We start from the raw sequence: 195,441 nt of genomic DNA on the forward strand, positions 1-195,441 counted from the left end.
CATTGCCGGACGGCCGCCCGTAAAAGTAATCACAAGTAAAGTAACAGCTGAAGCAAACACTGCAGAAAGCGGGTGAACACCAGCAATAATCGCAAACCCGATTACTTCTGGTAAAATGGCGACAGAAGAAACGAGACCGGCAAAGAGATCATTTCGTTCATTGCCTAACCATTCGCTTTTTTTAATACTAAATAACATCGAAAAACTCCTTTAAGTTAATAAAACCTTATTCATAATAGCATGAATAAGCTGAAATGAGCGTGGGACAAAAATCACTTTGGATTTTTGCTCCACGCTCAAAAACTGATAAACGGCGGGAACAAAAGCAACTCCTTCGGAAATAAGCCGGAATTCTCCAAAAATTACAGAACAATTTTCGGAAATTCCTTCTTATTTCTCGGAGTTAAACGCTTCTGTCCCGACCTCATTAGAACTGTAGCAGTGCCAACAACAAAATGGCTAGGACGACTTGAACAGTTCCTACTGATAAACCATAGATTAAGAAACGTTTGCCTTCTTGGAAAAACTTTTTAAAATCGAGTCGTAACCCGATTGCTGCCAAGGCAGTAATTTCAAACCAAGAACTAAAGAAATGAGCAGTCTCACTGATCACGACGGGGAAATGAATCAAACTATTAAAGACACAGGCAATGAAAAAGCCAACTACATACCAAGGTAGGGCGCTGCTTTTTTTGGTGACTTCTACCAACTCAGCCTCTGATTCTGCCGTCTTACTTTGCTTGAAACGTCCAAATAAATAGACAACTGCTACGAGTAGGACAATCTGCATAATTTTAAAGAGCATCGCAAGTTGAACTGCGTTCTCATTGACCATATTGGCACTGGCGACAACCTGACCAACTGATTGTAAAGTCCCTCCGATTAGTGCGCTACGAGCCAACAAATTGGTACCATAGAGAATCCCACTTAAAATGGGTAAGGTCAACATTAAAACGGTTCCTAATAAGTTTACTAAAGTAATGATTTGGCCTTTTTCTTCCTCATCTGCTTGAATTGCTGGAGCAATCGAAGCAATAGCAGAAGACCCACAAACGGCATTACCACCAGCCATCAATAAAGACATATTATCAGAAAAAGCCAGTTTTTTACCGATCAAATAGGCAAAAATAATGGTCAGCGACATTTGAATGAGAATAAATGCGACACCTTGTAAGCCAATTTGGGCAATCGTTTGAAAGGTCACGGTGGTTCCCAATAAAACAACAGAAAATTCTAGTAATTTACTTTCGGCTACTTTGGTTCCGCGATTTAAATTGGCACCGCGAACAAAGGTATTTCCCAAAAAGATTCCTAGTAAAATAGCTATCGTAGCGGCGCCTAAGCTAGGTAACCAGATGGCAAGAAACTTGCTAAGGCAGGCGACAAGGAAAGCTGTTAGCAAGCCGGGAAGAATTTGGAATAAAGATTGGATATAATCATTTTCTGAATTTTTCATTGAAAAAATCTCTCTTTCTTGTTCATTACTTCCAGTATAACGAAATTTTTTACATTTGAGAAATAAATAGTTAAAATAATATTTATAATAGAAAGTTATCGAAAGGATGCCTATGTTTAAATTATTAAAGACTTTTCAAATTGTGTATGAGCAAATGAACTTTTCCAAAGCAGCTACCTGCCTATATATCTCACAACCAGCCGTTTCTAATCAAATCAAACAATTAGAAGAAGAATTAGGCTGTTCATTGTTTTTAAGAAATGGTCGACAAGATGTAGTCCCTACTAGGCAAGCAGAAGTCTTGTATAATCGTTTGCTAAATTTAGCTGATGATTGGCAAGAAACATTAACAGCTCTTCATCAGGCGAGATTACCTAAAGAAACTTGCCGAATTGCTGCGTCTAATACTTTTGCAGTTTATTATTTGCCGCAACTGATGCAGCATTTACAGACACAGTATGCAACAATCAATTTTGTTTTAGAAATGAACAATTCAGAAGAAGTAGTGGAAAAAGTTGAAAAACATCAAGTTGATTTTGGCTTTATCGAAAAACCATTAATTACGAAAGGAGCAACTCGTGAAGAAATTATTCAGGATCAATTGGTTTTAGCTGGGGACCCTGCCAATCAGAATTGGTTGGTACGTGAAAAGGATTCTGGGGTCTTTCATTATACCCAACAGTATTTAGAAGAAAGTAATCAAAGCCCAACACTCATGACGGTTAAAAATAATGAAATGATTGTTAAAATGTTGGAATTGGGCATGGGGCAATCGTTGCTTTCAAGAAAGGCGATTACTGAAAAAATCCCCTTCCAAACGTTAGGTGAAAAGTATTGGCGTTCCTTTTATTTTTTGACACGGGGACATTTAAAATCCTCCTTGCTTCAAGAAGTAAAACAAGCAATTTATCGATTCTATCAGACGGAAATGAATAAATACTAAAACGTTCTCTTTGTTTATTTATCAATCTTTGACTACACTAAAGAAAACGAAGGAGGGAACCACAATGCCTAAATTTTCACCTTGTTTATGGTTTGACACACGAGCGGAAGAAGCTGCTAACTTCTATACAACAATCTTTGAAAAAGGTGCGATTCTAAGTAAAACGAACTACGTTAATGAGGAGCACCAACCTCAAGGAACATCATTAATGACCATTGAATTTACCTTGGCGAACCAAACAATCATTGGTTTAAATGGCGGACCAGAATTTTCCTTTACGCCAGCTAGTTCATTTTTTGTTGAATGTAAAACATTATCACAAACAGAAACGTTGTGGAAAAATTTAACAACAGATGGACAGATATTGATGCCTTTTGGGGAATATCCTTTTAGTCCTTTATATGGTTGGGTAGTGGACAAATTTGGTGTCTCTTGGCAAGTGTCTTTTTCAGGAAAAGAACAAACAATTGTACCAACCTTTATGTTTGCTAATGAAAAATATGGCGAAGCAGCTAAAGCTCTATCAGAATGGTTGGCGATTTTCGGTCCAGGCGAAATAATTGAAAAAGTTGAATATGAAGATGGGAACATTGCGCAAGCACTTTTCACATTACAGGAGCAACCGTTTCGAGTAATGGATGCACGAGATAAACATGATTTTGATTTTACCATGGCTTTCTCCATTTATATTGATTGTGAAAATCAGGAGGAAATAGATCGGCTATGGCAACAAGTGACTGCTAAAGGGAAAGAATGGCCGTGTGGCTGGATGGAAGATCAATTTGGGGTCAGTTGGCAAACAGGCAATCCTGAACTGAAACGTTATTTATCTGACTCAAATCCAGCTAGAGCAAATGAAGTGACCAAAAAATTGTACCAAATGAAAAAAATAGATTTAAACCAGTTAAAAGAAGTGTATGAAAAATATAATCATTAGAAAAACTGAGGTTGTCTGATCGACTACACTTCGTTACGTTGGTATCAATTCCAATACATGGAACATACTAGAGTTGAAGGGCTTGTCTTTTAAGGATCAAGACCTTCAACTCTTAAAAAAGGCTCGATTCTTGCGAGTTCCAAAGAGGCTGCTTCTATTCTGTTGTTTATCTTAAGGGTTAGGACTCTGCCGATTTTTTTATAAGATTATGCTATAATTAAGAGTAGTAAATTATTGAAGGAAAAATGAAAAGTCCAAAATAGGAAGTGGTAAAATGATTGAGTTAATTGTGTTGTTAACAGTTTTTACTTATGGAACGAACTTTGTTTTATATCTTATTTTGAAAAATAAAAAGTCCATGCCAATTGTCGAAAAAGCTTCTATTGTATTAGGAATTAATATGTCTGTGTTATTATTAGATGGTATTTTTGCTTTTGTTGGTAAATTCATCATGTTATCAGAATGGGAATTATTAGCGCCTATTTTTGAAATAGTGTAAAAATCATCATAAAGTCCTATATCCAAAAAGAATGAAGTTTGTTAGGATAAGAAAGATGAAAATTTAGAAATAAAAGAGGTGGGATTGCATGGCTAAAATCATGATTGTCGAAGATGAAACAACCATTCGAGAATTAATTAGCGAGGAATTACAAAAATGGCAATTTGAAACGATTGGAACAACCGATTTTAATGATGTATTGGATGATTTTCAAGAGGAGAATCCTCAATTAGTCTTGATGGATATTAATTTACCTGTTTACGACGGGTACTATTGGTGTCAAAAAATTCGTGAAGTTTCTAAAGTACCAATTATTTTTATTTCGAGTCGTAGTACCAATATGGATATGATTATGGCGATGAACATGGGCGCGGATGATTTTGTTACAAAACCGTTCCAGATAGATGTTTTAATTGCTAAAATCAATGCTTTGTTGCGCCGCTCTTATAACTATTCCGATACGGATAGTGAAGTGCTTTCACATAATGGCATTACTTTAAATGTGGACAATGGACGAATGGAAATCAGAGGCGAAATGATCGATTTAAGTAAAAATGAATACCGATTACTGTATCTTTTAATGAAAAAGCACGGAAAAATTTTAACACGTGAAAAACTATTGCGCGCTTTATGGGACGATGAACGTTTTGTGGATGACAATACGTTGACGGTAAATATCAATCGTTTACGAAAAAAAATTGAGCAAGCAGGGATTGCTGGCTATATTGAAACCAAAGTGGGCGTCGGTTATATGGTGCCCTAGATAGGAGTAGACAATGACCATTCTAAAGTATTTAAAAGATCGCTGGTTATTACTAATTGGTTGGTTATTTTTTCTGTTCTTAACTTGTTTTATTTTATGGTTGGCTCCTAATGTCCGCTTAGATTGGACAGTGGTTGGCTATATCTTTTTACTGCAAAGTGTTTTTTTATCGCTATTTTTAACAATTGATTATTATTTAAAACGTAAGTGGTGGCTTTCGTTGGCAACGGAAAAAGAGCCGCCTTCTTTACAAGAATATTTGAATACAGCAGAAAAAGAAGAAGAACTACTTGTCCAAACGTATATTAACGGTTTATTGCAAGAGCACCAACAAACCATGCAGCAAGCAATTAACAACCAACAGGACCAAAAAGATTACATTGACTCTTGGGTTCATGAAATCAAAGTCCCCCTAGCGGCTATCACGTTACTGGTACAATCTGTCGAAGATGATATTCCAGAGAAAAAATATTATCTATTGGAAAATGAGTTAGGTAAAATTGATGAATATGTCGAGCAAGTCCTATATTATGCTAGATTGGACAGCTTTTCTCGAGATTATTTACTCCAAGAATATTCTTTAAAAGAAATTGTGCAATCTGTTGTTCGTACGCAAGCAAATTATTTTATCCAAAAAAGATTGCAATTCTCAATTGAAGGGGAAGATGAAGCGGTTTTAACCGACCGAAAATGGGTCATTTTTATTTTCCGCCAATTATTAAGTAATGCAGTCAAGTATACGCCAGAAGGCGGCACGATTACGGTTCTAATTTCCAAAAATAAACAAGGTATTTATTTATCTTTAAAAGATTCTGGGATTGGCATTCCGATGCAAGATCAACGACGCATTTTCGATAAAGGATTTACTGGTGAAAACGGGCGGAAAAGTGAACAGCATTCGACTGGTCTTGGCCTGTATTTGGCCCATAGCTTAGCGAAAAAGTTAGGTCATGATTTAACAGTCGAATCGACAGAAGGGCAAGGTACGACGATGACATTGTTTTTCCCTTCCCTCAGTTATTATAATGAAGTGAAATAAAAAGTAGGTCTATCAGCAAACTAAAGAGGTGATAGGCCTTTTTTTATTTATTAAAACTTTCTTGCTAACTTCTCTTACTCTTCTTAGTTGTTTAGAAAACGTTTTTATTGTTAGAATGAAATGAAATAAATTTGTTAGGAGAATATTATGAGTTTACTTATCGCTTTAGTGCCCATGATTGCGTGGGGCAGTATTGGTTTAGTCAGCGGTAAAATTGGTGGAAGCGCCAATCAACAAACGTTAGGTATGACAATCGGCGCATTACTATTTTCAATTGTTGTCTTTTTTGTCATCCAGCCTACGTTGACGACAGCCACATTAATTGTTGGATTTATATCTGGTTTATTCTGGAGTTTGGGACAGAATCAACAATTTCATAGCATGAAATATATGGGCGTTTCAGTTGGCTTACCAATTTCAACTGGGATGCAGTTAGTTGTTAATACCGTTGCAGGGGCTGTTTTTTTCCATGAATGGACAAAAACAAAAGACTTTGTTGTGGGCTTTATCGCTTTAGCCTTTTTAGTTTTTGGGGTGTATTTAACAGCTCGACAAGATGATGATAGTCAACCGAAAACCTCAAACAGTATGTTAGATTTTAATAAAGGGATTCGGGCCTTGATTTTCTCAACAGTTGGGTATGGTGTCTATACCATCATTATTAATGCCACTGGTTTAGATCCGTGGGGAATTATTTTGCCACAAAGTATTGGTATGTTAGTGGGGGCTAGTTTCTTTGCCTTCAAAAAAGTCAAAGTTGATCGTTTTGTTTGGATGAATATGACGACGGGTCTGCTTTGGGGCTTAGGAAATATTTGTATGTTATTAACCATGCGTGAAATTGGCTTAGCTATTAGCTTCTCTTTATCACAAATGGGGATTATTATTTCGACTCTTGGGGGCATCTTCCTTTTAGGCGAAAGAAAATCAAAAAAAGAAATGTTTTATGTTATTTTTGGTTGCATTTTTGTTATTCTAGGTGGTATTCTTTTAGGGTATATGAAAGCGTAAATAGTTTATTTACGCTTATTTTTTTTACGGGGGTAAACACATGTCTATTTTCAGAAAAAAAGAAATCACTGTGCCTGTCAATGACAGTGGTGGGATGAAAAAAAATCTTAAGACGATGGACTTAATTTTTCTAGGAATTGGGGCTGTAGTAGGAACAGGGATTTTTGTTGTGACAGGTGTCGCAGCGGAACGCTATGCAGGTCCAGGGCTCGTCTTATCATTTCTGGTAGCAGCAGCCGCAATTATTTTATCTGGTTTATGCTATGCAGAATTTGCATCACGTATTCCGGTCATTGGTGGGCCGTATGCCTACATGTATGTGGTCTTTGGAGAAATTGTGGCTTGGATGACTGGTTGGATGATTATTTGTGAGTTTTTCTTGGCGGTTTCATCCGTTGCTTCAGGTTGGTCAGGCTATGTTCATGGCTTTTTGGATAGCTTAGGTTTTTCTTTGCCGCAAGCGTTAAGTGGCGCTTATAATCCAACAAATGGTACATATATTGATTTGATTGCCATGTTGGTCGTTGTAGCCGTAACTTTTTGGGTATCTTTAGAAGCGAAAACAGCGTTACGTTTAAATAACTTAATGGTTTTCGTGAAGTTTGGAATTATTTTATTATTTGTTCTCGTGGGAATCTTTTATGTGAAACCAACGAACTGGCAACCATTTATTCCTTATGGTTTTTCAGGCGTTTTCAGTGGTGCTGCTTTAGTTTTCTTTGCCTTTCTAGGGTTTGATGCGGTTAGCATGGCCGCGGAGGAAGTGAAGAATCCGAAAAAAGATATTCCAAAAGGGATTATTGGTTCCATTATTATTTCAACATTGTTATATATTGTTGTTACGTTAGTTTTAACTGGGATTGTTCCATTTACGGATTTAGGGGTCAAGGATCCGGTGGCTTTTGCGATGCGCTTCATTAATCATGGCGCAATCGCGACAATCATTTCAGTTGGTGCTATTTTAACCTTATTAACAGTGACGATTGCGATGATGTACAGTTTAGCCCGTGTGATTTATGCGATTAGTAAAGATGGATTATTGCCGCAGTTTATGAGCAAAATCGATGAGAAGCGGCACACACCTAAGAATGCAACCTATGTAGCTGGATTTTTAGCAATGGTTTTTGCTGGGATTGTTCCAATGGAGATGTTGGCTGAACTTACAAATATCGTGACACTCTTTTATCTGATGTTTCTCGCTTTAGGAATTATCAAATTACGGACAATGAAAGGAGAACCGCAAGCAGGTGAATTTAAAGTACCACTTGTGCCGGTTCTACCATTAATTTCAATCGTGGTTTGCGCGGCTTTGATGTTCCAATTGTCTTTAGCTACTTGGCAAGTATTTGGCATAGCCGTAGTGATTGGTTTGGCTATTTATTTCTTTTATGGACGACACCATAGTATCGTTCGTTTCGAGACAAAAGAATAAAAATGAACGAAAAAAGAGAGGAATACTTGTCAAATAGACAGGTGTTTCTCTCTTTTCTTTCTGGCATTTTCTTCATTTTCAAGAGAAAACCGACAAGAAATATAGTTTAATAATGTCTAATTATGGTATACTGTTTAGGAGTAAATCCTGAGGGTTTAGGAAAATGACTAAAGGAGGTTTTTTCTGTATGTCACAGAAAGAAACATTTTATATTACCACCCCAATTTATTACCCAAGTGGGAAATTACATATTGGGAATTCATATACAACAATCGCCTGCGATGCAATGGCCCGTTACAAGCGTTTAATGGGTTTCGATGTATTTTATTTAACAGGTGTGGATGAACATGGCCAAAAAATTGAAAAAAAAGCTGCTGAGTTGAATGTGACACCAAAAGAGTACGTTGATAAAATGGCAGCAGATGTTCAAAAATTATGGAAAACATTAGATATCAGCTATGATAAATTTATTCGGACAACGGATGATTATCACATGGCAGCCGTGCAACAAATTTTTGATCGTTTAGTAGAACAAGGAGATATCTACCTTGGAGAATATGAAGGTTGGTATTCAGTTTCTGATGAAGAATTTTTCACTGAAACACAATTAGCTGAAGTATATCGTGACGATGAAGGCAATGTCATTGGTGGGAAAGCACCAAGTGGTCACGAAGTCGAATTAGTTAAAGAAGAATCCTATTTCTTCCGCATGAGTAAATATGCGGATCGCTTGGTACAATATTACGAAGAACATCCAGAATTTATTCAACCAGAATCTCGTAAAAATGAGATGCTAAATAACTTTATCAAACCAGGATTAGAAGATTTAGCCGTTTCAAGAACGACTTTCTCTTGGGGAATTCCATTAAAAAATGATCCAAAACATGTGGTTTACGTATGGATTGATGCGTTATCAAACTATATTACAGCACTAGGTTATGGTTCAGAAGATGATTCATTATTCCAAAAATATTGGCCTGCGAACGTGCAAATGGTTGGGAAAGAAATCGTGCGTTTCCATACGATTTATTGGCCAATTATGTTAATGGCCTTGGATTTACCATTACCGAAAAAAGTCTTTGGACATGGTTGGTTATTGATGAAAGACGGAAAAATGTCTAAATCTAAAGGAAATGTTGTTTACCCTGAAATGTTAGTAGAACGCTACGGTCTAGATGCGTTACGTTATTATTTATTACGAGCAATTCCATTTGGTAGTGACGGCGTCTTTACACCAGAAGATTTCGTTTCTCGCTTAAATTATGATTTAGCTAATGACTTAGGAAACTTGTTGAATCGAACAATTGCGATGATTAATAAATATTGTGATGGCAAAGTACCAGCCTATGCTTCAAAAGTTACCCCATTTGATAGTGAACTATCGACAACTGCGGCTAATGTTATTGGAAAATATCATGAAGCAATGGAAAAAATGGAATTTAATACGGCCATTGCAGAAATCTGGACGCTAGTTTCTCGTGCCAATAAATATATTGATGAAACAGCGCCTTGGGTATTGGCTAAAGAAGAAGAGAAACGCAATGAATTAGAAAGTGTCATGATCCATTTAGCGGAAAGCTTACGAATTGTGGCAATCTTATTGCAACCAGTCATGACAGAAACACCAGGGAAAATTTTCGAACAATTAGGCTTAGATCCAGAAACAATGAACATGGAAAATATTCATTTTGGTGAGTTCCCAACAGACGTAACAGTAACAAGTAAAGGAACACCTATTTTCCCACGTTTAGAAATTGAAACAGAAGTAACGTATATTCAAAAGAAAATGTCCCAAAGCGAAAGTGCTACAGAAGAGGATATTAAATGGAATCCAGAAGAAACAACGTTGGTTTCAACGAAAGAAAAACAAATTAAGTACGATGATTTCGATAAAGTGGAATTAAAAGTTGCCGAAGTTATTGACTGTAAAAAAGTCAAAGGAGCAGATAAATTATTGCAATTCCGTTTAGATGCTGGAGATGAAAACCATCGTCAAATTCTTTCAGGTATTGCTGAATTTTATCCAGATCCAGCTGCGCTAATTGGCAAAAAAGTAGTCATTGTGGCTAACTTAAAACCAAGAAAAATGCGTGGTCAAATTAGCCAAGGAATGATTCTTTCAGCTGAATCACCAGAAGGTAAACTTCAAATTGTTGAAGCACCAAAAGAAATGCCAAATGGTGCAGGAATCGCATAAAAGCATAAGTGGTAAAGATAAAAGGTGAATTGTAACCTTTTATCTTTACTACTTTTTTTGTATACTAGAAGAAAAGTGATTTGATGTGGGGGAAGTTTGATGGCTTATCATAAATTTAAATTTTATGAGCAACGAAAAAATGATCCTAAATGGCGTCCGTATTATTTAGAAGCTATGAGAGTAAGGGAACAAGCACGGCTAACAGTTCAACGTAGAAAAAGAAGGGCAAGAATTAGAACCTTTTTAGTGGTTGCGATACTGGTTATTTTAGTTTTTCTGTTATTGGCTCATTGGACATATTCACAAACAAATGAACTCTCTTTCTCCAGTTTTATCGACGTCCTAAAATCGAAAATCAACGAATTTTTAAATTAAAAGAATCGAAGAAAAGCCTAGAAAAAATCATTTGCGATTTTTCCTAGGCTTTTCTATTTTAGAGTTTCACTTTTTTAGGTATTCGTTTTTTACCAAAACGGCCTTTCGTTAGGCGACTTGGTAAAATGATCAGTAAGAGTGAAAAAGGGACACTGATAATTTGCCACGTGAGTAAACGGCCTAAGCTATTATTTTTATAGAGCCACTCTAATATAAAATGCAGCCCTAAAATACTTAACAAAGCCAAGCCTGTCAGGAAATAAGGCGTTGATACCCAGTTGGTCGTTTTCAAGAGACTAAAACCTAAAGGAACTAGATAAAAGTAAGCACTTGTTAAAGTAATACGCCAACTTTTCATAACGGTGCCTAAATTAATTATAAAAAAAAGTAAAGATAGGACTAAAGCGAAAGGTGGAAACAAAGCCACTAACGCCGAATAGATGGTTCCCCAGACGAGCATTAAGGGACCTTTAACAATAGCGGCAATAAGTGTAAACAAGCCAATTAGGAGTAACTGCTGTGTCAGTGAGCCAAAGGTTAGCAAGCCAAATAAAATAAGCAGTAGCCAGTGCCAAATGGTTTGGTTTTGTTGTTTTCGCTCAATAGTTACATTTTTTTGGATAGAAGTTTTTAAAAAATTTTCTAAATCAGGTGATTGTTTCACCTTCTCACGCTCCTCTCAACTTAAGAGACAACAAACGAGTAGGACTGCTAATTAAAAAGCAGTACCTACTCGTCTATTATAAGTGGTTTTTCTAAAAATAAAATCCGCCTTAAGTCTCAGTTACCGGGCTGCCAAGTAAGGTGTAAACCATTCAGAAAGTGTGCCGGTATAAGGTAAAACGACCCGTTTCATTCCACGAGAAATAGCAGTATACAGGATTCTTTTATCTCGTTTATTGTCGGAATAACGATTAACATTTGGGTTATGAAGAATTACATTATCAAATTCTAGACCTTTTGCCATATCAATTGATAAAACTTGCAGTGACGGATGTTCTTCCAATGAAAGAGAAGCACTAAGTTCTTTTGTTAATTGTTCTTTTTCTGCAAATGTTTTAGTAATAATGGCGGTGCTTTCTTTCGAATCAAAGGTTGTAATGGAAGTGACGATTGCTTTAAGATAGTCAGACGCAGAGTCACAAGGAATAAATGTCGGCTTTTCTCCATCATGCCGGATGGGCACAATGGTTAATTGCTCTGGTTGAGTGCCTAATGTTTGGAAGAGTCGTGTAATTTCTTTACTTGAACGATAGCTGTTTAATAATTGATAGGTTCCAACAGAACGGCTGGTTTCGTTAACCAATAAATCATGGGCTTCAGAAAATTCAATGGCTGTATTAAAAATGGCTTGATTTTCATCACCAGCTAAAGTAAAACTAGCTTTAGGGAAAAGTGTCAGCAGTAATAATAATTGGGCTTCTGTATAATCTTGGACTTCATCGACTAGGATAAAAGCCATTTGCTGGTTGGCGAGGTTTTCAATAAATGCATGTTTCACCAAAATAAGGGCCACAATTTCATCGGCTGTGAAAACAGCTGTCTCTTTTTGATACGATTTTTCAGTGAATAAAGAATAAAACGTTTCAAAAAAGGCCCATTGATCTAGCCAAGCATCATTTTTAATAGCGGCAGTGATAGAGCGATATTTTTTCTTCAAACGTTTTAAAGCAAAATCAGCCAGATGTTTTTCATTATCTTCGGTAATCACTGTGCCAAAATAACGAACTTGTTCAGCTTCTGTTAAATCTTGGAATTGATCCAACATTTTTTTAGAATGGGCTTGTTTTAATAAGTACCGTGTCCAAAGACTGGTTAATTTTTCTTTTGTGGCTGAAATTCGTTGGCGAATACTCAAGTCAGCTGGTGTTTCTTGATAAAGTTTAAAAATTGTTTCTGAAGTAAATAAGGTCTGCTTTTTAAAAGTTAAAGGACGGAAAAAATGTGGCTGCACAACCGCTTTTTCAGGATTGCTTAAAAGAAACGTTGCAAATTCTTTTGAACGAATAACGTGCTCTTGCTCCGTTGCCTCAGAGCGAGTAATGCGTTCGAAATAGTCCGTTTCTTCTTCCATTGGCCATGCTTCTTTGGTAGTGAAGCGTAAAAATTGTAAAAGAGTCAAATTCAAGGGATTTCGTTCGCCTAAATTCGGTAAAACTTGAGAAATATAATCAATAAATGTTGAATTTGGTGAAAGTAATAAAATATTATCCGCTGTAATTTCTGCTCGATGTTGATAAAGTAAATAAGCAATCCGTTGCATAATCGCAGACGTTTTCCCACTACCAGCAATCCCGTTGACTAGTAGGAGTGGCTGCGTTTCGTCACGAATTATTTGATTTTGTTCTTGTTGAATGGTTGTCGTAATGTCCTTCATATAAGGAGAAGCATCTTCTTCTAAAGAATGCAATAACACATCATCTTGAATCGCAATGGTTGTGTCAAAATAGTTGATTAATTGATCTTTTTCAATAATTAACTGTCTTTTCAAATCAAGTTGTACAGGAATGGTTTGTTGATGTGCCGTGTAGGCTGTTTTCCCTAAAACATTGTCATAAAATAACGAAGCAATCGGTGAGCGCCAATCGTGAATGCGCGTTTCTTCTTCTAAAGAAGTAAAATCGTTTACGCCAATATAAAAGTTTTCTGGCTCTTCAGGGCTGTCTTCAAAAGTCACGCCAATTTTGCCAAAATAAGGAACTTGTAATAGGCGTTTCACTTTGTCTAAATTTTTAGCCGTTGCTTCATTTTTTAAGTTCCACTGATCAATTTCACGGTTCTTCATTTCCAACATGGCAAACGTTTCTAGATTATCGGCATAACTATCAAAATTCAGCTTAGAATCGCGACCAAATTCCTCTAGCATATGTTTGCCATCTTTCATTGTGTTCGCCAATTGCTCTTCGTAAACTTTTTTAGCCGCTTGCAGCTCATGATAAACCGTTGTTAAATGCTGTTGTTCATAAATTTTTTCATCGGTCATGGAGATTCCTCCTTTTAATAACATGACTGAATAGTATACGTTACTTTTAGCATAAATGCAAGCGCTGTTTATGAGGAAATGGCGAATCTTGTCGCCTAGTCATTCAGATTTTTCAAGAAATATGATAAAGTAGAGAGGAGATAAAGGAGGCAATCATAATGATTTTTGATACACATACACATTTGAATGCAGAACAATTTAATGATGATATTCCAGAAACGATTGCACATGCCCAAAAATTGGGTGTTACAGAGATGGCCGTGGTCGGTTTTGATGAACCAACGATTGAAAAATCTCTTTTACTTAGTCAGGAATATGCCAATATTTATAGTATCATTGGTTGGCATCCAACAGAAGCGGGTAGCTATACGCCAGAGGTTGAACGACGATTACAAGAACAATTAACGTTGCCAAAAATTGTCGCATTAGGTGAAATCGGTCTTGATTATTACTGGATGGAGGATCCTAAAGAGGTGCAAGAAAAAGTCTTTCGCCGTCAAATTGCGATTGCTCGGGAAATGAATTTACCGTTTAGTGTGCATACGAGAGAGGCATTAGAAGATACCTATCGAATTTTAAAAGATGAAAAAATTTCAGATATTGGTGGAATCATGCATAGTTTCAGTGGTGATGCCGAGTGGATGAAGAAATTTTTAGATTTAGGTTTGCATATTTCTTTTAGTGGAGTCGTAACGTTTAAAAAGGCGTTGGATGTTCAAGAAGCGGCGATGGCGGTACCACTTGAACGAATGTTGGTGGAAACAGATGCACCCTATTTAGCCCCTGTTCCTTATCGTGGTAAACGGAATGAACCAGGCTATACGCGATACGTAGTGGAAAAAATTGCTGAATTACGACAACTAACCTTTGAAGAAGTGGCAGAACAAACGAGAGTCAACGCTCATCGCTTGTTTCGGATAGATAAATGAAAGAAAAAATGAAAGTTGCAGAAATCATTGTCGTTGAAGGAAAAGACGACACACGCCGCATTCAAGAGGTAGTTGCAGCGGATACGATTGAAACGATTGGCTCTGCTATCAATGATGAAATTTTGACACAAATTGAACACGCACAAGAAACGAGAGGCGTGATTATTTTTACAGATCCAGACTATTCGGGCGAAAAAATTCGTAAAACAATAATGGAAGTTGTCCCTGATGCAAAGCATGCTTTTTTATCAAGAAAAGTTGCAGTGCCTAAAAAAAATGGTGGTAGCCTAGGGGTTGAACATGCTAGTGATGAAGCAATTATTGAAGCCTTAAAAAAAGTCGTAACACCTGTTCAAGCTGGTGAAGACTATCAAGAAATTCCTAGACAAACACTAGTTGAATATGGTTTAATAGCGGGAGCAAATGCCAAAAAATACCGTGAATTATTAGGAGATGACCTAAGAATTGGCTATACAAATAGCAAACAGTTAGTCAAACGGTTAAGCATGTTTCGGATTACAGAAGCAGAATTGAAAGAAAGCATGACACGTATTTTAAAAGAACTTGCAAACGAAGAATAACTACATGGAGGAACAAGCGTGACGGACTATAAAGAAATTGCCACACCATCCAGAACCAAAGAAATACTAAAAAAGCATGGATTTTCATTTAAAAAGAGTTTAGGTCAAAATTTTTTGACAGAGCCTAATATTTTAAGAAAAATTGTAGAAACAGCGGGAATTAATCAGCAGACAAATGTTGTCGAAGTCGGGCCTGGAATTGGTGCATTAACAGAGCAATTAGCGATGAACGCGGCACAAGTTGTGGCTTTTGAGATTGATGATCGCTTGATTCCTGTCTTAGCAGATACCTTAAGTCGCTATGATAATGTAACAGTGGTGCATCAAGATGTTTTAAAAGCTGATTTGGTCGAGACAACCAACCAAGTTTTTCAAGAGAAGTATCCGATTAAAGTGGTGGCTAACCTACCTTACTATATTACTACGCCAATTATGATGCATTTTTTAGAATCTTCTTTAGATGTAGCTGAAATGGTTGTGATGATGCAAAAAGAGGTCGCTGATCGAATTGCTGCTAAACCAGGAACGAAAGCTTATGGTTCATTATCAATTGCTGTCCAATATTTTATGGAAGCAAGTGTCGCCTTTATTGTGCCAAAAACAGTTTTTGTGCCGCAGCCCAATGTTGACTCGGCGATTATTAAATTGACACGCCGTGCTACACCAGCAGTGACAGTGACCAATGAAAAAGAATTTTTCAAATTAACCAAAGCCAGTTTCCAATTAAGACGTAAAACATTGTGGAATAACTTAACGCATTTTTATGGGAAAGATGAACAAACGGTGGCTTGGCTAAAAGAGAGCCTAGCTGAAGCAGAAATTGATCCTTCTAGACGTGGTGAAACATTGTCTTTAGAAGAATTCGCTCGTTTAAGTAATGCTTTAGAAAAAAATAAACCAGTATAAAAAAGAACTTTCTGTTATTTATGAGAAATAACAGAAAGTTCTTTTATGTGTCTTGACACATTGCGGCTGTTCAGCTACACTTGAGAAAAACAAAAGGTGTCATGACACCTTTAGGAGGCAGTTTTAATGAAAACAAACTCAGTAAAACGTTTAACAATTTCAGCACTTTTAATTGCAATGGGGATTATCATTCCAATGGTTATGCCAAGAATTACCATTGGTCCAGCCAGTTTTACGTTAGCAAGTCACGTCCCAGTTTTTATTGCCATGTTTATTTCTCCAGTGGTGGCAATTGCGGTTAGTCTAGGAACAGGTTTTGGTTTTTTCTTATCCGCAACACCGATTATTGCTTTGCGGGCCTTATCTCATTTGATTTTTGCAGTCATTGGCGCAGTGATTTTACAAAAGCATCCAGAAATTTTAATCAATAAAGAGGGGAAATTCACTTTATTAAATGGGAAATTACAGTTGTTTAACGTGGGAATTGGAGTGATTCATTCCGCTGCCGAGCTAGTGGTTGTTTCTGTATTTTACACAATGGGCAACTTGCCAGGAACCTATTATACAGCTGGCTTCATGTATTCTATTTTTCTTTTGATGGGCGTTGGTGGATTAATTCATAGTTTGGTGGATTTCAGTATTGCCTACTTTTTAGCAAGTACCTTAAGTAAACATGTAGATATTCCAACTTTTACAGAAGCGAAACAACCCAAAGTGATAAAGAAGAAGGTTAAATTAGCATAAAGAGAAACAATCGAGGCATCCGTCACAATTACGGATGCCTCGAGATTTTTTTATTTAATGACTTCTTCTGTTTGAGGGTCGAAGAAATGTCCTTTGTTAATATCAAAAGCTAAGTCAATCATTTCACCAGGATGGTGGAAGTCACGAGCATCTACTTTTGAGATAAACTCTGTATCACCAATTTTTGTATAAAGCATGGATTCAGCCCCTAATAATTCAGAAACAACGACTTCAGATTTAATCACTGCATCTTTCATTGCCGTTAAAGCCACTTGTTCGCTATGAATATCTTCTGGACGAATACCGAAAATTAATTCTTTGCCTTCATAACCATGTTCAACAAGCTCTTTGTTTCTTCCTTCAGGAATTGCTAGCTTTAAGCCATGTTGGTTAGAAATAACCCCATTGTTTAAGGTAACTTTGAAGAAATTCATGGCAGGTGAGCCGATGAACCCAGCTACGAACATATTTTTTGGTGTATTGTAAACTTCTTTTGGTGAACCAATTTGTTGAATAAAGCCATCTTTCATAATTACGATTCGATCAGCCATGGTCATCGCTTCGGTTTGGTCATGTGTCACATAAATTGTCGTAGTTTCTAAACGTTGGTGTAGTTTAGCGATTTCAGCACGCATGGCTACACGTAATTTTGCATCCAAGTTTGATAAAGGTTCATCCATTAAAAAGACTTTGGCATCACGGACAATTGCCCGGCCAAGTGCAACACGTTGGCGTTGTCCACCAGAAAGCGCCGCAGGTTTACGTTGTAAGTACTCTGTTAAGCCCAGAATATCCGCAGCATTTTCCACCCGTTTTTTAATTTCAGCTTTATCATATTTTCTTAGTTTTAAACCAAAAGCCATGTTATCAAAAACAGTCATATGCGGATAAAGCGCATAGTTTTGGAAAACCATGGCAATATCACGATCTTTCGGTGCAACGTCATTCATGACTTTGTCCCCAATTGATAATTCACCTTCAGTAATATCTTCTAAGCCAGCAATCATGCGCAATGTTGTTGATTTACCGCAACCAGAAGGTCCGACAAAGACGATAAATTCACGGTCTGTAATTTCTAAGTTAAAATCTGTAACAGAATAATGTTCTGCATTGTCATATTTTTTATACACATTTCTAAGCGCCATTTCCACCATTTGATACGTCACTCTTTTCTTTTTGATTTGTTACTCATAGTTTAAATGAAAACGCTATCTTTCGGCAAGGGAGAGTTGCACAAGAAAAAGAAGACTTTTTCGTCAAGGTGACAAAGGGCAAACACTCTCAGCGGATTTATCGATAAACTTTTGTTATAATATAACAAAGACAGGAGTTGGATAACATGAAAATCGCTTTAATCGCTCATGATCGTAAAAAAACATTAATGATCAAACTAGCAACCGCTTATAAACATATTTTAGAAAAACATGAATTGTATGCAACAGGAACGACAGGCATGAAAGTGATGGAAGCAACTGGCTTACCCGTGCATTGCTTTAAATCGGGGCCATTAGGTGGGGATCAACAGATTGGCGCAATGATATCAGAAGACAACATTGATTTAGTTATTTTTTTAAGAGATCCTCTTTCCGCGCAACCGCATGAACCAGACGTGACGGCTTTGATTCGTCTAAGTGATGTCTATGAAATTCCTTTAGCGACCAATATCGGCAGTGCTGAAATTCTTTTGAGAGGTGTCGAGGCGGGGTTTGCGGACTTCCGTGAGGTTATCCATGAAGGGGATCGTCGACCGTTAGCTTTTTAGAGAACCTTAATGGTTATTTTGACTATTTTGTGGTATATTTTATGAGGACTTTTGTCCAAATAAAATAACAGAGTAGGAGACAAAGCGTTAAGTGCTAAAAGGATGGGATGTTGCCTTTTGGACGAAGAACATAAACAGTGTGTTGCTAGAAAGCAAAGGTTCTTACTTTGCTTATCATCAGAACAACACGTTCAGCTTTTTAATGTTCGCGGTTTTGTTTTCGCATTCGCTGCATGGTTCGTCATGTAGCAGCTCTTAGAGGAGATGCTAAAAATGACAAAGAAAAAATTTGGCACAAAATCCATTGCGTTAATGGGCGTACTCATTGCGGTGGTCGTTGTCTTTTCACGCTTTTTTGCGTATGAAACAACGTTTTTAAAAATCAGTTTCACGTTTATTCCAGAATCATTGATTGGGATGATTTTCGGACCTTTTTGGGCTGGAATCGGCACGGCGGTGGCTGATGTGGTAGGAATGCTGCTTTTTCCAAAAGCAGGCTATTTTCCTGGGTTTACTTTAAATGCCTTTTTGGCTGGTGCTATTTATGGTTATTTCTATTATAAGAAAGAAATGACATGGCAACGAGTGATTTTGGCGACATTGTTGGTCACCGTTTTAATTAATATCATTTTAACTCCTTTGTGGTTAAGTTTAATGTATGGCGTCAATCTAGCAAATTTTGCTTGGTGGGTGCCACGCTTAATTAAAACAGTTATTTTCTTTCCTATTCAAGTAATTGCCACTTATTATTTAGGCAATAAAATTCCCTTTAAACGTTTATTTGGAAAACCATTATCTGAATTAGATCAATAAATTTAAAATTAAAAGAGTCACTTTTCATCATCCCAGAAAAGTGACTCTTTTTTATTGTGCTTTTTGATTAAACTGCGCTTCGTAAAGGTCACGATAATAACCCTGTTCTTTTTGCAATAATTCGTCATGGGTGCCAATTTCAACTACTTGACCATTGTCCATAACTAGAATTTTTTCAGCACTTTTGATTGTTGCTAAGCGATGGGCAATAACAAAACTGGTCCGGCCAGTCATCATTTGTAAAAAAGCATCCTGAATTTTTTGCTCGGTCAATGTATCAACTGAACTGGTCGCTTCATCTAAAATAAGCATCGGCGGATTACTAATCATCGTGCGTGCAATAGTCATTAATTGTCGTTGTCCTTCAGAAATTTTAACGCCTTGGGAACCAATCTCGGTATCTAGTCCTTGAGGTAAACGCATGACGAAATCAAAAATATGGGCTTTTTTCATGGCTTCTATAATTTCTTCGTCAGAGGCTTCGGGATTTCCGTACGTTAAATTTTCCCGAATGGAGCTATCGAATAGCCAAGTATCTTGGAGAACCATACCAAAACTTTTTCGTAAGCTATCCCGAGTAATTTGAGTAATGTCGTGAGTATCAACCGTAATTTGACCATGGTCGACCTCGTAAAAGCGCATTAACAAATTCACTAATGTTGATTTACCCGCACCGGTTCGCCCAACAATGGCAATTGTTTCTCCTGGTTCAGCAATTAAATTAAAGTTTTCGATTAAAGGTCGCGTCGGCGTGTAAGAAAAATCAACGTCTTTAAATTCAACACGGCCTCGCGCTTCTTTCAAAACAATTGCGTTCGGGGCATCAGGACGTTCAACTGGTTGATCCATCATATCAAAAGTACGTTCCAATCCAGCTAAGGCTGCTTGGATTTGGTTGGTGATTCCTGAGAGTTCAATAAAAGGTTTAGAAAATTGACTAGAGTAAATGGTGAAACTGGAAATAACACCAACTGTGACTAAAGGATTGCCACTTAAAACTAACAAGCCACCGACTAATCCAATCGATAAATAAGATAAATGGTCGATAAATCGAGAAAGTGGGTTGGTTAAGGAGGAAGAAAACTGAGCCTTCTGTCCTTTTTCATACAACGTTTGATTCAATGCTTCAAATGTTTCTTGCGTAGCTTGTTCTTGTTGAAAGGCTTTAACAATTTTTTGGTTGCCAACCATTTCTGAAACGAAACCGGAAATTTCACCAACAATCGTTTGTTGTGCAGCAAAGTTTTTTTGTGAAGCTTTTGCAACAAGCCAGTTTACAATAAAAATAATCGGCGTACTGATAAGAACCACTAATGTGAGCAGGGGACTTAGCCGAATCATAAAGAGCAAAGCAACAACGACGGTGGCCATGCCGGAAAATAATTGGTTGAAGACAGCCGAGCAAGCCATTGAAATATTGTCAATATCGTTGGTAAAGCGACTGACGATATTTCCGTGTGATGTTTGGTCATAATAACTTAACGGTAATTGATTTAAATGGGCAAAGGCATCTTTTCTCAGCTGTGTGGTCGATAAATAAGACACGCGATTACCGAGACGTTGAATCAGCCATTGACTTAGAACGGTTACGAGTAAAATCCCTGCTAATAAACCTAAAATTTTGATGAGTTGCGCAGCATTGACTTGTCCTTTACCAACCATTGTATCAACGGATTTACCTATATAATAAGTCATGAGGACAGTCGAAAAACCACTGAGAATTCCTAGGATTAAGGCGCCGATAATTTCTTTTGGATAGCGTAGTAAATACGGCTTAAAACGTGAGAAGGCACCAAAATGAATTTTTTTAGTTTGCATGGGTATCCTCCTCCTGTGATGCAACGATTTCTTGATACTCTTTAGAAGAAGTAAGTAATTCTTCGTGGGTGCCAAGGCCAGCGACTTTTCCACTATCTAGGACTAAAATTTGATTCGCCGTAGCAATCGAACTCACGCGTTGTGAAATTAAAATAACGGTTGTCTCTGCTCGTTCTTTTTGTAAAGCACGGCGCAGATTCAAATCTGTTTGATAGTCGAGGGCACTCAAGGAATCATCTAAAATAAGTAAATGTGGTTTCCTAATCAAGGCACGGGCAATGGTCAACCGTTGTCTTTGTCCACCAGAAAAGTTTTTTCCGCCTTCGTTAACAGGCGTGTCTAACCCTTGGTCTAATTGTTCAACAAATTCTTTACATTGGGCGATAGCTAATGCTTCCCAACAGTCTTCATCAGTTGCATTTGGTTTGCCCCATTGTAAGTTTTCTCGAATAGTCCCTGTAAATAAGACGGCAGTTTGTGGGACACTTGCCACTTGTTGGCGTAAAGTAAAGAGCGGCCAATCGCGCACATTTATACCATTAATAAAAAGGTTTCCTGCACTCACATCATAAAATCTGGGAATGAGTTGGGTTAAGGTACTTTTCCCGCTGCCGGTAGGTCCTGTGATGCCGAGAATTGAGCCTTTAGGAATCGTAAAATTGATATTTTCCAAAGCCAAACCGGCCTCTGGTTCATAGCGAAAATCTACATGGTCAAAGGTAATATCACCAAATTGTGGCGATGTTTTTGCTGATTCTGGTGTATCTGTTAACTGACTTTCTACAGTTAAAACCTCATTGACACGGTTTGCGGAAGCGGCGGCTCGCGTAAAAATTACCACGAGATTAGAAGCAACAATTAAAGCGAGCATCATTTGATTCATATAATTGATCAATGCTAAAACTTCCCCTTGTTGCAGAGAACCAAAAGAAACTTTTAAGCCACTAAAATAAAGTAAAAATAAAATTCCAACATTCATAATCAAAGTGGTTAAAGGCGTTAATAAAGCAGAGACATTCGATACACGAATGTAAATATCGCCTAAATCATCTGAAGCTTTATCAACATGTCGTTGCTCTGTTTCCTTTCTAGCAAACGCACGGATCACACGGACACCGCTTAAGTTTTGGCTGATTTGACGGTTTAACCGATCCAAATATTCTTGGACTTTTTGATATAAAGGCACAGTCACTTTAATGATAATAAAGAGAATAAGGCTAAAAATTGGTAAAAGTAATAGGAAAAGAAAGCCCATCTGCACGTCAATGTAAAAAGCCATGACCACAGAACCGATACTTAAAAAAGGTGTCCGAATGACCAACCGAATAAACATCGCTAAAGCCAATTGAAGCTGGTTGATATCGTTTGTGATCCGGGTGATGAGGGTATCTGTACCAAAACTATTCAATTCTTTGTGTGAAAGCTGATTAATTTTCTTCATTAATTGATTTCTTAGCTCCGTCCCAAAACCTTGCGAAGCGACTGAAGCATAATATTGACAAATCATGACAAAAAATAAACCAACTAACGACATAACAAGCATCCAGAGGGCCATTTCTATGACAGTCTGTCGGTCGTTTTGCCGAATACCGACATCGACTAAGTGAGCCATGAATAAGGGCAAGACTAACTCGAAACAAGCTTCTAAAAATTTGAAGACTGGACCGAGGATAATTTGTTTTCGATAATTTTTTGCGTATTTCAATAAACCAAACATAAGATTCCTCCCTTTGCTGCTCTCATTGTAGCCTAATCTTTCAATGAAAGAAAGTTGTTCGCTACATTTTCTCAACTTCTGTTAAAATAGAAGAAAAGAGCAAAGAAGTGGAGTGTGACAGAAACGTGGAAAAAATGAGTCAGATTATTTTGTTATTTTTTATTTATTCCTTTATCGGCTGGTTATGGGAAACGGTGTATTGTTCATTAAAAGCCAAAAAATTTGTTTATCGAGGATTTTTGGTAGGGCCCTATTGTCCTATTTATGGATTTGGGGTCTTAAGCGTTCTCTATTTTGTGGAACCCTTTGAAAACAATCTCTTGGTATTGTATGTCGGATCGGCTGTTTTAGTGACAATTTTAGAATATGTCACTAGTTATGGCTTGGAAAAACTGTTCCATGCCTCTTGGTGGGATTATCATGATGTACCTTTTAATTTAAACGGTCGCGTGGCTTTACCAGTTTCTCTTTTTTGGGGATTGGGTTGTGTCTTGATTGTCAAAGTTATTCAACCAGAAATCGCCAAAGTTGTCAGCTTTTTACAAGCAACCTTTGGCAACTACTTAGCCCTTTGCATAGTGATTGTAATGGGGCTTGACTTAATTTATACGTTGCTGAACATGCAAGGTTTCAAAAAACTTATTACCGAGATGGGCCAAACGTTGGAAACGAACCAACAAGAATTTAAGCAACGGTTGAACACAAAAATGGAAATCGCTACAGCTGATTGGCAGAAGTTAAAAGAACGAACCAAAAAAGAGCATTTCCAAAATCGGTTAAATTTCCAACAACGTCGTTTTATTAACAATTACCCAAAACTAACTTTAAAAAACATTAAAAATTCCAAAGAAGTTCGGCATCTCTTAGAAGATTTGAAGAAAAAGGGCCAATAATTAACAAAAAATATTACAAAATATTTCAATCAATGGTCTAATGGGATGAAAAAAAGAAAAATCGTCAAAAGCTAGTTTTTAAGGCGTCTTAAGAAATTCTTAAAGAATTGAGATAGAAATGGACTAATGAATAAACGCAGGATAAAAAAAGAGTTGCATTTAAATTGTAACAAATTGTAACGCAATTGAAATAAAACAAGCCCTCCTGACTAGTATAATGAGTAGGTGTTTTAGATAAGTTAGGAAAGGTGTTGGATTTAGTGAAGGTTAAAAAGTTGATACCATTTTTAACAACAATGATGCTTATCAATTTTGGACTTCCAGTCGCTGCGGCAGCAGAATCACTTGATTCGTTGCAAGAAAAAGAAGCGCAAGCGAAACAATCTGGGGAGTTAATTAGTAAAGAAATCAATTCAGCCTTAGACGATGTAAATGCTAAATATGCGGAAATCGAACGTTTAAAAACGCAAATTTCAAAAGCGGAAGATACGTTGAAAACTTCGAAAGAGGAAATAGAAAAAACAGAAAAAAATATTTCTCGTCGTAAAGAAGCTGTTGGCGATCGTATGAAGGATATTCAATTAAATGGCGACCAACGTACTTGGCAAGCCTTATTAGATGCAGAAAATTTATCAGATTTCTTTAATCGGGCCTACGCCATGACCGTTTTACAAAACTTTGAACGGGAAAAGATTGAAAGCTTAACTAGCGAAAAAGAAAAGTTAGCTGCATTACAAGAAAAAGTTGAAAATACGCAAACAACTTTAAAACAAAATGAAGAGAAATTACAAGTTGAAGCTTCTTCAATGAATAATAAAGTCTCTGAGTTAAAAGAAAAAATGGCGAATAATGAAGAATTATTGGCTCAAATTTCGACAGACAAACAAAAAGAGCAACAACGCTTAGTCAGCGAAAAAGCAGCAGATGAGGCACAGAAAAAACGTGCGGCAGAAACTGCCAAAGCAGAAGCAGCGAAGAAACAAGCAGCTGCCGACAAACAAGCGCAAGCAGATGCGGCGGCTAAACTAGAAGCCGAAGCTGCTGAAGAGTCAAGCAGTCAAGCATCAAGCTCTTCTACAAGTACGGAAAGCAGTAGCACTGAATCTTCAAGTTCAGCTAGTTCATCCGAATCGTCATCAACGCCAGAATCATCGACAGGCGAATCATCAACACCAGGAACTGGCTCTGGTCGTGTGCTTCAGATGGAATCAACTGCTTATTCTTGGCGCGAAGCTGGTGCAAGTAATCTAAGTGCTACTGGTATTGACTTAAGTAAAGAAAGCAATGTAGTTGCAGTCGATCCAAGTGTAATTCCTCTAGGTTCATTAGTGAAAGTCTCTGGTTATGGCTTTGCTATTGCTGGAGATACAGGTGGCGCTATTCAAGGAAATATTATTGATGTTCATTTTGATTCAGTAGACCAATGCCGTCTTTGGGGACGACGTCAGGTTACAGTAGAAATTCAATAATAAATTTGTTATACTAAAGACAAGATAAAAGGAATTGGCTAAGTCAGTAATGATAGTAGCCAGTTCTTTTTTAGTTAAATGTAAAGGAGAATTACAATGATTCGCTCGGCAACAAAAGAAGACGGTCAAGCGATTGCTCGGCTGGTCTTAGTTATTTTAAAAGATATGGAGTTACCAATTTTAGAAGAAGTCTCAGAAGAACAAATGATTGACCTGTTAGCAGAGGCAACGGCGTATCCAACCTATCGCTATGGCTATCAACGAATTTTAGTTTATGAACATGCAGGTGAAGTTGCAGGGATTGCTGTCGGCTATCCTGCAGAAGATGAAAAGATTATTGATGAACCTTTAAGAGAAGTCTTTAAAAAACATGGCTTAGCAGAAGATGTTCGGCTATTTATTGAAGAAGAAACCTTGCCTAATGAATGGTATTTAGACACGATCTCTGTGGATGAACGTTTCCGTGGAATGGGAATTGGTTCTAAGTTATTAGATGCTTTACCTGAAGTAGCCAAAGCTAGCGGGAAGCAAGCCTTGGGTCTAAATGTTGATTTTGACAATCCAGGGGCGAGAAAGTTATACGCAAGTAAAGGCTTTAAAGATGTCACAACAATGACTATTAGTGGTCACTTGTACAATCATATGCAAAAAGAAGTGTAAAAATAACGAAGCTAAAGTCAATCACTTTAGCTTCGTTATTTTTCATTAATCCGTTAAAGGATCAAAATCTAATCCAAAATCATCGGAAGTTTTTTGTTTTTTCTTATTATATAACCAGTAGTCAAGGACAGCTGCTATGCAGATGCACAACGGTGCGTCCTTATCATTGGCAACAGTTAAAACAAAATAGTCGCCTGTACAAAGCATGGTTTTATCCATTGACATGATTTTTTTATGGACTTGATAAATTGAATATTGGTGCGCTTTGATATCCCCAACAACTGCCCAGTGAAGGCCTTGAACATAATAGAAATCAGCATTCAAATTGAACAGTTTCCGTAGAGTACCCACTTTTTCAAAACGCTGATATAACTCAAATCGTGTGCCAAAAGTCCAAGAAACTTGTTTAATACTGGCTAAAATTTCTCCGTTCATTGCATATAAAGAAAGCGCATCTCCTCGTGTGCCCCAGCGCCCCACCAATAGAAAAAGTGAACGGCCTGCTTGGTCTTTCACGATGGTTCGCGTAACTTTTCCTAACTGTTGTTCTTGAATAAAAAATTCAGACACGACACGATCTCCTTTCTATATATAAATGAGTGCTGTAACTGGTAGTGCTTATTACAAATCTTCTCTTATTGCACGCAGGATGGCTTCGCCAACACCATTTTCTAAATTAGTGGCTGTTTCATATTTAGCGTATTCTTTTAATTCCAGTTCGGCATTGCCCATTGCAAAACTTACCCCAGCCCATTGAATCATGCTGACGTCATTTAAATTATCACCAATAGTCATGACTTGTTCAGCGGGAATCCCACGTTCTTTAGCGACGCGCGCAACTGCAATCCCTTTTTGTGCTAGGCGGTGGTTAATTTCAATATTATTAAGCGCAGAAGAGGTAACAACCAAATCATCTAGTTCTTCTACTTCCATCCCAGCAGGGCCTAATACTTTCGGCCCATCCATACTGAAGCCAATAATTTTAAGGACTTCAATCGAATCATCTTTTAAAATGTCGTCTAAACGATCAACATAGGTAATATGCAATAAAGATAGGTGTGCTGAAGCCATGGCAATCGCCACTTTATAAGTTAAATGGGGCATGGATTCTGCAATATGAGCGGCAAAGTTTTCAATTCTTTTTTCTTGATGTTCAGAAAAAATACCTTTATTTGTAGAGATTTCATAGTAAACATTGTGTTGACTCAAAATAGTTAGTACTTCTGTTACTGTTTCTTTTTCGATCCCAGCCGTGAAAAGTGAGTGTCCATCTTTGTCGAACACTTGGGCGCCGTTTAAAGTAATCATAGCGCAGTCAATTCCAGCTTCTTCTAACGCGGGTTTCGCTTCGGTATATGCGCGGCCAGTAGCAACCATAAATTCGATTCCTAAACGTTCCGCTTCGCGAATTGCTGAAGCGTTATCATTTGTGATGCTCATTTTTGCATCTAAAAGTGTTCCATCCATATCTGAAGCAATTAATTTAATCATCGATTCTCTACACCTCATTATCTATTTAAAGCTTACCTATAGTTTACCACGTTTTTCCAAGAGAAAGTACCCAGAAATTTCTTGTCAGGTTTGGAGAAATTCGTTATGCTTAGAGAGCGAAGGAGTGAGCATTATGAAAGAAATTATTCACAATAGTTGGCAAACCGTTTTATCTGCTGAATTTGAAAAACCATATTATCAAGAATTGCGGGAATTTTTGAAAAAAGAATATCAGACACAAACGATTTATCCAGATATGTATCATTTATTTTCAGCGTTAGAACTAACCCCTTTTGAAGAAGTAAAAGTAGTAATTTTGGGACAAGACCCATATCATGGACCCAATCAAGCACACGGATTAAGTTTCTCTGTCCAGCCAGGTGTGAAAGTGCCGCCATCTCTTGTGAATATTTACAAAGAATTACAAGCTGATTTAGGGTACCAACCCGTCAACCATGGCTTTTTAGAAAGCTGGGCTAAACAAGGCGTGTTGTTATTAAATACTGTGTTGACCGTTCGGGCAGGTCAAGCCTATTCCCATCGAGGTAAAGGGTGGGAGCAACTGACAGATGTCATTATCGAAAAGTTGAATGAGCGTGAAAAACCCGTTGTTTTCATTTTATGGGGACGTCCAGCTCAAGAAAAAATTAAAATGATTGATATGACTCGGCATGTGATTATCAAATCGCCACATCCAAGTCCATTGTCAGCGCATCGTGGTTTTTTTGGCTCACGTCCGTTTTCTCAAGCGAATGCCGCTCTAGAACGTTTAGGGGAAACGCCGATTGATTGGCAACTTCCTGAAACAGTGTAATGTAACAGCACAATCTGTTATAGTGTAGAAGAGTTAGTTTGTGAAAAGTTTATCGGATTATTGGTTTTTTTGACTAATACAGCTAGAAAAAACTGTTATTTTCATTGAGAATAGTGTATGATGGATTTTGTAAATATAAAACTGGAGGGTTTATCGTGGAATTATTCGATAGCTTAAAATTTAAAGTCGTACGCCGTAATATCAAAATTGTTTTCCCTGAAGCAACAGATCCTAGAATCTTAGGTGCTGCTGCCCGCTTAAAATCTGATGAATTAGTAGAACCAATCTTAATTGGTGATCCAACAGATATCGCAAATGCTGCTATGGCTCGTGGAATCAACACATCAAACTTTATTATTATCAATCCAAATGATTATGAAAAATGGGATGAAATGGTCGAAGCATTTGTTGAACGCCGTAATGGAAAAGCTACTAAAGAAGATGCTGAAAAAATCTTAAAAGATGTCAACTATTTCGGTACTATGTTAACTTACATGGGTATTGCTGATGGTATGGTTAGTGGTGCTATCCACTCAACAGGTGATACAGTTCGCCCTGCGTTACAAATCATTAAAACAAAACCAGGCGTGAGCCGTACAAGTGGTGCTTTCTTAATGATTCGTGGTCGTGACCAAGAAAGATATTTATTCTCAGACTGCGCGATTAACGTGAACCCAACTGCACAAGAATTAGCTGAAATTGCTGTTGATAGTGCCAAAACAGCTGAATTATTTGACATTGAACCAAAAGTTTCATTGTTAAGTTTTTCAACAAAAGGTTCTGCAAAAGCACCAGAAGTAACAAAAGTTGCTGAAGCTACAAAAATTGCGCAAGAATTAGCACCTGAATATGCGATTGATGGTGAATTACAATTTGATGCTTCTTATGTATCTTCTGTCGCACAATTAAAAGCGCCTAACTCAAAAGTTGCTGGAGAAGCAACAGTCTTTGTATTCCCAGATTTACAATCAGGAAATATTGGCTACAAAATTGCTCAACGTTTAGGTAACTTTGAAGCAATTGGCCCAATCTTACAAGGATTGAACAAACCAGTTTCTGATTTATCACGTGGTGCAAACGAAGAAGATGTTTATAAATTATCAATCATTACAGCTGCTCAAACATTAATGAACGACTAATTAACTATGTCAAAGCATGATAAATAAGCAAAGTAGAAGTTGAGGTTCCCAAGACACTTGGGCCTCAACTTTATTTTTTTGAAGCTGCCACTAGTCAACTTATTGAATTTTCGGTATACTTTCATACATAGATTCTTGCAGATGGGAGGCAAAAAAATGAATATTGTCCTGAACAATCCATTGGAAACAGAAGCAATTGCTAAAATCATTGGACAAAAGGCACAAGCTGGTGATGTAATTGTCCTGACTGGTGATTTAGGGGCCGGTAAGACGACAATGACGAAAGGGATTGCTTTAGGATTAGGCATTTCCCAAATGATTAAAAGTCCCACCTATACGATTATCCGCGAATATCCACAAGGACGACTTCCGTTATACCATATGGATGTTTACCGTGTTGAAGAGGGTGCGGATGAATTAGGGTTAGATGAGTATTTTGAAGGAGATGGGCTATCCGTTGTAGAATGGGGCAGCTTGATTGAAGAAGAATTGCCAGAAGATTATTTAGAAATTATTTTAAATATAGATTCTCAAGAAGCTGACAAGAGAGTTCTTGAATTCCGCGGAACTGGTCCATTGGCAGAAGAAAGAATAGCAGAGATTCTGAAAACGTGGGAGGCTCGCGAATATGTCTGAACAAACATTTTCTATTCGAGAAGCAGTGCCTACTGATGCGGATCAATTACTATCTGTGATGTCAAAAATTGGGAGTGAAACGCCCTATTTGGTAATGGATGAGCGAGGAATGGCCATGACGACAACAGAATTGGCTGAAAATCTAGCAACACTCTATGAATCGCCAAATAATGTTTTATTGGTGGCATTAGCGGGAGAAGCGATCATTGGGACCGCATCTGTGTCTGCTTCTTCTAAAAAGCGGATGGAGCATATTGGTGAAATCGGCATTAGTATTTTAAAACAGTACTGGGGCTATGGACTGGGCAGTATCCTGATGGAAGAACTTATTCGCTGGGCGCATGAAAGTCATGTTATTCGTCGCTTGGAATTAACGGTACAGGATCGTAATCAACGAGCGATTCATGTCTATAAAAAATTAGGGTTTGAAACAGAGGCAATTATGCCTCGGGGCGCCAAAACAGACCAAGGTGAATTTTTAGATGTTCATTTAATGCGTTTGCTGATTGATTAATTATTGGTTAATAATTTTAATTTCTTAAATAATCGAACGATAATTGCATGAAAAAACAAAATTTTCGCAATTATCGTTTGTTTCATATTTATTTTTCTGATATTTTTGTTATAATTATAGAAGAATTTAACGAAAAAATGAAAATTTATTTTGGGAAGGAATGTAAGAAATGGCGAAGGCAACGAAAATGAATGTTAACTATCGAGAGTCGATCTTGGATCGTGCGTATCGTTTAGAGCTAATAAAAAAAGATGAGTATGCAAAACATCAAGAAAAATTATCATTATTAAATGAAAAATTGTCTGACGGGGAACCAGCTCAATTTGATGCAAAAGAAGAAACGTTTTGGAAAAAAATTTCGCAAAAAGTTATTTTATAAAAGTAATACATACGAATAAGAGCGTACACATAGAAAGAAGCGTAAGCAGTGTTAAACTGCTTACGCTTCTTTTTTAATGAATAGGAATAACTGTTTCACGCTTAATTAATTTGTGAGGAATAACGAGACGGACACCATTCGTCAATTCTTCGTGGATTAATTCATATAATTTTTTCATCGCCATTCGACCTAATTCTGACGTGTCGATGTCAATACTTGTTAGATAAGGATGTGTCAATGTTGAAAAGATTGAGTTGTTAAAACTAATAATGGATAACGTTTCAGGAACTTGATAACCATAGATTTGCGCAAGTTGCATCGTCCGCAAAGCAAAGATATCATCAATCACCACCAACGCCGTGGCATTATTTTGATGAAGAATATCATCGAAAGCCATGTAATCTTCAGGTTTTTCTAACGCAACGCTTGGTAAAACAGTTAATCCTTGCATCATCATTGCTTTTTGATAACCAAAGTAACGTTCAAAGTACAAACTTTCATGCGTTGTATTGGTCACAAATAAAATATTTTTATGGCCGTTTTCAATTAAAAATTCCGTCGCTTGTTTCCCTAATAATTGATTATCATTATCCACGTAAACTATTTCCGTTTCATGTTGGTAAGGTTGACCGATTAAAGTAAAGGGAATGTTGTTTTCGTATAAGTAATCAATGACGGGGTCCTTACTATCTGAATACACAAGAATAAAACCGTCCACTTGTTTTTGAAGATGCATTCTTTTAACGTTTTCCAATAGTACATCAAAACTTTTGGCAGTTGCAATAGCAGTAGTCATATCGTAAAGACGGGCTTCCTCGTTGATGGCTTCCATAATTTCTAAATAAAATGGATTCCCTAACCGTTCTTTCGAATCTAAAGGAGGTAAAATTACGCCAATGGCACTTGAAATTCGTTTACCCAAATTCCGTGCCGTCATATTTGGCACATAGCCTAAGTCATCCATGACTTTTCGCACTTTCTTTTTTGTCGATTCAGAAATACTTGGATGATCGTTAATGACACGCGAAACGGTTGAGGTTGCAACCCCCGCTTTCTTAGCGACATCTTTTACTGTAATTGCCATTTTTGCCACGCCTTTCTTAGTGATTATAGAAGGTTAAATTGATAAACCGTTTGGTAGGTTTGCTTTTTATTAGCTGGTAATAAAATAGAGCCCCACTGAGGATGATGAACAATGTCTGGATACTCTTGTGGTTCAATTGCTAAGCCATAGTTTGAATGCATCGCTTGTCCATTAATAGAAAATGGAGCCTCAAAACCAGTCGTAGAAAATAATACCATACTTTGGTTCGTTGTTGCTATCGTCATTTTTCTTCCAGAAGTAGGTTCTTGTAAGCATAATTGTGGCTGTCTTAAGTCAGAGCCAACTAAGGGGAAAACATCATCTAACCCGGTTGGATAGCGTTGGAGGATTGTTTCGATAGGTGTCAGTTCATTAAAACGTATGGATAGTTCAGAAGCTGGTAAAATCCGTCCAGTAGGCAGCTTATTATCGTCTAATTCTAACATACCTTGACAGTTCAAAGATAGCAAATGTGACAGAATGTCTAACTTTCCATCGCCAGATAAATTAAAGTAGGCGTGGTTTGTAGGATTAAAAAGTGTTTCCTGTTTACTCCGTCCAGTACTGATCATTCGTAAATGATTATCCTCTAGCTGATAAGTGATGGTGGCCTCAATTGGTCCAGGATAGCCAGAAATGGTATCGGTTAAATGAAAAGCAACGCCAATGATATCTTTTTTTTCAAAGGGCTCGACTGTCCAATATTGAAAAGACCACCCCTTTGAGCCACCATGGATATGATGACCGTCGCTATTTTGTTCTAATATTCCATTTTGCCAATGGCCATTACGAATACGTCCAGCAACTGGTCCAACAGTGGCGCCAAAAAAGCTTTGATCCTTTAATACATCTTGATACGAATCATACGATAAAAGGATATTTTCCCAATGATTATTTTTGTTTGGCATAAAAAGTTGATGGAGGCGCGCGCCATAATTGAGAAGAACGACTTCTAAAAAGTCGTTCTTCAAAGTAATTTTCTTTAAGTTTGTGTTTGGAATATCGGTTACGGTGATACGATTATCCTTCATGATCAAGCCACACTTTTTTTAAGTAATCAAACGTTAAAGCGCTCGTCTCTGGCACGATGGGCAACCCTTCGCCTAACTCTTCTTTGCGGCCAACGCCAACAGGTTGCGCTCCACTAGCAAGAATCGCTTGAATCCCAGCTTTGGCATCTTCAATGCCAAGACATTCTGCTGGTGTCAAATCAATTTCTTTCGCAGCTAAAATGAAAATATCTGGAGCGGGTTTGCCTGCCTGAACGTCTGCTGGATTAGCAATGGCATCAAAAAGGGGCGTCAATTGCATTTTTTCTAAAAGGAAAGGCCCATTTTTACTTGCAGAAGCCAAGGCGATTTTAATATTGGCTTCACGTAATTCCGTTAATAAAGAAAGAATTCCTGGATAGACATCTTCAGGCGTAATTGCTTGGATCATTTCCAAGTAATAATCGTTTTTCCGTTGCGCTAACTGGGCAAATTCTTCAGAAGAAAACGTGCCTTCTTTTTTTCCGTATTTTAACAGTAACTGCAGAGAATCTTCACGGCTTACACCTTTCAATTGTTCGTTGAAAACACGGTCAATGGAAATTCCAATTTCGTTCCCTAATTTTTTCCAAGCGTGGTAATGAAATTCTGCTGTATCAGTAATAACGCCATCTAAATCAAACAAAACGCCTTTAAACATGAACTTCTTCCTTTCTAATCGGTAAAACTAATCGATCTTTTAACGTGTATTTTTGATCGTAAACAGTTAATGGAATTGCAGGGCCGTCGAGTAAAGTGAAGGCCACTTGGTCTGCTGCAACTTCAACAAATAGTAAACGATTCCGATAATTAATGTGGAATGAGTAGGCTGTCCATGTCGCTGGTAAAAAGGGTGCAAATTTTAGTTGTTGATGGTCCGTTTTCATTTGGGCAAAACCTTGCACAATCGCTAGCCAACTACCAGTCATTGAGGTAATGTGTAAGCCATCTTCTGTATCATTATTGTAATTATCTAAGTCAAGGCGCGCTGTTCGTTGATACATTTCCACTGCTTTTTCTTCCATGCCTAATTCAGCAGCTAACACAGCATGAATGCTTGGTGAAAGAGAAGATTCATGGACAGTCATTGGTTCGTAAAAGTTAAAGTTCCGGCGTTTTTCTTCTAAAGAAAAGGCGTCATTGAAGAAATAAATTCCTTGAAGAACATCGGCTTGTTTAATGAAACAAGACCGTAAAATTTTATCCCATGACCAATGTTGATTTAAAGGCAGCTCACTAAGTGGTAAATCAGAAACAGGCATTAAATCTTTATCTAAGAAAGTGTCATGTTGTACAAAAATGCCTAATTCATTATCCACTGGGAAGTACATATTTTCTACAATGTCTGCCCATTTAGCTAATTCGTCGTCTGCAATTTTGAGCGTTGTTTCTTCTTGGAATTTTAAATAAGACTCACGGGTGTAACGTAGAACCCACGCAGCGATGGTATTGGTATACCAGTTATTATTGATATTATTTTCATATTCATTTGGCCCCGTTACGCCATGAATCATATATTGTTTATGACGTTGGGAGAAGTGGACCCGATCTGCCCAAAAACGAGCGATTGCTACAAGTACTTCTAGACCAGCATCTTTTAGATAATCTTCATCTCCTGTATAGTTGACATAATTATAAATCGCATAAGCAATCGCACCATTTCTGTGAATCTCTTCAAAAGTGATTTCCCACTCATTATGACATTCGACACCAGTAAAAGTAACCATTGGGTAAAGGGCACCCTTTAACCCTTGTTGTTGGGCATTATGAATGGCTTGAGGCAATTGATTGTGGCGATATTTCAGTAGATTTTTAGTAACTTCGGGCTTAGCCAACGCCAAGTAAAGTGGGACAGCATATGCTTCAGTATCCCAATATGTGGCACCGCCATATTTTTCACCAGTAAAGCCTTTTGGTCCGATATTTAAACGATCGTCTTCGCCATAGTAGGTTGAGAAAAGTTGGAAAAGATTAAAACGAATGCCTTGTTGGGCTTCATCATCTCCTTCAATAACAACATCAGCTAATTGCCAACGTTTTGCCCAAGCGGCAGCTTGCCCAGCTTTTGCTTCAGGGTACAAGGTAGTCATTTCTGCAAATAATTCGTTTATTCGTGTGATTTGTTGCGTTTCTGGCACATCACGACTGGTAACGACAAGCACTTCTTTTGTGATAGCGGTCGTTTCGCCTTCGTTTAAAGACACCGTCAATTCTGCGGTTAAAGCCAAGGGCTGTTGTGTATATGTAGGCACAACAGAGGCTCCATCGATGAAATGGCGCATGCCTGCAGTCACTGTAAAACGCTCTATTTCAAAGTTGTTAGGAATGGTCTTAGTCGTAACAAAGCCAAGTGTTTCTTGTGTTTCAATAGCTCTTTCTTCCCAAAAATGTTCTTCATAATTGCTGTCTTCATTTTGAACATCGCCATCCAATTTTGAGTGAAGAGTGATTGTGCCTGTACCTTCCAGCATTTCAATTGTTAAGTGGATGTAAGCTGCCTCTTTTTTTTCTAAGCTTAAAAAACGTTCAAAAGAGAAGCGCACTTTATTCTTCGGTGTTTGGATGGTGAATTGCCGAGAAAGAACCCCGTTTTGCATGTCTAATTCTAAAGAAAAATCTTCGTAAGGTGTAGTGGCTAAATCAATTGTTTGTCCATCAATTTGTAAGTCCATTGCGATGAAATTAATTGCGTTAATCACTTTACCAAAATATTCAGGATAACCATTTTTCCACCAACCAACACGTGTTTTGTCTGGATACCAAACACCTGCTAAATAGGTTCCTTGATGGTGGTCGCCAGAATAGTGTTCTTCAAAATTTCCCCGCATCCCCATATAGCCGTTGCCAATGCTTGTTAATGATTCTTGTAAACGTAAATTTTCTTTATCTAAGTGTGTAGTACGGATTTTCCAAGGATCAATTTGGAATAAACGTTTGATTTGTTTCATGAGAATCCCCCTCAGTGATTTTATTGATAGGTCTATCATAAACGCAACCGATTGCATTAGTCAATAGTCAATGCTTAAAAAGTGTAATCTTATGAATAAAAGCTGAAACAAAGGTAGGTTAGAAGGAGCTTTATTTGCTTTATTAAAAGACAAAATAAAAAAGGATTAAGTAGTAGGGAGTTGTTTTCCACAATATTTTTGAAATTAAAGCATTTACAAAAAGGAAACAGGAGTATATAATAGCAACATAACGAAACCGATTGCGTAAGGAGTGGCAGGAATGAAAAAAATGTTTAGTTTTGAGTTTTGGCAAAAATTCGGGAAAGCTTTAATGGTCGTTGTGGCAGTAATGCCCGCAGCGGGTTTAATGATTAGTATTGGGAAATCGCTTCCTTTAATCGATCCTAATTTAGGCTTGTTAGTAACAACAGGCGGAGTTCTGGAGAGTATCGGTTGGGCAATTATTGGCAACTTACATTTACTATTTGCGTTAGCAATAGGTGGCAGTTGGGCCAAAGATCGTGCAGGTGGCGCATTTGCAGCGGGGATTTCTTTTGTTTTAATCAACCGTATTACTGGAGCCATTTTTGGTGTAACAAATGAAATGTTGGCTGATGAACAAGCTTTCACGCATACCTTATTTGGCACCAAGATTATGGTGAAGGGATTCTTTACAAGTGTCTTAGAAGCTCCGGCATTAAATATGGGTGTTTTTGTAGGGATTATTGCTGGTTTTGTCGGTGCGATGGCTTACAACAAGTATTACAATTATCGGAAATTACCAGATGCGCTATCATTTTTTAATGGTAAACGGTTTGTCCCATTTGTCGTTATTTTGTGGTCAACAATTGTCTCAATTGCATTAGCACTTATTTGGCCAAATATTCAAGCGGGAATTAATAATTTTGGGTTATGGATTGCGCAATCTCAAGATAGTGCACCTATTTTAGCGCCATTCTTATATGGAACGTTGGAACGTTTGTTATTACCTTTTGGGTTACATCATATGTTGACGATTCCAATCAACTATACACAATTAGGTGGAACGTATGAAATTTTATCTGGCGCACAAGCTGGAACCCAAGTCTTTGGTCAAGATCCTTTATGGTTGGCTTGGGCAACAGACTTAGTGAATCTTAAAGGCGCTGGTGATATGAGCAAGTATCAGTTTGTCTTAGAAAATTGGACACCAGCTCGATTCAAAGTAGGCCAAATGATTGGTTCTTCAGGGATTTTAATGGGGATGGCTTTGGCGATGTATCGTAATGTCGATGCAGATAAAAAAGCTAAATATAAATCAATGTATTTTTCTGCTGCTTTAGCTGTTTTCTTAACTGGTGTGACAGAGCCGCTAGAATTCATGTTTATGTTTGCTGCAGTGCCGCTTTATGTAATTTATGCGGTGATCCAAGGTGCTGCTTTTGCAATGGCTGATATTTTACCATTGCGTGTGCATTCGTTTGGAAATATTGAATTGTTAACAAGAACACCGCTAGCAATAAAAGCTGGTTTAGGTGGCGATTTAATCAATTTTGTTTTAATGGTCATCATTTTTGGTGTTGTCACTTATTTCTTAGCGAATTTCTTAATTAAAAAATTTAATTACGCAACACCTGGAAGAAATGGAAACTACGACAATGATAACGGCGAAGAAATCGCATCTGGCGCGGCTGGTTCAGGCGTCGTCGATCAGCAAATCGCGCAAATTGTCTACTTACTTGGTGGTAAACAAAATATCAAAGAAGTTGATGCGTGTATGACACGCTTACGTGTCAGTGTAAAGGATCGAGAAAAAGTCGGTTCGGAAGAGGCGTGGAAACGGGCAGGCGCAATGGGCTTGATTGTGAAAGATAATGGCGTTCAAGCCGTTTATGGACCAAAAGCTGATGTTTTAAAATCCGATATTGAAGATTTACTAGCTTCCGGCGTTGACATTCCAGAACCAGTTATAGCAGAAAGTACAGCAGGAGTGCCAACAACGAATTTCTTAGGTAAGAAAAAAGATTTCGTGGCTGTAGCGACAGGGGAAGTTATTCCAATGGCGCAAGTCAATGATCCTGTCTTTTCACAAAAAATGATGGGGGATGGATTTGCAGTTAAGCCGCTAGAAGGAGAGGTGGTGGCACCAATTTCGGGGAAAGTCCTAAGTGTTTTCCCAAGCAAACATGCGATTGGGCTACAAACAGAAGAAGGCATCGAAGTACTTGTCCATATGGGGATTGATACAGTCGAAATGGCAACTCCTGCTTTTGAATCTTTTGTTAAAGAAGGACAATCATTGAAAGCTGGGACGAAACTAGCTAAAATGAATTTGGATGTGATTGAACAAGCTGGCAAAGAAACAACGATTATTGTCGCCTTTACAAACAGCGACAAAGTGGAACAAGTAGTTATTAATCAACTAGGAACCACCACTGCGGGAACTGTGATCGGACAGATTGAAATTTAAATGATTAGGTCGGGCACAATCAATAATTGTGCCCGACCTAATAACATGTAAGAGAAGGGGAAAAGATGAATCTTTTAACAATCAATACTCATAGCTGGTTAGAAGAAGAACCATTAAAAAAATTAGAGGAGATTGCCAAGGTGATTTTATCTTCTGAAAGTGAAATAATTGCCTTACAAGAAGTGAATCAGAAAGTCGCTTCCAAGAAAGTGCCGTTAGAACAGTTAACTACTTTTTGTCCCATAGCGACCCAAACGCCAATCCATGAAGATAATTTTGCATATCTAATCGTTCAATATCTAGCTGAAAAAGGCCAACACTATTATTGGAGTTGGGAAATGAGCCACATTGGTTATGCTATTTATGAAGAAGGGAACGCACTACTTTCGAAATGTCCGTTGACTAGTGAAGCTCTCCTTATTTCAGAAAGCCAAGAACCAACGAATTATCGAACAAGAAAAATCTTAGTAGCGGAGACAGAGAGTTCAAAAGGTACGCTTACTGTTGTCTCTGGTCACTTTTCTTGGTGGGAAACACCCTGTACAGGTTTTGCCTATGAATGGCTACAACTAGAGAAATACTTAGCGATGGGGCAACAACCGTTAGTCATTTTAGGCGATTTAAACAACCCAGCTGGTACAACTGGCTATCAATTAGTGGAAAATAGTTACTTGCCGATTCAAGATGCATTTGTTGTAGCGGAAGAGACAAGCGGTGAAGCGACAGTAGAGAAAAAAATAGATGGCTGGGAAGAAAATGAAGCAGCCTTGCGGATTGACTACGCATTTGTTCCAAAACAGTGGCACGTACGAAAATATGAAGTAATTTTTGATGGTAGGAAAACACCGATAGTCAGTGATCATTTTGGCTTACTCATTCAACTAAAATAAGAAAAAGCGCTGAATTTTCAGCGCTTTTTCTTATTTACTCGCTCATGTAACTATTCCTCTTAGTTTTGTTTGGCTAATTCTTGATCCCGAAGGATGGTGGCCTCAATCCCTTTGATGACTGTTGAAATAAACGCATTGTTTTCTAATTCGACAATCCCAGCAACCGTGGTTCCACCAGGAGAACTGACTTGGTCGATTAAAGTCCAAGGATTCTCTGTGCTATTTGCCAAAGTTTGAGCGCTGCCTAGTACAGCTTGTGTGGCAATTTCTAAGGCCAACTCTTTGTTCATACCATTTTTAACGGCTGCTCGGGCAATCGAATCAATAAATAAGAAAGCATACGCAGGAGTGCTACCTGCAATAGCAGTAAAAATCGAAAAATACTGTTCCTCTAATTCCCAGGCTTGGCCAACTGCTCGAAACAACGATAAAACAGTCTGGATGTCTTCAGGGAATGCAAAAGCGTTACCACAGACAGCTGCTGCACCCGCGCCAATCAACGCATTCATATTGGGCATCACACGAACAAGACGAAGCGGTTGGGTAGTCTCAAACAGTTGATACAATTCTGCAATAGTCGTACCTGCTGCAATGGAAACAATTAACGGTTGCTTGTCTAAAATTGCTTCTTTTGCTTCAAGTAAAGCCGCTTGAACGAATTGCGGTTTCACTGCTAAAATAACTAAGTCAGCTACTGTAATAGCTTCTTGAGGCGAAGCAACCGCGTGTGCACCAATTTCTTGTGCAAAAGCGGCGGTTTTTTCGACTTGAATATCATAAAAATAAAGGTTTTCTGCGGCAATAAATTGCTTTTTTAGCGCACCTTTGGCAATAGCGGATGCCATATTTCCAGCACCGATAAAACTAATTTTCATAAAAAATTCCTCCTAAAAACTGTTGAATCTCTTTTTTCGTGTTACCATGTATCTAGTATAGAAGGAAACGCCAAAGAAAAAAATAGAGGGAGTAAAGTAAAAAGTGTTGGATTATGAGGTGATTAATTGGCAAGCAAAGAAGAACAATATGCAGCATTTTATCAGTTTTTAGAGACCTTAGATTGTTATTTAACCACTACCAATGCTCTTGAGAATGAAGTAGCGCAATTTAAGGAAAATCCACATCGAGAAATTGCGGGCTTTATGCTGGCATCTTCGGAAACCATTGACGTTCCGAAAGGATTTATTCGGATGCTCTATTGTTTAGAGCAAGACGGCTATGCTTATTTGGATCAACAAAGGTGTTCGTTTTCGGCTGGCCAAGTCATGATTGTCAATGAGGCCACCTCGGTTAGCTATCAGGGGCAAGGAATGTCTATGATTATATTTTATTTTAAAAAGCACTATTTTCTTGATACGCTCTTAAATCAGCTGGCGGAAGAACCAGTCATGTATCGTTTTTTTACAGAAATTGCTAGCAGTGAATTTGAAAACATTCCTCGATATTTCGTTTTTGCCAGCCAGCCAAATTCGGATGTTCACGTCTATTCGCTATTATTACTGAAACAAATTGTGAAAATGGCCTATTTTAATAATAAAGTGACCAAAGCTGCCTTTGTTTTGCTAGTGGTGGAACTAGGTCAACTGCCTAGAGAAGCTTTAAAGATGCAAGATAATTATTTGTCGAATCATCAACGTGTTGAGGTGATTTTAGCGTATATTGAGCAACAGATTGCACATGTCACTTTAGCAGAAGTCGCCGCTAAATTTCATTTTCATCCGAATTACTTATCGAATTTTTTAAAAGAAAAAACAAACAAAACGTTTACGGAAATTGTCTTAGCCTACCGAATCCAATTGGCGAAAAACTACTTGAAGCAAACAGATTTATCGATTCAAACAATTGTTGAACGAATCGGCTATCAAGACAAAGCCTTTTTTTATAAACGTTTTAAAGAAGAAATGGGCATGACCCCAAAACAATATCGACAGAAAGAGGGAATGGCAGATGTACGAAGAAGTCTTTGAAGAATTTCAGTTAACTGTAGTAGAATTACCAATCGAATTCGTTGATGATTTGCCTGTCTATCGCGGACACTTAAAAGAATTAACGTTTCTTTCAGCGGAAGCCTCTTCACGAAAAAAACTCTACCAACAGCTTTTACAGGCTTATTTGTTGTATAGAGAAGAGAATCAAGCAGTTGTTGAAGAGGAAGAAATAACCTCCTCATTATTGTCTACAGAGCAGTTATTAAAATACTATGATGGCGAAACGTTCGATGGGTTTCAGTTGCCATCAAATGAATAAGAAAGCAGGGGAACAGATGGATACAATGGCAAAAATTAATCAATTTCGAGATGAAAGAAATTGGCGCCCCCACCATAATGAAAAAGATTTGGCGCTCTCAATTTGTTTAGAAGCAGCAGAATTGTTAGAACTTTTTCAATGGAAAACAGCAGAAGAAGGCATCAAACAAGAAGAACGAATCAAAGAAGAATTGGCTGATGTTCTCATTTACTCCTACATGATGGCTGATAATTTAGGGTTTGATTTGGACGAAATTATCGAAGAAAAGTTGAAGAAAAATGCGGTGAAATATCCAGTGCCACACTAAGAAGCTTGTATTTTGATTACACGCCCCAAAGTTTAGAAAAATATCAGTTTGGGGCGTATCAAAATTGATACTTTTTTAGTTTCAACTAGTTGTATTTGATTTAATCTATTGTCTCGAATAAGTAGATGAATCCTATCTGCGAAGTGGGTGTCGTTTATACTCCTAGTCTTAGCCAACGTTTATTATTTACCCTTGCAATAGCCAGCGCGATGACTGTTAGAACTATAATATACAAGATAATCAATAAATTGTGGTCAAAACTAATTGAGTTTTCTGAGCCTTCTAAAAAATTCTGGACGTTTAGATATAATTCGTTTGAAGCATCAAATATTGCAAAAAAACGTAAAAATCCACCAATTGCAACAAAAAGTACTGTTGTAATCCAATAGAGTATGCTAAAACCGATAGATAAAAGAACGTTAGCAGATAAAAAACTGATCAACGCAACAATTAAAATATACTGAATTGAAATCATCGATAATAAAAAAACATTTGCAGAATTACAGAAAAATCCATAAAAATAAAGGAAACGATAAATAACAGAACTAGAATACTGCCTAGGGTCTCTACCGTAAGTGTCAAAACTTTTTTTATATAAAAAGTAAGGCTATTGGTATTCATCATACGATAAAATAAAATTGTTTTTCCTGAGTACTCTTTATTAATAAAGAAAGAGACTAGAAACGAAAACATTAGAAAGCCAAATTGTGTAAATACAGTATATGTACTAAATAAGTATTCTCGGTAACTTAACCTAGTTACTTTATCGATGCCAATAGGTAGAATCCATCCCATTGCAAAGATTGCAACGATAATTGCAATTAAAATAATCATTATTTTGTTGGAAATCGTTTTTTTTAATTCCAAAATTTCACCCCTCAATATACTTCTGAATAACTTCAGTTTGATTAGTAAAACGAATCATTTTGAAATCTTCAATTAAGTAATAGTTGCCTTTTAAATTTTTTAAATCTGATAAATTGTGTGTGATGTTTAGAATAATTTTTTTAGGATGATTTTTTATATATGCAAGTAGAAATAGATAGATTTCATTAATTGTCTGTTTATCTAAGGCGTTGGTAATTTCATCTAATACAATAATTGATTTATCTTCCAGAAAAAAAGAAAGTAATTTTAGTTTTTGTTTTTGTCCATCACTTAATTGTCCAATTAAGGAAGTTTTAGAAATATTTGTAGCGTGCAAAGAATGAGCCAAGTGTGCGACTGAATCTAAACCAAATCTTTTCTCTAGAAGAATAAATAATTCGCAGACTTTTAAATCGTTAGGGACATTAGAAAAGCTTGAAATAATCGTAACATTTTTACTTATTTCAGAAGGGATTAAACCACTTCGGTTTAACAATAAATCCTTAGCAAATTGTGATTTCCCTACACCGTTTTTCCCTAAGATATGATTAATCACCCCTTTTCTAAATGAAACTTTTGTATGTTCTAAAAGTAATTTATTATTTATTTTCAATGTGTAATCATTTAGTTCTAACAACTTAGTCACCTCACACAAACCAACTAATGACTGTTTCAATGACCAATAACAAACTAATTGCTTGTATTAGCTTTACAATCAAGTGATTTTTTCTTTTATTTTCTAATTCATCTACACTGAATAACGTGTTTAAAACTTTATAACCATCAGAGTTTAACACAGGAACTAGATTCCATAACAACGCATATGAAAAAAAATGAATGAACTGTCGAGTATTTTATTTTTTTAAAATAAGAGATTGATGACCTGAATAAAGTTAATGGTTAGATAATTTCATTTTGATTACCTTTTAGTAAATTAAAGATTATAAAATTCTAATTTTAAGAAGGTATACTAATCGTATCAACTGTTTTGGTAAATGTAAAGGAGATTTTTAGAAAATAACAAGAGAAAGATCACGGGAATATTCAAATAAAATAGAAATGTATGAATAGAAACTTTTTCATTGACTTTCACATGGTGTCAAGGTTTATGATAAGAATATCAATTGAATGAAAAGGAGACTCTATGTATCAAATTGGGCAATTTGCCAAGTTAATGGATATTTCCCCACGGATGCTGCGTCATTATGAAAAAGCAGGAATTTTTGTTCCAAATGAAATTGATAAAAAAACAGGATATCGCTATTATAGCGCACATCAAATTCCTTTATTGAAACAAATTTTACTGTTAAGAGATTCAGGGTTTAAAGTTGAAGAGATGGCAGAAACTTTGAGAAAACTTAAGGATGCTTCTTTTTTGGAAACTATTTTGTTAAGAAAACGAGATCAATCGCGACATTTAATTCAAATGGAGGAGCAAAAGATTAAAAAAATTAATCAACAGTTAGTAGCTTTGAAGGAGGAAAAACAAATGATTAAAGGGACAGAAATCGATTTTATTGTTAGTGATAGCCTTAAGGCGCTTGCCTTATATAAAAAGGTGTTTGAAATAGAGGTAGTAGAAGCAACTGAGTACCCTGTCGGAATGAATGAAGCGGTTTTTCAACTTTATGGCACGAGGTTTCACATGTTAGATGCCAATGAAGAATATGGTTTAAAATCACCAACCCAAGAACATCCCAATACTATCTGGTTTAATATAACAGTAGAAAATATTGAAGAGACACATCAACTGGCAATGGAAAACGGTTGTCAAGAAGTACAGCCTATTACTGAAATGATGGAAGGAGCGCTCAAAAATTCATTGTTTATTGATCCGTATGGGTACATGTGGATGCTCCACCAAATCTATCAAGAGTTGAGTTTTGATGAGCGGATTGAGATTTTAGAAAACGAGCTGTAAAAATCAATATTCTTGTGTTTGTTTAACTAGTTATCTGAAAAGAACGTAACGTTTGTCAACTAAGCGTTACGTTCTTTTTTATGCGTGCTAACAGAAATTAGTTAAAAAGATAGAGATTTGAACGTCTATATTCGGTATACTAACTATTAAGAAAATAAATTTTTAATACAAAAAAATTTATTTAGCTCTGTGGAAAATCAGAGCTAGAACATTCGGTAGGAGTGGAAGGGAGAAAAAATCAGTGTATGGGAAAAATAAAGTAGGGATAGAATTACAAATGAGCGTGGGGGAGTATCGAAAAATAAAAGTAAAAAGTATTGTAATGAAGAATTTAGTTTATCTAGCTGTTCTTTTAATAGGGATCTATTTGGGAATGAGTTTCTTAAAACGATTTGAAAGGACTTATTCAGCTCCAACAGACGATGTCGTAGTAAAAATTAATCAAAATCATCTTTTTGTTTCAGATAATGCAAAAATTTTGAACGAAGAAGTCATTAATAATGTACAAAAAATTAATCAAGAACTTAGTAAGACGGAAACGAAACCACAACTAATGGTTATCACAGTTGAGCAAGTTCCTGAAAATGAAACGATTGAAAGTTTTACTAATCAAATAGGTAATAAATTAGGTATCGGAAATAAACTTTATAATAATGGAGTGATTTACTTAGTATCTGTGAAAGACAGGCAAGCAAGACTTGAAGTAGGCTATGGGCTTGAAGAGATAATCCCAGATAGTTTAACCGATGAAATAACAGATAGTACCGTGAAAGATTTTTATAAATTAAAGGATTTTAATGCAGGAATACATATTGTCACCACTCGAATTAAGGAACTACTTACTACTGATACTATGTCTAAAACGACCTCGCTACCTAAGGTTAGTTTTTTGCAGAAAATTTGGTTATATTTATTAGGAATAGGAAGGTCGTTAAAGCCTTGGCTAATTATAGTTTTTATTATTGTTATGTTGTATTTTTTATGGGAATTACGTAATGCGGGGAAAGAACTTAGTGCCCGCTTGGCTCTAGTTGACATGGCAAATCGCTATAAGGAAGATGTAGCTATGTTTTATAATGGCGGTATTTCCTCTAAGGCAATTGTTTTAGGAGAACAATCGGTTGAATTTAAAGCTGCCAAGGCGCGTTTGGAGAAAAATATTTTATATCCTGAAAATTCGAAAAAAGAGATAATAATTCCCGCATACTATGATATGGATTTTGCATTTGGCGAGGTGACACCAAAGAAATTTATTTATAATTATGTTGCACAGTGGAAAGATTTAAGAAGCTCTTCTATGTGTGCTTGTTTTTGGAAGGTGAATCAACCATGGATCTATTTACCGCGTTTTTGGATAGGTGAAGTGTATTGGGAAAAAGTTCCAGAAACGAAATTGCCTGCGTGTCGGATTAGTGGAATTAATGATAACTTAATACCTGCTTATCTAAAAATTATTTTGTTTCCTCTTTCGATTTTATTAAAACATCCTTTTTTGGTATCGGTGACTCTGATTATTTATGTTCAAGTTAGTTTATCAGAGCAGTCGTTTCCTTCGACAGTTTTCACACTAATCACAGAGATTCTGACATTTTTAGAAGACGAAGACTCTTTAGTACCCATGGTTAGTCTGGTCTATTTTTTGATTCCGGTCTTTTTCTTATTTGGTTATATAAAATCAATAGGTGTTGGCTTACAAAATAGATTGCACCTGGATTCTATGATCCGTAAGTTTTTAAAAGATATCCAGCAAGTAAGTTCAGAAAAATCAAAATCATTAAAACAATTAGCAAACGATTTAGACAACCAGCAATATAAAATTGAAAAAAAATTATTGCGGAAAAAAATTAGAGAAAAAAAGATTACCAACAAAAAAGCTTCAAAATCCTTCTATCCGATAAGATTTATTAAGACTACGTATCCTGAATACTATGATATGCGTTTTGCTTATGGAAATGTGTCTATTGCTAAATTTCTAGCAAGTTCACGTTCTGACAGGCAACTAAAAAAGACCAGTATGTATGCGAATCGTCATGATTGGGGGGTTACAAGCAACGAGGGTTCTTCTGATGATGGCTCCGGTGACAGTTTCGGAGGTGGGAGTTTTGGCGGAGGTGGAGGTACTTCAAGTTGGTAGAAAGTTAAACTAGGTTAGGATGAACTTGGGATAACAAAAGCGCCTCTTAGAAACCTTGGTTTCTAAGAGGCGCTTTTGTTATCGTTACGTCACAGGAGGGATTCGAACCCCCGACCGTCCGCTTAGAAGGCGGATGCTCTATCCTGCTGAGCTACTATGACAATAGTTGTAACACAACAAAGCTAATTATAATGGAAGTAGTGTTAGAAAGTCAATCGGAAATTTAAATAACAGAAGAAGTTTTTTTGGAGAGAGAAAGTGAAGAAAATAGAGAGTTTATATTGACGAGGTTTTCTGGTTCTGTTATTATAGTTAGTGTTGTAATTGTGGTCTCCACAGCTACAACCGCACAGAACAAGTTTTTAAGCATGAGTAATCATCACTTGGGATGGCGAGTCTAAGTCTAGAAGAAGGAGGTGCTGTATAGCATGTACGCAATTATCAAAACTGGTGGTAAACAAGTGAAAGTTGAAGTAGGTCAAGCAATCTACGTTGAAAAATTAAACGTTGAGGCTGGCGAGAAAGTTGTTTTTGACGAAGTTATCTTAGTAGGTGGCGAATCTACAAAAGTTGGTGCGCCAACTGTTGCAGGCGCAACTGTTGAAGGAACTGTTGAAAAACACGGCAAACAAAAGAAAGTCGTGACTTTCCAATACAAACCTAAAAAACACTCTCACCGTAAACAAGGTCACCGTCAACCGTATACAAAAGTTATGATCGAAGCAATCAACGCTTAATCTCTCTTGTTGACAGGAAAGAAGGCCTATCAATGATTAAAGGTTCTTTTAAACGAACAGGCTCCGGCCGAATCGTTTCATTCGAATTAACCGGGCATGCTGAAGCAGGTCCTTATGGCAGCGATGTGGTTTGCGCGGCAGTTTCTGCCTTAGCAATTAGCACAGTCAATGGGATTGATGCCTTAGCAGGTTTTGAACCGATTGTCGAAGTTGACGATGTAGAAGGTGGCTACCTTTATGTCGAGATGTTAACAACTGTCAATCAGGAACAAAAAAATATTGCCCAAATTCTATTAGAAAATCTTTTATTAGGTTTACAATCAATAGAGAACGAAAATACTGAATTTATTCAAATAAAAACAATCACTGAGAAATAGGAGGTGCAGACTATGTTATTGACTATGAATTTACAATTATTTGCCCATAAAAAAGGTGGCGGTTCTACATCAAACGGCCGTGACTCTGAATCTAAACGATTAGGCGCTAAAAGTGCTGATGGCCAAACAGTTACAGGTGGTTCAATTTTATACCGTCAACGCGGAACTAAAATTTATCCAGGTGTGAACGTTGGAATCGGTGGCGACGATACGTTATTTGCAAAAGTTGATGGTGTGGTACGTTTCGAACGTAAAGGCCGCGACAAAAAACAAGTATCAGTTTATCCAGTAGCTAACTAGTGTAATAGCTCAAGCCTTTGTTTATCAAAGGTTTGGGCTTTTTTTGTTGGTTTGAAAAATATTTGACCATACTTTTGACCATACTAGTTAAAAGCCGATGTATTTTGATAGTTTTTCGGTAGTTTTTTCTTTTCCATCATTTGTTAGATGTGTATAAGTATCTAAAGTTGTTTTTATGTTTGCATGTCCTAATCGTTCCTGAACTTCTTTATGATCTGCACCAGCATAGTATAATAAAGATGCATGCGTGTGTCTAAATCCGTGAAGCCCAATGTTGGGTAAGTTAGCCTTTTTACGATAAATATTGTATCTATCTGTAATAGCTTGATTTATTGTAAATTCATTTTCTTCATTGGTGAAAATACGTGAAGGTTGTGTATAACCAAGTTTAAGAAGATATTTTTTTTGCTCTAATTTCCATTTTTTTAAGATAGTTATTGTTTTTGCATCTAATATTAGTGTTCTGTTTGATTTTTTTGTTTTTGGAGTATTTGATACATAATAATGGTCAGATTTAGCAATTGTTTTGTTGATTTGTAGTTCACCAGTTTTAATGTTTAAATCGTCCCAAGTAAGAGCTAACAACTCCCCTATCCTACATCCACTAAAAGCTAATAATCTGAATAATGTATAATCTCTTATTGTAATGTAGGTACTTTCGCTTTGTTCAATACTTTTTAAAAATATTTGAAGTTGATCTTTTGTATAGAATTTAATTTTCTTTTCTGATGTAATAATATCTTGATTTTTAGGAACTATTACATTAATCACTGGGTTTTGATTGGTAACCCCTATGTTAATAGCGAATTTGAAGACTTGATTCATATAATTTATAAAAAGGGGATATTGTTTTGAACTACCTTTTGAATGCCATGTATTCACGATTTTCTGACAATAAGCAGTTGAAATTTTTGATATTTCAATTTTTCCAAATGAAGGTAGTATGTGTTTTCTGAAGATTATTTCTGTTCGAGAGTAGCTACTTTCTTTTACGGTATTTTTATAATTTTCCAGCCACATAAATGCTACTTCTTGGAATGTTATATTAGTGGAAGAGGGAATGCCATTTTTTTGAATTTCCATTTCTAACCTTGCTAATGCAATTTTAGCCTCTTTTTGAGTGCGAAATCCTCTCTTAGTTGTATACTTCTTTTTTCCAGTTAGCGGATCGGTACCAAGATATGTTTTGAAGTACCATGCTTTTTCACCATTTTTCTTTTGATATTGTTTTATCATTGCCATTTATAAAACCTCTTTTCGAGAACGTGTGTTCGTTTTTTGTTTTTTAAGAAAAGCCCGGAGGCTAGTCTTTATATTTTTTCCATTGTTCCGTTAGTCATATCCCATTGGGCATGAACAGAATTAAGATTTGCACCAGCAGAACTCATTATTCCAGTGAATTTTACCTTATCACCAGTTTTAAAATCTTTTGTATTATTTAGGTCTTTTACAAATATTACATAAGAAGCTAAAGGACTAGAAGAAATTGAATTAGTCCATGTTTCATTAGAAAATTTATTATTGGCAATAACGGCAACTCTTTTACCCATAGGTTCAATTACGGTACCTGTGAATGTAAAAGATTTTCCTTTAATTAATTCTGAAAATACTTTCGATTGGTCTGTAGTTGGAGTAATTGAATAATACTGATCCACAAAGCTTTCAAAATCTTGTGGATTTGTTTGAAGGTACTCCTGAAATTTTGTAATATTGGTATTATTAATATTCGAGCTACTAGTATGTTTTTCTTTTATAGTTGCTTCTTTTTTTACAGAACTTATTTTAGTAGATGAGCTACTAGAATTTTTTTCCTCTTCTTTGTTTCCAGAACATGCAGTAAGAAGTAATAATGATAAAAATACTAAAGAAACTTTTTTCATTTAATAATTCCTCATTTCTTAAAAATATTTATATAAAAATCATCTACAAAACTGATTTTTATTATTTATAAATATATTTCCATTTCTAATGGTAATCCATAGTAATTTAAAATATCCAACTTAGTAGGATAGCATAATTCGTTTAAATGTGAACCATCTATTAAAAGGTGTGTTGCTCCGCAATTTGCTTGAGCTTCTATTTTAGAAGTAGAAGAAAAACTGTCTGCAGTCATTCGTGCCGTATTATCATTTGGATGGAAAATAGCATGAGACAGTTCATGACCACAAACAAAAAGCATTTTTTGATAAGGTAATTCTGCATTTAAATGGATAAATTTACATCGATGATTTTTGGTGTAAAAACCATATACTTCCTCACCAAAATAGCCATATAGAATAGTAATACCTCTCTTTTCAGCTATTTTGAATGGATCATTAGTCCCATATTGTTTTTTTAGTTTCTCAATTTCATACGGCACTTCTGATAAAAGCATATGACAATTCTTCCTATTTGTTACTGTTGATTACCACGATATTTTTTAGGAGTGAACTTCTTCTTGGCAAGAGCTTTTCCGATACGTAAAGATTCTTCAATAGAAGAAAGAATTGCAGCACGTGCTTCGGGAGAAAGTTCTTCTGTATCTTTAGAGAAAGCAATTGCTTCAGAATTTTTCATATTTTCGATAATCAATTCTAATTCTCTTTGGATGTCTTTTTCATCTTTTTCAGTTAAATCGTAATATCGGCGTTTATCTGTACGACCTAAAAGATAATCTGCGCTGACATCAAAAAAATCAGCTACTTTTTGCAATCTTTCGCTAGAAGGAGATTGTTTTGACCACTTACTTATACTTCCCTGTGCAAAATTTAATTTTCTTTCTAACTCGGCAACGGTCATTTTTTTCTCGTTTGCCAATAACTTAACTCTATCTAATAGCATGATATCAGACCTTTCGGCTTTAAAACAAAGGGATTGACAATTATGCAAATAACTCATTGACAAATTGATAATAGTCAATTATACTATGTTTTGTAAGCAAGTAATTTATGGCATACAAAAAGCGAAACAAAAACTGAATTGTCTCCCCAGACATAAGTAAAGCTCACTTTTTGTGTGCTGTATTTCTTATGCTTACATTATGTACTATTGTCAATTATCTGTCAATATATTTGATAAAAATAATTGAATATTATCAATTGAGTAGTAGGGGGAGGTGGCTACTAATGACTTTAAAACAACAAGTACAAATTGCCCTTATTGAAAAGAAATGGAGCCAACGAGAATTGGCACGTCGAATGAAAATTTCAATGGCTTATCTACAAGATATTTTAAATGAACATCGTAAACCGATTGAAAGATTAAAACAAATTGAAGAGATTTTGGGTATTAATTTAGAAATAGAAAAGTAACAAATCAACTAGCTTAGGAGATGTAACTTATGCAGCTAAACATTCCTGATGAAATGGTTCAAAACGAATTAGCAAATAACATTACTTTCATAGTATTAAAAGAAATTGAAAATCGTTTGAATTTATTGACTAAAACCATTGAATTACCGCCATATCCTAACAAATCACAAGTAAGAAAGATTTTAGAGATGGGCGATGAAAAATTGAATAATTGGATTTCAAAAGGTTTAAAAATTCAACAATGGAGTAATCAGGATATTCGGATTGAACGATCTGAATTACAAAGATTTCTAAAAGAAACTTTTGAAATTTAAAGGAGGAAAAGAAGATGGAAAATCTAGTAATTACGAAAAACCAACAAGCAGTAACAACTAGTTTACAAGTCGCAGAAACGTTTAATAAAAATCATCGTGATGTTTTAGCAGCGATTGATGATTTAAAAGAGGGGGTTGCGGAAAATTACGCAGACCTATTTTACGAAGATAGCTATATTCATCCACAAAACAAACAAAAATATAGACAAATCATTATGAACCGTGACGGATTCACGTTACTAGCAATGGGATTCACTGGTCAAAAAGCTCTTAAGTTCAAACTGAAATACATTGAAGCTTTTAACCGAATGGAGGAACTGCTCAAAACTCAATCAAACTTACCGATTAATAACACAGAATTGTTATTAGAAGCTGCGTTAAAACATGAACGTGGATTGACTCTTGTAAATCAACGTTTAGATAAGCTAGAAACAGAAACAACAATTAATAGAAGCCAACAACGAAAGATACAAGGCCTAGTTTCATCAACTGTTATCAAAGTATTAGGTGGCAAAAAAACATCGGCTTATAAGGATTCAAGTATTAAGCAATCAGCATTTAGTAATTGCTATAAACAATTGAAAGCATTATTCGATGTAGCCTCTTATGTAGATATTCCAAAAGTTCGATATGAAGAAGCATTAACTCTAATTCCTAAATGGAAGCCTGACTTGGAATTACAAGCAAGAATTGATATGGCTAATGGAAACGGAGATATGTTTAAAGAAGTGAGCTAGATCAGTAAATAAAAATAAAAGGATAAGCCTAACTTATCCTCAGTTAAAAGTAGTATCAACAATGATTGCTTTTGAATTCATATCATTCTTAATTGATTCAATGATTTCTAAAACAGAAGATTTGTAGTAGTAAGTTTTGCTTGATGCGATTATTTCATTTTCTTCGGTTTTAATCAAAAAATAGTATTTTTTATCAGAAGCTCGTTTAATCACAAAAAACACATTGACACCTCACTTTAAAAAAATTTTTATCAAGAACAATGAAAGGATAGAAGCTAATGTTTAATTTTTTAATCAATCCAGAATTTTGGAAAGGATTTATAGTTTTAGGGATTTTAGTAATTATAGCTATCTATTTGGCGATTAAGTTTGATAATTAATCACTTTACTTTCAAATAAATTATATCAAAAAAATTATAGGAGGTTAACCATGAAAGCGATACGTGAAGCTCGACTGATAGGAGCATTTTTAGTGATGATTGTACTAGGAGTGTTATTGAGAAGCCAATTTTCATTGGTAGTAGCGACCATATTCATTGTACCAATCTTTATCCGTTGGTTTTTTGATTGGGACGAGGCCAAGTATCAATACTCTAAAAAAGGAGGCGGTAAAAAATGTATGTAGCTGTAGGTGAAGCTAGTAGAGAAACATACGTTACTGGAGAAACACAAGCGGAAGTCTTTAGAAAATTGCTTGAAGAATATCCATATGTTTCATTTGACGAAGGTGTTTATCCAGAGAGATTAAGCGTAGTAAAAAAAGAGCCCCAATCGTTTGCAGACGATTAAGGGCAAATATTGAACAAAAAATTCAAAAAATGACTAACTAAGGAGAGTATACCAAAATGAACGACAAAATTCAAAATTTATTAATGGAACTTGTTAAAGAATGTCGGAAAGGAAAAGTTGCGATTGTTTTGTCAACTGTTGATTCAGAAATGATGGAAGCATCCAGTGTTTTACTTGCAGGTTCTTTGCCTGAACAAGCAATTGCATTTAGTGAATTATTTGAAAAATTTAAAGAGGAAGCACTTGCTCATGATTGTGATTGTCCGCAATGTAAACAAATAAAAGAAGCATTTATTGGTGCAGAATCATCTTCAACTAAACAAAACAATGAGGAAAAACTAGATACATTGTTAAAAGATTTTTTACGAGGTGAGTTGTAATGATTGAAGTAAGAGGTTTAGGTAACGACATTTACGAATTAATGTTAGCAAACGCACAGAATAACATTATTCAATCTGTTCGGACATCTGCATCTTATGGCAATACAAGTTGTGTGGTAAGCAGTAAAGGAGCTACAAAACCATTTTTAGATCAATTACAAATGCAAGGTGTCGATTATATCGAATTGGAAGATGAAAAAATAAAACTATTTTGGGAGGGATTGTAATGCCTGAATTTGATTCGCTAGGGGCAAGACAAGAGCCACCCGAAGAAAAAGAAGTATTAGAGCCAATGTGGGAATACGATGAGGAGGAAGACGAAAGATGATTCAATCTACTTTATCCATGAGCCACCAAGAATGGCTTGAGGATAGGCGTAAAGGAATTGGAGGATCAGACGTTGCAACAATCTTAGGCTTGAATCAATATAAATCAGCTTATCAATTATGGCTAGAGAAAACAGGTCAAGTTGAGCTGAAAGATACAGAAAGCGAGCCAGCCTATTGGGGGAATGTTTTAGAAGAAGTTGTTGCGAAAGAGTTCCAAGAAAGAACAGGAAAAAAAGTTCGTCGTAGAAATCAAGTCTTCGAACATTCGCTCCATCCTTTTTTAAGAGCAAATATTGATAGAGAAGTGGTTAGAGAAAATGCCATTCTAGAATGCAAAACTGCAAATCAATTTTTAGCGAAAGAATGGGCAGGAGACGAAGTGCCATTGAGTTATCTTTGCCAAGTTCAGCATTATATGAATGTTTTGAATAAAGACTATTGTTATATTGCAGTTTTAATTGGTGGTCAGAAATTTATTTGGAAACGAGTAGAACGTGATCAGGAATTAATCGATGTACTGACCGAGCAATTAGTTGACTTTTGGGAAAATAACGTAATCAAAGGAGTTGAACCTATTATTGACGGAAGTAAGGCAACAGCTGACTTTTTAAAGGATAAGTATAGCGACATAGAAGAAACGCAAACTACTTTACCTGCTTCGTTTGACGAATTGATAGATCAAAAAAATGAAATGAAGAAAACCAAAAAAGAGTTGGATGTAGCTATTAGAAAAATTGAAAATGAAATAAAAAGCGAATTGGGAAAAAGAAATGCAAGCATTGGTATTACCAAAAAACATATTGTTGAGTGGAAGGAAATACCTACTAAAAGATTGAACAGTAAAAAGTTTGCTGAAAAATATCCTCAAATTGCAGAAGATGAAGAAATATATATGGTTACTACGCCACGAAGATTAATAGAAAAGGAGATTGAGTAAATGTGTAAAGTATGCCCAAGATGCAAAAGTAAAGTAAGAGATAAAAATTGGAAGTATTGTTCCATTTGTGGTTTGAAATTGAAGGAGGAAAAATAATAATGGCAACAAACGAAACCTTAAAAAATCAATTATCACAACAAAATCAAAAACAAGTTCCTGCGAATCAATTAGGTTTAAAAGGATTAATGAATACTCCTACTATGAAGCGGAAATTTGAGGAAGTTCTTCATGAAAATGCTAATGCTTTTATGTCAAATGTCATGACCTTAGTTTCTAATGATAGCTACTTGGCAGAAAGCGAGCCAATGTCTATCTTAAGCGGGGCTTTAACAGCTGCTACATTAAATTTAGGATTAGATAAAAATCTAGGTTATGCCTATCTCGTACCATTTAATACTAAAAATAAGCAGACTGGCAAATGGGAGAGGAAAGCCCAATTTATTTTAGGATATAAAGGGTATATTCAATTGGCTCAACGGTCAGGTAAATATAAAGCATTAAATGTTATTGAAGTCTACGAAGGAGAGTTACTGAGTTGGAACAGGTTAACGGAAAAATTTGAATTTGATCCAAACGGTAGACAATCAGACGATGTAATCGGATATGTTGGATATTTTGAACTATTAAATGGATTCAAGAAAACTGTTTATTGGACCAAACAAGAAATTGAAGCTCATCGAATCGCAAATAGCAAAGACAAAGAAAAAACAAAATTGAGCGGTGTCTGGGCTACAGATTATAATGCGATGGCTCGTAAAACAGTATTGAGAAATATGTTATCAAAATGGGGAATTTTGTCCATCGAAATGCAAGAAGCGACAACTTCAGATGAAAAAGTTCAACAAATGAAAGAAGATGGAAATATTATTTCTGAAACGGAAGTAGAAGAAAATACTACGATGAAAACAGCAGAAGTAATTAATGAAGCTGATTCAGATTCATTGAATCAAACAGATTTATTTGATACTAAAAATCCACCATTAGAGTAAAGAAGGAGATGTAATGGCAAGACCTACAAAAGAAGGTTTGGATTATTTTCCTCTTGATGTTGGAATTTTTGAAGACGAAAAAATAGAAGCTATTGCTGGGGAATTTGGTATTAAAGGAGAACTTGCGGTAATCAAACTGCTTTGTGCGATATACAAAAAAGGATATTTCATTTTGTGGGATGATTTATCGCAAGCAACTCTTTTAAAACGCCTGCCTGGAGTAAGTAAGGAAATGCTCAATCAAATAGTGAACCGCTTAGTCTTATGGGGATTTTTTGATAAAGAACTGTTTGACTCGGTCAAGGTGCTTACGAGTGAGAATATCCAAGCGACATTTTTCGAAGCGACAAAAAGACGGAAAACACCAAAACCAACTAAATATATAGTTAATGTCAACAGTAACTCTCAAAGTGAAACAGTTAATGCTGACATTAATACACAAAGTAAAGTAAAGGAAAGTAAAGTAAATAAAAGTAAAGTAAACAAAAAAGAAACAGAAAGTAGCATCAATCCGTCGTCACCTGAAACGTCGGTTGAGAAAGCATTCTTTGAAGAGCCGTTAGGTGAAGAAAAACTAACGGAGTTAATCCGCTATTATTCACAGAATGTAAGTCCTGCTACTCCTGTTAATATCACTGATTTACAATATGATCTTGCTGATTTTGACGGAGACCTCGAGTTATTGAAAGAGGCTGTTAATATCTGTGCTAGAAATAATGAACGAAGATATAGCTATTTTGCTGGTATTTTGAAAAATTGGCGAGCAAATGGTGTAAAAACATATGCTGATTATCTAAATAACGAGAGAGAACGAGCAGATAAAAAAACACAAAATAAGCAATATCAAAATAAATCTGTTCGGCAAGAAAAGGTGCCTGAATGGATGAATCAAGCGAACGGTGAAGAAGAAAAGCTATCACCAGAAGAGCAAGCTGAATTTGAAAGACAAATGCAAGAATTGTTGGGAGGAGAGTAAATCATGATTGAAATGAGAGTACTTGATTATCGAATTACTAGCGATGATAGGCAAGTAATCGTAAATAAAGCGAGACGAAATGAACACGGAGAGTTAACCATTTTGACTGATAAAGACGGTACAGAAAAAGAGTCTCTCGCTTTGATTGGTTATTATGGCAATTTAAGTAAGGCTCTCGTCGCAATAGAACGCGATTATGTGCTTTCTAGTGGTAAAACAATACAAACAGTCAAAGAATACAAAAAAGAGCTAGAATCGATTCACAGCAAGCTAAAACGTGAATTAGATTTCGGGGAGGAATTTTAGATGAATGAATTAGTTAAATTAGTGGAAGAATGGGCGAAAGAAAAGCGTTTAGATAAAGCAGAACCTGAAAAGCAAATGCTAAAAGTGATTGAGGAAGTCGGAGAAGTTGGCGCTGCATTGGCAAGAAACAACGAAAACGACCTAAGAGATGGTATTGGGGATGTAGTTGTTACGTTAATTATTCTCGCTATGCAAAATAACATGGACTTACACGAATGCTTAAATCAAGCATATAGCGAAATCAAAAATCGCCAAGGGAAAATGGTAAACGGACTATTCGTCAAAGAAGCCGATTTGTAAGGTTCGAGGTGGAAGAGATGCGAATTATTCTACCGATTGAACCTAAGCCACAAAGTCGTCCAAGATTCGCAAGACGTGGAAATTATGTTCAAACGTACGAAGATCGAGCGATGAAAGAATACAAAAATCAAGTAAAGAATTATCTTCGTAAATCAAGAGCAAAGTTGATTGAAAAAGGGCCAATTTCCGCACGTGTGACGTTTTACATCCATCCGCCTAAATCAGCTCTAAGCAATAAACAGAAACGCTTAGAAGTGGAATTAGAGCGGAAATATTGCGATAAAAAGCCTGATTTGGACAACTATTTTAAAGCAGTCATAGATGCTGCTGAAGGTATTTTATATAAAAATGATGGTCAAATTGCTGTGATGGTTTGCCAAAAGCTGTATAGCATGCGAGCACGAACAGAAATTGAAATTATGAGTTTGGAGGAACAAAAGTAGTGGGTAAAAAAGGAAAACGGATCAAAAAGCGAAATCGAAAACAAAAAAACGCAAAAATTGCAAATGGCACATACAGCAAGCGAGGTAAAAGCGATGGTATGTATAAAATGCAAGGGACAGATGATTGTCTGGGAAAAAGATAATTTGAAACATCAAAAAGGTTTTTATTGTCCGTTATGCAACAAAAATGGGCAAAGTGTTGCGAAAAAGTTAGCTGAGATAAAGAAAAAAGCCCTTCGATAATTGAAGGGCACCTATTTAAATCAAAGATATTGAATTATTTTTTTCTTTGTTTGAAGTTATTTTCTTGGGAAGAAGTGAAGCCAACCCAAAATAATAAGCAAACAGGAATCAATGAGAAAAATAGGATTGAACTAAAGTTGAGTAATAGAAAAACTAGAGAAAAGCAGACAAGAGAAATATAAGATAAAAATAATTTTTCTCATATCATCCCGTCCTTTTAGTATTATTCAAATGTTCGTTATTAGCATAATACTAAAACCGGATAATTACAAATAATTTAGTAAAAAGCAATTACTAGTTTAGATAACAAGCAACAAGCGCAAGTATTACGAGCTTTTGCTGATTGGATTGAACAGGAGGAAAAACAAATGAAATTTTACGAAATTAAGGACCCTTATTATGCATTAATTGCTGCTGAAGATGAAAAACAATGTTTGAAACTTTACAAGGATATTGTTTGCGAAGTAGAAGACGAAAAAGAATTTTTTGATGATATGAAAACAATTGATAAATACGAAGCGTTCAAAATGCTTGCTAAAAGTCATACTGAAGAGGGTGACAAGACTGGCGCAGAAGAAGCTTTCAATCAGTTAGAAAAGCTTGAAGAAAACGGCGGAGTATTATTGATTGACGGTGGCTTGATTTAGGAGGAATCAAAATGAAACTATATCGATATGAAAGTTCCCAAATATACTGGAAAAATATTAGAGGTAGAGAAGATAATTCCGTTAGGCTATATTCTTTTATTTCCAGAAGAAGATAGAGGGGTAATAGGGATTCGAGGGGGTCGGCGTATGGAAAAAAGAATCGTTAATCTGTGGATTTGATGAAGTGGAGGAACAGCGATGAATAAACGCCAAAAAAATAAGCAGTTAAAAAAGTGGCTAATTAAAAACGGATATTCAAACAAAAAAGGAAAACTTCATTGTTTGGAATGTGGGAACATATTAAGTTTTAAGGACGAATATCAAAAAAGATACTTAGTATGTAATGAATTGTGCTATATGCACAGTGTGGGATTTAGCTGGCGTGATTTTATATGAAAGAAGAGAGAAACAGCAATGAATAAACGTTTTTAATTAATTGCAACTTTTTTACAATAACTAGCTGATTTTTGCAACTAACAAAAAAAGCCAACCGACCACTGGTTGACTAAGAAGAATATTTTACCAGAAAAGTGGTAGCTTGTGATATGTGAGGTTACTTTACCCCAAACATTGGTCACAATAAAAATATTTTACCATAAATAGAAAAACTCAACTAGTTTTTTCTAGTCGAGTTTTTCCAGATGACATCACTCAAGATGAATTGAGTTGTCTATATTATATCATGATGAAATAAGAAATTTCAATAAAAGTAAATAAAAAAAGCCGGATTGCTCCGACTGTGAGTAATATTTTCGACATAGTTATTATACCACAAAAGGAGCGATTTCACTTGATTCAATTGCTAAAAGAAGTAGATTTTCGACAAACAAAAGTGAATGCTAGAAATGTGTTGAAGAATTTTAGACGTTTAGAGCGAATAGCTGGTCGCTCTTTGATAGATTTAAAATCACCAATTATTACAGATATGCCTAAAAGCCAAAGTCATGGGAACAAATCAGAAGATGCGCTAGTACAATTAGCAGATGCAGAAGCAGAAAGAGATGCAATTTTATCTGCGCTTATGGCATTAAGCCTAACTAGCAGACAAATTTTACATTATAGTTTTTGTGTGCAGGACCGTTACTCTAATTACAAGATAGCTAGGGAAGTTGGCTATTCTGAAAGAAGTATTCAACGAATGAAATCAGAGGCTTTAATTGAATTTGCCGAAGCGTATCGAAATGGAAAAATAATTGCATATAAATAAAATTTTTGGCGGTTTTTTGGCGGAAAGTTGGCGGTTTTTATCAATATTTAGATGTTATTATGGTAATGTCGAAAGATAAGGAGACGAGGTAAGGCATGCATTACCTATCTTAGCTCCGTTTCGCTTATCTTTGGAGGCTACCTATAAAAATAAAGAATAAGAATGTGGAAAGTCCAGTTCTTTCTGTCTCGTTTAGTCTAGGTAGCAAATATTGCAATAAACTTGGCATGAAGCTTACACGTAGACGTACGCTGAAATCCTTCGTCAAGATAGCGCTATGTAAGTTGCAATGATCACTCACAAATCAGACGTTCTCAAAAATAAAAGAATGGGGTGTAATTCCTCTCTCTTTTTCTACAGGTTTGCGAGTGTTTATTTTTTGACCGAACGTTAGTTCTTGTTTATAATAAGATACATAACCTTGATATTATATTTGCTAATAAGAAGTCTGGAAACGCTTGTTTTTGTGACTTCTTTCTGTTTTAATCAAATTAGTAAACAAAATAGCAAACAGTAATTACAAGGAGTGTGACATGTTGGATGAAACAGAAACCAGCAAGAGTTAATTTTTTTAGACTAAAACCAGGTAAAAAAGGCGGGGTAGAAGAGTTTAAAAAAAACTTAGAAGCAACTTTTAGTGATGTTGAAAAGAATAATTGGAAAAATGTTCCGACGCTTGAATTGGACGACGACAAATACTATATTTCTTCGATGCAACAAAGAATGTTAGATGAAAATTACAACGGAGAAGAGTTATACTATTGGTTAATAACGATATCGCGTGTTGATTTTGATCAAGAAATTATCTTGGCAGATGTAACTAAAACGATAGATGAGAGACGAAGAGAAGTAGAGCACAGTGATGATGAAGGATTAGTAGTGGATACACGAATTATTTTTGATCCGTTCAGAAATATTCTTGCAATATACGCTCAAAGAGGAACTATCAACACTAATGATTTGCGTAAATTTATATGTGCATTGGTTGATAGGAGAGGTATTCAATTTGAAATTATATTAAATTCAGATGGATACCTTCGGATAAACAAATTAGATATTGTTCAACAAATTTCTTATAAAGTTGCGAGTCCAGACAATTTCAAATCTTATGCTAATGAGTCCAGAGCGGAATTTGCAGATTTCAAATTTGCAAAAAATGCGAAAGGAGAAGAGTTGACGGTAATTGTAAAGTCAAATCAACTAGAAAAAAAGAATGTTTTGAAGAAAGCTCAGGACATGCTTTCTACTCCTGATGAAGTAGAAGTTAAATCGTTAACTGTAGATGGTATTTCTGATGGAGTTTTTGATTCAATTGATTTAATTAAAAACAAATTGGTTTATAAAGGCAATATAGAATTTAATCGTGAAATAGATAATAGAGCTGCATATGGTCTTTTAAATAAGGCTTATGACAAATATTATAGTTATTTAAAAAGTCAGTTTAAAATTTTGCAAGTAAAAGAAAGGATAGATGGAGATGAGGAAAGGAAGGCTAAAAAGGAATAAGTTAGCAATAACACTAGGAATAGTTTCATTAATAGGATCAATTGCATGTAGTATTGCACCAGCAAATTTCAACAATTTTACAGACATAATGTCAGCATCGTTGGCATTCTCTTCTATTGCAACGGCGTTATTTTTGGCAAGCTTTTCTTTAATACCTGCATTCACAAATTCTAAATTTATTAATGCTTTAAAAGATCTAGGTACAGATATGAAAATAATGGATAGATTAATAGTTTCAACACTAATATTTTTTTTAAACTCTTTTTTTACGTTTATTGAATTATTGTTCAAGTCTAGTGAAACTAATACGCTCTCAGTCATTATTACGGGACTGTGGACTTCAACTGGTATCATGGCGTTTGTCAGTACTTTTTATATTGTACTGTTATTGTTAAAAGGTTTTGAATGCTATTATGAAAGCAACAAAGAAGATTAAACAATAAACGAGTCATCGCTTATGCGATGGCTTTTTATGATGAATAATTTTTTTAATATCGGCGTGTAGCTTAATTGGTGAGAGTGGTTATTTTTTAATCAATGGTGCAGGTTCGATTCCTGTCACGCCAATAGGTAGCATAGCTACTTAAATAAAAGAATCGTCAATAAATGTTTCTTACTTTAACGATCGGTTCACCTCCTTTCAGAATTAGCCAGCCTGCGGAAACAGGATAAAGTGGCTAGCAACCTAGTATTGTTAAATAAGTGTTAGATTGGCTAGGCAGTCTAATATAAATCTTTAGACTACTCAATAAAAATGAGTGGTCTTTTTTTGTACATAAAAAAGCCACTAGACTATGGGATCTAGTGGCTAGGTAGCATTCGTGAAAATGTTTTTTGGTTGCTAGGATTGTTAATGGTTGCTATTCACAAAAAGGAGTTGCTACCTATCAATAGTATATCAAGAAATAATTTATTGAATCAAGTACATAAAAACAATTAGGAGAAAAAAACATGAAAAGCTATTGGTATGTATCGCTAACACATAAATATCCACAGCCGAACCGCTCAACTGATTCAGTACGTGTTGTAATGTCTGTGCAGATAAAAAAGAATGCATCTATTGTTGAAATGACGAGAGAAGCCACGCCGAAGGAAATTGATGCGTGCAAGCTAGTTTATTGTGGTTATGGTAGTTGGAAAGATAAGCATATACAAGAGAATATAGAAATGTATGTGAAGTGATAAATTATTAGACAGAAAGGCGGTGAATAACATGCGAATGACCGAGAAACAGAAACGATTTTGTGACTTTTACATCGAGACAGGAAATGCCAAAGAGGCTGCTATCAGAGCGGGATATAGCGAAAAGACTGCAAAGCAGATAGGACAGGAAAACTTGACTAAACCTGACCTCAGAGCTTATATAGACGAACGCCTCGCAGAACTGAAAAACGAACGAACAGCCGATGCCCAAGAGGTGCTAGAGTACCTAACAGCTGTTATGCGTGGCGAGTACAAAGAAGCAACGCTAATTGGTGTAGGCGAAGGCGCACAAGCCGTTGTAGACATCGATGTGGGCGCAAAAGACCGTTTAAAAGCAGCCGAGCTTCTTGGTAAACGTCATGCGCTGTTCACTGATAAAGTCGATTTACAAACGGGCGATATTGTGATTAAGGTTGGTGAGTGGGATGCAGACGAAGAAACGTAATATCGTTTTAGAGTTTAACTTCCCGTCAAGAGTTTTTAACAAATCGTTTTATGATCGATTGGTGGATTATTCTAAATTCACCGAGGTTTATTGGGGCGGCGCTTCATCTGGCAAAAGTCACGGTGTCGTTCAAAAGGTTGTTTTTAAAGCATGTCAAAGATGGAAGAAACCAAGAAAGATTTTATTTACAAGAAAAGTAGGGCGTAGCTTAAAAGACTCTATTTTCGAGGATGTGAAAGCGTGTCTTTCTGATTGGGGACTGCTAGACAAGTGTAAAGTAAATAACACTGATTTTAGAATCACGTTACCAAACGGCGCAGAGTTTCTTTTCAAGGGAATGGATGACCCAGAGAAAATAAAATCCATCAAAGGGCTGTCTGACGTCGTGATGGAAGAAGCAACAGAATTTACACTAGAAGATTATACACAGCTTACTTTGCGTTTACGTGAACGTAAGCATGTGAAACGTCAAATCTTTTTAATGTTTAACCCAGTTTCTAAACTGAACTGGGTATATAAATCTTTCTTTGATGAGGAAGCAGAAGTCGATCAACGAAGAACGGGTATTTATCACAGCACCTATAAAGACAATCGGTTTCTTGATAGTGAAAATAAAAAGGTGATTGAGGATTTAGCCAAACGAAACCCAGCGTATTATCGCATATATGCTTTAGGAGAATTTGCTACGCTAGATAAACTTGTATTTCCAAACTATCAGAGAAAACGATTAGACAAGCACGACGAACTGTTAAGACAGATTGATTCAGATTTTGGCTTAGACTTTGGGTATGTAAACGACCCTTCCGCTTTTGTGCATGCAAAGGTAGACGAGAAGAACAAACGTATTTATGTTCTTGAAGAATACGTCAAAAAAGGCTTGCTGAATGATGAAATCTCAACGGTTATTAAAGATTTAGGCTATGCAAAAGAAGTTATCACTGCGGATTCAGCTGAAAAGAAATCTATTGCAGAAATCAAGAAGAACGGAATTACTAGAATACGTGCAGCCAAGAAAGGTCCTGATTCAATACGACAGGGGCTTTCTTTTTTATTGCAATACGAGCTAATCGTAGACGATCGTTGCGTAAAACTGATTGAGGAATTAGAAAACTACACGTGGGCTAAAGACAAGAAAACAGGGGAGTACACCAATGAACCTATCGATAGCTATAATCACGTGATAGATGCCTTACGATACGCAGTAGAACATCGTAGTAAAAAAGCACGTGGGATTAAATTACAAAGTGTGAAGGGGGTTATTTGATGACAGACAGTGTAAGCAGACCGAACACAGAAGGTAAAATACGAGAATTTGTTGACCTTTTAGGAAATCGTGTCTTTTATTGTGATAAAAACGCAAAGATTGACGAGCGTTTGGTGGATAAATACATCAATAAGCATCGGAAATTAATTGGGTTTTACGAAGAATTAGAAAAGCTCTACAACGGTCAGCATGATATTTATTATCAAAAAGGCAAAGGGATTGGAAAGCCCGACCATCGCATCGCGGTTAACTTTGCCCGTTATGTTGTAGATAGTTCTGCAGCTTTCTTTAACGGGAAACCAACAAAGATTACCCATCCAGACGAAGAGCTAAAGGAATTTGTTCAAGATTTCCGTAAAAGAAATGAGGAAGAAGACAACGATGCAGAGCTTTCTAAGCTAACTGCTATTTATGGACATGCTTATAAGCTTTTATATCAAAATGAAGAAGCGGAAACGTGCGTGACTTATTTAAAACCTACACAAGGATTTATCGTTTACGCAGATGATTTATTAAAAGCGCCTATGTTTGCCGTGCTTTACAACAAAATGACAAACGACGAGCTAACAGCAACTGTTTATCCACAAAACAGCACAGAAACGTTTATTTTTACACAAGACAAGACTTCTAAACGGTTAGAGAGTAAACAAGGACCGACCGTTTTTCAGAAAGCCTTGTCTTATTTGCTAGGTGGAAAAGAGGCAATCGCTAATCCGTACGGTGAAGTGCCTATGATTGAGTTTATGGAAAATGACGAACGACAAGGACGTATTGAGTCTGTGTGGTCGCTGATTAATAATTACAACGAAGCTCTATCAGAAAAAGCGAATGATGTGAGTTATTTTGCGGATGCCTACTTAAAAATGATAGGGGTAGATTTAGCTGACGAAAACGTCGCTTCCTATTTACGTGACAACCGAGTGATTAATAGTGCTGAGCCATTAAATGAAGGCGAATCGGTAGATATTAATTTTTTAGATAAACCTAGTTCAGATACAACACAAGAAAATCTATTAGACCGATTAGAGCGGTTAATTTATCAAATGTCTATGACTTATAATGCAAACGATGAAAGTTTTAGCAATAACGCTTCTGGGATTTCGCTAGAATTTAAAATGCAAAATCCTAGGAATTTAGCACAAGCGAAAGCTAGGAAGTTTAAAAAAGCATATGCGCAAATGTACAAAATGATTTTTTCATTGCCTACGAATGTACCTGCCAATAAAGCTAAGGAATGGTTTAATTTAGAATACACTTTTGATTTTAATATTCCGCGCAATATTAAAGACGAAGCGGAAACTGCACAAAAACTTGAAGGGATTGTTTCAAGAGAAACGCAATTAGGCGTATTATCGATTGTTCCTGACGTAACTCAAGAAATGGAACGCATAAAGGACGAAGAAACGGACGAACGTTTAAATCCACAAGTTGATTTCGGTAAATTTACTCGAAATACGGAAGAAGTGACCGAAGAACATGAGTAATTATTGGGCGGAACGAGAAGCAAAACATATCGAAGAAATGCTGAAACGACATGTGAATTACGAACAAGAAATTCATAGACGGTATTTACAGTTATGGAAAACGATAGAAGCAGAAATTCAACAGTTTTACGTCGCTTATGCAGGGAAAGAGAAGATTAGCATTGATGAAGCGAAACGACGTGCAAGTAAACATGACGTACAAATTTTCGCGGAAAAAGCGAAACGTTATGTACAAACAAGAGATTTTTCAAAAGAAGCTAACGAGCAATTAAGGTTATACAATTTAACGATGAAGGTTAATCGTTTAGAGCTTTTAAAATCGAAAATAGGTTTGTATTTAACAGACAACACTAATCAGCTACAGATCTATTTTACAGCAATGTTAACAGAGGAATCTGTAGCGGAGTTTGTACGACAAGCGGGGATATTAGGCGAGTCTGTTCTTTCCGAAGAAACTTATCGATTGTTTGCTAAAGCGATTATTGATGGTTCGTTTCATAACGCGACATTTTCGCAACGTTTGTGGGTGAATCAAGATGTTTTGAAAGCAAGTATCGATCGCTTGTTAACAGTTGGACTATCAGCAGGCAAACATCCAGATGTTCTAGCTAGGGAATTACGTAAATTAGTTGTGATTGATAGCTTGCGAGGAAAGGAAACGGCTGATTATGTCGCACGTCGGCTAATGATTAGTGAATCCGCAAGAATACAAAGCGAAGTACAAAAGCAAAGCTACGAAAAATATGGGTATGAAGAATACAACCTAATTGTAGAACCAAGCGCTTGTCCTATTTGTGTAGGAATAGCAAGTACAAATCCACATAAGGTTTTTGAAATGAGCCCAGGAATCAACGCAAGTCCTATTCACAACTGGTGCCGGTGTAGTACTGCACCCGCTTATAAAGACAAAAAGTTCTAGCAAAAGTTAGGCTTTTTTTTATTTGCCTTCTTACTGCTTACAGGCGTTAAAGAGAAAGCTGTTTCGATTGATAGGCGTAACCTATTAATTTCGATTAGCCACGTAATGGCTGGAGGTTTTAACATGAACGAAGAAAAACACTTACTATTACCGATGGATTTACAATTTTTTGCAGATGAACCAAATTCTGATGAGCCAAACTCTGGAAATTCAAACGAATCGGGGGATTCATCGACAAAGGATTCTCAAAATCCAAAAAATGAAAATCCAGACGGAAAAGAAACTGGAAAGACTTTTACCCGTGATGATGTTGCCAAGATGGTTGCAGCAGAAACTAAAAAGGCTGTGGCGCAAGCAAAATCCGATTGGGAAAAGCAAAAATCTTACGAGCAAATGACTGCGGAAGAACGTGTTAAGGCGAAAGAACAAGAAGCTACAGAAAAAGAAGCTTTAGCAGAAAAACGAGAAAAGGAAGCCCAAGCCCGCCTCGACCGTTTAACGCGTGCCGAATCTGTTCGTAACGATTTATCTGAGAATGGTATTTCCGACTACGTAAGTGCTGCACAAGCCGATTTATTGCTTGTGAAAGATACGGACGAGGATACAAAGAAAGCTGTAGATGAATTAAAACAAATTATTTCAAAAGCTAGAGATGGTATCCAAAAAGAATTGCTGAAAGGTCAAACTGTAAACGTTGCTACAGCAACAAAAGAGACCGATTGGCGCAGCAATTTGACTAAAAATTTAGAAAAGAAATAGGAGATGAAAAATTATGCCAGTTATTTTAGATAGCAAAGATTTAAAAGCAATTGACAAAGAATTTGCCGCAGGCTCGCAAGTTTGGGATTTATTGAAAGGTGGAGCTGCTGCAGTAACAGAAGCAGATTTTGTAGGCGCAAAAGAAGTCCGCATCAACAAAATGAAAGGTTTTACTGCTAGTGATTATAAACGTAACGAAGACAATAAACGTTCTAAAATTGATGTGGCAAAAGAAACGGTCAAACTAGAGAAAGAACGTTGGTTTGGTTATGACTTAGACACATTAGATCAATCAGAAAATGCTTCCTATGAAGTTCAAGCGATTGTGGAAGAACACACTCGTTTAGTTGCGATTCCTGAAAAAGATCGTGTTGCGGTACAACGCCTATTGGAAGCGGCATTTGCAGAAGCAGCGGATGATGATAGCGAAGGAAAATACGTTGGAAAAACGGTAAAAGAAACCATTACTACAGAAAATGCTTTGGCTTCATATGATGCGGCAGAAGCGTATATGACAGATGCAGAAATTGTCGGTCCGTTTATTATGTTTGCATCCACTGACTACTATTCAGCATTAAAAAATGCAAAAGGTGTTTCAAAAACATTTACTACGAACGAGCAACAAATTTCAGGTATTAACCGTAAAGTTGCGCAGTTAGACGGTTCCGATACTATTATTCAAAAAGTAGCTAAATCTCGCTTACAAGTTGATTCTACGAAGAAAATTAATTATATTCTTGTGCCTTTGATGGTTTGTTCGCCAGTTGAAAAATACAACTCTATTGATCTAATTCCAGCTTCACAAGACCGTGACGGCTACAGAGACACTATTAAAGGGTTGAACTACTACGATGCTATTGTAACTGAAAAAGCTCGCCCTGCCATTTACGTTTCTTACGATTCAAAGTAAGCGCCCCGACCGTTAAAAAGGTAACACCAACGGCAGATGGGGCAGTTATTGAAGCAGAGTAGGTGAGAAAATGTTTCGTTCAGAATATCGTGTATTGCTGGATATTTCAGATGATACCTACAAAAAAGATGAGGAAAAAATTATCAAAATCTGGGACATTACTGAAAAGCAACTGCTAGTAAAGCTAAAAACAGATGAGATACCAGAAAAATTGGACTATATTGTTCCATCAATTGTAGTGAAACGTTACAACCGTTTAGGTTTTGAAGGCATGGAACAGCATTCTCAATCAGAAGAAACAATTTCTTATAATTTGGACGACTTCGGGGAATTTCAAGATGAGATTAACGATTATCTTGAAGAACAAGGCTTGATTCGTAAAAGGAAGGTGTCCTTTTTATGAGAACCTGCATTAATTACTACAACAAAAAACACGAGCTGATTTCGGAAAAACTAATAGGCAGTGTAACCGAAGTCGGAACGGAAAAACAAATGACCATTTTCCCTAACATAAAGGAGCAGATAGTCATTTTTCGTTTTAGAGACCGCCTATCCATTCGTTCAGGTTTTCTTGAATACTACGACGAAGAAGAACAAAAAAATCGAAAATTTACCGTTGTTAAAAATTTGCGTGTTAGTAAAGGAACTTCGGTTTATGGAAGTGAATATCGATGACTTACCGAGTAGATATTACAGGATTGGATGATTTAATCGAAGCGATTGAAGAAGCGAAAAAGCTAGACGATGTAAAAGAGGTCGTCAAAAATGATACTGCTTATATGGCAAATCAAATTGCAGAAGAAACACCAGTCAGAAGTGGATACTTAAAACGAAGTGAGACACCTTCTATTAAAGATGATGGAATGACTGGTGAAGTCGAAGCGATGGCAGATTATTCAGCTTATGTAGAGTATGGAACGCGTTATATGTACGGACGTTTCTATATGAAAAAGGGCCATGCGGCAGCTGCTAAAAGATTTCTTGATAATATGGAGGCGTTAGTAAAATGACCTTTAAAGACCCGTATTCAGAGCTTTACGAAGCATTATTTGGCACTTTGGAACAAGCAGGCTATGAAACCTATGCGCATTTGCCAGATGATGAGGCTTCTTATCCGTTTGTTTTCTTAGGTGAACAATGGTCTAAGGATAGACAAACAAAAACAAGAACGTTAGGTTCAACCAATATTATGATTCATGTTTATGATCATGACGACAAACGTCGAGAATTAAATCAAGTATTAGCCGATGTGCGAAAAATCGTTCATGAATTGCATCAGACTAAGAACTTTAATTGGTTAGTAACGGAAAGTAGCACAGAAGTGATTTATGAAAATACAACCAATTTTGGTACGAGCCTTGCACACGGTGTACTTGACATCACGTTAGAATTTGAATAAAGAAAGAAGGAAACTAGAAATGGAGAAAGCAATCCAAGGTAAAAAAATTAAGTTAATGTTTCGATTAACACGTGAACGTGCGACAACAGCGGCGAAGTTATTAGCTTTAGAAATTTCACACGAATATAAGTCAGAAACAAAAACAGATACGCAATCAACAAAAGATGGGAATGTTCCAACTTCTGGAATGCCGTCAGCTTCCATCGAGATGGAATTTTTACGGACAGGCACAGAAACTTACAACATGTTGAAATATGCGTACCGTAACGGGCTAGAAATTGATGTATGGCGCATTAATTTTGATAAAAAAGACCCAAAAACAGGAAAATACGAAGCAGAATTTGGCACAGGTTTATTGGATTCATTCGGAGATTCTGCTGAATCTGACTCTAATTCAAGCATTAAACCAACCCTAGTTTTAAATGGTGACCTAGTGGAAGGATGGGCAACGGTTGACACCGAAAACGAAGAACTTGCACGTGCTTTCTTCTACGACACAGTGGCTGGTGCGGAACCAGAAGAGCCTGTAGAAAAATACACACCAAAAACAATTGAAGTACCTAAAGTTGAAAGTGTAACACCGACATCAGATGGCGCCGTTGTAAAAGTGAAGGAGGAAGAATAATCATGGCAATTACTTATCGTATTTACAAAGGTAGTGAAAAAGTAGTTGAAGGAGCAAGTCCATTAACTATTACAGGACTTGATGCAGGAGCAAAAGTAGCAGCAGGAACGTACCATATTGTAAGTGTGCAAGATGAAAAAGAATCTGAAAAAGTAGCTATTCCAGCTTTTACTGTATTGGCGGGGCGCTCTTTGGAAAATAAACCAACAGAAGCAAATACGATTCCTGAAATCAAAGAATGGTTAACTGCTCACAGTATTGATTTTACAGGAAAAACAACGAAAACAGATTTATTAGCATTAGTACCATAATTAAAAATCAGGAAGTAGGCGGCAATGTGAAGGCATTGTCGCTTTTTTAGGAGGAATTTTACATGTCAACAAACGTAAAACCTGTCGCAACAATTAACGGAAAAAAATATTCTTTGATTTTCGGTTTTAAATTTTTAAACGAAATTAACGCATTAAAACCTGACGTTGAAGAAGTAGACGGCTTCGTTCAATTGGTTGGTGGGTTACAAGATGGCGACGCTTTTGCCTTTCAAAAATTAATGCACGCAGCGTTAATTACTTATGATGACTTAACAACGAAAGAAATTGACGACTACTTAGAAACGTCAGAAGAGGCTTTAACGTTGTTTGAAAATTTTACCTCTTTCTTGGAGCAAGCACCGTTAACGGCTCTTCGGACGAAAAAATCACTAGAAGCAATCAAAAAAATCATGGCTTACATGGAACAGATACAAGCCAATCAACAAGAAACGACAGCCTAGATTATGACGAAATAGTTGTCACTTGTTTTCAATATTTCCCCAATATCACTTTAAAAGAAATTGAGCGTATGACTCCTTATGAATTTAATTTACGGATAAAAGCTGTAAATTTACGTGCAATTAACGAAGAAAGGAAACTATACGTTAACGCGTTAGCTACACGTATTTTTACAACACCAGATGAAAAAGGGCAACGCTATATTTTTAACGAAGTGAAAGATGTCTATGACTTTGAAAAGCTTGAACGCGATGTGCGAGGGGAAATCTCGCAACGAGAAGCGGAAAAGCTAAGTGAGCTAGAAGAAAACACTCGTCGATTAGAACAAGCAAGAAAAATTGTTGAGGAAAGGAGGAAACACCGTGACACAAAGTAAAACGGTAACAGCTATACTTACAGCACGTGATAACAATTTTACCAGTGCGATGAATGGCGCTGTGTCTTCGCTAAAAAAACTTAATTCAAATGCTTCTGATATTCCTAGTAATTTGAATACAGTGAATGGTGCGATGAAAAGTTTCGGTGATAAAACCGCAAGTATCGGCCAAAGCATTGAAAAAGTCGGCGGTTCGATGACTAAAGGTATTACACTCCCAATTGCGGGTGCCGTTGGCGCAGTAACAACCGCAGCGGTAAAATGGGAAAGTGCCTTTACTGGAGTTAAAAAGACCAACGATGAGATGGTCGATTCTAACGGTAAAGTCATTTATTCTTATGATGATTTAGAGAAAGGCCTTAGAGATTTAGCAAAAGAACTACCCACTAGTCATGAAGAAATTGCAAAAGTAGCAGAAGCAGCTGGACAGTTAGGAATAAAAACTGATAAAGTTGTCGGATTTACTAAAACAATGATCGATATGGGCGAATCAACAAATATGTCTGCAGATACAGCGGCTACATCCCTAGCTCGTTTTGCTAACATTACGCAAATGTCACAAGATAAATTTAGCAACCTTGGTTCAGCGATTGTTGACTTAGGGAATAATTTAGCGACTACCGAATCAGAGATTACAGAGATGGGCTTACGTTTAGCTGGTGCAGGAAAACAAATTGGTATGACTGAAGGAGATATTGTAGGTTTTGCAGCGGCGTTATCATCTGTTGGTATAGAGGCCGAAGCGGGTGGTTCAGCGTTCTCTCGGTTAATGGTTCAAATGCAATTAGCAACAGAAACAGGTGTTGAAGCTTTTGCGCCGCTGAAACAAGCAGTAGCGGAGCAAGGCGTGTCTTGGGAATCTTTTGTGCATGCTGTAAACTGGGGTGGAAAAGAACTGACGGCAGTTTCTAAGCAAATGGGAATACCTACCTCAGAATTAAAGAAAATGTATAAAGAAGCTAGCAAAGCATCAGGTAGTCTGGAAGATTTTGCAAATGTAACAGGTCGAACTAGTGAAGAGTTTGCACAATTATTCAAAAGCAATCCATCTCAAGCACTAATTGAATTTATCCAGGGCTTAAAAGACTCGGAAAAACACGGAATATCAGCTATTAAAGTGCTCGACGATATGGGAATTACAGAAGTTAGATTACGTGATAGTTTATTACGTGCAGCCAATGCAAGTGATGTCTTTGAAGGGGCTGTAAAACGAGGTAACGAAGCGTTTAACGAAAATACAGCTCTAGCAGAAGAAGCTGGTAAACGATACGGAACTACAGAATCACAGTTAAAGATTTTACGTGGTCAATTAAATGATGTAGCAATTACGTTTGGCGGTCCATTAGTAGCCGCATTAAATAGCGCGATAAGTGCTGCTAAGCCTATGATTGAAGCTTTAGCAAATATGGCAGAAGCTTTTGCATCAGCTGATCCAAAAACGCAAGAGTTCATTTTGAAAATGGCTGCGTTAGCCGCTTCTGCTGGCCCTGTGTTAAAAGTTTTTGGGAAAATGACAAGATTTTTCGGCAAAACGATTTCGACAATGTTTGAAACCGCAGGGAATATTGATAGCAAGTGGCAGCAATTTATTACTAAACCTATTGTTAATGGCTCTGGTAGTGCATTACAAGCTGTAAAAGGGTTTGTTTCTAAATATAAATCAAATCTAGCAGGGCTTGAAAGCGCAGGAGTTAATGTAAATGTATTAACAAGATTTACCACGTTAGGAGAGACTATTTCAGGTCTTTTTCCTACGCTAGATACATTTAGAGCAAATCTACGAGCAAGCCAAAGACAGCTAAATATGCTAGGAGAAGGGAATAAAGTTACTAACTTTTTTCGTTCTTTTTCTGCTTCTTTACAATTATCTAACAGTAAGTTAGCGAAATTTGCCTCTGTTGTTATTAATCCTGTAGGGTCGCTAAGAAACCTATCCTCTGCAGCTGGCAAATCGGGAACGGTTTTATCAGGGCTTGGCGTAGCTGCCTCAAAAGCAGGTGGAGGTTTTAGAACATTTGCGGTAACGGGTATACGATCTATAGCTAGTTTAACAGGAGCTATGTTGAGCAATCCCATAACAGCAATTTTAGTAGCAATAACCGCTACGATAGTTGGTGTAGTGCAAGCTTGGAAATCCAATTTTATGAACATTCAAGGCTACGTGAAAACTGCTTTTAGCGGAATAGTAAAATCGTTTAAAAGTGTACTTCCTAGCTCCTCGAGTGTTACTAAAACAATAAAAGGATTAGGAAATACCTTTAAATGGTTAGGTACTGGAGCAATTGTTGGTGTCACTTTTGCAATAGCAGGTTTTGTAGATGGATTACGTGCTATCATTACTGTAGGAAAAACGGTAGTAAATGCAATAATGGCAATTTCAAACGGTGTAAAAGGACTTTGGAAACGATTAAAAGGCGATTCTAAAGGTGCTGATAAAGCATTTAAAGATATGAAGAAAAGCTTATCTGATATAGAAAAAGATTGGGATACAATGTTTTCTGATTCTGCCTTAAAAAAGGCTGCTAAAAGCACCGAAGAATTAGGTGAAAAGTCCAAAGACACTACGAAAGCAATTTCGTTAAATATGGAAGAAGCCTCATCAAGTGTTGAAAATTATTCTTCAAAACTTGATGAAGCTAAACAGGCAATGACTGAACTTTTCTCACAGCAAAATGGTAGTACGGCTGGCGTAGAAACTTATTTCAAGAATACACTTGATTTAGTTACGAATTTAAAGGAACAGCAGAAAAAGGCTGTTGAAACCTATAACAAGCAAATTGAAGCAGCAGAAGGAAAATCCGAAGCTGAAAAGCAAAAGATTTTCGCTAATGCCTCAACCGAGTATATGAAGGCTGTTCAATCGTCCAATAATGATTTGTTAAAAGTTTATACGGATTATTCTAATCAGTTGAAAAATAACAAAACGATAGAGGGGCAAGAGTTAACTGAACAGCAACGAGCGACTTTACAGAATCAAACAAATATTATTCGCGATAATTTAGTAGAGCAACAGAAACAATTTGTTGAAGCAGGTGTAAACAAGCTAAATAACAATCAAATGTTAAGCGAGCAAGAAAAAGAGCAAACCTTAACAAGCTTACGAACACTTGGGGAACTTCAAGCGCAACAAGTGCAAGAAAATAACGCCCAAATTCAGCAATTAGAAACACAAAAAAAACAAGCAAAAACGGAATCTGAAAAAGCAGCTTTCCAAAATCAAATCACACAATTGCAAACACAAAACAGCCAGATACGCCAAAGTGAATTAGAGCAAGGAGCGCAACTTCTAGCGATTATTTCACAAAATGGTGCGAATAAAATTGCGGTGACGGCTGATAATTTAGCACAGCTTAAAGGTGTGACAGACCAACAGCTTTTAGGCATTTATCAATCTTATGTAAATAACGGTGCTAGCATTGATCAACAGATGGCTTTATTAGCTGGCATATTACGCCAACGGGGGATTGAAGGCTCTAACGGTTTAGTTCAAGGATTACAAAACAATGACCCTAAATTATGGGCGAATATGTCAAAAGCTGACATTGTGAATACCTTGCAATCATTACCGCCTGATTTGTTTAAAAACGGTCAAGATGGTAAAAACAAATTAATCGACGGGTTGAACTCAGGAAAAGTTGAAATCAATAATGTCGGTCAAGAGTTAATGAATCAGATGAACTCAGGCGTAAAAAATAAGAAAGCAGAAGCGGAAAAAACTTCTGGTGATGTAGCTTCATCTGGTGCAAAGGGCGCAAAAAGTAAAGGTAAAGAATACAATAGCGGCGGTAATTCTAATGCTAGCGAGTATAACACAGGGCTAGCGAAACAGAAAAGCAACGCAAAACAAAAAGGTACCGAATTAGGTTCAGCGCCAGTTGAAGGAATAAAAACAAAAGCTTCTGCTATGCAAAGCGCAGGAGAACAGCTTGGACGTAGTTTTGTTCAAGGATTATCTTCTCAGGTTGGTTCAGCTAATAATGCAGGAAGAGATTTAGGAAATGCTGTTAAAAGTGGTGCTAGCTCGGTAAGTATGGTATCAGTCGGTTCGAATCTAGCTAGTGGTGTTGCTTCTGGTATTCGGGCAAGCCAAGGTGAAGCTGTGTCCGCCATGCAAAATTTAGTAGCTGCAGTTAATGCCGAAGCACAGAAAAAAGCAAAAATTAAATCACCATCACGTTTATTGAAATATGACGTTGGTGTTTTCCTTGCACAAGGTGTAGCTGCAGGTATTCGAGAAGATACGTCGGTTGCCGTACAAAGTGCAAAAGATATGATTTCAAGCATCCATCAATCCATTACAGGTAGCCGTTTGATGAAACGTTCAAATGCAATTGAGGTAAAACATTCTATAGATAATACGCCAATGGGAAAAATGGTAGAAATCTTAGAAGAAATACGACATTTAACTGTTGTTATGGATACTGGCCAAGTAGTGGGAGCGCTAGGTAGCCCAATGAATCTTAATTTAGCAGAACAACAAAAGCAAGATGGGAGGTATCGTAGTTGATTGAAATTGTAGAATATATGGCCAAAGGTCGTTTTAATAGCAAAGAACACGGTTTCTACATTATTGAACACGATGCTCCTTCCGCGGAAGAAGTGGAAATTATTGAACAGATCCCTTTCATGCAAGGGCAGTATGATTTTTCCATGCTTACAGGAGAACGAATTTTTAGTAATCGTATTGTCACTGTTACTTTTTGGCGACCTAATACGCCATACGAAGAACGGAAGGCATTAGAGGCGAAAGTAAAAGAAGAATTGATGATGGATGGAATTGATTACATTGATGATTCTTGGTTACGCTCAGGACTTCGCTGGTATGGAAAATGCAAAAGTGTGAAAGCAGAAGATGACTCGTCAAGTAATTCATTAACGTTAACAGTAGAATTTGACGTGTATCCTTTTGCTTTAAGGGAAAATATTTCTTATTCCGATGTCTTTGACGAGGACTATTTCACAGACGATAGCGCTGATAATTGGACAGGCTATTATATTCATGGGCAAAGAAAAATTTCCCTTATTAATATGGGAGCAAATGCTTCTAGTCCAACAATAAAGGCAACATCTGCTATGCGATTAACTACTGATGACGGAACAACAATAAAAGTTCCGAAAGGCGAATCGCAAGATTATTTCTTTAAATTAAAAAGAGGGACCAACCACTTAACTATTTATGGCGAAGGTCATATCTCTTTCTTTATGTCTAGTGAGGTGATGGTCTAATGTATCGAGTATTATTGTTTGATAATCCGAACAGAAAGAATCCAAAGATTGTTCATGAGCCATATAGCTATGGTGAGAAAATCAAAGATAGTGAAGTATATTTATCGCTTAACGGATTAGGAATTTCTACTTTTGAATTTACCTTTAATATTAACAATAAATACTATCAAAAGATCGAGCCGATTATTCACTTTATCCAGATTGTGGATGTTACAAGAAATAAAGAAATTTTTTATGGTAGAGTTGCTAAAATCACGAATAAAATGGAAGCATCAGGAAGCTTTTCTCAAACTCTCTTAGCAGAGGATGAGAAAGCTTTTTTATATGATTCTGTTCAAACCTATATGAAACCAACACGGATGACTATATCTGCTTATTTACAAAAAATACTCGATGCACACAATAAACAAGTTGAAGCGCATAAGCAGTTTCGGCTTGGTGAAGTGAATGTTGTAGATAATGGGGACTTGCTAAGAGGATTAGGCTATCAAAGTACAGCTGATACCATTAAAGAAAAATTGTTGGATAGGCTGGGCGGTACGTTAACACTTCGACGCGTTGGGAATATAAATTATTTAGATTATCTATCTAATTATGGTGTGAACAGTGAAACTCCTTTACAGTTAACCAAAAATCTAAAAAGTGCTACTCGAGATATTGATATTTCTGAATTGTTTACAAGGATTGTGCCCGTCGGTCAAGATATTGAAGATACGTCAAATACTGATATTGAAGTGGGAACAGATTTTTCACGACCTAAATACACCATCGAAAAAGTAAATGGCGGTAAGAATTACCTTGATGATGAAGCGTTAATCAAAAAATTTGGATTAAACACGGGCATTGTAGAATTTTCAAATGTCAAAGACCCATCAATTTTAAAACGTCGAGGGTTGCAATGGCTAAAAGACCAAAGCTTGATGTTGGTAACTTGGACAGTTGAAGCTATTGAGTTAGGGCTATTGGATAAACGGTATGAATTAATCACTTTAGGAAACAGTTATAAAGTAGATAATCAATTTATTTATGCTGTAGAACGATTACAAGTGATTGAGAAAAAATTTAGTATTTTAGAACCGCAAAAGGTTACTTTGACTATTGGTTCGAAAAAGAAAAAACTGACCGATTATCAAAACGAAATAAAAGCTATTCAATCCAATTTAGTAAACGTAAAAAAATTTGCGACGGCAGGAGTTCAAAACATATCAGAGTTGATAAAAAGACAGGAAGAATTTGACAATGATTTATCTGTTCAAAGTAGTAAAGTTAGTTCTTTGGAAGACTTAACCAGTGAATTATCAACAACCGTGACAGAATCGACGGAAGCCTTTAAACAATTAGCAAGTGATTTAACAAATACAGTCGAATCTGTAGGTACTGCTCAAACTGATATGAAAAAGGCGTTAGACGATTTAATTAAGCGTGTAGAGAAATTAGAAAAATAAGAGAGGTGAGACGGTTGGCACAAGAATTTAAGGATACTCTACCAACAAATGAACCAAATACAACAGTTGATTATCAAGACCCGACCGATGTCGATGAGGTGCAAGATGAAATAAAAAACGGTGTGATTGATCCTATTTCTCAAACGTTCGCTTTGTGGATTCGAACAAAGATGTATCGACGACATGTTCGAGAATCTTTAGCTCGTATGATGGAGTATACCAGTGTTTTATTTAATAAAATAAAGGCTATTTCTGAAAATACAGAAAAACGCCAATCTAAAGTAGAACAACGTCAAACCAATTTAGAGGAACGTTTTAAAGATGTAATCGCAAATGCTACAACAGATAGCGAAGTTATCAATGCTCGAAGTAGTGAACGTTTGGGGAATTTTAAAACGTTGGATGAACGGCTAGAATATTTTGAAAATATTATTGCTTCTGTTATTCCAGTTGGTTTTGATGTAACTATTGTTCACAATTTAGGAGCTCAACCAGTCGTTAATGTTCGTACTTGGACACATGGTATAGGTGTACTGCCTTTAGGTACAGAACCAACAGGGTTATTTGGCGGTAGTGCTTCTCAATCAATTCAAAGCACTGTAAGACATGTTAATTCTTCAGAGTGCATTGTATCTATTCCTTTGGATTATACAACGGAATTTTTACCAGTAAAAATTAATGAATATAAATATTTACTTATAGATGAAAAAAATAGTCGATCCATAGTGTTTGATTTAATTATATAGAAAGGATGTTGAGAATATGGAATTAACCAGAATTTATCGAGGGATGGAGAACGGAGCAGAAGCTATTGAAGAAAATTTTGATAGTCTTGAAAAGTTACTAAATAAGTTATCTGAAACAAATATTTTAAATGTAGGTAAAAAAGTTTGGTCAGGAGCATGGTATATGGGGGAAAATCAATCAATTAATCCGAGTTTACCATTGGATCAATGTCTTTCTGGCTGGTTATTTTTATATCAACCATATAACACAAGTACAAGCCTAGGAGACAATTGGGATTTGAACTATGTATTTGTTCCAAAAACGCATATAGTGGAATTTGGAGGTCGTGCGGTTGTTCATCATTTAGAAACATTGAATGGAGCAAAATACAACAAATATATTTATATAAGCAATACGCAAATTTTAGGCCATAAAAATAATAATACTGCTTCAAAAACTTTTGTATTGACACGGGTGTATGCAATTTAAGAAAGGAGAAAGTTAGCTATGAAAATTTGGATTGAAAATAAAATTGGCTATTTAGAAGGTTATTCTACAATGGAACAACCTGATAATGTTGAGCTTGAAGTGAAAAAAGAACCGTTTGATTTTATGAATTGGCGTTATGATGGCGCACAATTGATTCATGATCCAGAAAATGCACCACACCCAGAGCCAGCACCACCAACGAAATTGGAACTTTTACAAAAGCAAAATGCGGAATTAATGAAGCAAGTTTCTCTGCAGAATCAAGTTGTTCAACAAACACAAAGAATGACTGGCGAATTGATGAAACAAGTCGCTGAACTTACGAAAGGAGCGGAATAAGATGAAAACGAATGCTTTTCCAGGTTTCGATAATATTAAACAGTTGTATGATTGGAATTGTTATACAAAACAAGATTTAGTAGATTACGTGAATATGAATTGCTTAACAAAAGAAGAATATACAAAAATTTGTGGGGAACCGTTTAGCGAAAACTAAGCGGTTCTTATTATTGGAGGAATTGTTTTGTCAAATGAAATTGTTGTCGCTGTTATAGGATTAGTAGGCAGCACAATTGGTGCGTTTATTGGAGTTGTAGCTAGTGCCAATTTGACAGCTTATAGAATTGAACAGCTAGAAAAGAAAGTAGAAAAACATAATGGGGTAATTGAAAGAACCTTTAAATTAGAAGGTCGAATGCAAGAAGCGGAACATGACATAATAGAATTGAAAGGAGCAAAAAAATGATTCTACCAGATAAGTACTACAAGATTATCAAATGGGGCGTGCTAACAGTGCTACCTGCAAGTTCTGTTTTGGTTGCCACGCTAGGTAAAGCCTATGGATGGCAGCAAACAGATATGGCTGTTTTAACTATTAATGCCATAGCAACTTTTTTAGGAGTAGTAACAGGTGTGTCAGCATATAATTTAAAAGACAAGGAGAAGTAAAAATGAAAAAGAAAATTTTAGTAGGAGCGCTTGTCGCTCTATTTTTTATGCCTTTAAATGTATTTGCTGCAAAAGGTGACCAAGGCGTTGACTGGGCGATTTATCAAGGCGAACAGGGTCGTTTTGGTTATGCACATGATAAATTCGCTATTGCTCAGATTGGTGGCTACAATGCTAGCGGTATTTATGAACAATACACATATAAAACGCAAGTGGCAAGTGCTATTGCACAAGGTAAACGTGCGCATACCTATATTTGGTATGACACTTGGGGAAACATGGACATTGCGAAAACAACGATGGATTATTTCTTGCCACGTATTCAAACGCCTAAAAATTCCATCGTTGCTTTAGACTTTGAGCATGGCGCTAGTTCTGACGTAAACGCAAATACGGAAACAATCCTATATGGTATGCGCCGTATTAAACAAGCAGGATATACACCAATGTATTATTCATACAAGCCTTTTACGTTACAATATGTGGACTATCAGCGAATTATTAAAGAGTTCCCTAATTCTTTATGGATTGCTGCCTATCCTAGCTATGAAGTAACGCCAGAACCATTGTATGCTTATTTCCCAAGTATGGATGGTGTTGGAATTTGGCAATTTACATCCACTTATATTGCTGGTGGGTTAGATGGTAACGTAGACTTAACAGGTATTACTGATAACGGGTATACTGCAACTGACAAACCAGAAACCGAAACTCCAGCAATTGATACAGGTGAAGAAGTAGAAAATACGCCAAGTTCCGATGTTAAAGTGGGCGACACTGTTAAAGTGAAATTTAGTGTTGATGTTTGGGCAACTAGTGAAGCTATTCCGCAATGGGTAAAAGGAAACAGCTATAAAGTACAAGAAGTAACTGAGAGCAGAGTATTGCTTGAAGGTATCTTGTCATGGATCAGCAAAGGCGATATTGAATTATTGCCAGATGCGGTAACTGTTCCTGATAAACAACCAGAAGCGACTCATGTGGTACAATACGGTGAAACGTTATCCAGCATTGCTTATCAATATGGAACAGACTATCAAGCGTTGGCGGTATTAAATGGATTGACAAATCCAAATCTTATTTATCCTGGTCAAGTTTTGAAAGTAAATGGATCAGCAGTAAGCAACGTTTACACAGTTCAATACGGTGATAATTTATCAAGTATTGCAGCTAAGCTTGGTACGACTTATCAAATATTAGCTGTATTAAACGGACTAGAAAATCCTAACTTGATTTATCCTGGTCAAAATTTAAATTACTAAAAATAGCCCCTCTTAAATGAGGGGCAGTACATATTCTGATTGTTTGTAAGAAGAAAAAAGAAGCAGTGACCATTTTATTATTATATTTTGTTTCTCTATGCATTACTAAAATTGAATATCTTGTCCGTTGTAGATTGTTAATTTAGATGCTACTATTAATTATAGATACAAAATATAATAAAGAATGGAGATGTTTTTTATGAAAATATTTGTAGGTTTAGCAATTGCCAGTAGCATAATTACAGGGAGTATTTTGGGTAGTCAAATCCAGGATGATGCAATCGAAAACCATGAAGAGTCAACTTTCAATCAGGTTGAGTTACTAAAACCTGGAACGATTTCCGGAGAGATGAAAGTAGAAAATGTAAAATATAAATGGATGGAAGCTTCTTTTGGAGGAACAAACAGAGGCTACACTATAAATCCAGGAAAACTTTCATATCAACTGAGCCCAAATCCTCACAAAGATCCGTGGTATAATAAAAATCAAGTTAAATTCTATAATTTGGGAGCTAAACAAATAGAAAAACAAGCAAATGAGGGTAAATGGCATAGCAAAGGATGGCCAGAAAATATATACAATATATCAATAAATAATGTTAATTATACATTGACTAAATAAATTTAAGCTTAAATGACTAAAACTTGCATTTGACGGATTTGTTTTTTATAATACACATGAATCGTGCTAACCCTCAATCAGAAGTTAAGGAAAAACTTAGATTCTTTTATATAGATAAGTTTCATCTATATTTTTTGTCATTAGCTCAGTGTATTAGAGCAAATGGCTCATAATCATTCGTTTGATGGTTCGAATTTATCATAGTAGTTAAAACAAAATTATCTTGTGTATATAGAAAACACCTACTGAAGACGCACAATACTTCCCCAAGTTGTGTATGTTTAGTAGGTGTTTATTTATAATTGTATATTTGAATTATAAATAAAATACAAGTGTTTTGTAAAATGAAAACTTGAAATTCAAAAAAGAAAGCGGTAAAATGTATTCACCAAACAATTTTATTTTTCATTTTATTACTACCTCTTGCCGCCTTTCCCCAATGAGGCGGCATCTTTTTACATAAAAAATATTGAAGTTAAAAAATGATCACCCTTTCTGATAAGGTGGTCGTTTTGGTTTAGACACGATATATAGTATCTTGGTTAAGATATTTTTTTTAAAACACAATATATTGTATTTTTTTCTGGAATAGTGTACAATTGTTTATTTTGTTGACGACCTTTTTTTCAAGTGATATATTATGATTAATAGAACCCACATACCTCTTAGTAATGAGTCCCAAGCAAGGGATATTTTTTAGGAAAATATATAGTCCTTATTGCTATTAATGGATAATTTAGTAATTCTGTGCAAGGAGTAATTTATGCAAGGTATATTTATCATAAGTAACAAGAGAGAAGAGTTAATGTTAGCTGAAAAATTTGTTTCTACTAAAATAAAGTTTGACGAACATATGTGCAAAACTTTAGATCAAATTGTAAAAAATTTGTCTTTGTACTCTTCTAATAATAAAACAATATTTGACATAAATGGCAAACAAGCAGTATTTCCAATTAAAGTACCTACTTTTGATAGACTTGGAAGATGTAGAGAAACTTATATAGTGAAACAAATACAGGGATATGAAGGCATCTATGAAATTCGACTAAATGAAGAATACTTAAAACATAGAGTCCTCTTTTTTGTAAATAGTTGTATGGATAATACATATTTTTTATCTTATGGTTTTTCTAAAAACGGCTTAAAGGAATCGGATGTTACGAATATAGCATCTAAAGAAAGCGTTAATATTGATAATGAGATGCAAGAAAGTTTTGAAAAAATGGAGTTTTGGATTGGAGTAGATTACCATGAGTTATGTTAGATATGAAAATTTATTAAAAAAACACCAACCTAAAATTTATGATGAGTTATATACAAATACTAGACAGCTATCCGTTGAAATCATAAAAAGAAGAATGAAAAAAGAACTAGATGTATATAGTTTTTCTCAGTTACTAGGATTAACACCTGAAGAGTATTTAAAATATGAATACGGTGGAACAGAGATAAAAATATCAGAGTATTATGATTTAATAAATAAAATAGATGATTTGTGGATATTAGAATTTTTTGTAACTAAACTTAAGTCAGAAAAAGAAAACTTTGTACAGGGACTAGATTGTGGCTGTAGAAAATTAACTTCTCAAAAAATATTTATATCTGATATAAATATTGATAAAAAAAATCGTAAGTCAGTCCGGAAAAAAAGAAAATACAATGATTATTCTGGATTTAAATCAAGAAATGAGGTTTCTATGAATGAGCAATATGTACAAGTTAGATAATATAGTTATAAGTAAGCTGCATGCGGAGAATGTGGTTGAAGAGGATTCAAATAAAATTGCAGTATCAGTACAGGAAGATGAAACATTATTTATTGAAAATGACAGGGTTAATGTAAAAGCAGAAGTTCGTATTATTGAGTCGAATGTTTTAATGGAGATTGAGATAACAGGAACGATTCATATAGTCGAAAAAAATGATGAAGAAAAAGATTTGAATTTGACTGAATTCATTAAGATAAATATTAAAGACTTATCTCATCCATTAATAGACAAAGCTTCAAACACATTATCTTTATTATTATCAGATATGTTAAATTTACCACGTAATTTAAACATTTATGATTCTATGGAAGAACAGCCTCAATAAATCATAAAAAATTTATCAGGACCATTAGCTCAGCTGGTTAGAGCAAATGGCTCATAACCGTTCGGTCACAGGTTCGAGTCCTGTATGGTCCATATATATTTATTTGCAAATAAAATAATAGAGGAGTAGACTTAAAGTATCAAATACTTAAGGAGTGTTATCTATTATGTCAAACTATGAAGAAAAAGAAGCAAAAGCATTAGTAAAAATTGCAGATGTTTTGAACAAACTGGATTCAAATTTAGAAGAATTAGATTCTCTAAATGAAGATGCAAAAAAACATAGTATGAAAAAATGGCTTGTTGAGAAAAGAGCTATGCATGAAATTAAAAAGATTGCACATGAAGCTGGTAAGTATGATAAGTACGATGAAAAAGAATTACAAAAAGAAATTGAACATGTAGAACAATATATGTAAAAATAAAAACTATTCCTTGTTTAAGGAATAGTTTTTTGTATTTTCCGCACACACATTTTCACCACAACCAGTTGCCTTTTTTGATTATACCTACCATAAACAGCAAGCTCTGAGCCATCAGGTAACATGAGTAATTCATCCGCCAATTCTTTTTTAGAAATAATGCAGTTGATAGTCTCTTTTTGAGTTTGCAAAGAAAATCGGACTAACATTTCTGGATAAGTAGTTAATACCTTAATTTTATGAATTGTTCCTACATAAGTTGATTTCATAGAAATCAACTCCTTGCTAGTAGTTAACTATATTATATTAAGATTGTTTTTATTCGTCTAGGTATGAAATGACCATACTTTGACCATACTCTTTAAGAAAATATAGAAACTATCAGAACATAGAATTTAATACAAACGCCTATTTTATAAGTGTTGAAGAAAATTAGAAATTATTAGAAAAAATAAATCTTAAAGTATCAGTTTATCCAGTAGCTCAATAGAATTTTATATAAAAAGACTCTATCCCTTGTGTGGCAAGGGGTGGAGTCTTTTTTTTATTAGGATAAACAGATACCTGACCTTGACTTTAACCTTGATTCATTTAGAAGTTAGCAAATCTAGCTAATTTCTCAGCTGTAGCATTCTTCTATTAGTGTAGATCGAGTTTGTCATTTCCAAACTAGCGTGTCCCAATCGTTCTTGTGTTTCTTTCATAGGCACACCTGCTTCATAAAGCATGAGTGTGTCTCCGGCTATTCGTGCCTATATTCGGCAATCCTATAAAAGTAAATAATCTAGAAGAGCGCTGATATAATGCTTGACGTTGTGAATATTGTCCTTTGTAATCTGAGAATATGATATTCTTATTTTTTGTATTAGCTTGGAAAAAAATTCTATTTGTCTAAGCTACCATCATTTTAAAAGTTTGCATGTTTTATGGTCAATAGAAATTCCCCTATAAGAAGATTTTGTTTTTAAGAGGTAAGACAAAATAACCATTTTTAGTTAGTGATAACGTTTTATTGATCGTTAGTAATCTTTTTCAAAATTCACGTCTTCCCAAGTTAATGCCAACACTTCGCCACCACGAATACCACTAAATTCTAATAATCTATACATAGTTAAGTCCCATTGAGCGAAATATTTATAGAGTAAATTTTTACTGTTGACTTGCTTAACTTTATTCTCTAAATAAGAAAGAACCAGCTGGACTTATTCGCTGGTGTAAAATTTTATTTCCTTTTCTTTTCGAGTACATTATGCCTTAGGTCTGGTTGCTCTTTCAAATGGATTCTTTTTCATATTGTCAAACCAAATTTCTTGAGGAATACCTCCAGTTTCATAAAATGTTTGATTCAAGCGCTGGAATAACGTCTTTTGAGAGCGATCAAAGGTAACTTCTAAGTATTTCATTCGATATAGAGAAAAATATTACAGGTGACGATTTCTCCTGTTTTCAGCACTAACTTGATATCTTCCTTCCAATCAATTTGAGCAGATAACACAGGGTCGTTTCAATTCTGATCGTTGCCTTTTCAATCTTATCTTCACGGATATTTCTGCAATGACGGCGAATAGTCCTTTCGCTGCCTGAATATCCTTTTTTAGAAATAAAATGATAAATCGCTGTAGAGGAACAACCTAACGAGAGTTTATCGATGATGATTGCTTAGTAATCATCAGTTAAAGTTTTTTTGTTCTGATTTCTTTTACTAAGGATGGGAAGTTCTTTACTAATTCCAGCTCCATGATAACGTTTAATGGTATGATAATCGCAGTTGAATTGCCTAGCTAATACCTTATAATTAGGTTTTGTTTCACTCATAATGTGTAATAACACTCCTTCATAGATATCTTTTCTCACTTTACACTACTCCTATGAATTGTCGTGAGAAAAGCGTATCAAATTGGAACGAAAACCTACATTTTTATTTGGCCATTTTCCTACATATTAGCGTGTTCGTTAACATCTTAGATAAGTTATCCAAGAGTTAGTATAACGAAGTTTTTAGTAGGAATCAAAGAATGAAAGTAGATAATTTGTTAAAGATTACTCTCTGTAAAAAAGCAGAAAAGAATCATTCTGTCGTTGAACTGCTAGTGATTCTCATCTGTGAAACATCTAATGTTTCATGCAACACTAGTGTTGCAAAATAGGACTGCTGAGTTAAATTGAACACGAATTATGAAAGAACTTAATTTGTTTTCTTCATAGTTTTTTGTTAATGATTTGATGAATCATAGTTGGTTTATCGATCCTTTAAATTATAGGACCTATGTCTATAAATCAGTAAATTGAGTTTTTTTCAACTGAAACATTTTACTAAAATTCAAGAATAAGTCAGCCACTTTTCGAAAAAGTGAAAATGTCTGTTATCTCTTTGTTCTGCTGTTGATTGGGTAGTCAACTGGGAGGTGGACGTCTGAGTGGAACAGTCTAGTATTTTCCAACGAGTTTTGGTGTTGGAACCTCAATAATATACGATTTTTCACTTGACTGTCTTTTTATTTCTTTGGTGACTAACTTGATTATAAAATTTGCGAACAATTCTTTCATATGAACTGCTTTATTAGAAAAAGGAGTTCCACAGAATTAGCCATAGCTATGAAGTTCGTTAGTTTAAATCGATTTTATGTACACTTTAACCTATAATCTGACGATTCTGTTAACAGAATCGTTTCTTTTTTGCTAAAAAAAACGTTATTGAGCTGGGAGCCTTTTTTTCTGATGGAACCATAGATTTGAATAAAGTTAACCTATAATAAAAGCATAGAACAACATATAAGAAATGCGAGTGGCTGTTCTAAAAAATAGAAGAAAGAGGTTTAACGAATGGAAAAAGAATTAAAAACAGTAGATGTGGAAGTTGAAGAATTGGATGAATTGTTTGGTGAAGTTGAACTAATCGAAATTGATGAAACAATTACTTTGTCTGAAACAGCAGCATCAAGTGGAATTTCATCATGTAACAGTTGTTCATGTTGTGCATCAACATCATGCTGCAGCAGCTCATCAGTAAGTTTTACTTAATAAAGAAGGGAAGTAACAGAATGAAGGCAGAAGAATTAGAAGTTGAGAACCAGTTAGAAGAATTGGATGAATTATTTGGCGAAGTTGAACTAATCGAAATTGATGAAACGATTACTTTGTCTGAAACAGCAGCATCAAGTGGAATTTCATCATGTAACAGTTGTTCATGTTGTGCATCAACATCATGCTGCAGCAACTCATCAATCAGTATTACGTGATTAAAGAATCTGTAGAAATGAATAAATAATTTTAGCGGGAGAGCGAACAATAGCGATTCACTTTAAATAAAAAAATAGTTCTAGATAATGACTAGTTACTAATTTTTGAAAAAATTACAGCACAGTTAAAGTAAGTCGCTTTTGTTTCTTATTGTATTAGATCGTGTGGGAAAGCAGTTATCCTGCACATTCCTGTTGAAATGAAATAGGAAGGATAGATAGGAATGAACATTACAGCTGATCAAATTACGAAAAATTATGGAGAAACAATAGCTCTTCAGTCAGTAAGCTTTGATTTTCCCAAAAATTCAATCGTTGGGGTCGTTGGACACAATGGCTCTGGAAAAACTACTCTATTAGAAATATTATGCGGTCTAAGAAAAGAAGATGGCGGGAAAATGAATGTAAAAATTGATAAAGAATATAAATCAAAATTAGGAGTTATTTTACAAAATAATGCATTTTATGATGATGCAAAAGTTATTGAGCTATTAAAACTATTTTCTTCCTTTTATAAAGAAACTGTGGATATTGATGAGTTGATAGACATTACTCAAATAAGAGAGTACAGTCACAAATTTTATAAAGATTTATCTGGTGGAATGAGGCAAAAAGTCAATATTGCATTAGCTCTCTTGAATAATCCTGAAATCATGATCTTGGATGAACCTACTACAGGATTGGATCCAATTGCCCGCAAAGAATTATGGGGCATTGTTCATCGGTTTGCAAAAAATAATATTGTATTTTTATCTTCTCACTATATGGACGAAGTTGAATCAAATTGTACACATCTACTCTTTTTGAAAAAAGGAAAAGTGGTCGAGTGTGGCAAACTTTCTGATATTTTAAGTAAATATGATACAAATATGAATGAATTTTATTTAGAAAAGAATAAGGGGGCGTATTAATTATGATAGCAAGTATTCTACAACAACTAAAAGTTGAATTCAAAATCTATTTAAGACAGCCATTCTACCTGCTTTTCAGTTTGGTAATGCCAGTAGCAAGTTTTCTTTTCTTTGGCAGTTTGTATTCTTCACAAGATTACGGAGCAGCAGATTTCTTTTCTATGTATATTCCAGGGTTCTGTATGCTGGTTCTATTCTCTACCTCTGTATTTAATGTGGGAAATCAAGTGATCTCAGATAAGGAAAAAGGAATCTATAACCGTATTTTAACAACACCTATCTCATTGACGCGCTTTATTGGTGTGATTTTGTCTAAAGCATTTATGCTGGCTTTTCTTGGTTTTGTATTGATTTTATTCGTTGCACATTTCTCATTTTCTATTCCAATCGGTTTAGGGCGTCTTGGATTTGTAGCAATGTATACGGTCTTTATTCTCTATTCCTTGTCTTTGGGAGTGGGTATTGCCTTTTTAGTAAATAAACTTAATACGTATTCAATTACAATGATGGCGGCATTCTTTCCAATGTTTATGCTTTCAGATGCTTCAATCCCTTTGATGAGTTTACCAAAATGGGCTCAGTCAGCAGCTGAATTTAATCCACTGTATCACTCAAATTTAATTTTGAGAACTTTTTGGGACTCAAGTATGCAAGAAATGTATGGCGCCAATATCTGGAAATCGTATCTTGTATTAGGTTTGATTTTAAGTATTTTGTATGCCTTGGTTGTTTACAAATGGAAAAAAGGAAGGATTTCGTTAAAGCAAAAATCAGAAAATAAGGGATTACTACCTTTAGCAGATACTTCTGAAATAATTTAGTAAGAAAACTGAAAGAAAGGAATAATTTTGTATGACTCAGGAAACAATGACTCACCCTATCATCATTGAACGAAATAAATATGATGCACAAGGTCTCTATACTGACGCGAATAAAATGGAAAAAACATATGCAGAATATGAAGAACAACAAATGAAATTCAATGAATTTTGTCAAATTATGTTACTGGATTTGGGGAATAAGAAAGATTTATTTAATAAAAACCAACTTTCAAAGTTGAGAAAAAAATTGAAAAGGCAAAGCCTGGATATTTCTCTTGAAGGATTTCAGAACATTCCAGAATGGAAAGATATCCAACCATTGCTCGTCAAATATGAAGAGTATCGTATTCGTTGTCAAGAAACATTTGTTTTGTTAAGTGAAGCATTGAAACAAGCTGAGTTTTCAAACAGAGAAGAATTGAAAAAATTTTTGATAAAAAATCAGGGAATTCAACAAATGCTGTATCTAACGAATCAAGAATTGTACAAAAATACTCAAAAGTATTTAAATGGAGAATTTGAAGGAAAAAAGAAAAAGTTGCGTAAAGTCGAAATTCCATTGATGAAAGTAGTATCGAAAGCAACAACAAAAACTAGTCCCAATTTTTATTTTAATACAGTCAAATTCTATTCTGACCAAATTAAAGAATTTAATTATCAAGTAAAGAAAAATCAAATTACACCTAACTATGTTTTCTTCCATCGCGCATTAGAGCATTTGTTATTGAGTGAAGAGTATCTTGAGTATGCACAATTCAAAGTAAATAATCGAATCACTAAAATGAGTGATGATGGTTTGTACATTTTTAAGAACGAAAGCGACAACTATAAGATTTTTAAATCAAAAGATGTACTGCATAAATCCGAAAGTAATGAAGTGATTGAAGTATTGCTGGAACATCCGGATCAATTATTTACAACTTCATATTTTTGTGAAACCTTTGATATAACTGTAGAGCGAGCGAAAGCAGTCGTGAAAAAATTACATGATTTAGGTGTTTTAGAGCTTAATCAACAATTGACGGATCATATTGATATTATCCAAGAATTTTCTGAAACAATGACTGCCATTTTTAGACAGAATTCGGCATCGATCGATCAAGTCATTGACTCAAGCTTAACTCTTAGAACATTGTTTGAAAAAATTAATGAAGGATTTTCCATTGATAAATATAATCAAATTATTTCAAATTATGAATCACTTTCTGCGTTAATTGGGATTGAAGTTCCATCCAGACAATTGCTGGTGTATGGGGATAATGTTATTTCAAATGACCAGGCAACTGCTTCACCGGATATTCTTTCTGAACATATGGAAGAGCTGTTGAGTGTATTTCCAATTTTTGATATTAATGAAAAAATCAAAAATGAATTTGCAGTGGAGGTAGAAAAGTACAAAGAAAACGAACTGATTGAAATGAACCATCCAGCAATTTTAAAAGTGTTGACGGATGTGAATTTGAAATACGGTCAGTATTGGGCTAATCCTTGGCATCATTTTGAAACGAACTCCTCCCTCAATAAATTTTTGTTTGGTTTACAAAACGAATTGGTCGAATATTTGACTGAGCATATTGATGAAAAGAATGTCTTGGATCTTACAAAAAAATTAATGGAATTAAGTCTAAAACTGAAAAAAAACGAGATTCAAAGGGAAGGTCATTATTCTGTTTTTTATCAAAATGATGAGCAAAAACAGACAATCATTAATAAGATTTATCCTGGTTATGGAAGTTTTTATCAAAGGTTTTTACGATATACGAATATTTTAGAATCCTATAGTAACGAAGTAAAAGACTTTTATCAAAGCAATCATCATGAAATTGCAGAGCTGCATGAGCCATTAGCTTTTAACGCAAATGTAGTAGATATTCCATATTATGAAACACGATATATGGATGGCTTATCTAAAGTTAATGGAGAAAAAGATATTTTCCAAAAGCATATTTATGAAGAACGATCAAATCTTGAATTTGAGGATGGAGATTTTGTACTTCAGTATGACGAAAAAAATATAAACCTGTTATTTCTTCAAGTTTAATTCGTGCCTTATATCCAGGGAAGTTTGCGTTTATTACTTCTATCTTTTCAAATATCAGCTTTATTAATGATCTATCGTTGTTCTGGATAAATCAAAGAAAAGATCAATTAGCTATTAGAAGTCCGCAAATGAAATTCAAGGATATTGTTTTGGAGCGGGGGCACCTTTATTGTAAAGCAGAATACTTTAAAAATGATTCAAATAATACGGAAGAACATTTGTACCTTTCAATAAGAGAAAAATTAGGAAGCCATGGTATTGGCTCATCTTTCTTTATTCAATCGCGTAAAAAGCAATTTGTAACAGATCAGGTTAATTCTATCTCATTTGAATTCAATAAACCTCAATATATTGATTTGAATAATGTATTGTTGTACAAGCTATTCTTAAATACAGTAAAAACCAATGAAGATTTGCTGATTTCAGAAATTTTACCTGAAAATATAAGTGCAAGTGAATACATGAAAGAGGTGAAAGTGATAAATGGAGAAGATTCATAGAATAACAGTTGCGCTCAACACTCAAAATATATTTAAACAGAAGTTTATTAATGAAGAGTTGATCCCGCAAATGAAGGAGTTTCGTAAGCAAAATCATAATAACAAATGTTTTTTCCATCGTACGCTAGAGATTGGCCCTGTTGTTGATATTTATATTCAGGGGCTGAAAGAAGAAGCAGTCCTTATGCAGGTAGCGATTGAAAAGAGATTAGCTAAATTTAGAAAAATGTACAGCATCCAATTTTCTGAGAAAAAAATCTATTTTGAAAATCAGGAGAGTATTCGTCGAATGAATGGATTTTCAAAAAAAGCAGGAAGGTATCAAAATTATACCGTGACAATGGATGAACTAGAGGAAGTTCCAAGGGAGGGAGAATACTACTCAGAGGAAGCGAAAAAGATGGTGAACAGCTGGTTATTTGAGCAAGGAGCGTTGATTGATAAAACCACACTCCTCGTTGAGAAATTATCAGAATTAGAAAAACAAAAATTCTTAGTGTCCTTATTTTTAACTTGCTCTAAAAAATTAGATGGAACTTCCTATCGGGGTTATCTTTCCTTCAAATCCCATTATTTAGGGTTTATCAATATTCGAAGAAAAGAAATGGAAAATTATCATAATATGTTCGAACAATATTACTTGGAACATGAAGAAGAATTTGAACTTATGAGAGATAGAGTGAGAGAAGGTCAATCATTTCTGACTGGTCATGAGCAGGCCGATGAGCTTCTTCATGAGTGGCAGAATGTGATCGATCAATTCATGGAGGGACAAAAGAGACTTTTGAAAAAGATTAAACTAACAAATATTTTTAGCATGTTAGGGTTCCGAAGATATAGTGAGTTTCACAAAGAATCATTTAAACTGTCAAATTTGAAATTCTATTTTTCAGAGCAATTTCAAGAGTATCGCTTGTTGGTCAATGTGATGTATTTGTTATTGCCTGATTTTGGATTTAATACGCCGAAGCGTTTGTTGGCATCCTATAACCTAATTTCTGTATTGGAAGGAGAGGAAAGATGAACTTAGTCTACAAAGGTAATACGTTTTTGAAAGAAGACGGTACAATGATTATTTTACGAGTTGGACAAAAGGAGTATCACCTATCTAAGAAAAGTTGTTCTATTGGTGCTTGTAAAAAAGTTATCCAATATTTTCATAAACCAGCAGATCGAGAAACATTTATCCAAACACAAGAAAAAGAAGTAATCAAAGCATTGTATCTTTTGATGAAAGTTCAAGCGATAGTCATGTTTCCAAGGGATATTGAGACCACTCCTGTAAACATGTATATTTTACGAAATTATAGTGATTATGCAGAAGTTATTCGAAAGTATTTAGCTACCGACGTTCCTTTTTTACAGTTTGTAACAGATCAAAGAAGTGTTGAGAGACTTAAATTTGTGAAAGATAGTTGTGTAATAACGTCTAGTTATCAAGAGAACAGCATCACATTGTTAAAGGAATTAGCAGATTTAACTCGACTGCAGCAGGAGTTAAAAAGAAGAAAATCAAGAGGCAGAAAGAATTTAAAAGTAGAAAATTTATTAGAGAAGTATGCAGAAATTCTTATGATTGATCGTTTGTCTTCGAACTCAAAATATGATGGATCATTTATGTTCACTTCCGATTTACAAATGATTAATTATAATGTTTTAGATCAGGATGGAGCAGTTCGAGAAATAGCAGCTCAAGTGAGTGAGATGAAGAAGGAAGAAAAAATCTCACGTGCTTTAGACTTTCTACAACGTCATCCAAGCTTTTTTTTGACATATAGCGTGGAAAGGGAGAAAAATAGTCAATATGTTGGAAAAGCATTTTTAAGAGGAATCGAACGACCAGAAGTTACCTTTTTCGGTACGGATTATCTTGAAGTTCTGGAAAAAATAGTAGATGAATTTCTACCTGATCTTCAATCAAATGGAGAAAAAAGTAATCAAGTAGTTAGTTATTAACGGAATGGAGTTGAAAAATGAACAAAATTGAAAATCGATATTTTTTCAGTCAGACACCTTTATCGGATGTTTCACAAAAATATATGTTAAGAAATCTGAAATATAACAAAGGAGTTGATTTAACCGATGATCAGACGGAGCACGAGACCTTATGTGAAATAACTGCAGAAATTGTTCGGCTGCATCGTTCCATTCAAACGAAGGAATCCTCTGATTGCTTGTATGAAATAAATAATCAGGATTTAACAATTTTAAGGCATCCGATCTATACAAAAGCGGACTTGCCTGATTGGTTATACAAAGAAAACAAAGTTTCAAAAACAATAAGAGTCAAAGAAAATGTGGATACTGAACAGATTAAAAGCCAGCTGTTTGATAATAAATATGGCACATTTTTCAATATTTACAAGGATATCAGTTCCAAAGAATATGCAATGGTTGGCGTGGAGTTTAAACCATCACCATTTTTTGAAGATTCAGAAACAGGTTTTGGACGAGCTGAGACATTTAAAAAAGCAGAAAGTCAGGCAATTTTAGAAGCACTAGAACGTTATGGAATTTATAATTTAGAAAATTATTCAATGAAACAACGTTTGAATAAAGTTATTACTGATCATGCACAAAGAAAAGAACTAGCGGCATATTTAGATAAAGAATTTCTAACAGTTGAAGTGGAAGAATTAGGAAGTAAACAAAAAGTTTGGCAACCGGAACAGTTCTTTAAATTCTTAGTAAATGATCCAGAGATTATGGTTAATGAAACTAGCAATGGGGTAGCATTAGGCTCTTCCTATTACGAGGCAGCTTTATATTCCTTGTTTGAATTTATTGAACGAGATGCCTTTCTAACGTTTTGGCATAAACAAGTCCCATTGAGACAAATTGATAAAAAGAGCTTAAATGGAAAACAAAAAAAGATTATTGAAGAATTTGAAGCAGAAAATAAACACGTATATCTGTTTGATATGCGGTTTGATATTGATGTTCCAACAATATTAAGTTTGGTGATTTCTAAGAATGAAAAGCCTGCAACCTATGTAAGTGCAGCTGCACATTTGAATTATGAAGTTGCAATTGAAGGAGCATTGAAAGAAGCTATTGTTGCCCATAACGTATACAAAAGCAACTCGGCTGTTGGTAAAAAAGAGTATGCGACAAAAGCAGAAGTCCTTTCATTATCGGATCATTTTAACTATTATTCTAAACCAGAAGCAATCGGTGTTTACGATTTTCTGTTTGAGTCAAATGAGCTGTTTTCAGTAGAGAATCTGTTTAAAAAGGATACTGTTGAAACTGATAAAGAAGCTTTAGACAAAGTGGTTGATAAAATGAAAGGGATCGGATCAATTTATTGTTGTGATATAAAGAATGAGTTGATTAATCACTTAGGATTTATTGTAACGAAGGTTATTATTCCGAATATGCAGACGATGTACTTTGGCTATGAAAATAAGAGAATTAATCAGCAACGAATTGATCAGGCGGTAATAGCTTCCAGTTACAAAAATACAGCAAGAATCAAAGAAGGAGGGCATTTTGATGAACCACACCCATTCCCTTAAATCAAAGGACTATTTTGTTGATTTTTTGAAAGAAAGATATCAAACGATTCAAGTAGAGTCTCTTCCTTCCTATACAAGCTGTCCTTTTGAATTTTTACACAATCCAACTTATTTGAGTGATTTACTGACAGGAGAATGTGCTGTAAACATTGATCATTTTTTAGGAATTACACGATTAGAACCAGAAAATCCATATGCTCTTCATACGAGTGTTCCATCAGCCCGGAGTATTCAAAGTAATGTAGCGTTACTTAATATTAAGGCTCAAAACCAGAGCTGTTGGTTTATCTATAGTAAAGGTGAACAGGAATTCGTTCTGATTTTTAAAGAACAAACAGACCGCTTTTATCAAGAAGCAGAATTGATTTATTTTATTATGTACAATCATTTAGCTATTGGAAAGTATTATGGAAGGTTTGGGTTCTTGTTATCATTGTTGGATTCTGGACATCAATTAAATCATTTTGAACACCTTATTCAAACGAATAATCCAGAAAATTATGAAGCAGAATTTTTTCCTTCCTTCGTTCATTCAATGATTACTCCATTTTTCGATGAAAATTATTTTCCAATGGTTAAATTGACAATGACAGGGGTAAGGAACCTGAGTCTGCCCGAACAAGAAGAAGGATTAAGAATTCGCCCTACTGGAAAAATGAGGTTTGACGAAACATCCTATGACTCGCTTATTAAAGAACTTTTTGCAGATGACACAAGATTGATTAGGAATGGTCTGAACATCTCAGTACAAAAAGACTATTTGTCAGTCATTAATAAAAGAACAAGTTTTCAATCATTTGAAGGATTATGCTTTTTTGAAAGAGAACCATTTTCTTTAGATTCAGTAATAGAAGGAATCAAAAAAATAAATTCTTTTCCAGCAATTGAAACGTTGCTATTTGATGTTGAAAAAAACAGTGTTTTCAACGTTAGTCAAGGATCTTGGAAAGAAAACCCTTTGGAAAACGTTGAAAAGCTGCTGCATGATTCACTGGAGTATATAGATATTCAATCATCCAGTTATATTTTAGTAACAGCTTTGAAAAAATCAAAGACGTTAACGGTTAAAGAAAAGCTGTTTAGTTTCATTCATTCAGCTGAAATCATGAGTGAGGCGGCCTTGTCGTTTTCTTCAGAAGATTTTGCGTCAAGATGTTTGAGGAATATTGATGATTGTACATTTTTGAATCATTTTCCTGAATATGAAGAGATCACTTATCTACAGGTGATTGGAAAAAATGAATGGAATAAGAAATTATATTTGATGTGATACATCGTATCATTTTGAAACGACAGGAAAAAGAGAGCGGAGTGTTAACAAGTTAATAAAGAAAATAGTTAATGCAGCTTAAGACTATTCAAAATCAAAAGGAGAAATAATATGGAATCAATCTATTTTTATCTTCACTCAGTTACGCTTCAAGATAAAGTAATCAAAAGTTTAGCGGATTATTTTAAAAAGACGGAGACTCAATGGTTTTTTATCAGATATTGGCATGGTGGACCGCATGTGAGGATTAGATTCAAAGATGAGCAAGGCCAACGAAAGACAGAGGTAATTCAACTCTTGAATCAGTTCAGTTCGGATATTCCAAGTGAATCGGTTATTACAGCAGAATTGTATTATAAAAATCAGACTTTTGATGGGGAAGAAACCGAAGTTGGCAATCTGCCATGGTATGGACAAGGCACAATTATTGAAAGAAACTATATACCAGAAATCGAACGTTATGGTGATGGGGTGTTATTGGAACTGTCAGAGCAGGTTTTTCAACTTTCTTCGGAAGTAGTGGACTGCTGGTTAAGAAAGAAAAATACCTTTAATTTTAGGATTTTATTTTCCTATTATATTTTTCACGAATTTTTAGAGCTTTGTCCACCAAAAGAAAAGGAAGCTTTTTTAAATAGATATTATCATTATTGGCATTCCTTAAATAAGATGGAAGATTTGAATCTCAATTTGCATGAAGTGAAAAAAATATATGAGTCTTTTCAAGATAAAATGAAAAATTCAATAGAAGCCAAACTCTTCAAAGAAATTAGAGAGGTGTTGGAAGAAGCGAGGGCAATGATTAATAATGAAGAAATGTTTTTATACCTAATCAGCTCACATATTCATATGACGAATAATCGTTTGTCTGTAATTCCCGGAATTGAAGCTGAAATTGCCCATTCAATAGTGGGAAAAGAAATGTTGGTGGCCTAATGTGGAAAAAAGAACAGGACCCGTATTTTAGCTTTCAGGAATTTTTGGACTTTCATCTTTCAACAGCTCATAGTGATTCTAATATGTCTGCAAATGGTGTGAAACGGGTCTATGAACCAAAAAAAGAGGAACTACCTTTAGGTAATCGAATAACTTTAGACGAGCTGACAGTTGTTGATGAAGAGCAAGAGTGGTTTTTGAAAGGAATATTCAAGAAGAGGAGGACTTCCTGGGAGTTTGATAAAAAACTGACTGTAAATAAGTTATCTTTAGTTTTGAAGGCGGCACTGGGAATTACCAGTGAGAGTTGGTATGGTCCGCATAAGGTATTGAAAAAGGCCTACGCTTCTGCTGGGGGCGAGTATTCGATAAATATCTACATGTATTTGCAAAACTTTGCTGATTCAAAATTGAATGGGAAAGTGATGAGATATCTACCAGAAGAAGAAAGTTTCTTTCAGGTAAAAGAAATGGAACCTGAACTTATCAACAAGATCTGCTCAACAAGCAAGTATACTAGCAATCAATTTAAACAAGCCAACTGCCTATTCTTTTTTACAACGAGTTTTAAATCGTTGTTTTCAAAATATGGAAGACTGGCATACAGACTTTCCTTTTTGGAAGCAGGTCATATCTGCCAGAATTTACAAATTGTATCAAGTTTATTAGATGTTTCTAGTGTTCCTTTAGGAGGTTTCTATGATGAGGATATCCGAAGCATGTTGGATTTAGAACAAGAATATTGTTTATACGCATTAGCGATGGGGTGAGGAAATGTTAATTAAGAATAAAAAATATCATTTAATAAAAGAACAGGAAGTCATTGCTATCTACAATATTAAAGAGCAAAAGGTTGAAAAATTAATCAAAGTAGACCCTTTATTGGTAGAGAGCTATTTAGATGTCAATTTAACAAGAAAAATAACTGAAGAACAGGAGAAATATCACCGTATATTGTTAAATTTGCAAAAAGCCTGGCCGGATTTGATTGTTAACATGGCAGGTGAAAAATTGGAGCACTTAGTTGTTTTAGAAGAAGCTGCCAGAGAGTTTGCGAAGCTGAATCATCATTATTTTTCTTTAAAAGAAGAGCTGGTTTTTATCAACGTCAAAGAGACCCTTTTCTTCTATACAATCAATAACTTTTCTAAACGTGTGAATTTTAAATTTTCTTTACTGAAGGATATCCACCAATATACTGAACTCTCAGTCAAAGAAAAGGGGGAAGTGAGAGAAATCAATCTCATTGATATTGATTCTTATGAACAGGAAGAATTGCAGCAATTTGAAAAGATGATGCTTCGAGATAATAGTATTCGTATTTACTATTATGATACCTTGCAGGATGTCGTATTAGGGGAAGGGTTAGTAGGGAAAGATTATGGTTGTCTGTTTTGTAACAAAGAAGAGCTCCCTAAAGCAACAGCTATCAATGAAGAAGTCAGTTCCCTAATCTCATCGCTGCTGCAATTTGAAATTATTAAATATAATCGAAACCTGTTGGCATTCTTGAATAAAGATATCACATTGACGAAAGGAAAGAAATTTTTAATTAATAAATCTACATTTGAAGCACAAGATGTTCATATAAAGAGAAACTCTGTTTGTCCATGTTGTGCAGGATAACTGTTGGACAAAACAAAATGAATCAACTATAAAAATTAATCAACGAAAAAATAGAAAAAGTATTGTGAATGAAAGAAATGGAGGATTAAGTATGAAACGTCATAAAAGTCAAAAACCTAAAGAAACGATTCGTAAAATAAAATGTTTTTTGAAAAAGGTGAATCTGGCTGTCTTTGAACATGAGATGAAGAATGCCGATGAGTTTTATTCTATTTTGTTGCAAATTGAAGGTTCTACTTTGTTTGTTAATGGGAAGGGAACAACTGCTGAATACGCGAGAGCAAGTGCATATGGGGAATTAATGGAACGGATTTTAACAGGTATTTTATTCAGGTATCAACTGATAACACCGAAGGCACTAATCCATCAAGATCAAAATTTCCATTTCAATGATGTGTATAACATGAAAGAAAGCGATAGGCTTGTCGGTAAAAAAATAAGCAAGCAAGATGCATTGCTTATTCAACAGTATTTTTTTTCTACAAATGCCGAGAGTTTAGTGATGGAAAGTTATCGTGAGTTGCAGAAGAACAAAATGGTGGCTGTACCGATTGCCTTAGTGGACGCCATGTATTCAAGTAACGGTATGGCTTACGGTAATGATTTTTATGAAGCAAGTGTGCAAGCCATGTCAGAGATATTTGAACGATACGTCAATCGAAAAATTTTGATTGAGGAGGAGGCGCCACCTGTTCTTACAGATTGGCAGAAATATGTTGATGTGGAGTTGACGAATAAAATTGAAAAATTATTGAAAAGGTATCAGTTAACTCTGGAAGTGAGGGACTGTAGTGATGGAGGAAAGTATCCGGTTGTCGGCGTTGTTTTAAGGAATCAAAACAACCATTATTTTGTGAAATTTGGTGCACATTTTGATTTTACAGTAGCGCTGGAACGCTGTTTTACAGAGCTGTTTCAAGGTCGAAATATGACGATGGATTTTTGGAAAACACCTTTATATGAAAATTCAAATGAGTTCATCCAAAGGAACTTGGAAAGGGTAATGAAGGATGGGGATGGTTTTTATCCAGCAACCTTTTTCGAGCAGCCCAAACAGCAAGATAAATTGCTTTTCTTCTTTGGTAATTCTAATAAAGAAGCCTATACAATGTTCTTAAATCAATTAAAAGCATTTAATACCCCTGTGTATTTCAAAGATTATACTGTAGCTGATCATACAGTGGTGAGATATATTGTCCCAGAGGTAAGTAATGTGAATGTTGATATTATGCAGGTTAAGAGTTGGTATCAAGATAGTTTTTATCAAACTGAAACATTAATTAACTTTCTGGAACGGCCTTCAGAAGAACGCATACAATTTTTCGATTATTTAGAGCAAAAACAAATCGAAGATAGTCAACTCATTCAACACTTGATGAAACGTCCAGTATCTTTCAACAGCTCATTCAATTATCTAACAGTACATTATCTTAAGGGGATACATTTCATATTGGATAGACAATTTGATCTGGCTGAAAAATATTTTATGGATCATACTGTACTTGTTAAGAATTTTAGAGTATTGAAAGAAAATCAAGATCAAATAAAAACACAAAAGCAATTGGTTAAGCTAATTGAAAGCATCCTTTATTATCCTAAAGAGCAAATGGGCGATTTGCATGTAGGAGATCGGAAGATAACATATTCAAACGCAGTTGAAGAGATTCAAAGGAAAGTATTGATCGGTTTAAATGCAGTAGGCAAAGTGAGGGAAACAGGGTGAACATCAAGCTAACTTTTAGAGAATTAGACCATTGGATCGAAGTGGGGATTCAAGTTAATGGAGTAGAATTGGAATTGAGCCAAAATACGTTGACCTTTGATGAGTTGGAAACTCTTTTCAGACAAATTTTGCCGACTAAAATAAGAATAGATGTCCAATCAGACAAGGATTGGTTGATTTCTCGATCTTCTCGAGTTTGCAACTACTTAAAAAATCGATGCCGACAATTATTCTCAGCTCTGCAGTTTCAAATCACGTATAAGAAAACAACCAAGCAGGGGACTATGGAAGCTGCTTATAAAAAAGGGTTGTTAAGTTATCTTACAGGTGTTTATCCAACTATTCCTTTAAGTTGTATCAAGCATATTTTTGTTCCAATAGGTGTGGAAGCGGAAGAAAGTCATTTTTATCTTAGAAAGACGGCCATTAATAGTGCAATTATTATTGAGGTCTCTGAAGCAGAAGAGATGAAAAAGATGTATGAGAGGCTCGCTTCACCGCAAATCGTTCATTTTAAATTAAACGATCAGTATTATTTGAATTATCCTTTTGGAAAAAAGGTTAAATTACCATTTGGAGAAACCTACCAGTTGTATCAGGATTTAACTGCTTCAAAGCAGCTCATATCGCTTGAAATTGGTGATGGTCTTAGAAGAAGTCCTGATTTTTTTGGAAAAGAAGGCGGTATTTCGATGAACAAGATTATGTTATCCTCAGCAGGACATTTTAAACTCAATGAGAATTTGGACTATCATATGTTTGAAATGGATTCAGTGATAACTAAAGATATTCCATTTATTAGTAAAATACGATATGAAAGTAGTCGTTTTGCCCGCCTTTGCGGATTAACGAAATATCAAATTGTTGGAGAAAAGAATGGAAACATTCGATTTTCAGATGGATTAATAGAAAAAGTACTTGATATATATACATATCAAGTCAATTAAAGGAGGGCGCCAGTATGCATGTTATTATTGGTGGAAATGGAGTCTTAGGCCAAGACCTGATTCAACAGCTTCAAGGAGAAGAAATTTTCGTGATTGATAAACAAATCAATGAACATGGGGATTATCCACAACTACAATTGAATGTTTCAGATGTCAGTGCAATCGCCTCTTTAGATCTTTCTGAACTTTCCAAAATTAAAAAAGTGTCTATTTTAACTGGTATTAATTATGCTAAAGGATTGATGGATATTCAGTTTCAAGAATGGGAAGACATGTTTGCTGTGAATATTAGGGGTACTTTATTTTTGATTCAAAAACTGCTTCATTACATGGCGGATAAGGCGAGCATTGTTCTTTGTAGCTCACAGAATGGAGTTGTTGGTCACGAAAACCGAATAGGCTATGGAGAGAGTAAAGCTGCATTAATTCACCTTGCAAAAAATTTGACAGTAGAATTTGCAAAAATGAAGCAGCGTGATCTTCGGGTCAATGTTGTTTCACCTTCCTATATTTTGAATGAAAAAACGAAGCAGTATTTGACTTCAACTCTTCAAGGGCAATGTCTTCGGGCAAAAATTCCAAATCAAACCTTTATTACTAATGAAAGTGTTATTGCAAGTATTTTATTTCTTCACCAGGATAGCACAGCAGGCATTCGAGGACAGAATATCATGATTGATAACGGAATGACAATCATATGAGGGAAACAGTCAGGGAGAATTTAAAGAATAGACTAGCTGGAAAGCAGCTAAATAGTTTTGATCTGAATTTTTATGAGAAAATGGGACAGGTTCCATTCCTTAATATTGTCTTTTATCAGTTATTGACCATTTTTACGACATTAACAGAAGAGCATCTTATCCCCATTTTTGTTAATGGTTCTCATATTTTTATTGTCAATGAAGAATCAGCAAAAGAGATAGCTGTCTATGAAGCTGCTGACTTAGAATTTTCAGCAGATGATTGCCAATATATTTTACTCTATCAAACGAATCACTATCGATTGTCAGAAGAACTAAGAGAAACAAAAGAAGTCTTTATTGAGTCAATCGAGGATTTGGATGTTCATTTGATATCGCTAGCTAGTTTACCACCGTGTTCGTTTGGGAAAATTGTCAACAGCTGGAGTGTAACATTTAATGAATAAATGAATGGCCCCTTTTAAATGAAAGAGGGCCTATTTTTAGGTGGATACAATTATGATGAAAAGATGGACGATTATGCTGAAAAAAAGGGAATTAAATTACTTTACTGACGAAAAGAAGTTTTTTTTTGATCAATTTCGTTATAGTAGGGAGTACGAGGGTATTCTATATACAAGAGGTGAGAATAAAATGGAAATGAAATTATCAATAACGGAGCTTTTAGCTAAGCAGTTATTAGACAAAATGACAAGCGAAAAAGAACTTTCAAGAAAAGAGTATTTAAAATGCAAATTAGGATTGGAAATATTTTTACTGAATGTTACGAAATTAACAGTAATTTATGGCATCGCTTTTTTCCTGCATTCTTCATTAGAAGTCCTGATTTTTCATAGTGCGTTTATGCTCATTCGTTTTTTTGCGTACGGTGCTCATTCCTCATCAAGTATTGCTTGCACAATTATTAGTAGCATACTATTTATAGGAATTCCGTCTGTGCTCCATGGTGTACATTTTTCGTCAATCGATTTATTAGTAGTCAATCTTCTTAACTTTCTGATTCTACTCAAATACGCGCCTGGAAAGACGAAAAAGAATCATGTAGGAAATCTGAATCATCAGTATCGGCTGAGAAGAAATGCTTTATTAGCTAATACAATTTTAGTTTTTGGCGTATTTATTCCTGATGTATTTGTTAGCAGTTTGCTTATTTTTGGCGGACTGTTATGCGGATTGTTGGTTACTCCGCTTGCTGATAAATTATTAACACTTGATCTAAAATTTTAAAAAATTTGAAAATTGGAGGAAATAAAGATGATGAATTTGCTAATAAAATTATTTGTGGGATTTGGTGGATTAAGTATTGAGAATTGCTGTTTAGGTTGGGGTTACGAGCCAGAAATTCCAGAAGAATTGAAATAGAATAAAGTTAAAAAGAGTCATTATTTTTTGATTAGAAAAAACATAAAGAGTTTAGGATTGTATTTTTATCCTAAACTTTTTTGTTATTAATCTAAAGGGATCAAATTGGAACAGAAAATTTTATTAGACTAGATGTAACTTGCATATTTGTTTAGATATAGAATTCATCTTGTGGATAGTGTATAATTAATGAGAAATATTGTACATAACAAAATTTTACAAACATTTATACAGATAGGAGAGATTGTTTGAGTGGGAGAAGCTTTGTTTGTTTTGGTATCAATGCAATTTATGACAAGTTATATTAGCACAGGATTAATTATTGGGAAGACTAATAAATCTTTTTTTCGGATAGCAATGGTACTGTTTTTAAGTGTAATCGGAGCTTTGTCTTATCAGTTTACTGGTGTGTATGGTGCATTATTCATATTATGTTTCAATTTTCTTCTTTATTATATTGATATAAAAAAATTGATACCTGTTTTAGGCGGTCTAGGTATTGCAATGATATCTAATTTACTTTTCGACCATGTGGCATCAGTGCTGGACAGTTTATTTGAAATTCCTAGTAGATTTCCACCGATAATTTACATTTTGATCCATCAGGGAGTTGTGATCGTTTCAAGTATTATTACTTGTATACTGGTCAGAAAGCTGTTACTTCGCTTCCTACCTCAGGGACTAAAGTCCAAAGAAGGTCATGTTATTTCACTATTAAGTTTCTTTACATATATTGTTTATTTAGTTTGTATTTTCTTGGGAGTGGGCTTGGGAAATACAATCGAGCTGATTCAATTGAATCTCCTTTTTTTTGCTATTTATATAGGGTTTGTTTTATTCTCCTTTTCTTTTTATTCTCGTTCCTTGAAAAAGGAATATCAGGTTAAAGAGAAAGAGGTTGAACACCAAGCGTTGCATCGGTACACCGCAGAGATTGAAGCACAGTATATACAAATGCGAAAATTTCGTCACGATTATCAGAATATTCTGGCATCATTGGATTCCTATATAAAAGAAGAGGACTTGTCAGGTTTGACAGAGTACTATCAAGCAACTCTTCAGCATTCTTCAAAGAATATTAGTGACAATAATTTTAAATTGGATGATTTAAGTAAGATTGAAGTAAAAGCAGTAAAAAGTTTGTTGGCTTTAAAACTGATTTATGCACAAGAGAAGAAACTGGATGCATCATTTGAAGCCAGTGAGCTAGTGACTGAGATTTGGCTGGATCCCCTGATTTTAGTAAGGGTATTAGGAATATTTTTGGATAACGCAATAGAAGAATTGGAAATACTAGGTTATGGGAGCTTGAGAACAGCGGTGATCAAATATCCAAACAGTATACAAATCATTATTGAAAATACCTGTCGTAAAAAGGTGGGACATTCTCGGCAACTGCGTCAGGAAGGTTATTCCACTAAAGGGCAAGACCGAGGTATGGGACTGAGCAATGTGGACGAGTTATTGAGTGGTGTGAGGAATGTGACATTAGAGACAGTGGTTGAAAATGAACGATTTACACAGATTCTTTATATTACGGAAGTAGGATTTAAGTAGCATAGTATATGACTAGAAATTAGGAGGAATAGATATGTTATCAGTTATAATTTGTGAGGATAATCCTAAACAAAGGAAACGAATTGAGACCATAATCAAGAATTACATTATGATAGAGGATCTGGATATGGAGTTGACGCTATCAACTGACGATCCGCAACAAGTACTTGAACATGTTAAAGATGATCCTAAACAAGTTCGATTGTATTTTTTTGATGTTGATTTACAGCATGAGTTATCAGGAATTGCATTAGCTTATGAAATAAGAAAAATTGATAATATTGGTAAAATTATATTTGTAACAACTCATAGTGAAATGTCTTATTTAACATTCACGTATAAAATTGAAGCAATGGATTACATTATCAAAGATATTCCTGAAGAGATTGATCGACGAGTAAGAGAATGTATAAAAGTAGCCCATGAAAGATATTTGAGTGATATTGTAAGTAATAAAGTAAAGTTTTTTAAAGTTAAGGTTGGAGATACGATTCGTTCGATTCCGTATGATGAAATAATGTTTTTCGAGTCATCGACAGTTCCTCACAAGTTGATTCTGCACACAGATACTAGAGAATTAGAATTTTATGGTTCTATTCGTGATCTTGAAGCGAACGATGAATGTCTATATCGTTGTCATAAGTCATTTGTTGTAAATAAAAATAATATTAAATCTATCAATAAAAATTTACGTGAGATTGAAATGATGAATGATGAAATTGTTCTTGTATCTGTTCGAGCAATGAGAGGACTTAATTAAAAGTAAGATTAACTAGATAACTAGAAATTACGGGGAGATCAATGGTAAATTGGGCAAATGAGAGAGTATTTTTCTCCTCTAGAAAAAAGTGTCTAATTTGTTATTATGATTGAGTGTAAGGGTAGAATAGATTAGTAATATAATATTGAGAAATACACGTGTAAAAATTTGAAGTCGAAAAAGCTAAATAAATTATTATATTCACAATGACTAGCTTTAATTTTTAGTGACCTTGAACCATTTAGGAGATATACGGACACAAGTGGATGCTTTAGCAAAGCTAAAACAAAATATCCAGTAGCTAACTAATACGATTAAAAAGCTGAATCTCCGGATTCAGCTTTTTTTGTCTTGCATAAAGGGTTAGCCGGAAAATAAAGAAACATCTCAAAATAAAAAAAATCTCACATTGGGTTTAACTGCTTGTCTGACAAGGTTAATTGATGATATATTTAATGTAATAACAAGCATGTTATAAAATAATTGAGTCAAAAGAAAGAAGGGTATTATGCAGAAGAATTTTAGTGTAGTAAAGAAGTACGTGAATTTGATTTTGGATATTGTATTAGGGATTTTAGGAGTTTTCTTATTAGTATTTATGGCTAGTTATTTAGTTGACCTCGCTACATATCTCATGAAGCCAATGACGCCGGATAATTTTTCAGTTATCATGCAAGAAATTATTTCATTCTTTATGTTATTTGAGTTTATTATGATGATTCTTCGCTATATTCAAGAAGGACACCATATTCCGATTCGTTATTTGATTTTAATTTGTTTAACCGCAATTTTACGTCAATTAATGGTTGCACATGGCGATGGCTTGCAGACTTTATTGTTATCTTTATCAATTCTTTTACTAGTGGTTGTGCTATTTATTCTCGGGTTAAATGGCAGCAAATTTTATACGCTAGGAAAAGCGAAAGTAGAAGAAGATCACGAGCAAGATTTTCATCATTAATCGAACATAATCAAAGACCGTCCAACGTGAGAATTTTTCTCTAACGTGGGGCGGTCTTTTTAATGCATAGTTAAATAGTTAACTCAATCAGTTCAATTGTTGGTAAGACACCAAAGCGTGCGCTGATTTTAGTGGTTCCGATTCCTGGGTGAACAATTAGCGGCGTTTCATCTTCTAAATGATAAAGCCCATGTGTATATTTTTTAGCAAGCTGATTTTTGTAAGTGAAAAAAGGCAAGCGAATCTGTCCGCCGTGACTATGTCCTGCTAAAATGAGGTCAATGTTTTTGTTGACTGCTGAGTCTGCGACATCTGGCTCATGGGTTAGTAGCAGAGTGGGCGTTCCAGTAGGGCGGTTGACTAAAGCTGCAGCTAAGTCGGTTTGTCCATATAACGAATCTTCTAAACCAGCGACGTACAAGGAGATGCGGTGTGAGACAGGCAGTAATTTGCCCGTGTTTTTTAGTACGGTAAAGTCGGCAGCTTCTAAGATTGTTTCGTAAAAATTGGTATCTAACCCGCTATACTCGTGGTTGCCATAAATAGCGAATTTGCCATATGGGGCGTTAATTTTACGGAAAAGTTGACTCACTTCATCCTGAATTTCGATACCGAAACGGGCATAATCATCAAATAAGTCTCCTGTAAAAACGACTATGTCTGGTTGTAATGTATTTGTTTTTTCAACAATCTGTTTTAAGGCCTTCACAGAATAATTCTTTTTTAAATGAATATCAGAGAGTTGAACAATCCGTAAGGTTTTCCCTGATTCTGTTACTTTAATTTGATTTTTGTGTATGACTAAGCAGTTAGGTTCAATAAAAAAACTATAGCTTAAAATGCCGATAATAATGAAAAATAGTGCCAGAAATAAATAAACGTTCATAATTTCCTCCTTGAAGTCGCTAAATTAGTTTACTACAAAAGTTTTAAGCAAAAAATAAGGAAAGGTAAAATTTTCAGTAAACTTTCTCGATGAAGTTTTTTGGTGATTCATGCTTTTCTGAAGTAAATTTGCTATAATGAAAAATGAGAAAAAAGAAAGAAGGTCGAACCAATGATGGCAAGAGTCGAAAAGCTACGGGAATTAATGAAAGAAAATAATTTACAAGGATTTTTAGTGACAAGTCCGTATAATTTACGTTATTTAACCAATTTTACTGGGACAACAGGATTGGCAATGATTACATTAGATAAAGCTTTTTTTATAACGGATTTTCGTTATACGGAACAAGCTGCGGAACAAGCAACTGGTTTTACTATCGTTAAAAACACAGGACATATTTTTGACGAAGTAGCAGATTTAGCTGAACGTTTGCAATTAGATAATTTAGCTTTTGAAGAAACGCAAGTTAGTTTCGCTGATTATAGCTTATTGGAAGAAATTTTACCATGTGAATTAGTTCCTGTAATGGGTTTGATTGAAGAATTAAGAGAAGTGAAAGATGAAGAAGAAGTAGCGATTATTGAAAAAGCGTGTGCCATCGCGGATCAAGGATTTGCCTTTGTCTTAGAGATGATTAAACCTGGAATGACAGAGATTGAAGTGGCTAATCAATTAGATTTCTTCATGCGTTCAAAAGGAGCCAGTGGTGTTTCTTTTGAGACAATTGTGGCCAGCGGTCTACGTTCAGCGATGCCACATGGCGTTGCTAGCCATAAAGTCATTGAAAAAGGTGAGTTAATCACTTTGGATTTCGGTTGTTATTATGAAGGCTATGTTTCTGATATGACACGGACATTTGCCATTGGTAGTATTCAGCCAAAACTAAAAGAAATTTATGACATTGTTTTAGAAGCACAATTAAAAGTGTTGGCAGAAGCTAAACCTGGGTTGACGGGCATTCAATTAGATGCGATTGCACGGGATCATATTGCTTCCTATGGCTATGGCGATGCGTTTGGCCACAGCACTGGTCATGGCATTGGGTTAGAAATTCATGAAGGACCAAATGTTTCATTCCGAGCAGATAAACAGTTTGTACCAGGGAATGTGATTACGGACGAACCTGGAATTTATTTGCCAGGAATTGGTGGCGTGCGTATTGAGGACGATTTATTGATTACTGCTGAAGGTAATCGTGTATTGACACACGCGCCAAAAGAATTAATCATTTTATAAAGGTTGGGAGAACATGGATATCCAAGAGTATCAGCGGTTTATTAGCGCGTTTTATAAAAAACGTAACTGGTATCAATATGACCCGTTTATTCGTTCCAACTTTTTAACAGAAGAAGTCGGCGAAGTGTGTCGAGCCATTCGGACAATTGAAATTGGCCGTGATCGACCGGATGAAACAGTTTTGGCGGATGAAGAGAATCTGGAAAACTTAACGGAAGAGTTAGGCGATGTGTTGGATAATTTATTTATTTTAGCCGATAAATATGACATCTCTTTAGAAATGATTATGCAAAAGCATCGGACGAAACTAATGGAACGTTATCCTGAAGAATAAAGATGTAAAAATAAGAAAGCCAAAATTACTTGGTCTTTCTTATTTTTACGTCTAAAGGCTTGAATTAGAAATTTATGACAAGAAATTATCTGTTCTTTTAGTCAGAACTTAGCTTTTCTGGTAGCGAAATAGGCTAATTAATGATAAACTAAGAACGAGTATTGATAAGCAAAATTTGGACGTTCTTTCACAACTAACTGAAGAAACCAGTGTTGTTTTAATTTTTAAGAATCATCCGTTGCTTAAAAGAGAATCCTTAAGAGACTTAGTGATTCATCAAATAAATCGTTTATTTAACGATTTTGTGCGTAATAGATAAGGAGGACAACCAAATGTCAGAAGAAAAAAATCTTGTAATCAATGCAAACGATTCTTTAGGAGAAATCGTGATCGCTCCTGAAGTCATTGAAGTAATTATCGGAATCGCTGCTTCAAAAGTAGAGGGCGTTTATGGGATGCGTGGCACGTTTGCCAATAATGTGAATGAATTATTAGGCCGTGCAGCACACGGCAAAGGTGTATATTTACGAACAGAAGAAGAAGGCTTAAAAGTCGATATCTATTGTTACTTGAACTACGGTATTTCTGTGCCAAAAGTTGCATTAGAAATGCAAGACCGTGTGAAACAACAAGTCTTATTTATGACAGATATTGATTTAGTTGAAGTGAATATTCATGTTGTAGCGGTAGTACCTGAAAAAATCCCTCAACCAGACTTAAATGAATTATTCCCAGAAGATGAAGATGGAGAAGAGAATGAGTAAAACAGAATTAACCCGTCACGAGATTCGTGAAAAAGCGCTCCAAGCCCTTTTTCCTTTAGATTTTAATGCTGATTTAACCAAACAAGATGCCATTGATTATGCATTGGCTTATGATAATCGGGAAATCGTCAGTGAAGATGGCGAAGACCTAGTCCCTACGTATTTAGATTTACTTGTCGGCGGTGTGTGTAGCCGCAAAGCAGAACTAGACGAAGTGATTACGAACCATTTAGGTAATAACTGGTCTATGCAACGCTTAGCAAAAATAGATATTGTTATTTTACGTTTAGCTATTTTTGAAATGCTATACGTTTCAGATGTGCCAAACATTGTGGCATTAAATGAAGCCGTCGAGTTAAGTAAAAAATACAGCGACGACCGTTCACGTAAATTTGTTAATGGTGTGTTATCAAATGTAATGAAAGAAATTGATTCAGAGGCGTAAGCTCTGAATCTTTTTTTACTATCTAACTGGTGTTAAGATACTGGGTTATATGCTAAAATAAATACTATTAAAGAAGTAAAGAAACAATAGAGGGAGCGAAGGAATGAGTACAGTAATTAACGGTCGTGAATTAGCAGATCAAATGCAAGCAGAGATTCAAAAAGATGTAGAAAAGATGACACAACAAGACATCCAACCAGGATTAGTTGTTTTATTAGTTGGGGAAAATCCTGCCAGCCAAACGTATGTGAGAAATAAAGAACGTGCAGCAGCCAAAATTGGCATTCTGTCAAAGGTCGAAAAACTGCCAGAAACTATTTCAGAAGAAGAATTATTGGCTGAGATTGACAAATATAATCAAGATTCACGCTTTCATGGCATTCTTGTACAACTACCTTTGCCAAAACATATTGATGAAGAAAAGATTTTATTAGCGATTGATCCCAAAAAAGATGTAGATGGGTTCCATCCAATGAATTTAGGCCGTTTGTTTGTAGGCAAACCTGAAATGATTCCTTGCACGCCGTATGGAATTATGAAGATGTTTGAAGCTTATGATATTGATTTAACAGGTAAACGTGCGGTGGTTATTGGTCGAAGTAATATTGTTGGCAAGCCAATGGCACAATTATTGTTAATGAAAAATGCGACCGTGACGATTGCCCATTCTAAAACTGAACATTTAGCAGAAGTTGCAAAAGAAGCGGATATTTTAGTTGTAGCAATTGGACGCGGGCATTTTGTCACCAAAGAGTTCGTGAAACCAGGTGCGGTAGTGATTGATGTGGGTATGAATCGCAATCAAGAAGGAAAACTGATTGGTGATGTAGCATTCGATGAAGTTTCTGAAATTGCAAGCTATATCACACCAGTTCCCAAAGGTGTTGGCCCAATGACGATTACCATGTTAATGTATCAAACAGTCGAGGCAGCAAAAAAACAAAAGTAAGGTGAAAAAATGACGCAACAGTATTTAACAGTAACAGCCTTAACGAAGTATTTAAAACGTAAATTTGATGCAGACCCTTACTTAGGACGTGTCTATTTAACAGGTGAAATTTCGAACTTTCGCTTCCGAGCGAACGCGCATCAGTACTTCAGTTTAAAAGATGACCATGCGAAGATTTCTGCAATTATGTTTAAATCAGCCTTTCAAAAATTGAAGTTTCAACCAAAAGAAGGCATGAAAGTCATGGTGGTGGGGCGGATTTCGCTTTATGAAAACAGCGGCTCCTATCAAATTTATATTGAACATATGGAACCAGATGGTGTAGGTGCACTTTATCAAGCATTGGCAGAATTAAGAGAAAAACTAGGAAAAGAAGGACTTTTTGAAGGGCCTAAACAACAGTTGCCTCGTTATCCCAAACGAATCGCTGTGGTTACAAGTCCTAGTGGTGCTGTCATTCGGGATATCATTACGACAGTCAAAAGACGGTATCCGATTGCACAACTGGTCCTTTTTCCAACCTTGGTCCAAGGCGAGCAGGCGGCGGATGACATTGTGCGGAACATTCAGCGAGCCGATGCGCAAGGCGATTTTGATACGATGATCATCGGCCGTGGCGGTGGTTCAATCGAGGATTTATGGCCGTTTAATGAAGAAAAAGTGGCACGAGCCATTCATGCTGCCACCACACCGATTATTTCATCGGTTGGGCACGAAACAGATGTGACAATTGCCGATATGGTAGCAGATGTTCGTGCAGCAACGCCAACGGCAGCAGCGGAACTAGCGGTACCAGTTTTAAATGAAGAACTATTAAGAATTAGTGAACGGCGTAGTCGTTTAGAACAAAGCTTTTTATATCTCTTACAACAACGAACAGAACGTTTCCAACGACTACAAAACTCTTATGTGTTTAAGCAACCTGAGCGGCTTTATGAAGGTCAAACGATTAAATTAGATCGAATGACGCAACGTCTTTTCCAAGCAATGACAACGATTCATCACCAAAAACAACGTCAAGCCCAAGGAATTATCGCTCAATTGCAACAACAGACACCAAAGGGACAATTAAGAGAAAGTCAGCAACAATTGGCATTTTTACAACGAAACTTGCAAACACAAATGACACAATTGTTCCTAAACAAACAAAAGCAATTCACGTCTGCTGTTCAACAACTAGACTTACTCAGCCCACTCAAAATTATGGGTCGAGGATATAGTTATACTACAAAAGAGGACCGTGTCGTTAAAACTGTTACCGAGTTACAGCCAGCAGATCAATTAACGATTCATTATGCTGACGGTACAGTTCAAGCAAACGTCGAAACAATAACAGCGAAAAAAGAGGAGTTTTAACATGCCAGCAAAAGAAAAAACGTTTGAAGAATCATTAAATGCCTTAGAAGAAATCGTTCAGCGCTTAGAACGAGGAGATGTTCCTTTGGAAGAAGCCTTAGCTGCCTTTCAAGAGGGCATGGCATTAAGTAAACAATGTCAAGATACATTGGAAAAAGCGGAAAAAACTTTAACGAAAATGATGACAGAAAACAATGAAGAAATTGTTTTTGAAGAGAGCGAGGAAGCGTAATGACGAATTTTAGTCAACAGCATTTACCGTTGGTTGAAAAAGTCATGGTCGATTTTATCGCAGAATATACTGAAAATGAGCGTTTGAAAGAAGCAATGCTCTACTCAATACACGCAGGTGGCAAACGATTACGCCCATTATTAGTGTTAACAACAGTGGCCGCTTTTCAAAAAGAGATGGAAACACAAGACTATCAAGTGGCTGCCTCTTTAGAGATGATTCATACGTATTCATTAATTCATGATGATTTACCAGCAATGGACGATGATGATTTACGTCGTGGCAAACCAACCAATCATAAAGTGTTTGGTGAAGCGACTGCCATTTTAGCAGGGGACGGCTTATTAACAGGTGCATTTCAGTTACTTTCTTTGAGCCAATTAGGCTTAAGTGAAAAAGTTTTACTGATGCAACAACTGGCAAAGACAGCGGGGAATCAAGGCATGGTTGCCGGTCAAATGGGTGATATTGAAGGAGAAAAAGTCAGCTTGACTTTAGAAGAGTTAGCGGCTGTTCATGAAAAGAAAACCGGAGCGCTAATTGAATTCGCCTTAATTGCTGGGGGCGTATTAGCCAATCAAACAGAAGAAGTCATTGGCTTACTGACACAGTTTGCGCATCACTATGGCTTGGCTTTTCAAATTCGTGATGACTTATTAGATGCCACAAGTACAGAAGCAGATTTAGGTAAAAAAGTAGGCCGAGATGAAGCGTTGAATAAAAGTACGTATCCAGCTCTTTTAGGGATTGCCGGTGCGAAAGATGCGCTAACACATCAATTAGCAGAGGGCAGCGCTGTTTTAGAAAAAATCAAAGCAAATGTTCCCAACTTTTCAGAAGAACATTTAGCAAACTTGTTAACTCAGTTACAATTGAGATAGAAAGAAGGCACTTATGAAAAAAGAACGCGTCGATGTCTTGGCGTTTAATCAAGGACTATTTGAAACACGGGAAAAAGCCAAACGCAGCGTGATGGCTGGTTTGGTTTACGATGATAAAAATGAACGTTTAGATAAACCAGGGGAAAAAATTTCTGTGGAGACACCCTTACATACTAAGGGCCAAGTAATGCCTTATGTTTCTCGTGGGGGCTTAAAACTAGAGAAGGCACTAAATGTTTTTGCAATCAACGTTCAAGGCAAAACAATGCTAGATATTGGTTCCTCCACAGGTGGTTTTACCGATGTCGCTTTACAGAATGGGGCTCGTTTGAGTTACGCTTTAGATGTTGGCTATAACCAGCTAGCATGGAAAATTCGGCAAGATGAACGCGTGGTGGTAATGGAACGTACCAATTTTCGCTATAGTAAACCTGAAGATTTCACTGAAGGGGTGCCGGATATTGCAACGATTGATGTTTCCTTTATTTCATTACGCTTAATTTTGCCACCTCTTCATGATATTTTGAAAAAAGGCGGTAGTGTGGTGGCGTTAATTAAGCCACAATTCGAAGCTGGCAAAGAGTTTGTTGGGAAAAAAGGAATCGTTCGTGATCCAGAAACCCATCAAATGGTTGTGGAAGAAATCACACGCTTTGCCATGAATAACGGTTATGATGTGAAAAACTTAGATTTTTCACCAATCACTGGTGGCGAAGGAAACATTGAATTTTTGGCACATTTAGTTTCTGTTGATGGGGAAGGATCCTATCAAGCGACAGAATCCATTGAAGAAGTTGTCGCGCATGCGCATCAAAAATTAGTGGAATGATGAGAAAAGTTAGAAGAAAGAAGTGGACGCCTACGGGTGAAAGCTTCTTTTTTGTATAAATCTAGTAATTCATCTTTTAAAATGCATAAAAATAAGCTATGATGAGGGCAAGAGTAAACTGAAAAGGAGAGCGGCGCCATGAGAAAGCAAGATAGACACCGTTTAATTACACGTTTATTGACTGAAAAAAATATTCAAAAGCAAGAAGATTTTGTCAACTACTTACAAGAAAAGGGCGTAGCTGTAACACAAGCAACCATTTCTCGCGACATTAAAGATATGAAACTGATCAAAGTTCCTTCTGTAGAAGGGGGTTATCGATATAGCCTTCCATTAGAAACACAAGCTAATACGAGTGCTAAACTTGCAAAGCTTTTAAAAGATGCCTTTGTAGCTGCAGAACAAATGGAAAAATATGTCGTATTACGAACCATTCCTGGCAATGCGGCGGCGTGTGGTAGTTTAATCGAAAAGAATTACCAAGAGAAACTTTTTGCCGTCATCAACGATGATGATAGTGTTCTCATGATTGCACGAACTGAGGAAGCAGCAGAAAAACTTCATAAAGAGCTGTTAAGCTATCTATAAAGAATGAGGTGAACAAGATGTTACAAGAACTTTCCGTGAAAAATTTTGCGATTATCTCTTCGTTACAATTAGAGTTTCAAATGGGTATGACCGTTTTAACGGGAGAAACGGGTGCGGGGAAATCCATCATTATTGATGCAATGGGATTACTCACAGGCGGACGTGGCTCCAGTGACTATATTCGTCAAGGAGCAAATAAATGCACCTTAGAAGGACTTTTTTCAATGCCGAAAAGTCAAGAATTAAAGCAATTATTAGAAGAATTAGGTATTGAAACAGAAGAAGATTCTTTAGTGATTCAACGAGATATTTCCGCTTCTGGTAAAAATGTTTGCCGTGTCAACGGACGGATTGTCAACATTACTAATTTAAAAAGAATTGGAGAATATTTAGTAGATATTCATGGCCAAAACGAACATCAAGAATTGATGCAAAGTGAACGCCATATTGATATGTTAGATGAATTTGGTGGGAAAAAACTTTTAGCAGTCAAAGAAAAATATACACAGGCGTATCAAGAGTATCGCGCACTCGAAGCCAAAGTCAGAAAGCGACAAAAAAATGAAAAAGAATTTGCCCAAAGAATGGACATGCTTCATTTTCAAAGTGATGAAATTGCTAGTGCACAGTTAGTCGCTGGCGAAGAAGAACAATTGTTAGAAGAACGCAATAAACTGAACAATTTTCAAAAGATTGCTGATGCACTGACGATTAGTTATGCCGCGCTAAATGGTGAAGACGATAGTAGTTTGGATAAAATCGGAACAAGTATGAATGAACTCGCTTCGATTGAATCCCTTGATCCAGAATATAAATCATTGTCAGATACTGTTCAAAATGCTTACTATTTACTACAAGAAGCCAGTGGAGATCTTTCTAGGTTGATTGATGGCTTAGAACTAGATGAAGGCCGCTTGAATGAAGTAGAAAATCGTTTGGAATTAATCCGTCAAATGAAACGTAAATATGGTGATTCGATCGAAACGATTTTATCTTACTATGAAGAAATTACCAAAGAGTTAGCAGAGGCTGATTTTTTGGAAGGTGGTACAGGCGACTTAGAAGCGTTGCTTGCAAAGAAACAACAAGCGGCTCATCAACAAGCATTAGCTTTACGAAAAGAACGAAAGCGCCTAGCCAAAGAGCTTGAACAACAAATTTTAACCGAATTAAAAGAACTATATTTGGAGCGAACTGAATTTGAAGTCCGCTTTACAGAACTTGAGCATTTACAAGAAAATGGCTTAGACGGAGTAGAATTTTATATTACTACTAACCCAGGGGAACCATTAAAACCGTTAGTTCGGGTGGCTTCTGGCGGAGAACTTTCGCGAGTGATGTTGGCTATGAAAACAATCTTTTCTCAAACGCAAGGGATCACTAGTATTGTTTTTGATGAAGTGGATACAGGAGTCAGTGGCCGTGTAGCACAGGCGATTGCCGATAAAATTTATCAAATTTCAGAAAATTCGCAGGTGTTGTGTATCACGCACTTGCCACAAGTGGCGGCCGTTGCCGATGAACATTATTTTATTGAAAAAGAAATTGTGGCGGGTCGGACAGAAACAAGCGTCCGAATTTTATCTGAAAAAGAGCGAGTAAACGAAATTGCACGTATGCTCGCAGGAAGTGAAATTACGAAATTAACCATTGAACATGCACAAGAGCTGTTGGCGATGGCGAAAAAATAGCCGCTCTATTTGAGCAAGTAAAAAAACAGCCCCTTCAATTGATAGAAGGGGCTGTTTTTTTACTTTTAATGTGTGAAAAAGTTCTCCAGTTTAAAGACTAAGAATCGCTGTTAAAACAGTTGAACCTACAATTGCGATCAGCATTAGCCAAACCACGACTTTCGTGATTTTTGAAAAGCGACTTTGTTCTTTGTCGTTCATAAATGACACGTCCTTTTTAATTTCTGCTAATAGTGTACAACCTTTTCCTGAAAACAGCAACCTAAAGTTATAAGAGATTCTTTTTCTTTAAAATTCGAATACTAATTACGCAGATTAAGGTAGTGATGGCAAAAATAATCCAAAAGGAATATTCATGCTCTGCAAAAGGGAGTTTCACATTCATGCCGTAAATTCCTCCGATGATGGTCGGAATGGTCAAGACAATTGTTAAGGATGTTAAAATTTTCATGACATTATTTAAGTTATTTGAAACGATTGCTGAAAAAGTATTACTAATGTTATCAACTAATTTTAGTTGTATTTTAGTCGTATTCAGTCCTTGTTCTAGTTCAATCAGAATATCCCTTAAAAATGGCAAATGTTTTTCTGGATGATTAAAAATTTCAGCGCTATATAAACGTTTTAATACTTTTAAATTATCCGTTAAAGCTGCTTCGAAATAAACTAGACTTTTTTGAATGTCCATAATCTGATACAATTGACTATTTTCTGTGGCTACTTGGAGCTCTCCTTCAAGTTTGTTGGTTTGTTGGATAAGTGCTTGTAAGTTTTTATTGAAGGAAAGGGCCATTTTCCATGAAAGGGCTAAAATTAAGGCCTTCTCAATAGAAAGATCTTGATGGGTGAACGCCTCTTTTTGAATCCCATGAACGATGTCGTTAGGCCCGTTGCTAACAGTAATTAGTTTGTTATCGATGGTTGCGATTAAAGCAATCGGCACCGTTTCTACTTGCAGATAGCCACTAGGACTGATACTAGCTTTGGGATAACGAAATAAAAGTAACGTAGGCGTTTGTAATTTTTCGTGGCGGAAGCCTTCCACTCGAGCATTTTCTTCATCATCTAAAACGCCGGTAAGATAATCTGTTGGTAAGTGGTATTGATTGACGAGACGCTCGATTTCTTCTTCTGTAGGAGATTCTACCGAAATCCAACTTAGGGCTTCATCGTCTGGTGAACAAGGTTCAAAATAGTCATTTTTCAATAATAAATAATTAATCAAAAGATTCACCCCGAATCAACATTTTTTGTTCTAAATCCATTATAATAGAAGTATGACACAATACGAGAAGAAAAGCTTATAAAAAACATTCAAAAATAAGTGGCCGCGATAGGTGAGGCCTCGTTTTGAAAATGGTTTGATAAGTAATCCGTTTTTTATATGAAAAAGCAAGCAAAAAGGGCTTTTAGCACATATATTTAAACGAAATGAAACATCTGTGTAACGTTGATGAAGTATAGTTATAGCAGGTGGAATGAAAGGATTTGTTGAGAGAATGGTGTCGTTTTCGGCAATAATGTTATTTTGGTATATTTTTCCGGTAATTGTGCTCTTTGCGTGCAATTTTCTCGTGTCCACTTTTTCCCTAACGGAACGTTGGAAAATAAAAGCACCGGATTTGGCCATTCCGTTTTTATTCATAGGGATCCATGAGTTATCCAAAGATAGTTACGATGAATCGATTATGCCGTATTTTGTGATTTCTATTTTGTTATTAGGAGTCGCTGTTGCCCTGTTTCAAGCTTATTATTATGGAGAGATTTTATATAGACGATATTTCAAGATGTTTTGGCGGTTGACGTTTTTACTAACGCTTGTGTTGTATGTGTTGCTTATCTTGCTAAATATCAGTCATTATCTACTGTAATAAAGCGTGGAGACAATAGGGGAAATACGCTGTGGGAAAATGTCCCCCACAACTCCCCACTCCGTGGGGTTTTTTTGTTATTTGTGGGGTTATTTTATAAAAAACATAGTAAAAACCTTGTTATAATAACATTTTTTGTTGGGTGATGCTTGTTACATAAAACCCTGTAAATATTACAGAAATTTTAAATAACAGTTAAAAAATAGAAGTTTTTAGATTTATAGTGGTAGAAAGTGGTGGGATGTGGTAGACTTGTTCTATCAAGTGGAAAAGCGGGTGTATTGGCTATGCTTATGGGTGAATACCAACATAATATCGATGCCAAAGGCCGCCTAATCGTTCCATCAAAGTTTCGTGAGGAACTTGGTGAAAAATTTGTGGTAACGAGAGGGATGGATGGCTGTTTATTTGGTTATCCTTTAAATGAATGGTCACAACTTGAAGCAAAACTTCAAGAAATGCCCTTAGCTAAGAAAGATGCACGTACCTTTGTACGATTCTTTTATTCCGCTGCAACAGAATGTGAGATTGATAAGCAAGGTCGTATCAATATTCCAGCGAATTTACGAACACATGCCAGTTTAGAAAAAGGCTGTGTTGTTATCGGCGTCTCTAACCGAATTGAAATTTGGAGTGACGAACGTTGGCATGCATTCTCTGATGAAGCTGAAGAAAACTTTGATGAATTAGCAGAAACAATGATTGATTTTGGATTTTAGGAATGAGGCAAATGATGACTGAAGAATTTCGCCATTACACCGTTCTTTTAAAAGAAACAGTGGATGGATTACAAGTGAAGCCGGATGGCGTATACGTAGATTGCACACTCGGTGGTGCCGGACATAGTGAATACTTACTGACACAATTGAATGAGCACGGTCATTTATATGCCTTTGATCAAGACCAAAAAGCGTTGGCACATGCTAAGACTCGTTTGCAGAAATATGTAGACAAAGGTCAAGTGACCTTCATCAAATCAAATTTTAGAAATATTAAAGAAGAATTGGCAGAACACGGGGTGTTCCATGTTGATGGAATTCTATACGATCTAGGTGTTTCTTCACCACAATTAGATGAAGCAGAACGTGGTTTTAGCTATCATCAAGACGCACCCTTAGATATGCGCATGGATCAAGACGCACCCTTGACGGCTCGCGAAGTGGTGAATACGTATAGCTATAGTGAGTTAGTAAAAATTTTCTTTCGTTATGGGGAAGAGAAATTTTCGAAACAGATTGCTCGAGAAATTGAACGTGTTCGCGAAAAGCAACCAATTGAAACAACAGGTGAACTCGTTGAGATTATTAAGACGGCGATTCCAGCTCCAGCAAGACGCAAAGGTGGACATCCTGCAAAACGAATTTTCCAGGCAATTCGCATTGCCGTTAATGATGAATTAGGGGCAGTTGAAGAGTCGCTAGAACAAGCAATTGATTTGCTAGCGAAAAATGGCAGAATCAGTGTGATTACGTTCCATTCGTTAGAAGATCGTATTGTTAAAACAATGTTTAAAGAATACAGTACGGTACAAGATTTGCCACCAGGCATTCCAGTGGTACCAGAAGAATTTCAACCAGAATTAAAAGTAATTACCAGAAAACCAATTTTACCAAGTGACAGTGAGTTATCTGAGAATAATCGTTCACGAAGTGCGAAGTTACGCATTGCCGAAAAAATAAAATCTAGATAGAGAGAGGGGTAGACACATGGCTGAATTGAAGAAAGTAAATGATTTCCATTATGAAGCACCAGAAATGGATCAGCCAACTGTGGCAACAGAGCAAGACAGAAAAATGCAAGAGGAAACACTACCTGTCCCCACTCTATTACCCAAAAAGAAACTAAAAAATGTCTCTTTACTAGAAAAATTAATCGGTGTTGTATTAGTTTGTGCAACGATTGGTATTGCAATTGCGACAATTCAAGTAAGAACGACAATTGTCCAAACCATGAACGATATTACAGAAACACAAGCAGTCATTAAAGAAAAGGAAGATAACGCTTTGAAATTGGAACAAGAAAGAAGCGAACTTTCTAAATCAGATCGAATCAAAGATGTCGCTAAAAAACAAGGACTAGAAAATAACGGCGACAATGTTAGGACTGTTAAATAATGAGTAAAAGACATAAATTTAAACAATTCATGAAAAAGAAAAACTTAAATCCGATGAACAATCGTAAAAAAGTAGGCATCATTTTATTCGCTACGAGTATTGGATTGTTCTTTTTATTTGCCTTTAGAACGACATACATTGTGGCAACAGGCAAAGTAGCCGGTGTATCACTAAAGGAAAAAACAGCTTCTCTATATGAAGGAAGCCAAGTGGTAAAAGCTAAGCGAGGATCAATTTTAGATCGATATGGTAATCCAATTGCAGAAGATGCTACTTCCTATTCGTTATATGTCGTATTATCAAAAAAATATACGGGACAAAATAATGAAAAGCTATATGCGGAGAAAAAAGACTTCGATGATATTGCTGAAATTTTAGCGAAATATACCAAACTAGACAAAAAAACAGCATTGAAATACTTGAATAATGGGATCCATGAAGATGGGTCAACACAATATCAAGTGGAATTTGGTACGGGTGGTCAAAACATCACCTTGGAAACACGCCAAAAAATTGAAGCAGATTTGAAAAAGAAAAAAATCTCAGGTGTTTATTTCAATGAACATCCAGCCAGATTATATCCCAATGGGCAGTTTGCTTCTCACTTTATTGGCTATACAAAAGCAGCCAATCCAGATGATGATAAAGAAGGCTTAGTAGGCGCGATGGGACTAGAACAGGCCTATAATGATATTTTAAGCGGAACCGATGGCCGTGTGTATTTTGAAAAAGATATTTACGGTAATGCCTTACCAGGAACTGTGGCGGAAGAGAAAAAAGCAGTGGATGGTCAAGATATTTACACAACGCTAGATAGTCGCTTGCAAAATACCTTAGAAGATTTGATGACGCAAGTTAATGAAAAATATGAACCAGTTTCCATGACTGCCATGTTAATGGAAGCAAAAACAGGCGAAATTGTTGCCATGTCTCAACGGCCAACATTTAATCCTGAAACGAAACAAGGATTAGACAATAATGGCACGTGGCAGAACCTATTGGTTGAAAGTCCGTATGAACCTGGCTCAACGCTTAAATTATTTACGTCGGCGGCTGCTATTGAGCAAGGATTGTTTAATCCAAATGAATCATTTAACCGTATAGGTGGTATCACTGTTGGTGACACCACGATTAACGACCATGATGTCGGCAATTTAAAAGACAAAACGTCTTTAACTTATCGTCAAGCTATCTCTTGGTCTAGTAATATCGGAATGGTGAACTTGGAACAACGAATGGGTGGCGACAAGTGGGTCGAATATTTGAAAAAATTTGGGTTTGGTTCAAGCACACATTCAGGTTTAACTTCAGAACACACTGGGAAACTTCCAGATAATAATATTGTTGATCGGGCCAATTCAGCTTTTGGTCAAGGGATTACGGTTACTAATTTCCAAATGATGAAAGGTTTCTCAGCTATTGCAAATGACGGTTCAATGTTGCAACCTCATTACATCAGCAAAATTGTTGACAAAAATACAGGAAAAGAAACGATTACGGAACCACAAATCGTAGGAACCCCAATCAAAGCGCAAACAGCTCAACAGATTCGTACGTACATGATTGATACTGTTGAAGACCCGACTTACGGGATTGCGTATGATATTTATAAAGTGCCAGGCTATCATGTTGCTGCCAAAACAGGAACTGCCCAGATTTCAGATGGTAAAGGGTACGTTGATGGAGCAAGTCAAGTCTTGTCTTCTGTAGTGGAAATGGTCCCAGCGGATAATCCTGAATATGTTTTGTATATTACACTTAGACAAGCAAAATCAGGTTCGCCTTCAGAAGCAATGGCGGCAATTGCAAATCCATTAATGAAATTAGCGTTAGACATTAAAGAGACAGATCCGGAAACAACGAAAGTAGCTTCTGATAAAGTCACAGTTGCTGATTATAAAAATATGACACCAGCGGAAGCGTTGGCCAATGCCAAAGTGAACGGGGTGGATCCTGTGATTATCGGTGATGGTGAAAAAATCAAGAAACAATCAACGCCGTCTGGTCAAACATTAATGCCTAATCAAAAATTGATTTTGATCACAAATGGAACGAACTATATGCCTGATTTAACCGGCTGGTCGAAGAGCGATGTTACCAAGTTTGGTGATCTATTAGGTTTGACTGTCGAGTTTAAAGGTGAAGGCTATGTGACGAAACAAAGTATCGCTGCTGAAACTGAAATTACGGAGAAAAAATTAACCGTGACTTTAGAAGGCACAGAATAATAACGTAGAATATTAGGAGAGATAACATGGAGTGGACACAGATTTTTATTCCCATAGTGGTGAGTTTTGCCATTACAGTGAGCGTAATGCCACTATTCATTGGCTATTTTCAAATGAAAAAACAAGGGCAGGTTACTCGTGAAGATGGCCCGACTTGGCATAGCGTGAAAACAGGTACCCCTACAATGGGGGGAGTCGTTTTCCTTGTAGCCAGCTTGATTACTTCATTAGCAATGGGGTTGTTTTTCCACCAATTTACGCCGTCTCTACTAATTATTCTATTTATTTTAGTATTATACGGTTTGTTAGGTTATTTAGATGATTTCATTAAAGTCTTTAAAAAACGGAACATGGGCTTGAATTCTCGTCAAAAATTAATTGGTCAAATTTTTGGTGGGTTGGTTTTCTACTTTGTTTATCGAAGTGAAGGCTTTTCAGACACCTTAGATTTGTTTGGAGTAGCAGAAGTTCCGTTAGGTATTTTTTATGGTGTGTTTATTATTTTTTGGTTAGTCGGTTTTTCTAATGCCGTGAATTTGACAGATGGGATTGATGGCTTAGTTGCTGGTTTAGGAACAATTTCATTTGGTACTTATGCAATTATTGCCTGGAAACAACAACAATTTGATGTTGTGATTATCTGCCTAAGTGTAATTGGTGGGCTGATTGGCTTTTTCCCTTATAATAGAAAACCAGCAAAAATCTTCATGGGTGATGTTGGTTCATTAGCATTAGGTGGATTGTTAGCAGCAATTTCAATTATTTTGCATCAAGAATGGACGCTACTTTTAATTGGACTTGTCTACGTTTGTGAAACAGCAAGTGTTATTTTACAAGTTGCTTCATTTAAATTATTTGGTCGACGGATTTTTAAAATGTCACCAATTCATCACCATTTTGAAATGTGTGGTTGGTCTGAATGGAAAATTGATTTTGTCTTTTGGTCTGTCGGTTTAATCTGTTCAGGAATCACATTATGGATTCTTTTCTAATCTATCAAAGGGGAAATTGACAATGAAAAAAATAACAACCTATCAAAACAAAAAAGTGTTGGTTTTAGGACTAGCTAAAAGTGGTGTCAGCGCAGCGAAACTCTTACATGAGTTAGGTGCGCTCGTTACCGTTAATGACGCAAAACAATTTGATCAAAACCCTGACGCCCAAGATTTATTAACCTTGGGTATTCGTGTTGTTACAGGGGGGCATCCAATTGAATTGTTGGATGAAGAATTTGAACTAATCGTTAAAAATCCTGGTATTCCTTATACAAATCCACTTGTGGCAGAAGCACTAACTCGGAAAATTCCTATCATAACTGAGGTGGAATTAGCAGGTCAAATTGCCGAATGTCCAATTGTCGGCATTACGGGCACCAATGGTAAAACAACCACGACCACGATGATTGGTTTACTGCTAAACGCTGACAGAACGGCTGGTGAGGCACGTTTGGCGGGAAATATTGGTTTTCCAGCGAGTACGGTGGCTCAAGAAGCAACGGCCAAGGATGATCTTGTGATGGAACTTTCTAGTTTTCAGTTAATGGGAATTGAGACGTTTCACCCACAAATTGCAGTAATTACAAATATTTTTGAAGCACACTTGGATTATCATGGTTCGCGGAAAGAATATGTTGCTGCAAAATGGGCCATTCAAAAAAACATGACCGTAGAGGACACCTTGATTTTAAATTGGAATCAAGTAGAGCTTCAAACGTTAGCTAAAACCACAGCAGCCAACGTATTGCCTTTTTCAACGAAAGAAGCAGTAGAAGGGGCTTATCTTTTAGATGGGAAATTATATTTCAATGAAGAATATATTATGCCCGCCGATGAGCTAGGGATTCCTGGTAGTCACAATATTGAAAATGCACTCGCAGCGATTTGTGTAGCTAAATTAAAAAATGTATCGAATGCTCAGATTAGACAAACTTTGACAAACTTTTCAGGCGTTCCCCATCGAACGCAATTTGTTGGCGAAGTTCAGCAAAGACGTTTTTATAACGATTCAAAAGCAACCAATATTTTAGCTACAGAGATGGCGTTAAGTGGGTTTGACAACCAAAAGCTACTTTTACTTGCGGGTGGCTTGGATCGCGGTAACTCATTTGATGAATTGGTTCCTGCTCTGCTGGGACTCAAAGCAATTGTTTTATTTGGAGAAACTAAAGAAAAATTGGCGGAAGCTGCTAAAAAAGCGAACATTGAAACAATTTTATTTGCTGAAAATGTTCAAACGGCGGTTACCATTGCCTTTGATTATTCGGAAAAAGATGATACTATTTTACTATCACCTGCTTGCGCAAGTTGGGATCAATACCCGAATTTCGAAGTACGCGGGGAAGCCTTTATGCAAGCTGTTCAACAATTAAAAGAAAGTGAAATGTGAGAAAATGAAGATACTAGTAACTGGTGGTGGCACAGGTGGGCATATCTATCCTGCGTTATCCTTCGTCGAACACGTCAAAAAAGAAGCACCTGCAACAGAATTCTTGTATGTGGGAACAGAAAATGGTCTAGAAAGTCAAATTGTGCCAAAGGCGAAAATTCCATTTAAAACGATTAAAATTCAAGGATTCAAGCGTTCGCTAAGTCCTCAAAATTTTAAAACAATTTATTTATTTTTAACAAGCATTAATAAAGCAAAAAAAATTATTCGTGAATTTCAACCAGATGTGGTCATTGGTACAGGCGGTTATGTTTCTGGTGCAGTGGTTTATGCGGCCCACCAATTAAAAATACCGACAATTATTCATGAACAAAATAGTATCCCCGGAATGACAAATAAATTTTTAAGTCGTTATGTGGATAAAATTGCGATTTGTTTTCCAGATGTCGCTAGTTTTTTCCCGAAAGAAAAAACAATTTTAACAGGGAACCCGCGGGGACAAGAAGTCGTAACGGTGGAAAAGTCAGCTATTTTATCAGAGTTTGGCTTGGATCCAGCAAAGAAAACGGTGGTTTTATTTGGCGGAAGTCGTGGTGCCTTGAAAATCAATCAAGCGTTTGAACAGGCCTTTCCTTTGTTTGAAGAGAGAGAGTATCAAGTTTTATACGCTTCAGGAGAAAGATATTATCAGGAACTTCAAGAAAGTCTAAAGCTTTCTGAAAAGAAATTGACAAACATAAGTGTGCAACCGTATATTGATAAAATGGTTGAAGTGATGGCTAATACCGATTTAATGGTGGGACGTGCAGGAGCAACCTCAATTGCGGAGTTCACCGCATTAGGATTACCAGCAATTTTAATTCCGAGTCCTTACGTCACGAATGATCATCAAACGAAAAACGCGCAAAGCTTAGTAAAAGTTGGTGCTGTTGAAATGATTCCAGATGCAGAATTGACCGGCGCTCGTTTAGTTGCGGCAATTGATGATATTTTATTAAACAATGAAAAAAGACAACAGATGGCAACGGCGTCCAAAGGGGAAGGCATCCCAGATGCAAGTGATCGTTTGTATCAAGTTGTGAAAACGTTAGTCTGAGATAGGAGGTGTGGAAGATTAGTAACGAGAACGATATATTCAAAAAAAGAAAACCATTACCTCCAAAAAAATCGGAAGAGTCTCAACCTGAACTGACACCTTGGCAAAAACAAAACCAAGAATATTTGAAGAAGCAAGCGGAAGAAGCTGCTTCAAAAGGTGAAAACGAACAAGCAGAAGTCACCATCACTTTACAAGAACAAAGTCAAGAAGAGCCTCAACAACATCTTCCACAAGAAACAGTGGAAGAAGAGGAGCATTTTGCAGATCGTTTACCGAACGTTAAGAAAACACGGAACAAGCGCTTATATAGGCGTTTAGCCTTTATTTTAACTTGTTTAGGGACAGCCATTTTAGTGGCATTGTATTTTGTTTCGCCTCTTAGTCGATTGAGTGAAGTAACAGTTTCAGGTAACAAAAGTGTGGAGAGTCAAGCGATTATTCAGCAGTCAAAACTTGAAACGGGCAGTGGCTTATGGGAGCAGTATTCAAATAGAAATTATTTTTCTGCAAATATTCAGAAAAAGTTTCCAATTATAAAAAAGGCGAACATTAAGTTAAATGGTATTAATTCATTTAAAATTGATATTCAAGAGTATCAAATTGTCGCTCTTGCTGCGACTAAAGGCGGCTATCATCCGATTTTAGAGAATGGTAAAACTTTGGCGGAAACCACCAAGGCTGCTGAAAGTGGCAAACCAATTTTTGAGAATTTCAAAGAGGATAAATTAATCCCTGAATTAATGGCCTCTTACAACAAATTACCTCAAGAAATTAAACAAGGAATTTCAGAAATTAAATATGCACCATCCAAAACCAATAAAGACTTGATTAATGTCTATATGAATGATGGAAACCGAGTGATTGTTAATATTTCTGATTTAAGTGAGAAAATGGCTTATTATTCACAAGTAGCCGAACAAATGGACAAACCTGGAATCGTTGATATGGAAGTCGGCATTTTTTCTTATCCGTATGAAAAAGAAAGTGAAGAAACGGGCAGTGAAGTTTCCGAAGATTCAGCGGTTGAAAATCAAGAAGTTGTGGACCCAAATGCAGGCGTAGCAACGGATGAAGCGAATAACGGTACGCCGACAAATGGAGAAAATCAAGAAGTGCAACAAGCAGAATAAGTTTTTTACAAAAATGTTTCAAAAATTAACGAACAAATTCGTATAATCTGCTTTCTAAAACCCCCATTTTTATGGTAAAATTGGAAGAAGTGAATAATACTAAAAAAGAGATAGTTAAACGGACGCCTTTGTCCGCTTAGATATTGGAATTAATAGGAGGAGGAATTCCGTTCATGGCAAAAACAGGAATGTATGTAGGCCTCGATATTGGTACAACTTCTGTCAAAGTAGTTGTCGCTGAATATATTGAAGGTCAAATGAACATCATCGGCGTTGGAAATGCAAAATCAGACGGTTTGAATCGAGGGATTGTCGTCGATATTGATCAAACAGTTCAAGCAATCCAACGGGCCGTTCGACAAGCCGAAGAAAAAGCCGGCATTCAAATTAAAAGCGTAAATGTTGGATTACCAGCGAATTTATTAGAAGTAGAAAGCTGTCAAGGAATGATAGCTGTTAGCAGTGAATCAAAAGAAATTACAGATGAGGATGTGCGCAACGTCGCATCTGCAGCTTTGGTTCGTTCAACTCCTCCTGAACGTCAAATTGTTGCAATCTTACCGCAAGACTTTACCGTCGACGGCTTTGAAGGCATCAAAGACCCACGTGGAATGCTTGGCGTTCGCATGGAGATGTTTGGCGTTGTCTATACTGGACCAAAAACAATCATCCATAACATCCGTAAATGTGTTGAAAAAGCTGGCTTAGGAATTAACGAATTAGTGATTACACCGCTTGCTTTAACGGAAACAATTTTAACAGATGGCGAAAAAGACTTTGGAACAATTGTCATTGATATGGGTGGCGGTCAAACAACGACATCTGTTATCCACGACAAACAATTGAAATTTACTCATGTTAACCAAGAAGGCGGCGAGTTCATCACGAAAGATATCTCAATCGTATTGAATACTTCTTTTAACAACGCCGAAGCCTTAAAAATTAATTATGGGGATGCTTATCCAGAAAGAACTTCAGCAAACGAAGAGTTTCCTGTTGATGTTATCGGTAAGTCAGAGCCTGTAAGAGTGGACGAACGTTACCTTTCAGAAATTATTGAAGCGCGTGTGGAACAAATTTTGAGAAAATCAAAAGAAGTTCTGGATGAAATTGATGCGTTTGAATTACCTGGAGGCGTTGTGTTAACTGGTGGCGCCGCTAGTATGCCAGGTATTGTCGATTTGGCGCAAGAAATTTTTGAAGCCAACGTAAAACTATACGTACCAAATCACATGGGCTTACGTAACCCAGTCTTTGCTAATGTCATTAGCATTGTGGAATATTCAGCGCAACTAAACGATATTTATCACATTGCCAAATATGCAATCCCTGGTGAAAAATCGAAACCAGCACAATCAGTCGCTGTCCAACAAGAAGTTCGCTATGACACATATGCTGAACAGCCTCAAGAAGAATACGAAGAATTCAACGAACGTGAGTCTGGTGAAAAAGTGACAGGCAAAATCAAAGACTTCTTCTCGAACATTTTCGACTAATCACACAAACAGGAGGATACGATATCATGGAATTTTCATTAGACAATAACATTAACAACGGTGCAGTCATTAAAGTTATCGGTGTAGGTGGCGGTGGCGGAAACGCTGTAAACCGTATGATCGAAGAAAACGTTAAAGGCGTGGAATTTATCACAGCCAATACAGACGTTCAAGCATTAAAACATTCAAAAGCAGAAACAGTGATTCAATTAGGCCCTAAATACACTCGTGGTTTAGGTGCTGGTTCACAACCTGAAGTTGGCCAAAAAGCTGCAGAAGAAAGTGAACAAGTGATTTCAGAATCATTACAAGGCGCGGATATGATTTTCATTACTGCTGGTATGGGTGGCGGAACTGGTACAGGTGCTGCCCCAGTAGTTGCAAAAATCGCTAAAGAATTAGGCGCTTTAACAGTTGGTGTAGTAACTCGTCCATTTAGTTTTGAAGGTCCAAAACGTGGTCGTTTTGCCGCTGAAGGAATTGCCTTATTAAAAGAAAACGTTGATACACTACTAATTATCTCAAACAACCGCTTATTAGAAGTCGTTGACAAGAAAACGCCAATGCTTGAAGCATTTAGAGAAGCTGATAATGTATTACGTCAAGGTGTTCAAGGGATTTCAGATTTAATCACTGCACCAGGTTACGTAAACTTGGACTTTGCTGACGTGAAAACAGTGATGGAAAACCAAGGAACAGCTTTAATGGGAATTGGTGTAGCGAGCGGCGAAGAACGCGTAATTGAAGCAACGAAAAAAGCTATTTCTTCACCATTGTTAGAAACATCAATCGATGGTGCGGAACAAGTCTTATTAAACATTACTGGTGGCTTAGATATGACCTTGTTTGAAGCGCAAGATGCTTCAGATATCGTGACAAATGCTGCTTCAGGTGATGTGAACATCATCCTAGGTACATCAATCAACGAAGATTTAGGCGACGAAATTCGTGTAACAGTAATCGCTACAGGTATTGATGAATCAAAAAAGGATAGAAAACCGCACCGTCAAACAAGACAAGCGGTTCAACCAATGCAACAAACAACTCAATCTGTGGAAATGGATCAACCAAAATCACAAGAAGAAGCAAGTGCTTTTGGCGATTGGGATATTCGCAGAGAACAAAATACACGTCCAAAAGTTGATGAATCTTCATTAGAACAAGTAGACAAAAAAGAATTTGACACATTCCACCGTGAAGAACCAAATCACAATGATGACGAATTAAGTACGCCACCATTTTTCCGCAGAAAACGATAAGGAGCATCGATTAGAAATGATAGCTGAAAACTTAACAAATATTAATAATCAACTTCAGCTAGCATGCAAAAGCTCACAGCGCTCTGTTGCTGATGTGACAATGATTGGCGTCACTAAATCAGTAGGAATTGAGGAAGCAGCAGAGCTTGTTCAGCTTGGTGTCCAGAATTTAGCTGAAAACCGAGTAGATAAGTTACTAGAAAAGAAAGCTGGATTGGAAAAATTTAATGATATTCAGTGGCATTTAATTGGTAATTTACAACGTAGGAAGGTAAAATTAATTATTAATGAGATAGATTATTTTCATGCATTAGATAGTCTGAGTCTAGCCAAAGAAATTCAAAAAAGAGCAACGAAAGTTATTCGTTGTTTTGTTGAAGTGAATATAACTGGGGAAGAAAGCAAGCACGGCTTTCGTAAAGAAGACGTCTTACCTTTCATTCAAGAACTTGCTGATTTGGACAAAATTCAAATCGTCGGTCTAATGACTATGGCACCTTTTGGGGCAAGTGAAGAAGTATTACATGCAACATTTAGAGAATTAAAAGAGCTGCAAATGACCGTAAATGAGAAACATTTATCTTTTGCTCCTTGTACAGAACTTAGCATGGGAATGAGTAACGATTTCCCAATCGCAGTTGAAGAAGGTGCAACTTTTATACGAATCGGAACAGCGTTATTCAGAGATGCGTAAAGGAGAGGAATTTATGTCAATTTTTAACAAGGATGCGTTATCGAGCTTTTTTGGCTTATCTGGCGAAGAAGATGATTATTATGATAACTACGAAGAATATGAAGAGCGCAAAGCAGTTAATGAACCACCGCGTCGTGCAGCTCGGCCTAAACCACAACGCCCTGTTCAACAACAGGAAAGTTACAATCAGCCAGCTTATACACAACAAAGTGAGCCTGTAGTTGAAAAACCTTCTGCACGCTATCGTTCTGCTGAAGCGCATCAAGAAAGAGACACACAACAAGCTGCTTACACAGAGAAAAAAGTGGTTTCTATGCGTAGTTCTAATCAATCAGCGACTACGAATACAAGACGAGCACAAGAAAGCACCGCCAATGCAAAAACACATAAAATTACTATTATTGAACCACGTGTGTATTCAGAAGCAATGAGCATTGCGAAACATTTATTTGCTGAAGAAGCTGTGCTAGTTAATTTTACATTAGTAGAAGAAGACCAAGCACGACGCATCGTTGATTTCTTAACTGGTACTGTGTATGCTTTAGACGGAGATATTCAGCGCGTTGGCAATGAAATCTTCTTATGCACACCAGCGAATATGGAAATTGATAGTGCGACAGCACAATCTTTAGCCAACAAACAATTCTTTGATTTCTAAGCCTTAGGGAGGTGTTATTATCGCAACACTGATTACTCTATTATACAAAGGCGTTCAAATCTATTCAGGATTACTAGTGATTTACGCGCTACTTTCATGGTTTCCAGGAGCATATGATTCTGCTTTCGGGCGTTTGCTCTCTAGAATTTGTGAACCATACTTAAGTTTGTTTGACCGTTTGAATTTAAGGATTGGAATGGTTGGATTTAACGTAATGGTAGGGATTATTGTCCTTAACCTAGCAGCGGGTGGCTTAGCAGTCATTTTACGAGCTATTGTTTATTAATAACTTTTAGAAAGGATGATTTATCTATGAACGCAAATGTGTATCAACATTTCCGCAAAGATGAACATCCTTTTATTGACACTGTCGGGGATTGGCTAGAGCAAGTGGAGATGCAATACGCGCCTTATTTGACAGACTTTCTTGATCCTAGACAGGCGTATATTTTGGAAACGTTGATTCGACAAAACAGTGATTTATCGTTTACTTTTTATGGTGGTTATGAGCAAGCAGAACGAAAACGCTGCTTGATTTATCCAGCGTATTACATACCAGAAGAGACAGATTTTGGTGTTGTATTATTTGAAATTATTTATCCATCTAAATTTGCGACATTATCTCATGGGAAAATTTTAGGCACCTTGATGAATGTTGGGGTTCGTAGGGAAGCCTTTGGAGATATTATTTCCGATGGTGATAAGTGGCAGGTTTTTATAGCACAAGAAGTAGCTGGCTTCGTTGTTAACCAAGTCGACAAAATTGGTAAAATTACTGTTCGCTTAGAAGAACGGGATTATACACAAATTTTGATACCGAAGGATGGTTGGCAAGAAGAGCGAACGACTATGAGCTCTTTGCGGCTGGATAGTGTGATTTCCGCCGTATTTAATATTTCAAGGCAGCGATCAAAACAATTGATCGAATCTGGTAAAGTAAAAGTCAATTGGACAGAAACGACACGACCAGATTTTGCTTTAGACTTATTAGATATTGTTTCGATACGGGGATTTGGGCGCCTTCAGATTCAAGAATTAGAAGGAAAAACAAAGAAAGAAAAATTTCGTGTCCTCTTAGGGGTATTGAGAAAATAATCTCGAACTTTTGTTTAAGAAAACCATTTTGGCTGTTCATTCAGACGAAGTTGTGTATAATAAAAAAAGTAAGATATTTGCTATTTCAGGATTAGTATGAGAATGTGTTCATAAGGGGTTTTACAAAAATAATCCAAAGAGGTGAAGGAATATGGCATTAACTCCATTAGATATTCAAAACAAAGACTTCTCAACAAAAATGAGAGGCTATAACCAAGACGATGTAGATGACTTTTTAGATCAAGTCACACGTGATTATGAAGATGCATTACAAAAAAATCGTGAACTTGAGAAATCATTAAAACACGCAGAAGAAAAATTACAATACTTCAATGAATTGAAAGATGCATTGAACCAATCAATTATTGTTGCACAAGATACCGCTGATAAAGTGAAATCAAGTGCCAACAAAGAATCAGAAATGATTATCACTTCGGCAGATAACCAAGCCAAAGAAACCTTGGTAGAAGCTGAACGTAAATCAAATGCAATGATTGCAGATGCTGAAGCGAAATCAACACAAATCTTAGCAGAAGCAATTGAACGTGCTCGCCAATTAGCTGGGGAAACAGAAGACTTGAAGAAGAAAACACGTGTCTTCCATCAACGCTTAAGCTTAATGCTTGAAACTCAATTAGAGCAAGTGAAGAGTGAAGAGTGGGAAGAGATTTTAAAGCCTTTTTCTAGTTATGTCGGAGACAAACATACAGCAGTTAAGGAAATTCTTGATGAACAAGACCTTGACAACGAAAATGAAACTGTTGTAAACTCTGAAGAGAACACAGATGCTGTAGTAGAAAAAAAGCCTGTAATTGAAGTCACTGAAGAAACAATTGAAGAAGAATCAAAATAGATAGAACAGAACGTTTAATGTTTATTCTTAGCAGCGAGTCAATGATAGTGAAAGTTTGACAGACACTGGCATTAAACAGATCCTCTATCCTAGATGCAGTTCTGAACACTTGAGTAGGAACTGCCGGATAATTACCGTTATCAATTTCAGAGAAAGTAGGGGCAACTCTACTTTGAATTTGGGTGGTAACACGAGTACTTCGTCCCTTGGGATGGAGTACTCTTTTTTTATCTACTTTTATCAGCTATCGTTCATCTTTAGTATGAACTAACACAATTAAATCGATAAAATGAAAGCGAGGCAAATGCATATGAAAATGAAAGAAACATTGCAATTAGGAAAAACAGCTTTTCCAATGCGTGGGAACTTGCCAAACCGTGAAGCAGAATGGCAAAAAGACTGGGAAGAAAAAGGCTTATATGAACAACGTCAAAAATTAAACGAAGGAAAACCAACCTTTGTTTTACATGATGGCCCTCCGTATGCAAACGGAAATATTCATTTAGGACATTCTTTGAATAAAATCAGTAAAGATATTATTATTCGTTCAAAATCAATGTCTGGTTTCCGTTCTCCTTATGTGCCTGGTTGGGATACTCATGGTTTACCAATTGAGCAAGTGTTAACCAATAAAGGGGTTAAACGTAAAGAAATGACTGTCGCTGAGTATCGCGAAAAATGTAAAGAGTATGCCTTATCACAAGTCGATAAACAACGTAACGATTTTAAACGTTTAGGTGTGTCAGGCGATTGGGAACATCCATACATTACGTTAGATCCAGAGTATGAAGCAGCAGAAATTCGTGTTTTTGGTAAGATGGCAGAAAAAGGCTATATTTATAAAGGCTTAAAACCAATTTATTGGTCTCCTTCAAGTGAATCTTCTTTAGCAGAAGCAGAAATTGAATACAAAGATGTAAAATCACCTTCTATTTACGTAGCTTTTAATGTGGCCGATGGTAAAGGTCTTTTAGATAACGAGACAGCCTTCGTCATCTGGACGACAACCCCTTGGACATTACCAGCCAACTTAGGTATTTCAGTTAATCCTGATTTTACGTATGTTGAAGTGAAGGCAGACGGTCGTAAATTTGTAATTGCTAAAGATTTATTAGCAACCGTTAAAGAAGCGATTGGTTGGGAAGAAGTAGAAGTCTTGCGAGAATTTTCTGGTGAAAAATTAGATCGTATGACAGCTCAACATCCATTCTATGATCGAACATCACTTGTTATGCTAGGCGACCACGTGACGCTAGATGCCGGGACTGGCTTAGTTCATACCGCACCAGGGCATGGTGAAGATGACTATATCGTTAGCCGTAAATATGATTTACCTGTTATTTCTCCTGTTGACAGCCGTGGGGTCTTTACAGATGAAGCACCTGGTTTTGAAGGAATTTTCTATGACAAAGCGAATCCAATGATTACTGAGTTATTAGAAGAAAAAGGCGCGTTATTAAAGTTAGATTTCTTTACGCATAGTTATCCACATGATTGGCGTACCAAAAAACCAGTTATCTACCGTGCAACGCCACAATGGTTTGCTTCAATCTCTAAATTCCGTCAAGATATTTTAGATGAAGTTGAGAAAGTTGACTGGCTAATTCCTTGGGGAAAAACACGTTTGTATAATATGATTCGTGACCGTGGTGATTGGGTAATCTCTCGTCAAAGAGCGTGGGGTGTACCATTACCGATCTTCTATGCTGAAAATGGGGAAGCCATCATTACGCCAGAAACAATTGAACATGTAGCGAATTTATTTGCAGAACATGGATCAAATATCTGGTTTATGCGTGAAGCAAAAGAGTTACTACCAGCAGGCTTTACACATCCAGGTTCACCAAATGGCGAGTTTACCAAAGAAACAGATATCATGGACGTTTGGTTTGACTCAGGTTCTTCACATGAAGGAGTTTTACGAGAAAGAGAAGAGTTAACTTTCCCAGCAGATATGTATTTAGAAGGTTCTGACCAATATCGTGGTTGGTTTAACTCAAGTATTACAACAAGTGTCGCTATCAATGGAGTAGCGCCTTATAAATCAATTATTTCTCAAGGGATGGTTCTCGATGGCGAAGGCCGTAAGATGAGTAAATCGTTAGGCAATACTATCTTACCTGAAAAAGTTATCAATCAAATGGGGGCAGATATCTTACGCTTGTGGGTAAGTAGTGTTGACGCGGAAGCCGATGTGCGTGTCTCAATGGATATCTTAAACCAAGTATCTGAAGTGTACCGGAAAATCCGTAATACTATGCGTTTCTTGTTAGCGAATACGAGTGATTTTAATCCAGCTGAGCATACTGTAGCTTATGCTGATTTACGTTCTGTAGATAAATACATGACGGTTCGTTTAAATCAAGTCATTCAAGAAATCCGTGAAAATGGTTATGAAAAATATAATTTCATGCATATTTATCGGACAGTTATGAACTTCTTAACTGTGGATCTATCTTCTTTCTATTTAGACTTTGCGAAAGATGTCGTTTATATTGAAGCAGAAAATGATTATCAACGTCGTTGTATGCAGACTGTTTTCTATCAAACATTGGTTTCATTAACAAAATTATTGACACCAATTATTCCACATACAGCGGAAGAAATTTGGAGTTTCTTACAAGAAGAAGAAGAGTATGTGCAATTAGCTGAATTCCCAGGTTACGAAACGTTTACTAATGAAGAAGAATTGATGGATACATGGGCAGCCTTTATGGATTTCCGTGACAATGTCTTAAAAGCGTTGGAAGAAGCTCGTCATTCTAAATTAATCGGTAAATCGTTAGAAGCTAAAGTAACTGTTTATCCAAATGAACAAATTCGTCAATTAATGACAGCTGTTGATGCAGATATTGCTCAATTACTAATTGTTTCCGACTTTGAAGTATCAAAAGAAGTAGCACCTAGTGAAGCTGTTCAATTTGAAGACATGGCTATTTTAGTTGAAAAAGCAGAAGGCGAAACGTGTGACCGTTGTCGTTCCGTTCGTCAAGATGTCGGCTCAGATGAAAAATTACCAACACTTTGTGGCCGTTGTGCACACATTGTTGAAGAAAATTATCCAGAAGCGGTTGCTGAAGGATTCGAATAAACAAGAAAAAAGATCCGCTAGTCGTTAACTAGCGGATCTTTTTTGGCTTATTTATTGCTCAAGTTGACCGCGGTCACGGTACCAGTTATCTGGTTGCCATTCCCAAGTAAAGCCATCTTTTTCTAATAAGTCGAAGGCAGCTTGCGGGCCCATTGTGCCAGCGGCATAATTAGGGAAAGAAACGTCTGTTTTATCCCAAGCATGTCGAATAATGTCAACAATGCGCCAAGATTGGGCAACTTCGTCCCAATGAGAGAAGTTTGTACTATCGCCATTTAGGCAGTCTAATAGAAGTTTTTCGTATGCTTCTGGACTATTTTCAGTCATTTCAGCACTTTGACGGAAATCAAGTTTCACTGGAGTTGTATTGAACCCTTGACCGATTTCTTTTCCATTTAAGGTTAATGAAAATCCTTCAGTTGGTTGGATATAGATAGTTAAAACATTCGGTGGTAAATCGGTTTTATCGCATTCTTCACACGTATCATCTTTGAAGACATTAATAGGTACTTGTTTAAAGACGATGTTAATACGTGTGCCTTTTTCAGTTAATCGTTTACCTGTGCGAACATAGAAAGGGACGCCAGACCAACGGAAATTATCAATTAAAAATTTACCAGCAACAAAAGTTTCAGTGGATGAAGTTTCTGCCACATTTGGTTCATCACGATAGGCTGCGAATGTTTGATCAGCTAGCTGACCTTCGCCGTATTGTCCACGCACGAAATTTTGAAGGGCTTCTTCTTCAGAATAAAGGCGGATGGCACGTAAAGCTTTTACTTTTTCAGTCCGAATTTCTTTTTCAGAAAAGGCAACAGGAGGCTCCATAGAAAGCAATGCAACGACTTGTAAAATATGATTTTGAACCATATCTTTTAGTGCGCCACTGTGGTCATAATAGCCGCCACGATCCTCGACACCTAAGCTTTCAGCGAAGGTGATTTGGACATTATCAATGTAACGATTGTTCCATTGTGATTCAAAAATATTATTGGCAAAACGAATGGCTGAAATATTTTGGATCATTTCTTTGCCTAAGTAATGGTCAATTCGGAAAATATCTTGTTCAGGAAATGCAGCACGAATTTCTTCATTTAATTCGTAGGCAGATTCATAATCAGAACCAAATGGCTTTTCGATAATTAGACGATCAAAGCCTTCTTCCGAAATAATATGTTGTGATTTCAAGTGATTAACAATGGTTCCAAAGAATTGAGGGGCCATAGCTAAATAGTAAACATGATTGCCTTCTAAGTGGTATTGTTCATTTAGGCGATCAGATAATTCTTTTAAGGTATTATAATGTTCCGTATCATTCACATTATGTGATTGGTAATAGAAATGACTAGAAAATTCAGTCGCCTCTTCGGCCGTGGGATTTAAGTCTTGAATGGTTTCACGAACGATTTCCCGATAGTATTCGTCTGTCCATTCCCGACGTGCGGTACCAATCACCGCAAAACGCTCAGCTAATAATCCTTTTTTATATAAGCGGAACAGGGAAGGATACAATTTGCGTTTGGCAAGATCACCTGTCCCCCCGAAAATAGTAAATAATGCTACTTTTTCATTCATTAGTTTTCCTCACTTTCTCTAATCAACGGCTCAACAAAAATTGTGTTTGCTGCTTTAAAGCTGACGGATAATTCTTTGTTTTCATTATAAATGGTGATCGGTCCTTCATATGCAGCAATTTCTTTAATCGTATATTCTTCTTGAATATTTAAATCAATGGAAACTAAATAATCCAGTAATTCTTTTTCGTCTAAGACACGTGCAATCCGAATTTTTGTGCCAACAGGGTAGTCTGTTAACGTTTGGCGTTTCTCCTCATGAATGGGTTGATTATCTTCGGGAATAACACCACCGTGTGGACAAAATTCTGGATGATTTAAATAATCCGCTAAACGGTTCACAAGCGTCTGTGAAGTAACATGTTCTAAAACTTCTGCCTCTTCGTGCACATCATTCCAAGTGTAATTTAAGTGCTCTACTAAAAAGACTTCCCAGATTCGGTGTTTGCGAATTAACGTACTCGCTTTTTTTAAGCCTTTTTCAGTTAATTGTACCCCTTGATAAGGAGAATGCTCAACCAAATCTTCTTTTACTAACTTTGAAATCATCTCACTAACCGAAGCTGCCGAAACATCGAGTCCAGAAACAATTTGTTTATTATTCACTTTAACTTCGTCGCCACCTAATTCAAAAATTAATTTTAAATAGTCTTCGCGATTTGGTGTCATAGGGGCTCATCCTTTCAAAAAAACATCATCCTAAGTTTATCAGAAAAAGGCGCATTTGACTATTTAATAATATTCAAGTTGTAAGAAAACTTTCTGAATGCTTTTGCAAGGGATGTAAAAAAATAAATCACCCACCGCACATACTTCATTTTATGTGTCGTGGGTGATTTATTAATTGTAAATAGCCCGTTCTAGTGTGTAGGTTTCGTCGTCGGCTTCATCGTAAAGCGTCGCAGGGACACCATTTTCACATTGAATGATTAAATGGTAACCTAACTTGTCTAAGATAACTAAGCGTTTAGGGGTTAATTCAACAAGCAAGGCATGCATTTGTTTGCCATCAATGAAAACATTGAAAGATGAGGTGATTTCTAAGGTGTGTTGCGTGGCTTTCTTCACGTCTACAAACCACCAATGCCCAGTATAATTGTGTTGAAGCTCCTGTGGGGAAGGGAGCTGTTTATTTTTTTTCCAGAGGATAGAGCCTGCTAATCCAGTAAGTAAAGATGCGCCAACCAAGAAAGTCCAATGTTTTTTCAAAGAAATTCCTCCTAACCTTCATTTTCATTTATTCGTCTTCGTTACCTTTATTATATAGAACTTGTCTAAAATATTCGACTAAATCGCTGAGAATTGACAAATATTTAATGATTGACACAAGATAGTAAAATTGTTGGTTTTGGTCTATACTTTTCCTTGTTTTTTTATGGTATAGTGTGTAAGAAAGGAAGTCTGTGTATGAAGTACCCGAATGTCCAACTTGCTTATTTTATCGAACGACCCAATCGGTTTATTGCACACTGTCGTTTAATGGAAACGAATGAAGAAGTAATCACACATGTCAAAAATACTGGCAGAGGGAAAGAAGTTTTTTTACCAGGTGCTGTTGTGGCGCTTAGTTATCAACCATCGCCTAAAAGAAAAACAGATTACGATTTGATTGCAGTAAAAAAAGGTTCTTTTTGGATTAATATTGATAGCCAAGTACCGAATACATTAGTCAATGAAGCGTTAAAAAATGGTCAAATTGTGCTTCCTGGTTTAGTTGGTACGATCCAAACTGTTAAACGTGAGCAACGATTTGCACATTCAAAATTTGATTTTCTAGTGGAAACGGATGCAGACGAACAAGCTTTTGTCGAAGTGAAAGGCATGACTTTAGAAAATAAAGGCATCGGTGCTTTTCCTGACGCGCCAACACTTCGTGGCTTGAAGCATGTCACTGAACTAATGGCTGCAACTAAAGCGGGTTACCGCTGTTACGTTTTGTTTGTGGTCCAATTTGAAGAAATTAAGCAAGCAACGATTCACCAAGAGATGCAACCCGCCTTTGCTGAAAATGTGGGTGCTGCAATTGATCAAGGTGTGCAAGTCCTTGCTTACAATTGCCACGTAACACCAGCAACGATTGAACTTAAGTCACAGGTAACCTTTGATTTATTACAGGCATTTGATGATCCTAATAAATAACTTGAAGAACTCCTAGCGTTTTAAGGCAGGGTAATTACGTGACTTTTGTACGAGAGATTACTATTATAAAGAGAGTAAATAAACAAAAAATGGAGGTTTTTGATTATGATACATTTAGGCGTAATTGGTACCAATTGGATTAGTCATCAATTTGTTGCAGCAGCTTTAGAAACGGGTGCGTACGATTTAACGGCTGTTTATTCTCGGAAACTAGCAACGGCACAAGAATTTGGTTCTCGCTATGGGGATGTGGAATATGCAATTGATTTAGAGACGTTTTTTGGTATTGCACATATGGATACGGTTTATATTGCCTCACCAAATTCATTACATTTTGAACAAGCGAAACAAGCAATTTTAGCGAAAAAAAATGTAATTGTTGAAAAACCAGCTTTTTCAACGCCTGATGAGATGGCAGAAATTATTGAATTAGCGAATAAAAATCGTGTGTATTTCTTTGAAGCGGCCCGTAATATTCATGAGCAAAGTTTCCAAAAAATTGCTGAATTATTGCCATTAAAAAACCAAATTTTAGGTGCGAATTTTACGTATATGAAATATTCTTCTCGCTATGATCAAGTATTAGAAGGCAAAGAGCCAAATATTTTTTCTCCTCATTTTTCTGGGGGAGCCTTAGCAGATTTAGGCGTTTATTTAGTTTATGCAGCCTTGGGCTGGTTTGGCGTACCAAACGAAAGCCATTATTTTGCTAGTAAAATTGCGACAGGTGTCGATGGCTTAGGAACAATTATTTTACGATATGATCAGTTTGACGTGACGTTAAACACTGGGAAAATTAGTGATTCTTTTGCGCCATCCGAAATTTACTTTGAAAACGGGACCTTGATTTTAGATAGTGTCAATGCTATTTCTTCGGCTGAGTACCATGATCGCGCACATGAAGAACGTGATGTCTTAGATATTCAAGTAGCCGATAATCCAATGATTGAAGAAGCCCGTGATTTTGCAGCAGTTTTAAATAACCCAACAGATAAGTATTGGGGCACCAAGTATGAAGAATGGGTTGAGCTTGCTCGAAATGTCAATAAAGTAGTCACTGATTTACGTCATAGTGCCGGCATTATTTTTGATGCTGATAAATAAGAATTAAGCGACAGGAAAGGAACAATATGAGATTTTTAGAACAACTTCCAGAGGCTTGGCAAGAACAGTGGCAAGCTTCTGGCTTTAACGAACCATCAACAATTCAAGAAAAAAGTTTTACGCCCCTTCGCGAAGGAGAAAATGTTTTAGGAATTTCGCCGACAGGAACTGGAAAAACACTTGCTTACATGCTGCCTTTACTCTTAACTGTTGAAAAAGGACAGGGAAATCAATTGTTGATTATTGCTCCGTCTCAAGAATTAGCTATGCAAATTGCTGAAGTTGCTCGGACTTGGGCTAAGCCACTTCAATTAACGGTTCAAACGTTAATCGGCGGGGCAAATGTTTCACGCCAGATTGACAAGTTAAAAAAACGTCCTGAAGTGTTAATCGGAACACCAGGTCGGATTTTAGAGTTAATGAAGAATAAAAAAGTCAAAGCTCAGTTGGTAAAAACAATTGTAATGGATGAAGTTGATCAACTTTTCCAAGAGGAAGAGCTAAGTTTAACCAAGCAAATTTTGACACACACACCAACCGAATACCAACTTGTTTTTTATTCAGCGACTGCTGATCGTGTCGTGAATCAAGCGCAATCTTTAAGCCGAAAATTACAGGTGATTGATGTGACGGAAGAAGATACTTCAGCAGGTCAAGTCGCCCACTACTTTATTCGATTAGCACCAAGAAAAAAAGCTGATTACTTACGTCGTTTGGCCCATACAGAAGCATTCAGAAGCATGGTCTTTTTCAATCAAGTTGCTGATTTAGGTGCAGCAGAAGAAAAATTAGTTTATGAGAATGTGCCAGCTATTGGTCTGGCTTCAGATCAAAGTAAACAGTTGCGTAAATTGGCGATCGATCAATTTAAAGCAGAACGAGTGAAGTTGTTATTAACCACGGATATTGCGGCACGGGGCTTAGATTTCACAGGGGTCCCTTACGTCGTAAACGTAGATGTTCCTTTAACCGAAGAGAGCTATATTCATCGTTCTGGTCGCGTTGGCCGGATGGGTGCACAAGGGGCAGTGATTACGTTTATCAACGATGGCACCAAAAGGGATTATCAACGTTTGATGAAACAATTGGCCATTCCTTATCAGGAAATCTTTTTATATGATGGTGCACTTCATGAGCAGCCAAAAGCCAAAGATGAACTAGAAAAAAAGAACGTAGCCAAAGATACGTATTCAGAAAAAAAGAGTACGAAAGAAAGAAAACCAGAAACAGTAAATTCTGTTGTCAAAGAACCACAAGAAACACGCAAAAAGAAGAAAAACAAAAAGAAAAACACGAAAAACAAAGGAGCTCGTAAAGCGAAGAAATAACGCTTTACGAGCTTCAAGCAGAACGTTGTATCGAGGAGGATTCCATGAAATCTCGGAAGGAAGAAATCTTAGCGTTACTTCAAAAAAATGAAACTGGCTTAACGGCAGGAGCGGTAGCAGAACAGTTAATGATTGATCGCAGTAATGCCAGCCGTTATTTAAATGAATTATTCAAAGAAAAGAAAATTACTAGAAGTACTGGACGTCCTGTTATCTATTCAGTGCCAACAATCAATGAAGGAGAACAAGTCCATGTAGATGAGTCTACCTCTGTTAGTTTTGACACATTAGTAGGTGCCAATGATTCTTTAAAAGTGAGTATTCAGCAGGCTAAGGCGGCTATTTTATATCCACCAAGAGGTTTGCATACGATTATTTTTGGGAAAACAGGAACAGGGAAATCTCTTTTTGCTGAATGTATGTACCGTTTTGCCATTGATTCAAAAACCTTAGATGAAGATGCCCCTTTTGTCTCTTTTAATTGTGCTGATTATGCACAAAACCCACAATTATTATTTGGTCATATCTTTGGCGTAAAAAAAGGTGCCTATACTGGTGCGAATGAAGATAGTCCAGGCTTAATGGCAAAAGCAGATGGCGGGATTCTCTTTTTAGATGAAATTCATCGCTTACCGCCAGAAGGTCAAGAAATGCTCTTTACGTTTATTGATAAAGGCGTGTACCGTCCATTAGGAGAAAGTGGCCAAACCTATGAAGCCTCTGTTCAAATTATTGGTGCGACAACGGAATCCTCAGAAAACTTTTTAACCACTTTTAATCGGCGGATTCCGATGTCGATTACATTGCCATCTTTAGATGCACGGACGCTAGATGAGCGTTATGCCATCATTTCGTTATTTATTCAGCAAGAGGCAACACGTTTGGGCCAACAAATTGATATCGAACGCGAAGCAGTTTTGGCTTTTATGTTATACGATGCAGAAGGAAATATTGGTCAGGTGAAGCGGGACTTAAAATTAGTTTGTGCTAAGTCATTTCTTTATTATCGGACGCACAATTTAGAACATTTGGTTATCCGTAAACGGGATTTGTCGTTACCTGTCCAAAAAGGATTATTAAAAATTAAAGAAGTACCTGAGCGCTTGGATCAATTTGTCGATAGTAAAAGTAATTATTTATCTTTCCAGCCAGGTACCAACAAAATTGTTTGGTCGCAAGATCCAGCTAGAGACATGCAAGTTTACAATGAAATCGAAGAAAAAGTCGCTGACTTGTCTGAAGCTGACTTAGAAAATGTTGATTTAGAAGAATTGATTTCTAAAGATATGAATGCGTATTTTAAAAATTATGTCGAAGAATTAACCCAACATTCTTTACATAAGGAGTTATTACCAGAAGCTATTTGGGACTTAACGAATCGTCTTTATGATATCGCAGAAGAGCGTTTGGAACACACGTACAACGAAACTGCGCGCTTTGCCTTTGCGCTTCATTTACAAAGTACGATTGAACGTGTCAAAGAAGGTCATGTGATTGTCCATCCTGATTTAAATAATGTCCGTAAAAATATGAAAAAAGAATTTCAAGTAGCCTTAGATTTATCTTCTATTATTGAAGAAGAGAACAACATAGAGATTCCTTTCGATGAAATTGGCTTTATTAGTATGTTTTTATCTATTAATGTCGGTAAAGAAGAAAGAACTCCAGAAAATAATGTTGGTGTGTTCGTCTTAATGCATGGGGATTCTACTGCCTCAAGTATGTTGAAAACCGCCCAAGAACTTTTAGGAACGTCAATCGGAACAGCGATGAATATGCCGTTAACGATGGAAGTTCAAACAATGTATGAACAATTACGAAACCAAGTAATTACGCAAAAAGAATCGTTAAATAATGGGATTTTATTACTGACGGATATGGGTTCATTAAATTCGTTTGGAAATATGTTGTTTGAAGAAACAGGTATCCGAACAAAGGCGATTACAATGACGAGCACAATGATTGTCTTAGAAGCTATTCGAATGGCAAGCGTGGGACGAAGTTTAGAGGACATTTACCAAAATATTCAACTTTCTTTTGAAAGCGTTGTGAGAGAACAATTTCGCTCTAGTCTGCAAAAACGTCAAAACGTAAAAAAAGCAGTAATCGTGACGTGCTTTACAGGAGAAGGGGTCGCCGCAAAACTATACCAACGAATCTTACCAGTTATTGATGAAACAAAAGTGGAACTGATTCAAATGCAATTTATTGAACGAGAAACGTTTAAAAAGCATATCGACAACTTGATGGAAGAATATGAAATTAAGGCCATTGCGGGAACTGTGGATGTTGAATATCAAAATATTCCCTTCTTTTCCGTCTATGATATTTTTGATGATGAAAAATTAAATGTATTGAAACGGATTGCTAGTGATGAAGTGGCAATTGATACAATTGTTCATTCACTAAGTGGCGTCATTACTTCTGTGGACTCCTTACAAAAATTAATTCTCATGTTACAAAAAACAGTTCATCAAATACAAACAGACATGCATATTATTGTTGAACCAGGGGTGGATGCCGGAATCATGATTCATTTGGCTTTTCTGGTAGATGCTTTAATTAAAGGAGAAGAAGCAAGAACTTTTCCAAACTTAGCGGAATATGTTAAAACACATCGTTTAGAAATCGATGTCGTACGCACGAATTTTATGTTAATTGAACGGGCGTATCGTGTGACGATCCCGGAAGCAGAAGTTGCGCATGTTACCCAAATGTTTTTAGAAAATGAAATTAAAAGTAAACAATAATAAATAAAAAAACATCAAGAAATGAGAAAACGCTCTCTTTTTTCTTGATGTTTTCTTTTTGTAAGTTACACACAATTTCATGTGTGTAAGCGTTTTCTTTTAGTGTGTGCACGCTTTTTTTATGACAAAAGCTGTTATATCAGTATTTTAATGAGGGAAAAACTTGGCACAATAATTGCTATAAATAAAGTGTATAACGTCATAACTTTTAAGGAGATGAAGAAAAAATGGCAAAAAAAACAATTATGTTAGTTTGTTCCGCAGGAATGAGCACGAGTTTATTAGTAACAAAAATGCAAAAAGCAGCAGAAGATCGTGGCATGGAAGCAGACATCTTTGCAGTATCGGCTTCTGAAGCAGATACAAACTTGGAAAATAAAGAGGTGAATGTTTTACTTTTAGGTCCACAAGTTCGTTTCATGAAAGGGCAATTTGAACAAAAATTACAACCAAAAGGGATTCCTTTAGATGTAATTAACATGGCAGATTATGGCATGATGAATGGCGAAAAAGTTTTAGATCAAGCAATCTCATTAATGGGATAAGGAATTAAAACGTTTAGGAAAAGTGAATAGCAAATAAGGATAGTGCATGTTACCAAAGGTTTTGTTTTGTACGCTCGATTCATTCGTTTAATGAGGCTACTGCCTTTTTAATAAATATAAATGGATACAGGAGGAATAAAAATGAACGGATTAATGGCATGGATGGAAAAATATATCTTACCAACTGCCGCAAAAATTGGTGCACAGAAACATCTGGTGGCACTAAGGGATGCTTTTATTGGTACATTACCTGCGACAATGGCTGGATCAGTCGCCGTAATGATTAACGCAATTATTCGAGATCTTCCCCAAGAGTTTGTCTCAACTTATGCGGCAAGTTTGGAAGCAGACAAAGGTATTTTTGCAGTATTGAATGTCATCATTGGGATTAATGGTTTTGTTTGGAATGGTACATTGGCTATCGCTGGTTTGATTTTCGCTTTTTCTTGGGGCTATAACTTAGCGAAAGCATACAATGTGAATGAGCTAGCTGGTGGGATTGTCAGTTTAGCTACCTTAATTTCAGGTGTTGCTTTTGCACCAAATAACACAGCTGAATTAGCTGTGAAAGTGCCAGAAAAGATTGCCAACGCAATTAATGGGGCAGAAATTGGTGCGTCAATTGCTAATAATCAATTGACTGTCAATCCATGGGGTTGGTTAAATCTCAACCATTTAAATGGTAACGCTTTCTTTACGGTGATGATTATGGGCGCTTTGTCAACCATTATTTTTTGTAAATTAATGCAAGCGGATTTAACAATAAAAATGCCTGATTCTGTACCACCAGCAGTTTCAAAAGCGTTTGCGGCAATTTTACCAGCAACAATCGCATTGTATGTCGTAGCAATTATTAACTTTACGGTGTCAAAACTTTCAGGCGGTCAATTATTAATTGACTTAATTCAAAAATATATCGCGGAACCGTTCCTTGGGTTATCACAAGGACTAGGCGCTGTGTTAATCGTAACGGTTTTTGTTCAAATTTTCTGGTTCTTTGGTATTCACGGTCCAAACGTTTTGGCACCAGTTCTTGAAGGAATTTGGGGACAAGCACAATTAATCAATATTGATATTTTCCAAAAAGGTTATGAAGGAAAAACAGGAACAGCTGCGGTTTTAGCCGCTATTGACGACGGTAAAGCCTACATGTGGGTCCGTGGTTCGTTTGATGCTTTTGCTTGGTTTGGTGGTTCAGGCGGTACAATTGTCCTAATTATTGCAATCTTGTTATTCTCCAAACGAGCAGATTATTTAACAGTTGGTAAATTATCATTAGGACCTGGGATCTTTAATATCAATGAACCGATTATGTTTGGTTTACCAGTTGTTCTGAATCCAATTATGTTTATTCCATTTGTAATTGCGCCATTAGTTGCTACTACAATTGGCTGGGTTGCAACGTATCTTGGGCTAGTCGCCCCAGTTTCTCAACAAGTCGCATGGGTGACACCGCCGTTGCTATTATCTTTCTTAGCGACAGGTGCCGACTGGCGCGCACCAATCGTAGCGTTGGTATGTATGGTAGTCACTTTCTTGATTTGGACACCGTTTGTTATCGCTGCTAACAAAATGGATCCTGCATTAGGCGAAAGAGAGCAATAAGCAATAAAAACAGCAATTACTTGTATAGAAAGGAGCGAGCGGCATGATTTCGATTGCAAGTGCAATGAAGCAAGAGGAAATTATTACTTTATTAGAGGCATATCAAGGGGAAAATGAAACATTTACTTTTAAAGAAAAAAATGGTATTAAGTTATTTTTTGAAGTTGAAGGAGACCCTGAAACTGCTGCACAAGTTGCAAAACAGCTGATTAAGGAACAACCTTGGGGTGGCGTTTTATACTTCCAAGCAACGGTAGTCTAAAAAGATAGGATGGATGAAAATGATTAGAAATGGATTATTTTTATGTAGTATTGGCTTCTTGATTGTTTTGTATTCGTTGAATCCCAGCTCCTTAAACTATGATTTATTAAGTCTGACAACGGGGATTTTTTTCATTGGACTTGGTGGTTACCTGTTTTTTAAAGGAAAAAAAGTTGCTGAAGAAGAGGCGACAAAGGATGAGGTGAAACGGTAATGGAAATTACGAAAACATTAACTATTTCAGCAGATGAATTTTACACGCAATTAATGAATTCTGTTATTTTTGATATCCGTAAGCAAACAGGCAAAACTCTTACAAGAAAGCAGTTGCGTAAGTTTGAATACATCAAAGAATATAGTAAAAATAGTCGCGCGAAAATAGTTATTGAAGAAGCTGTAGAAAATAAGACCTATCAATTTCGAACATCCACAACTAAAAATGATTTCTCGGTGCGGTATGAGCTCCAGCCAATTGATGAAAAAAGCTGTGAACTGCGTTATACAGAAACAATGGTTTCTTATGGGACGTTACAAAAACTGAATGACGCAGTATTAGGTATCTTTTTAAGTTATTTTAAAAAGAAACAGTTTTATAAAATGCTTAAAATGATGGAAACTGCTTAAAGGGAAAAAGTGGCTTTTGTCCAGTTGATTCTCTTCAGCTTTAGAAAGTGAGCGATGAGTCGTTTCGACTTATCGCTCACTTTCTTTTGTTGCCCTATTATTTTGGAAACGCACACAAAAAAGCTGTGTGTAATCGTTTTATTTTTAGTGTGTACACGCTTTCTATATCAAGAAATGTTGTCATATCAAGGTTTTTAATATGTTGAAACTTGGCACGCTTCTTGCTTATATAAAGGTGTAAAGCAAAACAAAGAGAATTTAGGAGATGAAGGAAAATGGCAAAAAAAACAATTATGTTAGTTTGTTCCGCAGGAATGAGCACAAGTTTATTAGTAACAAAAATGCAAAAAGCAGCAGAAGATCGTGGTATGGAAGCAGACATCTTTGCAGTATCGGCTTCTGAAGCAGATACAAACTTGGAAAATAAAGAGGTAAATGTTTTATTATTAGGCCCACAAGTTCGTTTCATGAAAGGGCAATTTGAACAAAAATTACAACCAAAAGGGATTCCTTTAGATGTAATTAACATGGCGGACTATGGCATGATGAATGGCGAAAAAGTTTTAGATCAAGCAATTTCATTAATGGGATCATCAAACTAGAGCAGAAAATGGGGTAGAGGTAATGGACGGACAACAGAACTTAGAAGCAATCATGGGTTTAATCATGTATGGCGGAAATGCTAAAAGCGATGCGATGGAAGCGATTGCCGCAGCAAAATCGGGGGATTTTGAATTAGCAGACAAAAAAATTGCAGATGCAGAAGAATCACTTGTACATGCACATCATTCGCAAACAGGAATGTTAACAGAAGAAGCAAAAGGCAATAACATGCAAGTAACATTGTTAACAGTGCACAGTCAAGATCATTTAATGACTGCGATTGCATTTACAGATTTAGCAAAAGAAATTATCGATCTTTATCGCCGTATTGATAACGAGTAATCTCGTTGTCAATGCGTCTTATAAGAAAAACGCGCTTGAGAAAGCGTTAATTAGGAGGAATAACAATGGACGGATTTGTTCAATGGATGGAGAAACACTTTATGCCGAAAGCGTCAGTTATCGCAGCGCAACGGCACTTGGTAGCAATTCGTGACGCGTTTGTCGTAACGATGCCATTAATGATTTTAGGGGCTTTGGCGGTATTAATTAATAATATTCCAATTCCAGGATATGAGGACTTTTTAAACAAAATTTTCCCAATGATGTATAACGATGCACCAATTTGGAAAAGCTTTGGTGGTAACATTTGGAACGGTACATTCGCAATCTTTGCCGTTTTAGTAGCCTTTTTAGTAGCACACAATTTAGTTAAATCTTATGGAAAAGACGGCATTGCAGCCGGTACAGTTTCTGTAGCTTCATTCTTCGCAGTTGGCGGCTTAGAAGGCATGGGCGCAACTGGATTATTTATTGCTTTAATTATTGCACTTATTTCAGGAGAACTATTCCAACGTTTATCTGGCAATCCTAAATTAGTTATCAAAATGCCTGATGGTGTACCACCAGCAGTAGCAAAATCATTTGCGGCATTATTACCAGCAATGATTACAATCAGTTTATTTAGTTTAATTACATCAATTCTATTTGCTTTAGGAATTGACAATATCGTTATTTCATTCTATGAAGCAGTTCAACAACCATTTATGGGACTTGCAAACAGCTACCCATCAGCATTATTGTTAGCTTTCATTACACCATTCTTGTGGTTCTTTGGTTTACATGGTGCCAACATGGTTGACCCATTAATGCAAACAATCAACGTACCAGCGATTGATGCGAACATTAAAGCTTTAGAAGCAGGTAAAGCAATTCCTTATATTGTAAACAAACCTTTCTTTGATTCATTTGTAAACTTAGGTGGAACAGGAGCAACATTAGGTCTGTTAATTGCTATCTTTATCGTAGGTCGTCGTAACAAACCATACAAAGTCATTACAAACTTAAGTTTAGCACCAGGACTATTTAATATTAATGAACCAGTCATGTTCGGTTTACCAATTGTTTTAAACCCAATTATGTTTATCCCATTCATTTTAGTCCCAATGGTTCTTGTAACTGTTGCGTATGTGGCGACAGCAACTGGTTTAGTACCAGCTGCAACCTTTATGCCACCTTGGGTAACACCACCAATTATTGGCGGATTTTTAGCAACGAAGAGTATCGCCGGCGGAGTTTTAGCAGCTGTTAACTTATTGATTTCTATTTTGATCTACATGCCTTTCGTAAAAGTAGCAACAGATCAATACTTGAAACAAGAAGCAGCCGCAGAAGCAGCTGAGTAAAAAATCGAAGGATTGAATCGTCCGGACTCTTACGGAGGGTTCAATCCTTTTTTTAATGATTAAATCGTAAAGGAGCAAATAACATGAAATATCAATTTCCAGAAAATTTTTGGTGGGGTTCTGCAGCCAGCGGTCCTCAAACAGAAGGCGTTTTTGAAGGTGATGGTAAAGGTCAAAACATTTGGGATTTTTGGTATCAAGAAGCGCCAGAAAAATTCTTTCAACAAGTCGGTCCAGATAAGACCTCACAATTTTATAAAAAATACCAAGAAGATATTCAGTTAATGAAAGAAACGGGACATAACTCTTTTCGAACATCCATTCAATGGAGCCGTTTAATTCCAGATCCTACAACAGGAAAAGTCAATCAAACAGCAGTTGATTTTTATAATCAAGTGATTGATGATTTATTAGAACACGGGATTGAGCCCTTTATGAACTTGTATCATTTTGATATGCCGATGGTACTTCAAGAAAAAGGCGGTTGGGAAAGCCGTGAAGTGGTTGATTTGTATGTTGACTTTGCCAAAACCTGTTTTGAATTGTTTGGCGATCGCGTGAAAAAATGGTTTACGCACAATGAACCAATTGTACCAGTTGAAGGTGGTTATCTCTATGGCTGGCATTATCCTGATAAAGTGAATCTAAAAGAAGGGATTCAAGTACTCTATCATGAAGCTTTAGCTAGTGCCAAAGCGATTGCCGTCTATCATTCTATGAACTTATCAGGTGAAATTGGCATTATTTTAAACTTAACGCCGACTTATCCTCGTGATGAGCACAACGAAGCCGATGTAAATGCGGCTAAATTTGTCGATGGTTTCTTTAACCGTTCGTTTTTAGACCCGGCTGTTAAAGGTCATTTTCCAGAAGATATGGTTGCTTGGGCGAAAGCAAATGACTTGTTGCCAGAAACAACGCCAGAAGATTTAGCAATAATTGCTGAAAATACTGTGGACTTATTAGGAGTAAACTACTATCAACCACGTCGTGCCAAAGCAAAAGAAACACCTGTTGAAACACGACCAGAAGGCTTACTTCCAGAAGATTTTTATGATGTCTACGATATGCCTGGCAAAAAAATGAATCCTTACCGTGGCTGGGAAATCTACGAAAAAGGTATTTATGATACATTAATGAATTTAAAAGAAAATTATGGCAACATTCGCTGCTACATTTCAGAAAATGGCATGGGCGTAGAAGGAGAAGAACGCTTTGTCAATGAACAAGGAGTCATTGAAGATGATTATCGGATTGAATTCGTGCAAGATCACTTGAAATGGGTGCATCAAGCGATTCAAGAAGGTAGTAATGTTCAAGGATATCATATGTGGACGTGTATTGATAACTGGTCTTGGCTTAATGCCTATAAAAATCGTTATGGTTTCATCGCTGTGGATTTAGATGATGATGCGAAACGGACCATTAAGAAAAGCGGTCGTTGGTTCAAAGAAATGACAGCAAATAACGGCTTTTAGAAAGAGAACCGTTTCTGTGATAAAATGAATTGATACAATGTGCGAGGAGGAAAGAAAATGACAACTAAAAGAGTCAAAAAAATGGGCAAAGAAGAAATGAAAGAGATGTTTGATCTTGTCATCTATGCTTTTAATCAGGAACCCACGGCGGAACGCCAAGAACGTTTTGAAAAATTGTTGTCACATACGCAAAGCTATGGCTTCCTAATTGATGAGCAATTAACAAGTCAAGTGATGGCGACACCTTTTCAAGTGAATTTCCATGGTGTCCGCTATCCCATGGCTGGAATTGGCTATGTGGCTTCTTATCCAGAATATCGTGGTGAAGGCGGCATCTCTGCTATTATGAAAGAAATGTTGGCTGATTTAGCGAAACAAAAGGTTGCCCTTTCTTACTTAGCACCGTTTTCATATCCATTTTATCGTCAATATGGCTATGAACAAACATTTGAACAAGCAGAGTATACAATTAAAACGGAAGATTGGCCACGTGTTAAACGAGTTCCGGGTACCATTAAACGAGTTTCTTGGGCTGACGGTAAAGAGGTCATTAAAGACGTATACCTTGAAAATCAAAGAGCGCACTCTGGTGGTGTGATCCGTGAAACTTGGTGGCTGGATTATACGCTGAATCGTGCAAGTAAACCAAATAATCAAGCGATTTATTATTCGTCAGAAGGGAAAGCGGAAGGCTATGTGATTTATCGGATAGCTGCTGGCACCTTTGAAATCGTAGAATGGAACTATTTAACTAATACAGCTTTTAAAGCTTTAGCTGGGTTTATTGGCTCACATAGTGGTTCCGTTCAATCGTTCCATTGGATTAATGGTTTTGCTGGAAAAGATTTAAATGATTTAATGCCAACGCCAGCAGCTTCTGTAAAAATTTTACCTTACATGATGGCACGAATCGTTGAGTTACAAACATTTCTGGAAAAGTATCCATTTCAATCAGGAGAAAAAGAAACGTATTCTTTAGAGATTGAAGATTCCTATGGGCCATGGAATGAAGGTATTTGGACAATCACAATTGACGAACAAGGAAAAGCGACAGTGACTAAAGGTGCTGTGGAAAAGGAAGGGACTGCTGCTTTGAAAGCAGATATCCAAACGTGGACGCAACTATTCTTGGGCTATCGTTCAACAGAAACGTTATCTTTTTATGAACGCTTGCAAGGAGACGCAACGGCAGTTCGACGTTTAGGCCAACGTTTAGTCAAAGGCATGCCAATTTTAGAAGATTATTTTTAAAAGTGTGTTTATTCGCAAAAAATGACAGAACCTACTATAATAAAAATGTAAAAAGAATTATTTTAGAAAGGTGATGGGGACAATGGCGAAAACGAAACAAGAAAAAGTTGCACGCAATAATAAAATTGGGCAATATATAGCTATTGCGACAGGACTTTATTATTTAGGAAAAATGATTCTTGATCGGCGGCAAAAAAAATAATAGATAAACGAACGACGTGTTTCACTGAAAGAAAGTATCTCGCATAATTATTTATGCAGGATACTTTCTTTTTGTCTATTGACAGATGTAGTGAAGACTTCTAAAATTAAAACAGATTGTTCTCGTAGCTCAGTAGGATAGAGCAACCGCCTCCTAAGCGGTAGGTCGCTGGTTCAATTCCAGTCGGGAACGTAAAAAGGCAAGTAAATTTAGGGGGGAAGACAGATGGCGATTACTATAAATATTTATTATAGTGGGACAAATGGAGGTGCAAGAGAATTTGCCAAAGAAATGATTGCCAGCGGAATTGTAGAGGCGATTCGTGCAGAAAAAGGGAATAGTCGCTATGAATACTTTTTTCCAATGGACGATGAAGAAACAGTTCTGCTGATTGATAGTTGGACAGATCAGGAAGCATTAGACAAACACCACGCTTCTCCAATGATGACCCGTATTACGGAACTTAGAGAAAAATATGATTTGCATATGAAAGTAGAAAGATATGTATCAGATGTAACAGACCCCTTGACAAAAGATGCCGCGTTTATAAGAAAATAACCAGAGTGCAATCATTGATCTTAAAATTTAGTGCTAGGAACATCAGCCGTTTCGACTGATGTTCCTAGCACTTTTTATCTTGTAAGGATGAATCATTTGTTACACACGTTAAATTAAAGAAGGACCATTTGTTCTTCAGTCACAGCCGGTTCGGTTAAAATTTTGGCTTGGGCAGCTGCGAGTTTCGCAATAGGTACCCGATAAGGTGAGCAAGAGATGTAGTTTAGGCCAAGTGTTTGGAAAAACGTGATGGATTGCGGATCACCACCGACTTCTCCACATACGCCAATACTCATGTTTGGTTTAGTGCGACGCGCTTTCTCTACAGCTAATTGAATCAGTTGACCAACACCTGTTTGATCTAGTGATTGAAACGGATCTTGGGTAATGATTTTCTTTTCTCGATACGTATTAATGAATTTACCGATATCATCACGAGAAAAACCATAGGTCATTTGTGTTAAATCATTTGTTCCAAAGCTGAAAAAGTCTGCTTCTTCTGCTAACTGATCCGCAATCAGACAAGCTCTCGGTAGTTCAATCATTGTCCCGATTTCGTAAGGGAAAGGAGTCATCTTATGTTCTTCAAAGAGACCGTCAATCGTTTCTTTTAAAATGCGTTTGAGATAGAGAAGTTCTTCTTTTTCGGCGATTAGAGGAATCATCACTTCTGGATAAACAGTAATTCCTTCTTTGACTAATCGAATGGCACTAGTAAATAAGGCTGTAACTTGCATTTTGTATATTTGTGGTTGGGTCACACCTAAACGACAACCACGATGGCCCAACATTGGATTGGTTTCTTGTAACCGTTCAATTTGTTTGGCGATGGTCACCGGGAACCGTTGTAGTTGCTTCGCCAATAATTGAATATCATTCTTTTCATGAGGTAAAAACTCATGCATCGGCGGATCTAACAAGCGGACCACCATGGGCTTGTCTTGAACTACTTTCAGCATTTGATAAAAGTCTTCCTGTTGAAAATGAAGAAGTTGCTCCAACGCATAGGTTGCTTCCTTTTCAGACTCTGCTAAAATTAGGCGACGCATTTCCAAGACACGCTCTTCACCGAAAAACATATGCTCTGTTCGCGCTAAACCAATCCCCGCTGCGCCAAAACGGATAGCAGTCTCTAAATCTTGTGTAGTTTCTGCATTGGCACGAACAGTTAAATCAGCATACGCATCTGCCCAAGACAAGAGCTCTTGAAGGTCATCGTTATTATCAGCAGAAATTGTAGGAATTTCGCCAAGATAAATTTCCCCCGTTGAGCCATCGACGGAAATGATTGTTCCTTCTAAGATGACCTGTGGCCCGCAGTGTAGTTGTTTGGCTTCTTCATTGACGGTTAAACTTTCACAACCAGTCACACAGCAAGTTCCCATTCCTCGTGCGACCACAGCGGCATGAGAAGTCATTCCGCCACGACTGGTCACGATTGCTTCGCTTACAACCATGCCTTCAATATCTTCTGGTGAAGTTTCTTGACGAACAAGAATGACTTTCTTTCCTAGATTGGTCAGTTCTTTGGCTTTTTCTGCTGTAAAAACAATTTGGCCACTTGCTGCACCAGGACTAGCAGGAAGTCCCATAGCTAAACGTTCCATGTGTTGTCGTTTCTCTTGATCAAACACGGGATGAATTAATTGATCAATCGTATCAGGTGTCACACGCAACAGTGCTTCTTGTTTAGTAATGCGATTTTCTTTGGCTAAGTCTAAAGCAATTTTAACCGTAGCTGCGGCGGTTCGTTTCCCGTTTCTTGTTTGTAAAATATATAATTTTTCATTTTCAATGGTAAATTCAATATCTTGCATGTCACGATAATGATATTCTAAAAGTTCTGCGTAATGGCGAAAATCTTGATAAACTTTTGGCATAGTCAAACGTAAACGACGAATGGGTTCTGGCGTCCGAATACCAGCCACTACATCTTCTCCTTGCGCGTTCAAAAGAAACTCTCCAAACAGTTGATTTTCCCCTGTGACCGGATTTCTAGTGAAAACAACGCCAGTGCCACTGTCTAGTCCACGATTGCCGAAAACCATTTCTTGAATGTTGACAGCTGTACCTAAATCATGTGCAATATGATGTAAGTTTCGATAAACCACCGCACGTTGATTATTCCATGAATCAAAAACAGCTTTGATTGCTTCAAAAAGTTGTGCGACAGGGTCTTGCGGGAAGACCACCTGATGTTGTTCAAAAACTTCTTGGTAGCGGACAATCAAGGCAAAATGATCTGCTTCTTGAAAAGCGGTAATTTTTTTGTTTAGCTCTTGTTCCAAGCGCTCTTTTTGTTGGTCAAATAATTCTTTGGGAATGTGATAGACGACGTCTCCAAACATTTGAATAAGTCGGCGATAACAGTCAAAAGCAAAACCAGGAGAGGTTAAGGTCGCAAATTTTTTCACACGTTGATCATTTAAACCTAAATTTAAAATAGTATCCATCATACCAGGCATCGAGAAGGCAGCACCGCTGCGAACGGAAACTAAGAGAATCTCATTGTCCGCGGTAAAAGATTTGCCTGTTTCAGTTTCTAGATTTTTAACCGCTTTCAAAATTTCTGATTGTAAGTGTTCTTCAAAGAAAGTAGCATCTGCCAAATAGTCCATACAGCAACGGGTTGTAATCGTGAATCCTTGTGGAATCGGCAAACCTAAGCGTGTCATTTCTGCCAAGTTTGCCCCTTTACCACCAAGAGTCTCTTTACCTTCATTGTGTGTTTCGTTAAAAGAATAAATAAACTTTTTCATGCGTGACCTCCGTTTAATATGTGTCTTATATGTTCAATAAACATCATAATAGACGGAAATAAGTTTGTCAATAGAAAAAGTTTCTTATCAATATGTTGAAAAAACAATAAATATGTGTATAATTGTAAGCGAATGCACAATTTGTTTAAGAGGAATTGAGGAGGAAATGATGAAATTAAGTAAACGACAAGAGCAAATTATCGCTGTTGTAAAAGAGCATCAGCCAGTTAGTGGTGAACGCATTTCGGACATACTAGCCGTTTCACGTGCGACATTGCGTTCTGATTTGTCCTTTTTAACACTTTCAGGAATTTTAAAAGCAAGTCCGAAAGTTGGGTATACTTACGAAAGTGATAATATGGAGGCTTTTTTCTTTTTTGATGTTTTTCAAACAAAAGTTCAGGAGATCATGAGTCCACCATTGATGGTTGCCCAAGAAACCTCAATTCGAGATGCGATTACCAACTTGTTTATGTATGATGTCGGTTCTCTTTATGTCATGGATGAAGCGAAAGAATTATTAGGGGTTTTGTCACGAAAAGATTTATTACGGGCCTCTTTAAATACAAATATTGATGGCACACCTGTTGCTGTTTGTATGACAAGAGTGCCACATGTGAAAACCTGCACACCAGAATTTACTATTCTTGAAGCTGCTGACACTTTGCAAAAATACGAAGTGGATTCTTTGCCAGTCGTTGAAAAAGAAAATCCTAAAAAAGTTATTGGAAAAATTACGAAAACGAAAATTTTAACCTATATTACGCAACAAGCGAAAGAAGCCGCACAAAATAGATAAGGGAGCTTAATTATGAAAAAAGAGATCATTGTTTATACTATTTCCGATTCACTTGGAGAAACATCACAAAAATTGTTAGCTGCAGCAAGCGCACAATATCCAGATATTTCTTTTCTTAATCGATACAATTTTTCTTTTGTCACAACAGAAGAAGAATTATTGGAGATTTTAAAAGATGCCTTAAAAGATAAAGCCTTAGTTGTCAGTACATTAGTCAGTAAACAACTAATCACAGCGGCGAAAGAATTTAGTGAACGAACAGGGTTGTTATATTTAGATTTAATGGCGCCATTTTTTGAATTAATTCAAGCGAAAGCCGGAGTAGATCCTATTGAAGAGCCTGGACGACGCCATCAACTAGATCGTGCTTACTTTGATAAAATCTCAGCGATTGAATTTGCTGTAAAATATGATGATGGCAAAAATCCTCAAGGGTTTCTTGATTCTGATATATTGTTGTTAGGCGTTTCGCGGACCTCAAAAACGCCAGTCAGTATGTATTTAGCGAATCAAGGCTACCGCGTTTCTAACTTACCATTAATTCCAGAAGTTCCATTGCCGCCAATTTTGGAAGAAATGGATCCACAAAAAATGATTGGTTTAGTTTGTTCGCCAGAAACATTAGGTCAGATTCGTAGCAGTCGGTTGGCTTCCTTAGGTTTAGGTAATGAGACCAGTTATACCAATGTTGAACGGATTGAACAAGAATTAGCTTATGCTGAAGAAATTTTTGCGAAGTATGGCATCCCAGTGATTGATGTAACCGCAAAATCTGTCGAAGAAACAGCCTTTTTAATTAAAGAAAAACTAGATGAAAGAAATTAAAAAGCTTGGCAACCTCACTAAATTTCAGTGAAGTTGCCAAGCTTTTTATACTTAATTGGGATTCTTTTTGTTAGTCAATATTTTTTTGATCGACAATGAGTAAAGCAATCATCACGTAGACAATCCAGCTACTTTTAGAATAAAGTGTATAGCGTGGTTGCCATTTGCTAGCAAATTTTTCCTTGTATTCGCGTAATCCTTGGAAGGAGTAAATTTCTGAACCAAATTCATAAATTAACGCAGCAATCCGTTCTTGAATAAAACTTTTTCTTGATTGACCAACGTTGGCTAACGGAGCCATCCCTAAATTGAAATAATGAATATTTTCTGTTTTCATATATTCAAATAAATGAATAAATAAGAAATCCATACTTCCAGAAGGGGCTTTTTCTTTATGGTGACGCATCAAGTCGATGGTACCAACTTCATTTGTGTAACTAGGAATGATATTAGCGAAAGAGACCATTTCTCCTTCAGCATTTCGGACAACAGCAATTGGGTTTCTTTGAAGATACGCTTCATCGAAAAATCCTAGTGAAAAGCCTTTTTCTTTTCGATTGTCTAACCAACTATCCGAAATAGCTTTTAATTCGTGCATTTGTTCGGCACTAAAAGGAGGTTGGAGTAAGTCAAATGAATAGCCGGCTTTGGTAATTTTATTAAACACTGCGCGGGTACCTTTGAATTTTTTCCCAGACATCGTAAATGTTTCTAGATTAACTAAGGCTTCTTCGCCCATTTTGATAAATTCGTAGCCATATTCGTGTAGTAACATCACGCTGTCCTCATTGGTTTCGTAAAAGACGGGTACATAGCCGAAACGATCTGTTTCTTTAAGGAATGCATCAATCGCCGCAGGAAAATCTTCTTTGTTCCCAGAAGGGTTGCCCATCACAACGCATTTATTATTAATGGTGTTGAATTGTAAAAAGACAGTCGGTTCTTCTTTGGGATATAAGAAAACCTGTTTATCATGAAGAAAGACAAGTTCACTGTCAATATTCCCGCCATAAGTTGTTAAGATATTATGCAAGATACTATCTTCTGGAAACTCACCAACTTGGTGTTTTTTCCCTTGGAGGTAGCGAACAAATAGAAAGTTAAAACTCATAACTAAGAGGATAGCGATAAATCCTGACAACCAGATCCGTTCGGAAGGGAACAAGAAAAATTCCACAAAATGATGACGATGGTGTGGGAAGTTCGGTAAATTATAAACACCAATTACTAGGTATAATAAGGTCAACAAGCCAAAGATAAACCCATCAATCGTCATCCACTCCCAAGAGTAAACCAGTTGTTCACGGTACAATTCTGATTTTGAAAAAATAACGATAAATAATAAAATAGCTAAATAGAAAATGGAAAACATACTAAAGTCAACAACAAATGAATACAAGATAGCACCAATTAATAAAATAATCGTTGGATAATAGGCTCTTTTAACACGATCAGCAATCCCACGTCCCATAATTAATAATGCAAAGCCTAAAACAATACTCGGAATTTGAATAATAATATGAGAACGGAAGGGGTTAATATCTCTTAACCAATGCACTTGAGTGAAGGCTTCTGGAATAGTGGCTAGGAGCACCATCATAATTCCTGAAAAATAAAGTAAAACCACTTCCAGCTTGTGGGCAATTTCCAAAGTAATTTGTTTCAGCAATTGACGATAGTGAGTATCCAACTTTTGGCTTAAGTGTTTTGTAAAGAACAAACAGCCAATTAAGAAAGGAATAATATAATAGAATAAACGATAGAGCAATAACCACAAAACAATAATTTCACGATCGACACCTAAGTTGCTCAGTCCTAAAATCATCATGACATCAAAACTACCTAAAGCCCCTGGAATCATCGAAGCAATCCCAATAATCGAAGCTGCTACATATAAAGGAACAATATCAATTAAAGGAATCGGTACATCTAATAAGTAACCAATACTGATAAAGGTAATTAAAACACCTGTCCATTCTAAAAACGAAGAAACAACTAAAGATAAGCGATTTTTTGCATCGAGGTTACCAAAGGAACTATTTTTTTGGAAATGTAAAATAAGATAAAGTAATGGGAAATAAAGACCGCCACCTAATAACCAAATCCAATATTGCTGTAAATAAGCCATTTTTGGATCAAACTGAACAAGGAAAAAGCAAAGAATACTATAAATAGATAGACCGGATAACACAAAAAGTAAAATATGGGTTAACGCAGGTAAAATTTTCTTTTCCTCTGTTTTATTTCCATAAAATTCAGAACGAAGTCCCATGCTGACCAAACCACCGAATCCACCAATATTATTGATGGTATTGACAATCCAGCTAGATTCAAGGAGTTCCCGTTTTGAGACTTTCAAGTTTAAAATGCGATTTAATGTTAAGTCATAATTTAGCATCGGAGTAACGGAAACTAAACCGATAACCATCATCAATAACAATTTCCATAGCGGAATCTCATCAAAAATCTGTTTTAACTGTTCAAATGAGATCGTTTTACCAATTGATAAAAGTTGGGCAACAACAATAATTGAGACCGCAATAACAAACAGTGTTTTTAGTAATCCTGTATGCGTTTTGATCCAATGAATAATTTGTTTCATTTAGACACCTTCATTTCCTTTAAGAATTTTTCGATTGTTTTATTAAAAATATCTGGTGAGTTTTTGGCAAATAAATGACCCTGTTTATTTACCAAGACCAATTTGCCGGCAGGAATGGCATCAGCAATCGCCCGTGAATGGGAAAGCGCAATTAAATCTCGACTGCCAGTAATAACAAGAGTAGGACAGGGGATGTGTTCTAAATCTTGTTTTGTCAGTCCAGTATCTTCAAATAACAGAGCCACGATAGGGAGCCGTGCGCGCAATTTTTTTGAAAAAAAAGCGCCAATACGACAAAACCAATATTGAAAATAAGTGGCAATCGTTACATATTTTTTCAGACCAGACATGGTGACATTTCCAGAATTTAAGACGAGTTTGTTGACGAAATCAGGATATAAATGGGTAAAAACCATGGCAATATTTGCTCCGTCACTAAAGCCCAATAAATTAATTTTTGTTAAGTGTTCTTGTTGAATAATACCAGCTAAATCTTCTGCCAAAAGCGGAAAAGTTAATTGACTTTGTGTATTGGTGGAACGTCCATGTCCGCGGGTATCCACCGCAATAACTTGATACTCCTTGGAGAAATAAGAAATTTGATAATTAAAAAAAGTATGATCATTGCCATTACCATGAAGTAACACAAGGGGGTAATTTGTTTCTTTGCCAAAAATTTGATAAAAAATTTGACTGCCATCTATTGTTTGAAAATATTTTTCTATTGCCATTCTCCGTCACCTATCTCATCTATAATCAATCGAGTCCTCTCTCATTATAGAGTCTTTTGTCTTTTTTTTGTAATAAAAAACAGAAAATTTTCCGAACAGTTTTGTAAGGTGTTGTAATATAGTGTGATATAGTAGAAGATAGCCACCTAAAAATTAGGCTAGAGGAGGGGAAGTTGATGTCTTTAATCGTTTTAATTGGTGCCCAAGCTGTCGGGAAAATGACCGTTGGCAAGGCTTTAGAAAAGCAGTTAGATGCTAAATTACTATTTAATCATCAAACCATTGACTTATTTGCAAACTATCTTGGGTATACGGAACGTGCATTTCAATTGTCTGATTCCGTTAGAAAGGAACTTTTTCATGCCTTTGTCGAAAATCCAGCCACAAATACAACAAAAAACATTATTTTTACAGTGGTGATTGCTTTTGATCAAGAACAGGATTTTCAATTTTTAGAAGAAATATCAGAAATTTTTCTTAATAAACATGAGGCCGTTTATTTCGTCGAACTCGTCTCTTCAACAGCAATCCGCCTAGAACGAAATGTTCATCCAGAGCGGCTAGAGGCAAAACCTTCAAAACGCGATGTCGACTCTTCTCGAAAAGAATTACTCAATACCTTTAAAGAACATCGATTAGTAAGCCACGAAGGTGAACTAGAAAGTACATTTCCAAATGTAAAAATAACGAAAATAAATAATTCAAACATGACACCAGAAGAAGTAGCAACGAAGATAATTACTACTTTTGGTTTGACATAATGTGAAAGGAACATCGGAATCAATGAAAAAGTTTTTTAAATATCTCGGTAGCTTGATGGTCCTTCTTCTAAGCATAGCTTTAATTTTGATAGGATATTTAACCTTCCGAGAGTTTCGACCACGAGCGGTTGAACCAGTTGCTATAAATAAACAATTTTCAGAGCAAACCATCGAAAAACAGCAATCCATTTCTTTAGTCACGTATAACATAGGCTATGCCGGCCTAGGACAAACAGAAGATTTTTTTATGGACGGTGGCAAAACTGTCCAACCAGTTAATAAGGCAATGGTCCAACAGAATTTAACGGGCATTGAAGAAACCTTAAAAGAATTACCAGCGATGATTTACTTATTCCAAGAAGTCGATCGTCGCTCGCAACGTTCTTATGAAGTCAATCAAGAGGAAGAATTACAAAAACAGCTACAGCTGAACAGCGCATTTGCTTATAATTTTAAGGTAGATTATGTGCCCATTCCTTGGCCGCCGATTGGACGAGTAGAAAGTGGTTTATTAACATTATCAAATGAAAAAATAACAGAGGCCAAACGCATTGCTTTACCCAATCCCTTTCGTTGGCCCGTTAGCATTAGTAACTTAAAACGAGCGCTTCTAGAAACGCGCTTTCCAATTAAAGGCACAGACAAAGAATTAGTGGTTTTTAACTTACATTTGGAAGCCTATGACAATGGGGGAGGGAAGATTGCTCAAAGCAAAAAGTTAGCTGACGTATTATCCCAAGAATACGCTAAAGGAAACTATGTAATTGCTGGAGGTGACTTTAATCAAGTTTTCAAAGGCAGTCATCGATATCCTGACTTAGGGGAAGCTGGTTGGGTACCAGGAGAAATTGATCCAGCAGACTTACCTAAACATTTTTCACTTGCTTATGATGATCAACAACCGACTGTGCGGGTGCTTAATAAGCCTTACACTGGCTCTTATGAAACATCCCAAGTGTATGTAATTGATGGTTTTATTGTTTCTGATAATGTGGCTGTTCATAGCGTGAAAACAAAGGACGAACAATTTAAATATACAGATCACCAACCTGTGAAGATGGAAGTGGGGTTGAAATAGAAAAAGGAGGAGATAGATGAAATTAGGGGTTATTGCCGCAATGGATTTAGAGCTTCAAAAATTATTGGAATATTTTCCACCACAACGAAAGATACAGCTAGCAAAAAATACATTTTATATTTATGAACAAAAAACATCGCAAGTCATTATGGTTTGTGCAGGACAAGGAAAGACGAATGCTACGCTATATAGTCAAATACTTATTGATTCATTTCAAATAGAACAACTAATTAATATCGGTATTTGTGGCTGTTTAAATGAAAAACTGCAACTCTTTGAGATGGTGCTAGGTGAGGAATACTGCCATTACGATATTCGTGAAAGACAGTCAATCAATAAATTTCCTTATCAGCTGTACTATAAAGGAGATAAAGGAATGCTGGCCGAACTTCAACATCTAGATGAAAAGATAAAGTGTGTTCGTTTTGGAACTGGAGAAGGCTTCGTTTGTGACACAACTGAAAAAAGAAACTTAATTGAACAATTCTCTATTGATTGTGTGGATATGGAATCCGCAGCTATTGCACAATGCTGCTTTTTAAATGATTGTGCTTTTGTTTCTATAAGAATTATTTGCGATAGAGCGGATGCTAACGCAGTCAAAGTAACAGAAGATACGCAAACACAGGCAATGGAAAAAGTATTTGAATTGGTCTGTGCATATATAAATTAAAAAAGAAAGAGCTTGGAACAAAAATCCAGAAAGATTTTTGTTCCAAGCTTAAAAAGTAATATAGATTGGGGATAAAAGTAACATTGTTATTGTTCCAATTATTTTACAGATAGCCTTTAGTAATAGAATGAGTGGAATTTAGCATATTTGCTGGCGTTCCTGTAAAAAGAAGCTGTCCGCCTTTTTCTCCACCTTCGGGACCTAGTTCAATCAACCAGTCGGCACTTTTAATCACATCAATGTGATGTTCTAATAAAATCAAGCTGTTTCCTTCTTCTACCATTCGATTGAAAAGTTGAAGACTTTGTTGGATATCAATTAAGTGTAAGCCATCTGTAGGTTCATCCATTAAATAGATAGCTTTTTTTTGGTGAAGTGTGTCTGCTAATTTTACCCTTTGCAATTCGCCACCAGATAATGTTGAGAGCGATTGATTGAGTTTAAGGTAGCTTAAGCCAACTTCCAGTAAATTTTTTAATGAAAGAGCAAAAGGCTGGTCTTTGAAAAAATCATAGCCATCTTTAACGCTTAAAGCTAGTACTTCAACGATATTTTTTCCGTTATACAGATAATGAAGCACCTCTTCTTTGTAACGCGTTCCGTGACAGGTTTCGCAAATACTAGTAACATCCTCCATAAAAGACATATCGGAGACAATTATTCCTTTCCCCTTGCAAGTAGGACAAGCGCCTTTGGAATTATAGCTAAATAAAGCTGGACTAACATGATTTTCTTCCGCAAACAGTTTGCGGACCTTATCAAAAATATTGAGGTAGGTCATTGGTGTGGATCGTAAATTTGCGGTAATGCTTTTTTGTGAAAGATGAATAATTTCTTGATTATCAGCTTGGGCTTTTTGATAAATTTCTTCCGCTAATGATGATTTACCTGAACCAGCGACCCCACAAATAACAGTCAAAACTCCTAACGGAACTTCGACAGATAGATTGTTTAAATTATGCAGTGTCGCATGTTCGATTGATAAAGACTTCCTTGCTTTTCTTGGTTGGTCGTTTAAAGGGAGCGGCTCTTGAAGCGCTTGACTAGTCAAGGTTTTGGAGGCTAAAAATGCGTCATACGTTCCTGAAAACTGGACATGGCCACCATTTTCGCCTGCGAAAGGTCCTATATCGATGATAAAATCAGCTTCTCTAATTAATTGTGGATTATGTTCCACGAGAACCACGGTGTTTCCTTTATTTTTTAAATTGAGCAATGCACGACTGATCCGTTCGATGTCCTTTGGATGTAAGCCAGCACTTGGTTCATCTAAAATATACATAATATCGTTTAAGGCGCTGTTTACATACTTAGCAATTTTAATCCGCTGTGCTTCACCACCAGAAAGTGTTTCAGTTGCTCGTCCTAATGTGAGGTAGGAGAGACCGATATTAATTAATGCTTCTAGACGTACAAGTAGCTCTTCTTGAATAGTTTTTATTAAGGATAGGTCCATTGAACGAATAAAAGAATGTAATTCAGTGAGTGGCATGTCAACAGCATCAGCAATACTTTTCTGATTAATTTTGCAGCTACGAACACGTTCATTGACTCTACTTCCTAAACAATCAGGACATCTTTTTACGGTAACAAAGTGATTAAGGTATTTTTGATGACGTTTGCCTTCGTCTGTATGCAATATGCTACGTTGCATACGCGGGACGATTCCTTCATACAAAGCTGTATGAGGCCACTCTTTGGGTGGATTAGCTAGTTTTTGTTGTGGAGCATATAAAAATAATGCTAACTCTTCAGGAGAATAGTCCTTGATTTTTTTATCCAAATCAAATAGACCACTATGGGCATAACGCTTCCACCGCCAGTTGCCAACTGTAAATGTGGGGAAATCGATAGGCCCTTCGTTTAATGATTTGTCATAATCAACTAGCTGATGAAGATTGATTTCGGTAATCTTTCCTAAGCCATCGCATGTTGGACATTTTCCATCCGGATGATTAAACGAAAAAGTATCTGAATAACCAACAAATGGAGAACCTGCTCGTGAAAACAGCAAACGTAAAAACGTATAAATATCTGTGTACGTTCCCACTGTCGAACGAGAATTACCTGCTACTTTTTTCTGGTCAATGACAATTGCAACAGGAAGATTCTCGATTTTTTCAACTTCTGGACGACCATATTTGGGTAAGTAATTTTGAACAAACGAACTAAATGTATCATTTAGTTCACGACGTGATTCAGCGGCTAATGTGTCAAATACTAAGGAGGACTTTCCTGAACCCGAAAGTCCAGTAACAACAGTTAGTTGCTTTTTAGGGATATTGACAGAGATATTCTTCAAATTATTTTGTGTTGCGTGCTTAATTTCAATCCATTCCATTAAAAAACCTCCGTTTCTATTCTATTTTAGCATATAAAAAGAACCTAGCCTAAAAGTTGAACATGGGAATTTTCAAGAGAACTTTACTTTTTAATCGCTTTCATTTATGCTATAAGTAATACAGATTTTTTAACTGTATTAATAGATAAAGGATGTGACTTATGAAGAAGTCGATTTTGTTCAAAAAGTTAGGGATTATTTTATTAATTAGCCAAACACTGGTAGGGGTACCAATGTTGGCACAAGAAAGTATACTAGAAACAACCGTTCAAACAGAGACGGAATCAGTAACAACAGAAACCAGTCAGACTGTAGCTAACTTGGAATCTGAAACTACTAGCCAAACGGTGATGCAGGAAAAAGAATCCTCTTCGGCAATCGCCGAAAGCAGTAGCCGAAATGTGGTTGCAGTAACCACTGAAACCACAAATGAGATACAAAATAGTGATACAGATGGAAAAGCTGTTTCTGCAGAGAGTGTTTTTTCAGAAGCAGATTATAAACAAGCAACTGCACTGGAGTTAGCAACTTTAGTAAGAGAAAAAAAGGTGACGAGCGAAGAATTAGTAAAAATTGCGTTGGCCATCACTAAACGTGAAAATCCTACATTAAATGCGGTCATTACTTTACGAGAAGAAGCGGCTTTGACAGAAGCAAAAGCTTTACAAGATACAGGTCAACCATTTCTAGGTGTGCCGCTCTTACTAAAAGGGTTAGGACAATCCTTGAAAGGTGAAAGCAACACGAACGGTTTTGGTTTTCTCCAAGATCAAGTAGCTGGTGGGACATCGACCTTTGTCAAAGCACTACAAAATGCCGGATTCATAATCATTGGTCAAACGAATTATCCAGAATTAGGTTGGAAGAATATTTCAAATTCGAAGTTATATGGTGTTTCCGTCAATCCATGGAATCCTAACCATTATTCAGGTGGTTCTTCAGGCGGAGCGGGTGCTAGTGTCGCCGCGGCATTTGTTCCCATTGCTTCTGGAAGTGATGCTGGTGGCTCTATCCGCATCCCTGCTTCTTGGACAGGCACCGTAGGCTTGAAACCTTCTAGAGGAGTAATCATTGGCAATTCTAATAGTACAAAAGGTCAAACTGTTCACTTTGGTTTAAGTCGAACCGTGGCGGATACAAATGCATTATTTGAAACCTTATTAACCAAAAAAGATCTTCCTGCGGGACATTTAAGTCAAGCGCAACCCATTGCTTATACAACAGAATCCCCTGCCGGAACGCCTGTAAGTGCCGAAGCAAAAGAGGCGGTCGCTGAAGCTGTTGCTTTTTTAAAAGACCAAGGGTACACATTGGTTGAAGTGAAGCACCCTGTTGATGGGGAACGTCTAATGAAAAATTATTATACTGTAGCTGCTGGCTCAGCAGGAATTGCCGATTTTATGGCGCGGCAGAAATTAAAAAGACCGCTTGAACGAAATGATGTAGAACTGTTAACATGGGCGCTTTTTCAAACAGGAAAAAATATAACGAGTGAAGAGACAACTGCGGCTTGGACAGATATTGCTTTACAAGCACAAGCGATGGACGAATTTTATCAACAGTATCCTATCTTATTAACACCAACGACGGCTGCCACGGCACCTAGTATTGATAATCCGTTACTAAAACCAGAACATGCAGCACAGATGGAAAAAATTGACCAATTGTCACCAGCAGAACAAAAACAATTGATTTATGACCAATGGCTGACGGCGTTCACATATACACCGTTTACACAACAAGCAAATTTATTTGGACATCCAGCATTAAGTGTACCAACTTACGTTTCAAAAGAAGGACTGCCTTTGGGGATTCAATTTAATAGTGCATTAAATGAAGACCGAACATTGCTACAATTAGGTGCTTTATTTGAAAATAACCACAAGATAAATCAACCACATGTAGAAGAACCAGACAAAGACAAAGAGCCAGATGCAAGTGGCGAACCAGAAAAAGACAAAGACCCAAATGCAAGCGGCGAACCAGACAAAGACAAAGAGCCAGATGCAAGCGGCGAACCAGACAAAGACAAAGAGCCAGATGCAAGTGGCAAGCCAGATAAAGACAAAGAAACAAAAACAAGTGAAGAACCAATCGAAGGAAAAAACCAAAACCCAGACAAATCTGGAAAAACTACTAGTGAGTCATCCTTAGATAATTCGCTGAATTCATCAGCAAATCAGGGAACCAAATCAACAGAAAGTACGCATGCTTTTTCTAATAAAAGTATGATTGGGAAACAAGAACAGCTTCCCAAAAAAGTATTACCAAAAGCAGGTGCAGAAGTACCTAGTACTTTCTGGATTGTTTTAGGAGGAGCTTTCTTATTAACGAGTGGAACGATTTATATAAGGAAAACTAGAAAATGATAACCAGTGAAGGCTAGAGACAATTTATCCCCAATTGTCTCCAGCCTTTTTTCTTTGGTATACTAAAACCAATAGGGAAATGGAGGCGAAAGTAATGAGGGCGTTTGAGAAGATTCCAGCGTTTCAGCAATGGCAAAAAGTTGAAGCTATTCACCGTGGTTGGTCAACTGATTTAAAGTTTAAAGTTACCAAAAATCAAGAAACCTTTTTATTGCGAATTTTTCAACAAGAAGAGTTATTAGCCAAACAACAAGAATATCAATTTATCAAAAAAGTAGCGGCGTTAGGATTTCCCAGTTCTAAACCTTTTTTATGTGCACCTATTCCTGAAAGTGAACAAGGATACATGTTATTAACGTATCTAGAAGGTGAAGACTTAAGCGATGTTTTACCCGCTCTTTCTCCTAAAAGACAACTGAACTTAGGCGTAGAGGCAGGCCGCTATTTAAACAAAATCCATAAGCTTTTGTTGCCTGAAAGGATTAGTCAAAGAGAGATTGCGCGAAATTTATACGAAAAAAAGCAGAGCCAACTAAATAAGTATAAGAAATCTCAATTTTGTATGCCGTACCAGCAGCCAATAATTTCATATTTAGAAAAACAATTACCGTTATTGCAACAACGGCCTGTAGTTTATCAGCATGGAGATTTCCATGTGGGAAATTTTATTTACTTGCCAACTAGGCAGGTCGGTGTGATTGATTTTAATCGATGGGATTTTGGGGATCCTTATGAAGAATTTTACAAGTTACAATTTTTTTCAAGAAATGTTTCGCCATTGTTTGCTTATGGTCAATTACAAGGTTATTTTGCTGGGAAAGTTCCTACCTTATTTTGGCAGTTTCAAAAGCTTTATACTTTTCACGCAGGACTCTATTCTTTAGTTTGGGCACTGAGCTTTGGTGAAAAAGAAATCAGGACTATGGAACAGCAATACCAACAATTACTAGAGGACTATAATTGTGGAGAATTACTAGTTCCCAAATGGTTTTCAACTATCCAAAGAAAGGGATTGAGATTTTAGGTTTATTTCGATAGAATAAAAATAAAAACAGGAGTTTAAGGAATGAAACTAAACGGGATTATTATGATAGCGGTTGTTGGAAGCGTTTTATCTAGCTGTGGTTGGCAAAAATCGAAAGAGGAATCACAGAAAGTACAAACCGTACAAACAAACAATGTAAATACTGAAGAAACAAGAGCAATTTCAGCAACCGAAGTTAGTCAAACCACGGCGTTGGAATTAGAGCAAACAACGCAAACACAAGAATTAACTGAATTAGTTACAGAAGAAGGGACGATTTGGAATCAGCAAAAAGCAAAACAGTTAGGACAATACATGGAAACCTGGGGTCAAGAACGCAATCAGAACTATCAAGCGTACCAACCAGGTCACTCTGTAGCTTTTTACACGATTCAAGTGCCTGATGATTTATTGAGTTATGAACCTAAAATACAACCAGCTATTGGGAACAATCCCATTTGGTTAAATTGGTCAGAAACAGGCAGCGAAGGGGGTTATTGTCTGGTGGCAGTATACTCTGACAGTGCGACACAAGTTGCCCAGAAGCATGTCTATTTATTTACTTTAGTGAATGGTGAAGCTAAAGTCTATGTGAGTAAAGAACAGCCAGCAGAAGAGCAACCTTATTTGTTTTTAAAAGAAACAAGTAATACAGAACTGAAAGAACAATTCACAAACCTTGTGAATAATCTTTAATTTTTTATTTAATCAAAAGGAAAAGAAAATTTATCATTGACAAAGTATCCGCTTTCATTTTATTCTGTAGCTACCCCTTGGGAAAGGGCAAAAGGAAGTTTTGAAAGGGATGGAAGAAAAAATGAAGGAAACAAGTTTAGTAATTATTAAGCCAGATGGCGTTGAACGGAAGTTAGTTGGCAAAATCATTCAACGTTTTGAAGATAAAGGTATTGACTTATTGCACCTTAAATTCGAACGACTAACAGTAGAAACAGTGAAGGAACACTATGAGCATTTAAAAGATGAACTATTTTTCCCTGAATTATTAGCCTATATGACAAGTGGCCCAGTGGTTGTGATGGTCGTTGTAGGGGACAATGTGGTTAAAAAAGTGCGTAAATTAGTTGGAGCAACGAATCCGTTAGATGCTGAAAGTGGCACCTTACGAGCAGATTATGGGTTGTCTGTCACCAAAAATTTAATCCATGCTTCTGATTCTGTTCAATCAGCAAAAATTGAGATGCAACGGTTCTTTGGTTAATCAGCGAAAAAGAAGCAATCCTTTATTTTTTATAAAGGATTGTTTCTTTTTTATTAATTGTCAGAATATTCCGCTTAAATGGTTGACATCTGGAGGTAGAAGAGTAGTATAGACTACATACTAAATACTAAATGACCGCGTGTGCTTCAGGAGGATAAAATGATAACAAGTGATGAATTGACAGAAAACCTTAGTCCGTTTGAATTAAGTCTATTTTTAGAGAAGAAATTACATGAAGAAAATCATAATTTAGAAACATTGTTAAATGCAGGGCGAGGCAATCCTAATTGGACGGCGCCAACACCAAGGGAAGCCTTTTTTTTATTAGGTCAATTTGCTACAAAAGAAACGTTAAGAGAGGGGAGCGAACAAACGGCTGGTATGATTCAGCCAAGTTTTGGTAGAACGCAACGCTTCTTAAACTTTTTAGCAGAAAATCCTAGCAAAGGGGCAACCTTCTTACAAGAAATTTGGACAGCAGAGCATAACTATTTTGGGATGGATAAGGAAATGTGGTTAGATGCCATGTTAGACTATGTGATTGGGGATAATTATCCGAATCCTGTTCGTTGCTTGAAGGCGTGTGAACAACCGATTAAAGCATATTTAAATCAAGAATTATTTTCCAGCGAAGCACAACCGTTTGATATTTTTGCCGTTGAAGGTGGTACAGCAGGGATTTGTTACTTGTTTGATACGTTGGCAAATAATTATTTACTAGAAAAAGGTGATCGTATTGCGTTGTTATTACCAACGTTTGCTCCTTATCTAGAAATTCCAGAACTACCACGTTATGATTTTGACGTGGTTAAAATCAAAGCAGAGCAAATGATCATTGATGGAAAAACGACGTATCAATACTCAAACAAGGAAATTGATAAACTAAAAGACCCGTCCATCAAAGCGGTTTTTGTCGTAAATCCCAGCAATCCAACTGCCAATGCTATGGGAAAACCTACCATTGAACAAATCAAACAAATCGTTGCAGTGGATAACCCTAAGTTAATGATTTTAACAGATGACGTTTACGGAACCTTTGTGCCAGCTTTTCGTTCACTATTTACGGAGTTACCTTACAATACAGCCTGTATCTATTCTTATTCTAAATACTTTGGCGCTACTGGTTGGCGTGTGGGGACTATTGCGGTTAGCCAAGAGAACATCTTTGATCAATTATTAAAAGAATTGCCAGTGGCTCGAAAAATGGAATTACAGGCACGTTATGCTACATTGAATGCAGACACAAGCCAAATTAACTTTATCAGCCGCTTAGTCGCAGACAGCCGCGATATTGCGTTGAACCATGCAGCGGGACTTTCTTCTATTCAGCAAGCGATGATGGCTTTATTTAGTTTGTATGCTTTGTTAAAAGACGGTCAAGCATATAAAGACGAAGTGATGGATATCTGTCATACGCGTGAAAAGCTCTTGTTCCGCACCTTAGGCATTGAAGAGCCTTTAGCAAGTTTAAATACAGCATATTATTGTGAAATTAACTTTAGAGATTGGACAGAAAAACGTTATGGCCCAGAATTTTCAAGTTATTTAACGAAATCGTGGACGATCACAAAAGTATTAACCTCTTTAGCAGAAAAAGAAAAATTAATGCTTTTAAAAGCGGATGCTTTCGGGAGTGACAAATGGTCAGTTCGAATTTCTTTAGCCAATTTAGCTACTAACCAATATAGTGAAGTTGGTAAACGAATGATTCGCCTATCTGAACACATTAAAGAAGAGTGGTTGCGCCAAAAGCGCCAAGCAATTAAATAAAAAAACGCTAAGTCTCTTAAGCTGCAAGAGGCTTAGCGTTTTTGTTTATTATTTATTCATTTTTCCGTCAGTTTTGGTTTATAAATGTTTGCTACACTGGAGATAAGAGGAAATTAAGCGTTTATAAAAAGGAGAGAAGTGAATGAAACATATTAAAGGAATGTTGGTTTTTATCGGATTATTTGTTTTGGTCGGTTGTACGCCAGATCAAGAGCCAACGAAAAAAACAACAAGTGGTCCGCAAGAGACAAAGCAAGTGAAGCAAGTTACCGTCACCAATCAAACGACTTCTGTGGTGGAAAAACAAGCGCCGACTAAAAATGACGAACTGATTGCTAATCAATTGACTTTTGATTCTCATGAATACACGTACGAAGTGGTTACAGGGGCCACACAAACGACATTTGGGACAACCCCACCAGCAAAATATACACCAGAAGAAAAAAAGGAAAAAATGTTTTGGTCCAATCAACCGCCTTTGGGATTAATGACGGGTAACTATTATAAAAATGAAGGTGTATTTACTGGCGGAAATTACGGCATTGTAGAGATTATTACGGAACCTGAAACGCAACGGATTCTGAATGTTGAGTTTACAGAGTTTGCTAGTGATCCTTATTACGATACACGATATTCGGGTGTCAACAAACGCCTGTCGGATTATCCTGAATTTCAAGCAAGCAACACGCGCACAGACGATACGTTAGTCACCGTTGTTAATGGTATTACTTATGTAGAAAAACAAATGCGTGACGAAAATCGTGTCACAGGTAATTTTTATACGGTACGTGGTTCATCAACTTCTGCGCGTGAAGGTTTAATGCCTTTAGCAGCAGAGATGGACACTTGGCTAAAAGAGCCATCGAAAGAAACGTATATCGGTTACGCAGAAGATTTAGGCAATGGCCTAATCGCTCGACTTCAAGTGATAACAGAAGAGCAGAAAATAAAACATGTCAGCTATGATGAATACTTTTCAGATGAACAGGAAAAAATCACAGAAACAGCTCTGCGGCCTTTTTATCGTCAATCGAAATATTATTCACCAGGATATAATAAACAAACCAACAATTCTTTTATTCATTTTGTAGATGCACTAACAAAGGCCATTACGACACAACAAACTTTATCCGTTAACGAAGAACAAGAGCTAAAGCATCCGTCTTTTACTACTTATCAAAGATTGGCTGAAAAAATCAGCACGTTTCAAAATTCATTGAAGGAATAAAAAAAACGAAAGTAGGGCATAAGTCGTTTCGACTTATGCCCTACTTTCGTAATCTTAAGATTATCAGCTAAACCAACGTGAGTTCTTTTTAAAGAAATACTTTTATTTTAGCCTTTTATAGATCTAAATAATTTTCTAAGTAATCTGCTAAACCATCTTGATCATTTGTTTTTTCAGTGACATCGTTGGCTACGGATTTAATTTTATCCGTGGCATTGTTCATAGCAACACCCCAACCAGCATAACTTAGCATTTCTTCGTCATTATGTTCATCGCCAAAAGCAATGATATCAGCTGGTTTGACAGATAAAAAGTTCGCCACTTGATCAACGCCATGGGCTTTTTGAATTCCTTTTGCGACCATTTCTAAAATAGGCATTGGACCGCCCCAAGTGCGGACATCAATATAATCACCATATTGTTTTGTCAATGTATCAGCAACTTTTTCAGCTTGGTTTGGTGTGGTCCGAACCATCATTGAGGTAGGATTTGTTCGTAAATTTTTAGCAGTAAGTAAATTATCTAAGGTTGCTTTGGAAGCAAAAAATTTCGGATCGAACCCATCTAACGTATCGATATAAAATGTTTCTTTGTTTTCAGCAGCAACAAAATCTAATTGTAATTCTTTTTTCTGTGCCAAAATGTCAAAGACTAGGTCACGTTCAATATTGGCTTCGCTTTCCAAGTCCCATTTTTTCTCTGGAATGTGGACTAAAGCGCCGTTAAAGTTAACCATAGGGGTCGTTAGGCCAAGTTGTTGGTAAAATTGATGACTCATTCTATAGGGACGTCCAGTGGCAATACTGACGTAATGACCGTTGTCAATCGCTTTTTTTAGTGTTTGTTCGGTTTTTGGACTGATTAAAGACTGCGCATTTAATGTTGTGCCGTCTAAATCAATAGCAATTAATTTTTTCAAGTAAAAATTCCTCCTAAATGCCTTTTACTCAGTCTAGCATAAAACCGAAGATTATCAAGGGGAGAAGCATGTTCATTTATAAGGTTTAAAAAAAAGCTTAAGAAGTATGCTACACTAAAATAAACCGTTTGAAAAAGGAGCGCAGAGCATCTTGAAAAATTCTAGAAATTATTTACGAGTGATCACCTTAATCTATTGTATCTATATGTGGTTATTTGCTACGCATTTTCATTTTATGGCGTTGAACGTGTTGTTAGCCTATATTCCAATTGAACTTAGTTATCTTTTAAACGCAGAAAAACGTAAAAGGGATTGGTTGATAGGTTTTGCTTGGTTAATTTTTTATCCTAATGCGCCGTACCTATTTACGGATTTTTTTCATTTAGAAACGCTATCTATTTATCGAGGCTTTAATACGATTTTTGCAAACCAAATTGGTGATTGGTGGGCGTTTGTTTGCTTAACTAGCGGGATTGTTATATATGGGCTTTTAGGGATGAAAACAGTAACAACTGTTAGCCAGAAATTGCAAAGTTATTGTGACTATAGAACAATTGTAGTCTTTCAAGCCAGCCTTCATTTCTTGTCTGCTTTGGCGATTTATGTTGGACGTTTTGATCGATTACACAGTGTCTATCTTTTTATGAGTCCAATTGAAACAGTGAAAATTATCTTTTTTGACTGGTCCCTTCAAAAATTAATGTTTATTTTATTAATGATGTTTCTACAGATGCTGTTGTTTGGGCTAATCCAATTATTAGGAAAAGAAGAAGCAATGTAAAGCTTTTTCTTTTTTTATATCCACAAAACACGAACGTTATATAGAAAAATATATATAATAGTTAATATTTTGTTGTAAAAAGATAGTGATTCTCTTATAATCAAAGAGTAATTATTCGAAAACATGGATTTTAAGGGAGAGAAGTGCAATTATGAATACGTTTTTCAAATTAAAGGAAAACAAGACAACGGTATCAACTGAAATAATGGCGGGGGTTACGACCTTTTTTGCAATGAGTTATATTTTATTTGTTAATCCGTCCATTCTTTCAGAAACAGGGATGCCTTTTCAGGCTGTTTTTTTAGCGACCATTATTGCTTCAATCATCGGTACATTAATTATGGGGCTGTTTGCTAATGTACCTTACGCTCAAGCACCGGGGATGGGACTCAATGCTTTCTTTACGTTTACGGTCGTTTTTGGGATGGGGTATACATGGCAACAAGCATTAGCAATGGTTTTTATTTGTGGTTTGATTAACATTTTGATTACAGTGACAAAAATTCGCAAAATGATTATTAAAGCAATTCCAGAGAGTTTACAACATGCTATTGGTGGTGGGATTGGAATTTTTGTCGCTTATGTAGGGTTGAAAAATGCTGGCTTACTAAGTTTCACAGTACAAGCAGAACCTCAAAATGGTGTTGTAAATGGTTCGAGTATCGTGCCCGCTTTAGGAAATTTTGATAATCCAGCCATTATTTTGGCGGTAATTGGGTTAGTTTTAACAACGATTTTAGTTGTCACGAATGTTCGTGGGGCTATTTTAATTGGCATTGTGGTTACTACGTTAGTCGCAATTCCAATGGGGGTGGTAGACACTGCTTCGGTTGATTGGCATGCTAATTCGTTGGGCAATTCATTTAAAGAATTAGGTACAACTTTTGGCGCTGCTTTTGGTGCTGAGGGCTTACAGTCATTGTTTAGTGATTCTTCAAAAATTCCTCAAGTCTTAATGACCATTATTGCCTTCAGTTTATCAGATACGTTTGATACAATTGGAACATTTATCGGTACGGGACGTCGAACAGGGATTTTCTCTAAAGAAGATGAATTAGCTTTAGAAGATAGTAAGGGCTTCAGCACTAAAATGGACAAAGCTCTATTTGCAGATGCTATTGCAACATCTATCGGTGCGATTTTTGGTACATCGAATACGACAACTTATGTAGAAAGTGCAGCAGGAATCGGTGCGGGTGGTCGAACAGGTTTGACATCGGTAGTGGTAGCAATTCTATTTGCCCTAAGTAGTCTTTTTTCACCACTTATTGCTATTGTGCCAGCACAAGCTACGGCTCCAGCGTTAATTTTAGTGGGAATTATGATGTTAGCTTCTTTCAAAGACATCAATTGGACGGATTTAGAAGATGCGATTCCAGCATTTTTTGCTTCAATTTTCATGGGATTATGTTATAGCATCTCTTATGGGATTGCTGCTGGGTTCATCTTTTATGCAGTGGTAAAAGTAGTCAAAGGAAAAGCCAAAGAAGTTTCACCAATTATTTGGGTCATTGATGCGTTGTTTATCTTAAACTTTGTAATCTTAGCTATTTTATAGTAAACAGAAGTGAGGCTGAGATAACAGCGGTTAGCTTTGAAGGTGTTGTATTTATTCAGCTGTTTATCTTAAGCCCAAGTGTTAAGAAGTCTGGCAGATTGGTCGTTTTGACCGGTCTGCCAGACTTTTTTTAAAAGAATTTTCTTTTGAGAGATTCACTCTTTTAGAGTATAGTGGTAGGTGAAGAGGTGATAAGGTGGATAAAAGTATGAAAATAAAATGGAAGCAGAATTTATTAGTCGCATGGATTGGTTGCTTTTTTACAGGGGCGAGTATTAGCTTAGTTATGCCGTTTATTCCAGTATACGTTGAACAATTAGGGACGCCTAAGAGTCAAGTAGAGTTGTTTTCTGGATTGGCAATTTCTGTCACGGCGTTTGCTGCTGCGATTGTTGCACCGATTTGGGGAAATTTAGCTGATCGAAAAGGTCGGAAAATTATGATGATTCGCGCTGCAGCAGGAATGACGATCACAATGGGGGCGTTAGCATTTGTCCCTAATGTATACTGGCTGTTGATTATGCGTTTTATGAACGGGATTTTATCCGGCTATATTCCTAACGCAACAGCGATGATTGCGTCGCAGGCGCCAAAAGAGAAAAATGGCTGGGCTCTAGGGACATTATCAACAGGTGCAATTGCTGGGACGTTAATTGCGCCATCGATTGGCGGTGCGTTGGCACAGTGGTTTGGAATGGAAAATGTCTTTATTATTACCGGCGTTATTTTATTCATTACAACGTTGTTGACTATCTTTTTAGTTAAAGAAGATTTTCAACCAGTTGAGAAAAAGGATTTATTAACGACGAAAGAAATTTTTAGTAAGATGGATCATGTTTCAGTATTGATTGGTTTGTTTGTGACTACGTTAATTTTACAATTAGGAATTACAAGTATCAGCCCAATCTTAACGCTATATATTCGATCTTTAAGTGGCGATACAGAGAATGTATTATTTGTTAGTGGTTTGATTGTTTCGATTGCCGGTGTTTCAGCAATTATTTCTTCTCCAACTTTGGGAAAAATTGGGGACCGCATTGGGAACCAAAAAGTTTTATTAGGCGGATTAATTCTTTCTTTTATTTGTTACATTCCCATGGCGTTTGTGCAAACACCTTTTCAGTTAGGTGTTTTACGATTCCTTTTAGGTTTTTCAACAGGCGCATTAATGCCATCGATTAATACGTTAATTAGTAAAATAACGCCAACAGAGGGCGTAAGTAGAGTTTATAGTTACAATCAGATGTGTAGTAATTTCGGTCAAGTTTTAGGACCGATGGTAGGGTCGACAGTTGCCCATGGTTTTGGCTATTCTTCTGTTTTTCTGGTAACCGCTTGTTTCGTTTTAGGAAACATTGGGTTGTCCTTCTTTAATTTCCGAAAAGTTTTAAATAAAAAGCTCTAAACAGTTGAAAAGATAAAAAAACCAGTTACAATAACTTTAGTAACTGGTTTTTTCTTATTTAACAGGTTTGGTTTCTTTCGGTACTGCAAAGTGTGCAATTAATAAAATAATAACGGCTGTTGCCAACGATAGAATCGTTGTCATTTTAAAGTCGTATGAACCACCAGATAATGCACCGCCGATATATCCAACGACTTGGCCTAATGCGAAGGTCCAGAAAAATACAACAAGATAACGCATATGAGCACCTCTTTTCTAGCTCTTAGTTTAGCATATTTTCTTCAAAAGTAAAGAATCCGCGATAGGAAAATAAGAGAAGAGGAAAAAAATAGCAAGGATTCAAAAAGGAGCTGTCCAATGTCATTTCCACAATTACATACCGTTACTTCCTATTCGCTTTTATCTAGTACGGTTAGGATTCGTTCCTATGTAAAACAAGCGAAAGCGTTAGGTTATCAAACATTAGCGATTACCGATATCAATGTCTTGCATGGGGTGGTTGAATTTTATGAAGCATGCCAAGAAGCGGGAATTCAACCAATTATCGGTTTAAGATTAGAATATACCCCAGCAGAAAAAGAAGGGCATTCCGAGTTGCTTTTATTTGCTAAAAATTTAAAAGGGTATCAGCAATTAATGCAACTATCTAGCAGCAAAATGACGACAGAGGGTCCCTTTTACTTAGCGGAACATCAATCCTTATTAAGTGATTTATTTGCCGTGACTTTGTCAGCCAAAGGAGAAGTCGCCCAAACATTTTTTGAAGATGAACAACAAGCGGTTCACGCTTTCCAACAACTTGCTTCATATTTTGATCCCCAGTCGTTATTTGTTGAACATTCTTTTTCAATGAATCAACAACGTAATTCAGCGCTCTTTTCTTTTTACCAAAGAGAACAATTACCTGGCGTGGCTTTGCAAGAGGTACGTCATTTAACAAGGGAAGAAGGCTTTGCCGTAACTGTTCTTGAGAGCATCAAAGAAAATAATCAATTGAATATTACAAGTCAAACACCGGAAATAGAAGGTCTGAATTACTTGCGTGAAGCAGAGACGACGATGGAACAAATGCTTCAAATAGCTGGTGCAGAAGTGGTCCAGAATACGATTCAGCTAGCTGAAAATTGCCGAGTTGACATTCCTTTACATCAAAAATTATTACCGCATTTTCCTGTGCCTGATAATCAAACGGCTGGTTCTTATTTACGCACATTGTGTTTAGAAAAATTACCAGAAAGAGTGCCTCATCTAAATGAAGTTTACCAAAAACGATTAGAAAAAGAGTTAACCATCATTCACAATATGGGCTTTGATGATTACTTTTTAATCGTTTGGGATGTGATGGACTTCTGTCATAACAATCAAATTGTTACAGGCGCTGGCCGAGGTTCAGCTGCAGGCTCTTTAGTGTCCTATGTGCTATCAATTACAGATGTAGATCCAATCAAATATGATTTGCTCTTTGAACGTTTTTTGAATCCGGAACGCTACACGATGCCCGATATTGATTTAGATATTCCTGATAATCGGCGGGAGGAAGTTTTAGCTTATGTCAGTCAAAAATATGGTCATTATCACATGGCGCAAATTGCCACGTTTGGTACGATGGCTGCGAAAATGGTTTTACGGGACGTTGCACGTGTTTTCGGGTTGTCCCAGAGTGAAGCGAATCGTTGGTCGGCAGCTGTCCCCAACAAGCTGAAAATTACGTTAGAAGAAGCGTACCAAGAGTCGAAACGGATGCAAGAATTGGTCAATTTTTCACCAAATAATCAATTGCTCTATAAAACAGCTGTTCAGCTAGAAGGATTGCCTCGCCATGTTTCTACGCACGCAGCAGGTGTGGTAATTAGTGATGAAAATCTTTTGAATTTGGTTCCGTTACAACTAGGATCGAATGAAATTTTATTGACCCAATTTACTATGAATGATGTTGAAAAAATTGGTCTTCTGAAAATGGATTTCTTGGGCTTAAGAAATTTATCCATCATTGATGATACCCTCACAGCTGTTAAACGCGTCTATAATCAAACCATTCGTTTGAATCAGATTCCATTAGATGACGAAACGACGCTGGCTTTATTTAGAAAAGGGGAAACAAGTGGTGTTTTTCAGTTTGAATCTGCTGGAATTCGGAATGTATTAAGAAAATTAGGGCCGACTAGCATTGAAGATATTGCTGCTGTCAATGCCCTGTATCGTCCTGGTCCGATGCAAAATATTGATGTTTTCATCCGCCGGAAAAAAGGCTTGGAACAAATTAGTTATCCAGAGCCTAGTCTCGCCCCCATTTTGGAAAATACGTACGGAATTATTGTTTACCAAGAGCAGATTATGCAAGTTGCTGCGAAAATGGCAGGCTTCTCTTTAGGGCAAGCTGACATTTTACGTCGGGCCATTAGTAAAAAGAAAAAAGATGTGCTAGATGAAGAACGAAATCATTTTGTTAATGGTGCGTTACAACAAGGCTATCCCCAAGAAACAGCTAACCAAGTGTACGATTATATTGAGCGCTTTGCTAATTATGGCTTTAACCGCTCGCATGCATTTGCCTATTCCTTTATTGGTTTTCAAATGGCTTACTTGAAGGTTCATTATCCGAGTGCTTTTTATGTCGCATTGTTGCATTCTGTTCGTCATAATCCAACAAAAATTAAAGAATATATTGGCGAAGCTAGAAAAAACAAGCAGACGATTTTGCAGCCGTCAATTAACCAAAGTCACTACAGCTTTTACCTAAATCAGCAACAGCAAATTTTATTTGGTTTTAGTTCTTTAAAAGGAATCCGCCGAGACTTCATTCAAAATATTTTAAATGAACGCCGAGAAAATGGACCGTACAAAACGTTCGATGAGTTTCTTTTGCGAATTGACCGTAAGTGGTTGAAAGTTGAAAATATCGAACCATTGATTGCCATCGGTGCATTTGACGAAATTGCGCCTAATCGCCGTCAATTAGCGGTAGGTTTAGAGAGTAATATCCAAAGTATTCTTCTCAGCGGTGGTAGTATGGATTTGTTAGAAACGTTGAAGCCAAAGGAAGAAGAAATTGCCGATTATCCGCTAGAAGAGCGACTAGAACAAGAAGAACAATATTTAGGAGTCTATTTATCAGGACATCCGACAGAAGAGTTCAAAAAAACACGCTTAGCCAAGCAAACGCAACTTGTTCATGAACTTGTTGAAAATCAGCCCACGAAATTATTGATTTATGTCAAAAACATTCGGACGATTCGGACCAAAAAGGGAGAACAAATGGCCTTTGTTGATGGGGATGATACAACAGGAAGTATTTCACTAACGTTGTTCCCAACTGTTTTTCGCCAGTTAAGACAGAGTGTCGAGAAAGGGCAAGTTTATTATGTGGAAGGAAAAGTGGAACGCAGTACGTACAATCAAGAATTGCAAATATTGGTTCAACGAATAGAAAAAGCGCAACAAGTAGAAACATCAATTAGTGACGAAACGTGTTTTATCAGAATTACAAAAGATGTCGAACAAACGGACGTTTTTCAGAAAATGAAAGAGGTACTCAGTCGTCATGCTGGACACATTCCAGTGATTGTCTATTTTGAAAAAACAGGAAAGAAAATAGTATTAAATGAAGAAAATTGGGTCGCTCATACAAGCGCTAGTCAGCAACAATTAGCTTACGTTTTAGGCGAGCAAAACGTCATTTTCAAATGATTTACGGTAAAAAATACTAGTTGTTTTCAACTTTTTTCATTTTTTTCTTCTTAACTCAAGACATTTTGGTTCTTTAATGGTAAAATGAATGACGTAATATTTTTGTATATCAATTTTTGCGAAAAGGTTTCTTTTGGCAGTTGAAAGTATATTATATGAGGTGAAATAGCGAATGAAACGCATTGGTATTTTAACCAGCGGGGGAGATGCCCCTGGAATGAACGCTGCAATTCGTGCAGTCGTACGCAAAAGTATTTTTGATGGAATCGAAGTTTACGGTATTAACTATGGATTTGCCGGTTTAGTCGCAGGCGACATCCGTCGTTTAGATGTTGCTGACGTTGGCGATAAGATTCAACGTGGTGGAACATTCTTGTACTCTGCTCGTTATCCTGAATTTGCTACTGAAGAAGGGCAATTAAAAGGAATCGAACAATTGAAAAAATTCGGTATTGAAGGCTTAGTTGTTATTGGTGGAGACGGTTCTTATCATGGCGCAATGGCTTTGACAAAACGTGGTTTCCCCGCTGTTGGAATTCCTGGAACAATTGATAATGATATTCCTGGAACAGATTTCACAATCGGTTTTGATACAGCGATTAACACTGTTTTGGAATCAATTGACCGAATTCGTGATACAGCAACTTCTCATGTTCGTACATTCGTTATCGAAGTAATGGGACGTAACGCTGGTGATATCGCATTGTGGTCAGGCGTGGCAGGCGGAGCAGATGAAATCATTATTCCTGAACATGATTTTGATATGAAAAACGTTGCCAAACGTATTCAAGAAGGCCGCGACCGCGGGAAAAAACATTGCTTAATCATTTTAGCAGAAGGCGTAATGGGCGGAAATGAATTTGCTGATAAACTTTCTGAATACGGTGATTTCCATACGCGTGTATCAATTTTAGGACACGTGGTTCGTGGGGGCTCGCCAAGTGCTCGTGACCGTGTATTAGCAAGTAAATTTGGGTCATATGCTGTTGAACTTCTAAAAGAAGGCAAAGGCGGTTTATGTATCGGTATGTTAGATAACCAAGTAGTTGCAGCTGATATTATTGACACGTTAGAAAACAATAAACACAAACCAGATTTATCTCTTTATGAGTTAAATCATGAAATTTCTTTTTAATCTTGTATATTAGCTAATCTTATTAGCTTTGTATAAACAAATTTGGAATAGGAGCGTTTTAGTAATGAAAAAAACGAAAATCGTATGTACGATTGGACCAGCTAGTGAATCCGTTGATATGCTAGTAAACTTAATTAATGCAGGTATGAATGTTTGCCGTTTGAACTTTTCACATGGTGACTACGAAGAGCATGGTGCTCGTATTAAAAACATTCGTGAAGCTGTAAAAATTACAGGGAAACGCGTAGCGATCTTACTAGATACAAAAGGTCCTGAAATCCGCACAAATGACATGGAAAATGGCGCAATCACAATGAAAATTGGTGATTCAGTACGTATTTCTATGACAGAAGTTTTAGGAACAAATGAAAAATTCTCAATCACTTATCCAGAATTAATCAATGATGTAAACGTAGGTTCACACATTCTTTTAGATGATGGTTTAATCGATTTAGAAGTAACTGATATCGACCGTGATGCAAACGAAATCGTAACAGTTGTTAAAAACGAAGGCGTCTTGAAAAACAAAAAAGGCGTTAACGTACCAGGCGTTTCTGTAAACTTACCAGGGATCACTGAAAAAGATGCTAACGATATCCGTTTCGGAATTGGTCAAGGAATTGACTTTATCGCAGCTAGCTTCGTTCGTCGTGCTTCTGACGTTTTAGAAATCACTAAAATTTTAGAAGAAGAAAACGCAACACACATCCAAATCATTCCTAAAATCGAAAACCAAGAAGGTATCGATAATATCGATGAAATCTTAAAAGTTTCTGATGGTTTAATGGTTGCTCGTGGTGACATGGGTGTTGAAATTCCAACAGAAGATGTTCCAGTTGTCCAAAAAGCTTTAATTAAAAAATGTAATGCTTTAGGTAAACCAGTTATCACTGCAACACAAATGTTAGATTCAATGCAACGTAACCCACGTCCAACACGTGCGGAAGCAAATGACGTAGCAAACGCAATCTACGATGGAACAGATGCAGTAATGTTATCAGGCGAAACTGCAGCAGGGGATTACCCATTAGAAGCTGTTCAAACAATGGCTCGTATTGCAGTTCGTACAGAAGAAACATTAGTTAACCAAGATTCATTCGCATTGAAATTATATAGCAAAACAGATATGACTGAAGCAATCGGACAATCTGTTGGCCATACAGCACGTAACTTGGGTATCCAAACAATCGTTGCGGCAACAGAATCAGGCCACACAGCACGTATGATCTCTAAATACCGTCCAAAAGCACATATCGTTGCAATTACGTTCTCAGAACAAAAAGCACGTAGCTTATCATTATCATGGGGTGTTTACGCAACAGTTGCTGACAAACCATCAAGCACAGATGAAATGTTTAATTTAGCTTCAAAAGTATCACAAGAAGAAGGTTATGCTTCAGAAGGTGATTTAATCATTATCACTGCTGGTGTTCCAGTTGGCGAAAAAGGCACAACAAACTTAATGAAAATTCAAATGATCGGTTCTAAATTAGTTCAAGGTCAAGGTGTCGGCGAAGAAGCAATTATTGCAAAAGCCGTTGTTGCAGGAACTGCTGAAGAAGCAGTTGCTAAAGCGACTGAAGGGGCTATTTTAGTTACAAAAACAACAGATAAAGAATACATGCCTGCAATTGAAAAAGCATCAGCATTAGTTGTTGAAGAAGGTGGTTTAACTTCTCATGCAGCTGTTGTAGCGATTGCGCAAAATATTCCAGTTATCGTAGGTGCTGCAGATGCAACATCATTAATTAATAATGACGAAGTGATTACTGTTGATCCTCGTCGTGGTATTGTTTACCGCGGAGCAACAACAGCTATCTAAGTCTAATTAATTCAATCATTTGATTTTAAGCAATATGTACTCGGACGCAAAGCTGGGACAAACCGATTCGTCAGTTTGTCTCAGCTTTTTTTTCAAAGAAGACAGTAGTACGAAATGTTCAGAAAACACGTATTCAGTAAATAAAGAGTTGGGCGCAAATAGTAAAATTATGTCTTAGTTTTAAATTATTTATGTTATTTCACACAAAAAATTTGTTATTTAATTAAATAAGCGCTAAGTTATCTTCAACAGAAAAACAATTATAAAAAAAACGAAAGAAAAACAGGAAATAAGAAAGGGCTGTCAAGAAAATTTCATTGACAAAGCTTTCATACCCCTGTATAATAGCTTTTGTTGCTTAGGAGTGATAATTATGAAGTGGTCTTTGTTAGAATTAAATAAATACAAAGAAGAGCCGCTAGTGTTTTCAGAAACATTGCATCTTAAAGAAGAGCTTCTTCAACGAGATGATACCTTGTTGGATGTAAGTCCAATCAAAGTAGAAGGCTTATTAGCAGTCAATAAATCAGAATATTTACTTCATTATACTATTCAGGTAACTGTAACCGTTCCTTCATCCCGTTCTTTAGAACCTGTGGCTTTGCCAATGCAAATCACGGTCGATGAAGTTTTTATGACAAAAGAACAAATGGATACAAGAGATGAACGATTTGCAGCTGAAGAGATTATTTTATTGGACAAGCCAACAATTGATTTAGATGAATCTGTCGAAGACAACATTCTATTGTCCATTCCAATTCAAGTGCTTACAGAAGAAGAACAAAACAGTCAAGAAATGCCAAGTGGCAATGACTGGGAAGTGATTTCAGAAGAAGCATATTTGGAAAGTAAGCAGAAAGCAGCAGAACAAACAGTGGATCCTCGTCTGGCTAAACTATCAGAATTACTCAGCGATAATGCTGAAGAGGAAGATAACAGCTAGGTTGGAATATATTGTGTATGTAAATACACGCATCTTTACAAGGAGGTGGAACAACAATGGCAGTACCAGCTAGAAGAACTTCTAAAGCGAAAAAAGCAAAACGTCGCACACACTACAAATTAACAATCAAAGGCTTAAATGCATGCTCAAACTGTGGTGAAATGAAAAAAAGCCATCACGTATGTCCAGCATGTGGTCACTACGATGGAAAAGACGTAATGTCTAAAGAAGCATAAGCATAAAAACATTTTTTGAAATGTTGAATCCCCTAGGCTAACCATGGAGCCTAGGGGATTTGTATTTTTTTAAGAAAATATGAAGAAATTGGAAATTTATTGGCACTATATTGTTTTCATATGAAAGATAGTGCGTTATAATAGTGAGGATTATAAGAGAATGCTCATAGAATTTTCGTTGATTATAATATAGGAGGTCATAAAATGACAAAACAACAATTTGGCGTAGTCGGCATGGCTGTCATGGGAAAAAATCTTGCTTTAAACATTGAAAGCAGAGGCTATACAGTTGCGCTGTATAACCGTACAGGATCAAAAACAACAGAAGTGGTTGAAGAACATCCTGACAAAAACTTTCAAGCAACATACTCAATTGAGGAATTTGTGAATGCAATTGAAAAACCTCGTCGAATTATGTTGATGGTTAAAGCTGGACCTGCAACAGATGCGACAATCCAAGAATTGTTACCACACCTTGATAAAGGCGACATCTTAATTGATGGCGGTAATACGTTCTTCAAAGACACAATGCGACGTAATGAAGAACTAGCAAACTCAGGAATTAACTTTATTGGTACTGGCGTTTCTGGCGGAGAAGAAGGAGCCTTGAAAGGACCATCTATCATGCCTGGCGGACAAAAAGAAGCGTATGAGTTAGTTGCGCCAATTCTTGAAAAAATTTCAGCTAAAGCAGAAGACGGTGAACCATGTGTGACTTACATTGGCCCAAATGGTGCTGGACATTATGTAAAAATGGTTCATAATGGGATTGAATATGGGGACATGCAATTAATTGCTGAATCCTACGATTTAATGAAACAAATCTTAGGTTTATCTGTTGATGAAATGGCAGAGATTTTCAAAGAATGGAACGAAGGCGAATTAGACAGTTACCTTATCGAGATCACGGCTGACATTTTGACACGTAAAGATGATGAAGGAACCGACCAACCAATCGTTGATGTTATTCTTGATGCAGCAGGCAACAAAGGAACAGGTAAATGGACAAGCCAAAGTGCGTTAGATCTTGGTGTACCATTACCATTAATTACAGAATCAGTATTTGCACGTTTTATTTCGGCTTACAAAGAAGAACGCGTAAAAGCAAGTGGCATTTTATCAAAACCTGCAGCCTTTAACTTTGCAGGCGATAAAAAAGAATTGATTGAAAAAATTCGCGAAGCATTATACTTTAGTAAATTAATGAGTTATGCGCAAGGTTTTGCACAACTCCGTGCAGCTTCTGAAGAATACGGATGGGATTTACCATTTGGTGAAATTGCAAAAATCTGGCGAGCAGGTTGCATTATCCGTGCACAATTCTTACAAAAAATTACCGATGCATATGAAAAAAATCCAGCACTTGAAAACTTGTTGTTAGATGAATACTTCGTAGAAATTACGAAAAAATATCAACAAGCCGTTCGTGAAGTTGTTGCGATTGCTGTTCAAGCAGGTGTTCCTGTACCAACATTCTCATCTGCAATTGCTTATTACGATTCTTATCGTTCAGATCGCTTACCAGCGAATTTAATTCAAGCACAACGTGATTACTTCGGTGCTCATACGTACGAACGCACAGACAAAGAAGGAATCTACCATTACAGCTGGTACAACGAAGAATAAACACGCTGGAGACCATGAGTGTGGCTCACCATGCTCATGGTTTTACTGTGGCTTAAAAAAGAACCAGACAGATTGAGTAGTAATTCTCTAATAAGTAGTAAGGAATAAAAAGGTTGAGCTTGAGTATAGCTTTTAAAGAGAAAGGACAATTAATCAAATGAGCAACATTTTAATTATTGAAGATGAAAAGAACTTAGCGAGATTCGTTGAGCTTGAATTAAAACATGAGGGGTATACGACAGAAGTACACTACAATGGTCGTACAGGATTGGAAGCCGCTCTTAACAACGAATGGGATGCTATCCTTCTTGATTTGATGTTACCAGAATTAAATGGATTAGAAGTATGTCGCCGTGTTCGCCAAGTGAAAAATACACCAATTATTATGATGACTGCGCGTGATTCAGTAATTGACCGTGTTTCTGGCTTAGACCATGGAGCGGATGATTATATTGTTAAACCATTTGCAATTGAAGAATTGTTAGCTCGTTTACGTGCGTTACTTCGTCGTATTGATATTGAGGGCGATAAAAACGTTGCAAAACAAACAACGATTACATATCGTGACTTAACAATTGAAAAAGAAAATCGTGTCGTTCGTCGTAATTCTGAAATGATTGAATTAACAAAACGCGAATACGAATTACTATTAACGCTAATGGAAAACGTGAACGTTGTCTTGGCACGTGATGTGTTACTAAATAAAGTTTGGGGCTATGAAACAGAAGTAGAAACAAACGTTGTGGATGTATATATCCGCTACTTGCGAAATAAAATTGACGTACCTGGAGAAGAAAGCTACATCCAAACTGTCCGTGGAACTGGCTACGTTATGCGTTCGTGAGAACTAATTAATGAAAAGAACGATTAAAAAAGAACTGGAAGGCCCATCTTTAACTATAAAGTGGGCTTTCGCAAGTTCTTTCTTTATATTTGTAGTTTTTACCATTTTTGCGGTGATTACCTATAAGTCTTCTGTTAGTCTTATTGTTGCCAAAGAAAAGGAAAATGTCGAAGCAACGATTGCAGAAGTAACAAATCGATTAGCTAATGCCAATGAAAATTTAACGGTAACAGACGTTTTTGACTATTTAAAAACGCCGAGTGAAAGAGATGAAAACTACTATAATAAGCATACAGCAGTAGAAGGTTCGTTTATGGAAATGGACAGTTTCATATCTGAACTAGGACAACCAGAACTTTATTTATCTGTGTATGACACAAACCAAAAGCTAGTTTTTAAAACACAAAATGAATATGATAAGTTATTACAATTGGATCGACAATTACCTGTTGTTCGAACCGTTTTTGATAAAACCGGTTTTTATTCCGTGGAACCTATTTTTTCAAAAGAAACACGAGAAAAGATTGGCTATATTCAAGCGTTTTATGAACTTTCTTCTTTTTATGAAATTCGTAATCATTTATTATTAACACTTGTAGTTTTAGAAGTGATTTCTCTGATTGTAAGTAGTGTCTTAGGCTTTATCCTCTCTTCTTATTTCTTAAAACCATTAAAAGTATTGAGAGATACGATGGATACAATCCGCAAAGACCCGCAATCAGATGTCCACATGCCGGAGATTAATACGAGAGATGAGTTAGCAGATATCTCGGAAATCTTTAATGAAATGTTAGATCGTATGAGACGCTATATCGAACAACAAGAGCAGTTTGTTGAAGATGTTTCCCATGAATTAAGAACGCCCGTTGCGATTATGGAAGGCCATTTAAACCTTTTAAATCGTTGGGGGAAAGACGATCCTGAAATTTTAGATGAATCATTAAAGGCCAGTTTACAAGAAATTAGTCGTATGAAGAGTTTGGTCCAAGAAATGCTTGACCTTTCACGCGCTGAACAAGTGGACACCCAATATGCAAATGAACGAACAGATGCTAAACAAGTAGTCTACCAAGTATTTAATAACTTCCAATTGGTTTATCCTGAGTTTCATATCACATTAGATGACGATTTACCAACCGAAGTTGAACTGAAAATCTATCGTAATCACTTTGAACAATTGCTAATTATTCTATTAGATAATGCGATTAAATATTCAACAGATCGAAAAGAAGTGCATATTTCCATTTCTCGAACGATGAATGAATTTGAAATAGCTGTGCAAGATTTTGGTGAAGGAATCACTGAAGAAGACTTGGAGAAAATATTTGATCGATTCTATCGAGTAGATAAAGCCCGTGCAAGAAATAAAGGTGGTAATGGCTTAGGTCTATCGATTGCAAAACAATTAGTCGAAAACTATAAAGGACGTATTGATGCAGAAAGCGTATTGCATCAAGGAACGATCTTTAGAATTTTTATTCCAATCGCTGGAATAAAAGAAGAGAGCAACGTACAATAAAGTACGTTGCTTTTTTTACGAATGATTAACGAACATTTCAGTAAGAGAAAAGGGATTATAAGATAAAGAAACGAATGTTTTCTTTGCAGAAAATATTCATCGTTCGAAATTGAAAAAAATGTTATTTTTCTGCAAAATAATAGTTGCGTTTTAGAAAAATCCTTGGTATATTAATATCTGTTCTGACAAACAGTTCGTTAAGAAAAAAGTTTTAAAAAGTTAAAAATTTTTCTTGACGAAAAGATAAATAACATGTTAGAATAACAAAGTCGTTAAAGAGATTGCTTTTAAATCAATCGTTTGATCAAAAAAACTTGTTATAAAATAACAAAAATTTTTTAAAAAGTTGTTGACAAACAACTGAGATAATGATAAGATATAGAAGCTGTCACAACAGGCGGCAACGACCGAGCAAAACAACTTAAAAAACTTTTTAAAAAAAGTTCTTGACATTCAAACGAAAGTTTGTTATGATATAAAAGTTGCTGCGAGGTAACGTAGACCTTTGAAAACTGAACAAAGAATAGACGAACCAAATGTGTAGGGCGTCTTGATTCAATTCAAGACAACAAACATTTTTAACAAGCAAGCAATATGCTAGCAAACAATTGAGCTTAACAATCGCAAGATTGTTCTAACTTTTATTATGAGAGTTTGATCCTGGCTCAGGACGAACGCTGGCGGCGTGCCTAATACATGCAAGTCGAACGCTTCTTTCCTCCCGAGTGCTTGCACTCAATTGGAAAGAGGAGTGGCGGACGGGTGAGTAACACGTGGGTAACCTACCCATCAGAGGGGGATAACACTTGGAAACAGGTGCTAATACCGCATAACAGTTTATGCCGCATGGCATAAGAGTGAAAGGCGCTTTCGGGTGTCGCTGATGGATGGACCCGCGGTGCATTAGCTAGTTGGTGAGGTAACGGCTCACCAAGGCCACGATGCATAGCCGACCTGAGAGGGTGATCGGCCACACTGGGACTGAGACACGGCCCAGACTCCTACGGGAGGCAGCAGTAGGGAATCTTCGGCAATGGACGAAAGTCTGACCGAGCAACGCCGCGTGAGTGAAGAAGGTTTTCGGATCGTAAAACTCTGTTGTTAGAGAAGAACAAGGACGTTAGTAACTGAACGTCCCCTGACGGTATCTAACCAGAAAGCCACGGCTAACTACGTGCCAGCAGCCGCGGTAATACGTAGGTGGCAAGCGTTGTCCGGATTTATTGGGCGTAAAGCGAGCGCAGGCGGTTTCTTAAGTCTGATGTGAAAGCCCCCGGCTCAACCGGGGAGGGTCATTGGAAACTGGGAGACTTGAGTGCAGAAGAGGAGAGTGGAATTCCATGTGTAGCGGTGAAATGCGTAGATATATGGAGGAACACCAGTGGCGAAGGCGGCTCTCTGGTCTGTAACTGACGCTGAGGCTCGAAAGCGTGGGGAGCAAACAGGATTAGATACCCTGGTAGTCCACGCCGTAAACGATGAGTGCTAAGTGTTGGAGGGTTTCCGCCCTTCAGTGCTGCAGCAAACGCATTAAGCACTCCGCCTGGGGAGTACGACCGCAAGGTTGAAACTCAAAGGAATTGACGGGGGCCCGCACAAGCGGTGGAGCATGTGGTTTAATTCGAAGCAACGCGAAGAACCTTACCAGGTCTTGACATCCTTTGACCACTCTAGAGATAGAGCTTTCCCTTCGGGGACAAAGTGACAGGTGGTGCATGGTTGTCGTCAGCTCGTGTCGTGAGATGTTGGGTTAAGTCCCGCAACGAGCGCAACCCTTATTGTTAGTTGCCATCATTTAGTTGGGCACTCTAGCGAGACTGCCGGTGACAAACCGGAGGAAGGTGGGGATGACGTCAAATCATCATGCCCCTTATGACCTGGGCTACACACGTGCTACAATGGGAAGTACAACGAGTCGCTAGACCGCGAGGTCATGCAAATCTCTTAAAGCTTCTCTCAGTTCGGATTGCAGGCTGCAACTCGCCTGCATGAAGCCGGAATCGCTAGTAATCGCGGATCAGCACGCCGCGGTGAATACGTTCCCGGGCCTTGTACACACCGCCCGTCACACCACGAGAGTTTGTAACACCCGAAGTCGGTGAGGTAACCTTTTTGGAGCCAGCCGCCTAAGGTGGGATAGATGATTGGGGTGAAGTCGTAACAAGGTAGCCGTATCGGAAGGTGCGGCTGGATCACCTCCTTTCTAAGGAATATTACGGAAATACACATTTCGTCTTTACTTTGTTCAGTTTTGAGAGGTCTACTCTCAATCAAATAAGTTCGGGGCCTTAGCTCAGCTGGGAGAGCGCCTGCTTTGCACGCAGGAGGTCAGCGGTTCGATCCCGCTAGGCTCCATTGATAGCTTTTGCTATCAGATTCGTTCATTGAAAACTGGATATTGAAGTAAAAAGAATCAAAACAAACCGAGAACACCGCGTTGAATGAGTTTTTTAATAAGTTCAATTGCTTATTTATTGATTAACCTTCTATCGCTAGAAGAAGTGATCAAGACCCAACCGTAAGGTTGATAAGGTTAAGTGAATAAGGGCGCACGGTGGATGCCTTGGCACTAGGAGCCGATGAAGGACGGGACTAACACCGATATGCTTTGGGGAGCTGTAAGTAAGCTATGATCCAGAGATTTCCGAATGGGGGAACCCAATATCTTTTATAGGATATTACTTTTCAGTGAATACATAGCTGATTAGAGGTAGACGCAGAGAACTGAAACATCTTAGTACCTGCAGGAAGAGAAAGAAAATTCGATTCCCTGAGTAGCGGCGAGCGAAACGGGAAGAGCCCAAACCAACAAGCTTGCTTGTTGGGGTTGTAGGACTCCGATATGGTAGTCTGTTAGTATAGTTGAAGGATTTGGAAAATTCCGCTAAAGAGGGTGAAAGCCCCGTAGACGAAATGCTAACAACACCTAGGAGGATCCTGAGTACGGCGGAACACGAGAAATTCCGTCGGAATCCGCGGGGACCATCCCGCAAGGCTAAATACTCCCTAGTGACCGATAGTGAACCAGTACCGTGAGGGAAAGGTGAAAAGCACCCCGGAAGGGGAGTGAAATAGA

202 protein-coding genes, 5 tRNA genes, 2 rRNA genes, 2 pseudogenes, 1 riboswitch and 1 other annotated feature (2 of these 213 only partly in view) are annotated in these 195,441 nt (G+C 36.6%); of the genes and pseudogenes, 174 read left to right on the top strand and 37 right to left on the bottom strand.

Annotation, left to right across the window (positions count from 1 at the left end; translation table 11 throughout):
* On the bottom strand, positions 1-198 hold the beginning of the coding sequence (locus IGK82_RS03300) for a SulP family inorganic anion transporter (protein ID WP_002380126.1). The gene continues 978 nt to the left of window position 1, outside the view; the window shows 198 of its 1,176 coding nt (coding positions 1-198); the start codon lies at positions 196-198; its stop codon lies off the left edge, out of view.
* 229 nt (positions 199-427) lie between these two features.
* The gene (locus tag IGK82_RS03305) at positions 428-1,456 is read right to left on the bottom strand and encodes a YeiH family protein (protein WP_430605146.1); all 1,029 of its coding nucleotides are present in this window, start codon (positions 1,454-1,456) and stop codon (positions 428-430) included.
* A gap of 112 nt (positions 1,457-1,568) precedes the next feature.
* On the opposite strand from IGK82_RS03305, the gene IGK82_RS03310 reads away from it, so the two are divergent.
* From IGK82_RS03310 to IGK82_RS03350, 9 genes are all read left to right on the top strand, one after another.
* Positions 1,569-2,399 (top strand): LysR family transcriptional regulator, encoded by an 831-nt coding sequence (locus IGK82_RS03310; RefSeq protein ID WP_002373539.1) that lies wholly within the window; start codon positions 1,569-1,571, stop codon positions 2,397-2,399.
* Between the two features lie 64 nt (positions 2,400-2,463).
* Entirely contained in the window at positions 2,464-3,336 is an 873-nt protein-coding gene (locus tag IGK82_RS03315; protein WP_010709275.1) for a VOC family protein, read from the top strand.
* A gap of 274 nt (positions 3,337-3,610) precedes the next feature.
* Entirely contained in the window at positions 3,611-3,835 is a 225-nt protein-coding gene (locus IGK82_RS03320) for a hypothetical protein (RefSeq protein WP_002355808.1), read from the top strand.
* 88 nt (positions 3,836-3,923) lie between these two features.
* On the top strand, positions 3,924-4,598 hold the full coding sequence (sapR, locus tag IGK82_RS03325; protein ID WP_002358841.1) for a two-component system response regulator SapR: 675 nt from the start codon (positions 3,924-3,926) through the stop codon (positions 4,596-4,598).
* 13 nt (positions 4,599-4,611) lie between these two features.
* Positions 4,612-5,637, top strand: coding sequence for a two-component system sensor histidine kinase SapS (gene sapS / locus IGK82_RS03330; RefSeq protein ID WP_002358842.1), 1,026 nt, complete (start codon positions 4,612-4,614; stop codon positions 5,635-5,637).
* A gap of 147 nt (positions 5,638-5,784) precedes the next feature.
* Positions 5,785-6,648, top strand: a complete 864-nt coding sequence (locus tag IGK82_RS03335) for a GRP family sugar transporter (RefSeq protein WP_002355811.1) — start codon at positions 5,785-5,787, stop codon at positions 6,646-6,648.
* 40 nt (positions 6,649-6,688) lie between these two features.
* The gene (locus IGK82_RS03340) at positions 6,689-8,080 is read left to right on the top strand and encodes an amino acid permease (RefSeq protein ID WP_002355812.1); all 1,392 of its coding nucleotides are present in this window, start codon (positions 6,689-6,691) and stop codon (positions 8,078-8,080) included.
* Positions 8,081-8,267: 187 nt separating this feature from the next.
* Positions 8,268-10,277, top strand: coding sequence for a methionine--tRNA ligase (gene metG, locus IGK82_RS03345; RefSeq protein ID WP_002355813.1), 2,010 nt, complete (start codon positions 8,268-8,270; stop codon positions 10,275-10,277).
* 99 nt (positions 10,278-10,376) lie between these two features.
* Positions 10,377-10,652, top strand: a complete 276-nt coding sequence (locus IGK82_RS03350; RefSeq protein WP_002361374.1) for a hypothetical protein — start codon at positions 10,377-10,379, stop codon at positions 10,650-10,652.
* A gap of 58 nt (positions 10,653-10,710) precedes the next feature.
* Here IGK82_RS03350 and IGK82_RS03355 read toward each other — a convergent pair whose 3' ends face one another.
* Together IGK82_RS03355 and IGK82_RS03360 are read right to left on the bottom strand one after the other, a co-directional pair.
* A complete protein-coding gene (locus tag IGK82_RS03355) occupies positions 10,711-11,316 on the bottom strand; it encodes a hypothetical protein (RefSeq protein WP_002391492.1) in 606 nt (201 codons plus the stop codon).
* Positions 11,317-11,436: 120 nt separating this feature from the next.
* On the bottom strand, positions 11,437-13,659 hold the full coding sequence (locus tag IGK82_RS03360) for a HelD family protein (RefSeq protein ID WP_016622786.1): 2,223 nt from the start codon (positions 13,657-13,659) through the stop codon (positions 11,437-11,439).
* 134 nt (positions 13,660-13,793) lie between these two features.
* On the opposite strand from IGK82_RS03360, the gene IGK82_RS03365 reads away from it, so the two are divergent.
* The 4 genes from IGK82_RS03365 (at position 13,794) to IGK82_RS03380 (ending at position 16,795) form a co-directional block, all read left to right on the top strand.
* Positions 13,794-14,564 (top strand): TatD family hydrolase, encoded by a 771-nt coding sequence (locus tag IGK82_RS03365; RefSeq protein WP_002355817.1) that lies wholly within the window; start codon positions 13,794-13,796, stop codon positions 14,562-14,564.
* The gene (gene rnmV, locus IGK82_RS03370) at positions 14,561-15,145 is read left to right on the top strand and encodes a ribonuclease M5 (RefSeq protein ID WP_002368172.1); all 585 of its coding nucleotides are present in this window, start codon (positions 14,561-14,563) and stop codon (positions 15,143-15,145) included. The genes IGK82_RS03365 and rnmV overlap by 4 nt, the downstream gene beginning before the upstream one ends.
* An 18-nt stretch (positions 15,146-15,163) precedes the next feature.
* Positions 15,164-16,051: a 16S rRNA (adenine(1518)-N(6)/adenine(1519)-N(6))-dimethyltransferase RsmA gene (rsmA, locus tag IGK82_RS03375; protein ID WP_002358849.1), complete on the top strand. Its 888-nt coding sequence runs from the start codon at positions 15,164-15,166 to the stop codon at positions 16,049-16,051.
* A 126-nt stretch (positions 16,052-16,177) separates the two neighbouring features.
* Complete coding sequence (locus IGK82_RS03380) at positions 16,178-16,795, top strand: hypothetical protein (protein WP_002355821.1); 618 nt, start codon at positions 16,178-16,180, stop codon at positions 16,793-16,795.
* A gap of 50 nt (positions 16,796-16,845) precedes the next feature.
* Here IGK82_RS03380 and IGK82_RS03385 read toward each other — a convergent pair whose 3' ends face one another.
* Entirely contained in the window at positions 16,846-17,949 is a 1,104-nt protein-coding gene (locus tag IGK82_RS03385; RefSeq protein ID WP_002355822.1) for an ABC transporter ATP-binding protein, read from the bottom strand.
* Between the two features lie 185 nt (positions 17,950-18,134).
* Here IGK82_RS03385 and mgsA point away from each other — a divergent pair, with 185 nt between their 5' ends.
* Complete coding sequence (gene mgsA, locus IGK82_RS03390; RefSeq protein ID WP_002355823.1) at positions 18,135-18,557, top strand: methylglyoxal synthase; 423 nt, start codon at positions 18,135-18,137, stop codon at positions 18,555-18,557.
* 66 nt (positions 18,558-18,623) lie between these two features.
* Positions 18,624-18,791: riboswitch (THF riboswitch) on the top strand.
* 30 nt (positions 18,792-18,821) lie between these two features.
* Positions 18,822-19,370, top strand: coding sequence for a folate family ECF transporter S component (locus IGK82_RS03395; RefSeq protein WP_002385065.1), 549 nt, complete (start codon positions 18,822-18,824; stop codon positions 19,368-19,370).
* Positions 19,371-19,421: 51 nt separating this feature from the next.
* Here the strand turns inward: IGK82_RS03395 and IGK82_RS03400 are convergent, their stop codons facing one another.
* Both IGK82_RS03400 and IGK82_RS03405 read right to left on the bottom strand, forming a co-directional pair.
* Positions 19,422-21,188, bottom strand: coding sequence for an ABC transporter ATP-binding protein (locus IGK82_RS03400; RefSeq protein ID WP_002361379.1), 1,767 nt, complete (start codon positions 21,186-21,188; stop codon positions 19,422-19,424).
* On the bottom strand, positions 21,178-22,905 hold the full coding sequence (locus tag IGK82_RS03405; RefSeq protein WP_002363303.1) for an ABC transporter ATP-binding protein: 1,728 nt from the start codon (positions 22,903-22,905) through the stop codon (positions 21,178-21,180). The genes IGK82_RS03400 and IGK82_RS03405 overlap by 11 nt, the downstream gene beginning before the upstream one ends.
* 125 nt (positions 22,906-23,030) lie before the next feature.
* Between IGK82_RS03405 and IGK82_RS03410 the strand changes: the two genes are divergently transcribed.
* The 3 genes from IGK82_RS03410 (at position 23,031) to IGK82_RS03420 (ending at position 25,927) form a co-directional block, all read left to right on the top strand.
* Positions 23,031-23,798, top strand: coding sequence for a putative ABC transporter permease (locus IGK82_RS03410; protein ID WP_002385066.1), 768 nt, complete (start codon positions 23,031-23,033; stop codon positions 23,796-23,798).
* Between the two features lie 248 nt (positions 23,799-24,046).
* Positions 24,047-25,267, top strand: a complete 1,221-nt coding sequence (locus IGK82_RS03415) for a 3D domain-containing protein (protein ID WP_016622783.1) — start codon at positions 24,047-24,049, stop codon at positions 25,265-25,267.
* Between the two features lie 96 nt (positions 25,268-25,363).
* The gene (locus IGK82_RS03420) at positions 25,364-25,927 is read left to right on the top strand and encodes a GNAT family N-acetyltransferase (protein WP_002355832.1); all 564 of its coding nucleotides are present in this window, start codon (positions 25,364-25,366) and stop codon (positions 25,925-25,927) included.
* Between the two features lie 45 nt (positions 25,928-25,972).
* Here the strand turns inward: IGK82_RS03420 and IGK82_RS03425 are convergent, their stop codons facing one another.
* Positions 25,973-26,497, bottom strand: coding sequence for an LURP-one-related/scramblase family protein (locus IGK82_RS03425; protein ID WP_016622782.1), 525 nt, complete (start codon positions 26,495-26,497; stop codon positions 25,973-25,975).
* Positions 26,498-26,548: 51 nt separating this feature from the next.
* Positions 26,549-27,418 (bottom strand): Cof-type HAD-IIB family hydrolase, encoded by an 870-nt coding sequence (locus IGK82_RS03430; protein WP_002383369.1) that lies wholly within the window; start codon positions 27,416-27,418, stop codon positions 26,549-26,551.
* Between the two features lie 133 nt (positions 27,419-27,551).
* Here IGK82_RS03430 and IGK82_RS03435 point away from each other — a divergent pair, with 133 nt between their 5' ends.
* The 5 genes from IGK82_RS03435 to IGK82_RS03455 all read left to right on the top strand — a co-directional run bounded on the left by IGK82_RS03435 (position 27,552) and on the right by IGK82_RS03455 (position 30,900).
* Positions 27,552-28,232 carry a uracil-DNA glycosylase gene (locus IGK82_RS03435; protein ID WP_016622781.1) on the top strand — a complete coding sequence of 227 codons (681 nt, stop codon included), beginning with the start codon at positions 27,552-27,554 and terminating at the stop codon, positions 28,230-28,232.
* A gap of 155 nt (positions 28,233-28,387) precedes the next feature.
* Complete coding sequence (gene pta / locus IGK82_RS03440; RefSeq protein WP_002355836.1) at positions 28,388-29,371, top strand: phosphate acetyltransferase; 984 nt, start codon at positions 28,388-28,390, stop codon at positions 29,369-29,371.
* A 141-nt stretch (positions 29,372-29,512) separates the two neighbouring features.
* Positions 29,513-30,007, top strand: coding sequence for a tRNA (adenosine(37)-N6)-threonylcarbamoyltransferase complex ATPase subunit type 1 TsaE (gene tsaE, locus IGK82_RS03445; protein ID WP_016622780.1), 495 nt, complete (start codon positions 29,513-29,515; stop codon positions 30,005-30,007).
* Positions 30,000-30,521 (top strand): GNAT family N-acetyltransferase, encoded by a 522-nt coding sequence (locus IGK82_RS03450; RefSeq protein WP_016622779.1) that lies wholly within the window; start codon positions 30,000-30,002, stop codon positions 30,519-30,521. Before tsaE ends, IGK82_RS03450 begins: the two co-directional genes overlap by 8 nt.
* 169 nt (positions 30,522-30,690) lie before the next feature.
* Positions 30,691-30,900 carry a hypothetical protein gene (locus IGK82_RS03455; protein WP_002355840.1) on the top strand — a complete coding sequence of 70 codons (210 nt, stop codon included), beginning with the start codon at positions 30,691-30,693 and terminating at the stop codon, positions 30,898-30,900.
* A 73-nt stretch (positions 30,901-30,973) separates the two neighbouring features.
* On the opposite strand, the gene bopD is transcribed toward IGK82_RS03455, so the two are convergent.
* From bopD to IGK82_RS03475, 4 genes are read right to left on the bottom strand one after another with little or no spacing between them, the layout of a single operon-like run.
* Entirely contained in the window at positions 30,974-31,984 is a 1,011-nt protein-coding gene (gene bopD / locus IGK82_RS03460) for a LacI family transcriptional regulator BopD (RefSeq protein ID WP_002358859.1), read from the bottom strand.
* A gap of 23 nt (positions 31,985-32,007) precedes the next feature.
* Positions 32,008-33,015, bottom strand: a complete 1,008-nt coding sequence (locus tag IGK82_RS03465) for an aldose epimerase family protein (protein WP_016622778.1) — start codon at positions 33,013-33,015, stop codon at positions 32,008-32,010.
* Positions 33,005-33,673 (bottom strand): beta-phosphoglucomutase, encoded by a 669-nt coding sequence (gene pgmB / locus IGK82_RS03470; RefSeq protein WP_002355844.1) that lies wholly within the window; start codon positions 33,671-33,673, stop codon positions 33,005-33,007. Before pgmB ends, IGK82_RS03465 begins: the two co-directional genes overlap by 11 nt.
* On the bottom strand, positions 33,666-35,960 hold the full coding sequence (locus IGK82_RS03475; RefSeq protein WP_025194186.1) for a glycoside hydrolase family 65 protein: 2,295 nt from the start codon (positions 35,958-35,960) through the stop codon (positions 33,666-33,668). The genes pgmB and IGK82_RS03475 overlap by 8 nt, the downstream gene beginning before the upstream one ends.
* 280 nt (positions 35,961-36,240) lie before the next feature.
* Here IGK82_RS03475 and IGK82_RS03480 point away from each other — a divergent pair, with 280 nt between their 5' ends.
* Both IGK82_RS03480 and mapP read left to right on the top strand, forming a co-directional pair.
* A complete protein-coding gene (locus IGK82_RS03480; protein WP_002368190.1) occupies positions 36,241-38,409 on the top strand; it encodes a PTS transporter subunit IIBC in 2,169 nt (722 codons plus the stop codon).
* 65 nt (positions 38,410-38,474) lie between these two features.
* Positions 38,475-39,299, top strand: coding sequence for a maltose 6'-phosphate phosphatase (gene mapP, locus IGK82_RS03485; protein ID WP_002358863.1), 825 nt, complete (start codon positions 38,475-38,477; stop codon positions 39,297-39,299).
* Positions 39,300-39,358: 59 nt separating this feature from the next.
* Here the strand turns inward: mapP and proC are convergent, their stop codons facing one another.
* Positions 39,359-40,174, bottom strand: a complete 816-nt coding sequence (gene proC, locus IGK82_RS03490) for a pyrroline-5-carboxylate reductase (protein ID WP_016622776.1) — start codon at positions 40,172-40,174, stop codon at positions 39,359-39,361.
* A gap of 126 nt (positions 40,175-40,300) precedes the next feature.
* Between proC and IGK82_RS03495 the strand changes: the two genes are divergently transcribed.
* Genes IGK82_RS03495 through IGK82_RS03505 form a run of 3 tightly spaced genes read left to right on the top strand, consistent with a single transcriptional unit; the run spans position 40,301 to position 41,850 of the window.
* Positions 40,301-41,263 (top strand): helix-turn-helix domain-containing protein, encoded by a 963-nt coding sequence (locus tag IGK82_RS03495; protein WP_002376144.1) that lies wholly within the window; start codon positions 40,301-40,303, stop codon positions 41,261-41,263.
* On the top strand, positions 41,244-41,543 hold the full coding sequence (locus IGK82_RS03500) for a hypothetical protein (RefSeq protein WP_002358867.1): 300 nt from the start codon (positions 41,244-41,246) through the stop codon (positions 41,541-41,543). Before IGK82_RS03495 ends, IGK82_RS03500 begins: the two co-directional genes overlap by 20 nt.
* Entirely contained in the window at positions 41,536-41,850 is a 315-nt protein-coding gene (locus IGK82_RS03505; protein ID WP_002363321.1) for a nucleotide pyrophosphohydrolase, read from the top strand. Before IGK82_RS03500 ends, IGK82_RS03505 begins: the two co-directional genes overlap by 8 nt.
* A 154-nt stretch (positions 41,851-42,004) precedes the next feature.
* On the opposite strand, the pseudogene IGK82_RS03510 reads toward IGK82_RS03505, so the two are convergent.
* Both IGK82_RS03510 and IGK82_RS03515 read right to left on the bottom strand, forming a co-directional pair.
* A pseudogene (locus tag IGK82_RS03510) lies at positions 42,005-42,684 on the bottom strand (peptide ABC transporter permease).
* 37 nt (positions 42,685-42,721) lie between these two features.
* The gene (locus IGK82_RS03515) at positions 42,722-43,363 is read right to left on the bottom strand and encodes an ATP-binding cassette domain-containing protein (protein ID WP_002385078.1); all 642 of its coding nucleotides are present in this window, start codon (positions 43,361-43,363) and stop codon (positions 42,722-42,724) included.
* 498 nt (positions 43,364-43,861) lie between these two features.
* On the opposite strand from IGK82_RS03515, the pseudogene IGK82_RS03520 reads away from it, so the two are divergent.
* The 3 genes and pseudogenes from IGK82_RS03520 to IGK82_RS03530 form a co-directional block, all read left to right on the top strand.
* Positions 43,862-44,062: pseudogene (locus IGK82_RS03520) on the top strand (MerR family transcriptional regulator); the annotation flags it as partial.
* A 144-nt stretch (positions 44,063-44,206) separates the two neighbouring features.
* The gene (locus IGK82_RS03525; protein ID WP_002368197.1) at positions 44,207-44,638 is read left to right on the top strand and encodes a VOC family protein; all 432 of its coding nucleotides are present in this window, start codon (positions 44,207-44,209) and stop codon (positions 44,636-44,638) included.
* 241 nt (positions 44,639-44,879) lie between these two features.
* Positions 44,880-46,772, top strand: coding sequence for a TPM domain-containing protein (locus tag IGK82_RS03530; RefSeq protein WP_016622775.1), 1,893 nt, complete (start codon positions 44,880-44,882; stop codon positions 46,770-46,772).
* A gap of 87 nt (positions 46,773-46,859) precedes the next feature.
* On the opposite strand, the gene IGK82_RS03535 is transcribed toward IGK82_RS03530, so the two are convergent.
* A tRNA-Arg gene (locus IGK82_RS03535) sits at positions 46,860-46,933 on the bottom strand.
* Between the two features lie 172 nt (positions 46,934-47,105).
* Positions 47,106-47,181: a sequence feature (ribosomal protein L21 leader region), on the top strand.
* A gap of 19 nt (positions 47,182-47,200) precedes the next feature.
* Here IGK82_RS03535 and rplU point away from each other — a divergent pair.
* Genes rplU through rpmA form a run of 3 tightly spaced genes read left to right on the top strand, consistent with a single transcriptional unit; the run spans position 47,201 to position 48,186 of the window.
* On the top strand, positions 47,201-47,509 hold the full coding sequence (rplU, locus tag IGK82_RS03540) for a 50S ribosomal protein L21 (RefSeq protein ID WP_002355866.1): 309 nt from the start codon (positions 47,201-47,203) through the stop codon (positions 47,507-47,509).
* A 32-nt stretch (positions 47,510-47,541) separates the two neighbouring features.
* On the top strand, positions 47,542-47,886 hold the full coding sequence (locus IGK82_RS03545; RefSeq protein WP_002355867.1) for a ribosomal-processing cysteine protease Prp: 345 nt from the start codon (positions 47,542-47,544) through the stop codon (positions 47,884-47,886).
* A gap of 12 nt (positions 47,887-47,898) precedes the next feature.
* Entirely contained in the window at positions 47,899-48,186 is a 288-nt protein-coding gene (gene rpmA, locus IGK82_RS03550; RefSeq protein WP_002355868.1) for a 50S ribosomal protein L27, read from the top strand.
* 87 nt (positions 48,187-48,273) lie between these two features.
* Here rpmA and IGK82_RS03555 read toward each other — a convergent pair whose 3' ends face one another.
* The 4 genes from IGK82_RS03555 to IGK82_RS03570 form a co-directional block, all read right to left on the bottom strand.
* Entirely contained in the window at positions 48,274-49,428 is a 1,155-nt protein-coding gene (locus IGK82_RS03555) for a site-specific integrase (RefSeq protein ID WP_010784379.1), read from the bottom strand.
* Positions 49,429-49,496: 68 nt separating this feature from the next.
* A complete protein-coding gene (locus IGK82_RS03560) occupies positions 49,497-50,066 on the bottom strand; it encodes a DUF3221 domain-containing protein (protein ID WP_349518651.1) in 570 nt (189 codons plus the stop codon).
* A 65-nt stretch (positions 50,067-50,131) separates the two neighbouring features.
* Positions 50,132-50,560, bottom strand: a complete 429-nt coding sequence (locus IGK82_RS03565) for an ImmA/IrrE family metallo-endopeptidase (RefSeq protein ID WP_016619058.1) — start codon at positions 50,558-50,560, stop codon at positions 50,132-50,134.
* A gap of 20 nt (positions 50,561-50,580) precedes the next feature.
* On the bottom strand, positions 50,581-51,006 hold the full coding sequence (locus IGK82_RS03570; RefSeq protein ID WP_016619057.1) for a helix-turn-helix domain-containing protein: 426 nt from the start codon (positions 51,004-51,006) through the stop codon (positions 50,581-50,583).
* A 284-nt stretch (positions 51,007-51,290) separates the two neighbouring features.
* On the opposite strand from IGK82_RS03570, the gene IGK82_RS03575 reads away from it, so the two are divergent.
* Genes IGK82_RS03575 through IGK82_RS03585 form a run of 3 tightly spaced genes read left to right on the top strand, consistent with a single transcriptional unit; the run spans position 51,291 to position 52,527 of the window.
* On the top strand, positions 51,291-51,476 hold the full coding sequence (locus IGK82_RS03575) for a helix-turn-helix domain-containing protein (RefSeq protein ID WP_016619056.1): 186 nt from the start codon (positions 51,291-51,293) through the stop codon (positions 51,474-51,476).
* 29 nt (positions 51,477-51,505) lie between these two features.
* The gene (locus IGK82_RS03580) at positions 51,506-51,790 is read left to right on the top strand and encodes a hypothetical protein (protein ID WP_430605147.1); all 285 of its coding nucleotides are present in this window, start codon (positions 51,506-51,508) and stop codon (positions 51,788-51,790) included.
* 14 nt (positions 51,791-51,804) lie between these two features.
* Positions 51,805-52,527: a Rha family transcriptional regulator gene (locus tag IGK82_RS03585; RefSeq protein ID WP_349518648.1), complete on the top strand. Its 723-nt coding sequence runs from the start codon at positions 51,805-51,807 to the stop codon at positions 52,525-52,527.
* A gap of 39 nt (positions 52,528-52,566) precedes the next feature.
* On the opposite strand, the gene IGK82_RS03590 is transcribed toward IGK82_RS03585, so the two are convergent.
* Positions 52,567-52,749, bottom strand: a complete 183-nt coding sequence (locus IGK82_RS03590; RefSeq protein WP_126265698.1) for a YegP family protein — start codon at positions 52,747-52,749, stop codon at positions 52,567-52,569.
* Positions 52,750-52,957: 208 nt separating this feature from the next.
* Between IGK82_RS03590 and IGK82_RS03595 the strand changes: the two genes are divergently transcribed.
* The 15 genes from IGK82_RS03595 (at position 52,958) to IGK82_RS03665 (ending at position 61,579) form a co-directional block, all read left to right on the top strand.
* Positions 52,958-53,152, top strand: a complete 195-nt coding sequence (locus IGK82_RS03595; RefSeq protein ID WP_349518646.1) for a hypothetical protein — start codon at positions 52,958-52,960, stop codon at positions 53,150-53,152.
* Positions 53,143-53,316: a hypothetical protein gene (locus tag IGK82_RS03600; RefSeq protein ID WP_164548484.1), complete on the top strand. Its 174-nt coding sequence runs from the start codon at positions 53,143-53,145 to the stop codon at positions 53,314-53,316. Before IGK82_RS03595 ends, IGK82_RS03600 begins: the two co-directional genes overlap by 10 nt.
* A 56-nt stretch (positions 53,317-53,372) precedes the next feature.
* On the top strand, positions 53,373-53,696 hold the full coding sequence (locus IGK82_RS03605; RefSeq protein ID WP_010717861.1) for a hypothetical protein: 324 nt from the start codon (positions 53,373-53,375) through the stop codon (positions 53,694-53,696).
* Positions 53,696-53,923 (top strand): hypothetical protein, encoded by a 228-nt coding sequence (locus IGK82_RS03610; protein ID WP_002364220.1) that lies wholly within the window; start codon positions 53,696-53,698, stop codon positions 53,921-53,923. Before IGK82_RS03605 ends, IGK82_RS03610 begins: the two co-directional genes overlap by 1 nt.
* Positions 53,924-54,020: 97 nt before the next feature.
* Positions 54,021-54,962 carry a YqaJ viral recombinase family protein gene (locus IGK82_RS03615; RefSeq protein WP_010708317.1) on the top strand — a complete coding sequence of 314 codons (942 nt, stop codon included), beginning with the start codon at positions 54,021-54,023 and terminating at the stop codon, positions 54,960-54,962.
* Between the two features lie 98 nt (positions 54,963-55,060).
* Complete coding sequence (locus IGK82_RS03620; RefSeq protein ID WP_349518643.1) at positions 55,061-55,951, top strand: recombinase RecT; 891 nt, start codon at positions 55,061-55,063, stop codon at positions 55,949-55,951.
* A 13-nt stretch (positions 55,952-55,964) separates the two neighbouring features.
* Positions 55,965-56,927 carry a Lin1244/Lin1753 domain-containing protein gene (locus IGK82_RS03625; protein ID WP_349518641.1) on the top strand — a complete coding sequence of 321 codons (963 nt, stop codon included), beginning with the start codon at positions 55,965-55,967 and terminating at the stop codon, positions 56,925-56,927.
* 3 nt (positions 56,928-56,930) lie between these two features.
* Positions 56,931-57,233 carry a hypothetical protein gene (locus tag IGK82_RS03630; protein ID WP_002389299.1) on the top strand — a complete coding sequence of 101 codons (303 nt, stop codon included), beginning with the start codon at positions 56,931-56,933 and terminating at the stop codon, positions 57,231-57,233.
* Positions 57,234-57,533 carry a MazG-like family protein gene (locus IGK82_RS03635; protein ID WP_130760212.1) on the top strand — a complete coding sequence of 100 codons (300 nt, stop codon included), beginning with the start codon at positions 57,234-57,236 and terminating at the stop codon, positions 57,531-57,533. It abuts the gene before it with no gap.
* 8 nt (positions 57,534-57,541) lie between these two features.
* On the top strand, positions 57,542-57,976 hold the full coding sequence (locus tag IGK82_RS03640) for a RusA family crossover junction endodeoxyribonuclease (protein ID WP_349518638.1): 435 nt from the start codon (positions 57,542-57,544) through the stop codon (positions 57,974-57,976).
* Positions 57,976-58,119: a hypothetical protein gene (locus tag IGK82_RS03645; RefSeq protein WP_165442587.1), complete on the top strand. Its 144-nt coding sequence runs from the start codon at positions 57,976-57,978 to the stop codon at positions 58,117-58,119. The genes IGK82_RS03640 and IGK82_RS03645 overlap by 1 nt, the downstream gene beginning before the upstream one ends.
* A 468-nt stretch (positions 58,120-58,587) precedes the next feature.
* A complete protein-coding gene (locus IGK82_RS03650; RefSeq protein WP_349518636.1) occupies positions 58,588-58,866 on the top strand; it encodes a hypothetical protein in 279 nt (92 codons plus the stop codon).
* A 198-nt stretch (positions 58,867-59,064) separates the two neighbouring features.
* Positions 59,065-59,262, top strand: a complete 198-nt coding sequence (locus IGK82_RS03655) for a hypothetical protein (RefSeq protein WP_016619037.1) — start codon at positions 59,065-59,067, stop codon at positions 59,260-59,262.
* A gap of 394 nt (positions 59,263-59,656) precedes the next feature.
* On the top strand, positions 59,657-60,073 hold the full coding sequence (locus IGK82_RS03660) for an ArpU family phage packaging/lysis transcriptional regulator (RefSeq protein WP_263307046.1): 417 nt from the start codon (positions 59,657-59,659) through the stop codon (positions 60,071-60,073).
* Positions 60,074-60,613: 540 nt separating this feature from the next.
* Complete coding sequence (locus IGK82_RS03665) at positions 60,614-61,579, top strand: hypothetical protein (RefSeq protein ID WP_349518634.1); 966 nt, start codon at positions 60,614-60,616, stop codon at positions 61,577-61,579.
* On the opposite strand, the gene IGK82_RS03670 is transcribed toward IGK82_RS03665, so the two are convergent.
* Positions 61,502-61,933, bottom strand: a complete 432-nt coding sequence (locus IGK82_RS03670; protein ID WP_349518632.1) for a hypothetical protein — start codon at positions 61,931-61,933, stop codon at positions 61,502-61,504. The genes IGK82_RS03665 and IGK82_RS03670 overlap by 78 nt on opposite strands.
* Before the next feature lie 141 nt (positions 61,934-62,074).
* Here IGK82_RS03670 and IGK82_RS03675 point away from each other — a divergent pair.
* From IGK82_RS03675 to IGK82_RS03825, 31 genes are all read left to right on the top strand, one after another.
* Positions 62,075-62,146 (top strand) — tRNA-Lys (locus IGK82_RS03675).
* A gap of 384 nt (positions 62,147-62,530) precedes the next feature.
* Positions 62,531-62,761 (top strand): hypothetical protein, encoded by a 231-nt coding sequence (locus IGK82_RS03680; RefSeq protein ID WP_289875617.1) that lies wholly within the window; start codon positions 62,531-62,533, stop codon positions 62,759-62,761.
* A 31-nt stretch (positions 62,762-62,792) separates the two neighbouring features.
* A complete protein-coding gene (locus tag IGK82_RS03685) occupies positions 62,793-63,227 on the top strand; it encodes a terminase small subunit (protein WP_002364295.1) in 435 nt (144 codons plus the stop codon).
* Positions 63,208-64,491: a PBSX family phage terminase large subunit gene (locus IGK82_RS03690; protein ID WP_002369892.1), complete on the top strand. Its 1,284-nt coding sequence runs from the start codon at positions 63,208-63,210 to the stop codon at positions 64,489-64,491. The genes IGK82_RS03685 and IGK82_RS03690 overlap by 20 nt, the downstream gene beginning before the upstream one ends.
* Entirely contained in the window at positions 64,491-65,975 is a 1,485-nt protein-coding gene (locus IGK82_RS03695) for a phage portal protein (RefSeq protein ID WP_123839697.1), read from the top strand. Before IGK82_RS03690 ends, IGK82_RS03695 begins: the two co-directional genes overlap by 1 nt.
* Entirely contained in the window at positions 65,968-66,894 is a 927-nt protein-coding gene (locus IGK82_RS03700) for a minor capsid protein (RefSeq protein WP_349518629.1), read from the top strand. The genes IGK82_RS03695 and IGK82_RS03700 overlap by 8 nt, the downstream gene beginning before the upstream one ends.
* Before the next feature lie 123 nt (positions 66,895-67,017).
* Positions 67,018-67,653 (top strand): DUF4355 domain-containing protein, encoded by a 636-nt coding sequence (locus IGK82_RS03705; RefSeq protein ID WP_010815571.1) that lies wholly within the window; start codon positions 67,018-67,020, stop codon positions 67,651-67,653.
* A 13-nt stretch (positions 67,654-67,666) separates the two neighbouring features.
* A complete protein-coding gene (locus IGK82_RS03710) occupies positions 67,667-68,563 on the top strand; it encodes a hypothetical protein (RefSeq protein ID WP_016619124.1) in 897 nt (298 codons plus the stop codon).
* Between the two features lie 70 nt (positions 68,564-68,633).
* Positions 68,634-68,966, top strand: coding sequence for a phage head-tail connector protein (locus tag IGK82_RS03715; RefSeq protein ID WP_016619125.1), 333 nt, complete (start codon positions 68,634-68,636; stop codon positions 68,964-68,966).
* Positions 68,967-69,234: 268 nt separating this feature from the next.
* A complete protein-coding gene (locus tag IGK82_RS03720) occupies positions 69,235-69,573 on the top strand; it encodes an HK97-gp10 family putative phage morphogenesis protein (protein WP_016619127.1) in 339 nt (112 codons plus the stop codon).
* Positions 69,570-69,962, top strand: a complete 393-nt coding sequence (locus IGK82_RS03725; RefSeq protein WP_016619128.1) for a hypothetical protein — start codon at positions 69,570-69,572, stop codon at positions 69,960-69,962. The genes IGK82_RS03720 and IGK82_RS03725 overlap by 4 nt, the downstream gene beginning before the upstream one ends.
* A gap of 19 nt (positions 69,963-69,981) precedes the next feature.
* The gene (locus IGK82_RS03730; protein WP_025194241.1) at positions 69,982-70,587 is read left to right on the top strand and encodes a phage major tail protein, TP901-1 family; all 606 of its coding nucleotides are present in this window, start codon (positions 69,982-69,984) and stop codon (positions 70,585-70,587) included.
* 2 nt (positions 70,588-70,589) lie between these two features.
* Positions 70,590-70,898, top strand: a complete 309-nt coding sequence (locus IGK82_RS03735) for a hypothetical protein (protein WP_016619130.1) — start codon at positions 70,590-70,592, stop codon at positions 70,896-70,898.
* Between the two features lie 62 nt (positions 70,899-70,960).
* Positions 70,961-71,359 carry a tail assembly chaperone gene (locus tag IGK82_RS03740; RefSeq protein ID WP_349518621.1) on the top strand — a complete coding sequence of 133 codons (399 nt, stop codon included), beginning with the start codon at positions 70,961-70,963 and terminating at the stop codon, positions 71,357-71,359.
* 68 nt (positions 71,360-71,427) lie between these two features.
* Positions 71,428-71,733, top strand: a complete 306-nt coding sequence (locus IGK82_RS03745; protein WP_016619132.1) for a hypothetical protein — start codon at positions 71,428-71,430, stop codon at positions 71,731-71,733.
* Positions 71,720-76,240: a phage tail tape measure protein gene (locus IGK82_RS03750; RefSeq protein ID WP_349518617.1), complete on the top strand. Its 4,521-nt coding sequence runs from the start codon at positions 71,720-71,722 to the stop codon at positions 76,238-76,240. The genes IGK82_RS03745 and IGK82_RS03750 overlap by 14 nt, the downstream gene beginning before the upstream one ends.
* A complete protein-coding gene (locus IGK82_RS03755) occupies positions 76,237-76,959 on the top strand; it encodes a hypothetical protein (protein ID WP_123839699.1) in 723 nt (240 codons plus the stop codon). Before IGK82_RS03750 ends, IGK82_RS03755 begins: the two co-directional genes overlap by 4 nt.
* Complete coding sequence (locus tag IGK82_RS03760) at positions 76,959-78,404, top strand: phage tail spike protein (protein ID WP_048943434.1); 1,446 nt, start codon at positions 76,959-76,961, stop codon at positions 78,402-78,404. The genes IGK82_RS03755 and IGK82_RS03760 overlap by 1 nt, the downstream gene beginning before the upstream one ends.
* Positions 78,405-78,409: 5 nt before the next feature.
* Positions 78,410-79,150, top strand: coding sequence for a hypothetical protein (locus IGK82_RS03765; protein WP_430605150.1), 741 nt, complete (start codon positions 78,410-78,412; stop codon positions 79,148-79,150).
* Positions 79,151-79,166: 16 nt separating this feature from the next.
* Positions 79,167-79,619, top strand: a complete 453-nt coding sequence (locus IGK82_RS03770; RefSeq protein ID WP_002363384.1) for a hypothetical protein — start codon at positions 79,167-79,169, stop codon at positions 79,617-79,619.
* An 18-nt stretch (positions 79,620-79,637) separates the two neighbouring features.
* Positions 79,638-79,958, top strand: a complete 321-nt coding sequence (locus IGK82_RS03775) for a hypothetical protein (RefSeq protein WP_130760205.1) — start codon at positions 79,638-79,640, stop codon at positions 79,956-79,958.
* A gap of 1 nt (position 79,959) precedes the next feature.
* Complete coding sequence (locus IGK82_RS03780) at positions 79,960-80,115, top strand: XkdX family protein (protein WP_104869692.1); 156 nt, start codon at positions 79,960-79,962, stop codon at positions 80,113-80,115.
* Between the two features lie 27 nt (positions 80,116-80,142).
* A complete protein-coding gene (locus IGK82_RS03785; RefSeq protein WP_002397443.1) occupies positions 80,143-80,364 on the top strand; it encodes a hypothetical protein in 222 nt (73 codons plus the stop codon).
* Positions 80,361-80,567 carry a phage holin gene (locus tag IGK82_RS03790; RefSeq protein WP_002380792.1) on the top strand — a complete coding sequence of 69 codons (207 nt, stop codon included), beginning with the start codon at positions 80,361-80,363 and terminating at the stop codon, positions 80,565-80,567. Before IGK82_RS03785 ends, IGK82_RS03790 begins: the two co-directional genes overlap by 4 nt.
* Before the next feature lie 2 nt (positions 80,568-80,569).
* Positions 80,570-81,829 carry a LysM peptidoglycan-binding domain-containing protein gene (locus tag IGK82_RS03795; protein WP_430605151.1) on the top strand — a complete coding sequence of 420 codons (1,260 nt, stop codon included), beginning with the start codon at positions 80,570-80,572 and terminating at the stop codon, positions 81,827-81,829.
* Between the two features lie 199 nt (positions 81,830-82,028).
* Positions 82,029-82,451 (top strand): hypothetical protein, encoded by a 423-nt coding sequence (locus IGK82_RS03800; RefSeq protein WP_229206981.1) that lies wholly within the window; start codon positions 82,029-82,031, stop codon positions 82,449-82,451.
* 763 nt (positions 82,452-83,214) lie between these two features.
* Positions 83,215-83,715 carry a hypothetical protein gene (locus tag IGK82_RS03805; RefSeq protein WP_130760203.1) on the top strand — a complete coding sequence of 167 codons (501 nt, stop codon included), beginning with the start codon at positions 83,215-83,217 and terminating at the stop codon, positions 83,713-83,715.
* Complete coding sequence (locus IGK82_RS03810; protein ID WP_353968032.1) at positions 83,702-84,178, top strand: hypothetical protein; 477 nt, start codon at positions 83,702-83,704, stop codon at positions 84,176-84,178. Before IGK82_RS03805 ends, IGK82_RS03810 begins: the two co-directional genes overlap by 14 nt.
* On the top strand, positions 84,153-84,545 hold the full coding sequence (locus tag IGK82_RS03815) for a hypothetical protein (protein ID WP_029660006.1): 393 nt from the start codon (positions 84,153-84,155) through the stop codon (positions 84,543-84,545). Before IGK82_RS03810 ends, IGK82_RS03815 begins: the two co-directional genes overlap by 26 nt.
* Positions 84,546-84,563: 18 nt before the next feature.
* Positions 84,564-84,637 (top strand) — tRNA-Ile (locus tag IGK82_RS03820).
* Positions 84,638-84,711: 74 nt separating this feature from the next.
* Complete coding sequence (locus IGK82_RS03825) at positions 84,712-84,963, top strand: hypothetical protein (RefSeq protein ID WP_002403783.1); 252 nt, start codon at positions 84,712-84,714, stop codon at positions 84,961-84,963.
* A 20-nt stretch (positions 84,964-84,983) separates the two neighbouring features.
* Here IGK82_RS03825 and IGK82_RS03830 read toward each other — a convergent pair whose 3' ends face one another.
* Together IGK82_RS03830 and IGK82_RS03835 are read right to left on the bottom strand one after the other, a co-directional pair.
* Positions 84,984-85,235 carry a hypothetical protein gene (locus tag IGK82_RS03830; RefSeq protein WP_349518934.1) on the bottom strand — a complete coding sequence of 84 codons (252 nt, stop codon included), beginning with the start codon at positions 85,233-85,235 and terminating at the stop codon, positions 84,984-84,986.
* Positions 85,236-86,625: 1,390 nt separating this feature from the next.
* A complete protein-coding gene (locus tag IGK82_RS03835) occupies positions 86,626-86,820 on the bottom strand; it encodes a hypothetical protein (RefSeq protein ID WP_016622718.1) in 195 nt (64 codons plus the stop codon).
* Positions 86,821-87,789: 969 nt separating this feature from the next.
* On the opposite strand from IGK82_RS03835, the gene IGK82_RS03840 reads away from it, so the two are divergent.
* The 22 genes from IGK82_RS03840 to psiE all read left to right on the top strand — a co-directional run bounded on the left by IGK82_RS03840 (position 87,790) and on the right by psiE (position 107,839).
* Positions 87,790-87,987: a thiazolylpeptide-type bacteriocin gene (locus IGK82_RS03840; protein ID WP_010777470.1), complete on the top strand. Its 198-nt coding sequence runs from the start codon at positions 87,790-87,792 to the stop codon at positions 87,985-87,987.
* Between the two features lie 20 nt (positions 87,988-88,007).
* Positions 88,008-88,205: a thiazolylpeptide-type bacteriocin gene (locus tag IGK82_RS03845; RefSeq protein WP_010777471.1), complete on the top strand. Its 198-nt coding sequence runs from the start codon at positions 88,008-88,010 to the stop codon at positions 88,203-88,205.
* A 224-nt stretch (positions 88,206-88,429) separates the two neighbouring features.
* On the top strand, positions 88,430-89,116 hold the full coding sequence (locus IGK82_RS03850; protein WP_430605152.1) for an ABC transporter ATP-binding protein: 687 nt from the start codon (positions 88,430-88,432) through the stop codon (positions 89,114-89,116).
* 2 nt (positions 89,117-89,118) lie between these two features.
* Entirely contained in the window at positions 89,119-89,937 is an 819-nt protein-coding gene (locus tag IGK82_RS03855) for an ABC transporter permease (RefSeq protein WP_016622715.1), read from the top strand.
* Between the two features lie 31 nt (positions 89,938-89,968).
* Positions 89,969-91,978: a hypothetical protein gene (locus IGK82_RS03860; RefSeq protein WP_265612501.1), complete on the top strand. Its 2,010-nt coding sequence runs from the start codon at positions 89,969-89,971 to the stop codon at positions 91,976-91,978.
* Positions 91,979-92,106: 128 nt separating this feature from the next.
* Positions 92,107-92,478, top strand: a complete 372-nt coding sequence (locus IGK82_RS03865) for a hypothetical protein (protein WP_250652916.1) — start codon at positions 92,107-92,109, stop codon at positions 92,476-92,478.
* Complete coding sequence (locus IGK82_RS03870; RefSeq protein WP_016622713.1) at positions 92,462-93,502, top strand: hypothetical protein; 1,041 nt, start codon at positions 92,462-92,464, stop codon at positions 93,500-93,502. The genes IGK82_RS03865 and IGK82_RS03870 overlap by 17 nt, the downstream gene beginning before the upstream one ends.
* On the top strand, positions 93,499-94,434 hold the full coding sequence (locus IGK82_RS03875; protein WP_016622712.1) for a hypothetical protein: 936 nt from the start codon (positions 93,499-93,501) through the stop codon (positions 94,432-94,434). Before IGK82_RS03870 ends, IGK82_RS03875 begins: the two co-directional genes overlap by 4 nt.
* Positions 94,435-94,451: 17 nt before the next feature.
* Entirely contained in the window at positions 94,452-95,996 is a 1,545-nt protein-coding gene (locus tag IGK82_RS03880) for a YcaO-like family protein (RefSeq protein WP_016622711.1), read from the top strand.
* Positions 95,974-97,266, top strand: coding sequence for a hypothetical protein (locus IGK82_RS03885; protein ID WP_057086628.1), 1,293 nt, complete (start codon positions 95,974-95,976; stop codon positions 97,264-97,266). Before IGK82_RS03880 ends, IGK82_RS03885 begins: the two co-directional genes overlap by 23 nt.
* A gap of 111 nt (positions 97,267-97,377) precedes the next feature.
* Positions 97,378-98,202, top strand: a complete 825-nt coding sequence (locus tag IGK82_RS03890) for a lantibiotic dehydratase C-terminal domain-containing protein (RefSeq protein ID WP_010777479.1) — start codon at positions 97,378-97,380, stop codon at positions 98,200-98,202.
* Complete coding sequence (locus IGK82_RS03895) at positions 98,202-98,972, top strand: SagB family peptide dehydrogenase (RefSeq protein ID WP_010777480.1); 771 nt, start codon at positions 98,202-98,204, stop codon at positions 98,970-98,972. The genes IGK82_RS03890 and IGK82_RS03895 overlap by 1 nt, the downstream gene beginning before the upstream one ends.
* Positions 98,973-98,976: 4 nt before the next feature.
* Positions 98,977-99,828, top strand: a complete 852-nt coding sequence (locus IGK82_RS03900) for a hypothetical protein (RefSeq protein ID WP_010777481.1) — start codon at positions 98,977-98,979, stop codon at positions 99,826-99,828.
* Positions 99,829-99,919: 91 nt separating this feature from the next.
* Complete coding sequence (locus IGK82_RS03905; protein ID WP_025194178.1) at positions 99,920-101,551, top strand: YcaO-like family protein; 1,632 nt, start codon at positions 99,920-99,922, stop codon at positions 101,549-101,551.
* Positions 101,548-102,498 carry a hypothetical protein gene (locus IGK82_RS03910; protein ID WP_010777483.1) on the top strand — a complete coding sequence of 317 codons (951 nt, stop codon included), beginning with the start codon at positions 101,548-101,550 and terminating at the stop codon, positions 102,496-102,498. Before IGK82_RS03905 ends, IGK82_RS03910 begins: the two co-directional genes overlap by 4 nt.
* A 14-nt stretch (positions 102,499-102,512) precedes the next feature.
* Positions 102,513-103,199, top strand: coding sequence for an SDR family NAD(P)-dependent oxidoreductase (locus IGK82_RS03915; RefSeq protein ID WP_010777484.1), 687 nt, complete (start codon positions 102,513-102,515; stop codon positions 103,197-103,199).
* An 80-nt stretch (positions 103,200-103,279) separates the two neighbouring features.
* A complete protein-coding gene (locus tag IGK82_RS03920) occupies positions 103,280-103,645 on the top strand; it encodes a hypothetical protein (RefSeq protein ID WP_123836495.1) in 366 nt (121 codons plus the stop codon).
* 52 nt (positions 103,646-103,697) lie between these two features.
* Entirely contained in the window at positions 103,698-104,426 is a 729-nt protein-coding gene (locus tag IGK82_RS03925) for an accessory gene regulator B family protein (protein ID WP_016622708.1), read from the top strand.
* A gap of 27 nt (positions 104,427-104,453) precedes the next feature.
* Positions 104,454-104,561 carry a cyclic lactone autoinducer peptide gene (locus tag IGK82_RS03930; RefSeq protein WP_010777487.1) on the top strand — a complete coding sequence of 36 codons (108 nt, stop codon included), beginning with the start codon at positions 104,454-104,456 and terminating at the stop codon, positions 104,559-104,561.
* A 252-nt stretch (positions 104,562-104,813) separates the two neighbouring features.
* Complete coding sequence (locus tag IGK82_RS03935; RefSeq protein WP_016622707.1) at positions 104,814-106,118, top strand: sensor histidine kinase; 1,305 nt, start codon at positions 104,814-104,816, stop codon at positions 106,116-106,118.
* A gap of 34 nt (positions 106,119-106,152) precedes the next feature.
* Complete coding sequence (locus IGK82_RS03940) at positions 106,153-106,878, top strand: LytR/AlgR family response regulator transcription factor (RefSeq protein ID WP_016622706.1); 726 nt, start codon at positions 106,153-106,155, stop codon at positions 106,876-106,878.
* A 508-nt stretch (positions 106,879-107,386) separates the two neighbouring features.
* Entirely contained in the window at positions 107,387-107,839 is a 453-nt protein-coding gene (gene psiE / locus IGK82_RS03945; RefSeq protein ID WP_002355869.1) for a phosphate-starvation-inducible protein PsiE, read from the top strand.
* Positions 107,840-107,909: 70 nt separating this feature from the next.
* Here the strand turns inward: psiE and IGK82_RS03950 are convergent, their stop codons facing one another.
* Complete coding sequence (locus tag IGK82_RS03950) at positions 107,910-108,725, bottom strand: metallophosphoesterase (RefSeq protein WP_002355870.1); 816 nt, start codon at positions 108,723-108,725, stop codon at positions 107,910-107,912.
* Between the two features lie 171 nt (positions 108,726-108,896).
* Between IGK82_RS03950 and IGK82_RS03955 the strand changes: the two genes are divergently transcribed.
* The 11 genes from IGK82_RS03955 to recN all read left to right on the top strand — a co-directional run bounded on the left by IGK82_RS03955 (position 108,897) and on the right by recN (position 118,030).
* Positions 108,897-109,961, top strand: a complete 1,065-nt coding sequence (locus IGK82_RS03955) for a M24 family metallopeptidase (protein WP_016622705.1) — start codon at positions 108,897-108,899, stop codon at positions 109,959-109,961.
* 13 nt (positions 109,962-109,974) lie between these two features.
* Positions 109,975-110,295, top strand: coding sequence for a MazG nucleotide pyrophosphohydrolase domain-containing protein (locus IGK82_RS03960; protein WP_002355872.1), 321 nt, complete (start codon positions 109,975-109,977; stop codon positions 110,293-110,295).
* 332 nt (positions 110,296-110,627) lie between these two features.
* Complete coding sequence (locus tag IGK82_RS03965) at positions 110,628-111,059, top strand: Asp23/Gls24 family envelope stress response protein (RefSeq protein ID WP_430605153.1); 432 nt, start codon at positions 110,628-110,630, stop codon at positions 111,057-111,059.
* Positions 111,052-111,504, top strand: coding sequence for a transcription antitermination factor NusB (gene nusB, locus IGK82_RS03970; protein WP_002355875.1), 453 nt, complete (start codon positions 111,052-111,054; stop codon positions 111,502-111,504). The genes IGK82_RS03965 and nusB overlap by 8 nt, the downstream gene beginning before the upstream one ends.
* 103 nt (positions 111,505-111,607) lie before the next feature.
* The gene (locus IGK82_RS03975; protein ID WP_002363394.1) at positions 111,608-112,453 is read left to right on the top strand and encodes a bifunctional methylenetetrahydrofolate dehydrogenase/methenyltetrahydrofolate cyclohydrolase; all 846 of its coding nucleotides are present in this window, start codon (positions 111,608-111,610) and stop codon (positions 112,451-112,453) included.
* 9 nt (positions 112,454-112,462) lie between these two features.
* Complete coding sequence (gene xseA, locus IGK82_RS03980) at positions 112,463-113,809, top strand: exodeoxyribonuclease VII large subunit (protein WP_002355877.1); 1,347 nt, start codon at positions 112,463-112,465, stop codon at positions 113,807-113,809.
* Position 113,810: 1 nt separating this feature from the next.
* Complete coding sequence (locus IGK82_RS03985; RefSeq protein ID WP_002355878.1) at positions 113,811-114,041, top strand: exodeoxyribonuclease VII small subunit; 231 nt, start codon at positions 113,811-113,813, stop codon at positions 114,039-114,041.
* Positions 114,041-114,922 carry a polyprenyl synthetase family protein gene (locus IGK82_RS03990; RefSeq protein WP_016622704.1) on the top strand — a complete coding sequence of 294 codons (882 nt, stop codon included), beginning with the start codon at positions 114,041-114,043 and terminating at the stop codon, positions 114,920-114,922. Before IGK82_RS03985 ends, IGK82_RS03990 begins: the two co-directional genes overlap by 1 nt.
* Positions 114,923-114,935: 13 nt before the next feature.
* On the top strand, positions 114,936-115,751 hold the full coding sequence (locus IGK82_RS03995) for a TlyA family RNA methyltransferase (RefSeq protein ID WP_002363395.1): 816 nt from the start codon (positions 114,936-114,938) through the stop codon (positions 115,749-115,751).
* A gap of 138 nt (positions 115,752-115,889) precedes the next feature.
* Positions 115,890-116,339 carry an arginine repressor gene (locus tag IGK82_RS04000; RefSeq protein ID WP_002363397.1) on the top strand — a complete coding sequence of 150 codons (450 nt, stop codon included), beginning with the start codon at positions 115,890-115,892 and terminating at the stop codon, positions 116,337-116,339.
* Positions 116,340-116,356: 17 nt separating this feature from the next.
* A complete protein-coding gene (gene recN, locus IGK82_RS04005; protein WP_016622703.1) occupies positions 116,357-118,030 on the top strand; it encodes a DNA repair protein RecN in 1,674 nt (557 codons plus the stop codon).
* A gap of 90 nt (positions 118,031-118,120) precedes the next feature.
* On the opposite strand, the gene IGK82_RS04010 is transcribed toward recN, so the two are convergent.
* Positions 118,121-118,231 carry a DUF4044 domain-containing protein gene (locus tag IGK82_RS04010; RefSeq protein WP_002383399.1) on the bottom strand — a complete coding sequence of 37 codons (111 nt, stop codon included), beginning with the start codon at positions 118,229-118,231 and terminating at the stop codon, positions 118,121-118,123.
* A gap of 67 nt (positions 118,232-118,298) precedes the next feature.
* Positions 118,299-119,264: a magnesium transporter CorA family protein gene (locus IGK82_RS04015; RefSeq protein ID WP_002387038.1), complete on the bottom strand. Its 966-nt coding sequence runs from the start codon at positions 119,262-119,264 to the stop codon at positions 118,299-118,301.
* Positions 119,265-119,508: 244 nt separating this feature from the next.
* Here IGK82_RS04015 and IGK82_RS04020 point away from each other — a divergent pair, with 244 nt between their 5' ends.
* The 17 genes from IGK82_RS04020 (at position 119,509) to ileS (ending at position 138,003) form a co-directional block, all read left to right on the top strand.
* Positions 119,509-119,901 carry a DUF3397 domain-containing protein gene (locus IGK82_RS04020; RefSeq protein ID WP_430605154.1) on the top strand — a complete coding sequence of 131 codons (393 nt, stop codon included), beginning with the start codon at positions 119,509-119,511 and terminating at the stop codon, positions 119,899-119,901.
* 233 nt (positions 119,902-120,134) lie between these two features.
* The gene (mraZ, locus tag IGK82_RS04025) at positions 120,135-120,620 is read left to right on the top strand and encodes a division/cell wall cluster transcriptional repressor MraZ (RefSeq protein WP_002383402.1); all 486 of its coding nucleotides are present in this window, start codon (positions 120,135-120,137) and stop codon (positions 120,618-120,620) included.
* Between the two features lie 14 nt (positions 120,621-120,634).
* Positions 120,635-121,591, top strand: a complete 957-nt coding sequence (gene rsmH / locus IGK82_RS04030; protein WP_002355891.1) for a 16S rRNA (cytosine(1402)-N(4))-methyltransferase RsmH — start codon at positions 120,635-120,637, stop codon at positions 121,589-121,591.
* Positions 121,592-121,607: 16 nt separating this feature from the next.
* Positions 121,608-122,015: a cell division protein FtsL gene (ftsL, locus tag IGK82_RS04035; RefSeq protein WP_002358883.1), complete on the top strand. Its 408-nt coding sequence runs from the start codon at positions 121,608-121,610 to the stop codon at positions 122,013-122,015.
* Complete coding sequence (locus tag IGK82_RS04040) at positions 122,015-124,243, top strand: penicillin-binding protein (RefSeq protein WP_010777493.1); 2,229 nt, start codon at positions 122,015-122,017, stop codon at positions 124,241-124,243. The genes ftsL and IGK82_RS04040 overlap by 1 nt, the downstream gene beginning before the upstream one ends.
* A 26-nt stretch (positions 124,244-124,269) precedes the next feature.
* Positions 124,270-125,235 (top strand): phospho-N-acetylmuramoyl-pentapeptide-transferase, encoded by a 966-nt coding sequence (mraY, locus tag IGK82_RS04045; protein WP_002355894.1) that lies wholly within the window; start codon positions 124,270-124,272, stop codon positions 125,233-125,235.
* Between the two features lie 22 nt (positions 125,236-125,257).
* On the top strand, positions 125,258-126,628 hold the full coding sequence (murD, locus tag IGK82_RS04050) for a UDP-N-acetylmuramoyl-L-alanine--D-glutamate ligase (RefSeq protein ID WP_002355895.1): 1,371 nt from the start codon (positions 125,258-125,260) through the stop codon (positions 126,626-126,628).
* 4 nt (positions 126,629-126,632) lie between these two features.
* Positions 126,633-127,724 carry an undecaprenyldiphospho-muramoylpentapeptide beta-N-acetylglucosaminyltransferase gene (gene murG, locus IGK82_RS04055; protein ID WP_002355896.1) on the top strand — a complete coding sequence of 364 codons (1,092 nt, stop codon included), beginning with the start codon at positions 126,633-126,635 and terminating at the stop codon, positions 127,722-127,724.
* A gap of 8 nt (positions 127,725-127,732) precedes the next feature.
* Positions 127,733-128,857: a cell division protein FtsQ/DivIB gene (locus IGK82_RS04060; RefSeq protein ID WP_002368241.1), complete on the top strand. Its 1,125-nt coding sequence runs from the start codon at positions 127,733-127,735 to the stop codon at positions 128,855-128,857.
* 173 nt (positions 128,858-129,030) lie between these two features.
* Positions 129,031-130,353, top strand: a complete 1,323-nt coding sequence (gene ftsA / locus IGK82_RS04065) for a cell division protein FtsA (protein ID WP_002355898.1) — start codon at positions 129,031-129,033, stop codon at positions 130,351-130,353.
* A gap of 26 nt (positions 130,354-130,379) precedes the next feature.
* Entirely contained in the window at positions 130,380-131,612 is a 1,233-nt protein-coding gene (ftsZ, locus tag IGK82_RS04070; protein WP_002355899.1) for a cell division protein FtsZ, read from the top strand.
* Positions 131,613-131,628: 16 nt separating this feature from the next.
* Complete coding sequence (locus IGK82_RS04075) at positions 131,629-132,306, top strand: YggS family pyridoxal phosphate-dependent enzyme (RefSeq protein WP_002358890.1); 678 nt, start codon at positions 131,629-131,631, stop codon at positions 132,304-132,306.
* A 13-nt stretch (positions 132,307-132,319) separates the two neighbouring features.
* The gene (locus IGK82_RS04080) at positions 132,320-132,964 is read left to right on the top strand and encodes a cell division protein SepF (RefSeq protein WP_002358891.1); all 645 of its coding nucleotides are present in this window, start codon (positions 132,320-132,322) and stop codon (positions 132,962-132,964) included.
* 28 nt (positions 132,965-132,992) lie between these two features.
* Positions 132,993-133,250 (top strand): YggT family protein, encoded by a 258-nt coding sequence (locus IGK82_RS04085; protein WP_002355902.1) that lies wholly within the window; start codon positions 132,993-132,995, stop codon positions 133,248-133,250.
* A 26-nt stretch (positions 133,251-133,276) separates the two neighbouring features.
* Positions 133,277-134,059 carry an RNA-binding protein gene (locus IGK82_RS04090; protein WP_002355903.1) on the top strand — a complete coding sequence of 261 codons (783 nt, stop codon included), beginning with the start codon at positions 133,277-133,279 and terminating at the stop codon, positions 134,057-134,059.
* 151 nt (positions 134,060-134,210) lie between these two features.
* A complete protein-coding gene (divIVA, locus tag IGK82_RS04095; protein WP_002355904.1) occupies positions 134,211-134,912 on the top strand; it encodes a cell division protein DivIVA in 702 nt (233 codons plus the stop codon).
* Between the two features lie 310 nt (positions 134,913-135,222).
* Positions 135,223-138,003, top strand: coding sequence for an isoleucine--tRNA ligase (gene ileS / locus IGK82_RS04100; RefSeq protein ID WP_010712188.1), 2,781 nt, complete (start codon positions 135,223-135,225; stop codon positions 138,001-138,003).
* Between the two features lie 51 nt (positions 138,004-138,054).
* Here ileS and zwf read toward each other — a convergent pair whose 3' ends face one another.
* From zwf to IGK82_RS04115, 3 genes are all read right to left on the bottom strand, one after another.
* A complete protein-coding gene (zwf, locus tag IGK82_RS04105) occupies positions 138,055-139,578 on the bottom strand; it encodes a glucose-6-phosphate dehydrogenase (RefSeq protein WP_002358895.1) in 1,524 nt (507 codons plus the stop codon).
* Complete coding sequence (locus IGK82_RS04110; protein ID WP_002358896.1) at positions 139,578-140,246, bottom strand: metal-dependent transcriptional regulator; 669 nt, start codon at positions 140,244-140,246, stop codon at positions 139,578-139,580. The genes zwf and IGK82_RS04110 overlap by 1 nt, the downstream gene beginning before the upstream one ends.
* A gap of 171 nt (positions 140,247-140,417) precedes the next feature.
* A complete protein-coding gene (locus IGK82_RS04115; RefSeq protein ID WP_002397919.1) occupies positions 140,418-140,786 on the bottom strand; it encodes a DUF4828 domain-containing protein in 369 nt (122 codons plus the stop codon).
* 198 nt (positions 140,787-140,984) lie between these two features.
* On the opposite strand from IGK82_RS04115, the gene sfsA reads away from it, so the two are divergent.
* From sfsA to IGK82_RS04195, 16 genes are all read left to right on the top strand, one after another.
* Entirely contained in the window at positions 140,985-141,716 is a 732-nt protein-coding gene (sfsA, locus tag IGK82_RS04120; RefSeq protein WP_010823484.1) for a DNA/RNA nuclease SfsA, read from the top strand.
* A 105-nt stretch (positions 141,717-141,821) separates the two neighbouring features.
* Positions 141,822-142,820, top strand: a complete 999-nt coding sequence (locus IGK82_RS04125; RefSeq protein WP_002355910.1) for a Gfo/Idh/MocA family protein — start codon at positions 141,822-141,824, stop codon at positions 142,818-142,820.
* Between the two features lie 26 nt (positions 142,821-142,846).
* Positions 142,847-144,148: a DEAD/DEAH box helicase gene (locus tag IGK82_RS04130; RefSeq protein WP_010707740.1), complete on the top strand. Its 1,302-nt coding sequence runs from the start codon at positions 142,847-142,849 to the stop codon at positions 144,146-144,148.
* A 44-nt stretch (positions 144,149-144,192) separates the two neighbouring features.
* Complete coding sequence (locus IGK82_RS04135) at positions 144,193-146,898, top strand: sigma 54-interacting transcriptional regulator (RefSeq protein WP_002355912.1); 2,706 nt, start codon at positions 144,193-144,195, stop codon at positions 146,896-146,898.
* Positions 146,899-147,125: 227 nt separating this feature from the next.
* The gene (locus IGK82_RS04140; protein WP_002355913.1) at positions 147,126-147,443 is read left to right on the top strand and encodes a PTS sugar transporter subunit IIB; all 318 of its coding nucleotides are present in this window, start codon (positions 147,126-147,128) and stop codon (positions 147,441-147,443) included.
* 141 nt (positions 147,444-147,584) lie between these two features.
* A complete protein-coding gene (locus IGK82_RS04145; protein WP_002369870.1) occupies positions 147,585-149,048 on the top strand; it encodes a PTS sugar transporter subunit IIC in 1,464 nt (487 codons plus the stop codon).
* A gap of 43 nt (positions 149,049-149,091) precedes the next feature.
* The gene (locus tag IGK82_RS04150) at positions 149,092-149,310 is read left to right on the top strand and encodes a hypothetical protein (RefSeq protein ID WP_002355915.1); all 219 of its coding nucleotides are present in this window, start codon (positions 149,092-149,094) and stop codon (positions 149,308-149,310) included.
* Between the two features lie 13 nt (positions 149,311-149,323).
* Positions 149,324-149,524: a DUF3188 domain-containing protein gene (locus IGK82_RS04155; RefSeq protein ID WP_002355916.1), complete on the top strand. Its 201-nt coding sequence runs from the start codon at positions 149,324-149,326 to the stop codon at positions 149,522-149,524.
* Positions 149,524-149,934: a DUF3284 domain-containing protein gene (locus tag IGK82_RS04160; RefSeq protein ID WP_016622502.1), complete on the top strand. Its 411-nt coding sequence runs from the start codon at positions 149,524-149,526 to the stop codon at positions 149,932-149,934. The genes IGK82_RS04155 and IGK82_RS04160 overlap by 1 nt, the downstream gene beginning before the upstream one ends.
* 275 nt (positions 149,935-150,209) lie before the next feature.
* Positions 150,210-150,536, top strand: a complete 327-nt coding sequence (locus IGK82_RS04165; protein WP_002355918.1) for a PTS sugar transporter subunit IIB — start codon at positions 150,210-150,212, stop codon at positions 150,534-150,536.
* A gap of 22 nt (positions 150,537-150,558) precedes the next feature.
* On the top strand, positions 150,559-150,879 hold the full coding sequence (locus IGK82_RS04170) for a PTS lactose/cellobiose transporter subunit IIA (protein WP_002355919.1): 321 nt from the start codon (positions 150,559-150,561) through the stop codon (positions 150,877-150,879).
* A 65-nt stretch (positions 150,880-150,944) separates the two neighbouring features.
* Positions 150,945-152,222: a PTS sugar transporter subunit IIC gene (locus tag IGK82_RS04175; protein WP_002355920.1), complete on the top strand. Its 1,278-nt coding sequence runs from the start codon at positions 150,945-150,947 to the stop codon at positions 152,220-152,222.
* A gap of 83 nt (positions 152,223-152,305) precedes the next feature.
* Positions 152,306-153,700: a glycoside hydrolase family 1 protein gene (locus tag IGK82_RS04180; RefSeq protein WP_016622307.1), complete on the top strand. Its 1,395-nt coding sequence runs from the start codon at positions 152,306-152,308 to the stop codon at positions 153,698-153,700.
* A 57-nt stretch (positions 153,701-153,757) separates the two neighbouring features.
* The gene (locus IGK82_RS04185) at positions 153,758-154,951 is read left to right on the top strand and encodes a GNAT family N-acetyltransferase (protein WP_002363416.1); all 1,194 of its coding nucleotides are present in this window, start codon (positions 153,758-153,760) and stop codon (positions 154,949-154,951) included.
* Positions 154,952-155,271: 320 nt separating this feature from the next.
* A tRNA-Arg gene (locus IGK82_RS04190) sits at positions 155,272-155,345 on the top strand.
* Positions 155,346-155,378: 33 nt separating this feature from the next.
* Entirely contained in the window at positions 155,379-155,711 is a 333-nt protein-coding gene (locus IGK82_RS04195) for a putative quinol monooxygenase (RefSeq protein ID WP_002355924.1), read from the top strand.
* Positions 155,712-155,824: 113 nt separating this feature from the next.
* Here IGK82_RS04195 and ppdK read toward each other — a convergent pair whose 3' ends face one another.
* The gene (ppdK, locus tag IGK82_RS04200; RefSeq protein ID WP_016622306.1) at positions 155,825-158,470 is read right to left on the bottom strand and encodes a pyruvate, phosphate dikinase; all 2,646 of its coding nucleotides are present in this window, start codon (positions 158,468-158,470) and stop codon (positions 155,825-155,827) included.
* A 169-nt stretch (positions 158,471-158,639) separates the two neighbouring features.
* On the opposite strand from ppdK, the gene IGK82_RS04205 reads away from it, so the two are divergent.
* Both IGK82_RS04205 and IGK82_RS04210 read left to right on the top strand, forming a co-directional pair.
* Positions 158,640-159,269, top strand: coding sequence for a helix-turn-helix transcriptional regulator (locus IGK82_RS04205; RefSeq protein ID WP_002366401.1), 630 nt, complete (start codon positions 158,640-158,642; stop codon positions 159,267-159,269).
* Positions 159,270-159,281: 12 nt separating this feature from the next.
* Positions 159,282-160,094: a pyruvate, water dikinase regulatory protein gene (locus IGK82_RS04210; RefSeq protein ID WP_002355927.1), complete on the top strand. Its 813-nt coding sequence runs from the start codon at positions 159,282-159,284 to the stop codon at positions 160,092-160,094.
* 70 nt (positions 160,095-160,164) lie between these two features.
* Here the strand turns inward: IGK82_RS04210 and mprF are convergent, their stop codons facing one another.
* Both mprF and IGK82_RS04220 read right to left on the bottom strand, forming a co-directional pair.
* The gene (mprF, locus tag IGK82_RS04215; protein WP_113843914.1) at positions 160,165-162,696 is read right to left on the bottom strand and encodes a bifunctional lysylphosphatidylglycerol flippase/synthetase MprF; all 2,532 of its coding nucleotides are present in this window, start codon (positions 162,694-162,696) and stop codon (positions 160,165-160,167) included.
* The gene (locus tag IGK82_RS04220) at positions 162,693-163,427 is read right to left on the bottom strand and encodes an alpha/beta fold hydrolase (protein ID WP_002358908.1); all 735 of its coding nucleotides are present in this window, start codon (positions 163,425-163,427) and stop codon (positions 162,693-162,695) included. Before IGK82_RS04220 ends, mprF begins: the two co-directional genes overlap by 4 nt.
* 176 nt (positions 163,428-163,603) lie before the next feature.
* Here IGK82_RS04220 and IGK82_RS04225 point away from each other — a divergent pair, with 176 nt between their 5' ends.
* From IGK82_RS04225 to IGK82_RS04235, 3 genes are read left to right on the top strand one after another with little or no spacing between them, the layout of a single operon-like run.
* Entirely contained in the window at positions 163,604-164,188 is a 585-nt protein-coding gene (locus IGK82_RS04225) for a hypothetical protein (RefSeq protein ID WP_002397912.1), read from the top strand.
* 22 nt (positions 164,189-164,210) lie between these two features.
* A complete protein-coding gene (locus IGK82_RS04230) occupies positions 164,211-165,266 on the top strand; it encodes an endonuclease/exonuclease/phosphatase (protein ID WP_016622303.1) in 1,056 nt (351 codons plus the stop codon).
* A 16-nt stretch (positions 165,267-165,282) separates the two neighbouring features.
* A complete protein-coding gene (locus IGK82_RS04235; protein ID WP_002379209.1) occupies positions 165,283-165,939 on the top strand; it encodes a 5'-methylthioadenosine/S-adenosylhomocysteine nucleosidase in 657 nt (218 codons plus the stop codon).
* Positions 165,940-166,042: 103 nt separating this feature from the next.
* Here IGK82_RS04235 and IGK82_RS04240 read toward each other — a convergent pair whose 3' ends face one another.
* A complete protein-coding gene (locus tag IGK82_RS04240) occupies positions 166,043-168,280 on the bottom strand; it encodes an ATP-binding cassette domain-containing protein (protein WP_016622302.1) in 2,238 nt (745 codons plus the stop codon).
* 161 nt (positions 168,281-168,441) lie between these two features.
* Between IGK82_RS04240 and IGK82_RS04245 the strand changes: the two genes are divergently transcribed.
* The 6 genes from IGK82_RS04245 to IGK82_RS04270 all read left to right on the top strand — a co-directional run bounded on the left by IGK82_RS04245 (position 168,442) and on the right by IGK82_RS04270 (position 175,890).
* Positions 168,442-170,649, top strand: a complete 2,208-nt coding sequence (locus IGK82_RS04245) for an amidase family protein (protein ID WP_162780879.1) — start codon at positions 168,442-168,444, stop codon at positions 170,647-170,649.
* A gap of 79 nt (positions 170,650-170,728) precedes the next feature.
* Entirely contained in the window at positions 170,729-171,673 is a 945-nt protein-coding gene (locus IGK82_RS04250; protein WP_002414329.1) for an aminoglycoside phosphotransferase family protein, read from the top strand.
* 42 nt (positions 171,674-171,715) lie between these two features.
* Complete coding sequence (locus IGK82_RS04255) at positions 171,716-172,369, top strand: DUF4767 domain-containing protein (RefSeq protein WP_002385107.1); 654 nt, start codon at positions 171,716-171,718, stop codon at positions 172,367-172,369.
* A 109-nt stretch (positions 172,370-172,478) separates the two neighbouring features.
* Entirely contained in the window at positions 172,479-172,892 is a 414-nt protein-coding gene (gene ndk, locus IGK82_RS04260; RefSeq protein ID WP_002383435.1) for a nucleoside-diphosphate kinase, read from the top strand.
* 159 nt (positions 172,893-173,051) lie between these two features.
* The gene (gene aspD / locus IGK82_RS04265) at positions 173,052-174,662 is read left to right on the top strand and encodes an aspartate 4-decarboxylase (protein WP_002355939.1); all 1,611 of its coding nucleotides are present in this window, start codon (positions 173,052-173,054) and stop codon (positions 174,660-174,662) included.
* A gap of 142 nt (positions 174,663-174,804) precedes the next feature.
* Positions 174,805-175,890 carry a hypothetical protein gene (locus tag IGK82_RS04270; RefSeq protein WP_016622299.1) on the top strand — a complete coding sequence of 362 codons (1,086 nt, stop codon included), beginning with the start codon at positions 174,805-174,807 and terminating at the stop codon, positions 175,888-175,890.
* Positions 175,891-176,005: 115 nt separating this feature from the next.
* Here the strand turns inward: IGK82_RS04270 and IGK82_RS04275 are convergent, their stop codons facing one another.
* The gene (locus IGK82_RS04275) at positions 176,006-176,809 is read right to left on the bottom strand and encodes a Cof-type HAD-IIB family hydrolase (protein WP_002355941.1); all 804 of its coding nucleotides are present in this window, start codon (positions 176,807-176,809) and stop codon (positions 176,006-176,008) included.
* A 205-nt stretch (positions 176,810-177,014) separates the two neighbouring features.
* Here IGK82_RS04275 and IGK82_RS04280 point away from each other — a divergent pair, with 205 nt between their 5' ends.
* From IGK82_RS04280 to IGK82_RS04290, 3 genes are all read left to right on the top strand, one after another.
* Positions 177,015-177,590 (top strand): DUF1361 domain-containing protein, encoded by a 576-nt coding sequence (locus tag IGK82_RS04280; protein WP_002386206.1) that lies wholly within the window; start codon positions 177,015-177,017, stop codon positions 177,588-177,590.
* Between the two features lie 151 nt (positions 177,591-177,741).
* Positions 177,742-179,148, top strand: a complete 1,407-nt coding sequence (locus IGK82_RS04285; protein ID WP_002355943.1) for an NCS2 family permease — start codon at positions 177,742-177,744, stop codon at positions 179,146-179,148.
* Between the two features lie 208 nt (positions 179,149-179,356).
* The gene (locus IGK82_RS04290; protein ID WP_002381323.1) at positions 179,357-180,553 is read left to right on the top strand and encodes a multidrug efflux MFS transporter; all 1,197 of its coding nucleotides are present in this window, start codon (positions 179,357-179,359) and stop codon (positions 180,551-180,553) included.
* A gap of 54 nt (positions 180,554-180,607) precedes the next feature.
* Here the strand turns inward: IGK82_RS04290 and IGK82_RS04295 are convergent, their stop codons facing one another.
* The gene (locus IGK82_RS04295) at positions 180,608-180,793 is read right to left on the bottom strand and encodes a YjzD family protein (RefSeq protein WP_002355945.1); all 186 of its coding nucleotides are present in this window, start codon (positions 180,791-180,793) and stop codon (positions 180,608-180,610) included.
* Positions 180,794-180,910: 117 nt separating this feature from the next.
* On the opposite strand from IGK82_RS04295, the gene dnaE reads away from it, so the two are divergent.
* The 11 genes from dnaE to IGK82_RS04350 form a co-directional block, all read left to right on the top strand.
* Complete coding sequence (dnaE, locus tag IGK82_RS04300) at positions 180,911-184,240, top strand: DNA polymerase III subunit alpha (protein ID WP_016622298.1); 3,330 nt, start codon at positions 180,911-180,913, stop codon at positions 184,238-184,240.
* A 172-nt stretch (positions 184,241-184,412) separates the two neighbouring features.
* The gene (gene pfkA / locus IGK82_RS04305) at positions 184,413-185,375 is read left to right on the top strand and encodes a 6-phosphofructokinase (RefSeq protein WP_002355947.1); all 963 of its coding nucleotides are present in this window, start codon (positions 184,413-184,415) and stop codon (positions 185,373-185,375) included.
* A 64-nt stretch (positions 185,376-185,439) separates the two neighbouring features.
* On the top strand, positions 185,440-187,197 hold the full coding sequence (pyk, locus tag IGK82_RS04310; RefSeq protein WP_002355949.1) for a pyruvate kinase: 1,758 nt from the start codon (positions 185,440-185,442) through the stop codon (positions 187,195-187,197).
* Positions 187,198-187,570: 373 nt separating this feature from the next.
* The gene (locus IGK82_RS04315) at positions 187,571-188,140 is read left to right on the top strand and encodes a YceD family protein (protein WP_002363429.1); all 570 of its coding nucleotides are present in this window, start codon (positions 187,571-187,573) and stop codon (positions 188,138-188,140) included.
* A gap of 56 nt (positions 188,141-188,196) precedes the next feature.
* Positions 188,197-188,376, top strand: a complete 180-nt coding sequence (gene rpmF, locus IGK82_RS04320) for a 50S ribosomal protein L32 (RefSeq protein WP_002355952.1) — start codon at positions 188,197-188,199, stop codon at positions 188,374-188,376.
* 204 nt (positions 188,377-188,580) lie between these two features.
* Complete coding sequence (gene gndA, locus IGK82_RS04325; RefSeq protein WP_002355953.1) at positions 188,581-190,002, top strand: NADP-dependent phosphogluconate dehydrogenase; 1,422 nt, start codon at positions 188,581-188,583, stop codon at positions 190,000-190,002.
* A gap of 157 nt (positions 190,003-190,159) precedes the next feature.
* Positions 190,160-190,846: a response regulator transcription factor gene (locus tag IGK82_RS04330; protein ID WP_002355954.1), complete on the top strand. Its 687-nt coding sequence runs from the start codon at positions 190,160-190,162 to the stop codon at positions 190,844-190,846.
* 10 nt (positions 190,847-190,856) lie between these two features.
* Positions 190,857-192,365, top strand: a complete 1,509-nt coding sequence (locus IGK82_RS04335) for a HAMP domain-containing sensor histidine kinase (RefSeq protein WP_002363430.1) — start codon at positions 190,857-190,859, stop codon at positions 192,363-192,365.
* 642 nt (positions 192,366-193,007) lie between these two features.
* Positions 193,008-194,568, top strand: a 16S ribosomal RNA gene (locus tag IGK82_RS04340).
* Positions 194,569-194,647: 79 nt separating this feature from the next.
* Positions 194,648-194,720, top strand: a tRNA-Ala gene (locus IGK82_RS04345).
* Positions 194,721-194,896: 176 nt separating this feature from the next.
* A 23S ribosomal RNA gene (locus IGK82_RS04350) occupies positions 194,897-195,441 on the top strand (it continues 2,368 nt past the right edge of the window).
* Together the 16S and 23S rRNA genes with 1 tRNA gene alongside form the textbook arrangement of a ribosomal RNA operon.

This window comes from Enterococcus sp. AZ197 (assembly GCF_050556405.1).
Classification (GTDB): domain Bacteria; phylum Bacillota; class Bacilli; order Lactobacillales; family Enterococcaceae; genus Enterococcus; species Enterococcus faecalis.

Bases quoted from the DNA above. Each gene is read 5' to 3' on its own strand.
- IGK82_RS03435 (WP_016622781.1), top strand. From the start codon at position 27,552: ATGAAAGAAATTATTCACAATAGTTGGCAAACCGTTTTATCTGCTGAA.
- ftsL (WP_002358883.1), top strand. From the start codon at position 121,608: ATGGCTGAATTGAAGAAAGTAAATGATTTCCATTATGAAGCACCAGAA.
- gndA (WP_002355953.1), top strand. From the start codon at position 188,581: ATGACAAAACAACAATTTGGCGTAGTCGGCATGGCTGTCATGGGAAAA.
- IGK82_RS04170 (WP_002355919.1), top strand. From the start codon at position 150,559: ATGGACGGACAACAGAACTTAGAAGCAATCATGGGTTTAATCATGTAT.
- IGK82_RS03930 (WP_010777487.1), top strand. From the start codon at position 104,454: ATGATGAATTTGCTAATAAAATTATTTGTGGGATTTGGTGGATTAAGT.
- IGK82_RS03605 (WP_010717861.1), top strand. From the start codon at position 53,373: ATGAACGACAAAATTCAAAATTTATTAATGGAACTTGTTAAAGAATGT.
- IGK82_RS03860 (WP_265612501.1), top strand. From the start codon at position 89,969: ATGACTCAGGAAACAATGACTCACCCTATCATCATTGAACGAAATAAA.
- IGK82_RS03600 (WP_164548484.1), top strand. From the start codon at position 53,143: ATGTATGTAGCTGTAGGTGAAGCTAGTAGAGAAACATACGTTACTGGA.
- IGK82_RS03760 (WP_048943434.1), top strand. From the start codon at position 76,959: ATGTATCGAGTATTATTGTTTGATAATCCGAACAGAAAGAATCCAAAG.
- murD (WP_002355895.1), top strand. From the start codon at position 125,258: ATGAAAAAAATAACAACCTATCAAAACAAAAAAGTGTTGGTTTTAGGA.
- pfkA (WP_002355947.1), top strand. From the start codon at position 184,413: ATGAAACGCATTGGTATTTTAACCAGCGGGGGAGATGCCCCTGGAATG.
- IGK82_RS03890 (WP_010777479.1), top strand. From the start codon at position 97,378: ATGGAATCAATCTATTTTTATCTTCACTCAGTTACGCTTCAAGATAAA.
- IGK82_RS03635 (WP_130760212.1), top strand. From the start codon at position 57,234: ATGAATGAATTAGTTAAATTAGTGGAAGAATGGGCGAAAGAAAAGCGT.
- IGK82_RS03420 (WP_002355832.1), top strand. From the start codon at position 25,364: ATGATTCGCTCGGCAACAAAAGAAGACGGTCAAGCGATTGCTCGGCTG.
- IGK82_RS03880 (WP_016622711.1), top strand. From the start codon at position 94,452: ATGAACAAAATTGAAAATCGATATTTTTTCAGTCAGACACCTTTATCG.
- IGK82_RS03320 (WP_002355808.1), top strand. From the start codon at position 3,611: ATGATTGAGTTAATTGTGTTGTTAACAGTTTTTACTTATGGAACGAAC.
- bopD (WP_002358859.1), bottom strand. From the start codon at position 31,984: ATGGCAATTACAGTAAAAGATGTCGCTAAGAAAGCGGGGGTTGCAACC.
- IGK82_RS03770 (WP_002363384.1), top strand. From the start codon at position 79,167: ATGGAATTAACCAGAATTTATCGAGGGATGGAGAACGGAGCAGAAGCT.
- IGK82_RS04250 (WP_002414329.1), top strand. From the start codon at position 170,729: ATGGAGGCGAAAGTAATGAGGGCGTTTGAGAAGATTCCAGCGTTTCAG.
- IGK82_RS03380 (WP_002355821.1), top strand. From the start codon at position 16,178: ATGAAAACAAACTCAGTAAAACGTTTAACAATTTCAGCACTTTTAATT.
- ppdK (WP_016622306.1), bottom strand. From the start codon at position 158,470: ATGAAAAAGTTTATTTATTCTTTTAACGAAACACACAATGAAGGTAAA.
- IGK82_RS03700 (WP_349518629.1), top strand. From the start codon at position 65,968: ATGAGTAATTATTGGGCGGAACGAGAAGCAAAACATATCGAAGAAATG.
- IGK82_RS04125 (WP_002355910.1), top strand. From the start codon at position 141,822: ATGATACATTTAGGCGTAATTGGTACCAATTGGATTAGTCATCAATTT.
- IGK82_RS04225 (WP_002397912.1), top strand. From the start codon at position 163,604: ATGTCTTTAATCGTTTTAATTGGTGCCCAAGCTGTCGGGAAAATGACC.
- IGK82_RS04205 (WP_002366401.1), top strand. From the start codon at position 158,640: ATGAAATTAAGTAAACGACAAGAGCAAATTATCGCTGTTGTAAAAGAG.
- proC (WP_016622776.1), bottom strand. From the start codon at position 40,174: ATGAAAATTAGTTTTATCGGTGCTGGAAATATGGCATCCGCTATTGCC.
- IGK82_RS03900 (WP_010777481.1), top strand. From the start codon at position 98,977: ATGTTAATTAAGAATAAAAAATATCATTTAATAAAAGAACAGGAAGTC.
- IGK82_RS03800 (WP_229206981.1), top strand. From the start codon at position 82,029: ATGAAAATATTTGTAGGTTTAGCAATTGCCAGTAGCATAATTACAGGG.
- IGK82_RS03780 (WP_104869692.1), top strand. From the start codon at position 79,960: ATGAAAACGAATGCTTTTCCAGGTTTCGATAATATTAAACAGTTGTAT.
- mraY (WP_002355894.1), top strand. From the start codon at position 124,270: ATGGAGTGGACACAGATTTTTATTCCCATAGTGGTGAGTTTTGCCATT.
- sapS (WP_002358842.1), top strand. From the start codon at position 4,612: ATGACCATTCTAAAGTATTTAAAAGATCGCTGGTTATTACTAATTGGT.
- aspD (WP_002355939.1), top strand. From the start codon at position 173,052: ATGATAACAAGTGATGAATTGACAGAAAACCTTAGTCCGTTTGAATTA.
- IGK82_RS03915 (WP_010777484.1), top strand. From the start codon at position 102,513: ATGCATGTTATTATTGGTGGAAATGGAGTCTTAGGCCAAGACCTGATT.
- IGK82_RS03965 (WP_430605153.1), top strand. From the start codon at position 110,628: ATGTCAGAAGAAAAAAATCTTGTAATCAATGCAAACGATTCTTTAGGA.
- IGK82_RS03365 (WP_002355817.1), top strand. From the start codon at position 13,794: ATGATTTTTGATACACATACACATTTGAATGCAGAACAATTTAATGAT.
- IGK82_RS03815 (WP_029660006.1), top strand. From the start codon at position 84,153: ATGAGCAATATGTACAAGTTAGATAATATAGTTATAAGTAAGCTGCAT.
- xseA (WP_002355877.1), top strand. From the start codon at position 112,463: ATGACGCAACAGTATTTAACAGTAACAGCCTTAACGAAGTATTTAAAA.
- IGK82_RS03620 (WP_349518643.1), top strand. From the start codon at position 55,061: ATGGCAACAAACGAAACCTTAAAAAATCAATTATCACAACAAAATCAA.
- IGK82_RS03385 (WP_002355822.1), bottom strand. From the start codon at position 17,949: ATGGTGGAAATGGCGCTTAGAAATGTGTATAAAAAATATGACAATGCA.
- IGK82_RS03545 (WP_002355867.1), top strand. From the start codon at position 47,542: ATGATTAAAGGTTCTTTTAAACGAACAGGCTCCGGCCGAATCGTTTCA.
- IGK82_RS04090 (WP_002355903.1), top strand. From the start codon at position 133,277: ATGAACGCAAATGTGTATCAACATTTCCGCAAAGATGAACATCCTTTT.
- IGK82_RS03665 (WP_349518634.1), top strand. From the start codon at position 60,614: ATGAAACAGAAACCAGCAAGAGTTAATTTTTTTAGACTAAAACCAGGT.
- IGK82_RS03655 (WP_016619037.1), top strand. From the start codon at position 59,065: ATGAATAAACGCCAAAAAAATAAGCAGTTAAAAAAGTGGCTAATTAAA.
- IGK82_RS04180 (WP_016622307.1), top strand. From the start codon at position 152,306: ATGAAATATCAATTTCCAGAAAATTTTTGGTGGGGTTCTGCAGCCAGC.
- IGK82_RS03630 (WP_002389299.1), top strand. From the start codon at position 56,931: ATGATTGAAATGAGAGTACTTGATTATCGAATTACTAGCGATGATAGG.
- IGK82_RS03480 (WP_002368190.1), top strand. From the start codon at position 36,241: ATGAAAAAAATGTTTAGTTTTGAGTTTTGGCAAAAATTCGGGAAAGCT.
- IGK82_RS03990 (WP_016622704.1), top strand. From the start codon at position 114,041: ATGACGAATTTTAGTCAACAGCATTTACCGTTGGTTGAAAAAGTCATG.
- IGK82_RS04110 (WP_002358896.1), bottom strand. From the start codon at position 140,246: ATGACACCAAATCGCGAAGACTATTTAAAATTAATTTTTGAATTAGGT.
- IGK82_RS03720 (WP_016619127.1), top strand. From the start codon at position 69,235: ATGACTTACCGAGTAGATATTACAGGATTGGATGATTTAATCGAAGCG.
- IGK82_RS03855 (WP_016622715.1), top strand. From the start codon at position 89,119: ATGATAGCAAGTATTCTACAACAACTAAAAGTTGAATTCAAAATCTAT.
- IGK82_RS04285 (WP_002355943.1), top strand. From the start codon at position 177,742: ATGAATACGTTTTTCAAATTAAAGGAAAACAAGACAACGGTATCAACT.
- IGK82_RS03475 (WP_025194186.1), bottom strand. From the start codon at position 35,960: ATGAAACAAATCAAACGTTTATTCCAAATTGATCCTTGGAAAATCCGT.
- IGK82_RS03745 (WP_016619132.1), top strand. From the start codon at position 71,428: ATGACTCCTTATGAATTTAATTTACGGATAAAAGCTGTAAATTTACGT.
- IGK82_RS03360 (WP_016622786.1), bottom strand. From the start codon at position 13,659: ATGTTATTAAAAGGAGGAATCTCCATGACCGATGAAAAAATTTATGAA.
- IGK82_RS03610 (WP_002364220.1), top strand. From the start codon at position 53,696: ATGATTGAAGTAAGAGGTTTAGGTAACGACATTTACGAATTAATGTTA.
- ftsA (WP_002355898.1), top strand. From the start codon at position 129,031: ATGGCAAAAACAGGAATGTATGTAGGCCTCGATATTGGTACAACTTCT.
- rsmH (WP_002355891.1), top strand. From the start codon at position 120,635: ATGACTGAAGAATTTCGCCATTACACCGTTCTTTTAAAAGAAACAGTG.
- rpmA (WP_002355868.1), top strand. From the start codon at position 47,899: ATGTTATTGACTATGAATTTACAATTATTTGCCCATAAAAAAGGTGGC.
- IGK82_RS04140 (WP_002355913.1), top strand. From the start codon at position 147,126: ATGGCAAAAAAAACAATTATGTTAGTTTGTTCCGCAGGAATGAGCACG.
- IGK82_RS03430 (WP_002383369.1), bottom strand. From the start codon at position 27,418: ATGATTAAATTAATTGCTTCAGATATGGATGGAACACTTTTAGATGCA.
- IGK82_RS03615 (WP_010708317.1), top strand. From the start codon at position 54,021: ATGATTCAATCTACTTTATCCATGAGCCACCAAGAATGGCTTGAGGAT.
- IGK82_RS03680 (WP_289875617.1), top strand. From the start codon at position 62,531: ATGAAAAGCTATTGGTATGTATCGCTAACACATAAATATCCACAGCCG.
- IGK82_RS03395 (WP_002385065.1), top strand. From the start codon at position 18,822: ATGCTAAAAATGACAAAGAAAAAATTTGGCACAAAATCCATTGCGTTA.
- IGK82_RS04295 (WP_002355945.1), bottom strand. From the start codon at position 180,793: ATGCGTTATCTTGTTGTATTTTTCTGGACCTTCGCATTAGGCCAAGTC.
- IGK82_RS03400 (WP_002361379.1), bottom strand. From the start codon at position 21,188: ATGCAAACTAAAAAAATTCATTTTGGTGCCTTCTCACGTTTTAAGCCG.
- IGK82_RS03940 (WP_016622706.1), top strand. From the start codon at position 106,153: ATGTTATCAGTTATAATTTGTGAGGATAATCCTAAACAAAGGAAACGA.
- IGK82_RS03790 (WP_002380792.1), top strand. From the start codon at position 80,361: ATGATTCTACCAGATAAGTACTACAAGATTATCAAATGGGGCGTGCTA.
- IGK82_RS03850 (WP_430605152.1), top strand. From the start codon at position 88,430: ATGAACATTACAGCTGATCAAATTACGAAAAATTATGGAGAAACAATA.
- IGK82_RS04330 (WP_002355954.1), top strand. From the start codon at position 190,160: ATGAGCAACATTTTAATTATTGAAGATGAAAAGAACTTAGCGAGATTC.
- metG (WP_002355813.1), top strand. From the start codon at position 8,268: ATGTCACAGAAAGAAACATTTTATATTACCACCCCAATTTATTACCCA.
- IGK82_RS03500 (WP_002358867.1), top strand. From the start codon at position 41,244: ATGTACGAAGAAGTCTTTGAAGAATTTCAGTTAACTGTAGTAGAATTA.
- IGK82_RS04155 (WP_002355916.1), top strand. From the start codon at position 149,324: ATGAAAATGATTAGAAATGGATTATTTTTATGTAGTATTGGCTTCTTG.
- IGK82_RS04145 (WP_002369870.1), top strand. From the start codon at position 147,585: ATGAACGGATTAATGGCATGGATGGAAAAATATATCTTACCAACTGCC.
- IGK82_RS03715 (WP_016619125.1), top strand. From the start codon at position 68,634: ATGTTTCGTTCAGAATATCGTGTATTGCTGGATATTTCAGATGATACC.
- IGK82_RS03845 (WP_010777471.1), top strand. From the start codon at position 88,008: ATGAAGGCAGAAGAATTAGAAGTTGAGAACCAGTTAGAAGAATTGGAT.
- IGK82_RS03690 (WP_002369892.1), top strand. From the start codon at position 63,208: ATGCAGACGAAGAAACGTAATATCGTTTTAGAGTTTAACTTCCCGTCA.
- IGK82_RS03650 (WP_349518636.1), top strand. From the start codon at position 58,588: ATGAAATTTTACGAAATTAAGGACCCTTATTATGCATTAATTGCTGCT.
- IGK82_RS03505 (WP_002363321.1), top strand. From the start codon at position 41,536: ATGAATAAGAAAGCAGGGGAACAGATGGATACAATGGCAAAAATTAAT.
- IGK82_RS03875 (WP_016622712.1), top strand. From the start codon at position 93,499: ATGAACTTAGTCTACAAAGGTAATACGTTTTTGAAAGAAGACGGTACA.
- IGK82_RS03560 (WP_349518651.1), bottom strand. From the start codon at position 50,066: ATGAAAAAAGTTTCTTTAGTATTTTTATCATTATTACTTCTTACTGCA.
- IGK82_RS03975 (WP_002363394.1), top strand. From the start codon at position 111,608: ATGAGTACAGTAATTAACGGTCGTGAATTAGCAGATCAAATGCAAGCA.
- IGK82_RS03920 (WP_123836495.1), top strand. From the start codon at position 103,280: ATGGGACAGGTTCCATTCCTTAATATTGTCTTTTATCAGTTATTGACC.
- IGK82_RS03840 (WP_010777470.1), top strand. From the start codon at position 87,790: ATGGAAAAAGAATTAAAAACAGTAGATGTGGAAGTTGAAGAATTGGAT.
- IGK82_RS04020 (WP_430605154.1), top strand. From the start codon at position 119,509: ATGAAAGGATTTGTTGAGAGAATGGTGTCGTTTTCGGCAATAATGTTA.
- IGK82_RS03580 (WP_430605147.1), top strand. From the start codon at position 51,506: ATGCAGCTAAACATTCCTGATGAAATGGTTCAAAACGAATTAGCAAAT.
- IGK82_RS03625 (WP_349518641.1), top strand. From the start codon at position 55,965: ATGGCAAGACCTACAAAAGAAGGTTTGGATTATTTTCCTCTTGATGTT.
- IGK82_RS03695 (WP_123839697.1), top strand. From the start codon at position 64,491: ATGACAGACAGTGTAAGCAGACCGAACACAGAAGGTAAAATACGAGAA.
- pyk (WP_002355949.1), top strand. From the start codon at position 185,440: ATGAAAAAAACGAAAATCGTATGTACGATTGGACCAGCTAGTGAATCC.
- IGK82_RS04075 (WP_002358890.1), top strand. From the start codon at position 131,629: ATGATAGCTGAAAACTTAACAAATATTAATAATCAACTTCAGCTAGCA.
- zwf (WP_002358895.1), bottom strand. From the start codon at position 139,578: ATGAATGAAAAAGTAGCATTATTTACTATTTTCGGGGGGACAGGTGAT.
- nusB (WP_002355875.1), top strand. From the start codon at position 111,052: ATGAGTAAAACAGAATTAACCCGTCACGAGATTCGTGAAAAAGCGCTC.
- IGK82_RS03450 (WP_016622779.1), top strand. From the start codon at position 30,000: ATGTCTGAACAAACATTTTCTATTCGAGAAGCAGTGCCTACTGATGCG.
- IGK82_RS03810 (WP_353968032.1), top strand. From the start codon at position 83,702: ATGAGTTATGTTAGATATGAAAATTTATTAAAAAAACACCAACCTAAA.
- IGK82_RS03725 (WP_016619128.1), top strand. From the start codon at position 69,570: ATGACCTTTAAAGACCCGTATTCAGAGCTTTACGAAGCATTATTTGGC.
- IGK82_RS03960 (WP_002355872.1), top strand. From the start codon at position 109,975: ATGGATATCCAAGAGTATCAGCGGTTTATTAGCGCGTTTTATAAAAAA.
- ileS (WP_010712188.1), top strand. From the start codon at position 135,223: ATGAAAATGAAAGAAACATTGCAATTAGGAAAAACAGCTTTTCCAATG.
- IGK82_RS04175 (WP_002355920.1), top strand. From the start codon at position 150,945: ATGGACGGATTTGTTCAATGGATGGAGAAACACTTTATGCCGAAAGCG.
- ftsZ (WP_002355899.1), top strand. From the start codon at position 130,380: ATGGAATTTTCATTAGACAATAACATTAACAACGGTGCAGTCATTAAA.
- IGK82_RS03310 (WP_002373539.1), top strand. From the start codon at position 1,569: ATGTTTAAATTATTAAAGACTTTTCAAATTGTGTATGAGCAAATGAAC.
- IGK82_RS03885 (WP_057086628.1), top strand. From the start codon at position 95,974: ATGAACCACACCCATTCCCTTAAATCAAAGGACTATTTTGTTGATTTT.
- IGK82_RS04235 (WP_002379209.1), top strand. From the start codon at position 165,283: ATGAAATTAGGGGTTATTGCCGCAATGGATTTAGAGCTTCAAAAATTA.
- IGK82_RS04135 (WP_002355912.1), top strand. From the start codon at position 144,193: ATGAAATCTCGGAAGGAAGAAATCTTAGCGTTACTTCAAAAAAATGAA.
- IGK82_RS03870 (WP_016622713.1), top strand. From the start codon at position 92,462: ATGGAGAAGATTCATAGAATAACAGTTGCGCTCAACACTCAAAATATA.
- dnaE (WP_016622298.1), top strand. From the start codon at position 180,911: ATGTCATTTCCACAATTACATACCGTTACTTCCTATTCGCTTTTATCT.
- IGK82_RS03950 (WP_002355870.1), bottom strand. From the start codon at position 108,725: ATGAACGTTTATTTATTTCTGGCACTATTTTTCATTATTATCGGCATT.
- IGK82_RS04150 (WP_002355915.1), top strand. From the start codon at position 149,092: ATGATTTCGATTGCAAGTGCAATGAAGCAAGAGGAAATTATTACTTTA.
- IGK82_RS03340 (WP_002355812.1), top strand. From the start codon at position 6,689: ATGTCTATTTTCAGAAAAAAAGAAATCACTGTGCCTGTCAATGACAGT.
- IGK82_RS03985 (WP_002355878.1), top strand. From the start codon at position 113,811: ATGCCAGCAAAAGAAAAAACGTTTGAAGAATCATTAAATGCCTTAGAA.
- IGK82_RS04165 (WP_002355918.1), top strand. From the start codon at position 150,210: ATGGCAAAAAAAACAATTATGTTAGTTTGTTCCGCAGGAATGAGCACA.
- IGK82_RS03405 (WP_002363303.1), bottom strand. From the start codon at position 22,905: ATGTTTGGTTTATTGAAATACGCAAAAAATTATCGAAAACAAATTATC.
- IGK82_RS03740 (WP_349518621.1), top strand. From the start codon at position 70,961: ATGTCAACAAACGTAAAACCTGTCGCAACAATTAACGGAAAAAAATAT.
- psiE (WP_002355869.1), top strand. From the start codon at position 107,387: ATGCAGAAGAATTTTAGTGTAGTAAAGAAGTACGTGAATTTGATTTTG.
- IGK82_RS03335 (WP_002355811.1), top strand. From the start codon at position 5,785: ATGAGTTTACTTATCGCTTTAGTGCCCATGATTGCGTGGGGCAGTATT.
- IGK82_RS03735 (WP_016619130.1), top strand. From the start codon at position 70,590: ATGGCAATTACTTATCGTATTTACAAAGGTAGTGAAAAAGTAGTTGAA.
- IGK82_RS04270 (WP_016622299.1), top strand. From the start codon at position 174,805: ATGAAACATATTAAAGGAATGTTGGTTTTTATCGGATTATTTGTTTTG.
- IGK82_RS03705 (WP_010815571.1), top strand. From the start codon at position 67,018: ATGAACGAAGAAAAACACTTACTATTACCGATGGATTTACAATTTTTT.
- IGK82_RS04240 (WP_016622302.1), bottom strand. From the start codon at position 168,280: ATGGAATGGATTGAAATTAAGCACGCAACACAAAATAATTTGAAGAAT.
- IGK82_RS04255 (WP_002385107.1), top strand. From the start codon at position 171,716: ATGAAACTAAACGGGATTATTATGATAGCGGTTGTTGGAAGCGTTTTA.
- IGK82_RS04335 (WP_002363430.1), top strand. From the start codon at position 190,857: ATGAAAAGAACGATTAAAAAAGAACTGGAAGGCCCATCTTTAACTATA.
- IGK82_RS04130 (WP_010707740.1), top strand. From the start codon at position 142,847: ATGAGATTTTTAGAACAACTTCCAGAGGCTTGGCAAGAACAGTGGCAA.
- IGK82_RS03830 (WP_349518934.1), bottom strand. From the start codon at position 85,235: ATGAAATCAACTTATGTAGGAACAATTCATAAAATTAAGGTATTAACT.
- IGK82_RS03730 (WP_025194241.1), top strand. From the start codon at position 69,982: ATGGAGAAAGCAATCCAAGGTAAAAAAATTAAGTTAATGTTTCGATTA.
- sapR (WP_002358841.1), top strand. From the start codon at position 3,924: ATGGCTAAAATCATGATTGTCGAAGATGAAACAACCATTCGAGAATTA.
- IGK82_RS04160 (WP_016622502.1), top strand. From the start codon at position 149,524: ATGGAAATTACGAAAACATTAACTATTTCAGCAGATGAATTTTACACG.
- sfsA (WP_010823484.1), top strand. From the start codon at position 140,985: ATGAAGTACCCGAATGTCCAACTTGCTTATTTTATCGAACGACCCAAT.
- IGK82_RS04290 (WP_002381323.1), top strand. From the start codon at position 179,357: ATGAAAATAAAATGGAAGCAGAATTTATTAGTCGCATGGATTGGTTGC.
- IGK82_RS04185 (WP_002363416.1), top strand. From the start codon at position 153,758: ATGACAACTAAAAGAGTCAAAAAAATGGGCAAAGAAGAAATGAAAGAG.
- IGK82_RS03795 (WP_430605151.1), top strand. From the start codon at position 80,570: ATGAAAAAGAAAATTTTAGTAGGAGCGCTTGTCGCTCTATTTTTTATG.
- IGK82_RS04000 (WP_002363397.1), top strand. From the start codon at position 115,890: ATGAGAAAGCAAGATAGACACCGTTTAATTACACGTTTATTGACTGAA.
- IGK82_RS03585 (WP_349518648.1), top strand. From the start codon at position 51,805: ATGGAAAATCTAGTAATTACGAAAAACCAACAAGCAGTAACAACTAGT.
- mgsA (WP_002355823.1), top strand. From the start codon at position 18,135: ATGAAAATCGCTTTAATCGCTCATGATCGTAAAAAAACATTAATGATC.
- IGK82_RS03865 (WP_250652916.1), top strand. From the start codon at position 92,107: ATGAAATTCAAGGATATTGTTTTGGAGCGGGGGCACCTTTATTGTAAA.
- IGK82_RS04280 (WP_002386206.1), top strand. From the start codon at position 177,015: ATGTGGTTATTTGCTACGCATTTTCATTTTATGGCGTTGAACGTGTTG.
- IGK82_RS03595 (WP_349518646.1), top strand. From the start codon at position 52,958: ATGAAAGCGATACGTGAAGCTCGACTGATAGGAGCATTTTTAGTGATG.
- IGK82_RS03465 (WP_016622778.1), bottom strand. From the start codon at position 33,015: ATGAAGGATAATCGTATCACCGTAACCGATATTCCAAACACAAACTTA.
- pgmB (WP_002355844.1), bottom strand. From the start codon at position 33,673: ATGTTTAAAGGCGTTTTGTTTGATTTAGATGGCGTTATTACTGATACA.
- IGK82_RS04210 (WP_002355927.1), top strand. From the start codon at position 159,282: ATGAAAAAAGAGATCATTGTTTATACTATTTCCGATTCACTTGGAGAA.
- recN (WP_016622703.1), top strand. From the start codon at position 116,357: ATGTTACAAGAACTTTCCGTGAAAAATTTTGCGATTATCTCTTCGTTA.
- mprF (WP_113843914.1), bottom strand. From the start codon at position 162,696: ATGAAACAAATTATTCATTGGATCAAAACGCATACAGGATTACTAAAA.
- IGK82_RS03905 (WP_025194178.1), top strand. From the start codon at position 99,920: ATGAAACGTCATAAAAGTCAAAAACCTAAAGAAACGATTCGTAAAATA.
- IGK82_RS03570 (WP_016619057.1), bottom strand. From the start codon at position 51,006: ATGCTATTAGATAGAGTTAAGTTATTGGCAAACGAGAAAAAAATGACC.
- IGK82_RS04040 (WP_010777493.1), top strand. From the start codon at position 122,015: ATGAGTAAAAGACATAAATTTAAACAATTCATGAAAAAGAAAAACTTA.
- IGK82_RS03805 (WP_130760203.1), top strand. From the start codon at position 83,215: ATGCAAGGTATATTTATCATAAGTAACAAGAGAGAAGAGTTAATGTTA.
- IGK82_RS03710 (WP_016619124.1), top strand. From the start codon at position 67,667: ATGCCAGTTATTTTAGATAGCAAAGATTTAAAAGCAATTGACAAAGAA.
- IGK82_RS03925 (WP_016622708.1), top strand. From the start codon at position 103,698: ATGATGAAAAGATGGACGATTATGCTGAAAAAAAGGGAATTAAATTAC.
- IGK82_RS03555 (WP_010784379.1), bottom strand. From the start codon at position 49,428: ATGGCAATGATAAAACAATATCAAAAGAAAAATGGTGAAAAAGCATGG.
- IGK82_RS04315 (WP_002363429.1), top strand. From the start codon at position 187,571: ATGAAGTGGTCTTTGTTAGAATTAAATAAATACAAAGAAGAGCCGCTA.
- IGK82_RS04220 (WP_002358908.1), bottom strand. From the start codon at position 163,427: ATGGCAATAGAAAAATATTTTCAAACAATAGATGGCAGTCAAATTTTT.
- mapP (WP_002358863.1), top strand. From the start codon at position 38,475: ATGAATCTTTTAACAATCAATACTCATAGCTGGTTAGAAGAAGAACCA.
- IGK82_RS04010 (WP_002383399.1), bottom strand. From the start codon at position 118,231: ATGAACGACAAAGAACAAAGTCGCTTTTCAAAAATCACGAAAGTCGTG.
- IGK82_RS04245 (WP_162780879.1), top strand. From the start codon at position 168,442: ATGAAGAAGTCGATTTTGTTCAAAAAGTTAGGGATTATTTTATTAATT.
- ndk (WP_002383435.1), top strand. From the start codon at position 172,479: ATGGAAGAAAAAATGAAGGAAACAAGTTTAGTAATTATTAAGCCAGAT.
- IGK82_RS04230 (WP_016622303.1), top strand. From the start codon at position 164,211: ATGAAAAAGTTTTTTAAATATCTCGGTAGCTTGATGGTCCTTCTTCTA.
- IGK82_RS03525 (WP_002368197.1), top strand. From the start codon at position 44,207: ATGATTAAAGGGACAGAAATCGATTTTATTGTTAGTGATAGCCTTAAG.
- IGK82_RS04195 (WP_002355924.1), top strand. From the start codon at position 155,379: ATGGCGATTACTATAAATATTTATTATAGTGGGACAAATGGAGGTGCA.
- IGK82_RS03775 (WP_130760205.1), top strand. From the start codon at position 79,638: ATGAAAATTTGGATTGAAAATAAAATTGGCTATTTAGAAGGTTATTCT.
- divIVA (WP_002355904.1), top strand. From the start codon at position 134,211: ATGGCATTAACTCCATTAGATATTCAAAACAAAGACTTCTCAACAAAA.
- IGK82_RS03455 (WP_002355840.1), top strand. From the start codon at position 30,691: ATGGCGAAGGCAACGAAAATGAATGTTAACTATCGAGAGTCGATCTTG.
- IGK82_RS04080 (WP_002358891.1), top strand. From the start codon at position 132,320: ATGTCAATTTTTAACAAGGATGCGTTATCGAGCTTTTTTGGCTTATCT.
- IGK82_RS03685 (WP_002364295.1), top strand. From the start codon at position 62,793: ATGCGAATGACCGAGAAACAGAAACGATTTTGTGACTTTTACATCGAG.
- IGK82_RS03995 (WP_002363395.1), top strand. From the start codon at position 114,936: ATGAAAAAAGAACGCGTCGATGTCTTGGCGTTTAATCAAGGACTATTT.
- IGK82_RS03305 (WP_430605146.1), bottom strand. From the start codon at position 1,456: ATGAAAAATTCAGAAAATGATTATATCCAATCTTTATTCCAAATTCTT.
- IGK82_RS03350 (WP_002361374.1), top strand. From the start codon at position 10,377: ATGGCTTATCATAAATTTAAATTTTATGAGCAACGAAAAAATGATCCT.
- rplU (WP_002355866.1), top strand. From the start codon at position 47,201: ATGTACGCAATTATCAAAACTGGTGGTAAACAAGTGAAAGTTGAAGTA.
- rnmV (WP_002368172.1), top strand. From the start codon at position 14,561: ATGAAAGAAAAAATGAAAGTTGCAGAAATCATTGTCGTTGAAGGAAAA.
- IGK82_RS03895 (WP_010777480.1), top strand. From the start codon at position 98,202: ATGTGGAAAAAAGAACAGGACCCGTATTTTAGCTTTCAGGAATTTTTG.
- IGK82_RS03955 (WP_016622705.1), top strand. From the start codon at position 108,897: ATGATGGCAAGAGTCGAAAAGCTACGGGAATTAATGAAAGAAAATAAT.
- murG (WP_002355896.1), top strand. From the start codon at position 126,633: ATGAAGATACTAGTAACTGGTGGTGGCACAGGTGGGCATATCTATCCT.
- IGK82_RS03565 (WP_016619058.1), bottom strand. From the start codon at position 50,560: ATGCTTTTATCAGAAGTGCCGTATGAAATTGAGAAACTAAAAAAACAA.
- IGK82_RS03575 (WP_016619056.1), top strand. From the start codon at position 51,291: ATGACTTTAAAACAACAAGTACAAATTGCCCTTATTGAAAAGAAATGG.
- IGK82_RS03315 (WP_010709275.1), top strand. From the start codon at position 2,464: ATGCCTAAATTTTCACCTTGTTTATGGTTTGACACACGAGCGGAAGAA.
- rpmF (WP_002355952.1), top strand. From the start codon at position 188,197: ATGGCAGTACCAGCTAGAAGAACTTCTAAAGCGAAAAAAGCAAAACGT.
- IGK82_RS03670 (WP_349518632.1), bottom strand. From the start codon at position 61,933: ATGATACCAGTTGAAGTCCACAGTCCCGTAATAATGACTGAGAGCGTA.
- IGK82_RS03825 (WP_002403783.1), top strand. From the start codon at position 84,712: ATGTCAAACTATGAAGAAAAAGAAGCAAAAGCATTAGTAAAAATTGCA.
- tsaE (WP_016622780.1), top strand. From the start codon at position 29,513: ATGGGAGGCAAAAAAATGAATATTGTCCTGAACAATCCATTGGAAACA.